The following is a 230,686-nucleotide window of genomic DNA, read 5'->3' as shown; positions in this document are numbered from 1 at the left end:
GTGGCCCCCGGGGGCCCTACCCGGCCCGGAACCGCTCCCAGCGGATCATCATGTACTTGTCGCCCAGCTCGGTGACGACCAAGCCGGCGCTTTTCAGGTTTTCGGGCTTCTGGAAGAATTCGGCCAGCTCCTTCTGGTTGAGGATTTTGTAGGTCGGGTGGTAGTCGAGCTGGCGCGGGGCCTTCACGCCGTACTTCTTCACCCAGTTCATCACGCTCACGTGGCTCACGCCGAGCAGGCGCTCGATTTCGCGGTAGCTCACGCCCTCAATGTAGAGCTGCAGGGCCTTCACCACGTAGTAGGGGTTCACCTCGCGGCCTACCTTGGCCACGGTGTAGTGGTAGCCGCAGGCCCGGCACTTGAAGCGCTGCCGCTCGTTCACGACGCCGCTCTTGGTGGCGTCCGTCGAGTCACATTTCGGGCAAACGGGCGAGGTCATGGGCAAAGAAAACTTGGGGGTCCAGGCCCAAATCTATAGCTTTTTAGCAAATAACAATCGTTTGTTCTGCCAATCCGGTCTCCGTGAGGGCCAAAGCCGCCGCAGGGGCCCCACGGCGGCGCGGGCGGTAGCTTTGGGGCCCCCAATCCCGCGCTTCCGTTTATGCCCGCCCCCGCCCCTACCCCCACCGCCTTTCACTCCGTTTCGCCCGCCGACCTCACCACTGCCGAGTGGATGCCGCTGCTCGGCGGGGCGGTGGCCCCGCGTCCCATCGCCTTCGTGAGCACCGTGGACGCCGAAGGGCGCGTCAACCTGAGCCCGTACAGCTTCTTCAACGTGTTCAGCTACACGCCGCCCATGCTCGTGTTTTCGCCCGTGAACCGCGGCCGCGACGGCTCTGAGAAGCACACGCTGCTGAACGTGCGCGCCGTGCCCGAGGCCGTGGTCAACATCTGCGACTACGCCATGGTGCAGCAGCTCTCGCTGGCCAGCGCCGAGTACCCGGCCGGCGTGAACGAGTTCGCCAAGGCCGGCTTTACGGAGCTAACCAGCGAGCAGGTGCGCCCGCCCCGCGTGGCCGAGGCCCCCGCCGCTTTCGAGTGCGTGGTAGAGCAGGTTGTGCCGCTCAGCCAGGGCCCCGGGGCGGGCCACCTGGTGGTGTGCCGCGTGGTACGGGCCCACTTCCGCCAAGATATTTTGCTGCCCAACGCCGCCGGCATCGACCCGTTTCGGCTCGACGCGGTGGCCCGCCTGGGCGGCGACTGGTACGCCCGCGCCAGCGGGGCCAGCCTCTTCGAAGTGGCGCGGCCCAACCGCCGCCTGGGCATGGGCTTCGAGGCGCTGCCGGCGCACATCCGCACCAGCACCGTCCTCACCGGCAACGACCTGGGCCAGCTCGCCAACGTGGAGACGGAGGCCCTGCCCACCCCCGCCCAGGTCGAGGAAATCAAAACCGACCCCATGGTGGCCTACCTGCTGAACAAGTACCCCGCCGGGGGCCCCGAGCTGCTGCCGCAGCTGGAGCGCCTGGCCCAGCAGTTCCTAGCCGAGGGCCGCGTGGCGGAGGCGTGGCTAGTGCTGCTGCTAGCGGCGTAGGGCCCCAAACTGAGCAAGCACCCAACTAGCGCTAATTGGGCTGGTGCGTTAGCCTGATTAGCGCTAATTACGGCACCTTCGCCATAGCCCCGGAGGGGTGTCCCATCGGTAGCTTCTTGTTCATCAGGCAGATAAAAGCCCCAGCGGGACGACCCTTACTCTAGGAGTGGGTCGCCCCACTGGGGCTTTGGCCTTTGGGCGGAGGCTTGACTACCGACGGGCCGCCGCGCGGCGGCTGTTCCGCAACCTGGGCTGGTTACGCTCGGGGTAGAAATGCTTCAACAAACGGGCGCCAAGCAAGCATATTGTTCTCGCCAACAAGCTGATTAGCAGCAAGTATCTGCAAATTATAAATCAAACTAATTCCGCACTGCAATCAGCAGCCCCAGCTCCTTGTAGCGCATGTTGTACTTCTTGCCGATGGCGGCGTTGGTGAGGGAGCCGCGGTAGATGTAGACGCCGGCGCGGAAGTGCTCGTTGGTGAAGAGCACCTCGTTGATGCCGCCGTGCTGGTGGATTTCCTGGAGGATGGGGGTAAAAATGTTGCTCAGCGCGTTGGTGGCGGTGCGGGGCACGCGCGAGGCAATGTTGGGCACGCAGTAGTGCACCACGTCGTACTTGCGGAAAATGGGCTGCGAGTGGCTGGTCATCTCGCTGGTTTCGAAGCAGCCACCCTGGTCGATGCTCACGTCGATGACGATGGAGCCGGGGGCCATGCTGGCCACCATCTCTTCGGGCACCATGAACGGGATGCGGCCATCCTCGATGCTCAGGGCCCCAATTACTACATCGGCCCGGCGGATTTGCTGGCTCAGGGCAAACGTATCTAAGGTACTGGTGTAGAGCTGGGTGCCCAGGTTGTGCTTGAGGCGGCGCAGCTTGTAAAGGTGGTTGTCGAACACCTTCACCTCCGCGCCCAGGCCGATGGCGGCGCGGGCGGCGTACTCGGCCACCGTACCGGCCCCCAGGATGACCACCTGCGAGGGCGGCACCCCCGTGATGCCCCCCAGGATGATGCCCTTGCCCTCGTCGGCGCGGGCCAAGTACTCGGCCGCCACCAGCATCACCGTCGAGCCGGCAATTTCGCTCATGGCGCGCACCACGGGCATGGCCCCCGAAGGGTCGCGGATGAACTCAAACCCAATGGCGTTCACCTTCTTGCGTTGCAGCGCGGCGATGTACTCGGCCGTGAGCGTGCCCATTTGCAGGGCCGAAATCAGCGTCTGGCCCGGGCGCATGTACTCAATTTCGTCGCGCGTGGGCGGGGCCACTTTCAGCACAATATCGGCCTGGAACACCTCCTGCGGCGAGTACACAATTTGGGCCCCCGCCTCGGAGTAGTTGTGGTCGGAGTACTTACTGGGCTCGCCGGCCCCAGCCTCCAGCACCACCTCGTGGCCGGCCGTGACGAGGTGCTGCACGGCTTCGGGCGTGAGGCCCAGGCGGTTTTCCTGGAGGGTGGTTTCGCGCGGCAGGCCAATGAAGAGCTTGCGCTTGCGCGTTTCCACGGCCAGGGTCGACTCCTGCGTGAAGTAGGCGCGGCTGGCCGCGAGCGACTCGAAACCGGGGGGTAGTTGGTCGGGCATGGGGGGATAATTATGAATCAGGAATCAAAAAGCAGTAGTTAACGGATTGATATCCAGGGGCCCGTTAGCTGTTCATACTTCTTGATTCTTAATTTATAATTTTTAATTCGATTTCGCGGGCTTCGGGGCCCGTGGGGGTGAGGGTGAGTTCGAGGCGGGGCACGGGCAGCAGCGCAGCCACGCGGCCGGGCCACTCTACTAAGCAAAGATACCCCGAATCGAAGTACTCGGCGGCCCCGATGCGGGCGGCTTCGTCCACCGAATCGATGCGGTAAAAGTCGAAGTGGTACACCGGGGCCCCGCGGCCGTCGCGGTACTCGTGCACCAGGCCGAAGGTGGGGCTGCTGACGTCGTCGGCCACGCCCAGGGCCTCGCCCAGGGCCCGCACGAGGGTGGTTTTGCCAGCCCCCATCTCGCCCACTAGCGCCACTACGGAGCAGCCGCTGGCGGCAATGGCGGCGGCTAGCTGCCGGGCGGCGGCGGGCAGGGCGGCGAGGGCGGGCACGGAAAGCTGGAGGAGAAGCATCGGGCAAAAATACCAATGGCCCAGTACCCAGCGCTCCTGCGGGCCGCTGCAGGGGCCCCAGGGCCCCTGGCAGAAAGCCAATTAACCGTTGGGAAATGAGCGCCTTTGCCTATATCTTCCAGTCCTGCTAGTTATTTAATCGCTGCCCTCTTTAGCCTAAATGCCTGACTACAACTGGTTCAGTAGCCACCAACACCAGGCTCGAAAACTGCTCCAGACGCATCAAAAGCAAGGCGTCTTCACAATTACGTCATGCACAGCCCGCAGGCCAGGCCCTGGTTACGTTTTTTTTTAGCTACCGGATTGCCTATGCCCAAATTTTTCTCAACAAGGTTATATTTTATTTTCACTCGTTGCCTCGCGGGGGCTGGGCTGCTGGCGTTGCCGTTGGCCAGCATGGGCCAGGCCGGCCCAGCCGTGCGCGGCACCGTGGCCGACAGTGCGGGGGTCCCCGTGGCGTCGGCCACCGTCACGCTGCACCGCGCCGCCGACTCGGTGGCCGTGAAGGCGGAGTTTACCGGGGCCCAGGGCACCTACCAGCTGGCGGCGGCCCCGGGCGGGCGCTACTTGGTGTCGGCGGTGCAGGTGGGCTACCAGCGGCGCTGGAGCCCGGCCTTTGAGCTGCCGGCCGCGGGCCTGGCCCTGGCCACGCTGCTGCTGGCCCGTAGCACCAGCACGGCCCTGAAGGAGGTATCCGTGACGGCCGCCCGGTCGCTGTACGAGCACCGGCCCGACCGCACCGTGCTGCACGTGGAAGACAGCCCGCTGGCCGCCGGCGCCACCACCCTCGACCTGCTGGGCCGGGCCCCGGGCGTGACCGTGGCCGCGAACGGCAACCTGGGCCTGCGCGGACGCCAGGGCCTGCTGGTGGTGCTCGACGGCAAGCGCCTGGCCCTGACCGGCGACGAGCTGGCCGACTTGCTGCGCGCTCTGCCGGCCGAACAGGTGGGCACCATCGAGGTAATTACCAACCCGCCCGCCAGCTACGACGCGCAGGGCGGGGCCGGCGTCATCGCCATCCACCTCAGAAAAGACCAGCGCCTGGGCACCAACGGCAGCGTGAACGCCGCCTACGGCCGCGGCGAGTTCGGCAAGTTTGTGGGCGGCGGGGCCCTAAACCACCGCGCCCAAAAGCTCAACACCTTCGGCAACTACACCTACGCCGACCGGCACAATTTCACGCGGGTGGACATCGAGCGGCGGTTTGCGCCGGCTGGGGGCCCCGGCAGCAGCAGCGCACAGAACAACGACTTGACCAACCACTTGCAGTCGCACACCTTCAAGGCCGGGATAGATTATAACCTGTCGGCCCGCACGTTGGTGGGCGTGGCGGCCAGCGGCCTAGTCAGCCACCTCGCCAGCACCAACCAGAACCAGACGGCCCTGTACGACGGCGCGGGCGCGCTCACCCGCCGCTACCACGCCACCGTGGGGCAGGACGTGCGCCGCCCCAATACGGCGCTCAACGCCAACCTGCGCCACGCCTTCGCCGACTCGGCTGGGGCCGCCACGCTCTCGGCCGACGCCGACTACGCCCGCTACGACACCCGCCGGCGCACCGACCTGGCCACGGCCTACGACCAGCCCAGCGCCCCCGCCGCCGTGCTCACCGGCGACCAGCGAAACAACCTGTCCCTCGCCTCCTTTAAGGCCGACTACGCCCGGCCCCTGCCCCACCGCATGCGCCTGGAGGCCGGGGCCAAAGCAACGCGCGTGCGCTCGGACAACGACGTGGCGTTTGACCGCACGGAGAACGGGATGAAAGCGCGGGACGCAGCCATTTCCAGCACGTTTCGCTACGACGAAAACGTGAACGCGGCCTACGGGATTCTCAGCCGCGCCGGGGCCCGCACGGCGCTGCAAGCCGGCCTGCGCGCCGAGCAAACCAACACGCTGGGCCACTCGAACGGCGGAACCGACGACTTCGAGCGCCACTACTTCCAGCTCTTCCCGAGCCTGTCGGTGGAGCACACGCTCAGCGACCGGCACGCGCTGGGCCTGTCGCTGAACCGCCGCATCGAGCGCCCCAACTACAGCCAGGTAAACCCGTTGCGCGTGTACATCGACCCCACTTCGTACGGCGCGGGCAACCCCGGACTGCTGCCCGCCACTAGCTACAACGCCGAGCTGACCCACACCTTCCGCCAGAAGTTCATCACCAGCCTCGGCTACAGCCGCACCGACTGGCCCATCCTCCTCCAGGTGCAGCCCGCGCCCGACGGCAACTTGCTGGTGGTGAGCCGCAATGTGAACCTGGCCGTGCAGCACAACTATGCCCTCACACTCACCGCGCCGCTCACGCTTGCTCCGTGGTGGACGTTTTACGGCAACGCCGTGCTCTACTACGCCCGCTTCGTGGGGGGCCCCGCGGGGGGTCCGCCCGTCAACCGCCGGCCGGCCCTCACCTTCACCGGCAGCAATACGTTTGCCCTGCCCGGCGGCTGGTCGGGCGAGCTGAACGCGAACCTTGAAACCGGCGAAACCTTCGGCTACGAGCGGCTGAAGTACCGCGGCCAGGTGGGGGCCGGCCTGCAAAAAACCTTGTGGGCCAAACAGGCCACCCTGCGCCTGAACATCGCCGACGTGTTCTACACCATGCCCATCCGCGCGACGCAGACGTACGCCACCTTCTCGGAAACCTTCTACCAGCGGCTGGACACGCGGGTGGGCACGCTGGCCTTCACCTATCGCTTCGGCAGCGCCAAGGTAGCTGGGGCCCGCAAGCGCGCCGCTGGCGCCGAAGAGGAGCTGCGCCGCGCCGCCGGGCAATAGCCGGCGGGGGCCCCGGGGCGAAAAAATAGGGCCCCGGGGCAACCCCGGCGGGGAGCCGGTTGTTGCGGGGGCAATACCTTCGTCGCGCCAACCGGCTTCTCCCTTTCTTCCTTCCCATGAAAATATCGCACCTGGCCGCGGGCCTCAGTGGCTCCGAAATCATCAAAATCGGCAACGAAGTGAGCGAGATGGTGCGCCAGGGCGCTGCCATCTGCAACCTCACCATCGGCGACTTTGACCCCGCCCTGTTCCCGATTCCCGAGGGCTTGCAGGAGGGCATCATCGCCGCCTACCAGCAGCACCAAACCAACTACCCGCCCGCGCCCGGCATCGCCGAGCTGCGCCAGGCGGCGGCCGACTTTGTGCGTGATCGGCAGGGCCTGACCTACACGCCGGCCGAATTCCTGGTGGCCGGGGGCTCGCGGCCGCTCATCTACGCCGCCTACCGGGCCCTGGTAGACCCCGGCGACCGGGTGGTGTTCCCGGTGCCGTCGTGGAACAATAACCACTACTGCCACCTCACCGGCGCCACGCCCGTGCCGGTGCCCACCCGCCCCGAGGCCGACTTCATGCCCACCGCCGCCGACCTGGCCCCCCACTTGGCCGGGGCCACGCTGCTGGCCCTGTGCTCGCCGCTGAACCCCACCGGCACGGTGTTCACCAAGGCCGCGCTGGAGGAAATTTGCGACCTGGTGCTGCTCGAAAACCAAAGCCGGGGCCCCAACGAAAAGCCGCTCTACATCCTCTACGACCAGATTTACTGGCTCCTCACCTTCGGCGAAACCGAGCACTTCGACCCCGTGAGCCTGCGCCCCGCCTTGCGCGAGTACGTGCTCTACATCGATGGCCTGTCCAAGTGCTTCGCCGCCACCGGCGTGCGCGTGGGCTACGCCTTCGGCCCGGCCCTGGTGATTGACCAGATGAAGGCCATCCTGGGCCACGTGGGGGCCTGGGCCCCCAAGGCCGAGCAAGTGGCCGCCGCCCAGTTCCTGCCCCAAACCGGGGCCGTGGATGCCTTCCTCGACGGCATCAAGGCCGGCTTGCAGCGCAGCTTGCAGGCCCTGTACGACGGCCTGGGGGCCCTGGAGGCCCAGGGCTACCCGGTGGCCGCCATTGCGCCGGCCGGGGCCATTTACCTCACCGCCCGCATCGACGCGGTGGGCCGCACCACGCCCACCGGCCAGGTGCTGGCCACGGGCAAAGACCTGGCCTCGTACCTCATCCAGGCCGCCGGGCTGGCCATGGTGCCGTTCAGTGCCTTCGGGGCCGAAGCCACCGACCCGTGGTTCCGCCTCTCGGTCGGCGCCGAGTCCATGGCTTCCATCGAAGCGGCGCTGCTGCGCCTGCCGGCCGCGCTGGACGCGCTGGGCGTGCGCGAGCCCGTGGCCAGCCGCTAGGCTGTCAGTTAAAAGTTGAGCGTTAAAAGTTAAAACCCTTCTCGGCCAAGCGTCGGGAAGGGTTTTAACTTTTAACGCTCAACTTTTAACTGAACACCTACTGCTCTTCCACGATTTTCACACCCCAGGCGGCCAGGGCCAGCGGCTGGTTTTTGGCCACGTTCTCGCCCGAGAGCAGCTCGCGTCCGCGGCCGTGCGGGTAGGCCACGGTGGCGGGCGCGGCGGCGTAGTTGAAGTAGTAGTGCACAGCGTGGTTGCGCTGGTTGACGCCCGAGCGGGTGATGAGCGGGAACTTCAACGCCTGGTCGGGGCCCCAGAGGCCGGCTTGCTTTACCACATTGGTCACCAGCTTTTCCACCAGCGCGTCGCTGGTGTGGCAGCCCACGTAGGTGGCCAGGCCCTGGCCGTAGCGGTTCTCGGTGATGGCCGCGTACTGGCCCCACACGGGGTGGTCGTAGGTGGCCAGCACCTTGGCCGTGGTGGGCGTGAGCAGCTCCATCCAGGTGGTCACCTGGTTGTCGTCGCGGCCGGCCTGGTAGGCGTCGCCCTTCAGCCCCACGTGGTCGGGGGCCGTAAACTGGCTGTAGGTTACGCCGCAGGCCGCGCTCAGCACGCCCGGCTGCACGGCGGTGCGCACCTGCACGTTCTCGTCCGAAAAGCCGCTGCGGTAGGTGCACAGCAAGTGGCCGCCCTTCTTCACGAATTCGTTGATTCGCTCCAGTAGGCGGGTGGGCGCGGCGTAGAGCATGGGCACAATCAGGACCTGGTACTGGTCCAGGTTGGGGCTGCTGGGGTCCACGAGGTCGCAGCCCACGTTCTGGCGGTACAGCGCGTCGTAGAACGGGCGCAGCACCTGGTTGTAGTCCAGGCCGTTGCCGAACCAGCCTTCGGCCGTCAGGGCTTGATTGCTGAAGAGGATGGCGACCTTATTGGTCTTTTTCAGGTTGAGCAGCTGCGGGCTCAGGCGCTGGAAGTCGCGGCCGATGGTTTTGGCCTCCTCGTAGGTGGGGTTGGGCGCAAAGTCGTGGCTGAGCAGGCCCTTCCAGTACGTTTCGGCCGAGTTGTGGATGGAGCTCCAGTGCCAGTACTCCACCATGTTGGCCCCGGAGGCCAGGTGGCTGAAGGCCTGCTGGCGCAGCTGCCCCGGGTAGGGCACCCACTGCGGGAAGCCCTGGGCCTCGGTTTCGAGCACCAGGTAGTTCTGGCCGCCCCTCATCGAGCGGGTCAGGTCGCCGCCGAAGGCAATTTCGGTGCCCGTGAGCTGGTCCTGGCTGGGGTGGTAGATGTCGATGCCGGCCACGTCGAGCGCCCGGGCCGCCGCGAAGTGGTCTACGTCGGGCTGGATGCCGTAGGAATAGCCACGCCAGCTCAGGTCAAAGTTCTGGGTGATGAACTGCCCGGGCTGCTTGTATTCGCGCACCAGGGCCGCCTGCCAGGCCAGAAAATCGGTGACGAGCTGCCGCTGAAACGCGCTGAACTCGCTGCCCAGGCTGGCGTTGATGGTGCCCACCGTGGACGGGAAATCCGCCCAGCTGTTGATGCGGTTGCTCCAGTAGTCCAGCCCGTAGACCTTGTTGAGGGCGTCCAGCGACGGAAACTTCTTTTGCATGTGCTGCACGAACAGCGCCTGCACCGCCGGCCCGGCCGTGCCGTAGGCCTTGGTTTCGTTGTCCACCTGGTAGCCGATGATGGCCGGGTGGTTTTTCACGTGCCCCAGCAGGGCCCGAATCACCGCCTCGGCGTGGCGGCGGAAGTCGGGGTTGCTGATGTCCATGAGCTGGCGGGCCCCGTACTGGTTGGGGCCCCGGCTGGTGGTGGCCAGCACCGCTGGGTACTTGCGCACTAGCCACGTGGGCACGGCGTAGGTGGGCGTGCCGATGATGACGCGGATGCCCGCCTTGTGCATGGCGTTCAGCACCCGGTCCACGTGCGAGTAGTCAAACACGCCCTCTTGCGGCTCCAAGGTGCTCCACGTCGATTCGGCGATGCGCACCACGTTGATGCCCGCCGCCTTCATCATGGCCACGTCCTTATCCAGCCGGTCGTAGGGCATGTACTCGTCGTAGTACGCCACGCCGTACAGCAGCTTGTCTTGTTTAATGGACTGGGCCAGGGCCCCCGGCAGGGACCCGGCCAGCAGGCCCAGGGTGAGGAGCAAGTGTTTCATAGGCAGTAAATTACGTAGCGGCAAAAATGAATGTAGCGCGGGCTTTGTGATCCGCGGCCCTGCTCAGTCACTACCATGTTATTGGCAGGACGAAGTGAGGGCCGCGGACCACAAAGCCCGCGCTACGGGGTTACAGGCTTACGCTGCCGGTTTGGCGGATGTCGCGCGATGAACTGCCCACCAGCAGGTCAAACTTGCCGGGCGTCAGCACCCACTGCTTCTTGCCTTCGTCGTAGTACTTGAACGATTCGGCGGGCAGGGCCAGGGTCACGGTTTTGGTTTCGCCGGGCTTGAGGAACACCTTTTCGAAGGCCTTCAGCTCCTTCTCGGGGCGCTTCACGGCGGTCTGGTTGTCGTGCACGTAGAGCTGCACCACTTCGGCGCCCGCCACTTTGCCGCTGTTGGTCACGCTCAGCTTCACGGTGGCGCTCTGCGGGCCGGGCGTCACGGCTAGGGCCCCGTACTTGAAGGTGGTGTAGCTCAGGCCGAAGCCGAAGGGGTACTGCGGCGCCACCTTGTAGGTGTCGTAGTAGCGGTAGCCCACGTAGATATCATCTTTGTAGGTCTGCTTCAGCGGGTTGCCGGGCGTGCTAGGGTACTCGCCGAGCTTCATGGCCGGCGAGTCTTCCAGCTTCACGGGGAAGGTAAAGGGCAGTTTGCCCGACGGGTTCACATCGCCAAACAAGATGTGGGCCAGCGCGTTGCCTCCTTCCATGCCGGGGTACCAGGCTTCCACAATGCCTTTGGCCTGGCCAGCCCAGGCCGATACGTCGATGGGGCCGCCGTTCAGCAGCACCACGGCGGTGCGCGGGTTGGCAGCCAGCACGGCCTGCACCAACTCATCCTGGCCGAAGGGCATGTTCATGTCGGGCTTGTCAACGCCCTCCGCGTCGTAGGCGTTGTCGCTCCACTTGGCGTAGTCGTAGCCGTGGACGGAGCCACCCACGTAAATAACCACGTCGGCGGCCTTGGCAGCGGCCACTGCCTGCTGAATGAGCTGCGGGTCGGCCTTTTGGTCGCGGGCGATGGTGTAGCCGGGCGTGAAGGTGACGTTTACGCCGCTCCCCAGCTCGTTTTTAATGCCTTGCAAGGCTGAAATCTCATACTTCGCTTTCACCTGACCGCTGCCGCCGCCCATCGCATTTTCGCGAGTAGCATTGGCCCCAATAACGGCCACCGTTTTCACTGACTTCTTAAAGGGCAGTAAGTTGTCCGCGTTTTTGAGCAGCACAATGCCTTCCTCAGCTACTTTGAGGGCAGTAGCCTGGTGCTCCTTGGTGTTGTAGGCGCCGGGCTGGCGCTTGTTGGGGCCCAGCTGGCGGGTAGCATACATCACACGCAAAATGCGGCGCACCTTGTCGTCGAGCAGCGGCAGCAGCGTGGGGTCTTTTTTGACGGCCTCCAGGGCCGGGTCAGCCAGGAAAAAGCGGTCGTAGAGGCTGCGCACGGGCGCGGCAGAACCGCCAGCAGTAGCTGTGGCTTTGCTCTGGTCGATGCCGCTGTACATCAGAAACAGGTCCGTACCCATTTCAAGGTCGGTACCGTTGCGCAGCGCCTCCTGGGTGTCGTGCACCGACGCCCAGTCGCTCATTACCAAACCCTTGAAACCCCACTCCCCTTTCAGAATGGTGTTCATCAGGTAAGCGTTTTCGGTGGCGTAGGTGCCCCGAAACTTATTGTAGGAGCCCATGAGCGAGTACACGCCGCCCTGCTGCACAGCCGCTTTAAAGCCCGGCAAGTAGATTTCGCGGAGCGCCCGCTCGCTCATGTCCACGTCGATGTCGTTGCGGTGGGTTTCCTGGTTGTTGGCCGCGTAGTGCTTCACGCAGGCCGACACGCCCTGGCTCTGCACGCCCTGGATGTAGCCCACCACCATCTTCGACACCAGAAACGGGTCTTCGCTGAAGTACTCAAAGTTGCGGCCATTGAGCGGGGCGCGCACAATGTTGATGCCGGGGCCTAGAATAATGTCCTTGCCGCGGGCGTTGGCTTCGCTGCCCAGCACCGTGCCGTAGGCGCGGGTCAGGGCGGGGCTCCAGGTCGAGGCCAGGGCATTGTTAGTGGGCATGTAGGTACCGGCGTCGTCGGCGCCCACGGGCGGCTTCCAGTTGCGGCCCTGCTCGGGGCGCACGCCGTGGGGCCCGTCCGAGGTCATAATTTCCGGGATGCCCAGGCGCGGCACGCCGCCGGCGGCGAAGGCCGAGTTGGCGTGCAGCATGTGCACCTTCTCCTCGGTGGTCAGCTTTCGGAGCAGGGCGTCAATTTCGGCTTCGTGGCCCAGCAGGGCCTGCTGAGCGTTGGCGCCCTTGCCGGCGGGCGAAACAAGGGCCGTGCGGGCGGGCGACTTGCCCGGGAGCAGCACCTTTTGTTGCGCCGCGGCGGGGCCGGCAGCGCAGAAGAGGGCCGCCGCCAGCAGGGCTTGGGCGCGAATGGAAACGTGGGGCATAAAACGGGGGATGGGAAAATGGGCGGGGAAAATCAATTCATTTTGACGGTGACGGCGCTGCCGGCGTAGGTCACGGTTTGGGCCGCGGCTGCGTCGGGGCCCCAAGCGGTGGGCCGGTCTTTGCGCACCCACACCACCCGGAAGCTGCGCTGGGCCGCCATGCCGGGGAAGGTACCTTGCCGGGCCCCAATGGTCAGGGTTTTGGCATTTTCGTCGTAGCTCAGCGGGATGTTGGCGAAGGCGCCCTTCTCGTAGTTGTAGTTCGTGCCTTCGTCCTCGTAAAGCGTGAAGGCCGCGTTTTTGCCCGTGTACACGTACAGCGTGATGGGGTCGGCGGGCTTCTCGGCGGTGTACTGCACAGCCGGGCCGAAGGGCAGAATGGAGCCCTCGCGCACGTAAAGCGGCATGCGTTCCAAGGGTGCATCGGCCGTGAGGGCCTGGCCGCCGGGCAGGTACTTGCCCGAGTAGAAATCGAACCAGCCGGTGGTGGCCGGCAGGTACAGCTTGCGGTTGCGGGCCTTGTAGTCGGTCACGGGGTTCACGAGCAGGCTGGGGCCGAACATGAACTGGTCGGCGATGTTGCGCACCGCGGGGTCGGCGTTGAAGTCGAGCACCAGCCCGCGCATCAGGGTCGCGTTTTGGTGGTGGGCTTGCCCGGCCAGCGAGTAGATGTAGGGCATCAGGCGGTAGCGCAGCTGGTCGTAGTAGAGCATGCTCTCGTAGGCCGGGTGGCCGGCCGGGGCCACGTTGTAGATTTCACGGAACGGAAACTGCCCGTGCACCCGGAACAGCGGGCAAAACGCGCCGTACTGGTACCAGCGGGCCTGCAGCTCGCGCCACTCCTCCTGGTCGGTGGCGTTGGGGTGCTCGTAACGGCGCTCCACGGCAAAGCCGCCAATGTCGGACGTCCAGTACGGCAGGCCCGAGAGCGAGAAGTTCAGGCCGGCCGGAATCTGGTTCTTAAAATCTTCCCACCGGGCCCCGATGTCGCCGCTCCAAATGGCTGCCGCGTAGCGCTGCGAGCCCGCGTAGCCCGAGCGCGTGAGCAGAAACACGCGCTGGTTGGGCGCCGTGCCGCGCTGCCCTTCATAAATGCCCTTGGCATTTTGCAGCGGAAAGGCATTGAAGTACTGCGTGGAGGGCCCCAGGAACGTGGGCGTCATCAGGGCCTTGCGCGTGGCCACAGTGGTGTTGGAGTAGATGTCGGGTTCGGAGGCGTCCATCCACCAGGCGTCGATGCCCTTGTTGAACAGCTTGGTGCTGAGCAAGTCCCAGAACGCCGTGCGCGCCGCCGGGTTGAAGGCGTCGTAGAACGTGGAGGTGTAGCCCGGCGCAATCCAGTCCTTAGTGCGATCGGCAATGTTGCGCTTGAACAAGTAGCCTTTGTCGTTGAACGCCTTGTAGGTGGAGGCCCCTTCGTAGAACTTCGGCCACACCGAAATCATGAAGTGCAAGTGGTCGCGCTCGTGCAGGGTTTTGATAAGACCGTCGGGGTCGGGGAAGCGGCTGGGGTCGAACTCCTGGCTGCCCCAGGCGTCGGGCTTCCAGTACGACCAGTCGAGCACGATGTTATCGATCGGAATCTGGCGCTTGCGGAACTCGGCGGCCACGTCCAGCATCTCCTGCTGGGTTTTGTAGCGCTCCCGGCTCTGCCAAAAGCCCAGGGCCCACCGGGGCATGATGGGCGCGGGCCCCGTAAGGGTGCGGTAGCCGCTAATCACCTCGTCGGGCGTGCCTTGCACGAAGTAGTAGTTGATGTCGCGCCCCGCTTCCGAGCGGAACGAGTACTCGTTTTGGGCCGCGCCCACCAGCGGGCTCAGCCACTGCAGGCCCAGGTACGACTCGCCGCCGTCGGGGTTCCACTCCAGCTTGAGGGTGTACTTGCGGCCCTTCACCATGTCGAGCGGCACCAGCGCCGTGCCCGGGTTCCAGGCCTGGCGCCACTTGTCCACCACCAGCTTGCCGTCGATGTAGAGCTTGGCGTAGCCCGCGTTGCGCAGCAAAAAGTGGTGCAAGCCCGTGGTTTCCGACGCAATGCTGCCCTCCCAGGTGGCCAGCGCGTCGCCCAGCTTCAGGCCCGCCGGGAAGTTCTTCTGATCCTCCAGAAAGTCGTATTGAATGACCGACTCGGGCCGCCGAAACAGCACCTCGCTGGGTTTATTCTTGCTGACGTAGGTGGCCGTAAGCCAGCCCTCGTTGCCCTCTTTCGAGTACAGCTTCAGCGTGTTCAGCGGCTCGTAGTCGCGGCTGTCACCGGCCTTTGTGATGGAGTAGTTGTCCCACAGAATACCGTAGTTCCGGCTCGAGAGCAGGAAGGGCACGGCCACGTCGGTGTTGTTCTGGGTGAGGTCCACTTGCTGGCCCTTGTAGTTCATCACCCCGTTCTGGTGCTGGCCCAGGCCGTACAGCCCCTCGTCGGCAGGCGAGGCAAACGCCTGGCGCACCGCGTAGAACGCCTGCCCGTCGGCCTGCATCGGCACGAACGACGCGCCCCCACCGGCCGGTTCGGCCAGCAGCACGTTCCCCTTCTTATCGGTGAACGTAACCGCCCCCGTGGCCAGCGACACCGTGGCGTTGAGCGTGGCGGTGCTCAGGGTGGCCTCCCCTTTCTTCTGCTTGAACTGCCAGGCCGCGGCGGGGCCCTGGGGCCCCACGGCCATCAGGCTGGGCACGGTCGACACCGAATCAAGCGGGCTGCTGCGCACGTGCACGATGTTATTAGCCACCACTTGCAGCCGCACGGTGCGCACGGCCAGCGCACGGGCCGGCGCTAAGTGCACGAGTACGCCGTCGGGCAGGCGCTGCACGGCGGGCGACTGGGCGGCGGCGGGCAGCGCCAGGGCCGCTAGAAATCCTAGCCGAAAACTGGCCAACGGAATAGACATATTTTGGCAAACGTTTGTGTACCGCAAATAACGAACAGTTAGGCCTACGCACCGCATTTGCTCATTTATTGTGCGCCCTGAGGGCCCCGACACGGCGTCCTTAGCTAGGTAACCGGGCCCGTGGGAACCCACCGCAACGATGGGGTCCCGCGGCCGGAACTCTTATTATTCAGCAGTACCCCACCGGCCGGGCGAGGATCTGGGAGTAGGCGCAAGACGTGGCCCTGGCACAGCGGGCGGTTCTCGGCTTATTTCACTCCATAAAAAAATTAAATAAAACTGCTATACATTCGCAATCGATTGTAAGCACAAATCTGCCGAGCCTTAAAATCTTCAAGCATTGATGGTTTCGCAAGTATTTGAAGCGAGATTGACGCTTACCTACACAACCGTTTGCGATAGCTGCATAAAACAGATATAGTAATCCCGCCACATGTGTGGTACAGGGCAATCTATAATCCTACGCCAACCCGCTTTTCACCCCTTTCCCATTTTACCCCCACTTTTCTTAACCTATGCAAAATTCCTACTTGCACTTATTCTCGCAGCGCGCCATGCTTTTGGCAACCCTCGGGTTGCCGCTGGCCGTGGCGCCTGCCGCCCGCGCGGCCGTGCTGCTGCCCTCGGTACACCGCTACGCGGTGGCTACGGTGCCCGTATCGGGCCGCGTGACGCAGCCCAACGGCGAGGGACTGCCCGGCGTGACGGTGCTCGTGAAGGGCACAACGCTCGGCACCAACACCGACGCCGACGGCCGCTTTACTATCAACGTGCCCGAAGGCGGCACGCTGGTGTTCAGCAACGTGGGCTATGCCCGCCAGGAGGTGGCTATTACGGGCGCCAATCCTAACCTGTCGGTGGCCCTGAAAGAGGACGCCCAGGCCCTGAACGAGATTGTGGTGGTGGGCTACGGCACCCAGGAGCGCCAGAGCGTGACGGGCGCCGTGGCATCGGTGTCGGGCCGGGCCATTGCTTCGCAGCCAGTGGCCGACGCGGCGCAGGCCATCCAGGGCCGCGCGGCGGGCGTTACCGTCGTATCCAACTCGGGGGCCCCGGGCGGGGCCGGCGGCACGTCGGTGAGCGTGCGCGGCATCACGTCGGCCGGCAACAACAGCCCGCTTTACGTAGTCGACGGCTTCCCGCTGCCCGCCACGTCGGACGGCACGGAAATCAGCACCATTAGCCCGAACGACATCGAGAGCATCGACATCCTGAAGGATGCCTCGGCCACGGCCATCTACGGCCTACGCGCCGCCAACGGCGTGGTCATCATCACCACCAAGCGCGGCAAAGCCGGCGTGAGCACGGTGAACCTCGACGCCTACGCCGGCCAGCAGCGCGTGTGGCGCCAGATTCCGCTGCTCAACGCCGAGCAGTTTGCCACCCTCAACAACGAGGCACGCGTCAACGGGGGCCTGACGCCCATCGCCAAGTACGCCAACCCCGCCTCGCTCGGCGCGGGCACCAACTGGCTCGACGCCATCTTCCGGCCCGCCACCATCCAGAACTACAACCTCTCGGCCACGGGCGGCAGCGAAAAGGCCCGCTACGCCGTGAGCGCCGGCTTTTTCCAGCAGGACGGCACCATCATCAACTCCACGTTCAAGCGCTTCACGCTGCGCGCCAACGGCGACGTGGCGCTGAGCAAGAACTTCCGCATCGGCAACACCCTCGCCATCACGCACCAGGAGGACCGCCAGCTCAACAACCAGAACAACGAGTTCAGCGGCATCATTTCGCTGGCGCTCCAGGCCCCGCCCACGGCCCCAGTGTACAACGCCGACGGCAGCTTCTACGAGTTCACTTCGGCCGACAACTACGGCGAGGAAAACCCCGTGACGGGGGCCCTGCGGCCCAACATCCACCACAACCGCAACCGCGTCACCACCACGTTCTTCGCCGAGCTGGAGCCCCTCAAGGGCCTGCGCTTCCGCACCAACGTGGGCGCCGACTTGCTCTTCGACCAGAACGACGGCTTCTTCCCTTCCATCCCTGGCTCGTCGAAGTACCCGGTGGTGCAGTCGCAGCTCAACAGTGGCTCGAACTACAACCCGAGCTACCTCATCGAGAACACGGCCACCTACAGCCACCTCTTCGCCGAGAAGCACAACCTGACGGTGCTGCTCGGCCAGTCGGCCCAGCAGTTCAACTATAGCTACCTGGGCGCCACCCGCATCGGTTACTCCCGCAACGACTTGCAGGTGATTGACCAGGGCCCCATCAACTCCCAGATCAACAACTCCGGCGGCAACGGCTATTCCACCCTGCTCAGCTACTTCGGCCGCCTGAACTACGAGTTTGCCGGCAAGTACCTGTTCTCGGCCATCGGGCGCTTCGACGGTTCGTCGGCCTTCTCGCGCGAGAACTCCATCGGCTTCTTCCCTGGCGTGTCGGCTGGCTGGCGCATTTCGGAAGAGGACTTCTTGAAGGACAACTCTTCCATCAGCAACCTGAAGCTGCGCGCTGGCTACGGCAAGGTGGGCAACCCCAACAACGCCGGCACCTTCCAGTACTTGGCCACCATCAACTCCAACAACTTCAACACCAACAACGTACCCGGCACGTCGTACGTGTTCGGCTCGGGCACCCAAAACATCAACACCGGCGCCGCTCCCACCCGCTTGCAAAGCACCACGCTGAAGTGGGAAAACAACGAGCAGCTGAACGTGGGCGTGGACCTGGGCTTGTTCAACGACCGGGTATCGGCCTCGCTGGACCTCTACACCCGCAAGTCGCCGAACCTGATTGCCTCGGTGCCCGTGTCCACGGTGTCGGGCACGATTGAAAACATCAACATCAACGCCGCCTCCTCCGTCAACCGGGGCCTGGACCTGGCCGTTACGACCAACAACTTCGTGAGCAGCGGCGACGGCTTCGTGTGGAGCACCACGCTGAACTTCTCCACCTACCGTAACCGCCTGGCGTCGCTGGGCGCCGGCAGCCCCTACTTCGGGCAGAACACGCGCGGCGGCGGCAACCTGGTGCGCTACGCCGAGGGCGTGCCCTTCGGTTCGTTCTACGGCTACGTAGCCGACGGCATCTTCCAGACGGCCGACGAAGTACGCGCTTCGGCCACCCAGGTGACGGGCACCAACACCACCAACGGCACGGCCCCTGGCGACATCAAGTTCAAGGATCTAAACGGCGACGGCGTGATCAACGCCCAGGACCAAGCCTACATTGGCAACCCCAACCCCTCGTTCACCTACGGTCTCACCAACACGTTTAGCTTCAAAGGCTTCGACCTGAACATCTTCATCCAGGGCTCGCAGGGCAACGACGTGTACAACCTGAACCGCTACTACACCGAGGGCGGCCTCTACGGCGCCTCCAACGCCAGCACCCTCACCCTGGAGCGCTGGACCGGCGCTGGCACCAGCAACTTCGTGCCCCGCGCCGTGGCCGGCGACCCGAACCAGAACCTGCGCATTTCGAGCCACTACGTAGAGAACGGCTCCTACCTGCGCATGAAGCTGCTCACGCTGGGCTACACCGTGCCCAAAACGCTGTACAGCAAGCTGTCGGCCGTGCAGCGGCTGCGCGTGTACGTGACCGCCCAGAACTTGTTCACCATCACCGGCTACAAGGGCTTCGACCCCGAGCTGGGCAACCAAGGCGGCAGCTTCGGCGTCGACCGCGGCGTGTACCCGCAGGCGCGCGTGCTGATGGCCGGCCTCAACCTGGGCTTCTAATCCTTTTCTCTGCTTATCTGATTTTATATCGCCATGATGCTAAAAACTAAACACATCGGCACGGCCGTGCTGGCGCTAGGCTTGCTGGGGGGTTGCACCAAAGACTTCCTCGACATCCAGCCCACCAGCACCGTCACGACCGAGAATTTCTACAAAACTTCGACCGACGCACTCCAGGCCACTACGGCCGCCTACTCACAGCTCCAGCAGAACGGCATGTTCAACTACTCGCTGTGGGCCATCGGCGACGTAATGTCGGACAACTCGTTCCTGGGCGGGGGCGGCGCGGCCGACGGCATCGAGTTCCAGCAGCTCGACAACTTCAGCATCCCGACCACGAACCCGCTGACCACCAATCATTGGCAGCGCGGCTACCTCGGCATTGGCCAAGCCAACCAGGTGCTGGCCCGCGTGCCGGCCATTGAGATGGACGCCGCCCTCAAGAACCGCTGCCTCGGGGAGGCCGAGTTCCTGCGGGCCCTGTACTACTTCTACCTCGTGCGGGCTTTCGGCGACATTCCGCTGGTGCTGACGCCCGCCGCCAGCGCGGCCGAAGCCGCCAGTGCCACGCGCACCCCCGTGGCGCAGGTGTACGCCCAGATCATCAAGGACCTGACCGACGCCATTACGAAGCTGCCGGCTTCGTACTCGGGCGACGACATCGGCCGAGCCACCAAGTGGGCCGCCCAGGGCCTGCTGGCCAAGGTGTACCTCACGCAAGGCGACATGGGCAACGCCGCCACCCAGGCCCGCGCCGTAATTGCGGGCTCGGGCAAGAGCCTGTGGCCCAACTTCGCCAGCAACTTCCAGGTGGAGAACGAGAACGGCCAGGAGTCGCTGTTTGAGGTGCAGTTCAAGAGCGGCCTGACCAGCTACACCACCGACGGCCCGGGCAGCTGCATGAATGAGTTCTGGGGCGCCCGCTTCTTCGGCAGCCCCTACGTGGTGGCTTCGGGCGGCTACGGCTTCAACGTGCCGGAGAAAGACCTGGTCTCGCGCTACGCCGCCGGCGACACCCGCCGCGCCGCCACCCTATTTGCCCCCGGCGACGCCTACCCCGACGGCCAAATCCAGCCGGCCACGCTGGTGGGCAACCCCAACGGCTACAGCATCCGCAAGCAGTACGTGGGCCGCACCAACGTGAACAACTGGGACTCGCCGCTTAACTTCCCGGTGCTGCGCTTCTCGGAGATGTACCTGATTTTGGCCGAGGCCGCGCCCCAGTCGGCCGACGGCATCGAGGCCATCAATAAGGTGCGCCGCCGCGCCTTTGGCCTGCCCATCAACACGCCCGCTGCGGCCGTGGACCTGACAAGCGTGAGCCAAACCGCCGTTATTCAGGAGCGCCGCTTGGAGTTTGCCTTTGAAGACGACCGCTGGTATGACCTGAAGCGCACCAAAACGCTGGTGTCGGCCCTCAAGGCCCAGGGCAAGGCCGTGCAGGAGTTCAACTACCTGCTGCCCATCCCGCAGGCCGAAATCAACGTGAACCCCAACCTGACGCAGAACCCGGGCTACTAACCGGCGCTGCACTTACCCGAACGGCCGCTTCTAGCGGCCGTTCGTTTTTTGGGCCCCGGGGCCCCTCACCTCCTCTTCCGCCGCTTATGCTGCCAAAATTACTTGCCTGCGCTGCCCTCGCCCTGGGGCCCCTCGGGGCCCGGGCCCAGCCGGCTACGGCCTCTTGGGTGACCACCACCGCCACGGCCCCCTGGCACGCCCAGCCCGCGCCGCGCGCCACCGCCGCCCGGGGCCCCGCCGACGCCGAAATCGACCTGACGCACCCGGCGCAAACCATTACCGGCTTCGGCGCCTGCTTCAACGAGCTGGGCTGGACGTCGCTGGCCTTGCTGCCGGCGACCGACCGCGAGGGCGTGTTCCGGGAGCTGTTTGCACCGGGCGTGGGGGCCAACTTCACCATTTGCCGGATGCCGGTGGGGGCCAACGATTTCTCGCGCGACTGGTACTCGTACGACGAGACACCGGATGACTTTTCGATGGCCAATTTCAGCATTGCCAACGACCGCGAGACACTGATTCCGTTCATCAAACAGGCGCAGCGGCAGTACCCGGCCCTGCGCCTGTGGGCCTCGCCCTGGAGCCCACCCACTTGGATGAAGGCCAACCACCACTACGCCGCCGCGGCCGTGCGGCCCGAGTACAAAAAGATGTTTCCGGACTTGGCCGACAACGGCCTGCCCGTGGACCGCCAGGGCAAGGAAGGCCACAACCTGTTCATTCAGGACGATAAGTACTTAACGGCCTACGCCTTGTATTTCCGTAAGTTCATCGAAGCCTACAAAGCCGAGGGCATCACCATCGGCATGGTGATGCCGCAGAACGAGTTCAACTCGGCGCAGGTGTTCCCCAGCTGCCCCTGGACGGCCACCGGCCTGGCCCGCTTCATCGGCTACCTGGGGCCCCAGATGGCGCCCAGCAAAACCGACATTTTCTTCGGCACCATGGAGCGGCCCACCGAGGCGCTGGTGGACACCGTGCTGCGCGACCCGCGCAGCGCGCCCTACGTACACGGCGTGGGCTTCCAGTGGGCGGGCAAGGCGGCCATTCCGGGCATTCACCGCCGCTACCCCGACTTGGCCCTCTACCAATCGGAGCAGGAGTGCGGCGACGGCCAGAACGACTGGAAGTACTGCCGCTACACCTGGGACCTGATGAAGCAGTACCTTGGCAACGGCGCCAACGCCTACCTCTACTGGAACATCTCACTTAAGCAAGGGGGCCTCAGCCGCTGGGGCTGGCGCCAAAACTCGCTGGTGGCCGTGGACGAAGCCGCCCACACCTATAAGTGGACGCACGAATACTACCTGATGAAGCACCTGAGCCACTACGTGCGGCCGGGGGCCCGGCGCCTGCCCGCCCGGGGGCCCTACGCCAACCTGTTGGCGTTTCAAAACCTCGACCGTAGTATTGTGGTAGTGCTCCAAAACCCCGACGCCGTGGCCCGCACCGTAGCCATCCGGGTGGGCACGCGCACCTTCGCGCCCCAGCTGCCCGCCGACTCGTTCGGTACCCTCGTACTGCGCTAACCCTGGCCCGCCGGGGCCCCACTCTCTCACTTTCCCCACCCTCCCCATGCCCAAGCTTTACCCCGCCCACCCGCGCCGACCCGCGCCGGCCACCCCGTTTCGCCTGCTGGCCCTGGCCGCGCTGCTGGCCAGCGCCGCCCCGGCCGGGGCCCAAACCAAGGCCCCTGCCAAAACCCCGGCGAAAGCGCCCGCCAAAGCCCCGGCCACCGGCGCTCCCCAGCTGGGCAAGGCTACCCTAAAGGAAGTGCTGGGGGCCCTGACCACCGCAGAAAAAGTGCAGCTCGTGGTGGGCATGGGCTTCTACCCGTCGGGCTTCCCGGCCGGGATGCTGCCCCCTGGCAACCCCGGCGACGACAAGATTCCCGAGAAAGTGCCCGGTGCGGCCGGCCGCTCGCACGCCGTGGCGCGGCTCGGTATTCCTTCCCTCACGCTCTCCGACGGGCCCGCGGGCGTGCGCATCGACGCCATCCGGGGCAAGGACAGCACCAAAACCTTCTATGCCACGGCCTTTCCCGTGGCCACGCTGCTGGCCAGCAGCTGGGACACGGCCCTGGTGCACAAGGTGGGCGTGGCCTTTGGCAGCGAGGTGCGCGACTTTGGCATCGACGTGCTGCTGGCGCCGGGCATGAACATCCACCGCAACCCGCTGGGCGGGCGCAACTTCGAGTACTACTCGGAAGACCCCGTGGTGGCCGGCCACATGGCCGCGGCCTTCGTCAACGGCATCGAGTCGAACGGCGTGGGCACCAGCATCAAGCACTTTGCCGTGAATAACCAGGAGTTTAACCGCATGCAGCTGAACTCGAAGGTGAGCGAGCGGGCCCTGCGGGAAATCTACCTGCGCGGCTTCCAGATTGCCGTTAAAACGTCGCAGCCCTGGACGGTGATGTCGTCGTACAACAAACTGAATGGCACTTACACTTCCGAAAGCCACGACCTGCTCACGGCCCTCCTGCGCAACGAATGGGGCTTTAAGGGCCTGGTAATGACCGACTGGTACGGCGGCCACGACGCCGTGGCCCAGCTCAAGGCCGGCAACGACCTGCTGATGCCCGGCCTGTATGCCCAGACCCAGGCCATCCTGGGGGCCCTGAAGAGCGGGGCCCTCACCCCCGCCCAGCTCGACGTGAACGTGACCCGCGTGCTGGAGCTGGTCCTCAAGTCGCCCAGCTTCCGCAAGGTTGCCTTCACCAGCCAGCCGGCCCTGAAGGCCGACGCCGCCGTGGCCCGCCAGGCCGCCGCCGAAAGCATGGTGCTGCTGCGCAACGAAGCCGGGGCCCTGCCCCTGGCCGCCGGCCGCAAAGTGGCCCTGTTCGGCAACGCTTCCTATAACCTGATTGCCGGCGGCACCGGCAGCGGCGACGTGAACCGCGCCTACACCATTTCGCTGGCCCAGGGCCTGGCCGGCGCCGGCTACGCCGCCAACGCGCCGCTTAGCCAAGCCTACGCCCAGCACCTGCGCGCCGAGAAGGCCAAACTGCCCAAAACCCGCGGCCTGCTCGACGCCGCCCCGGTCATCCCCGAAATGGCGGCCGACGCCGGGGCCCTCCAGCAAGCCGCCCAAGGCGCCGATGTGGCCGTGCTCACGCTGGGCCGCAGCGCCGGCGAGGGCGGCGACCGCCAGGAAACCGACGACTTCACCCTCACCGCCGCCGAGCAGGCCCTGCTCAAGCAGGTGGCCGCCGCGTTCCACGCCCAGAACAAGAAGGTGGTCGTCGTCCTCAACACTGGCGGCGTGGTGGAAACCGCCAGCTGGCGCGACCAGGCCGACGCCATTCTGCTGGCCTGGCAGCCCGGCCAGGAGGGCGGCCACGCCATGGCCGACGTGCTCAGCGGCAAAACCAACCCTTCGGGCAAGCTGGCCACCACCTTCCCCGTGGCCTACAAGGACGTGCCCTACGCTGCCGACTACCCCGGCAAATTGCTGCCCGGGGCCACCGGCGGGGCCAATTCCTTCATGGGTAAGCCTTCGGAAAACACCTACGAGGAAGGCATTTACGTGGGCTACCGCTACTACAGCACCTTCAAGGTGAAGCCGGCGTATGAGTTTGGCTACGGCCTGAGCTACACCACCTTCACCTACGGCAAGCTCCAGCTGAGCGCCCCCACCCTGGCGGGTAAAATCACGGCCAGCATCCAGGTCACCAACAGCGGCAAGGTGGCCGGCAAGGAGGTAACCCAACTCTACGTGCACGCCCCCACCGAGACCCTGGCCAAGCCCGAAATCGAGCTAAAGGCCTTTGCCAAAACCGGCCTGCTGGCCCCCGGCCAGTCGCAAACCCTCACCTTCACCCTCACCGCCACCGACCTGGCCTCCTACAACACCACCGCCGAGGCGTGGATAGCCGACGCGGGCACCTACACGGTGCGCGTGGGGGCCTCGTCGCTGGCCATCAAGGAGGCTGCCACCTTCCAGGTACCCCAGGCCATTACGGTGGAAAAGAGCCGCAAGCTGCTGGCGCCCCAGGCCCCCATTACGGAGATGAGGGCGGCGGCCAAATAGCTGCCTTCGCTTCGTTCCCTGCGCCCCCGTTGGACCTGGTCCGGCGGGGGCGCAGTAATTTTCGGGGGCCCACCGGGGCCCTGTTTCTTTGGTGTTTTTCTAATTCCCGCCCATGCGGTTCTGCGTTTTACTTCCTTTTCTGGTGTTGCTGGCCACCCGCAGCCCGGCCCAGTCGCCCAAGGTGCTGGGCTACTTGCAGCGCATGGCGGGCACGCGCACCCTGGCCGGGCAGCACAACCGCGAGCCCAGCGCCGAGCCCACCAAGTGGACCGACTACGTGTTTCGGACCACCGGCAAGTACCCGGCGCTGTGGAGCGGTGACTTCCTGTTTCAGCAGGAAAACATCGACCAGCGCTGGACGATGATCAAGGAAGCCGAGCGGCAGTGGCGGCGCGGCGCGGTCGTCAACATCATGTGGCACGCCTGCCCGCCGGGCCCCGGCGAGCCCTGCGGCTGGGACCCCGGCCTGATGAACGCGCCCCTTACCGATGCGCAGTGGACGGAGCTCATCACCGACGGCACGCCGCTGAACAAGGCCTGGAAAGCCCGGATGGACGGCATCGCCGTGTACTTACAGTACTTGAAAGACCGGCGCGTGGAGGTGCTGTTTCGGCCGCTGCACGAAATGAACCAGGGCAAGTTTTGGTGGGGCGGCCGCCCGGGGCCCCAGGGCACGGCGCGCCTCTACCAAATCACGCACGACTACCTGCGCACCACCAAGGGCCTCACCAACCTGGTGTGGGTGTGGGACATGCAGGACCTGAGCCGCGACTTCGCCCAGTACAACCCCGGCGACCAGTACTGGGACGTGTTCGCTTTCGACGTGTACGGCAAGGGCTACGACCAATCGTGGTACGACTACATCCGCCCCATTGTGGGGCCCAAGCCCATGGCCATCGGCGAGTGTGCCGCGCTGCCCACGCCCGCCGTGTTGGCCGCGCAGCCGCGCTGGGTGTTTTTCATGGCCTGGGCAGAACTGTTGCAGGAGAAAAACTCCGTTGAAGCCATCCAAACCCTCTACAACGACCCGCGCGTGCTCACCCTCGACGAGCTACCCAAACGCTAGGGCCCCGGGGGGCCCTAGCGCCGATACAAGCGCTGCTAAGTAACCAGCGCCACCCCCATTAGCTACCCAAAAAAAGCCCCGCCGCACAGTGTGCAGCGGGGCTTTTTGCAACCGTTGGGGCCCTAATTGCTGGGCTTCGGAAGTTTTTTCTCGTCGGCGCGGTCGCTTTTGCGCTTCGGGAGCTGGTCGCTTTTCTGCTTAGCGCGGCCCAGGCGCACCCGATCGTCCGACGACATACCGGGCGACGACGCGTCGCGGCTCAAGGGGGCCCCGGAGGCGGCGGGCGTGGTGGTGGGCGCGGGCGGCGTGGCGGCGGGCGGCGCGGTTTGGGCCCGGGCGGCGGCCGCCAGGCCCAGCGTTAGGGCCCCGGCGAGCAGGAGGTTTTTCATAACGAAGGCTTAGCCCTTGGCTGTAAGCGTGATGTAGGGAATAATGCATTCCTCCAGCGAGATGCCGCCGTGCTGGAACGTGTCCTTGTAGTAGTTCACGTAGTAGTTGTAGTTGTTGGGGTAGGCGAAGAAATAGTCGCCGACGGTGAACACGTAGGCGGTGCTCACGTTCTCGCGGGGCAGGAAAATACGCTCCGGCTTGCGCACCACGTACACGTCGCGCGACTCCTCAAAGCCCAGGTTGCGGCCGTGCTTGTAGCGCAGGTTGGTGTTGGTGTTGCGGTCGCCCACAATCTTATAGGGGCGCTTGCAGCGGATGGTGCCGTGGTCGGTGGTGATGATGAGCTTGCCCTTCTTCTCGGCAATGACTTGCAGCATCTCGTACAGCGGCGAGTGCAGGAACCACGAGCGGGTGAGGCTGCGGTAGGCCGACTCGTCGGCCGCCAGCTCCCGGATCATGGCCATGTCGGTGCGGGCGTGCGAGAGCATGTCCACGAAATTGTACACGATGACGTTGCACTTGTAATTGTTGTGCAGGTTGCTCATCTTGCCTAGTAAGTCCTTACCTGCCTGCAAGTTGGTTACCTTGTGGTAGCTGTGGCGGTACTTCTGGTTGTTCTTCTGGAAGTTGATTTCCATGAACTCCGCCTCGTGCAGGTTCTTGCCCTCGTCGTCCTGGTCGTCCACCCACAGGTTGGGGTATTTTTTCTGGATTTCGCTCGGCATCATGCCCGAGAAGATGGCATTGCGCGCATAGGCCGTGGTGGTGGGCAGGATGGCGTAGTACATCTCCTCGCTGTCCACCGTAAACAGCTCGTTGATAATGGGTTCGAGCACCTTCCACTGGTCGTAGCGCAGGTTGTCGATCAGCACGAAGTACACGGGCGTGTCGCCGGTGGCCTTCAGCGTCGGAAACACGCGCTCCTTGAAGAGCTGGTGCGACATGAGGGGCGCGTCCTTGTCGTCGCCGTTCACCCAGTCCTCGTAGCTCTCGGTGATGAAGCGGCCGAAGTACGTGTTGGCCTCGTCCTTCTGCATGTTGAACACCTCGGCCATGCTCTTGCCCTCGGTTTCGTTAATTTCCAACTCCCAGTACACCAGCTTCTTGTACACATCGGCCCACTCGGCGGGCGAGAGGCGGTCGGAGAGTTGCATGCCCAGCTGACGGAAGTCGCGCTGGTAGCCCGAGTTGGTTCGCTCGGTCACAAGGCGCTTGTTATCAAGCACCTTTTTCACCGACAGCAGAATCTGGCTGGGGTTGACGGGCTTGATGAGGTAATCGGCGATTTTCGAGCCAATGGCCTCTTCCATAATGTGTTCCTCCTCGCTCTTGGTAATCATCACCACCGGTACGGTGGGGCGGATGGCCTTGATTTCGGTGAGGGTTTGCAGGCCGGTGAGGCCGGGCATGTTCTCGTCGAGGAACACCAGGTCGTAGGTTTTTTCCTGAATCTCCTCAATGGCGTCGGCCCCGCTGTTCACGGGGGTCACGTCGTAGCCCTTTTCTTTCAGGAATAAAATATGGGGCTTGAGCAGGTCAATTTCGTCGTCGGCCCAGAGAATGGTGGTTTGCATAGGTAAGTAGGAACTTGGGCGGGGGCCCTGGGGCCCGCCGCGGGTGTTGCCGCGCGCCGCAACAGCGGCCCGCAGGGAGGTAAACGGCAAACGCGCCGGAATAAGTACCCGGCGCGGCGCGCAATCGCTCAACAGTACCGAAAAACCGGCGGTTGGGTTGTTTCGTCCGGGCAGCCCCGCCCCTGATGCCCCCCAGGGGCGGGGCGGCGGGGGCCCCCAGGGGCGGCGGTTGGGCCCCGCGTCGTTCTTTTGTGGGGCCCAACGCGCCCGTTTTGCCTGTGAACAAGAAAAAGATTTTCAACGACCCGGTGTACGGGTTCGTCACCGTCCCCACCGAGCTGCTCTTCGACCTCATCGAACACCCCTACTTCCAGCGGCTGCGGCGCATTCAGCAGCTGGGGCTCACGGGGTTTGTGTACCCGGGGGCCCTGCACACGCGCTTCCACCACGCGCTGGGCGCCATGCACCTGATGCAGCTGGCCCTGCGCACGCTCAAAGACAAGGGCGTGGTGGTGTCGGCCGCCGAGGGCGAGGCCGCCCTGGCCGCCATCCTGCTCCACGACATCGGCCACGGGCCCCTATCGCACGCCCTGGAGACGGCCATTTTCCAGGATGTGCCCCACGAGCAGCTCTCCCTGTTTCTGATGCAGCGCCTTAACAAGGAGTTTGGCGGCAAGCTCGATTTGGCCATCGACATCTTTAAAGGCACCTACGACCGGCCGTTTTTCCACCAGCTCGTGAGCAGCCAGCTCGACATGGACCGGCTCGACTACCTCAACCGCGACTCCTTTTATACCGGCGTGGAGGAAGGCCGCCCGGGCGCCGACCGCCTCATCAAAATGCTGCGCGTGGTGGACGAACGTCTCGTGCTGGAGGAAAAAGCGGTGTACTCGGTGGAGAACTTTTTGGTGAGCCGGCGGCTGATGTACTGGCAGGTGTACTTGCACAAAACCGTGACCAGCGCCGAGCAAATGGTGATCCGCACGGTGCAGCGCGCCCGCGACCTCACCCGCCAGGGCGTGCCCGTGCCGGCCAACAGCTGCCTGGCCTACTTCCTGGGGCGGGCCGTGACGCTGGCCGATTTCGCCGCCGACCCCAAAATCCTGAGTCGCTTCGTGGACCTCGACGACTACGACATTTGGTCGGCGGTGAAGGGCTGGGCCAGCCACCCCGACGTGGTGCTCAGCTACCTGGCCAAGAGCCTGCTCAACCGCAACCTGCTGAAAATCGTGATTGCGCCCGTCCCGTTCGACGACGACTTCAAGCTCGGCATCCAGGAGCTCATCGCCGAGCACTTCCGCCTGCCGCCCGCCGAGGCCGCCTTGCTCATGCTAGCCGGCCGCCTGAGCAACAGCGCCTACGACGCCCGCAGCCAGGAGCCCATCAACATCCTCACCAAAAAAGGCGAGGTGGTGAACGTAATGGACGCCTCCGACTTGCCCAACATCCGGGCCCTGAGCCAGCGGGTGGACAAGTTCTACATCTGCTACCCGAAGGAAATAATTTAAGGCGTTTGCGGTTAGTTATCAGCGGGGCAGCGGCCGCGGGGGCCCTGCGCTTGGCCGCCGCGGGGCCCCGGGCACGGCCGAGCTTAGGGCCCCACGGTGCCCACCTGCTGCGTTCTGCCCTGTTTAAAAGTCAAAAAAACCTACTTTTGCCCGCCTATGGAATTCACTGTTCAGCAAATTGCCGACGTAGTGGGGGGCCTGGTGGAAGGTGACGCCACCCGGCGCGTGGCCAGCCTGGCCAAAATCGACGAAGCCCAGGCCGGGGCCCTGGCTTTCCTTTCCAACCCCAAGTACGAGCCCTTTCTCTACAACAGCCAGGCCACGGCCGTGATGGTGAGCCCCGACCTGGTGCTGCGCCAGCCGGTGGCCGCCACCCTGGTGCGGGTGGCCGATCCCTACTCGGCCTTCACCAAGCTGCTCGAGTTTTATGCCCAGGCCACGCGCATGGGCAAGCGCGGCGTGGAGGAGCCCGCCTACCTGGCCGCCACGGCCACCGTGGGCCCCGGGCACTACCGCGGGGCCTTTTCCTACATCGGCGAAAACTGCCGGCTGGGGCCCAACGTGCTCGTGTTTCCGCACGCCTATATCGGCGACCGGGTCACGATTGGCGAGGGCAGCGTGATCCACGCCGGGGCCAAAATCTACGCCGATACGGTCATTGGCCGGTTCTGCGTCATCAAGGCGGGGGCCGTGGTGGGCACCGACGGTTTCGGCTTCGCCCCGCAGGCCGACGGCAGCTACCAGCCCATCCCCCAAATCGGCCACGTGGTGCTGGAAGACTACGTGAGCATCGGGGCCAACGCCGCCGTGGACTGCGCCACCATGGGCACCACGCGGGTGGGCGAGGGCACCAAAATCGACAACCTGGTGCAAATTGGCCACAACGTGGAAATTGGCCGCCACACCGTCATTGCGGGCCAAACGGGCATTTCGGGCTCCGCGAAAATCGGTAGTTTTTGCATTATCGGGGGGCAAGTGGGCATGGTGGGCCACATCACCGTGGCCGACCGCACCACCGTGGCCGCCCAGAGCGGCGTGCAGAAAGCGGTGCGCACCGAGGGCCAGGTGCTGCAAGGCCACCCGGCCTTCAACCTGCGCGACAGCCAGCGCGCCCGGGCCGTGTACCGCAACCTACCCGAAATCCTGCACCGCGTCGAGCGCCTCGAAAAGGCAGCAAACGCGCCGGAAAAGCCCTAGCTTTGCAGCCCCTCCGTTGGCGGCGGGCCGTGGCCGGGCGGTGAAGCTTTTATTGGCTTCCCCCTCCCGGCCACCGGCCACCGGCAACTGGCAACTACTAAGAATGAACGACAAGCAACACACCATCAAAGCGCCCGTGACGGTGCGCGGCATTGGGCTGCACACCGGCGTGGAGGCCACGATGACCTTCTGCCCCGCCCCCATCGGCCACGGCTACAAGTTTCAGCGCGTGGATTTGCCCGGCCAGCCCATCGTCGATGCCGACGTGGACAACGTGGTGGACCTCTCGCGGGGCACCACCATTGAGCAGAACGGGGCCCGCGTGAACACCGTGGAGCACACGCTGGCCGCCCTGGTGGGCCTGCAGCTCGACAACGTGCTCATCCAGCTCTCGGGCCCCGAGCCGCCCATCATGGATGGCTCGTCGGCCGAGTTCATCCACGCCCTGCAAGGCGTGGGCCTGGAGGAGCAGAACGCGCTGCGCAACTACTACGAAATCCCCGACACCATCCGGTACATGGACAACGCGCGGGGCGTGGAAATTGCCGCCCTGCCGCTCTCCGACTACCGCCTCACGGTAATGGTGGACTACAACTCGCCGGTGCTGGGCTCGCAGCACGCCACGCTGGCCGACATCGGGCAGTTTGCCAACGAGATTGCCAGCTCGCGTACGTTTTGCTTTCTGCACGAGCTGGAACATTTGTACAAATCCAACCTCATCAAGGGCGGTGACCTCAGCAACGCCATCGTGGTGGTGGACCGCGTGGTGGCCGACGAGGAGCTGAACGACTTGGCCAAAATGCTGGGCAAGCCCCGCGTGAGCGTTAAGAAGGAAGGCATCCTCAACAACGTGGACCTGCGCTACAAGAACGAGCCCGCCCGCCACAAGCTGCTCGACCTCGTGGGCGACCTTGCCCTGGTGGGCCGCCCGCTCAAGGGCCAGATTCTGGCCGCCCGGCCCGGCCACGCGGCCAACGTGGCCTTCGCCAAGAAGATCAAGAAGAAGATGTTGGAGGTAAAGTCCAACCCCGTGCCGGTGTACGACCCGGCCCGCGAGCCGGTGATGGACATCAACCGCATCATGCAGGTACTGCCCCACCGCTACCCGTTTCTGCTGCTGGATAAAGTGATTTACCTGGACTCGCAGATGGTGACGGCGGTGAAGAACATTACCATGAACGAGCAGTTCTTCCAAGGCCACTTCCCCGGCAACCCGGTGATGCCCGGCGTGTTGCAGGTGGAGGCCATGGCCCAAACCGGCGGCATCTTGGTGATGAACACCGTGCCCGACCCCGAAAACTACTGGCAGTACTTCCTGGGCATCGAAAACTGCCGCTTCCGCAAAAAGGTCATCCCCGGCGATACCATTATCTTCCACTGCTGGCTGCTGGCCCCGGTCAAGCGCGGCATTGCCAAAATGAAAGGCCAGGCCTTCGTAAACGGCAAGGTGGTGATGGACGCCGAGATGAGCGCCGCCATCGTGCGCAAGGAAAATACCTGAAGTCAGCCGTTAGCTGCTAGCGGAGGCCTTGAATTGACCTTTCGCTGTTAGCTCATTGCTGTTGATTACTCCAAAAAAGCTAACGGCTAACAGCTAGTAGCTAATAGCTCAAAAAATGATTTCACCCCTCGCCCACATCCACCCCGACGCCCGCCTGGCCCCAGGCGTTACCGTTGAGCCGTTTACGACCATTGCCGCAGACGTGGAGATTGGCGAAGGCACGTGGGTGGGCCCCAACGTCAGCATCATGGCCGGGGCCCGCATTGGGGCGCACTGCCAGATTTTTCCCGGCGCCGTGGTGTCGGCCATTCCGCAGGACCTGAAATTTGCCGGTGAGCACACCACCGCCCACGTGGGCGACTACACCGTGCTGCGCGAGTGCGTGACCGTGAACCGCGGCACCGTGGACCGCGGCCGCACCGTGGTGGGGGCCCACTGCCTGCTGCAAGCCTACGTGCACGTGGCCCACGACTGCGTGGTGGGCGACCACTGCGTAATTTCGAACGCCGTGCAGCTGGCCGGGCACGTGCAGGTGGGCGACTGGGCCATTTTGGGGGGCATGACGGCCATCCACCAGTTTGTGAGCGTGGGGGCCCACGCCTTCATCGGCGGCGGCTCGCTGGTGCGCAAAGACGTGCCGCCCTTCGTGAAGGCCGCCCGCGAGCCCCTCACCTACGCCGGCGTGAACTCGGTGGGCCTGCGCCGCCGCAACTTCTCGGAGCAGCAAATCCTGGAAATTCAGGACTTGTACCGCATTCTTTTTTTGGGCGGCCTGAACACCCAGGAAGCCCTCGACCGCATCGCGGCCGAAATACCCGCCTCGGCCGAGCGCGAGGTGGCCGTGGCGTTTGTGCGCGCCGCCAGCCGCGGCATCATCAAGGGCCCCGGCAAAAAAGGCCTCGACGAGGGTGCCGATTGAGCTAGCGGCCACCGGCCTGGGCAAGCGCTTCCAGCGCGACTGGGTGTACCGGGGCCTCACGCGCACCTTTGGGCCCGGCAGCGCCACGGCCGTGCTGGGGCCCAACGGCGCCGGCAAAAGCACGCTGCTCAACACTTTATCGGGCCAGCTGCTGCCCACCGAAGGTACCCTGGCCTACACGTTGGCCGGCCAGCCCCTGGCCGTGGAGGCCGTGCCCCGGCACTTGGCCTACGCCGCCCCCTACCTCGACCTGCTGGAGGAGCTGACCCTCACGGAGATGCTGCGCTTCCACACCCAGTTCAAGCCCCTGCGGCCGGGCGTTTCAATTGATGGCCTCATCGGCATTATGTACCTGGAGGGGGCCCGGCAGCGGCTGGTGCGCGAATTCTCGTCGGGCATGAAGCAGCGCCTCAAGCTGGGCCTGGCCCTGTACGCCGACGCACCGCTGCTGCTGCTGGACGAGCCCACCACCAACCTCGACGCCACCGGCGCGGCCTGGTTCCAGGAGCACGTGCGCGCCACCCGCGCTGGCCGCACCATCTTGCTCAGCTCCAACGTACCGGCCGAATACGCCTTCTGCGACGCGGAGCTGCGGGTGACGGATTTCCAGGGCCCCCAGCCGCGCTAGGCGGGCGGTATTTGCCAAAAGCTTGGTATTTTAGTTGGCCGCCGCGAGCGGTGATGGTGCTGCTTATGGCACCATTCTTAAAAAAACATTGCCCCGGGGGCCCCAAACCCGCTTTCCGGGAGAACTACGTTTTGCCGCGGCGCGTATCTTCGCCGCCGTTTCTGCCTTTATCATCCACCCTTATTTTATTCCGCCCCGGCCATGATTGACCACGACGACGACCTGGACGACGACTTGCTCGACGACGACGACACCCTCGATTCCTACGCCGCCAAGGGCGGCGCTAAGGCGTTGGGCAACCCCGAAGACCAACTTTCGGCCAAGTACGCCGACTACCTGATGTGGCTCGACACGGGTTCGAGCCACGACGAGGCCCTGGACTTGGCCGGCATGACCGAGGCCGAGCACGTAGCCGCCGAAAACGCCGACAATGCCGACAGCGCCGAGCGCAGCGGCTTTGGCTCGCTCGACGACGAGGACGACGATTTCGGCGACGACGAGGACGAGGACGAAGGCTTCAGCCCCCGCGGCCGCGGCGGCCGCAGCAGCTTCGACAGCGACGATTACTAGCCGGGCCCCCGGCCCACGAAAAAGCCCCGGCTGCACAGCGCAGCCGGGGCTTTTTCGTGGGCCGGGGGCCCTAAACCATCAATTACTTGGTGCCGAACACACGCTTGAGCAAGTCGGTGGTGCGGGCGGCGGGGTTGCGGCGAATTTTGGCTTCTTCCTGGGCCATGAGGATGAAAATACCGTCCACGGCCTTCTGGGTGGTGTAGGCCGAGAGGTCGGTTTGCACCGGCGTCATCAGCGGGATGCGGTTGTACTGGGTGGTCATTTTGGTGTAGGCCGCCTCGGCCCCCACCTGGCTGATGGCGGTGGTGATGTCGGGCTTGAACGCCGCCACGAGCTGCGCCTCCGTGGACTTGCGCAGGAACTGGGTGGCCGCGTCCGTCGAGCTGCTCGTGACCAGGCTCAGCGCATCGGTCAGGCTGATGTTGGCCAGGGCGGCCAGGAAGATGTCCTTGGCCTTGGGCGCGGCGGCCTCGGCGGCGCGGTTGAGCTGGGTTTCGAACGTCGACATTACCGTGCTCATGCCCGGCAAGCGGCCCAGCGTGCTCTTCATCAGCACCATATCTTCCGGAAACGGGATGTGGATGTCGTCGTTCGTGTTGAAGCCGTCCTTCTCCGAGGCGAAGGCCACGGCTTTGGTTACGCCTTTATTCAGCGCATCCTTAATGCCGGCGCTAGCCTCGGCTTCGGTGAGCGGGGCCACGGGGGCCGGGGCGGGCGTGGCGGCGGCCGCTGCTTTGGCCGCGGCAGCTTTGGTGGCAGCGGCCTTGGCAGCGGCGGTTTTCGCAGCGGCGGCCTTGGTGGCGGCTGCCTTGGCCGCGGCCGTTTTTGCAGCTGTGGCTTTGGCAGTAGTAGTTTTCTTGGTGGTCTGGGCCCAGGCGGCGGGGACGGCGGCTAGTATGCCAGCGGTTAGCAGCAGGGTGGCGAGGCGGGTAGACATGGCAATAAAAAAAAGCGCGGCGGGAAAACCCGGCAGCCGGTGTGGCTGTCGTAGAGGCGGCGCGGGCGCAAAGTGACGCAATTTTCCCGCCAAATTCATTTTTATCTTCCCCCACAGGGCCCCGCGCCCGCTCCTTCATGCTTCCTCCTGCTTCCCGCCCCGCCCCGCCCGACGTTGAAATCATGACCATTGGCGACGAGCTGCTCTACGGCCAAGTAATCGACACAAATTCGGCCTTCATGGGCCAGGAGCTGGCCAAAATCGGGCTGCGCGTGCGCCAAATTTCGTCGGTGTCCGACCGCGCCGACGAGATTGTGGGGGCCCTCGACCAGGCCCGGCAGCGGGCCCGGGTGGTGCTCATCACCGGCGGCCTGGGCCCCACCAAAGACGACCTGACCAAGCACGTGCTGGCCCGCTACTTCGGCAGCGAGCTGGTGATGGACGCGCCCACGCTGGCCCACGTCACCGAATTCTTTAAGCGCTACAACCGGCCCATGCTGGAGGTGAACCGCCAGCAGGCCCTGGTGCCGGCGGGCTGCCAGGTGCTGTTCAATGCCGTGGGCACGGCCCCGGGCATGTGGTTTGAGGACCAGGGCACGGTGTTCGTGAGCATGCCCGGTGTGCCCTTCGAGATGAAGAAGCTCATGACCGACCAAGTGCTGCCGCGCCTGCGCGAGCGGTTTGAAATTGCCCCCATCGAGCACGTGGTGGTGATGACCGTGGGCCTGGGCGAGTCGTATTTGGCCGAAAAAATTGCCGACTGGGAAGACGCCCTTCCGCCCAATATCAAGCTGGCCTACCTGCCCAGCCTGGGGGCCGTGCGCCTGCGCCTGACGGGCTCGGACGACGGCCAGCCCGACCTGCGCGGCCGAATGCTGGCCCTGCTGCCGGCCCTGCGCGAGCGGGTGGGGCCCTACATTTTTGCCGAAGAAGAAACCACGCTGGAGGCCGCCATCGGCCAATTGCTGCTGGCTCGGGGCCTCACGCTGGCCACGGCCGAGAGCTGCACTGGGGGCTTGGTGGCGCACCGCATCACGGGCGTACCGGGCAGCTCAGGCTACTTCCGCGGCAGCGTGGTGGCCTATCACAACGACCTTAAAATGAGCGAGCTGAACGTGCCTGCCGAAACCTTGGCTACAAGTGGTGCCGTGAGCGAAGCCACCGTGCAAGCCATGGCCGAGGGCGCCCGCCAGCGCCTGGGTGCCGACGTAGCTGTGGCTACCAGCGGCATTGCGGGCCCCGGCGGCGGCAGTGCCGGCAAGCCGGTGGGCACTATCTGCTTCGCCGTGGCCGACGCCCAGGGCACGGTGAGCCGACAGATCAGCTTCGACCGCGGCCGGGCCCTGAACATCACCTACACGGCGCAGTCGGTACTGGCGCTGTTGTGGCAACGGCTCACGGGCCAGGTGTAGGCACGCGGGCAGGTGCTATTTTTGACCATGCAAAACCCGTTCAACCATTGGCGCGCCGCCGGGGCCCGCCTGCTGTGCGCCGGGGCCCTGGCCCTGCCCGCGTGCACGCCGCCGTGCACCGGCAACATCGAGGCCACGGTACTCTACGCCAAGCCCCGGCCCGGCGGGGGCCGGCTCATCTACGCCGACGTGCTGAACCAGCCGGCGCTGGGCCACAAGCAAACCCTGCTCTGGCAGGGCAAGGAGTTCGGCACGTTCGGCCACGTGGTCATCATCAACGACCCGGCTAATAAGTACGCTTCGAACCGCAGCATCTGCTTCACCACCTACCGCCCGGCCCCAGCGGCGGCCGCGGCCGGCGATGAGCTGGGCGAGGAGCGCATTCCGCGGCTGGCCATCGACTAACGGCCGGCCCCCCCGCGCCGGGGGCGCGGGCTTTCTGGCTACCTTTGCGGCCTCCCTATCCCACCCATCCCTTACCCCAAAATACCCCCGCATCCTATGGCACGAGTGGAAATGACGATGCCCAAGATGGGCGAATCCATCATGGAAGGCACCGTCTTAAAATGGCTCAAGCAAGTCGGCGATGCCATCGAGCAAGACGAATCGGTGCTGGAAGTGGCTACCGATAAAGTAGATACCGAAGTACCCGCGACCCACGCCGGCACCCTGGCCGAAATCTTGGTGCAGGAAGGCCAAGTGGTGGCCGTGGGGGCCCCCATCGCCGTTATCGAAACCGAGGTGGGCGCAGCTGCCCCCAGCGCCCCGGCTCCGGCCGCCCAGCCCACGCCCGCTCAGCCGGCCCCGGCCAGCGCCAATGGCAGCGCCCCAGCCCCCGAAGTGCCCTACTTGCCCGAGCCCGACGACCCGCAGGCCGCCCAGGCCGCCGGCGGGGCCCCGCACCAGCCCGGCCGGTTCCTCTCGCCGCTTGTGCTCAGCATTGCCCGCGAAGAAGGCGTGAGCCTGAGCGCGTTGGACTACCTGCCCGGCACCGGCAAGGAGAACCGCATCACCAAAAAAGATATCCTCGACTACGTGGCGGCTGGCAAGCCCTCGCTGGTGCCGCAGGCCCCTACGGCCGCGCCACCGGCCCCGCTCGAACCTGAGCCCGTGCAGCGCCCTGCGGCCGCCGTTGCTCCCGCTCCTGCGCCGGCTCCCAGCGCCAGCGGCCCGGCCCCGGCGGCCAAGCCCGCGCCCAGCGTGAGCGGCGGCCAGGAGCTGATTGAGATGGACCGGATGCGCAAGATGATTGCCCAGCGCATGGTCGATTCGGTACGCATCGCCCCGCACGTTACTAGCTTCGTGGAGGCCGACGTGACGGAGCTGGTGAACTGGCGCAATAAGCACAAGGACGCTTACAAGAAGCGCGAGGGCGAAAACCTCACTTTCACGCCCCTCTTCATCCAGGCCGTGGCCCGCGCCATTCAGGACTTCCCGAACATCAACGTATCGGTGGACGGCGACTACATCATCAAGAAAAAGGATATCAACATCGGCATTGCCGTGGCCCTGCCCAGCGGCAATCTCATCGTACCGGTCATCCACAAAGCCGATCAGCTCAACCTCAATGGCCTGAGCAAGAAGGTAAACGACCTGGCCAACCGCGCCCGCACCAACAAGCTCACGCCCGCCGACCTTGAAGGCGGCACCTACACGCTCAGCAACGTGGGCTCTTTTGGTAACCTCATGGGCACGCCCATCATCATGCAGCCGCAGGTGGCCATTATGGCCGTGGGGGCCATCAAAAAGAAGCCGGCCGTGATTGAGACGCCCCAGGGCGACCTCATCGGCGTGCGCCAGTTTATGTTCTTGAGCCACAGCTACGACCACCGCGTGGTCGACGGCTCGCTCGGCGGCATGTTTGTGCGCAAAGTGGCCGACTATCTTGAGCAGTTCGACCCCAACACGACCATCTAACCAACGGCCCCGGGCCGCTGCGCCCGGGCCCCCTTGCCATGCAAAAAATCCTTGCCATTGGGTCCCTGGTGCTGGCGCTGGGCATCATCGCCTTCCTCTACCAACAGCTGAGCGCCGCCGAAACGGCCCTGAAAGTGGCCGACCAGCGCTTCGCCGACTGCCAGCAGGTCACCTTCCAGCTTCAGAACCAGCTGGCCCAGCAACAGAAGCAGGCCGGCACCCGCCTGTTGCCCCAGACCAAGCCCCCGCAGCAATAAGCGCTGCTTCGAAACCAATAGAAAAGGCCGCCGTCTCTCCAGACGGCGGCCTTTTCTATTGGCGCGCCGGGGCCCCATCTGGGTTGCTACCACTACGCTGGGTCCCCCTAGCTACTGTAGGTCGAGAGCGGAGTGGTACGAGTCCAGCATTTTTTTGCATTTTACCGGACTAGCTTTATTTACAGCTTTTGCACTGAGCAAAGGTGATACGCAGCAGGAACTGGCCAGGGTTTTTGGACTGGCGCGCCCGCCTCGCTGCTTACGCCCGGCGGGTGGCCCGCGGCGCAGCGAGGCCTCACCAGCACGGCAGCTCGGCTAATAGTTGCTTTATTAATTGAAAATGAACGCGTTTACTAACATTTTTTTAGATAATTATGCATTTGGTAGCGGAGAAATTTTTCAAATATTATTTTTTATTATTTCAATAATCATGAGTGAAGGACAATAATTTTAATTGATATATTTGCACACCCCGGCAAAGCTGAATTGTCACGCAATCGTTGGCTACTTTTTGCGTCGGGGCTCGTTTTTTTTCATTTTTCCCTCTTTCCCGCCACCCATGAAAAAAACTTACTTTTCTGCCGCCGTGGCCCTATTGGCCACCGCCAGCCTATGGGGCGCACCCGCCGGGGCCCAAAATTTGCCCACACCCAAGGGCAAAGTATCGGCTAGCCTGCTTGAACTGGCCAAACCCGCCGCTGCCGCCCGCGGCCTGGCCAAAACCTCGGCCAGCACTGGCTCGCCCCTCCAGGCCACCAACGCCGTGCAGGTGTACAACGGCTACGTGGTAGTGCAGGCCCTAGCCAACTCGCCCGATGCCAAGCAGTTGCTGGCCGACTTGCAAGCCAAGGGCCTGCGCCAGGGCACGGCCTACGGCGCGTTGGTCTCGGGCCTGTTTCCAGTGGATAAGCTGGCGACGCTGGAGAGCATCCCCTCTTTGCAACTCGTTCGGCCCGTGTATAAGCCGTCGCTGAACGTGGGCCGCACCACCAGCCAGGGCGACCGGGCCCTGCGGGCCGACGCGGCCCGCTCCAAGTACGGCCTGACTGGCAAGGGCGTGAAGGTGGGCATCCTCTCCGATAGCTACGACAACCTGGGCGGGGCCGCCGCCGGCGTGGCCAGCAACGACCTGCCCCGCGGCGGCGTGCAAGTGCTCGAAGACCTCCCCAGCGACGGCATTGACGAAGGCCGCGGCATGGCCGAAATCGTGCACGACGTGGCCCCCGGGGCCGCTATTGCCTTCCACACCGCCTTCCTGGGCCAGGCCGACTTTGCCCAGGGCATCGAAGACCTGCAAGCAGCTGGCTGCCAGACTATTGTGGACGACGTGGTTTACTTTGATGAGCCTTTTTTCCAGAACGGCATCATCGCGCAAGCGGCGCAAAAGGTGGTAGCGAAGGGCGCGTCCTACTTCTCCTCGGCCGGCAACCAGGCCCAGCAGTCGTACGAAGCGACGTTCCGTAACTCGAAAACCTCGGTGCCGGGCATCACGGGCGAGGCGCACAGCTTCGCGCCCGGCGACGTGCGGCAGAGCATCACCATCGCCCCAGGCGGCAGCTTGTCGCTGGCCTTGCAGTGGGACGACCCGGCATTTTCGGCCAGCGGCGTGCGCGGGGCCAAAAGCGACATGGACCTGTACCTGCTCTACAACGGCGTGCCCCTGTTCTCATCCATCGATAACAACATCGGCGGCGACCCATTCGAGTTCATCAGCGTCACCAACAACGGCACGGCCGCGGTGACCGTGGAAGCGGTAATCGTGAAATTTGACGGCCCTGACCCGACCCGCCTCAAGTACATCAACTTTGGCGACCGGCCCACGGCCCTGGAGTACGACACCCAAAGCTCGACCCTGGCGGGCCACGCCAACGCCCCGCAGGTGGTGGCCGTGGGAGCCGCCCCGTACTTCAACACGCCATTGTTCAACGCCAACACGCCGGTCCCGGTAGTAGAATCGTTCTCGTCGTTGGGCGGCACCCCGCTCTTGTTCAACGACTTGGGTCGGCGCCTGGGCCAGCCCATCACATCCAGCAAGCCCGAAGTGACGGGCCCCGACGGCGGCAACACCACCTTCTTCCCACCTTTTCCAGGCCAGGACTTTGAGAACGACGGCTTCCCCAACTTCTTCGGCACCAGCGCGGCGGCCCCCCACGTGGCGGCCGTGGCGGCGCTGATGCTGGAGGTTGACGACAACCTTGCACCCAAGGCCATCACGAAGTTTTTGCAGCAGTCAGCCATCGACATGGACAACCCGCTCACCGCGGGCTTCGATCGCGGCTTCGACTTCAAGACCGGCGTGGGATTTGTGCAGGCCGACGCCGCCATCCGCGACCTCATCAAGCAGAAGGTGATCAAGAAGATCAAGCAGTTACTGGTGGCCCTTTACCCCAACCCGTCCACGGGCCGTGTGAGCTTCCAAGTGGTGGCCGACGACCAGCAGGCCATCGTGCTGACGGTGCTTAACCAGATGGGCAAGGAGGTATTCCGCAGCGAGGGCACCTCGCAGCTCGAAGCCACCAAGGACTTCAGCAACCTGCCCAAGGGCTTGTACATCACCAAAGTACAGACCGGCACCGACGTTAAAACCCAGTCGCTGCTGATCCAATAGCCGCGGCGCTGGGGGCCCCGGGGCCCCGCCGCAAGGCCACAAAAAAAGCCGTTCTCCCAGCTGGGAGAACGGCTTTTTTTGTGGTGGGCAAGTGTGGCTACAGGGCCCCCAGGCTTTGCTCCAGGGCCCCTATTTTGGCTTCGGCGTCGGCCAGCTTTTGGCGTTCGCGCTCCAGTACGTCGGGCTTGGCGTTGGCCGCGAATTTCTCGTTGCCCAACTTTTTCTGCACCGATTCGCGGAAACCCTGGGCGTAGGCCAGCTCCTTTTCGAGGCGGGCGCGCTCGGCGGCCACGTCGATCTGGCCTTCGAGCGGAATGAAAAACTCGCTGCTGCCCTGCACGAAGCTCACCGCCGCGGCCGGGCCGGCGTCGGCAAACGTTAGCGCTTCTAGGTTGCCGAGCTTGCGTAGCACGCCCTCGTAGGCAGTGAACAGGGCAGGCTCGTCGGTTTTGATGACCAGGGCCAGGGGCTTGTTGGGGCCCAGGCTTTTCTGGTTGCGCACGGCGCGAATGCCGGCCACCACGGCCAGGGCCTTGTCCATGTCACTCAGCAGCAAGGCGCTGTCGGCGGGCGGGGTGGGCTTGGGCCAGTGCGCCACCGTCACGTACTCGCGGGGGCCCCGGTCGGCCAGCTCGTGCCACAGTTCCTCCGTGATAAAGGGCATGAACGGGTGCAGCAGCTTAAGCAGCGTTTCGAAGTAGGCGGTGGTGTGGCGCAGGGTTTCGGCGTCGATGGGCTGCTGGTAGGCAGGCTTGACCATTTCCAGGTACTGGGCGCAGAAGTCGTCCCAGACCAGCTTGTACACGGCCAGCAGCGCGTCCGAAATGCGGAACTTCTCGAAGTGGTCGTCGATTTCGGCCGTGGCCGCCGCCAGCCGGGCCCCAAACCAGGCCACGGGCTTGTCGTGGGCGAAGGGCAAGGCCGCGTCGGGGGCCCAGCCCTTCACCAGCCGGAAGGCGTTCCAGAGCTTGTTGGCAAAGTTGCGGCCCTGCTCCACCAGCTTCTCGTCGTAGAGCAGGTCGTTGCCGGCGGGGGCCGAAAACAGCATCCCCGTCCGCACGCCGTCGGCCCCAAACTGCGCGATGAGGTCGAGCGGGTCGGGCGAGTTGCCGAGCTGCTTGCTCATCTTGCGGCCCTGGGTGTCGCGCACGATGCCGGTCAGGTACACGTTGCGGAACGGCACTTCCTGGCGGAATTCCAGGCCAGCCATGATCATCCGCGCCACCCAGAAAAATAGGATGTCGGGGCCCGTCACCAGGTCGTTGGTGGGGTAGAAATAGTTGACGTCGGCGTTGTCCGGATCTTCAAACCCGTCGAACACCGAGATGGGCCACAGCCACGACGAGAACCACGTATCGAGCACATCTTCGTCTTGGCGCAAGTCGCTTATTTCCAGCGCAACGTTACCGCTTTGCTCACGCGCCAGTTCAAGTGCCTCAGCGGCCGAGAGGGCCACCACAAACGAGCCGTCGGGCAGGTAGTACGCGGGAATTTGCTGGCCCCACCAGAGCTGGCGCGAGATGCACCAGTCGCGCACGTTTTCCATCCATACCCGGTAGGTGTTTTTGAACTTGGCGGGGTGCAGGCGCACCGTGTCGTTCTCCACCACCTCCAGCGCGGGCTTGGCCATGTGCTCCATTTTCAGGAACCACTGCATGCTGAGCTTGGGCTCGATCACGGCCTTGGTGCGCTCCGAGGTTTGCACGATGCTGGCGTACTCCTCGGTTTTCACGAGCAGGCCGGCTTCGCCCAAGTCCTTCACAATGTTGCGGCGGGCCGCAAACCGGTCCTGGCCCACGTACAGCTCGGCCTTCTCGTTGAGCGTGCCGTTGTCGTTGAGGATGTCGATGGTGGGCAGGTTGTGCTTCTGGCCCAGGTTGTAATCGTTCAGGTCGTGGGCCGGCGTCACCTTCAGGGCCCCGGTGCCGAAGTCCGTCAGCACGTACTCGTCCTGGATGATGGGCACGTCGCGGCCCAGCAGCGGGATGCGCACGCGCTGCCCGGCCAGGTCGGCGTAGCGCTCGTCGGTCGGGTTCACGGCCACGGCCACGTCGGCCATAATGGTTTCGGGGCGCGAGGTGGCCACTGTCAAGAAGCGGCCGGGCTGGCCCACCACCTCGTAGTTGAGGTAGTACATCTTGGCCATCACGTCCTTCGGAATCACTTCCTCGTCCGAAATGGCGGTGCCGCCCAGCGGGTCCCAGTTCACCATGCGCACGCCGCGGTAAATCAAGCCCTTGCGGTACAAGTCCACGAACACGCGCAGCACGGCTTCGGTCAGCTTGGGCTCCATCGTGAAACGCGTGCGGTCCCAATCGCACGAGGCGCCCAGCTGCTTGAGCTGCTCCAAGATGATGCCGCCGTACTTCTCCTTCCAGGCAAACGCGTGCTCCAAAAAGGCTTCGCGGGTCAGGTCCTTCTTCTCAATGCCTTGCTCCTTCAGCAGGGCCACCACCTTGGCCTCGGTGGCAATGCTGGCGTGGTCGGTGCCGGGCACCCAGCAGGCTTCCTTGCCCTGCATGCGGGCGCGGCGCACCAGCACGTCCTGGATGGTGTTGTTCAGCATGTGCCCCATGTGCAGCACGCCCGTCACGTTCGGCGGCGGGATGACCACCGTGTAGGGCGTCTTTTTGGGGTTGGCACTGGCCTTGAAAAAGCCCTGCTCCTGCCACCGCTGGTACCATTTGGCTTCAACGTCGGCGGGCGAGTACGTGGTTTTGATGGGGTTCATCGGTAAGGGGTATTTCGGCAAAGGTACGTTTTAGGGACCCAGGGCGAGCGTGGGTCGGGGCGCAGCCAGTTTCCAATTGGGCCCGCGCGGGGCACAAAAAAGCCGCTCCCGGCGAGGCAGCGGCTGATTCGGTTTGGGCCGGGGGCCCCGGCGCGCTACGCGGCCAGGTGCAGCCAGGCTTTCTTTTCGAGCAGCCGCTCGCGGGTTTCGCGCAGGTCGGGGTCGTCCACGCAGCAGTCGACGGGGCACACAGCGGCGCACTGCGGCTCCTCGTGGAAGCCGACGCACTCGGTGCACTTGTCCGACACGATGTAGTAGTACTCGTCCGACACCGGCGTTTGGGGCGCCACGCCCGATACGGTGGCGCCGTCGGCGGTTTCAACTTGCTTCAGGGTGGTGCCGTCGGCCCAGCGCCACTGCGCGCCGCCTTCGTAGATGGCGTTGTTGGGGCATTCCGGTTCGCAGGCACCGCAGTTGATGCACTCGTCGGTTATCATGATGGCCATGGGGCGTCGCGGGTCAATTAGAAGGAAAGGAAACCAAAAGGGAACGGGGCGCTTTACGTAAAAGCGGGGCCCCCGGCCGTGCGGCCGGGCCCACAAATTTACGCACCACGCGCCGCTTTCCCGCGCCGCGCCCCAATTTTACGGCTTCTTCGCCGCTCTCTTTTCGCATGAACCACTCCGAACGCCTGGCCGCTTTTGTGGCCCTGGGCCACCGCCTCGCTGCCCTCTCCCCCGACGAGCTCACCGACCTGGCCGCCCGCGCCCGCAACCAAAACCCCTGGTTCGACCGGCCCAACGTGGCCGCCGCCATCGCCGGCATCACCCACATGCTGGAGCCTGGGGCCCTGGCCCAGTGGGCCGCCCGCTACCCGCCCGAGCCCACCGCTGTGCGCCAGGTGGGCGTGGTGATGGCCGGCAACATCCCGCTGGTGGGCTTCCACGACGCGCTGTGCGTGCTGCTGAGCGGCCACGTGCTCCTGGCCAAGCTCAGCGCGTCCGACACGTTTTTGATGACGTGGATCTTGCATGAACTTTCCCAAATTGAGACAAGATTTACCAAATTAGTCCAAATTGTTCCCCGCTTGAACGCGGCCGATGCCTTTATTGCCACGGGTTCGGATAATACTTCCCGGTATTTCGAATTCTATTTTGGCAAAAAACCCAACCTAATCCGGCGCAACCGCACGAGCGTAGCCGTGCTTACGGGCCGCGAAACTGACGCCGAGTTGGCCTATTTGGGCCCCGACATCTTCCAATACTACGGCCTGGGCTGCCGCAACGTGAGCAAGCTCTACGTGCCTGAAAACTACGATTTTACGCCTCTGCTCGATGCCCTGCAGATTTGCAGCGGCGTGCTGAACCACCACAAGTACCAGAACAACTACGATTATAACAAGAGCATTTTGCTCGTCAATGCCGTACCGCACTTCGACGCTGGTTTCCTGCTGGTTACCCCCAACACCACGTTGGTGTCGCCCATCTCGGTTTTGCACTATAACGAGTATTCTCAGGAAATCGACTTGGTGGACCAGCTCACCGACGTAGCCCCGCGCATTCAGTGCGTAGTATCGGCCGGCGGGCGTTGGGCTGGCAGCGTGCCGTTTGGCCGGGCCCAGCAGCCGGGCGTGGCCGACTATGCTGACGGCGTGGACACAATGGCCTTCCTGGCGACGGAATTGCAGTGAGTGGGGCATTGAGCTGGCCAATTGGCTAGCTGTTTCCACTTTAAGACCCGCCGCCATGTCACTCGCACCCATTCAGGCCCCCGAGTTATTCGCGCGAATGCGTTTTGCCGACGCCGACGTTTTGACCACCGCAGCCGAGCGCTGCCGCCGCGCCACTGAAGCCGCCCGCGCTGCCGTTCTCGGCAGCACCTACCGTGGCAAGCTTGCCGTGTGCTTCCGTACCGCCGACGGGGCCCTGCACCGCCTCAAAACCTGCGTGTGGGCCGTCGACGACGACTACCTGGTGTTGCAAACCGGCCCCGCCCTGCCCCTGCGGGCCGTGCTGCGCGTAGAGTTCTGCCAGGATTAGCGCGCCGCTGGGCCGGCCGGATGCCCAACGCTGAACGGCGCACCGACGACTGCCCGCCACAAAAAGAGGGCCCCCGCGAACAGTATTGTTCGCGGGGGCCCTCTTTTTGTGGCGATTGTGCCAGGGGGCTACACCAGCCGTTGCAGGGTGCGCTCGATCATGGCGTCGACCACAGCCCCGGCATCGGCGGCAAACTCACCGGTGGCGCGGTTGGCCACGATGGCGTTCAGGCTGAGCACCTGGTGGCCCAGTAGGCGGCCCAGGGCGTAGTAGCCGGCCGTTTCCATCTCGAAATTGGTGAGGCGGAACTCGCCTTCGCCGCTCTCGTGGTGGAAGGTACGCAGGCGCTCGAGGTAGTCGGGGGGCGTCACGTCGAGGCGCAGGCGGCGGCCCTGGGGCCCATAAAAGCCGGGGCAAGTAACGGTGTTGCCCACGATGGCCCCGGCCCCGAGCTGCTCGCGCAGCAGGTCGTCGCCGCGCACCACGTAGGGCTTAAAGGGCAGGCCCAGCGTGGTTTGCAGGGCGGTGCCCACTTGGGTTTCGAGGCCGGTTTCCACCAGGGGGTAAAATTGCATGAGCGAATCGAGGCCCACGGCGTGCTCGGTGGCCAGCACCGCGCCGATGGGCACGTCGGGCTGCAAGCTGCCGCTGGTGCCCAGGCGCACAATGCGCAGGCGCAGCTGCTCCTCCACGGGCCGCACCGTGCGCGACATGAAGTCGATGTTTACCAGCGCATCCAGCTCGTTCATCACGATGTCGATGTTGTCGGTGCCCATGCCCGTGCTTAGCACCGTGAAGCGCTTGCCCTTGTAGTAGCCCACGTGGGTCACAAATTCGCGGTGCGTGCCCTCAAACTCGATGGAATCGAAGTGCCGGCTCACCTGCGCCACCCGGGCGGGGTCGCCCACGGTAAGGATGGTGTCGGAAATATGGTCGGGCAGCAGGTTCAGGTGGTAGATGCTGCCGTCGGGGTTGAGGATGAGTTCGGCGTTGGAAATCATGGTTTCGGGGAAGGAAGTGTTTCGGGAAGCGTAGAATAAGCAACGGATCGGCTGTACCGCCAAGCGGTGCTTGGCCTTGCACGTGCTGCCTTTGGGGCCCTGGCGCAAGGCCAAGCGCCGTTTGGCGGTACGGCCAACCCGCTTATCAAGAATTGCGCTAGCCCTTATACGAGGCCAGGCCCTGGGCCGGCTGGTAATTGTTGCTGGCCTTGGGGTAGGCCCCGGTACCGTCGTAGGGGCGCTTGGCGGGGTGCGCAGCGCAGGCCTCAGAACAGGCTCCTTGCAGGGCGTCGCCGCAACTTTCGCACTGGGCCACGTGGGCGTTGCAGAGCGGGTTGGCGCAGTTGATGAGCCGGGCCGAGGGCTCGCGGCAGGCGCAGCAGCGCGAAATCACCCGCGGGTTCACGCGGTTTACATCCACGGCCACGCGGTTGTCGAACACGTAGCACTGGCCATCGAAATCCTCGCCTCCGGCCTCGAGGCCGTACTTGATGATGCCGCCGTGCAGCTGGTACACGTTCTCGAAGCCCTGCTCCAGCAGGTAAGCGCTGGCTTTCTCGCACTTCACGCCGCCGGTGCAGTAGGTCAGGATTTTCTTGTCTTTAAACTGCTGGAGCTGCTCGACGCGGGCCGGGAAGTCGCGGAAGTTCTCCATATCCAGCGTCACGGCGTTGCGGAAGCGGCCCAGGTTGTACTCGTAGTCCGAGCGCACGTCCACCACCACCACGTCGTCGTCGTCCTTCAGGGCTCTGAATTCTTCGGGCGAGAGGTACTGGCCGGTTTTTTCCTGGGGCTTAAGGTGGGCCAGGCTGCTGTGCACAATTTCGGGCTTCACGCGCACGTGCAGCTTTTGAAACGCGTGCTGGTCGGCCATGTCCACCTTGAACTCCAGGGCCCCAAACCGCGGGTCGGCCTTCACCGCCGCCATGTAGGCCGCGCAGCTAGCCGCCGGGCCCGATACGGTGCCGTTCAGCCCCTCGGCGGCCACAATGATGCGCCCGCGCAAATCCAGCGCCACGCACAGCCGGTGGTGCTCGTCGCGGAACTGCGCCGGGTCTTCGATGGGCGCGTAGCAGTAGTAAAGCAGAACTTGGTAATCCATAGCGAAGCAGTTAGGTAACGCCCGGGGCCCCTAGCCCGGGACGGCCAAGCCGGGGCCCCGGGCCTGAATTAGACTTTTACCGCCGGGTTGCCGAACACGGTTTGGCCCTTGGGCACGTCGGCCACCACCACCGAGCCGGCCCCCACGCGGGCCTTCTCGCCGATGGTGACGCCGGCCACCACCACGGCCCCGGCCCCCACAAAGGCCAGCTCACCCACCGTGGCGCCGGCCCCGAGCAGGGCCCCGCTGCCGAGCTGGGCGTAGTCGCCCACCGTGGCGCGGGCCTCCACCACGGCGTTGCCGTTGATCAGGCAGCCATTGCCGAGCGTGGCCAGGGCGGCTACTACCGCGTTGGGGCCCACGTAGTTGCCGTGGCCCAGGGTAGCGTGGGCCGATACGCTGGCCCGCTGGTGGATGGCGTTCACGGGTACGGCTTCGTACTCTTGGCGCAGCATTTGGGTGAGGCTGCGGCGGCTGGCCGCGTCGTCGGTGGCCACGAACACTTCGCACTTTTTGCCGAGCAGCTTCAGCAGGTCGGGGTCGTCGGTGCCGCCCATTACGGGCACTTCCAGCAGCTCGCCCTTTTGCAGCTTGGGGTCGTCGTCGAGCAAGCAGTACACCACCAGGTCGTTGGAAAGAAAGGCGTCGAGGGCAGCCGTGCCCACGGCTTGCGCGCCGAGGATGATAACGGGGTTTTCCATGAATAGCGTTGAGCGAGATAAGCGGCCAGAACAACCCAAACCCGGGCTTGGTTTCGCCGCCGCAAAGCGCAAAGTTACGCCACCGGGCCCGGGGGCCGGGCCGGGGCCACCCCATCTGGGGCCCCCAGGCCCAGGCGGCGCAAGGCGGCAGCGGCGTAATCGTTTTGCAGCAGCAGCAGCACCCAGAAGGGCAGCAGCACGCTGCGGTAGCGGCTGAGGGTGCCCAGGTTGGGCGTGCTCAGGCCCATGAGAATGGCCAGCACCAGGCAGTAGCCCAGCAGCACCAGGCCCAGCGCGAAGGGCAGCCGCCCGCCCCGCCCCCGCGCCAGGGCCCCCAGCGCCAGGGCCCCCAGCACCAGCAGCAGGCCGTTTTCGAGGCCCGCCGCCACGTACTGCGGCTCGGCCGACTCGCCCAGCCAGGGCCGGGTGAAGGTGTTCCAGGCCGCCTGCGGGGCGTGGGCCAGGAAGCTCGCGGCCGTGGGCCGCAGGTCGGCGTACTCGAAGTGCGGCCGGCCCGCCGATACCATCAGGTCGTGGTCGTAGATGCGCAGCACCTGGCTCGTGAATTTATTGAGCCGAAACAGCCCCCCGAGGGCGGGGGCCCCGGCGGCCCCCACCGCCACCACGGCCCCCAGCACCAGCACCTGCGCCAGCCGCCCGCCGGCCCACCCGCGCCGCGGCAGGGCCCGCACCAGCGCCAGGGCCAGCAGGCTGCCCAGCAGCGGCACCGCAAAAAAGTAGCGCATCTTGAAGCAGAGCAGCGCCAGCCCCAGCCCCAGGGCCCCCCGGGCCCACCCGCGCGGCCACGGCGCCCCGGCCCCGGGCGGGGCGTACAGCGCCGCCAGCACCAGCGCCACCAGCCAGGCCCCGCTGGCCAGCAAGGCGGCTTCCTTGTTGAGGCCGGCCGCCCAATACCCCACCGAGGGCCACAGCACCAGCCCCACCAGCCCCGCCCCGGCCGGCGTGCCAGGCAGCCGGGCCGCCAGCGCCCGGGCCAGCAGCCAGCACCCCACGAAGCTGAACAAGCTCAGGTACACGGCGTTCAGGCCCGCTACCCCCAGCGAGGCCAGGTTCAGCACGGCCAGCAGCTTGGCCAGAAACAGCGTGTTCGACATGCCGTAGTACACCGCGCTTTCGCCGGCAAACTGCACAGTGTCGCCGGCCAGTGAGTGCAGGCCCGCGGCCGGCGCGGCCCACAGCTGGGCCGTAAGCAGCTGGCCCAAGTGCTGCACGTAGGCCCCGTCGCTCACGGGGTGGCCGTCGCGCAGGGCCCCCACCAGCAGGCGGCCGGCCAGCCCCACCACCAGGGCCCCGCGCCAGGCCGGGCCCAGGCGCTGCCACTCGCGGCGCAGCCACGGCAGCAGCACGGCCAGCAGGGCCCCGTTCAGGGCAAGTGCCAGGGCCAGCTTCATCGAGCGATGCGCAGCTGCGGCCCTTGCACCAGGCGGCTGCCAATGGCGCAGTGCAAGCAGCGGCGCGGGTCGCAGTAGCTTTTGTGCAGCGCCAGCAGGCCCTGCGAGTCGGCGGCGGTGCGGTGGCCGAAGCCCAGGGCCGCGTACAGGTCGGTGTATTGGTTGTGCTCGGCGGGCAGCTCCGTAAGCAGGGCCACGCTGCTCTCCACCAAGGCCGGCTGGCCCACCGAGCGGGCATATGCCACGCGCAGGGGCACCACCACGTTAGTAATCAGCAGGTCGATGCTGCCCTTGCCCAGGTCGGGCACCTTGCCCGGCCGGCCGGGGCGAAAGTGCGCCCGCCAGTAGGCTGGCGCGGGGGCCCTAAAAAACTCGGCCAGCGCCGACACGCTCTGGGCCGTGAGCAGGGCGTCGAACAGGGCAGGGCGGGCGTGCAGCAAGCCGGCCAACTGGCCCAGGCGCACGGGCGGGAAGTTAGCGGGCCGCAGGCGCAGGTAGTTCCACTCGTGCACGGCCAAGGCGGGGGCCCCCAGGTCGTACTTGTGGCGCAGAAATTCGTACTCCCGCCGCAAGTTTTGGATGTAGGCATCGGCCGCCGTCTCGTCGTTTTCCGCCAAAAACCCGGCCTGCCCAAACAGCAGGGCTTCTAGCTGGCGCTGGTCGTGGCGGTGGCGGCGCAGCACGGCCAGCGGCACGGCCTTGGCGAGGCGGGCCAGCGGCTCGCTGTTTTTCTGGAAGCCAAAAGCCGCCATCAGGGCGTGGTAGGCGGTGGCTTCCCAGTCGTGGCCCAGGCGCTCGTGCAGCCCGGCCACGGCGTCGGCCTTGGCCTCCACGCGCTCCAGCAAGGCCCGTTCGGCCATCATGATTTTAGTGATTTCGGGCACCTGGCCCAGCAGCGGGGCGCAGGGCAGCGAGGCGGCCGCCGGGGCGTCGGCCAGGGCTTGGTAGCGGGCCAGCAGCTCGGGGCCCAGCCGGGGCCCCAGGGCCAGTACCGGAATGCGGCTGCCGTTGGTGCGGGCCACTTCGGCGTCGTGGGTGTGCACCACGTGCAGCACCACTTGGTCGTACTTGGCGTCCACTTGGTGGTTGTGGCGCTGCCAATCCGAGGCCCGCAGATGGATTTCTACCGCGCCGTTCCACTCCACGTCGCCCAGGCGCAGGCGGGCGTTCAGGAAGTCGGGGCCCGCGTCGGCGTTGCGGTGGCCGGGCTTCAGCACCTGGATTTCCTCGCCCCCGGCCGTGCGCAAATCGGCCTTGTCGAAGTACTGGTGCTGCCAAACGTAGTGGATAAAATCTTCGCGCATGAAGCAAAATTAGTTGTCAGTTGCTCGTTATGAGTTGTTAGGAAAAGCACAGCTTCTCTCGTCCATAAATAAAAGCGGCCCGCCTCTTTCGAAACGGGCCGCTACGGGTCGTTGGTCTGGCAACTAACAACGAATAACTGATAATTAACCTACCGCAGGTCTACCACTTTCACGCCTTTGTGCTCGGCCTTATCGAAGGCGAAGGTGCTGGGCGTGAGGGGCGGGTTGGGGCGGAAGTTCTTGATGTTGAACGTGTATTGGTTGCCGTTCTTCTTGAACATCTGCCAGCTTTTCACGGTCTGGTCCTTCTTGCGCACCTTCAGGCGCACTTTAATTACCTCATTGGTGCGGTTTTCGGGGGTCAGCTCAATCACGTCCACGGCCTCGCCGCCGTCCTGGGCTTGCTGCACGTAGGCGTACTTGTAGCCCTTTTTGTACATGGTATAAATCTGCGAAGGCGACATGTCCTGGCTGTCGGCGTCGGCGTCAGCAATGTTTACCTCGTTCTCGTTCTTGAGGTAGGTCCAAGTGGTTTTGCCATCGTTGATGACTTCCTGGCCGTTCATTTTGAGGTGGAACTTCTTGCCGCTCACCACGATGTCGCCGCTCATGTTCTGCTTCACCTTGGCCGACGGGTTTTCCAGGGTTTGGGTGAAGTTGGCTCCGAAGGCATTCAGGGCCTGGTACTTAGCGCTCATGGCATCCAGGATTTTACCAGCTTTGGGGTCTTGCTGGGCCGCGGCGGGCAGGGCCAGCGTGGCGGCCAGGGCCAGCAGCGAAAACGATTTGGTCATCATATCAATAAATAGAAAAGCGGGCGTTGGGGCCCCATAAGGCCTGATACGCAACCCCTAATCAAAAGGCCGGCCAGAATAGCTTTTCTGAAGAAAAACTGTACTAGCCGGCCATTAAAAGCGTCCTGGGGGCCCTACTTGGGCATTGAATTCAGCAGTTGCTCCAATTGGTACTCATCGGGAATGAGCACGTCGCGGGCCTTGCTGCCCTCGAAGGGCCCCACGATGCCGGCGTGCTGGAGCTGGTCGATGAGGCGGCCGGCGCGGTTGTAGCCCAGCTTGAGCTTGCGCTGGAGCAGGCTGGTGCTGCCCTGCTGGTGCAGCACGATGCAGCGGGCGGCTTCCTCGAACATGGTGTCGCGCTCGGCGGGGTCGCCGGCGTCCTGGCCGCTGCCATCGTCGCCCTCAGCCCCGGCCACTTCGGGCAGCAGGTAGGCATCGGAGTAGCCCTGCTGCTCGCTGATGAAGTCGCACACGCGGTCCACTTCGGGCGTGTCGATAAAGGCGCACTGCACCCGGATCAGGTCCGAGCCGGCCGAGAACAGCATGTCACCCTGCCCGATGAGCTGGTCGGCGCCCCCAGTGTCGAGGATGGTGCGCGAGTCGATTTTGCTGGTCACCTTGAAGGAAATCCGGCAGGGGAAGTTGGCCTTGATGATGCCCGTAATCACGTTCACCGAGGGGCGCTGGGTAGCTACGATGAGGTGGATGCCGATGGCGCGGGCCAGCTGGGCCAGGCGCGCAATGGGCGTTTCCACCTCCTTACCGGCCGTCATCATCAGGTCAGCCAGCTCATCAATAACGAGCACAATGAAGGGCAGGTAGCGGTGGCCCTTCTTGGGGTTGAGCTTGCGCAGCACGAACTTGGCGTTGTACTCCTTCAGGTTGCGGCAGCCGGCTTCCTTGAGCAGGTCGTAGCGGCGGTCCATCTCCATGCACAGCGAATTGAGCGTGTGCACCACCTTCTTGGTGTCGGTGATGATGGGCTCGTCCGTGTCGGGCAGCTTGGCTAGGTAGTGGCGCTCGATCTTGTTGAAGATGCTCAGCTCCACCTTCTTGGGGTCCACGAGCACAAACTTGAGCTGGGCCGGGTGGCGCTTGTAGAGCAGCGAGGCCAGAATCACGTTCAGGCCCACCGACTTGCCCTGGCCCGTCGCGCCCGCCATCAGCAGGTGCGGCATCTTGGCCAAATCGGCCACGAAAACCTCATTAGTGATGGTGCGGCCGAAGGCAATCGGCAGGTCCATTTCCGTGCGGGCAAACTTCTCGCTGCCCAGCACCGAGCGGATGCTCACCATCTCCTTCTTGGCGTTGGGCACCTCGATGCCGATGGTGCCCTTACCTGGAATGGGCGCGATGATGCGGATGCCCAGCGCAGCCAGGCTCAAGGCGATGTCGTCCTCCAGGCTCTTGATTTTGCTGATGCGCACCCCCGCCTCGGGAACAATCTCATACAACGTAACCGTAGGCCCGATGGTGGCCTTGATGCTGGCGATGGTGATGCCGTAGTGCCCCAGCGTCTCCACGATGCGGTCTTTGTTGGCCTCCAGCTCCTGCTGGGTCACCTGGGCCTTGGCTACGCCGTAGTCGGTGAGCAGCTCCAGCGTCGGATATTGGTAGCGCGAGAGGTCCAGCGTCGGGTCGTAGTTCACGTCCGGCATCGCGTCCGCATCCTCCACCTCGTCGGCCACAGCCGCAATGGCGGCCCCGGCGTTGGGGTCCAGGTCATCGCGGCTGGGCACCGTAATTTCCAGGTTGGTGCTGGGAGCCTGGGGCTTGGGGCTGGGGGCTGGGGGCCCATCGGCCAGGTCGGCCAGCGAAAGCGGCGTAGGCACCGTGGCCACCACGGGGGCCCCGGGCGCCACAAACGCCACCTCGGGCTCGGGCTCCGGCATTTCTACCGAAAACGACGGGCCGCTTGCCACGGCCAGCGGCACTGCGGCGGCCGCGGCCGCGCCAGTAGCGACCGCCGGAGCCACGGCTAGCGCCACGGCTGGGGCCCCAATCCCAGCCACGGCCAGCGGGCCAGCCACGCTCAGGGCGGGGCCGGGGCTGGGCTGCGGCGCGGGCTCATACTCGACCGGGGCAGAGGCCCCAGCGGCAGCGTATTCGTCCTCAGTTTCCTCCGCGGCGAAGGCCGGGGCCAGTGGCGCGGGGGCCCTGGGGGTGGGCTTGGGGGCGAGCGGACGGGCCTGGGCAGCGGCGGCAGCGGCTTCCTCGGCTTCGATTTCGGCGGTCAGCTCAGCGTCTTCGTCGGCCTCGGCCCGGGCGGCCGAGCGGCCGAAATTGAAGGGCAACGTGGTGATGTTAAAGAAGAACACCACGAACGAAATCAGCACAAAAGCCAGCAGCAGCACCGTGCCCCAACCGATGAGGCTGCTTAGCCACGAGGCCGTTTCGAAGCCCACGCCGCCGCACAAAAAGTCAAGGCGGTGGGCCAGGGCCGGGTCAGCGCCCGGCGCGGGGGCCCCCAGGGCCACCACTACGTAGCCGAGCAGCGTGCTCAGCCAGGCCATCGTGAACAGGCCCAGGGCCAGCACGTAGCTCACCGAGCCGGTGGCGGTACGGAACACGATTTTGTAGCCCAGGAAAAACACGATGGGAATGAGGGCAAACGCCGCCACCCCAAACAGCTTGTAGATAAACAGTTGCGCCGCCCAGGCCCCCAGCAGGCCCAGCCAGTTGTTCGATTCCTGCCCCGCCTCTTTGGTGGGGATGGTGCCCATGGCGGCCACCACGCTCTGGTCGGCGTGGCCCGTGAACAGGAACGACGTGAAGGCGATGGTAAGGTACAGGCTGCCCAGCAGCAGGCCAAACCCGATGAACAAGTGGAAGCGCCGGTCGCGCACCAGCGCCTTGAGGCCGGCCACGCCGGGTATGGGGCCCCGGGGCCCCCGCGGGGCGCGGGCGGCCTGGGCCTGGGCGGCCGCCTTAGCGGCCTTGGGCTGGTTGGTGGCGGCGGGCCGCGGCGGGCGCGGGGCCGCCGCGGGGGCCGGCTCGGCGGCGGGCCGGGGGGCGTTGGCGCGCGGGGCGGCGGCCGGCCGGCCCTCGGCGGGGCGGTTGGCGGAGGGGCCCGGCGGGGGGTTCTTATAGCGGTTGTCGGCCATGCGGAAAAGCAGCGGAAAAGCCAAATTTACGCACGGCCGGCCAGTGGGCCGCTACGGGATTGTGGGGCCCCTAGCTGCGCGGGTGGAACTCGGTGATGACCTGCCGCAGGTAGTCGCGGTCGAGGTGGGTGTAGATTTCAGTGGTCGTGATGCTGGCGTGGCCCAGCATTTCCTGCACGGCCCGCAGGTCGGCCCCGCCCTCGATGAGGTGGGTGGCGAAGGAGTGGCGCAGCGTGTGCGGGCTAATGGTTTTGCGCAGCCCCGCCTGCTCGGCCAGCTTTTTAAGGGTGGTGAAGACGGTGATGCGCGAGAGCGGCCGCCCGCGCTGGCTCAAAAAGGCATGGTCTTCGGCCCCGGGCTTAATGTCGAGGTGGCCGCGCACGCCGCGCAGGTAGAAGTTGAGGTGCTTGAGGGCCTCGCGGCCCACCGGCACCAGCCGCTCCTTATTGCCCTTGCCCAGCACCTTCATGAAGCCTTGCTCAGCGGCAATATTCGACAGCTTCAGTTCGCACAACTCGCTCACGCGCAGGCCCGAAGAATAGAGCACCTCCAGTACGGCGCGGGTGCGCAGGCCCTCGTCGGTGCTCAGGTCGATGGCCGCGAGCAGGGTCTCAATTTCGGGGTAGCTGAGGGCATCGGGCAGGTGGCGGCCGGTTTTGGGGGCCTCCAGCGTGTCGGTGGGGTCGAGCTTGATGAGGTCCTCCATGATCATGAAGCTGAAGAAGGCCTTCAGCCCCGAGAGCGTGCGCGCCTGCGAGGTGGCCCCCAGCCCGAGGTCGGTGAGGGTGTTGAGGAAGTCGCGCAGCAGCCGGGTCGTCACCTGCTCGGGGCGGGCGGGCACCCCCTCCCCTACCAGAAACTGGTGCAGCTTGGTGGCGTCGCGCACGTAGGCCTCCACCGAGTTGGGCGAGAGGGATTTTTCGAGCTGCAAGTAGCCCTGGAATTGCCGGAGGGCCTGGGGCCAGGTCATATCATTTAACAGGTATTATTTAACATTTAACACGCGAACGGGCCCGGGGCCTTTGCACTTTGCCCGCGTACTTTGAAGCCGCAAGCTACGCCGAGGCCGCACGGCAGCCGGCCCGGCAGTTGCATGGCCAAGGGCCCCGGGGGCCGGCGGCGTATTAAATGCTACTTATTAAATGTAACCGCATGGACCTTCTCATCATCAACGGCCCCAACCTCAACCTGCTGGGCCGCCGCGAGCCCGGCATCTACGGCAGCCGCTCGTTCGACGAATTTTTCCCGGAGCTGGTGGAGGCCTTTCCCGACCACACGCTGACGTACTTCCAGAGCAACCACGAGGGGGCCCTGCTCGACAAGCTGCACGAGGTGGGCTTCACGCACCACGGCATCATCTTGAACGCCGGCGGCTTCACCCACACCAGCGTGGCCCTCGGCGACGCTGTGGCCGGCATTGCCACGCCCGTGGTGGAGGTGCACCTGAGTAACATCGCCGCCCGCGAAGAATTCCGCCACAAAAGCCTCATTGCCAAGCACTGCGCGGGCAGCATCGCCGGCTTCGGCCTCGAAAGCTACCGGCTGGCCGTGCAGTGGTTTGCCAGCCAGCGGCCCAAGCGCGTGGGCTTCGGGCGGTAGGGCCCCAGGCAATATCCCGAAAAAAATCGGGTTAAGTCAGGGCCCCGCGCCCGACCTTTGCGGGGCGAACGGCGCCGGGCGGCGCGCCGCTTGCCGTTCCTTCCCCTGACTTTACCTGACTTTCCCGTGCTTCAGCAATTCACGTTCAACGTTGGCCCTTCGGCCGTGTACCCCGCCGTTCGGCAATACCTGCAAGACGCCTACGACGAAGGCTGGCTCTCGGCTCCGCACCGCGGCGAGCGGTTCACGAGCCTGGTGCGCCAGGCCGTGGCCGACCTCAAGGGCAAGCTCAACATCCCGCAGGACTACACGGTGCTCTTCACCGGCTCGGCCACCGAGTGCTGGGAAATCCTGGCCCAGGGCCTCACGCCGCGCCGCAGCTTCCACCTTTATAATGGCGAGTTCGGCAAGAAGTGGTTCGACTACGCCCGCGCCCTGCGGCCGGAGAGCACCGGCGTGCAATTCGACATCAACGAGGTGCCCGACATGGGGGCCCTGCCTTTCGTGGGCGAGGACACCGACCTGGTGTGCGTGACGCAAAACGAGACCAGCACGGCCACCCAAATCCGCGAAACCCACATCCTCCAGCTCTTCAACCGCCTCGGCGGGGCCCTGCTGGCCGTGGACGCCACCAGCTCGCTGGCCGGCCTGAACCTCAAATTCATCAAGGCCGACGTGTGGTACGGCTCGGTGCAGAAGTGCTTCGGGCTGCCCGCCGGCCTGGGCGTGCTCATCCTCTCGCCCCGCGCCGTGGCCAAGGCCAAGGAGGTGAACGACCGCGCCCACTACAATGGCCTGCCCTCGGCCCTGAGCAACATGCTCAACCACCAGACCAACTATACGCCCAACGTGCTGGGCATCTACTTGTTGAGCCGCGTAATGGCCGACCGTGAACCCATCAAGGCCGTGGCCCAGCACCTGGCCGACCGCGCCCAGAAGCTCTACGACTTCTTCGAGCAGGCTACGCCGTTGCAGCCGCTCATCACCAACGCCGACGCCCGCTCCACCACCGTCATCGGCCTGCAGGGCGAGCCCGCGCTCATCGAGGAAATCAAGCGCAAGGCCAGTGAGGCCGGCCTTACGCTAGGCAGCGGCTACGGGCCCCTGAAAAGCACCACCATCCGCATCGCCAACTTCCCGGCCGTGTCCGACGCTGCAATGGAAGCCCTGGTGCAGTTTTTCGTGAAGGAATACGTGACAGTTTAGGGCCCCGGCAGTTTGTCGTTCCGAGCGCAGCAAGGAATCTGAGGACGTATTCACTGGGGCCCCAGATTTCTCGCTATGCTCGGAATGACAATTAGTTAGCACATCCATGTTCAACCTCCAGCAAATCTTTTCCGTCACGCTCACGCTGTTCGCCATCATCGACATCGTAGGCTCGGTGCCCATTATTATTCAGATTCGGCAGCGCGAGGGCGAAATCAAGGCCGAGCTGGCCACCGTGGTGGCGGGCGGGCTGATGGTAGCATTCCTGTTCCTGGGCCAGAGCATCTTGCGGCTGTTCGGGGTTGACAACGAGAGCTTTGCCCTGGCCGGGGCCGTCATTATCTTCCTCATCGGCATGGAGATGATTCTCGGCATCGAGCTGTTTAAGTCGGACATGACGGCCCACACGGGCTCCATCGTGCCGCTGGCCTTCCCCATGATCGTGGGGGCCGGCACCATGACCACGCTGCTCTCGCTGCGCGCCGCCTACGCCCTACCCAACATTCTGGCTGGCATCGGCCTGAACCTGGTGTTTGTGTACGCCGTGCTCAAAACCAGCCCCTGGATCGAGCGCCAACTCGGCAAGGCCGGCGAAGACGTGCTGCGCCGCGTGTTCGGCGTCATCCTGCTGGCCATCGCCATCAAGCTCTTCAAGGCCAATTTTTAAATTTTAGTTGTCTATTGCCAGTCGTCCGTTGCTAGATCATTTGCTTCGCTTCATCTGACGACAAACAACTGACAACTAGCAACGCACAACCAACGTGATTACCCTTTTCACCGACGGCTCGGCCCGCGGCAACCCGGGGCCCGGCGGCTACGGCGCCATCCTGCGCTACGGCCCCCACGAAAAAGAGCTGGCCCAGGGCTACCGCCGCACCACCAACAACCGCATGGAGCTATTGGCCGTGATTGTGGGCCTGGAAGCCGTCACACGCCCCGACATCCCGGTGCTCGTCGTCTCCGACTCGAAGTACGTGGTGGACGCCGTGGAGAAGCGCTGGGTGTTTGGCTGGGAGAAAAAGCCCGACTTCGGCAAAAAAGCCAACCCCGACCTGTGGCGCCGCTTCCTGGCCGTGTACCGCCAGCGCAAGGTGTCGTTCCGCTGGATAAAAGGCCACGCCGGCCACGCCGAAAACGAGCGCTGCGACGTGCTGGCCGTGCAAAGCGCCCTGGGCAAAGGCCTGCTGGTGGACGAGGGATACGAGGGGCCGGGGTAAAATCAACGCTTCGCCCCTTCCTCAGCAAACTTAATTGCCCGTCCAATGCCCTTCAGTGAAGCCTACTTGCGCAGCATTGTCTTGGGTGACGTAGTAGGTAATTTTCCGCCTTTCACCACCGGCAGCGTCACCAAAACGGATAACTACATCCGCAAAATTGTGGCGCGCCTGGCCAGCAGCGCCACCCTCCTGGTTGAGGCCGATTTTAGCAGCTACGGCAGCGGCTTTGCCTCGTATGTGGAGGTGCGAATTTCCCAGAAAAGTCAGTCGGCTGCCGTGACGCAGCGCCCCAGCCAGCGTACGGTCAGCCAAACAAATTGCCTGCTGCTCTATATTTCCCGGCTCACGCCCTACTGGTTTTATGGGGGTGACAACTGGTTTGAAACGGCTGGCCAGGGCGAGCGAGCAGGGAGTGGATTATTTTTGACGCCCGGGAGTCAAATCATTATCAATCAGCAGATTTGGCAACACGAGCGGCAGCGGGTAGAAGCCGTGCTGCAAGAGTTTCGCTACGGCCTGCTAACGCCCGAAGAGTTGGAGCAGCCAGCACCGGCGGGCATCTACATTCCTACTGAGCTGGCCGAAAAACCCTACACCGTTTTCGACTGCTTTTTTTACTGGCAAGACTAACCCAACCGCTTGCCCGTGCCCAACGACTACTTCCAGTTCCAGCAGTTTCGCATCACCCAAGGCGACTGCGCCATGAAGGTGAGCACCGACGCCTGCGTGCTCGGCGCGGCCCTGGACTTGGCCGGGGCCACCCGCCTGCTCGACATTGGCACCGGCACCGGCCTGCTGGCCCTTATGGCCGCCCAGCGCCACCCCACGGTGGCCATCGAAGCCGTGGAAATTGACCCCGCCGCCGCCGCCCAGGCTGCCGCCAACGCGGCGGCCAGCCCCTGGGGGCCCCGCATCCGGGTGCACCCGCTGGGCCTGGCGGCCTACGCCGCCACGGGGCCCGCGCCCTTCAGCCACATCGTGTGCAACCCGCCGTTTTTCCTGGGGGCCCTGCGCTCGCCCAACGCGGCCCGCACCACCGCCCGCCACGCCGCGCCCGACACGCTCACCTTCGCCGAACTCAGCCGCTTCGCCGCCGATTTCCTGGCCCCCGGCGGCCGCCTCACGGTGCTGCTGCCCGTGCCCGAAATGGAACGGTTTAGCGCCGCGGCCGCCGCCGCGGGCCTGCACCCGGCCACGCGGCTGGCGCTGCGCCACCGGCCCGGCGGCCGGGTATTGCGCCACATCGTGGCGTTCGGGCGGGCCCCGGGGGCCCCGGCGGAGCAGGCATTAGCCATCCGCACGGCTGAAGATGATACCGTTTATTCGGCGGATTTCCGGGCGCTGCTGGCAGGTTTCTACCTGGCGCCGTGACGCCGGCCGGGGCCCGGCGCGGGCGCCGCTAGCAGGGGCCCTCTTCCTCTTGAAACGCAATGCCGTAGTCGGCCGCCAGCTCGTCCAGGATGGGCGCGTATAGCTCGGGCACGACGGGGATGACCACGCCGCGCTGCGGTACTTCGCCCCGGGCCAGCCGCCGCACGGCCATGCCCAGGGGCAGGCCCACGGTTTGGGCCATGGCGGTGCGAGTGGCGTCGGCACCCGTCACCACCAGCGACGACGTGCGGCGGTGCGCCTGGCCAGCTCGCTCGTACTCGAACACGTGCTGCATCACCACCAGGTCGCAGTCGTGGGGCCCCAGCTGCCATTTGTCGGCCAGGCGGCGCTCCAGCAATTGGGCGGGCGTGGCGTCGGCGTGGCCCACCGGGTGCTGGTCGGAAAACAGGCCCAGCCAGTTCAGGCGGCCCATTTCCTCGCCCTCGGGGGCCAGGCCCAAGTAGGCGGCCACGCGCAGGGGCAGCGGCAAACCCGGCACTTTGGCCACCGGCAAAAAGGCGTCCACCAGCGCTGCCCAGCTCATGGTTTCGGGGTTGCCGAGGCGGGTGCTGTCGTCCGTCAGCCCCAGGCTAACCAGCGCCTGCCAGGCGGCGCAGTAGCCCGGGCGGCGCAGGGTGCCGCGCAGCACGGTGGGCACGTCGGCCAGGCCGTAGGGGCCCCGGTAGCCGAGCGAGTCGCGGTTGGCATAGCCCTCAAAGTCGCCGTGGCCGGGCACGGCCACAGGCTCGGCCCGCGCAAACAGGTGTTGGTACGGGATGAAGCGCAGGTGGCCGCGGTCGAGGTAGCGGGCGGGGCCGCCCTGGCCGGCCAGCACCACGTTGCGCGGGTTCCAGGTAAACTTATATTTCCAGGGGTTGTCGGCCTCGGCGGCCGGGGCCAGCAAGCCCCCGCAGTACGACTTAAACGACGTGACCCGCCCGCCCCGCGCCCGAATGTCGGCTAGGGCCCGCACTGCCGACATGTGGTCGAGTCCCGGGTCGAGGCCGCACTCCATCAAAAACACCAGCCCGGCAGCGGCGGCCTCGGCGTGCAGGGCCTGGATTTCGGGCCCCACGTAGCTGGCCGTGGCCAGGTGGCGGCCGTGGCGCAGGCAGGCGCGGGCCACGGCCGGGTGCAGCGCGGCGGGCAACATGGAAATCACCACGTCGGCTTCGGCCACGCGGGCCTCCAGGGCCCCAGCGTCGGCCGCGTCGAAGGGCACGGCGCGGGCGTACTGCGAGTGGGCGGCCAGCACGGGGGCCAGGTGGGCGGGATTGGCGTCGGCCACGGTCAGGAACCAGCCTTCGGTGGGCGCGTGGCGCAGCAGGTACTCGATGAGGGAGGCGGCCGAACGGCCGGCCCCGAGCAGCAGCAAGCGGGTTATCGTCATGCGGGCAAATGTACACGGGCCCGGCGGCCAACCGCGGCGCAGCGCCTACCTTCGTCGCCCCGTTTTAATTTCTACATGGCCCGTACCCCCCGCCAGCTTGCCCTGGCCTACGACGAACTCGACGCCCCCGCCGACCTCTCCCCCACCGAGCTGCTGGTGTGGGAGGCCGCCCGCGCCGCCACCGCCCATGCCTACGCGCCGTACTCGCGCTTTTGCGTGGGGGCCGCCCTGCTGCTGGCCGACGGCACCACTTTCCAAGGCACCAACCAGGAAAACGCCGCCTATCCCTCGGGACTCTGCGCCGAGCGCACCGCGCTCTTCGGCTTGGCCGCCGCCCAACCGGGCCACCCGCCCATCGTGGGCATGGCCGTGGCCGCCCGGCCAGCCACCGGTGATTTTGGCCCCGCCATGCCCTGCGGGGCCTGCCGCCAGGTGATGATTGAGTACGAGTCGCGGCAGGGCCAGCCCATTGCGCTGCTGCTGCCCAGCCGCCACGGCAGCATTCTGCGCTTCGCCGCCCTGGCCGACCTGATGCCGTTCAACTTTCTGGCCGACGACCTGCCCAGCGCCTAGGGGCCCCAATAGGCTGTTTGTTGCCAATTGCCAGTCATTGCATAGCTCACCGACTGGCAACTGGCAATGAAAAACTGACAACTTAACCTTCCCTTTATGTCCACTGAGCACCACTTGGTTGTGCCGCGCACGGCTCGCTACCAGCAGCTGGGCACGCCCTCGGCCGCCACGCGGCGGGTATGGTTCGTGTGCCACGGCTACGGGCAGCTGGCAGCGTATTTTATACGGCACTTCGCCGCCCTAGCCGCCGCCGACCCGGGCCTGGTGGTGGTAGCACCCGAGGGCCTGTCGCGTTTCTACCTGCACGGCCACGCCGGCCGCGTAGGGGCCAGCTGGATGACCCGCGACGACCGCCAGCACGAAATTGACGACCAACTCACCTTTCTGAACCAGCTGGCAAGCCACGTGCTGGGCCGCTGCCCGGCCGGGGTACCGGTCACGGTGTTGGGCTTCTCGCAGGGCACGGCCACCGCGGGCCGCTGGCTGGTAGGGGCCCCATTTCGACCCGCGCACCTAGTATTATGGGCCGGTGCGTTCCCGCCCGATACCAACCCTGCAGCAACGGACCAACTAATTCAAAACCTGCCCATTACCCTCGTAATAGGCGAACACGACGAGTACTTAACGCCAGCCGCGGTAGCGGAGCAGCAAGCGCACTTGCAGCAACTGGGGGCCCTAGTGGCGGTGTACACCTTCGCCGGCGGGCACACCTTGAATCAAGAAGTTATCGCCCAACTGGGCCACACCGAGACCAGTTAGCTTGGCTGCCGAAATATGGTGGCCGCCGCACCCTGGGCCGCGGGCAGCAGCAGCACATCGGCCACATTGACGTGGGCTGGGCGCGTCACCATGAACGCCACGACATCGGCCACGTCCTCGGCCCGCAGCGGCTCGAAGCCGTCGTACACCTTAGCCGCGCGCTCGGTGTCGCCCTTGAAGCGCACCTCAGAAAACTCCGTTTCTACCGCGCCGGGGGCCACCTCCGCCACCCGGATGCCGAAAGGCAGCAAATCAAGCCGCATGGTTTTGGTGAGCATGCTCGCCGCCGCTTTGCTAGCGCAGTACACGTTGCCGTTGGCGTAGGCCTCGCGTCCGGCAATGGAGGTGATGTTGACAATAAAACCAGTCTTGCGGGCCGTGAGGCCGGGCAGCACGGCGTGGGTCACGTTCAGCAAGCCGCGCACGTTGGCGTCTAGCATCACGTCCCAGTCGTGTGGGTCACCTTCCTGGATGGGGTTGAGGCCGTGGGCCCCCCCGGCGTTGTTCACCAGCACGTCGATGGCGGCAAATTCGAGCGGTAGCCCGATCACGGCGGCCGTGGTGGCGTCGCGGTCGCGCACGTCAAACGTGAGGATGTGGACCGGCGTGGGGGCCAATTCCGCCGCTAGCTCGTCAAGGCGTTCGCGCCGCCGCCCGGCTACCACCAATTGAAAACCAGCCCGGGCCAGGGCCACCGCCGTAGCGCACCCAATGCCGGACGAGGCCCCTGTTACAAATGCCGTTTTTATCACGTAGCTACTGGTAATAAGCTGCCCGATAGCCGCTTAGTTTTGGATATTCAAGTACAAGGTCACCGTGCTAGTGCGCAGGCTTTGCAAGCTCTGGCTGTACACGTCGGGCTGGTTAACCAGCAGGTTGCGCAGTCCGTATGAAAAGCGCAGCTCCGGCGCAAACTTGAACAGCGGGTAGAACAGATCCAGGCCGACGCCGTACTCCAGGGTCAGGTCGTTATCGTTTACTTGCAGCTTGTTGCGCAGCAGGTCGCTGCGACGAGTCGTCACGCTCACGCTCGGCTTCACGCCGGCAATCATGTACATCCGCGTATTGCCCCGGCGCTTCGACTGGTACTTCAAAAGCAAAGGGAAGTCCACCACTGTCGAACTCACTTCTTGGGTGAAGATAGAGTCGGGCGATGTCAGGTTGTGGGGCTTAAACTCGACCCGGCGGGTGCGGAAGTTTACGCCCGGCGCAAACCGCAGAATAAATGGCGAGCCCGAGTGCCCCAGCCGCGCATCGGCAATAATGCCCACCCCGAAATCGGGGCTGATGATGGAGTTGGCCGTCATCATCTGGCGCTGAATGTACGTGGCCGACTGCTCGATGGCAAACCGCGAGAAGCCGGGCGCGAAGTACAGCCCCGGGTGAAACCAGCGCTCGTCGTAGTTCGACAGGTTGGCCACCGTGACGCCTTTCAGGTTGCCTCCCCGGCCGCGGTTGGCCTTGGCAGGCTGGCGCCGCTGCTGCGCCTGCCCCACCAGCGGCAGGGCCAGCAGCAAGGCCAGGGCCAGCAATCGGCTCAGTTGTGGGCGGTGTAGATGGAGCTGATGCCGAAGGTAAGGGGTTGCCATGCGGGGTTTTTAAAGCCGACCCGAGCCAGGATGGCCAGAAAGTCGGAGCCGTCGGGGAAGGCCTGCACCGATTCGGGCAGGTACGTGTAGGCAGCCCGGTCTTTGGAAATCATTTTCCCAAACACGGGCAGCACCCGGCGAAAGTAAAAATTATAAGCTTGCTTAAGCGGAAATGCCGTTGGTTTGCTAAACTCCAGGATAACGAGCTTGCCGCCGGGGCGCAACACCCGGCGCATTTCGGCCAAGCCCACCTCCAGGTGCGCAAAGTTGCGCACCCCAAATGAGGCCGTCACGGCATCAAACGAACCGTCGGCGAAGGGCAGGTTTTCCGAATCGCCCAGCTCCAGTTGAATGCGGTGGCCCAGCTGTTTCGCGGCCAGCTTGCGGCGGCCCACGTCCAGCATCCCTTCCGATATGTCAATGCCCGTTACTTGCGCATCGGGCGCGGCGGCGCGCAGGGTTTCGATGGCAAAATCGGCCGTGCCGGTGGCAATGTCCAGGATGCGAGCCGGGCGCAGGGCCTTCAACTCATCCACCGCCTTGCGGCGCCAGTAGATGTCGGTGCCCACGCTCAAGAAGTGGTTGAGGAAGTCGTACTTGCCCGCGATGCTATCAAACATCGTGGCTACCTGCGACTTCTTGTCGGCAGAATCTTCTTTATAGGGGACAACGGCCATGGGTGGTGCAAAGAACGGCGAAAAAGCGAGAAATTGTGTTGTTCCAACGGCCAGGCCGTGGTTTTGTTTAGGGCCCCACCTAGCCACTAGCCGCAAAAAAAGCGGGCCGGGCAAATTGCCCGGCCCGCTTAAGGCAATCCAACCGGGTACTACTCCGGTTTGATCTTCACTTTGTCTTTGGCGCCATTGGCGTCCTTGGCTTTCGAGTCCACCTCGCCGTTCTTGGATACGGTCTTGGATTTCTCGCCTGCGGGGCCCTTGGTCTTCACTTTCACTTTATCCGAATCCTCGTCCACTTTGGTTTTTACCTTGGTGCCGTCGGCCATCTTGGCCTTGCTCTTACCAGGCAGCGGCGGCTGCGGAGCGGCGGGCGCTACTATGAAACCACCCACGGGCGCACCGGCGGCCGGGGCAGCTGCTGGAGGCGTCATCGGCATAGATTCACCTTCCTTCAGCACCACGCGGAACTCGTCGCGGCGGTTGAGCTGCATGTTCTCCGGCGAATCGTTCGGGGCGGCCGGGCGACGCTCACCGTAGCTCACCGTGGTCAGACGGGTGTCGGCCACGCCTTTGGTGACCAGGTATTTCTTGGCAGCGTTAGCGCGGTTCTGGCCAAGCACCATGTTGTACTCATCCGTATTGCGCGAGTCGCAATGGCCTTCCACCTGAATGTTCAGGCCGGGGGCAGCCACCAGCTTCTGGGCAATGTCGTTCAGCACCACAATCGACTCCGGCCGCAACTTATACTTGTCGGTGTCGAAGTAGATTTTGCTGAACGGGTACATGCTGGACATCGACGTATCGATGTAGGCGATGTAGAAGTTCTTGGTGATGGTAGTAGAGTCATTCGTCGACACCGGAATGGCAAACTCCTGGGTTTCAACATTCTTACCGTCCTTGCTTACGGCCACCTGGTAAGTGCGACCCGAGAGCATGGCCACTTGGTACGAGCCATCGGGCTTGCTCACGTCGCGGAAGCTCAAGGGCGTATTATCGGCCTGCTTGCCGCTAAATACCAACTCCACACCCGGGATTACCGTGGTGCTGTCTTTGGCGAACACCTTGCCTTTGACGGTGGCGTTTTTAATGTAGTTGATGGTGTAGATGTCCTTCTCACCGTAGCCGCCGATGCGGTAGCTGCTGAGGTAGGCATACGAGCCATCGGGGCTCAGGCGGTAGTAGCTGTCGTCGTCGGGGGTATTAATGGGGTAGCCCATATTCTCGGGGGCCCCCCACTTGTGTCCGATGCTGTCGTAGGCGCTCTTGAAAATATCGTAGCCGCCCATCGTGTTGTGGCCACGCGAAGAGAAATACAGCGTTTTGCCGTCTTTGCTCACGTACGGGCTGTCGTCGTCGTACTTGGTGTTGATTGTGCCGCCCAGTGACTTGGCAGGGCCCCAGTCGCCGTCTGCCGTGCGGGTCGAGTAGTAAAGGTCGAGCGTACCGTCTTCCGAGTACTTGCCGGTTGAGAAGTATAGGGTTTTACCATCGGGCGTGATGTACGCATCCGACTCGTAGGCTTTCGAGTTGATGTTGCTGTTCAGCTTCTTCGGAGCGGTCCACTCGCCGTTCACCTTGTCCGAGCTGAAAATGTCGCCGTTCTCATCATCGCGGTACATCAGCAGCTTCGAGTCGTTGTCGTAAAGCTGCGTCGAGGCGTCATGACCTTTGGTTACGAGTGCTTGGCCCAGCGAGCGGGGTTTTTCCCAGTTCTCGTCGTCGATGCGGCGCGATTCGTAAATCTCTTCGAAATATTCGCCGTCAGCCGCCAGCTTCTTCTTGTTGGTGGCAGCACCGGTGTACTGGCCCCGCGAAGTAAAAAGCAGCGATTTATCGTCCGACGAGATAACCGGGCTGTGCTCTGCGTACTGCGTATTGATGCTGGGGCCCAGGTTCTTTACGAAAATGTCCTTGGGCGAATTGAAAATCACCTTGGCATTTTTCGAATGCTGGATCAGTTGGGCTACTTCCTGGCGGCGTACCTCGTTGCTCTTCTTGGCTTTGAGCGTGGCGTTGTAGGCCTGGTAGTGGGCAATGGCCTCGTCAAAGTTGTAGTTCAGGTGGTCGACGCGGCCGAGCCAGTACTCTACGTCCTTCGAAACCTTGGGCTTAAGGCGCTGAGCTTTATAGATATAGTCGCTTGCCTTTTCCTTATCAAAGCTCAGGTAGGCAATACCGGCATTGAACAAAGCCTTGGCGTTGTTGGGGTCTTTGGCTAGTACCTGCTCATAGTAAGGAATCGAAGCGCGGTAATTTTCCTGCTCAAAAAACTTGTTACCGGTTTTAAGCAGTTTACCCGTGCTTTGGGCCATGCCGGGCTGAATAGCGGCGGCGCTTAGGGCCACGGCGCAGGAAGCCTGCAATAACCGTTTGGATAAGTTATCCATTGTAAAAGAAGGAGTTAGAAAAGAGTTTCGAAGGTGAGCGAAGTAGCAGCGTGACAAAAATCAGCGGGAAACAGGATAGTATAGCAACTGTTTCCGCGTTATACTCAAATCAAAGCACAGGGTTTGGTACAAAATCGCGGAAAATTTAAATTTTAGGGCCCTGTATTTGGGCTGTTACAAGAAGCAAATATAGCGCCAGGGGCCCGGAGCATCGAATAAGAAGCAAGTCAACACCGAACCACAAACTTTCGCTGCGGGCCAAAATGCGCCAAGTAACCCCACAAATATAGACGAATGCAAGAGATTATGCGCTTGGCTAATCCTTTACTTTGTGGCAATTGGCAAGTTGGCGGGTGTAATTTTGCGGTGCGCCCCCGTTTGGGCCAGCGCGCCTTTCCGCTTGCCTATGATTATTCGTGACGCCCGGTTTTTGACCAGCAACACCCGCGTGGAGCTATGCCCGCCCCCCGACCGGCCGGAATACGCCTTTATCGGGCGCTCCAACGTGGGCAAGTCCTCGCTCATTAATGCCCTGACCAGCCGGGCGGGCCTGGCCAAAACGTCGGCCTCGCCCGGCAAAACTCAGCTCATTAATCACTTTCTCATCAACGAGCAGTGGTACTTGGTTGACTTGCCGGGCTACGGCTACGCCAAGGTGAGCAAAACCGCCCGGGCCGAGTGGCACAAGATGATCAATGCCTACTTGCAGCGCCGCGAAAACCTGGCTTGTGTGTGCGTGCTCATCGATTCGCGCCTGCCGCCGCAGGCCAGCGACCTTGAATTCATGGAGAAGCTAGGCGAGATGGGGGTGCCGTTTGTGATGGTATTCACCAAGATTGATAAGCAGTCGGCGTCCCAGACGCGCACGCTTATTACCGCTTACCTAGCCAAGATGAACGAAATATGGGACGAATTGCCGCGGCATTTCCTTACCTCGGCCAGCACCAAAGTGGGGCGCGACGAGCTACTGGGCTTCATCGACGAGGTGAACCAGAACCTGGCCGCCGCGCCCGGTGCGTAGCTTTGGCCCCGCTTTTGCGCAGGGCCCCGGCCGGCGGCTAGCAAAGCCGCCGCGCCCCACTACTTTATCTTATTCCGCTTTATTATGTTGAAACCCTTGCTCTCGCTATTGGCCCTTGGTCTGTTGCTCACGGTGCCAGCGTTGGCCCAAACCACTTCTCCTGCCACCCCGTCCCCCGCCCGCCCGGCCCCCGAAGCTGGCGTTGGCACGGGCCGCGTGGGGACCATCATTCCGGTGGCCGAATACTACGAAGGGGGCCAGGAAGCCATGTACGCCTTCATTGCCCAAGAGCTGAAGTACCCGCTGCTGGCCAAGCGCAACCGCATCCAAGGCCGCTGCATCGTCAGCTTCACGCTGAACCCCGACGGTACCATGTCGGGCGTGAAGCTGGTGAAGCAGGTGGGCGGCGGCACCGGCGACGAAGCCCTGCGCGTGGTGCGCCTGCTCAAATTCAAGAAACCCGCTTACCCCGTTCTCACCAGCTTGCCCGTCGACTTTAAGCTCGGCGTGACGGGCTCGAATGCCGCCGAATAAACGCAGCTAGCCGCGCGTGGTGCGCACTCGGCAATCATTAATTGCCCCTGGGGCCCCTTTAGTTAGTCATTGCCGCTTGCGCACCGTTCACTGCTAGTTGTTCATTGTTAACTGTTCATTGAAAAAAGAATGCCTTACGAACTGAAAGAAATCGCCGCCATCAGCGGCATGCCGGGCCTGTACCGCTTGCTGAAAGCCGCCCGCCACGGCGTGCTGGTGGAAAGCCTCGACGCCCGCGCCACCCGCAGCATGGCCCCGGCCCGCAACAAGGTGTCGCTGCTCGCAGAGATTTCGATTTACACGACCGATTACGACGTGAACGTGCCCCTGACCGACGTATTCGAGCAAATCCACGCCCGCTACGGCACCGAGTTGCCCGTCACCAACAAGTCGAGCGAAGCTGAGCTGGCCGAGTTTATGGGCCAGGCTGTGCCCGACTACGACCGCGACCGGGTGTATTTCTCCGACATTAAGAAGCTGGCTAGCTGGTACGGCGTGGTGAGCCAAAACCTCCCCTACCAGTCCGCTGCCGAAGCCGCTGCTGCGCCCGCCGAGGGCGAACCCCTAAGCACGGGCGGCGCGATTGACGCCCCCGAGCCCGCCGCTACGGCCGGAGCCCCCGCCAACCCGGAGGCCACCACCGCCGACGCGGCCAAGTAGCCCGCTACGGGCCCCACCGGTTGGTGCTGGCCGTTGTTTCAAGTCAAAAAGAAAGCCCTGCCAGACATCTGGCAGGGCTTTCTTTTTGAGAAGTGGTAGGGGCTACGCCGGGGCCCCGGCCGCCTCGGTGATAAAGCGCTCCACTTCCTCCACCAACTTCTTGCTGCCGATGAAGACGGGGCAGCGCTCGTGTAACGTTTTGGGCTCGATTTCCATGGTGCGGCGGGTGCCGCTGGAGCTTTTGCCACCGGCCTGCTCCACGATGAAAGCCAGCGGGTTGCACTCGTACATGAGGCGCAGCTTGCCGCCGGGGCTCTTGGTGGTGGCGGGGTAAAAATAAATACCACCTTTGAGCAGGTTGCGGTGAAAATCAGCCACCAGCGAGCCGATGTAGCGGGCTGAAAAGCCCTGCTCCTTGCACTGCTGCAAGTAAGCCGCCACGGCGGGCTCGAACGTGGCGGAGCTGCCCTCATTGACGGAATAGACGGTGCCGGTGGCGGGCGTCTGGATATCGGGGTGCGAGAGGAAGAATTCGCCCAGCGAGGGCTCGTAGGTGAAGCCGTTCACGCCGTTGCCAGTGGTGTACACCAGCATCGTGCTGGAACCGTAGATGACGTAGCCGGCAGCTACTTGGTGGGTGCCGGGCTGGAGGCAGTCGGCCACGGTGCCGTCGCGGCCGGTGGGCGACATGCGCCGGTAGATGCTGAAAATGGTGCCGATGCTCACGTTCACGTCGATGTTGGAGGAGCCGTCGAGCGGGTCGATGGCCACCACGTACTTGCCCTGCACGTTGCCGGTTTGGATCATCTCGTCGTCCTCCTCCGAAATGATGGTACACACCTCGCCGCCGTTGCGCAGGGCCCGGATGAAGCGGATGTTGGCCACCACGTCGAGCTTCTGCTGCTCCTCGCCCTGCACGTTTTGGTTGCCGTAGGCCCCGGCGATGTCGATGAGGCCGGAGCGGTTGATTTCGCGGTTCACAATTTTGGCGGCCAGCGCAATGTCGCGCAGCAGCTGCGAGAGCTCCCCGGTGGCGTAGGGGAAGTCTTCCTGCTTGCGCATGATGAAGCGGTCGAGGGTGGCCCCGACGGGCAAGGCGAGTTTGTTGTGGTCCATAAAAAGCGAAAGGGACTGAGAAGCAAGCGGTAGGCGCAAAGCTAGGCGCATTTTAGCCGCCTGCGCCCCCCCGGCCCTACTTTTGGGGCCCTATGGCAGCACATTCCCCCTTGGTCTACAAATTCGGCGGCGCTTCGGTGAAGGACGCAGCGGCTATTCTTAACCTCAAGCACATTGTGGAAACCACGGCAGCGGGCCGCCCGCTACTCGTGGTGGTGTCGGCGATGGGCAAAACGACCAACGCGCTGGAGGAGATTTTTGACCTCGCCCACCGCGGCCAGCCCTACGAAGCACTACTGGGGGCCCTGCACGACTTCCACGCCGCTGCTGCTGAGGAGCTGGCGGGCCCCAGGGCCGCCCCAGGAACCTGGCTGGCCACGCTGCACGAGCTGCGCGAGCAGCTGGCCGACATCAACCCCGAGCACTACGACCGGCAGTACGACCAAGTGGTGAGTTACGGCGAGTTGCTGGCCTCGCAGCTGGTGGCGCAGGCGCTGGGGGCCCAGTGGCTCGACTGCCGACCGCTGGTGCGTACCGACCGCACCTGGCGCGAGGGCCGCGTGGACTGGCCGGCCACCGAGCGCCTGGTGCAGGCCGCCCTGCCGTCGCTGCTGGCCCAGGGCCCCGTCATTACGCAGGGTTTTGTGGGCGGCACGGCCGGGGGGCTGACGACCACGCTGGGCCGCGAGGGCTCCGATTACTCGGCCGCCATTTTTGCCTATTGCCTCAATGCGGAGTCGGTGACGATTTGGAAGGACGTGGCCGGGCTGCTCAGCGCCGACCCCAAGATATTCCCCGACGCGGTGCGCTACCCGGAAATCAGCTACCAGGAAACCATCGAAATGGCCTACTACGGGGCCAGCGTCATCCACCCCAAAACGCTGAAGCCGCTGGCCGAGCGCGGCATTCCGCTGCGGGTGCGCTCGTTTGTGGACCCCGGGGCCCCCGGCACGCTCATCCACGACTGCCAGCACCCGGCCTTGGCGCCGGCCTTCATCCGCAAAACGGGGCAGTGCCTGCTCTCCTTCGAGAGCAAGGATTTCGCCTTCATCTCGGAGGAAAACCTGGAGGTGATTTTTGGGGCCCTGGCGCAAGCGCGTCTCAAAATCAACCTGATGCAGAACTCGGCCATCAGCTTCTCGGTGTGCACCGATTTTTCGGAGCGCCGGGTGCAGCAGCTGCTGGGCCTGCTGGCCGGGCAGTTCCGGGTGCACTACAACGCCGATTTGACGCTGTTCACCATCAAAAACTACGACGCCGCCAGCGTGGCCCGCCTCACCGAAGGCCGCCAACTGCTGCTGGAGCAGCGCACCCGCAGCACCTTCCAGTTCGTGTGCCGGTAACTGCGTGGTTGAATGATTACCTGGTTGAATGATTGGCTCATTCAATTTAATTTCCTGGGGGCCCTATTTCTTCGTTCGCGCCGCCGCGACGACTAACGGGCCGCCCGCTTAGCCCCGGCCGCTCCGGGGACCCGCCTTTTATTCCTTTCCCATGCCCGAATTTCTCCTCGTCACGCCCCAGGCCCGGCCGGGCGTGGCCCTGCTCCAGCTCAACCGCCCCAAGGAGCTGAACGCTCTGAACCTAGGGCTAATGCACGAAATTCGCGATGCGCTGGGGGCCCTGGACGCCGACGCGGCGGTGCGGGCGGTGGTCATCACGGGCAATGACCGGGCCTTTGCCGCGGGGGCCGACATCCGAGCGATGGCCGGCAAGGGGCCGGTGGACATGCTGCTGGCCGACCACGTCACGTTTTGGGACCAGCTGCGGCTGACGCGCAAGCCGCTGGTGGCCGCCGTGGCGGGCTTTGCCCTGGGCGGCGGCTGCGAGCTGGCCCTGGCCTGCGACCTGGTAGTGGCGGCCGAAACGGCGCAGTTCGGGCAGCCCGAAATCCGGCTCGGCACGCTGCCCGGCGGCGGCGGCACCCAGCGCCTGGCCCGCGCCGTGGGCAAGGCCAAGGCCATGGAAATGGTGCTCACCGGCGACTTCATTGGCGCCCCGGAGGCCCTGCGCCTGGGCCTGGTGAACCGCGTGGTGCCCGCCGGCCAGCACCTGGCGGAAGCCTTCCGGCTGGCGGCGCGCATTGCGGCCCAGCCGCCGGTGGCCGTGCGCCTGGCCAAGGAGGCCGTGAACTTCGCCTTCGAAAGCCACTTGGCCGCGGGCCTGCAATTCGAGCGCCGCAGCTACTACCTCACCTTCGCCTCTGGCGACCAGCGCGAGGGCATGGCGGCTTTTCTGGAGAAGCGGCCGCCGGAGTTTACCGGCCAGTAGGGGCCCCGGGGCGGGCTACTTTAGGGCCCCGGCGGCCACCATTGCGCCGCCCGGGCCGTACACGCCCAAACTTATTCTTTCGAATTAAACTCAACACTACCGCAATGGCAGTTCTCGTGGGCAAGCGTGCCCCTTCTTTCCGGACCACAGCCGTTATCGACGGCGAAATTGAGAACGACTTCTCGCTCGACCGCTACCTGGGCAAGATGCACGTGCTCTTTTACTTCTATCCTTCCGATTTTTCGCTGCTGTGCCCCACCGAAATTCTGGCTTTCCAAAACCTACTGCCCAAGTTTGAGGAGCGCAACGTGGCCGTGGTGGCGTGTAGCACCGACAGCCACCAGAGCCACCGCGCCTGGCTGCGGCAGCCCCGCGAGCAGGGCGGCATCATGGGCGTGACCTACCCGCTGGTGGCCGACGCCACCAAAACCATTTCGGCCAACTACGACATGCTGGCCGGCCACTTCGACTACAACGAGCAGGGCGAGATGAGCTTCGTGGGCACGCCCACCAGCAACCGCGGCCTGTTTCTCATCGACCGCGACGGCATTGTGCGCCACCAGTCGGTGAACGACGGACCCTTGGGCCGTAGTACCCACGAGGCCCTGCGCATGGTGGACGCCCTCCAGCACTACGAGCAGCACGGGGCCCTGTGCCCCGCCGACTGGCGCACCGGCGAGGCCGACCTGAACCCGATTCGGTAAGCGCCCCAGCTATGCTAAGCGCGAAAAAAGCGGACGGGGCCCCGGGGGCCCCGTCCGCTTTTTTTTTCGGCCGTAATTTTGCAACCTCGACGCTGCCCCTTGCTACCCCTTGACGCTACTATACGACTTCGCCCTTTTTTGCTACGCGCTGCTGCTGCGGCTGGCCGCGCCCTTCGTGCCCAAGGCGGCGGCCTGGGTGGCCGGGCGCCGCGGGCTGCTGCCCCGCATCGGGGCGGCGCTGGCGGCCGAGGGGGCCCCGCGGGTGTGGTTCCACTGTGCCTCGCTGGGCGAGTTTGAGCAGGGCCGCCCGCTGATGGAGGCCTACCGCCGGGCCCACCCGGGCACGAAAATCGTGCTCACGTTCTTCTCGCCCTCGGGCTACGCGGTACGGAAAAACTGGCCGGGGGCCGACTACATTTTCTACCTGCCGCTCGATACCCGGGCCCACGCCCGGGCGTTTCTCGACGCGGTGCAGCCACAGCTGGCCGTGTTTGTGAAGTACGAGTTCTGGTACCACTTCTTGGCGGAAACGCGGCGGCGGGGCGTACCGGCAGTCGTGGTATCGGCCATTTTCCGGCCCGAGCAAGTGTTTTTTAAGCCCTGGGGCGGCTTCTTCCGGGGCATTTTGGGCCAGCTCTCGCACATTTTTACCCAAAACCAGGCCTCGGCCGACTTGCTGCGCCAGCACGGCCTGACCCGCGTGAGCGTGGCCGGCGACACTCGCTTCGACACCGTGGCGGCCACCGCCCTGGCCCCGCCGCGCCCGCTGCCGCTCGTGGAGGCCTTCGTGGCCGACGGGGCCCCGGTGCTGGTGGTGGGCAGCGCCTGGCCCGAAGACCTGCCCGCCCTGGGGCCCCTACTGCGCCGCTACGCCGGCCAAATCCGGGTGCTGCTGGCCCCCCATGAAATCACGGAAAGCCACTTGGCCCAGATTGAGGCCGTGCTGCCGGGGCAGGTGCTGCGCTACTCGCGGGCCGAGCCCGGCACCGTGGCGGGGGCCCGGCTGCTGCTGTTCGACAACGTGGGGCTGCTCAGCCAGCTCTACCGGTTCGGGCAGTTTGCCTACATCGGCGGGGCGTTTGGCAAGGGGCTGCACAACACGCTGGAGGCCGCGGCCTTCGGCTTGCCGCTGTTTTTTGGGCCCACCTACGGCAAGTTCCAGGAGGCCGTGGACTTGGTGGCGCTGGGCTGCGCTATGCCCGTGACCACCGCTGCCGAGCTGGAGGCGGCCTTCGCCCGCCTGCTGGCCGACGAGCCGCTGCGCCTCAAAATGCAAGACCAGGCCCTCGACTACGTGCACCAGCAAGCCGGGGCCACGGCGCGCATCATGGCCGCGCTGGGGGCCCTAACGGCGCCCCGCTAGCCCGGCGGCGTTATCACTTATCAACTTATAATTCAGAATGACCGGCACCGTTGTAAAATCTACCGGCTCGTGGTACGTGGTGCGCGACGCGGCCACCGAGCAGCTGTACCGCTGCCGGCTGCGGGGCAAGTTCAAAATCAAGAACCTGAAGGTGAGCAACCCGCTGGCCGTGGGTGACTCGGTGACCTTTGAGCCCGAACAGCAGGCCGAGGGTGCGGCTGTGATTACGCACATCGCGCCGCGCCGCAACTACATCGTGCGGCGCTCGGTGCACACCACTGGGCACGCCCACATCGTGGGGGCCAACCTCGACCAGGCCCTGCTGGTGGTCACGCTCGTGTCGCCCACCACGTCGTTCGGGTTCATCGACCGGTTTTTGGTGACGGCCGAGGCCTACCACATTCCGGTGGTGCTGGTGTTCAACAAGGCCGACTTGCTGGACGCCGACGGGCTGGCGTACCAGGAGGAAATTGCCGGTATGTACCGCTCGCTGGGCTACGGCAGTTGCGCGTGCACGGCCAGCACCGGCGCCGGCGTGGAAGCCGTGGATGCGCTGCTCGACGGGAAAACCTCGCTCCTTTCGGGCCATTCGGGCGTGGGCAAGAGCACGCTCATCAATGCTTTGGTACCGGATTTGGATATTAAAACGGCCGAGATCAGCCAGTTTTCCGACAAGGGCGTGCACACCACCACCTTCGCCGAAATGCTGGAAGTGCGCCCCGGCACGTACATCATCGACACGCCCGGCATCAAAGAACTAGGCATCGTCGACATCAAGCCCGCCGAGCTGGCCGGCTACTTCCCCGAAATGCGCGCCCTGCTCAACCAGTGCCGCTACCACAATTGCCAGCACGTGCACGAACCCGGCTGCGCCGTGCGCGAAGCCGTGGACGCCGGCCGCATCGCCTTGCCCCGCTACGACAGCTACCTCAGCATGCTGGCCGACGACGACAACCGCCACTAACCGTAGCACAGCCGTAGCACGGGCGCTGCGAGTCCGCGCCGCTCGCTTCGTCCCGCCGATTACCGTTCAGCGACGCGGACTTGCAGCGGCCGCGCTACCGAACGCGCTACGGGCCACCGGTTTCCGCCCGCGGAATGCGTAAATTTGCCCGGTGATGGGGACGGGCCGCTGGCGTCCGCCACAACCCCCAAAGCCCCGCCGCCATGCTGTACCACTGCCTACTAGCGCCCTTCGCCGACGCCGCCCAACAAGCCCAGTACGAGGCCGTGCGCGCGGCCCTGGCGGCCGCCGCAGCCGCCGGGGGCCCCACCACGCTGCTGCTGGGCAACCTGGCGGCACTACCCGGCGCGGCCTTCGCCCTCGATGCGCTGGTGCTGCGGCCCCACCAGGCCACGGCGCTGGTGCTGGTGCCGCAGAGCGGTGCGCTGCGGGTGCCCGCCCTGGCGCACGGCCCCTGGCTGCTAGACGGCCAGCCCCTGGCCGGCCGCGGCGGGGCCGACAACCCCTACGCCCACTGCCAGCAGCAGCAAGCCGCCGTAGCTGCCTGGCTGGCGGCAGAGCTGGGCCAGGGCCCCAACGCGCCCGCGCTACCCTTAGGCGGTGCGGCAGTGTTTGCCACGCCCGTCACGTTCGGCAACGAGGCCGAGGAGCACCTGCGCCAAACGGCCGGCGACTTCCAGCTGGTGCGGGGCCCCGCGCAGCTGCCGCGGCGCCTGCAAACCGCCCGCGCCGAAGCCCACGCCCTCGATGCGGGGGCCCTGGGGGCCCTGGCCCGGCGTTGGCAAGCCGCATTTGGCGCGGAGGAAACGCCAGATTCGTCCGCGGAATTTGATGCAGAACCAGGGCCCCCGGCGAGCTTCTGGATGCAGCAGGTGCGGCAGCTGTGGCAGTGGCTGGGCGCGGCCGACGTGCCCGCCGACCCGCCCTACGGCGACGCCCCGGCCGCCGCCCTGGCCCAGCACGAGCAGCTGCGCCGCGAGCTGCTGGCCGAGCTGCACCAGCACCGCCAGGCCGCCGCCCGCCACCAGGCTGCCCACGAGCAGGAATTTGCCCAACTACGCGCCCAATTGGCACAGCCGGTAGCCCCCGCCCCGGCCGCCACGTGGCACGCCGAAGCCGCCGCCCGCAACCAAGCCCTCGACGTGCGCATTCAGCAGTTGGGGCACCTCATCGAGCAGCTACGCGCCCAATCAGCGACGCCCTCCGCTCCTGCGCCCACTGCCCAGGCGGTGGCTGCTGCGCCCCGCGCCCGGGCAGCGGGGGCTCCAGCCCACCGGCCGGCCCGGGGGCCCTGGCAATTGCCGGTGCAGCCCCGGGTGGCCGCTCGGGCCGCGGCGCGGCTAGCGGCCGTGCTGGCCGTAGCAGCGGGCCTGGGCATCGGCGGGTGGAGCCTGCTGCACGCCTGGGGCCCCGTGCGCGTGGGGGCCTCGCAACTAGCGCAAGTTGTGCCGGCTCCGTTCATTGGTTCGATGGACCAGGTGAACGGAGAGGATTTCACTGACTCGACACAGACCCAGGCCTTTTCGGAGCCGGAGTTCATTCCGGCCGCTGATACCGAACTAACTATACCTAACGAGGCCATTGAGGCCGGCGAGGCAGCCAGCGAAACGCTGGCCCTACCCGCCACCGATTCGGTATTTAATACACCAGCGGCGGTGCCATTACCCGATTCGCTGGGGCCCCAATAAAGCAGTCGGTTGGCCGCCGCTGGCTTGGAGGCATTTTTAATCGTTCGCGCTTGCAACGGAAATAGGCAATGAGGGATTCCTCTGTTTACTTTTTCTCTCCTGCTTACTCACCGATTATGAAAGCTCTCCTACTAGCCGTGGCCCTTGGGTGCGCTGCCCAACTGGCCACCGGTTGCAAGCACGACACCGACGCGGAACCCACCAGCACTTCTACCAGCTACGACGTCTTAGCAAAAGGTGCCGGGCACTGGGAGTGGGACAGCTCTGCTTTCGGTTTTGCCGGCACCCGCACCCCGGCCACTGTGGGCTTTACGCGGCAGCTAGTATTTGGCGAAGGCAACGTGCTCAACGTGAAGCGTAACGGCAAGCAATACTACCAAACCAGCTACCAGCTCTCCACGCGCACCAGCGCCACTGCGTCCGAGCCGTTGGTCACTTACGTCAACGAAACGGACTTATACAACAACGACGTCAAGGCGTACACCTTGAGCCAGCAGAACGGCCGGCAAACCCTGGTTCTGATGGGCGAGCAAGTTCCAGTAGACGGCGGGGCCTTCGAAACCTACCACTGGGTAGCCGAGTAAACCGGGGCGAACCACTGGCCTCGGCCACTCCCCCCGTATTAACATGGCAAAACTTGCATTCTTAGGCCTGGGCAACATGGGCCTGGCGATGGCCGCCAACCTGCTCAAGGCCGGCCACACCCTCACCGTTTACAACCGCACCACCGAAAAGGCCGCGCCCCTGCAAGCGCAGGGCGCCACCGTGGCCGCCACCCCCGCCGAAGCCGCCCGTGGCGCCGAAGCCGTGTTCACAATGGTGACCGACGACGAGGCCCTCACCGAGCTGGTGACGGGCCCCGAGGGCCTGCTGCACGGCCTGGCGCCCGGCGCGGTGCACATCTCGTGCAGCACCGTGGCGCCCACCACCACCACCCGCCTGGCCGAAGCCCACGCCGCCCACGGCTCGGTGCTGGTGGCCGCGCCGGTATTCGGCAAGCCCGATGCGGCGGAGGCAGCCAAGCTCTGGCTGGGCGTAGCGGGGCCCCCGGCGGCCCGCGCCAAGGTGCAGCCCTGGCTGGCCCCACTCGGCCAGGGCGTGCGCGAGTTCGGCGACGACCCAGCCGCGGCCAGCGTGGTGAAGCTCTGCGGCAACTTCATGCTTGGCGCGGCCATCGAGGCCATGGCGGAGGCCTTCACGCTGGCCGAAAAGAGCGGCGTGGGCCGCCAGCCCATCTACGATTTCCTGGTCGGCACGCTCTTCAACTGCCCCGTGTACCAGGGCTACGGGCGCATGATTGCCTCCAAAAACTACACGCCCGTGGGGGCCCTGCCGCCCATCATCCGCAAGGATTTCCGCCTCGTACTCGACCACGCCCAGCAGCTGGCCACGCCCATGCCACTGGCCCAGCTCGTGCACAACCGCATGAGCACCACCGTGGCCCGCGGCGAAACCGACGTGGACTGGACCGCCTTCGCCCGCCGCGTATCGGAAGATGCCGGCCTGGAAGCGTAGGGTTTAGCTGTCAGTTATTCGTTGTCAGTTGTTGGCCGCTAAAGTGCCCGCGATTAAATACTCATCGTGACCGGCCCAATAGTTTAATGGTTTCTAAATACAAGAAAGGCCCGTAGCATATTGCTACGGGCCTTTCTTTATAAACTGCAAGCCATCAGCCGGTAGCTGAAAGCCAATAGCTAGGCTATTTCTCCAGCGGGAGCAGTACGCCGTCGATGACGTGAGTAACGCCGTTTTTCGAGATTACGTCGGCTATTTGGACGGTAGCGGGGGCATCTTTGCCGTTGCTCACCATCACTTTGCCGTCTTTCACGGTCACTTTCAGCTTCTCACCGTTCACGGTGGTCAGCTCTTGGCCGTCTTTCAAATCAGCAGCCAGCAGGCGGCCGGCGATGACGTGGTAGGTGAGCACACCTTTGAGCTTGGCGGCGTTGGAGGGAGCGGTGAGGGCAGCCACGGCAGCCTTAGGCAGCTTGGCGAAGGCATCATTGGTGGGGGCGAACACGGTGAAGGGGCCCGTGCCTTTCAGGGTTTCCACCAGGCCGGCCTGCTTCACGAGCGACACCAGGGTGCTCACGCTCTTGGCGCCCGCGGCGTTGTCCACAATGTCCTTGTCGGCCGTCATGGCCACGCCGTCCACCATTACGCCGCCGGGCTTGGCCATGCGGGCCGAGTCGCCGCCCATGGCAGCCATGGAGTCAGCGGGGTTGGTCGTCGTAGCGTCGGCCGTGGTGGTAGTTTCGGCGGGCTTGTCGTTGCCACAGCTGGCTAGGGCCAAAGTCATGGCGAAAGCGCCGGCGAGGGAGAAAAGTTGCTTTTTCATGAAAAAACAGAACGGGAAAAGAATAGAGGGTTTGGGTACCATACGAATCAATCTGGGGCCCTGGATTGTTTAAGTGCCATTGCCCGGGGCAGGCGCTTATTTTTGCAGCGCCCACTTCGGGCGTTTTCCCACCCATTCCCCGTTTTTTGATGAAAACTGCCGAAATCCACACCCCCAAGGGGGTTATGAAAGTCGAGTTCTACGAGCAAGACGCCCCCAACACGGTCAAAAACTTCACCGACTTGGCCCAGAAAGGCTTCTACGACGGCACCACCTTCCACCGCGTTATCCCGAACTTCGTGATTCAGGGCGGCGACCCCAACACCAAGCCCGGCGCCAAGGGCGCGCCCGGCACCGGGGGCCCCGGCTACAAAATCGACTGCGAAACCAGCGGCGACCACCAATACCACGAGCGCGGTGTGCTGAGCATGGCCCACGCCGGCAAAAACACCGGCGGCTCGCAGTTCTTCGTGGTGCACTCGCGCGACAACACCGCCCACCTCGACCGCGTGCACACCGTATTCGGCAAAGTAGTGGAAGGCCTGGACGTTATCGATCAAATCAAGCCCAACGACACGATTGAAAAAATCGTGGTAAAAGACGACGCCGCCGCGTAAGCAGCGAGTCGAGCTTCCACAAAAAAGCCCCGCGCACCTTTCGGTACGCGGGGCTTTTTTGTTTGCCTAAAAACTCCTAGGGGCCCTAGCGGCGGCGGCGCGGCTTTTCTTCTTCCTCGTCTTCGTCGTCGCCCTCGTCAAACTTGGGCATGGTGAACATCGACGAGAGCAGGTCCTTGAACTGGGCCCCGGCGGTGAGGCGGTTGCGCGAAATGAGGCTGTGCTCGCTCAGGCCGTGCAGCAGGAATTCCATCAGGAAGTAGGTCGTGTTGGCGTCCTCGTTGGGGTGCAGCTCCTTCACGATGTCGCGCAGGCCGGGCACCTGGTCCAGGGCAGCGTGGTAGTCGGCGTCGGAGGCGTCGTGCAGCAGGTCCAAGGTGTTGCCGCTGCCGAACCACTCCTGCACCGTTTTGTAGGGCGAAGTGCGGTTTTTCAGCTTCTTCGACTTGTCGGGGTCGGGGAAGTAGTTCAGGAACAGCGTGCGGATGGCCTTGCCCATGAGCTTCTCGGCCACGATGCCCGCGCCCTCCTGCTCGCCTTCGTACACCAGCTCCACCTTGCCCGTGATGGCAGGCACGGCCGAGATGAAGTCGCCCACGCGCACGTAGGTCGTCGCCTCGCCGTTGATGAGGGCCCGGCGCTCGGCACCGGCTACTACCTGCTCGTAGGCCGAGATGGTGAGGCGGGCCGACACGCCCGACTTGGCGTCCACAAACTCGGAGCCGCGGGCCTCGATGGCCACCTGCTCCACCAAGTCGTGGGTGATTTCGTTGGTCGTCACCATGCCTTTCTGGTCCTCCTTGATGCGGGCTTCCTGCTTGGTGATGCGCTTGCCGATTTCGATGGATTTCGGGTAGTGCGTGATGATCTGGGCGTCGATCCGGTCCTTGAGCGGCGTCACGATGCTGCCGCGGTTGGTGTAGTCCTCGGGGTTGGCCGTGAACACGAACTGGATGTCGAGCGGCAGGCGCACCTTGAAGCCGCGGATCTGGATGTCGCCTTCCTGCAAAATGTTGAACAGCGACACCTGGATGCGGGCCTGCAAGTCGGGCAGCTCGTTGATGACGAAAATACCGCGGTGGGCCCGGGGAATCAGGCCGAAGTGAATCACTCGCTCGTCGGAGTACGGCAGTTTCAGCGTGGCGGCCTTGATGGGGTCGGCGTCGCCGATGAGGTCGGCTACCGTCACGTCGGGCGTGGCCAGCTTCTCGGTGTAGCGCTCGTCGCGGTGCACCCAGGCCACGGGCGTGTTGTCGCCGTGCTCGTCAATCAGTTTTTTGGCAAACACCGACAGCGGCTGCAGCGGGTCGTCGTTCAGCTCCGAGCCTGCCACCACGGGCATGTACTCGTCGAGCAGGTTGATGAGCAGGCGCGCGATGCGGGTTTTGGCCTGGCCGCGCAGGCCGAGCAGGTTGATGTGGTGCCCGGCCAGGATGGCGCGCTGCAACTCGGGAATAACCGTTTCGTCGTAGCCGAAAATGCCGGGAAAAACGTCCTCCTTGAGGCGGAGCTTCCGAATGAGGTTCTCCCGCAATTCGGCTTTTACCGAGCGGGATTTGTAGCCAGACTTCTTCAGCTGGCCCAGGGTGGTAATGTGTTGCGAGTGGTTGGTTGGAAGCTGGTCGTTGGCCATGAGGGAAATGTGGGAGCAGAACGGGGCCCTGCTCGTCGGTGGAAGCGGTAGAGTGGAATTGGTAAACGGGCAACGCGGCGCAACCGCAAAGGTTCAGCGCGGCGGGCGGGGCCCCGGGGGCCCTACAGCGTTTTGCGGCGGTTCTTTTTGTAGTCTTCGAACACCAAGTGGCCCAGGCCCTTCAGGCCCGAATAGTAGGCCTTGCCCTGGTTCACCTCCGTAAACTCCTCCACGAACTGCTGGAGGTAGGGGTCGGAGGTGATCATGAACGTGGTGATGGGGATTTTCACGCGGCGGGCAGCGGCGGCAATGTTCAGCGTCTTATTCACCACCTTCCGGTCGAGGCCAAAGCTGTTTTTGTAGTAACCGTTGCCTTCCTTCAGGCAGGTGGGCTTGCCGTCGGTAATCATGAAAATCTGCTTGTTCGGCGTTTTGCGCTTGCGCAGCAGGTCCATGGCCAGCTCCAGGCCGGCCACGGTGTTGGTGTGGTAGGGCCCCACTTGCAGGTAGGGCAGGTCCTTCACCTCAATCTGCCAGGCGTCGTTGCCGAACACAATTACGTCGAGCGTGTCCTTCGGGTACTTCTGCTTCACGAGCTCGGCCAGGGCCATGGCCACCTTTTTGGCGGGCGTGATGCGGTCTTCGCCGTAGAGGATCATCGAGTGCGAGATATCAATCATCAACACCGTGCTGGTCTGGCTCTTGTGCTCGTTCTCGCGCACCTCCAGGTCGCCCTCCGTCAGCATGAAGCCGTCGTCCACGCCGTGGTTGAGCTGGGCGTTGCGAATGGATTCAGTCATCTGGATCTGCTCAAGCGAATCGCCGAAGCGGAACTCGCGCAGGTCGGTGCTCTGCTCGTCGCCCTGGCCGGTTTGGGGCGTGCGGTGGTTGCCGGTGCTGCTCTTCTTGAGCTTGCCGAAGATTTCCTCCAGCGCCGACTTGCGCAGCTGCTGCTCGGACTTGGCGGTGATGTGAAACTCGCCTTTTTTCTGTTCGTCTTCGTCGATGTAGCCCTTTTTCTTCAGGTCGTCGATGAAGTTGCCCATGCCGTAGCCGTCGTCGGTGAGGCCGTATTGCTTGTCGAGTTCGTTGAGCCAGGACAGGGCCTCGCCTACGTCGCCGGAAGTGATGGTAACCAGCTGCATGAACAGCTTAAAGAGCGACTCGAAGCCTTTTTCGGGCTGCTCGTCGGGCACAAAATCGCGGAAGCGGAAGCCAGTGGCCATAATTGCGGGAGGAAAGGGAATAGGCCGCGAAAACAACGCCCGCGGCGGCAATGTTCATTTGCCGTACCCGCTTGCCCCCACCCTACCCCTTCCGCCCCATGAAAGCCATCTGGAACGACACCGTCGTGGCCGAAAGCGACGCCACCGTTGTGGTTGAAAACAACCACTACTTCCCCGCCGACAGCCTCAAAAAAGAATATTTTGAGGACAGCATCGCCCACACTTCCTGCCCCTGGAAGGGCCGCGCCAGCTACTACTCGCTGCGCGTGAACGGCGAGTTGAACAAGGACGCCGCCTGGTTCTACCCCGAAACCAGCGAGGCCGCCCAAAACATCAAAGGCTACGTAGCCTTCTGGAAAGGCGTTAAAATCAGCGCTTAACCAGCAAATAGCCACAAAAAAGCCCGCCGCGCTGACATGCGCGGCGGGCTTTTTTGTGTGGCGGGGGCCCTAGGGCACGATGACCACTTTGCCAGTAGTGTGCTTGGTTTCGATTTGCTCAAAGGCTTTCTTAACGTCGGCCAGCGCGAAGGTTTGGGCCACGGGCACTTGCAGTTTGCCGGCATCGGCTAGGTCGCGCAGGTGGTCGAGGTCGGGCACGCTGGGCTGGGCCATCACGTGCTGGAAGCGCACGCCGGGGCCCAAATTCAGCGCCTTGCCGTCGTTGAGCACCGAAATAAGGCGGCCGTTGGGTTTGAGGGCCCCCAGGCTTTGGGTAAGCGTGTCGCCGCTCACAGCGTCAAACAACAGGTCTACGCCGTCGGGAGCCACTTTTTTTACGGCTTCTCCCACCGGGCCGGCTTTGTAGTCGATGGTGAAATCGGCGCCTAGCTCCTTCATGTGGGCCGCGCTGCCGGCGCTGGCTACGGCGATGACGGTGGCCCCCACGTTTTTGGCCAACTGAATGGCCGTACCGCCCACCCCGCCCGAGGCGCCGAGAATGAGCACGGTTTCACTAGCCTTGAGCTGGCCCGCGGTGATGACTGATTGGTAAGCCGTAAGGCCCGCCAGGGGCAGGCCACCGGCCTCTTCCCAGGTCAGCTTTTCGGGGCGCGCGGCCAGGTAGCACTCGGGCACCACCAAGCGCTCGGCAAAGGTGCCGTGCTGCACCACGGGGCGGCGCACGTAGCCGTACACCTCGGCCCCTTCGGCGAAGCGCGAGGCGCCGTGGCCGCACTTTTCGACCACGCCGGCCACGTCCCAGCCCGGCACAGCCGGAAAGGCGTTGGGCACCACGGCTTGGAAATGGCCTTCGCGTACGATGTAGTCGACGGGGTTGATGCCGGCCGCTTTCACGCGCAGCAGCACCTCGCCTTCGCCCACTTCGGGCAGGTCCAGGGGCCCTACGTTGATTTTATCGATGCCGCCAAATTCGGTGTAGTAGGCGGCTTGCGTTTGCTGAGGCATGGGAATTTTAGGTTTGGTGAGGAAATGGGGGCCCTGGCCACCGACAGGGGTTAGCGGCGGCCCGGCCCAAGCAGGCCTATTACGCAAAAAGCCGCCTCCCGACCAGGGAAGCGGCTTTATTAATACCAAGTGCGGGGCGGGGCTACGAAATCCACTTGAACTTGTACTCCAGCTTGGGCACCGGCATGCGGTCGCTCACGCGGCGCAGGCGGCTGGGCAGGGCCATCACGTAGTCGCGGGCCTTCTCGGCGGGGCCGGTAAGGCCGGTGAGACCAGAGATTTTCCAGTCCGCAATCAGCGTATCGAGGATGTCGGTGTAGTCGGCGCTCGTGTACACGCCCAGGCGCTGGGCGGCATCGGTGAAGTGGCCGTAGGTTTTGCCCATGTCGATGCCCAGCTCACGCATGTAGTGGGCAGGCATCACGATTTTCTTGCGCATCATGTCCTCAAAGGCCAGCATCATTTCCGAGGGGTCCACCTCGAAAATCTTCTCCACGAAGGTTTTGTAGGCGCGGGCATGGCGGTTTTCGTCGCCGGCAATCATGCCGCAGATTTTGGACAGGCCATCGTCGCCGGCGGTGCGGGCGAGCTGGCCCACGCGGCGGTGCGAGATGTTGGTGGCCATTTCCTGGTAGCTCGTGTACACGAAGGCGCGGTACGGGTCGTGGGCCGTGCCCAGGTCGAAGCCGTCGTTGATGAGGTACTGGGTACTCATCTCAAATTCGCGCATGTTCACGCGGCCCGAGAGGTAGAGGTAGCGGTTGAGCAGGTCGCCGTGGCGGTTTTCCTCGGCTGTCCAACCCCGGATCCACTGGGCCCAGCCGTTGTTGTTGTCGCGGTTCAGGTCGTCGAGCTCATGGAACCACGCCTCGTAGTTGGGCAGCGCCTCTTCGGTGATGGTGTCGCCGATGAGCACGGCCAGCAGGTCGTAGCTCAGGCTACCCGCTTTTTCGCGCAGGTCCTTCACCTCGTCAAAAAACGTTTCGCGGCGCGAATCCGGCAGGTAATCAGCCGGTTGCCAGCTATCCTCCACCTTCTTGAGGAAGTTGTAAATATTCTCTTTGAGGAAACCCTCGAGGTGTTGCAGGACCTCGCTGCGCGAAATCATCGTGGAACTGAGCATGGCGCGGAAAGTCGAAAACGTGTGATTGTAATGAAGCAACGATTTTCGGACCGCAAAGGTCCACTACCGTGCTATTGGGTGGGGTACAAGATTATGTTCTACGGCGCAGCCTATTGCTTGGATGCCGGGCGGCCCCGCGGGGCCCCCGGGGCCCCCGGGGCCCCCGGGGCCCCCGGGGCCCCCGGGGCCCCCGCGTAATAGAAGCGCAGGCTGGAATCGGCGGCCAGGGCGGGGCCCGGGCGCAGGACCCAGCGCTGGGCGGGCGGGCCCCGCCGGGCCGCCGCGTTCAGCCACGCTGCTTCGGGGGCGGCCAGCACCCAGGCCACGCGGCCGGTGGGGGCCCTGGCCAGGCGGCGCAGGGCTTCGGCCTGCCCGGGGGCCCCGGTGAGGGCCCGGCACAGGGCCCGCTGCGCGGCACCGGGCGCGGCCCAGCCGCTGAGGCTGAGCACCGGCCCGGGGCCCAAATTGTAGGCTTGGAACGGCGAGAGGCTTTTGAGCAAATCGGTGGTGCCGGCCAGCACGCACACCCGGCCGGCGGTGCGGGCGGCCAGCTCGGCCAGGGCGCGCTCGTGGCGGGCGCGCTCCTGCCCCAGCACCAAGCGGCGGTGCCCGGTTTTGGCCGCGTACAGGGCCCCCACGGCCAGCGCCAGGGCCGCCGCCCAGCGCCGCCCCGTCGGCACAAATGCCCGGGGTCCCGCTCCTATTGCCCCCGCACCCGGCGCTTCGAGCCAGAACAACAGGTTGGCCAGCAGCCAGTAATCGAGCAGCGGCAGGGCCAGCCGCGGCGGCAGCTTGAAGCCGCCCGCCAGCACCGCCAGGGCCCCGACGAAGCCCAGCTGCACCAGCCAAAAGCCCCAGGCCGGGCCCTGGCCGGGGCCCCGGCGGCGGGCCACGCCCCCGGCCAGGGCCCCCAGCGCCAGCAGCACCGGGAAGTAGTCGCGCGCCAGCAGGCCGGCCCGCAGCGCCAGCTTGGCGGGCACCGTGCGTCCAAAGAACTCCCCGGCATCGAAGCGGTAGGCGCGGGTGGCCAGGGCGTCGTTCACGGCCGTGGCGTCACCCAGCAGCCACAGACCCACGGCGGCGGTGCCCAGGCTGTCAGCCGCAGTGCGGGGCGCGGGGCGCAGCTGCTCAAAGTCGAGCACGCGGGCAAAAAAGGCATCATGGGCCTGGGCCTGGGCCGCGGCGGGCGTTTGGCGCAGGGCGGCCGCGCCGGTAGCCGCGGCCAGTAGCAGCGCCGCGCCCGCCAGCGCCGGGGCGGCGCGGCGCCAGCCGTGGGCCAGCAGCACGGCGGCCGGCACGGCGGCGGCAGCTCCCACCACGGCTAGGCTGGGGCGCACCAGCCAGGCGGCCCCCAGGGCCCCCAGCGCCAGCAGCAGGGGCCCCCAGCGCCCCGGCCGCTGGGCCGTGAACAGCACGGCCCCGCCGGCCAGCAGCAGCGGCACCCGCGCGTGGCTGAACCACAGCCAATGCTCCAGCCACGCCACCCCAAAAAACGCCACCAGCGCCAGCACCAGGGGCCCTGGCCGCAGGTGCGGCCGCAGCAACTGCTCCAGCACCGCAAACCACAGCCCGGTGGCCGCGCCCAGCAGCGCGCCCAGCAGCAGCCCCAACCACGGCACCCCGGGCAGGGCCCCGTAGGCGGCGGCCAGCAGGTGCCCGTAGCCGTGCAGGTACAGCGGCAGCGCGGGCACCGGCCCCGCGGCCAGCACGCCCCCAAACAGCCAGGCCAGCACGGCTTCGTCGTTGGCCTCGCAATAGCTGCCCAGGCCCGCCACCGTGGCCAGCACCAGGGCCCCGGGCAGCAGCCCGGCGCGGGCAAAAACAGCAAAACGGGAGGAACTCAGCACAGTGAAATGGGTAGCCCTCAAAACTACGGCCGCCACCCCACTAGCCCCGCCAGCGCCCGGCTCCAAATGGCCAGGGCCCAGTCGAGGGGCGTGGGGCGGGCCACCTGGCGCAGCAGCGCAAACAGGGCCCCCGCCTCGGCGGCGCGGTGGCGGCGGGCGGCGTGGCGCAGCTCCCAGCGCAGGCGCACGGCCAGGGCGGCGCGCTCGGCCGGGGTGCGCACCAGGGCCAGGGCTTTTTCGCAGACGCGGATGGTGGAGGTCAGGTACGGGTCGTGGGCGCGGTAGGCGCGGGCCGACATGGCGCGGGGGTGCTTGCGCTTGCGGGTCGTCACGGCGTCGAGGTAGCCGAACTGCCAGTCGCGGGCGGCACGCACCCAGAAGTCGAAGTCCTCGTAGGCCAGCGCCTCGTCGTAGCCGCCCAGCGCGGCCAGGCAGACGCGGCGCATCAGCATGGTGGGCGTGCTGATGAAGAAGCGGGCCAGCACGTCGGCCAATACCCAGCCGCTGGCCGGGCGCAGGTGCGCCGGGGCCCCGGGGTAGTAGTGCCGGCCCAGCAAATTTCCCTGCTCATCAATGTGTTCGGCGTTGGAATACACCACACCATAGCTCGCATCCAGGGCCCCAAACTGCGCTACTTGCCGGGCCAGGCGGTCGGGCAGCAGCACGTCGTCGGTGGCAAAATCTACCACAAATTCGCCCGTGCTCTGCCCAAACGCCCGGTTGAAGGCGCGGCAATTGCCCACATTTTCGGGCAGCAGCAGCAGGTGCCAGGCCGGGTGCGCGGCGGCGTATTCACGCAGGATGGCCGGGCTACCGTCGGTGCTGGCGTCGTCCACGAGCCACACTTCCAGGTGCGGGTAGGTTTGGGCCAGCACCGAGTCCAAGGCCTCGCGCAAGAAAGGCTCGTGGTTGTGGCACAGGGCCACCACCGTCACCATGGGGCCCGGCGGGGGCACCGCGGGGAGCGGGGGCGGGGCAGCATATGGGGGATAAGATGCGGACAATGGGCCTAAATCAGCGGAAAAGCTGGCCCAAAAATACGCGGTGCCCTACCCTTGGCCCAGCTCCTGGCGCCCGCTGCGCAGCCAGAAGAAAACGCACCCCAGCAGCAGGGCCCCGTAGCGCAGGGCGTGGGCCCACACCGCGCCCGCCAGGCCCAGGGCCGGCACCAGCCCCGCCAGCAGTCCCGCGTAGAGCACTGCCGAGGCCGCCTGCACGGCCACGTAGCGCCCGGTGCGGGCCCGGGCCGTGAGCTGAAAAATGAACACCCAGCTCAAAAATTTGGCCCAGTCGCCCAGTACTTGCGGGGCCAGCAACTCCCGCGCCGCCAGCAGCCGCGGCGAAAAAAACAGCGGCAGCAACCAGTCGCGGGCCACAAATACGATTCCCAGGGCCACGGCCAGCGCCGGGGCCAGCACCCCCAGCACCCCGCGCAGGTAGGCGCGGGCCGCCGCGGGCTGCCCCGCCAGCGCCGCCAGCTGCGGGTAAAACACGCTGCTGAGCACAGCGGCCACCACCATGGTGTAGTTGTCGGAGAGCTTGGCGGCGGCCTGCCACACGTCGGTGCGGGCCGGGCCGAAGTGGTTCAGCAGCGCGGCCCGCACGGCCACGTCCACAGCCCGCCCAAACACGATGTTGCCCACGGCCATCAGCCCAAACTGCGCCAGGCCCCGCAGCGCCGCCCGGCTGGGGGCCACCCAGTGGCCCAGGCCCCGCAGCACGCCAGCCCGGCCGGCCATTACCAGCGCGGGCACCACGGCCAAGCCTTGGCCCACGGCGTAGGCCAGCAGCACGGTGGGCAGCGGCCAGTGGGGCCCGGGGCCCAGGCCGGCGGCCACGCCCGCGGTGCCCAGCGCGGCCGTGGCCACGGCCAGCCCCACGTAGGCCCGCAGCCGGCCGGCGGCCAGCAGCGCCGTGCCCAGCAGGGCCTGCGCCGTGTTCAGGGCCACGCCGGCCACCAGCACGGCGCGCTGCGTGGGGGTGGCCGCCAGCCCCGGCCACCCGAACAATACCGCTGCGCCCAGCACCAGCGCGGCCACGTTTAGGGCCCCCGCCGCGCCCAGCCACGCCCGGTAGCGGCGGCTGCCGGGCGGCAGCGGGGCCAGGTACTTCACCAGGCCTACGTGGGTGCCGTCGATGGGCAGCGTGGTGAGCAGGGCCATCACGCCCTGCACCTGCGCCAGCAGCGTGAGGCCCCCCGCCGGGGCGTGGGTAGCCACTAATTTACCCACGGCAATGGCCCCCGCCGCCCGCGCCGCCAGCCCCACGCCGGTGCCCAGCGCGCCCCGCACAAAGCTTCGCCACACGGGCACGGCGCGGGCAGACGAAATAGGCGGGGCCATTAAATCGGGAAGGTGCTGATGGGCTGGTTCATTGCGGGGCGACTGCGCAGTCGCGGCTAGACAACCAGGGCTTTGTTTATGTTCGGGACGGCCGGCAAAAGCAAATATCGAAAACGGGCAGGCCATTGGTTTTCAACCGCCGCGCAATTCTTTGCTACTGGGCTCAGAGGGCCTTTTCCCAGCTCAGGCGCAGGCCGGCGGTGGCCCCCAGGTGGCGCTTGAAGCGCAGCAGCGATACGTTGGGCCCCTCGGGCAGCGTGGAGGTGCCCAAGTCGAGCACGGCCATGCCGCTGGCCCGCGCAAAGGCGTGCAGGCCCTCGTTGAGGAGCACCACCGGGCTCAGGGCGTTTTGGCTGAGCGGGCTGGCGGGGTAAAAGTTGTAGAGCACCGTTTCGCTCACGCGCACGGCCACCGTGAGGGCCGCCCACTCGCCGCTAGGGGCCCGCACCGAAAACAGGAAATAGTCGTCGGGGAACGCCTCGAACAACGCCTCCAGCCGGGCCAAGGGCAGCGGCTGGGCCTGCCCCCGCTCCTGCCGGCACGCGCTGATAAAGGCGTGGGCCCGCGGCAGAAACCAGCGGTGCTCCTGCTCCACCACCAGGCCGTGGCGGGCGCACTTGTGCAGGCGCCGCCGCTCGGAGGGGTGCAGGCCAGCGGCGTAATCCTGGGCCAGGTCGAGGTGGTAGTTCTGCTCGGCCAGGGCCACGCGGTAGCCGCGCTGGCGCAGGGCCTCGGCCAGGGCGGCGGCCCCGGCGGGGTCGTAGCAAAAGGGGTAGCCGCGCACCGCCAGCCGCCGCTGCCTGAGGCCACGCAACGCCGCCTCGGCCGCCTCGAACAGGGCGTGCACCGCCCCCACGCCCAGGCCCGGGGCCAGCTGCGCCCCCCCAAACGGGGCCTGCCCCGGGCTGCGGGCCAGGCCGGTGGCGGGGTCGGCCAGGGCGTGCAGCTGGGCCACGGTGCGGGCCCCGTCTTCCAGGTAAAAGCTGAGCACGGGGCCCGCCGGGGGCTGCAAGGCCTGGTGCGCGGGCGCCAGAAACAGCAGCGGCGCGAAGGCCAGCGGGTGGCGCGGGGCGGCGGCGCGGGGCCCGGGGCCCGGGGCCCACACCCGCGGGGCGGCCCCGGCTTCAACAACAGAAAACGGCTCGGAAACGGACACGGTGCGCGGAAATAGCCCGGCAAAGTACGGCCCGGCCGGGGCCCCGCCCCAACCCCGGGGCCCCAGCGGCGTATTTTGCGCCAACTTTCTTCCCCGCTCCTTCCGCATGGCTCCCCCTGAATTGTCGCTTCCCGCCACCGACGCCGACCGCGCCGCCCTGCGCGAAAGCCGCGCCCAGCACGTGGGCCAGAAACCGGGCACCCTCACCGTGCGCCCCGGGGCCCCCACGCCGCGCCTGTTTCTGATGGCCTACGACGAGGAAGGCTGCGACGAGGCCGAGTATACGGGCCGCTACGACGAGCTGCTCGAAGCCATCCGCACGGCCCCCGAGCGCAAGTACTGGCTCGACGTGCGCGGCTACGGCGACCTGCCGCTGCTCGAGCGCATCATGGAAAACTTTAACCTGCACCCGCTCCAGATGGAGGACGTGCTCGGCGATTACCAACGGGCCAAGGTGGAGGTGTTCGACGACAACCGCCTGTTCATGGTGTCGCGCATGACGGAGTTCACCGAGAGCCTCGAAATCGACGACGACCAGCTCTCCATCTTCACGGGGCCCAACTACGTGCTCACGTTTCAGGACGACTACCAGGATTGCCTGGAGGTGCTGCGCAACCGCCTGCGGGGCCCCAGCAGCCAGCTCCGCCGCCGCCCCATCGCCTACCTCGCCTACGCCCTCACCGACGTGGTACTCGACCATTACTACCCCACGATGGCGGCCATCGGCGACTACATTGAGGAGCTGGAGGACAGCATTTTTGTGGCCCGGCGCGAGCGGCGGCTGCTCAGCCGCATCCTGCAAGTGAAGAAAAGCGTGGTGCGCTTCCGCCGCCTGGTGTACCCCGAGCGCGACAAGATTGCGGAGATCCTGCGCCTGCCCGACGAGGTGATGCCCGAGGAAATCAAAACCTACTACCGCGACTGCTACGACCACGCCATCCAGGCCCTGGACCTGGCCGAGAGCTACCGCGACAACATCAGCAGCCTGGCCGACCTGTTCCTCTCCGACCAGAGCAACCGCATGAACGAGGTGATGAAGGTGCTGACCATCATCAGCTCCATCTTCATCCCGCTGAGCTTCGTGGTGGGCCTCTACGGCATGAACTTCCAGCGCGAAGACGGCCACGGCCACGTAATGCCCCTCAATATGCCCGAGCTGTACCAGCCCTGGGGCTACCCCGCCCTGCTGGCCTTGCTGGCCCTCATCGTGGCCGGCCAGCTGTATTATTTCTGGCGCAAAGGCTGGCTGTCGAGCAACGATTAGGGCAGGTGCTTTAAAAAAATAGGGCCCCCAGGGCGGCGACACATTCCTCGTATCGCCGCCCTGGGGGCCCTACTTATTGGGTATCAAGCAACTATTTTCCAGCTACTTACCCCTTGAACGCCAGCTGGCTTTCGGCTTCGGGCTGGGCGATGCCGCGAAGCACATCGGCCAGGATGGCGTACGACTGAACGCGGGCTTCGTGGCTGAAGATGTTGGACACGGCCATGATTTCGTTGACCTGCGTTTCGTCGATGAATTCCTGGAAATCGGCTTGCAGCGTGGCCGGGCCGCCCACAAAGGAGTAGGCCAGCATCTGCTGCACGGCGTGCTGCTGGGCGGGGCCCCAGAGGCCGGCCATCGACTCGACGGGCGGGGCCAGCGGCGCGGGGCGGCCCGAGATGACGCCCAGCATGAACTGCTGGAGCGACGTGGAGAGCCACTGCGCCTCGGCGTCGGTGGCGGCGGCCACCACGTTTACGCAGGCAATGGCGTAGGGCTGGGCCAAGGCGGCCGAGGGCCGGAAGTTTTGGCGGTAGATGTCCAGCGCCGCCATGAGCTGGGCCGGCGCGAAGTGGCTGGCGAAGGCGTAGGGCAGGCCCAGGGCCGCCGCCAGGTAGGCGCTGTCGGTGCTGGAGCCCAGGATGTAAATCGGTACCTCCAGCCCCTCGCCAGGGATGGCGCGCACGGCAGCGGTGCTGTTGGCGGCCGAAAAGTAGGTTTGCAGCTGCTGCACATCGCGCGGGAAATCCTGGGCCCCGCCGAAGCGGCTGCCCCGGATGGCCTGCGCCGTGGCCTGGTCGGAGCCCGGGGCCCGGCCCAGGCCCAGGTCGATGCGGCCGGGGTAGAGCGTGGCCAACGTGCCGATTTGCTCGGCCACCACCAGCGGGGCGTGGTTGGGCAGCATGATGCCGCCCGAGCCCAGGCGCAGCGTGGTGGTGCCGCCGGCCAGGTAGCCCATCAGCACCACCGGGGCGGCGCTGGCCACGCTGGCCATGTTGTGGTGCTCGGAGAGCCAGTAGCGGGTGTAGCCCTGCTTTTCGACCTGCTGGGCCAGGTCCAGGCTGTGGCGGAAGGTATCGGCGGGGGTGGTGCCGGCCGCAATGGGGGCCAAATCGAGCACCGAAAAAGCAATGGGAGAAGCGGGGGTAGTAGCCATAGGAAACAGGGAGAAAGGATAGCGGCCGCGCCATAGTAACAGCGGTTGTTACACACAACCCGTTTCGGCGCAAAATGATTGCCCGCCTCCTCCCCTGGGGCCCCGGGCTGGCTACCCCAGCACGGCGCGCACCTGCCGCACACGCTCGGCCACCGAGCCCTCGACGCAGGTGTAGGGAATGCCCAGCAAATCGAGCTGCATCAGCGTGGTGCCCTGCTGCACGTTGCGCAGCGCCTCGGGGCCCCGCCAGCCGTCGGCCTCGAAGGGGATGGACGGCTGGCACACAATAGTGTGCGCGTAGCGCAGGCGGCAGGCGCGGGCCAGCTGGAGCAGGGCCGGGTCGCAACGCTGGTAGTAATAATACGAGTAGAGGGCGGTGGTGATGGCGTTGGTATCGACGAACAAAAACCGCCGCGCCTGGGCCACTTGCTCTTCTTCCAGCTCGAGGTGGCGCTGGGCGATGAGCAGGTGGTCGGCGAAGGTGAGGGCCCCCATCTTTTCTTCGGTGAGCTGGCGGCCGTACTCGGGCACCCACGCGGTGCTGTAGGCGGCGGCCAGGGCGCGGCACAGGGTGGTTTTGCCGGTGCTTTCGGCGCCCAACAGCACAATGCGGGCCGGGGCGGCCGGGGAGGAAGTGGCTGGTACCATCGCGTTATTTTTATTTAAAATATTGACAATCAACCAAATGAATAGGCACAATAGCTAACATGCGCAAAGATATACTGCCGGCGGCGGCCAACATTAAGGCCGCAATTCGGTGCGGCGCAGCTCGCGGCCCACCAGGCGCACCAACTGGTAGGTGCCCGTGGCGGCGTGGTAGGCCAGGCCCACGCCGGCCCCGGTGCTGGCCAGCGGCTGGCCGCCCAGCAGCCGGCCTTGGGCATCGAACACGTAGGCCAGGCCGGGGCCCGGCTCGCCCACGGCCACCGCCCGCCCGCTGCCGCCGAAGTCGAAAAACTGGGTGGGCTTGGGCCCCGAGGTAACGAAGCGGCGCGACACCACGGGCGCGGCCTGCGGCGGCAGGTAAAAGTCGTAGCGGCCGTTTTCCTCGTCGCGGGCCACGCCGTAGCTGGCCCCGCCGCCGGTGGCCGGCACCAGCCGGAAGGTAGCTGTGCGGCTCCAGGTGGCCACCCGGCGGCGGGCCAGCACGTCGCCCACCAGCGTGAAGGTGACCAGCTCGCCGTGCTGATTGACGACGGTGAGGCGGGTGCGGCCCAGCGTGGTGGCGGCTTGCACGGCCACGCCGCCCGCCAGCCGGGCCCCCACGCTGAGCGGGAAGCCCGGCAGCCGGCCCCCGCGCTGGTCGTAGGCGTACACGTAGCCGTTTTGCAGGGGGCACACCACCACGTCGCGCCCGCCCACGCTCAGCAGCGCGGGGGCCCCGGCCAGCGGGAAATCGAGCACCTTGGGGCCCCAGCCCGGGTATTGCCGCCCGGCGGCATCAAGCAGGAACAGGGCCTGGGCCCCGGCCGCCACCAGCAGGCGCGGCGCGGCCCCGGCCGGGGTGCTGGTGTGCAGGGCGGTGGCGCGCACGGTATCGGGCAGGTTGAGGGGGAAGGGCGGGGCCTCGCGGCCATCGGCCAGGGCCAGGCGGTGCACGCGGTGGCCGGCGGCCAGCGCCAGGCCCCCGGCCGCGCCCGGCCCGGCCGCCAGGGGCCCCGCCCCCACCAGCGGGGCCCCCAACGAATCGGCCCACACCACGCCGTTGTCGGGGCTCACGAAGTAGGCCACGCCGGCCGAATCCTGCACCAGGGCGGCGGGCACCCGCGTGCCGGCCGCGGCCACCAGCAGCGGCGTGCCCACCAGCGGCGACGGGAACGCCAGCCCGCGCGCCTCGCCCGCCCCGGCCAGCACGGCCCCCACGCCCGCGCTGGGCCGGTGCAGCAGCAGCCGCCCAAAGTACTGCGCGCCCGGCGCGGCCGCGTCGGGCGGGGGCACCAGCTGCCAGGCCATTTGGGGGAAGCGCCGGAACAGGGCTTCGTTGCGCAGCAGCCCGGCGCGGCGGTCTTCGGTGAGGGCCCCGAGCAGGCCGTTCCAGGCGTTGTGCGTGTCGAGGTAGATGCCCAGCCGGGCGCGGGGCAGCGTGTGGGCCAAAAACGCGGCGTAGGCCGGCGTGCGGGCCCAGGTGAGGCCGGCGCCCACGTCGGCCAGGGCCCCGGAGAGGGTAGCGGCGTCGGCCATTACCAAGTAGCCGCCCACGAGGGCCCCGGCGGGCGCGGGCACGGCCTCGCCCGGGGCGGCGGGGGCCAGCAGCGGCCGCAGCAGCCCGCCGATGGCCACGCCCAGGGGGTGGATTTCGTACCCCCCCACCCGCGTGAAGGCCGCCGGCTGGCCCGTGCGGCGGCGCACCTCGCCCAGCCAGCGGGCGGTGCGCGCCGGGGCCGGGCAGCGCAGGTAGGCCAGCCGCCCGGGGGCCACGCCCGGGGCCGCCGCGGCCAGGTAGGCCACCGCCATTTCGGGCCCGAAGCTGGCCGCCAGGCTATCCAGGGCCACGCGCAGGCCCACCGAATCGGGCCCGGCCGGGCCGGCGGGGGCCAGCGGGCGCACGGCCAGCTGCACCACCAGGGCCGTGCGGGTGGGCAGCACGGCGGCCAGCCCAAAAGGCTGGGCCGGCTGCCCCTGTACCTGCGCTTGCAGGGCCCCGCGGGCGGTTTCGGGGTTGGCGAAGCCGGCCAGCTCGGCCACGGGGCCCGTGAGGCGCAGGCCCAGCAGGCCGTCGGCGGCCAGGGTGGCGAGGTGGTCGAAGCGGGCGTGGGCGGCAGGCCGGAACAGCACGTCGAGCAGCTGCGGCAGGCGCCGGAAGTTCAGCCACAGCGCGGCGTCGATTTCGGGCAGGCGCAGCACGTCGGTATCGGCAAAGTGGGCCAGCACGGTGGGGGCCCCGGGGTGGCGCAGGCGCTGCACCACGGCCTCCACCAGGCCCGCGTTGGTGCTCATGATGAGGTGGTTGCGGTAGTTGAGCACCGTCAGGCTGGTTTCGGTGCGCACCTCCGTGAGTACGCTCAGCTCCTGCCCGTCGAGCAGGCGCTGGCTGAGGCGGTAGCGGCGGTCGCGGCCCAGGGTTTCGAGCAGGCCGCGCACCTGCCGGTACTCGCGCACCGAGGCCAGCGGCACCTGGTACAGCACGTCGAACGCGCCGGGGCCCGTCACGTGCACGGAGGTCACGACCTGCTTGCGGCCGAGCAGGGCCAGCAGGCTGGTGTTGCGGCCGTTGCCGCCGGCCAGGCTATCGGCCACGGCCAGGTGGTCGGCGGCCTGCTGCACGTAGCGCACGGCCGTGAGGTTGTCCCAGAGCTGGGTTTCCTGCAAGTGGCGCACCAGGGCGGGATGGTCGCGGGTGGTGAGCACAAGCACCGCGTCATCGGGCACCAGGGCGTAGGCGTCCACTGGCTCGGCGGCCACGGTGCGGCGGTAGTACACGTAGGTGGCCAGCGCCAGCAGCAGCGCCAAGGCCACGAGCAGCGCCCAAAGCTTGCGGGACATGCGGGGAATGGAAAGGGGGAAGCGGGAAGTGGGGGCAAAAGTACGGCCAGGGCCCTAGCCCGGGGCCCCGGTGCCCTGGCCGCTTAGCCCCGCTGGGGGCTCCAGCGGGCGCGGCGCCAGGCGGCTTGCTGGGCGGGCGTAAGGAACGTCCAGGCCACGAGGCGGCTTTTTTTCTGGCCCTGGGCCATGTCGATGGTTTGCGTTTCCAGGGCCCCGGCCTGGTGCAGGGCGCGGTGCAGGCCGGGCAATGTTTCCTTTTTGGAAACGAGCGTGGTGTACCAGAAGCAGGCGGTGGGGCGCTGCTGGCTTTCCAGCACCAGGCGGCGCACGAAGGCCGCCTCGCCGCCCGGGGCCCACAGCTCGGCCGCCTGGCCCCCGAAGTTGAGCACCGGCCGGGGGCCCCGGGCGGTGCCCAGGTTGGCCGTTTTGCGCTGGGTGCCGGCCGCCGCCTCGGCCGCCGAGGCGTGGAAGGGCGGGTTGCAGAGCGTGGCGTCGAACACCTCGCCGGGCCCAATGATGCCGTCGAACACGCGGCGGGCGTCGGGTTGCAGGCGGCCCTCGATGGCCTTCGCCAGCCCGTTGGCGGCCACCAGCTGCTGAGCGGCGCGCAGGGCCACAGCGTCAATGTCGGAGCCCACAAACTGCCAGCCGTACTCGTGGTGGCCGATGAGCGGGTAGATGCAGTTGGCCCCCACGCCCACGTCGAGCACCCGCACGCCGGGGCCCCGGGGCACCACGCCGCCGTTGCTCGCGGCCAGCAAATCAGCTACGTGGTGCACGTAATCGGCCCGGCCGGGGATGGGCGGGCACAGGTAGCCGGCCGGAATATCCCAGTGCGCCACGCCGTAGAAGTGCCGCAGCAGCGCCTGGTTCAGGGCCTTCACCGCGACCGGGTTGGCAAAATCCACCGACAGGTCGCCAAACGGATTCGTCCGCACGAAGGCGGCCAGCGCCGGGCTGCTGCTGATCAGCTGCGGGAAATCGTAGCGGCCCCGGTGCCGGTTGCGCGGGTGCAGCAGGCCCTGGGGGGCGGGGCGGTTGGGCGGCGGCGAAGGCATGGGCTGGGGCGGCTGAGTGGGGGCTGCCCGCGCGGGCAAACCGCAAAAGTAACCCCGCGCCCGCGGCTGCGCCGGCGCGGCCGCCGCCAAAAAAAAACGGGCCGCCGCCCGCGCAAAATCGCAGCGCAGGGCCCCCACGGGCACTTGCTGATTTGGCTGGTACAATTATTGACAATTTTTGTGAACACAAAGTATACTCTTAACGGTTAAGCACTTCTATCCCCGCCCCAACGGGGGTTGCGCCCGTTCCATTGGGCTCAAAAGATGGCTGATTAGAGGATACCTGAGTGAATTCAATTAAATTAGTAGGCTGTAGCTTGTTGACGCTAACCGGGCTGAGCGCCCCCTTTTTGCGGCCCACGACAACGGCCCGCCGGGCCACGGCTACCACCACTGTTTTGGCCCCGCGCGCAGCCACCCGGCGGGCGCGGCGCATCCCGTTTCAGAAGTTGGCGGCCCGCGGGCCTTTTTACACGGTGACGGCCACGGCCTATTCGGCCGTGCCGGGCCAAACCGACGACGAGCCGTTTGTGACGGCCGACAACTCGACCATTCCGGCGGGCTACAGCAGCCGCATTCGCTGGCTGGCCCTCTCCCACGATTTGCTGGCGCGCTGGGGCGGCCCCTTTGCCTACGGCGACACGGTGCGGGTGGCGGGCATCTCGCCCACCCTCGACGGCGTGTACACGGTGCACGACACCATGAACCGCCGCTACCGCCACTGCCTCGACGTGCTATTCTGCCCCCGCGAGCACTTCGACGTGTTCCAGCCGGGCGTAAAGATCCGGTCGATTTCGCGCCGCCGCAACGGCAGCTAGCCTAAGCCATTCGCCGCTTCCTGCCAGCCCGGAACCTATTTTAGGTAGCCCTACCCAACTAGCATTCACATAATATACATCCTTGTTTAACAGCCAATTAAACATAAATTCGTTTGGTGCAGAAGCGCACCTTTGCGCCGGTAGAAGTGAATGACTTACCTGGGCCCTGTTCCACGGTCCCGTTCAAATCAGAGACGCAAGGATGCCTCTTTACACCGTTCTGAAGGCTGGTAAACTTGGCTAAATGGCCGCACCAGCCAGCTGCCGCAGCACCTGCGCCGCGGCCCACTGGCCCGATTCTACGGCCCCGTCGAGGCGGCCCCACTCGCTGAGGGAGGTTTCGGCGCCGGCCCAGTGCAGGGCTCCATCCCAGTGCGGCTGGCGCAGCAGCGCGGGGCCCCGGAGCGGCACCTCGCGCGGGGCTTGCGCGTCGGCGGGCGCGCTGGTCAGGGGCTCCTGGGTCCAGTCCAATTCATGGTAGGCGAGCGGGGTTAGGGCCCCGGGGCCGAACAGGCGCGCCAGCTGGGCCAGCACCGCGGCTTGCCGCTCGGCCACCGGCGCCGCCCGCAGCGGGTCTTCGGCGGCAAAAAACCCGAACAGGGCCCCCAGCGGGCCCGTGGCCGGCGAGGCGTCGTGGATTTCGACCAGGGGCCCCACCTGGCTCACCGCAAAGCCCGACCAGCCCTGCGCCCGCCAAAACGGAGCGGCGTACACCGCTACGCTTTTCATGGCGTGGCCCATCCAGGTGGGCACGGCCTGCATGTCCTGGTGCAGCGGCGCGGGCAGCGCGGGCACAAACCGGAGGCTGTGGGCCACCAGGCGCGGCGGCAGCGCCAGCACCACGGCCGGGGCCCGGTACTGCCGCGTGTGGCCGGCCTGCGCCACCGTCACCTCCACCCCTGCTTCCGGGCCGGGCAGCTGGCGCAGCTCCACCACGCGGGCCCCCAGGTGCAGGCACCCGTCGGGCAGCTGCCGAGCCAGGGTGCGGCAGAGCGCGGCTGCCCCGCCCGCCACGCGCAGGTAGCCCGCCGAGCCCGACGGATTGGGCACCCGGTGCACGCCCTGGGCGGTTTCGTAGGCCGTGGCCCCGGCGCTGGGCTGCACAAAGGGCCGGGTGCCCAGCTCGGCCAGCAGCCGCATCAGGTACGGGTGGTGCGCCCAGCCCCAGGTGGCGCCCAGGTCCAGGTGCTCGGCGTCGGGGCCCCCGGGCAGCGCCGGCACGGCCAGCGTGCGGCCGCCCACCCGGTCACGGGCTTCGAGCACTAGCACGGGCTGCCCCGCCGCCGTGAGGGCCCGGGCCGCCGTGAGGCCCGCCAGGCCCGCGCCAATGATAATGATTGGCAGCGTGGCGCTAGAAGAAGATTCCAAGGGGAAAGTCGTGAGGGGTATTTAATTGCCCGGCGGTAACCAATACCGGCTGCTTTTGATTGATTGATTGCGGGGGATTATGGGGCCCCTGAGAACGGTTACGCGGGATTAGCGCAGGCTTGCTAGCGGGGCGTTTGGTGAACGGCAGAGCAAAGAATGTTTTGGCTGTTTCTACCTGGTTTTCAACTCTTCCCTCTACATTGTTGGCATGATAAAGCCCATACCGCCATTTCGATGGGAAACTCCTGAAGCCCGGGAATGGGTCGCTCACCAATTAGGGCTTCCTTATCACGACGGGATGCAGGATTGGCCTTGGGAAGTTGCCACACCGGAGGGATTGAATAGTTATTTTCACTTGTACCACCGCGCAGCTAGTGCGGAGCGCATCGTACTAATGGAAATGCTATTACAAGCTGCTTCTGAGCAGTCAACTCCTGAGAATTTAGATTCCGCTTGGTTGAAAATCGAAGAACTTTTAGATCAAAACACTGATTTACACGCCTCAACCGCAGAATATTGGTGTATGTGGAGTTGCAATGAACAATACGTGCAAGAGTACGGCTTTTCTATAACACCATTTGTAAGAAAATGGTGGATTGCGAATTACCCCATGCCAATGGACTTAAATCCTCCCCTCACTCCCCCGTAATCTCCGCTACGTATGCGGTGCCGCCCAGGCGGCGCATGTTGCGCAGCACCCGCAGTTGCTTGGCGCGGGCCACGGGGCCGGGGTCGGAGGCGCGGAAGCGGAGCGGGTTGGGCAGCACGCCGGCCAGCAGGGCGGCTTCGGGGGCCGTGAGGCGGTCGGCCGATTTGTGGAAGTACCGCTCGCTGGCGGCTTCCACGCCAAAGGTGCAGTCGCCCATTTCGGCCACGCTCAGGTACATTTCCATGATGCGGCGCTTGCTCCACAGCGTTTCGATGAGCACCGTGAAGTAGGCCTCGGCGGCCTTGCGCACGTAGCTGCGGCCCTGCCAGAGGAACACGTTTTTGGCCACCTGCTGCGAGATGGTGCTGCCGCCCACGATGTGCTTGCCGTCGCCGTTCCAGTTGCGCTTGGCGGCGTGCACCAGGGCGTCCAGGTCGAAGCCGTGGTGAATCAGGAAGCGCTGGTCTTCGGCCGCCACCAGGGCCAGGGGCACCGTGGGGGCCACTTCATCCAAGGTGCGGAAGCGGTAGCGAATGTGGCGCGCCCCCTCCCCGTGAATGCCATAGTAGCCCAGGCCCACCGGCGCGTGGGCCCGGCGGTCGAGCATGAGCCAGGTAGCAGGAGGGGCCACCCAGCGGTAAATCAGCACCCACGCCACCGACGCCAGAAACAGCGCCGCCCCCACTTGCAAAGCCAGCCGGGTGGCTTGGCGGAGGTAATAAATTGACTTTTGGCGAGCGGAAGAAAGGGGTGGCATGGGGGCAAAAGTACGCCCAGGGTGCGGCCGGCCGGCCTTTTCGTGGGTTTTTCGCCAATCGTGGCACTAGACCACGCGACGATTTAGGGCCCCGAGCCGCCGCCGAAACGTCAGCAACTCACCCTCTCCCGCACCGGCGGTAGCGGACTCTTGGCCGGATGCGCCTTTTGCCGCGAGCTTTGCCCCATGACGTTTCTCCGCTACTGCGTTTTCCTTTTGTTGCCCCTGGGGGCCCTGGCCCAGGGCCCCGGCGCGCCGGCCGCACCCCTGCAAACCGGCGTGTCGGCGGCGCTGGCGGCGCAGCGGGCCCAAGCGCTACGCCGCGTGGCCTACACTCTGCACTTCACGCTGCCCGGGGCCCCCACACAGCCCGTGGCAGCCACCGAAACCGTACGCTTCGAGCTGCGCACGGCGCCCACCGATTCGCTGGCGCTCGACTTTAAAGCGCCCGCCGGGGCAGTGCAGCGTCTGGCGGTGAACGGCCAGGCGGTGGCGCCAGTGCAGCGGCGCGAGCACGTGCTCATCGCGCCGCGCTACCTACGCCCAGGGCCCAACGCGCTGGAAATCAGCTTCACGGCCGGCAGCCGGTCGTTGAACCGCAACCCCGAGTTTGCCTACACGCTGCTCGTGCCCGACCGCGCCCGCACCGTGTTTCCGTGCTTCGACCAGCCCGACGTGAAGGCCACGTTTGCCCTTACCCTCACGGTGCCCGCCGCCTGGCAAGCCGTGGCCAACGGGCCCCTGGTCGACTCGACGCGCGACGCCGCCGACGGCACCAAAACGTACCGCTTCGCGCCGTCCGACACCCTGAGCACCTACCTGTTTGCCTTCGCCACGGGCAAGTTTCGGCACCTGGAGCAGCGGCTCGACGGGCGACCGATGCACTTCTACTACCGCGAAACCGACACCGCCAAGCTCGGCCGCAGCCTGGGGCCCATTTTCGCCATTCAGGCGGGGGCCCTAAAGTTTTTGCAGGACTACACCCAGCGGCCGTACCCGTTCCAGAAGTTCGACTTTGTGGGCATTCCCGACTTCCAGTACGGCGGCATGGAGCACCCGGGCACGATTGACTACAAGGCCGCTTCGCTGTTTCTGGACGGCGGGGCCACCCGCGAGCAGCTCAACGGGCGCGCCAACCTGCTGGCCCACGAAACGGCCCACATGTGGTTCGGCGACCTCGTGACCATGCGCTGGTTTGACGACGTGTGGACCAAGGAGGTGTTCGCCAACTTCATGGCCGACAAAATCAGCACCGTCACGCAGCCCGACGGCAACTACGACCTCAAGTTCGTCACCGACCACTACCCCGCCGCCTACGCCGTGGACCGCACCGCCGGCGCCAATCCCATCCGCCAACCGCTTGATAATCTGCAGGCCGCGGGCTCGCTCTACGGCAACATCATCTACCACAAAGCGCCCATCATGATGCGCCAGCTTGAGCTGTTGATGGGCCCCGACGCCTTCCGCGACGGCCTGCGCGAATACCTGAAGCGCTACGCCTACGGCAACGCCACCTGGCCCGACCTCATCCAAATCCTCGACGCCCGCACCCCTGCCGACCTCCAGGCCTGGAACAAGGTGTGGGTGAACGAGCCCGGCCGGCCGGTGTTCGATTATCAGCTGCGCACGGCGGGCGGTGAAATTAAATCCTTCACCCTCAGCCAAAAGGGTGAGGACGGCAGCCGCCGCACCTGGCCCCAGGCCTTCGCCGTGGCCCTCGTGTACGCCGACCACGTGGAGGAGCTGCCCGCCGACATGCGCGGGGCCACCCTGCGCCTGCGCGCCGCCGAGGGCCGCCCCGCCCCGCAGTACGTGCTGCTTAACTCGTCGGGCCTGGGCTACGGGCGCTTCCCGGTAGACGCCCGCGGCCTGCCGCACCTGGGGGCCCTGGCCAGCCCGCTGATGCGTGCCGCGGCCTACATCAACCTGAACGAGAACCTACTAGCGGGCCAGGCCGGGGCCCCGGCGCAGGTGCTGGCCCTGCTGCGCCCGCTGCTGGCCCACGAGCCCGAAGAGCTGAACCTGGGCCTGCTACTCGACCAGGTATCGAGCCTGTTCTGGCGCTTCACCCCGCCCGCCGAGCGCCCGGCCCTGGCCGCGTCGCTGGAGCCCGAGCTGTGGGCCGCCGTGCAGCAAGTAGGGCCCCCGAACCTCAAGAAGTTGCTCTTCAAGGCCTACGCCGGCCTGGCCCTGAGCCGCGCCGCCCAAGACCGCCTCCACGACGTCTGGCAAGCCAAGCGTCCGCCCGCCGGCGTCGTCCTCACCGAAGACGACTACACCGACCTGGCCGCCGCCCTGGCCGTGCGCGCCTACCCGGGCTACGCGCAGATTTTGCAAACCCAGTTGGCCCGCATCCAAAACCCCGACCGCCGCCAGCGCCTGCAGTACCTGCTGCCCTCGCTCTCGGACGATGCGGCGGTGCGCGACGCCTTTTTCGCCGGCCTAGCCGACGCCAAAAACCGCGAGAAGGAAGCCTGGGTAGCCTCTGCCCTCGCCTACCTGCACCACCCGCTACGCGTCGCGTACTCCGAGAAGTACCTCCCGCAAAGCCTGGCGTTAGTAGAAGAACTGCAGCGCACAGGCGACATTTTCTTCCCCCAAACCTGGCTGGGGGCCACCCTGCGCTGGTACCGCACGCCCACGGCCGCCGCCACCGTGCGCCAGTTCCTGCAAGAGCGGCCGGACTACCCCGCGCCCCTGCGGGCCAAAATCGAGCAATCGGCCGACAACCTGTACCGCGCCGCTAGACTGTAGCCCAGCCGCTGCGAGTCTGAGCGGTTGAACGGGCTCGGCGCGTGTAGCGCGGACTTTGCAGTCCGCGGCTTTGCCCGGTCGCTGCCCGATTATTGGCAGGACGAAGCGAGCGCCGCGGACTACAAAGTCCGCGCTACAACCGTTCACACCAGGGCCACCAGCGCTTGCAGCAGGGGCCCCGGGCGCGCGGCTAGGTAGGCCACGCACTGCGTGAGCACCACTTCCGCCGCGCCGGCGGGCACGCGCAGCGGCCGGGCCACCACGCCGGGCACCCGCTCCAAATCGAAGAACGAGGGCACGAAGGCGATGCCGATGCCCAGGCTGACGAAGTTGCTGAGCATCTCCAGCGACGACACTTCCTGCACGATGGCACCGCGCCGGCTGAAGCCCGCCTGCTGGCAGAGGTGCTCAATCTCGTCATACACTGGGTGCAGCGGGCGGCTGATTTCTACCCATTTCTCGTGCGCCAGGGCCCCCAGCGGCACTTCGGCCAGCACCGCCAGCGGGTGGGCGGCGGGCAGGGCCACGGCCAGCCCGCCCTGGCCGAAGGGCCGCGCCGCCAGCTCGGCGTGCAGCAGCGGCAACATGGTAAGGCCCAAGTCGATGGTTTCGGCCAGCAGCGCCTCCTGCACGGCCCGGAAGGTGGGCAGCTCGTGGAGGTGAAACTGCACGTCGGGGAAGTGCTGGGCGAAGCGCTGCACGATGCCCACCAGTCGGTCGGGGCGCAGGAGTTGGTAGTAGCCCAGTTCCACAGTTTTGTGGGGGGCCCCCACACGGCGCACCGTTTCAATGGCCTCGCGGCTGAGGCGCAGCAGGCGCTGGGCCTCGGCCAGAAACACGGTGCCGGCCTCGGTGAGCACCACCCGGCGCTGGCGGGTGCGCTGCTGGTGGTCGAACAGCTCGACGCCCAGCTCGCGTTCCAGCAGCTGAATCTGCTGGCTCAGGGCCGGCTGCGACACGCACAGCCGCTCGGCCGCCCGGCCGTAGTGCAGCGCGGTGGCCACCTCGGCAAAATAGCGCAGCTGGCGGAGTTCCATGCCCGCAAAGCTCGATAAGAATTTCTTATTGGCGTCATAAGGAACCGATATTGGACTTGGGGCCCTAACGGGCGTTAGTATTGCGTACCAGCCGCCTGCCTTCATCTGCCCACTATCCTGCTAACGAAGAATTAACAGGCAGCCGCTTACAACCCGCCACCTCATCCCACCCCGCCCCATGGAACCCCAAGTAGCCCAAGCCCTCCAGCAACGCGCCACCGCCGACTTCCTACCCCTGCTCGGCACCGACCACCTCGAATTTTACGTGGGCAACGCCAAGCAGGCGGCCTACTACTACAAGGCCGCCTTTGGCTTCCAGACGGTGGCCTACGCGGGGCCCGAAACTGGGGTGCGCGACCGCGCCAGCTACGTGGTGCAGCAGGGAAAAATCCGGCTGGTGCTGACGACGGCCATGCACTCGGGCCACGAAATTGCGGAGCACGTGCGCCAGCACGGCGACGGCGTTAAAATCCTGGCCCTGTGGGTAGATGATGCCTACGCCAGCTACGAAAAAACCATGAGCCGCGGGGCCCGCAGCTACCAAGAGCCTCGCACCCTCACCGACGAGCACGGCGAGGTGCGCACGGCCGGCATCTACACCTACGGCGAAACGGTGCACCTATTTGTGGAGCGCCGCAACTACCGCGGCGCCTTCATGCCGGGCTACGTGGCCCAGGAATCGAGCTTCAACCCCGCCCCGGCCGGCCTGCTCTACGTGGACCACTGCGTGGGCAACGTGGGCTGGAACCGCATGAACGAAACCGTGAAGTGGTACGAGGACGTGATGGGTTTTGCCAATATCCTCAGCTTTGACGACAAGCAGATTACCACCGAGTACTCGGCCCTGATGAGCAAGGTGATGAGCACCGGCAACGGCTACGTGAAATTCCCCATCAACGAGCCGGCCGAGGGCAAGAAGAAATCGCAAATCGAGGAGTACCTCACCTTTTACGAGGGCGAGGGCGTGCAGCACATTGCCGTGGCCACCGACGACATCATCGCCACGGTGCGCGAGCTGAAAAGCCGCGGCGTGGAATTTCTCAACACCCCCGACAGCTACTACGACAACTTGCGGGCCCACGTGGGCCAAATCGACGAGGACGTGGAGGCCCTGCGCAGCCTGCGCATCATGGCCGACCGCGACGAGGAAGGCTACCTGCTCCAAATCTTCACCAAGCCGGTGGAGGACCGCCCCACGGTATTCTTCGAAATCATCCAGCGCAAAGGGGCCAAAAGCTTCGGCGCCGGCAACTTCAAGGCCCTGTTCGAGAGCCTGGAGCGCGAGCAAGACCGCCGCGGAAATTTGTAGCAAGTAGGGCCCCAGCCATTTCCCGGCCGTCAGGCCACAGGATTCTGATTCGCCTGGGGCCCCTATTGCGCTCACTGTCAATTGCCAACTACTCACTGACCTTCCCATGCCCGTCTACCACAAGCTTGGCCAGCTGCCGCACACGCGCCACACGGTGTTTGAGAAGCCCGGGGGCGGGCTCTATTACGAGCAGCTATTTGGCACCATTGGCTTCGAGGGCACGTCGTCGCTGATGTACCACCTGCGCCGGCCCACCACAGTGAAGGAAGTGCTGGGCGAGACGGACTTAACCCCGAAAGTTGCTGTTGAGAAAAACATCAAGGCGCGGCTGCTCCGGGGCTTCGAGGTGCTGCCGCAGGACGATTACCTGGCGGCCCGCACGCCGGTGCTGGTGAACGGCGACGTGCACGTTTCGCTGGCCGCGCCGCGCCAATCGCTCACCACCTACTTCTACAAAAACGCCGACGCCGACGAACTGCTGTTCATCCACCGGGGCCCCGGCACGCTGCGCACGCAGCTGGGCAACATCCGCTTCGAGCCGGGTGATTACCTGCTGATTCCGCGCGGCATCATCTACCAAATTGCATTCGACACGGCCGACAATCGGCTACTCATCACCGAGTCGTTCCACCCCATCTACACGCCCAAGCGCTACCGCAACCACTTCGGCCAGCTGCTGGAGCACGCGCCCTACTCGGAGCGCGATTACAAGCTGCCCACCGAATTGGAAACGCACGACGAGCTGGGCGACTTTGTAATAAAGATCAAAAAGCAGGGCGTGCTGCACGAGCTGCTGTACCCCTCGCACCCGTTCGACGTGGTGGGCTGGGACGGCTACAACTACCCCTACGGGATGAACATCCGGGACTTCCAGCCCATTACCGGCAAGGTGCACCAGCCGCCGCCCGTGCACCAGCAGTTTGAGACGAAGGCCTTTGTGGTGTGCTCGTTTGTGCCCCGGCTGTTCGATTACCACCCGCAGGCCATTCCCGCACCTTACCACCACTCCAACATCGACTCCGACGAGTTGATTTACTACGTGGATGGCAACTTCATGTCGCGCAACAACATCGCGGCGGGCCACCTCACGCTGCACCCCGGCGGCATTCCGCACGGGCCCGCGCCGGGGGCCTACGAGCGCAGCATCGGCAAAACCGGCACCGACGAATGGGCCGTGATGATTGACACCTTTAGGCCTCTGATGCTGACCGAAGCGGCCATGGCCCTGGACGACGGCGCTTACTACAAATCCTGGCTCGAACCCGGCCTGTAGCGTGGACTCTGCGAGTCCGCGCTTCAAACGATTACCGCCCAATGGGACCCCACGCGCGGACTCGCAGAGTCCACGCTACACCCCGGGCTGGCCCGGTTGAATTACCCTTTTTACATGAAAGAATTACTGGCTCAATTCGAGCAGAAGCGCCCCGAAATCGTTTTTGAATGGCAAGACCCCGAAACCGAAGCCGAGGGCTGGGTGGTGATTAATTCGCTCCGGGGCGGGGCGGCCGGCGGCGGCACCCGCATGCGCAAAGGCCTGGACCAGCGCGAGGTAGAGAGCTTGGCCAAGACGATGGAAATCAAGTTCACCGTGTCGGGGCCCGCCATCGGCGGGGCCAAGTCGGGTATCAACTTCGACCCGCAGGACCCCCGCAAGCGCGGCGTGCTGGAGCGCTGGTACAAGGCCGTAATTCCCTTGCTGAAAGCCTACTACGGCACCGGCGGCGACCTGAACGTGGACGAGATCCACGAGGTCATTCCCCTCACCGAAGACTACGGCCTCTGGCACCCGCAGGAGGGCGTGGTGAACGGCCACTACCGCGCCACCGAGCCCCAGAAAATTCAGAAGCTCGGCCAGCTCCGCCAGGGCGTCGTCAAGGTGCTCGAAGATGCGGCCTACTCGCCCAGCCTAGCCCGCAAGTACACCGTGGCCGACCTCATCACCGGCTACGGCGTGGCCGAGGCCGTGCGCCACTACTACGCCCTGTGGCCCGGCACGGCGGTGGCCGGCAAGCGCGTCATCATCCAGGGGTGGGGCAACGTGGGCGCCGCGGCGGCCTACTACCTGGCCAGCCAGGGGGCCCTAATTGTGGGCATCATCGACCGGGCCGGGGGCCTGCTGCGGCCCGCGGGCTTGCCGCTGGAAGAAGTGAGGGCCCTGTTTCTGGGCCGCGACGGCAACGCGCTGCACGCGCCCGATTTGCTCTCGTTTGAAGAGGTGAACCGGCAAATATGGACGGCTGGGGCCGAAATCTTTGTGCCCGCCGCCGCCTCGCGGCTCGTTACCCAGCCACAGGTAGAAGCACTGGTGGCCAGTGGCCTAGAGGTAATTTCGTGCGGGGCCAATGTGCCGTTTGCCGACCCGGCCATTTTCTTCGGGCCCACCGGCGAGTGGGCCGACGCGCACTGCGCCGTCATCCCCGATTTCATCGCCAACTGCGGCATGGCCCGCGTGTTTGCCTACCTGATGGAAACCGGCGCCGAAATCACCGACCAAGCCATTTTTCAGGACGTGTCGCGCATTATTGAAGCGGCGCTGGCCCGTACCCACCGGCAGAACGACGCGCCCACTGGGTTGGCCCAACGCTCGTTCGAGATGGCGTTGCGGCAACTCGTGTAGGGCCCCGGGGCCCCTGCAGGGGCCGAACAAAGCAGGGCAGTACGGCGTTGTCGCCGGGCTGGCGTATCATTGGGAACCGCCCCGGCAGCCCTGGCTTACTTTCGTTTTATGCGCACCATTCCGCTCTTCCCACTCAACCTGGTCGTCTTCCCGGGCGAAAAACTGAACCTGCACATCTTCGAGCCCCGCTACCGCCAGCTGGTGCGCGACTGCTTGGAAGAAGACATTTCGTTCGGCATCCCGCCATTCCTCGACAACCAACTCAGCGAACTGGGCACGGAAATGCGCCTGGTGAGCGTAGAGAAATCGTACGCCAACGGCGAACTTGACATCCGCACCCGGGCGGTGGGCGTGTTTCGGTTGCGCAAATTTGAGCGGCAGGCCCCGGGCAAGCTCTACGCCGGCGGCCAAATCGAGGAAGTTGTGCAGGACGAGGAATCCGACCCGCTGCTGCGCCAAATCATCACCGCCCAGGTCCGCCAACTCTACGAAGCTTTGGGCCTCAAAAAGTTGCTTTTGGAGCTGGCCCCCGACTACCGCATCTTCGACATTGCCCACCACGTAGGCTTCAGCACCGAGCAGGAATACCAGCTTCTGGCCACCACCAGCGAGCTGGAACGCCAGCACCTGGTGCGCGAGCACCTCGACCACACGCTGCCTGTGGTGCTGGAAACCGAGCGCCTTAAGGAGCGCGTGCGCCTGAATGGGCACTTCAAGGAATTGATTCCGCCTAATTTCTAGGCCGCAGATTAAGTGGATTCGACGAATAAGAATTGACTCCTCGGGGCCCTATTCTTAATTCATAGAACTAAAAAAGGCGACCTGTAGGGGTCGCCTTTTTTAGTTCTATGGCTTCTTGTAGTCACTCATTTACAGCAAATAATCCAGCAGAGATGGGGCCCCCAAGGAGTCCTTTCTTATCCGTTAAATCCACTTAACATATAGCCTAGGTTATTGCTTCAATCCCGCCGGTACGCCCTGCGGAAATTCTTGGCTGATTTCCTGCTGCAAGCGGCCAATGCGGTTGCTGGGGTTGGGGTGGGTGCTGAGGAACTCGGGCTGGCCGCCGCTGCCGCCCTTGCTGTCGAGCATCTGCATCACCTTGATCATGGCGCGCGGGTCGTAACCGGCTTTGGGGGTGAGCTGCACGGCCAGGTCGTCGGCTTGCAGCTCGTCTTCGCGGCTGAAGTTCAGGCCCACTACCTTCACGATGGCGGCGGCTACGGCGGCGCTGGCCACTGAGCGGCCGGGGTTTTGGGGGTCGTAACTGGCGATGGTGGCGGCTCCGGCCAGGCCCTGGGTGAGGTTGGATTTGGCTACTTGCTGGGCCGAGTGGCGGGCAATGACGTGCCCCACTTCGTGCGCTAGCACGCCGGCCAGTTGGCCTTCCGAGGTCAGGTTTTTCAACAGGCCCTGGGTGATGAACACCTGGCCGCCCGGCAGCGCAAAGGCGTTGATGGTCTGGTCGTCGGCCAGCAGGTGGAACTGGAACTTGTAGGGCGACTGGCCAGCCTTGGTTTGGCTGATGAGGCGCTGGCCGACTTGCTGCACGGCCTGCACGGCCTGGGCGTTGGTGCTTTCGCCGCCGTACTGCTGCTCCATGCTGGGGGCGGCCTGCAGGCCCAGGGCAATTTCCTGGTCGGGCGTCATGCCGCCCACGTGCTGGGTTTCGCCGGTTACCTCGTTTTTCGAAGTGTTGAAATAATAGCCCAGCAGCGTGACGGCCGCCACGATAAGGCCAATGATGAAGCGTAAGTTGAGGCGCATGGCCGAGCAAAAAAAGGGTGAGCAAACCGGCGGCAAATCCTGCCGACGGGGCTTTTAACGCGCATCCGGCCCCGGGGTTATATAGGGCCCCGGCGATGCTGCCGCGGGTTCGCGGCGGCGGGGCCACCTTTGCAGCAGTTTTTTTTGCATTTCCCCGCCATGCGCCCTTCGCCGCCGGTTTCCGTTTTTTGCCGCCTTGCCCGCCGGGTGGGGCCCCTGGCCGCCGGGCTGGCCCTGGCCGGCTGCGGCCACGCCCTGCCCCCGCTGCCGGGCTTCGCCCCCGCCGCCTGGCGCGCCGACAGCTACGGCTGCCAGGGCAACCGGCTGGCCCAGCTGCCCACCCTGCTCAAGGCGCGTGAGAAGCTGTACCTCACCCGAGCCGACGACATCAACGCCCTGCTCGGCCAGCCCGACGAGGAAGAGCTGCGCGAGGGCACCGAGAAGGTGTACATCTACTACCTCGTGCCGGGGCCCCAGTGCGAGCCCGGCCACCACCGCTCGGCGGCCCCGTGCCTGCGCCTGCACTTCGGCCCGCTGGGCACCGTCACCGAAATCCTGGTCGACCCCACCGCCAAGGTGGGCCAGTAGCCAGCGGCCCCAGGCCCCAGGCCCCACCCGGGGGCCCCGGCGTACGAAAAAGGGGCCCGCTGATTGCTCAGCGGGCCCCTTTTTCGTTTGTTGCCAGCGGCTTAGCCGCGGCCGTTACCCGTGTCGGTAGGCACGGTGGGGGTCCCTTTCTCTTGGTGCAGCTGGGCAAGCTGCGAGGGCGAAAGGATGCGGCTGCATTCCTGGTCGTATTGGGCTTCGAGCTCCGACAACCGCGTGGCGCGGCCGGGCTCGTTGGGCTTAAAGTAGGTGTTGATTTCGCCGAGCTGGGCCACGCGGGTGCGGTTTACGGCAAACAGCTTCGTGTATTGGCCTTCGTTGAGGTGCAGGGTATTGGCCATCTGCCGGGTGAGGGTGGCAGCTTCGGTGTTGAACACGGAAATATTCGGTACGGCGCGCTCGATGGAAGTGCGGTCAACGAACTGGGCGTGCGCCGGCATGTAGGCCAGGGCGAATAACACAAACAGCACGGAGATTTTGGCTTTCATAAGGTAATTTTTAGAGAAAAGTGCGAAAGAGTAGCGGAGCCTCGTAGGAAAAGAAAAATAAATATTCGGATTATTAAAAGTACAACGCCTGCTTGGGGCCCCCGGGGGCAAGCCAACTGGCTGCAATACGGTCAGCGCCCCCTTTTGCGTTCCATTTATTTCGTGTTTCTTACAAATTTATTCAATAATACAAAAAAAAACCAGTTCCGTACAGAACTGGCTCTAAATCACTGAAAAGTGCAACGCGAACGTGCCGTTAATCCTCGCTTTTCATCGGGTCGGGCGCGTCTTTCTTGAAGTACTGCATGGCGATGAGGGAGGTGATCATGCCCGTCATGCCGCCCATCAGGATAATGGCCAGAAACGCCAGCACTACCGACAAATCGAAGCCGAAAATGTCGCGCACGCGGGTCAGGTCCATGGCGTGGGGCACCACCACGGTGAGGACAATGAAACCCAGGCCCAGCACCACAGACGCCACCAGCGACGTGACGATGCCCGTGCCGAACCCGTCGAAGTAGCTTAACTGGCCGTTGGTGTCTTTGGAGCGGCGGGCAATGGCCAGCGTGGTGCCGCCCACCAGCATCAGCAGGTCGAGGCCGCCCGCTTCTATGCGGTCAAAAAACCCGAGCAGGGCCGCTATGGTGGTATACGCAACGAGCACGACCCCGGTGAATATGCCCATGCTGAAAGTACTTTTTGGGGTGGTTGAAGGGGCCGTGGCCATAGAGAAGGACAGGTAAGGTGAGGGAAAGTACCTAGCTATACTGTCTTTTGGGGCCGGAAGTTGGCCCCCCGGCCTAGTGGGCACCATTTAGGCAGCGGAGCGGTTGATGGACGGGGCCACGCGCCGCGGTTTCGGGCCGGGCCGCCGTGCGTAAATTTGGGCCCCGGGGCCCTAGTTGCCCCGTCCGTCTGTCATTCTATATTTCCTGCTTTCATGATTTCAACCTCCAACGTGAGCCTGCGCTACGGCAAGCGCGTGCTGTTCGAAGACGTTACCGTTAAATTCCTGCCCGGCAACTGCTACGGCCTCATCGGGGCCAACGGCGCGGGCAAGTCCACGTTCCTCAAAATCCTTTCGGGCGAGCTGGAACCCAACACTGGGGCGGTGGAAATGCCCGCCGGCCAGCGTCTGGCGGTGCTCAAGCAGAACCAGTTTGCCTACGACGACCAGCAGGTGCTGCACACCGTAATCCAGGGCCACCAGCGCCTGTACGCGGTGATGAGCGAGAAGGACGCGCTGTACGCCAAGGCCGACTTTTCGGACGCCGACGGTGAGCGGGCCGCCGAGCTCGAAGGCGAATTTGCCGACCTGGAGGGCTGGAACGCCGACTACGAGGCCGCCGAGCTGCTCAGCGGCCTGGGCATTACCGAAGACAAGCACTACTCGCTGATGTCGGACCTCGGCGCGAGCGAAAAGGTGCGCGTGCTGCTCGCCCAGGCCCTGTTTGGTAACCCCGACGTGCTATTGCTCGACGAGCCGACCAACAACCTGGACACCGAGAGTGTGCTGTGGCTGGAAAATTTCCTCGACAGCTTCCAGAACACGGTGATTGTGGTGAGCCACGACCGCCACTTCCTCGACGCCGTGTGCAACTACATGGCCGACCTAGACTTCTCGAAGATTACCATGTACCCCGGCAACTACTCGTTTTGGTACGAGAGCAGCCAGCTGGCCCTGCGCCAGCGCCAGGACGTGAACAAGAAAACCGAGGACAAGCGCAAAGAGCTCGAGGAGTTTGTGCGCCGCTTCTCGGCCAACGCCTCGAAGAGCAAGCAGGCCACCAGCCGCCAGAAACTGCTGCAAAAGCTTACCTTAGAAGAGATTAAGCCCTCGTCGCGCCGCTACCCGTACATCGCCTTCAAATCGGAGCGCGAGCCCGGCAACCAGCTGCTGACGGCCGACAACCTGAGCGCCAAGGTGGACGGCAAGAATGTGTTCAAGAACGTGAGCTTCTCGCTCGACAAGGGCGATAAGGTGGCCATTGTGGGCCGCGACGACCGCGCTGCCTCCCTCCTCTTCGATATTCTATTTGGCGAAGCCACGCCGGCTACTGGCGACTACAAGTGGGGCACCACCATCACGCCCAGCTACTTCCCCAAAGAGAACAATAGCTTCTTCCAGTCGGGCGAAATGAACCTGGTGGACTGGCTGCGGCAGTACTCCATTGAGAAGGACGAGAGCTTTGTGCGCGGCTGGCTGGGCCGGATGCTGTTTTCGGGCGAGGAATCGCAGAAGAAGAGCAACGTGCTGAGCGGCGGCGAAAAAGTGCGCTGCATGTTGAGCAAGATGATGCTAGAAAGTGGCAACGTGCTGGTGCTCGACGACCCGACGAACCACTTGGACCTGGAGAGCATCCAGGCCCTGAACAATGCCCTGCGCGACTACCCCGGCGCCATGCTCTTCGCCTCGCACGACTTGCAGTTCATCGACACCGTGGCCAACCGCATCATCGAGCTCACGCCCGACGGCATCATCGACCGACGCATGAACTACGAGGAGTACCTGGCCGACGAAACGCTGAAAACCCAGCGCCAGAAGATGTACCACCTGGCTTAATCTTTGCCGCGGCGGGTGGGCACGAAACGCGCCCACCCGCCGTTTAGGGCCCTGGCAGCCAACGATTTTCTGCGCTTTACTTCTCACGTTCCCCTCATGAAATACTCGCTGCTTGCGCTGCTCGCGCTCGGGCTCACCATTGGGCGCGCCCACGCCCAGGAACGCCCCGTGCTGGGGGCCCCGCCGGTGGTACTGCCCGCCCCCACGGCGCCCGCCCCGGCCCGCCCGGCCGAGACGACGCCCACTACGGCCCCCGAGATTCCGATTTATACCGCCCCCGGTACGCAGCCCGCCGCGCAGCCCCAGTACCAGCCCCCGGCGCAGCCGCCCGTCACCATCGAGCCCAGCTCCAGCAGCCCCTCGGGCCTGGAGCTGCCTGGGCGTGAGCAAGCCCGCAAAGCCGCCCAGCAGCACGCCGAGCAGTACACCCGCTTCTTCATCTACAGCGGCTTTGGGCTGGGCTACAGCTCGTACGGTGGCATCAGCCAGTTCAGCGGCAGCCTCTCGCCGGCGCTGGGCATCCGCCTCACCGACCGCATTTCGGTGGGCCCCGGCCTGAGCTACGCCTACAACAACTACGGCTTCGGCAACTACTACGGCGGGGGCCCCACCACCCACATCAGCACCAACAACATCGGGGTGAAGGTATTCGGGCAGGTGCGCGTCATCGACCAGTTTTTTGTGCACGCCGAGTACGAAACCACCCGCGCCCAGCTGCTGGAGCAGGACCAGAACGGCAACCTCACCGGCCGCACGGTGTCGCGCACGGTGCAAACGCCGCTGGCCGGCGTGGGCTACCGCTCGCAGATCAGCAACCGCGCGGCGGCCGACATTGTGATTCTCTACAACTTCCAGGATAACTACAGCAGCATTTATTCCAACCCGGTCATCCGGTTCAACTTCCTGTTCAACATCGGGAAATAGGGCCCCGGGCGCGCACAAAAAAGCCCTTCGGCCGTGGCCGAAGGGCTTTTTTGTGATTTCCAGTTAAGTCTTTTGCCCCCGTTATACCGGGTTGCGGCCGCTGATGATGCGGAACAGGATGGCGACCACGGCCAGCACGAGCAGGATGTGGATGAGGCCGTTGCTCTGAATGCCGGTGCCCATTACGCCGAAAAAGCCGAGGGCCCAGATGATGATGCAGATGACGGCGATGATGTACAGTAGGTTACCCATGATGGTGTGAAGGTGGGAAAGGTGAAAAGAAGTATTGTGGGCCTTGTACGGCGGATGTTTTTAAAAGGATATGAAGTTTTCAAAACATTTTAGAGGGTCAGATTGTGGGGCCGCCATCGGGCTGGGCCAAGGAGGCGAAACGTAGCTTTGTGGCTTCCCTCCCATTTTCTTCCCTTTCTTATGAACATCGCCGTCATCGGCTCCGGCACCATGGGCAACGGCATTGCCCACGTATTCGCGCAGCACGGCTTTGCCGTGGCGCTCGTCGACGTCAGCCAGCCGGCCCTGGACCGGGCCCTGGGCACCATCGCCAAAAACCTCGACCGCCAGGTAGCCAAAGGGGCCCTGGCCGAGGCCGACAAAACCGCCACCCTGGGCCGCATTCGCTCCTTCACGACCATTGCCGAAGGCGTGGCCGACGCCGAACTGGTGGTGGAAGCCGCTACGGAAAACGTGGACCTCAAGCTCCAGATTTTCCGCGAGCTCGACCAGCACGCGCCCGCCGGGGCCCTGCTGGCCAGCAACACGTCGTCCATCTCCATCACCAAAATCGCGGCCGCCACCCGGCGCCCGGCCCAGGTGATTGGCATGCACTTCATGAACCCCGTGCCGGTGATGAAGCTCGTGGAAGTGATCCGCGGCTACGCCACCTCCGACGAGACCACGGCGCGTATTATGGACCTGTCGCGCCAGCTCGGCAAAACGCCCACCGCGGTGAACGACTACCCCGGCTTCGTGGCCAACCGCATCCTCATGCCGATGATCAACGAGGCCATCATCAGCCTGTTCGAGGGCGTGGCCGGCGTCGAGGAAATCGACACGGTGATGAAGCTGGGCATGGCCCACCCCATGGGGCCCCTGCAGCTGGCCGATTTTATCGGGCTCGACGTGTGCCTGGCCATTCTGCGGGTGCTGCACGAGGGCCTGGGCAACCCCAAGTACGCGCCCTGCCCGCTGCTGGTGAACATGGTGCAGGCCGGCCGCCTCGGCGCCAAGTCGGGCGAAGGCTTTTACCAGTACACCGCCGGCTCGAAGGAGCTGGTGGTGGCCCCCACGTTTGCCGGCAAGTAGCCGCGGGGGCCCCGGCCGCGGGTGGTGGTTGACTGAACCACGGACGGGTTTTGCGCGTTAAGAGAGCGGTTCCTGGCTGCGGCTGGGGCCGTTCTCTTAACTTGCTAAAACACCCATCCCGTGACTGAACATGCATTATTTGGCGCCGGCTGCTTCTGGTGCGTCGAGGCCGTTTTCCAAAACCTGAAGGGCGTGGAAAAAGTGGTGTCTGGCTACGCCGGGGGCCGCATTGCCAACCCCACCTACAAAGAAGTGTGCAGCGGCCTGACCGGCCACAACGAGGTGATTGACATCGCCTTCGACCCGGCCGTCATCAGCTACAAGGAGCTGCTCGAAATCTTCTGGAAAACCCACGACCCGACGACCCTTAACCGCCAGGGCAACGATACCGGCACCCAGTACCGCTCGGGTGTGTACTACCACAACGACGCGCAAAAGCAACTCGCCGAGGAGTACAAAAAGAAGCTCAACGACGGCCACGCCTTCCCGAACCCCATCGTGACGGAGATCCTGCCCGCTCCCGCCTTCTACCCCGCCGAAAACTACCACCAGAACTACTTCAACCTGCACGGCCACGAGCCCTACTGCCAGTTCGTAGCCAAGCCCAAAGTAGACAAGGTGAAAGCCCTGTTCGGCGAGAAGCTGAAAGAAGGCGTGGCGTAATGGCCGCCTCAAGTTTTGAATAAAAAAAGCCTGCTGAACAGCGGGCTTTTTTTATGGCAGGGGACGACGTGACAGCATCCGTTGTGTGCTGTCGAGGTGGCTGACGAGGCTGTCCACGTATTGCTGCGTGTTCTTGGCGCCGTAGGGGGCGTAGCGCCACTGGCCCCACGCGGGCTGGTAGGCCGCTGCTTGGAAGCGGGCCAACACAACGGGCCGGGCGTATTGCTTGGGGGAGGCCTCCAGCACCGCCACGCTGAGCTTGCCGCCGTGGCTGAGTTGCACGGACAACACCAAGCCGGGCTCGGTTTCGGCGGGCAGGGCGTCGTAGTCGCGGGGCTGGCGGTAAAAGTGCCAGCCAGTGGTATCCGTCCGGTCCTTGTACTTTGCAAACAGGCTGTCGATGCGGGCCCGGGGCAACGTAAACGCGCCCCGGTAGAACCGGCGCTCGCGCGCCGAAAACCACGCCACGGCCAGCCGGCGCGGCACGGGGCGCAGCGCATCCTCGTGCTCGGTGAGTTGGTAAGGGAAAGCGGGCCCCGCGCTGTCAATGGAATCAGCTTCGGCCCGGACCAGGCCGGTAGCCAACGGGGTGTAGTCGCCGCCGGAGGAAGTGAAATTTCCATCCAGCAGATCAAACACCCCGTCGGTGGCACCAGCCGCGTCGGTGCTCCAGTACTGGCGCGCCCAGCGCTGGTACCGGAGCACCGGTGCTACCATGAGCGCCACTTGTATTGCCGCCAAGGCCAGCAGCAACTTATTGACCCACGTAAAATCGCGCAGGAAACGCGGCGGCTTTATCATTTCCCCCGCATAAAATGGCTGGCGTAGAAGGATACGAAGGTTACCACCAGCGTCAGAACCAGGCCCATTCCTGCGGCTATGTACAGGGAAATTCGCCCGGGCTCGGCTCCGGGCAGCGAGCGGGCCGCTGCCCAGGCCAGTAGCGCCAGCACGCCGGGCACTAGCGGAACTAGCCACCAGTCGTCCACTGAAAACTGGAAATAATCGTCGCTGAAGCCGTTCCAGGTGAACACCACCGCCAACCCCCCGTTGAGCAGCAAAAGCAGCCAGCTCCACTTCAGATTGTATCGGGCCTGATCGTTGGGGAGCATAGCTGAGGCGTTGCTGAACGAATTAAACGCTCACGCCGAAATCGCGCAGCGCGTCGTTCAAGCTCGTTTTTAAGTCCGTGCTGGGCTTGCGCTGGCCGATGATGAGGGCGCAGGGCACTTGGTACTCGCCGGCGGGAAATTGCTTGGGGATGGAGCCGGGGATGACGACCGAGCGGGGCGGCACGTAGCCGCGGTACTCCTTGGGCTCGGGGCCCGTCACGTCGATGATTTTGGTGCTGCCGGTGATGGTGACGCCGGCGCCAATCACGGCTTCTTTGCCGATGCGGCAGCCTTCGACCAGGATGCTGCGCGAGCCGATGAAGGCGCCATCCTCGATGATGACGGGGGCTGCCTGCACGGGCTCGAGCACGCCGCCCAGGCCCACGCCACCGCTCAGGTGCACGCCCTTGCCCACTTGGGCGCAGCTGCCCACGGTGGCCCAGGTGTCCACCATGGTGCCCTCGCCCACGTAGGCGCCGATGTTGGTGTAGCTGGGCATGAGGATAACGCCGGGGGCCAGGAAAGCGCCATAGCGGGCCACGGCGGGCGGCACCACACGCACCTGCTGGCCGGCGTAGTCGGTTTTGAGCTGCATTTTGTCGTGGTACTCGAAGGGGCCCACTTCTTGGGTGCTCATCTGGCGCAGGGGGAAGTAGAGGATGACGGCCTTCTTCACCCACTCGTTGATGGTCCACTCGCCGCCGTCTTCGGCGGGCGGGGTGGCCACGCGCAGGCGGCCTTTGTCGAGCTCTTCGATGATGGCCTCAACGGCGGCTTTGGTGTCGGCGGTTTGGAGCAGGGCGCGGTCGGCCCAGGCGGCTTCGATGGTGGCGTGCGCGGCGGCGGAATCGAATGACATAAAAACGGAAAAAGTGAATCTGGGGCAAAACTAGCATCTTTGGCCGCCGCGGCCGCGGGCCGGCGCTTCCTTCCTGCCTTGCTTGCCATGCCGCCGCTCACCGTTCTGCTCGCCTCCGTCCTCAAGCCCATCGATGAGCCGCGGATGACCGGCAAGTTTGCTGCCACCTTGCTGGAGCGGCCCGGCGTGCAGGTGCACGTGGCGGGCCAGGGCACTCAAGGCGGCTGGGGCCCCGGGACCGGTGCCGCCGGTGGGCGGCTGCACACCCACGCCATTTTCCAGGGCTCGCGGCTGGGGCTGGGCCGCTTGGGGGCCCAGTGGCGCTACTGGCGCTTGCTGCGGCGCGTGCGGCCCGACGTGGTAATCGTGCACGCCCCGGAGCTGCTGCCGCTCACGCTGCTGTGGCAGGCCCTGGGGCCCCGGCGGCGCTTTATTTACGACATCCAGGAAAACTTCGCGCTCAACATCCGCACCCAGCGCGTGTACGGGCCCTGGGTGGGCCGCGTGCTGGCCGGGGCCCTGCGCCGCGTGGAAACGCTGGCCGCCGGCCGCGCCGCCGGCCTCGTGCTGGCCGAAGCCAGCTACGCCGACGAGCTGCCCTTTTTGAATAGGGCCCCGGGCCGCGTGGCGGTGCTCGAAAACAAGTACCAACCCGCCCCCGGCGAGGCGCTGCCCCGCGCCGCCCGGCCGCTGCCGGGGCCCCAGGCACAGCTGCGGCTGCTGTTCTCGGGCACCCTCTCGGAGCTGAGCGGCGTGCGCGAGGCCGTGGCCCTGGCGGGGGCCCTGCACGCGGCCCGGCCCGGTGGGGCCCACCTCACCGTTATCGGCTTTTGCCAGCAACCGGCTTTATTGCAGTGGCTTACCGAAACCGCCGCCGCGCACCGCGAGTGGCTAGCCCTGGAGGGCGGGGCCTGGCCAGTGCCCCACGTGGCCGTGGTGGCGGCCATCAAGCGGGCGCACCTGGGCCTGCTGGCCTACCGCCCCCACCCCAGCTCGGAACGCTGCCAGCCCACCAAGCTGTTTGAGTACCTGGCCCACGGCCTGCCGCTGCTGGTGCCGCCCAACCCCCTGTGGGTAGCGGCCGTGCGGGCCCACGGCGCGGGCCTGGTCGTCGATTTCACCGATCCGGCCGGGGCGGCGGCCACCGTGCTGGGGGCCCTGGCGGCGGGCCCGGCCTTCTACCCGCAGGGGCCCCCGGCCAGCGCGCTGTGGGCCAGCGAGGCCAAAAAATTATGGTCCCTGCTGAATTTATCCTGAAGAAACTGCCAACTTTGCGGCCCTTTTGGCGGGCCGGCCCCGTACGTTTCCTTCCTCAATCCCACCCTTTTCCCTTTCCTTGCGATGGCTACTTTGCGTCAATCCGAAATTGCCGGCGTCGGCCACTACGTGCCCAGCCGGGTGGTGAAAAATGCCGAACTGGAGCCCCTGCTCAACACCTCGGACATCTGGATTCAGGAGCGCACCGGCATCCAGGAGCGGCGCTGGTTTGAAGAGGGCACCGACACCACGGCCAACATGGGGGCCCGCGCCGCCCGCCGCGCCCTGGACGCGGCCGGCCTCCAGCCGGACGACGTGCAGCTCATCGTATTCGCCACGCTCTCGCCCGATTACTTCTTCCCCGGCTCGGGCGTGCTGCTCCAGCGCGAGCTGGGCATGACCAACAACTGCCCGGCCCTCGACGTGCGCAACCAGTGCTCGGGCTTCATCTACGGCCTCTCGGTAGCCGACCAGTTTGTGCGCACCGGTATGTACGACACGGTGCTGGTGGTGGGCTCGGAAATTCATTCTTCGGGCCTTGACAAGACGCCGAACGGCCGCGGCGTGGCCGTCATTTTCGGCGACGGCGCCGGGGCCGTGGTGCTGCGGCCCAGCACCCGCGAGGGCCACGGCATCCTCAGCACCCACCTGTATTCGCAGGGCGAGTTTGCCGAGGAGCTGATTGTGAAGGAGCCCACCTCGAACAAGGAGGACCGGGTGGGCCACGTGGTGGCCAACGCCGCCGACCTCTACCCTTATATGAACGGCCAGAACGTGTTCAAGCACGCCGTGGTACGCTTCCCCCAAGTCATCAAGGAGGCGCTGGACACCAACGGCTACCAGCCCACTGACATCGACATGCTCATCCCCCACCAGGCCAATTTGCGCATCACGCAGTATGTGCAGCAGAAAATGGGCCTGCCCGACGAGAAGGTGTTCAGCAACATCCAACGCTACGGCAACACCACCGCCGCCAGCATCCCGCTGGCCCTAAGCGAGGCCGTGGAGCAAGGCAAAATTAAGCGCGGTGACCTTGTGTGCCTGGCCGCCTTCGGCTCGGGCTTCACCTGGGCCTCGGCGCTGATTAAGTGGTAATTTTTTTGGCTGTTAGCTAATGGCTATTAGCTGTTAGCATTTCTCATTTTCCCAAAAGCTAACAGCTATCCGCTAAAGGCTAACAGCTAAAAAGAATGACCATCACCGAAGAAAACTACCTCAAGGCCATCTGCAAGCTCTCGGAGGAGGAGCCGGCGGTGGGCGTGAGCACCAACCGCATTGCGGGGGCCCTGGCCACGCGCCCGGCCTCGGTAACGGACATGCTGCGCCGCCTGGCCGACAAGGGCTTGCTGGACTACGAGAAGTACCGCGGCGTGCAGCTCACCGAGGAGGGGCGGCGGCTGGCGCTGCTCACCATCCGGCGGCACCGGCTGTGGGAGGTGTTTTTGGTGCAGCAGTTGGGCTTTAATTGGGACGAGGTGCACGAGGTGGCCGAGGAGCTGGAGCACGTGCAGTCGCCGCTGCTCATGCGGCGGCTCGATGCCTTCCTGGGCCACCCCGCCCTCGACCCCCACGGCGACCCCATTCCGGCCGAGGACGGAGCCATGCGCCGCCCCGCCCACCGCCTGCTGGCCGACCTGGAGGCCGGCGAGCGCGGCACCCTCACGGCGGTCAAAAACACGTCGGGGCCCTTTTTGCAGTACCTCGACAAGGTGGGCCTCCAGCTGGGGGCCCTGGTGGAAGTGCTCGACAAGGTGGCCTTCGACCACTCGCTGGAGCTGCGCGTGAACCGGGAGCGGACCACCCTCGTCTCGGCCGAAGTGAGCCGCAACCTGTTCGTAACCGCCTAGATCGCAGATTATGCAGATTTTAAGGATTTCGCAGATTGTTGGGGTTGGCTAGCGCGGGCGGTTAGGGGCCCTGGGGTGGGCGGTCGGGCGCCTTTTTGCCGTCCGCCTACTAATCATTGAATTGCTGTTGTTTCCAGTCAAGTCTCTCCGCCATCAAACGAGTAGCAGACAATCCCGCGATTAGCGGAGAGCCAGCGAAAAGCCGGCCGCCTGCCCCGCCCAAGGCCCCAGGCCAACCCCTGCAATCTGCGAAATCACCTTAAAATCTGCATAATCTGTGATATTTTCCGACACCATCGTGGCTTTGGCCACGCCGCCCGGCGTGGGGGCCCTGGCCATCGTGCGCGTGGCGGGGCCCGATGCAATCGGCCTCGTGGCGGGCGTGTTTTCCAAGCGCAACCTAGCCGACCAGCCCGGCCACACCCTGCACTACGGCACCATCCGCGACCCCGACGGCGGGGCCCTGATCGACGAAGTGGTGGTGGCGCTGTACCGGGCCCCGCGCTCGTTTACGCGCGAAGACGCGGTGGAAATCAGCACCCACGGCTCCGACTACGTGGTGCGCCAGTTGCTAGCGCTGCTGCTGCGCCGCGGGGCCCGCCTGGCCGAAGCCGGCGAGTTCACCAAGCGCGCCTTCCTGCACGGGGCCCTCGACCTGGCCCAGGCCGAGGCCGTGGCCGACCTCATCGCCGCCGACTCGGCGCTGAGCCACCAGGTGGCGCTCAACCAGTTGCGCGGTGGCTTCTCGCAGGAGCTGCGCACGCTGCGGGGGCGGCTCGTCACGTTTGCCTCGCTGCTGGAGCTGGAGCTGGACTTTGGCGAGGAGGACGTGGAATTTGCCGACCGCACCGGCCTGCGGGCCCTGCTTGGCGAGGTGGCCGACCGGGTAGCGGCGCTGCTGCGCTCGTTCGAGCTGGGCAACGTCATCAAAAACGGCATCACCGTGGTCATTGCCGGGCGGCCCAATGCAGGCAAGTCCACGCTGCTCAACGCGTTGCTGCGCGAGGAGCGGGCCATTGTGTCGGCCATTCCGGGCACCACCCGCGACTTCATCGAGGACGAAGTGAGCCTCGACGGCCTGCGGTTCCGGTTCGTGGACACGGCCGGCCTGCGCGACGACCCCGCCGACGAGGTGGAGGCCATCGGCGTGCAGCGCACCCGCCAGCGCATCGGCCAAGCCGCCCTGCTCCTCTACCTTTTCGACCTCACGGAGCTGACGCCCGCCCAGGTGCAAGCCGAAGTGGGGGCCCTCACGGCCGCTCACCCCGCCCTGCCCGTGCTGGCTGTGGGCAACAAGCTGGACTTGAGCACCGCCGGGCAGCTCGCTGGTTTTGACGATTTTGTGGTGGACGGCACCGCCGCCGTGCGGCTGGCCGCCGCCCGCGGCCAGGGCCTGGAGGCCCTGCAAACCGCGTTGCTGGCCCGCGTGCGCGGGGCCGGCCTGGCGGGCCACGCCGGGGCCACCATCGTCACAAACGTGCGCCACGCCCGGGCCCTGGCCGTGGCCGCCGGGCACCTGGCCGCCGTGCGCGCCGGCCTCGACGCCGGCCAGGGCACCGAGCTGCTGGCCGCCGACCTGCGCCACGCCCTGGGGGCCCTGGGCGAAATAACGGGCGAAATCTCGTCCGACGATTTGCTGACCAGCATTTTCACCCAGTTCTGCATCGGCAAATAGGGGCCCCGGGGGCCGGTCCGCTGCTCCCCGCCCCCGCCCGGCCGAAACCATGCCGCGGCAATTTTTGTATTACTACAATGGCGCAAAAAGCGGTCGGCTTGCTGCGCAGGCCGTAGCTTCGCGCCTGTTACCCACCCCTTACTCCTTCCTCACCGCACATGGCAGAATCTGCTGAACTCACCCTCGACGGTAAATCCATCTCCCTCCCCATCATCGAGGGCACCGAGCACGAAAAGGCTTTTGACATTGGCAAGCTGCGCGACCAGACCGGCTACGTCACCTACGACCCTGGCTACAAGAACACCGGGGCCACCAAAAGCGCCATCACGTTTCTCGACGGCGAGGAAGGCATTCTGCGCTACCGGGGCTACCCCATCGAGCAGTTGGCCGAAAAAGCCAGCTTCCTGGAAGTTGCTTACTTGCTGATTTATGGCTCGTTGCCGACGCAGGCCGAGTTCGATGCCTTTCGCCACGAGATTACCCAGCACTCGCTAGTACACGAAGACATTCGCAAGATCCTCGACGGCTTCCCGTCGTCGGCCCACCCCATGGGCATTCTGGCGTCCATCGTGTGCTCGCTCACCGCGTTTTACCCCAAGAGCATCTCGCCCGAGCTGAGCAAAGAGGAGCTTAACCTCAACATCGTGCGCCTCATCGCCAAGCTGCCGACCATTGCCGCCTGGAGCTACAAGAATTCGGTGGGCCACCCCTACGTGTACCCCCGCAACGACCTCGACTACACCGCCAACTTCCTGTACATGATGTTCAGCTTCCCCACGGAGAAGTACGAAGTCAACCCGGTGGTGGTGAGCGCGTTGAACAAGCTGCTCATCCTGCACGCCGACCACGAGCAGAACTGCTCAACCAGCACCGTGCGCCTCGTGGGCTCGGCCAACGCCAGCCTCTACGGCTCGGTGTCGGCGGGCATCAACGCCCTGTGGGGCCCCCTGCACGGCGGCGCCAACCAGGAAGTGATTGAGATGCTGGAGGCCATTGAGAAAGACGGCGGCGACACCAGCAAGTTCATTAACAAGGCCAAGGACAAAGAGGATTCGTTCCGCCTGATGGGCTTCGGCCACCGGGTGTACAAAAACTTCGACCCGCGCGCCAAAATTATCAAAAAGGCCGCCGACGAGGTGCTGCAAGCCCTGGGCATGCAGAACAGCCCGCTGTTAAAAATCGCGCAGGAGCTGGAGCAAGCCGCCCTCACCGACCAGTACTTCGTGGACCGCAAGCTGTACCCGAACGTAGACTTTTACTCGGGCATCATCTACAAAGCTCTCGGCATCCCCACCGAAATGTTCACGGTGATGTTCGCCGTGGGCCGCCTCCCCGGCTGGATTGCCCAGTGGAAAGAGCTGCGCGAGAACAAAGAGCCCATCGGCCGCCCCCGCCAGATTTACGTGGGCGAGCTGGAGCGCGACTACACCGCCATCGGCGAGCGCGCCTAGCCTGCGCATTGCGCTTGCAAAAAGCCGTAGCCGGCTTGCCCCAGGGCAAGCCGGCTACGGCTTTTTTGGGGCCCCAGGGACCCACTCAGGCAATTTCGCGCTTGAGGGTGATGAGCAAGCTAGCAGTGCTGCCACCCGAAGTCAGGGCAACGGTCGATACCACCTCCCAGCCCTGCGACCCGAGCACGTTCAGGTGTTCTGTCAACTCCGGGGAATCAATGCCACTGAAGAAACTTCTGTTGACTTCCAGTAGGCGGTATTCAAATTTTTTCATGGGTTAAAACAGCGTTGTGCTGCGGCTGAGTGGCTGGTTGCAACAACTGCATCGCCGCCGGGGCCCCCGCATTACAGTTGGTGCGCCGTGAAGCTGCTACGCAGGTTATGGTAGGCCAGGGCCTGGGCGGGGCGCAAGATGCCGGCCAGGGCATTTTCGTAACGCTGCTGGGCGGCGGCCAGGGCCTGGTCGCGGGCGGCGGGGTCGGCCCCGCTCAGGCTGATGGTCAGGGCCTGGCGTTCGGCCAGCATGCGCAGGTGCAGGGCCCGGATGCGGATGTACTGAGCTTCGTCGAGGGGCACGCGGCCGGCCAGGGCCCGGGTCAGGCCGTTGGCCCGCGCCACGGTGGCGGCCGAGTACGCAGCCGGATCATCGGAGCCAGCCGGGGCCGCGGCGACGGGTTGGGCCCCTAGGCCGGCCACCAGGCAGAACGTAGCAAAAAAGTTGTACATGATAGGGAAAGAAAAAGGTGATGAAGAATTTTCGGTTGATGCCCCTTGCCAACCAGCAAAACCAGCGGCTTGGGTTCTCCAAACGTAATCCTATTTTTCATCCGGCCAAGGCAACGAATTTCTGCCCCACTTCTCACCTAGCTGTTACATAAATTAATTATAAATATCTGATTATTAATTAATTATTTCAAAATAAAAAATACGGCGTTTACGGCAGCATTTTTAAACAGCTTTTTATACCGACAAACCTTTCTTTGCGAAGTGCCAAAGTATTTTTACCTTCTTAAAGCCTTGCTTTAAGTAAAAACCAGCAATGGTTAAGGCGGAACGCCAGCAAGCCCAAGGCGCGAGGGCACCGCTGGGGCCCCTGCGGGTGCTGCCCTAGGGGCCCCAGCGGTGCCCACGCAGCTCAGCGGCCCGGACACGCGCTGCCCAAAAGGACGAAATTCTACCCATGCCGGGGCCATTCAGCTAGAGGATGCGCAGTTCGATGCGGCGGTTGAGGCGGCGACTGGCGTCGGTGTCGTTGGGGCCCAGCGCACGGGCGGCACCGTAGCCCTTGGCCCGCAGGCGGGCAGCTTGCACGCCGTGGGCCGTGAGGTAGGCCACCACGGCCTGCGCCCGGCGCTCGGAGAGCTGGAGGTTGGCCGCGTCGGTGCCCACGTTGTCGGTGTGGCCCGACACTTCAATTTGCACGTCCTGGTACTGGCGCATGAACTCGATGAGGCGGTTGAGCTCGGTGCGCGAGCGGGGCTCCAGCTGGTACTTATTGGTATCGAAGAACAAGTTATTCAGCACCACGCTGCGGCCGGCGCGCACGGGGTCGAGGTAAATGTCGAGCGTGAACGGGTCGAACTGCTGCTTGCCGGCGTAGTCGAAGCTCAAGCTTTTGAGCAGGTACTTGTCGGCGGCGGCGTACATAGCGTAGCGGTGGCCCTCGTTGAGCACGGCGGTGTATTCGCCGGTTTCGGGGTCGGAGGTTACGAACTGCGTCAGGGCGTCGGTATCTACGTCGTAGATTTTCACGTCGGCCCGCATCGGCCTCTTGGTGGTGGCGTCGAACACCCGGCCCTGGGCGTAGGTGCTGGTTTCCCGCGCTTTGGCCTCGGCCGGCACGTCGAACCCGAACAGCTGCACGCCCCGCTCGGGCGGCAGGCCCTTGGTTGGGCCAGGCTGCTCGTCGCCCATCTGCGTGCGCGAATAGAAGCCGCGCTGGTTGTCAGACGACACGAACAGCGAGGCCTCGTCCTCGAACGTGTTGAGCGGGTAGCCCAGGTTGGCTGGGGGCCCCCAGGTGCCAGCGGCGGCGGCCTCGCTGCGGAACACGTCGAGCCCGCCCATGCCCACCAGCCCGTCGGTGACGTAGTAGAGCGTCGTGCCGCTGGCGTGGATAAAGGGGGCCATGTCCTTGCCGGGGGTATTCACAGGGGCCCCCAGGTTTTTGGCGGGGGCCCAGGTACCGTCGGGCTGCAAGGTGGTCACGTAGAGGTCTTCCTGCCCCAGGCCGCCGCGGCGGGTGGAGGTAAAGTAGAGCATGCGCCCGTCGGCCGAGAGCGAAGGCTGCGAGTCCCACTCCGGCGAGTTCACGGCGGTGCCCAGGTTCAGGGGCGGGCTCCAGGTGTTGCCGGTGCGGCGCGAAATGTACAAGTCGCAGTTGCCCACGCTCTTGGGCCGGTCGCAGGAGGCAAACACCAGCGTTTTGCCGTCGCCCGAAATCGTGCCCGCGCCCTCGTTGTAGCTGGAGTTGATGGCCGGCGCAATGCTCACCGGCGCACTAAACGTGCCGTCGGCCGCCCGGCGGCTCACAAACAGGTCCTCGCCGCTGCTCACCATTGGCCGACCCGTGAAGAGTAAAAAGCGGTTGTCGGCCGTCAGCGTCGGGAAGTATTGGAACTTGAAACCGTTCAGCGGGGGCCCCAGGGGCGCGGGGGCGGGCCCCACGGGGTGCTTGATGGCGGCTTCGGCAAACTCGCAGGTGCGCAGGCCGCGCTCGGCTACGGCGCGGTGGCGGGCCACCTTGGGGCCCACCTTCAGCAGTTGGCGGTAGGCCACGCCGGCGGTAGCGTAGTCGCCGTATTGCAGGGCCAAGTCGCCCAGCAACAGGTACTGCGAAGCGCGGGCGGCATCGGGCGGCACCTTGGCCAGGCCCTCGCGGTAGGCCGCCAGGGCCCCGCGGGGGTCGCCCTGGGCCTTGAGCAGCGAGCCCTTCAGCAGCCAGCCTTCGCCCAACGACGGAAACTTCTGGGTGAGGGTGCCCAGCGTTTCCAGGGCCTTGCCAAACTCGCGGTCTTTGGCCTGGGCCTGGGCCTTTTCGTAGAGGCCGCGGGCCTTGGTATTGGTAATGACCGGAGGCGCAATGCCTTGAGCCTGTGCGGCTAGGGCCCCGCCCAGGGCCATTGCCAAAACCAACCCGCCGCGCAACGCGCAGCGGCGGGTTTTACGCCGTAAAGTACCCAATCCTCGCATAGCCCGAAAGCTACGGAATGTCGAGGTATTTATGCGTTTGCAACGATACTTGCCAGCGCGGGTGGGCCTTAACATAATCGATGAGGGCGGGCGTCATGCGGGCGGCGCGGCTCCATTCGGGCTGGAGGTAGAGGCGCGTGGTAGCGGGCACCAGGGCGGCGTGCTCCTCGGCCCAGGCAAAGTCGCTGTCATTGAAAACGATGATTTTCAGCTCGTCGGCGTGGGCCAGCACATCGGGCCGCGGGGCCTTGAACTTCTTGGGCGACACGCAGATCCAGTCCCAGCTGCCGCTGAGCGGGTGGGCCCCGGAGGTTTCAATCCAGGTCTGGAAGCCGGCTGCTTGCAGGGCCCCGGTAAGGGGCGCGCAGTCGTGCATCAGCGGCTCGCCGCCGGTGATGACCACGTTGCGGCCCGGAAACGCGGCGGCGGCGGCCACCAGGGCCCCCACGGCCTGGCGCGGGTGCGCGTCGGCGTCCCACGACTCCTTCACGTCGCACCACACGCAGCCCACATCGCACCCGCCGAGGCGAATGAAATAGGCCGCCCGCCCGGTGTTAAAGCCTTCACCTTGAATAGTATAAAACTGCTCCATCACCGGTAGCAGGGCCCCGGTGGTGGGTTGGTGAAGGATAGGCAAAGCGGCAAGCAAATCGGTAACAGCAGACATAAGCAAATAAAAAACGGGCGCGACTTGCGTCAACGCCCGAGGCGCAACCGGGGGTTCCGGCCACTCAAATTTACGAACCGTAGCTTGGACTTCGTAGTCCGAGCTACTACGCCTTTGGGTACACGGCGCCGGTAGCGGCGCGCAGCGTGTTCAGCAGCAGCATGGCGATGGTCATGGGGCCCACGCCGCCGGGCACGGGCGTGATGCGCGAGGCCAGCGGGGCTACTTCGGCAAAGTTCACGTCGCCTTTTAGGGTGAAGCCGCTCTTCTTGTTGGCGTCCGTCACGCGGGTGGTGCCCACGTCAATCACCACCGCGCCGGGCTTCACCATGTCGGCCGTCACGAACTCGGGCCGGCCGATGGCGGCCACGATAATGTCGGCCTGGCGCACAATCTCGCGCAGGTTCTTGGTGCGCGAGTGACATAAAGTAACAGTACAGTTAGCGGTATCCAAGTTTTTAGCTAGCAGTATGCTAACTGGTGTTCCCACGATGTTGCTGCGGCCGATAACCACGCAGTGCTGGCCGCTGGTTTTGATGCCCTGGCGGGCCATTAGCTCCACAATGCCGGAGGGCGTGGCAGGCAGCAGCGCGGGCAGGCCGGCCACCATGCGGCCCAGGTTCATGGGGTGGAAGCCATCCACATCCTTTTCGGGGCGGATGGCTTCGATGACCTTTTCGGCGTCGATGTGCTTGGGCAACGGCAGCTGCACGATGAAGCCGTCGATGGCCGGGTCGTCGTTCAGGGCCCCCACCTGGGCCAGCAGGTCGGCCTCGGTGATGTCGTCCTCGAAACGCAGCAGGGTGCTGTCGTAGCCCACCCGCTCGCAGGCCAGCACCTTGTTGCGCACGTAGGTTTCGGAGCCGCCGTCGTGGCCCACGAGGATGGCGGCCAGGTGCGGCGGGCGCTGGCCGGTGGCCGTCAGCTTTACCACCGCGGCGGCAATTTCAACTTTTATGTCCTCGGCGGTTTGCTTGCCGTCGATGAGGTGGGGGGGAACGTTTTCGAGGTTTGGCATGAACCAAAATTTGGTGAAAAGAACTCGTGGGCAGCGGCTTAGCGCATGGCAATGCCCGCTTGGGTAAGCCGCTGGTAAATGCCGGCCAGCAGCTCGCTTTTCAGGGCCTGCTCCTGGCGGATGTTGTTGATCCAGAACAGGGCCTTGAGGTCGTAGCCGGTGACGGTGACGTTGTTGAGCAGGATCTCGGGGGCGACCTTGTGCAGTGTGTTGGGGTTTTTGAGGATTTCCTCGCTGATGATCTGGCGCGCCTCATCGAGGTCGATGTCGGGGCCCAAGTTGAGCGCCAGCTCGGTGCGGATGTGGTTGTTGCTCAGCGTCCAGTTGATGACGTGGTTGGAGAGCAGGTCGCCGTTGGGCAGGATAATTTCGGAGCCGGCCTGCGAAATGAGCTTACTGGCCCGGATGCCGATGTCCTTTACACGGCCCGTCTGGCCCTTCACCTCGATGTAGTCGCCCACCTGGAACGGACGTTCGAAGATGAGGATGACGCCCGACACCAAGTTGTTGATGATGTTTTGCAGGCCCAGGCCGATGCCCACGCCCAGGGCCCCCAGCACGATGGCAATCTTATCGACGGGCAGGCCCGAAGCCAGCGTGGCGATGAACAGCCCCACCGCCAGGATGCCCAGCCGGATGGCCACCATCCAGGAGCCCTTGCGGTCGGTTTCGACGCTGAACTCGTCGTCGGTTTCGCCAAAAAAGTAGCCCACGTACTTCTGCAGCTGCACCGTGAGCAGCACCACGCCAAAGAACAACAGCACGTTGCCCAGCGTGAAGGTGGTGCTGCCGAGCTGGTGCGGGGCCGTGAGCGTGCGCTCGATGAGGCGGTAGAAGAGGTTGTAAAGGTTCAGGTTGGCGGTGAACAGCATTAGCCAGAGCACGCCTACCACCGCCGTCAGGGCCTTGCGCAGGGCGCTTTCCATTTTGCCGAAGCTAAAGCGCGTGCCCAGCCCGCCCGCCTGCCGGCTGCGCTGCACCTGCAGGAAAAATGCCTCCGTGACTACTCGCACGAAGGCCGACAGCGCCACGCCCTGCGTGAGGCCCACCAAGGCCGCCGCAGTGAACATCTTAGCCAAGCTGACCCGGCCGAAGGCGTTGGCCAGCACCGCCAGCACGTTCAGGCCCACGAACAGCAGCGCTACCGGCCGCACAAAGCCCGCCAGCAGCTTGCGGCTTTGCAGGTAGCGCCAGAAGAAATAGCCCAGGGTCCCGGCGCCCGCGTTCAGCAGCAGCGTGGCCCAGCGCATCCCCAGCCCGGGGGCCCGCACGGCGTAGGCCACGTTCAGGGCCACGAAGGCCACCACGATGCCGGCCCAGTACCAGAACAGCGGCCGCGGCCAGCTGCGCCAGCCCAGCACTGTGAGCGTGACGACCAGCAGCAGCTGCAGCAGGTCGGTGTAAGCCGCGGGCGGCTGCAAGTCAAAGAATGGGGCCAGGCTGAACACCACCAGCAGCGCCGCAGCGCCTGGAATTGGCCGCAGGTAGTGCAGCCGGTGCTCGGGCGGCGCCGGTATCACCGTGGCATTAGCGGCGGCGCCCCCCCCCGCCGGGCGCACGGCCACCGCGCCGGGCGTAGCCGTGGCCGCGTCGGCCACGGGCAGGAAATCGGCGGTAGCAGCGGCCGTAGCGGTGGCGGGCGCGACCGGGGCGGTGGGCGCTACTGGTGCAGTGGGTGCGACCGATGCAGCCGGCGCGTTGGCCGCTGGGGCCCCGGCGGCGTTGCGGCGCAGGGCCCTAAAATTGCGGAATACCCACCCAAAAAAGCTCACCGCCAGCACCACCATCCACACCCAATAGTCCCAGTGCTCGGTGAAGTAGTAGCCCAGCAGGCCGCGCTGGGCCTGGTACGACTTGCGCGCCAGGGCAGCCGCCTGGTCGTCGGCGGCCACGATGCGGCCCGGGCGCCACAGCGGCGGCAGCTCGGCCTGGCTGTTGCGGCGGTTGAAGCGGCCCATTTGCTCGCGCACCACGTCTTGCAGCTCCAGCACCTGGATGTAGCCCTCCGACACCCGCGTTTGCAGGCCCGTAACGGACTGGCGGCGGCGGGCCAGCAGCTGGCGGGCGCGGTCTTCTTTGCTTGCCAAGCGTGCCAGGGCCCGGCCGATGGCCGTAGCCACGGGCGGCCGGTCGGCAGGCGGCGGCAGCTGGTCCCCCAGCGTGTCGAGCCGGGCTTGCTGGGCGGCCAGCTCTTTGCCGCCCGTGTTCAGGGCCGTGCGCCAGTCGCCCAGCCGCGTCTGCATGTCGGCCAGCAGCACGCGGTACATCTGCAACTGCTTCACGTCCACCACGTCGCCGTACTGGTCAAGGTTTTCCCGGATCGTTTCGAGGTTATCCTCCACCGTGGGCAAGTCCTCGCTCAGGTCCTGAGTGTCGGAGTTGCGGCGCGCCGTGCCGTTGATGCGGCTGAGCACGAAGTAGGCCCGCTCGATGCGCCGGGCCAGCGAATCGGGCAAAATGGGCGCAACTGGTCGGGCTTTCTGAACGGCAGCTTTGGGCTTGGCGGGGGCGGCTTGCAGGGCCCCCACGGGGCTCAGCAGCAATAGGCAAAAAAGCAGGTTAAAAAGTAAATAGCGCATTAAATAGTAAGGCGTATGAATAGAAATAAATAGCTGGCCGTTGAGGCGTCCGATAAGTTAACAGTCTTTTCTACAGAATATTTCAACAAAAAACGCGGCCCCTTCCGGAGCCGCGTTTCACTAAATCAGTCAATTTTAAGCACCGCCAGAAATGCTTCTTGCGGGATTTCCACAGAACCCACGGTGCGCATCCGTTTCTTGCCCTCCTTTTGCTTTTCGAGCAGCTTGCGCTTGCGGCTGATGTCGCCGCCGTAGCACTTGGCAATCACGTTTTTGCGCAGCGCCTTGATGGTTTCACGGGCGATGATTTTCTGCCCGATGCTGGCCTGGATGGCGATGTCGAACATCTGGCGGGGTAGTAGCTCGCGCAACTTCTCGCAGAGGCGGCGGCCCCACTCGTAGCTTTTCGAGCGGTGCACGATGGCCGAAAGGGCGTCCACCTTCTCGCCGTTCAGCATCACGTCCAGCTTCACCATGTCCGATTCGCGGAAGCCAATCAGCTCGTAGTCCAGCGAAGCGTAGCCGCGGCTGATGGACTTGAGCTTGTCGAAAAAGTCGAACACGATTTCTGACAGCGGCAGCTCGAAGCTCATCTCCACCCGCTCGCTCGTCAGGTACGACTGGCCCTTGATGATGCCACGCTTCTCCATGCACAGCGTGATGATGCCCCCCACGTACTCCGAAGCGGTGATAATCTGCGCCTTGATGTAGGGCTCCTCGATGTGTTTGATGAGGTTCGGCTCCGGCATTTCGGAGGGCGCGTTGATGGTCAGCAGCTGGTCCTTAGTGCCGGTGGCGTGGAACTGCACACTCGGCACCGTGGTGATGACCGTCATGTTGAACTCGCGCTCCAGGCGCTCCTGCACGATTTCCATGTGCAGCATGCCCAAAAAGCCGCAGCGGAAGCCGAAGCCTAGCGCCACCGACGTTTCGGGCTCCCACACCAGCGAGGCGTCGTTGAGCTGGAGCTTCTCCATGCTGCTGCGCAGCTCCTCATACTCGGTAGTATCCACCGGGTAAATGCCGGCGAATACCATCGGCTTCACGTCGGCGAAGCCCTGGATGGCGTCGGGCGTGGGGTTGTGCACGTGCGTGATGGTGTCGCCCACCTTCACCTCGCGCGCCTCCTTGATGCCCGAGATGAGGTAACCCACGTTGCCGGCGCTCATCTCCTGGCGCGGCTCCTGGTTGAGGCCAAGGATGCCGATTTCGTCGGCGCCGTACTCCTTGCCCGTGGCCATAAAGCGCAGCTTGTCGCCCTTCTTCATCACCCCGTTCTTGATGCGGAACAGCACCTCGATGCCGCGGTACGAGTTGAATACCGAGTCGAAAATCAGCGCTTGCAGCGGGGCCCCCGGGTCGCCCTTGGGGGCCGGCACGCGCTCCACAATGGCGTTCAGGATGGCCTCGATGCCAATGCCGGCCTTGCCCGAAGCGTGGATAATGTCCTCCGGCTGGCAGCCAATCAGGTCCACAATCTCGTCGGTCACCTCCTCCGGCATGGCGTGCGGCAGGTCAATTTTGTTGAGTACCGGAATGATTTCCAGGTCGGCCCCGATGGCGAGGTAGAGGTTGGAAATCGTTTGGGCCTCAATGCCCTGCGAGGCATCCACGATCAGCAGGGCCCCTTCGCAGGCGGCAATGCTGCGGCTCACTTCGTAGCTAAAATCGACGTGGCCGGGTGTGTCGATCAGGTTCAGCGTGTAAATCTCCCCTTTGTAGGGAAACTGCATCTGGATGGCGTGGCTCTTGATGGTGATGCCCCGTTCGCGCTCCAGGTCCATGTTGTCGAGCAGCTGGGCCTGCATGTCGCGCTTGGCCACGGTGCTCGTGAACTCCAGGAGCCGGTCGGCCAGCGTGCTTTTGCCGTGGTCGATGTGGGCGATGATGCAGAAATTACGGATATTCTTCAACGGAGGGCGGTTTTTTCAGAAGAACGAAGGTACGGCGAAAGCAGTGCCAATTGGCCAGCGGCGCGGACTTTGGCAACGCCAAACTTCGGGGGCCACCGGCGCAACGACCAGCGCCTTGGGGCCCCAGGGGTTCCGGGCGGCGGCCCGTGCGGTGGCCGGGCCGCCGGCGAAACGCCGGTGGCCCGGCCTTTTCCGGGGCCCTGTTTGCCCCTTAGGCCACCAACTGGTTGCAGCCGCGCACATCCGAATTGTCCATGCGGCCCAGCACCTCAAACGAGCCGTCGGGGTGCTGCACGGCTAAATCTTTGGTTTCGATGAAGGCACACGAGTCGATGTTGGCCAGGTCGATAACGTTGATAGCTCCATCGGGTCGGCGCTCGGCCACGTCGAACGGGTCGGCGGGGTCACGCAGCAGCACGCGCAGCGGCGGCGGCGCGTGGAAGCGCCCGTCGCCCAGCGAGTAGGCCTGGCTGAGCAGCTCCGTCATGCCGTACTCGGAGTGGATGCCGGCGGGCCCAAAGGCCGTTTGCAGTTCTTGGTGCAGCTCCTCGCGGATGAGCTCGCGGCGGCGGCCCTTCATGCCCCCAGTTTCGAGCACCGTGAGGCCTTGCAGTTCGGGCGCGGGACCGGCCTCGGCGGCCAGATCCAGCAGAGCGTAGCTCACGCCGATGAGCAGCACGCGGCGGCCGGGTGCCCGCTGGGCCTCGGCCAGGGCCCGGCGCAGGGCCCCGTGGTCGTGCAGAAAAAACGCGGGCTGCGCCTGACCCGAGCGCCGGGCAAAGTCGTCCACCATCGCCACCAGCGACGACTGCCCCTGCTCCAGGTACGAGGGCAGCAGGGCCAGGAACGTCCAGCCCGGGAGGGGCCCGTAGAACTGCTCGAAGATGCGGGCGGCGTTGTCGCGGTACAGCTGCGGGTCGCGCAGCAGGTGGCGGCTGCGCTGCTGGCGGGTGGTGCCGCTGCTCAGGAATTCCTCCTGGGGGCCCCACTCGTCGGGCTCGGTGCGCACGTCGTGGGTTTTGAAGAACTCGATGGGCAGGAATGGGATGTCGGCCAGGGCCCCCACGGCGGCGGGGGCGCGGCCCAACTGGCGCAGGTAGGCGGCGTAGGGCGGGCAGTGGGCAGCTTGGTGGCGGAACAGGGCCAGGGCCGCCGCCTCGAAGGTGGCGGCTGATACGGCGGGCAGCTGGCGCAGGAACTCGGCGCGGAAACTCATTGGCAGGCGAAGGGGTTAGCAGGGCACAACAAAACCGCGGCGGCTTCGTTGCGAAAAACGTACATTCGGGTCACTTTTGGGGCCCCCGGGGTGGGTTCACTTTCGTCATTTCACGCTTCTATGCGCACTTTATTCTACTCCTTGCGCCTGGCTGGGCTACTGGCCGTTGCGGCCGGGGCGGTCAGCAGCTGCCTCAACCCGCCCGAATACTCCCTCACACCGTCCATCGACAACGCGGAGCTGACCTCCACGCGCCTGGGTACGGGCTCGGCCCGGCGCGACTCAATGGTCATCGCCGTCACGTACCAGGACGGTAACGGCGACCTGGGCTTGTCCGACGCCGATATTGCCGGCCCGTTCGCCAGCAACCCCAAGAACTACTTCCTCCAGCCACAGCTGTACAATACGACTAGCAAGCAGTTTGTCGATTTTACGACCAGCACCATTGCGCTGGGCCAGTACAATGGCCGCTACCCGCACATCACCCCCGAGGGCACCAAGGAGGCCCCGGTGAAGGGCACGCTCCTCTACAGCCAGAACTTCCTGCTCGGCTCGCCCTTCCGGCCCGGCCAGGAGGTGCGCTTCGTCGTCAGCATCCAGGACCGGGCCCTGAACCGCAGCAACGTGGTGACCACCAACAGCATCATCATTCCGTAGGGCCCCTGCCTGCGCAAAGCACGGCCGCTTCCCACTGGGGAGGCGGCCATTTTTTTGGCCCCGGGGCCGGTATTCGTTGTCAGTTGGTCGTTGTCAGTTATCAGGATTTACTAACAACTGACAACGACCAACTGACAACTAGTAGATGTCCGGAAAGCGCTCCGGGTCGGCTTCGCTGAGCAGGGCGTAGGCGGCGTCGAACACGTCTTCTACGTTGGGCTTGCTAAAGTAGTCGCCGTCGGAGCTGTAGGCCGGGCGGTGGGCCTGGGCCGAGAGGCAGCGCGGGGCCGCGTCGAGCAGCTGGTAGCCGTTTTGCTCGTCGATGACGTGCTGGAGCATGAAGGCCGAAGCGCCGCCGGGCACGTCTTCGTCGGCAAACAGCACGCGGCCGGTTTTGCGCAGGCTGTCGGCAATGAGGTGCTCGGTGTCGAAGGGCAGCAGGGTTTGCACGTCGATAACTTCGGCCGAAATGCCTTCGGCGGCCAGCTGGGCGGCGGCCTCCATCACCACCCGGCACATCGAGCCGTAGGTGACGATGGTGATGTCGGTGCCGGCGCGCAACACCTCGGGCCGGCCCAAGGGCAGCGTAAACTCGCCCACGTTGGCGGGCATGGCCTCCTTGAGGCGGTAGCCGTTCAGGCATTCCACCACCACGGCGGGCTCGTCGCTCCGCAGCAGCGTGTTGTAGAAGCCGGCGGCGCGGGTCATGTCGCGGGGCACACACACGTGAATGCCGCGCAGCGTGGTGAGCAGCAGGCCCATGGGCGAGCCCGAATGCCAGATGCCCTCCAGGCGGTGGCCGCGGGTACGGATGATCAGGGGGGCCTTCTGGCCGCCCTTGGTGCGGTACTGGAGGCAAGCGAGGTCGTCGCTGAGAATCTGCACCGCGTAGAGCAGGTAGTCGAGGTACTGAATCTCGGTGATGGGCCGCAGCCCGCGCAGGGCCGTGCCGATGCCCTGCCCGATGATGGTGCACTCGCGGATGCCGGTGTCGGTCACGCGCAGCTCGCCAAACTTCTCCTGCAAGCCGGCAAAGGCTTGGTTCACGTCGCCGATCTGGCCCACGTCCTCGCCGATGGCGAAGATGCGCGGGTCGCGCTCGAAGTTGGCCGTGAAGCAGGCCTGCAGCACCTCGCGGCCGTCCACCTGCGGGGCCCCGTCGGCGTAGGCCACGGGCACCTCGTCGATGTTGCCCACGGCTTCGGTACTCTGGCTGAAGAGGTTGGAATTGTAGCGGTCGGCGTTTTCGCCTTGCAGCTGCTCCAGGTACTGCTGCACGGCGCGGCGGCCGGGGTGGCGCAGGCCGCGCACCTGGCGCAGGGCCCGGCGCAGGGTGCGCACGCTGTCGGCGCGGATGGGCGCGGGGTTGGTGCGCAGCTGATTCACGGTTTCGGCCAGGGCGTGTTCGGTGCCGGTGGCCTTCACCAGGCGGTCGAGCAGGGCCACAGTGGCGTCGCGCTCCTCTTTAATGGGGTCCACGAAGGCCGCCCAGGCGGCGGTGCGGGCGCGCTTGACGGTGGCGGCGGCGTCCTTTTCGATGGCATCGAGGGCTTCGGCGGTGGCGTGGCCTTCAGCCAGCAGCCACTGCCGCATTTTCAGCAGGCAGTCGTTTTTTTCTTCCCACAGCAGGCGGCTCTTGGGCTTGTAGCGCTCGTGTGAGCCGCTGGTACTGTGGCCCTGAGGCTGCGTGAGCTCGGTGACGTGGAAGAGCACGGGCACGTGCTGGGTGCGGCACATATCGGCGGCGCGCTGGTACGTGTCCACCAGGGCGGGGTAGTCCCAGCCCTTCACCGCGAAAATCTCGAAGCCCGGCTCCCCTTCTCCTTCGCGTTGGAGGCCGGCCATGATGGCCGAAATGCTCTGCTTGGTGGTCTGGTACTCGGCGGGCACCGAGATGCCGTAGTGGTCGTCCCACACGCTCACCAGCAGCGGAATCTGGAGCACACCGGCCGCGTTGAGGGCCTCAAAAAACATGCCCTCCGACGTGCTGGCGTTGCCAATGGTGCCGAAGGCCACCTCGTTGCCGTTCACCGAAAAATCGCTGAACGGGTGCAGCTCGGGGTTGAGGCGGTAGAGCTTGCTGGCGTAGGCCAAGCCCACGAGGCGCGGCATTTGAGCGGCGGTGGGCGAGATGTCGGCCGACGAGTTCTTGGTCGCGGTCTGGGGCTTAAATAGGCCGTCATCGTCGAGCAGACGGGTGCCGAAGTGCCCGTTCATGGCGCGGCCGGCGGTGCTGGGCTCGGCCTCCACGTCGGGGTTGGCGTAGAGCTGGGCGAAGTATTCCTGCCAGTTTAGGGCCCCGATGGCCACCATAAAGGTCTGGTCGCGGTAGTAGCCGGCGCGGAAGTCGCCGTTCTTGAAGGCGCGGGCCATGGCCAGCTGGGGCAGTTCCTTGCCGTCGCCGAAAATACCAAACTTGGCCTTGCCCATAAACACTTCCTTGCGGCCGGCCAGCGAGGCGTGCCGGCTCTCCCACCCGAGGCGGTAGTCGTGCAAAAAATCGGCCGGGGCCAGGGCGGCCGCGGAGGCCGGAGCGGTGAGTTCGGCGGTGGGCATGGGCAGGGAAACTTAAGTGGAGCGGGTGGGACGGGGGGAAGGACAATACGGCCGGAGCCGCGGCAAAAATAGGGCACCGGGCGCGGGCGAGCCGGTGGGCAGGGCCCCGGTGTATATTTGCCCGGCCCGCCGGCCGCCGCGTTTTGCCGCCGCGGGCCGCCGGGGCCCCACCCCACGCCCTTGCTTATGAAATACCTTTTCGCCCTCGCTTTGTTGGCCAGCGCCCTGGGGGCCCGGGCCCAGGGCGTGCTCACGTTCGAGCGCGACCTGCACGATTTTGGCGCCGTGCCGGAAGGCACGATGGCCGCCCACGAGTTCCGGTTTAAGAACACCGGCAACCAGCCGGTGGTCATCGCCAACGTGCAGGCCAGCTGCGGCTGCACCACCCCCGAATGGACCAAAACGCCGGTGCTGCCCGGCAAGGCCGGCGTGGTGCGCGCTGTGTACAGCAGCGCCGGCCGGCCCGGCGTGTTCAGCAAAACCGTGACCGTGACCAGCAACGCCGCCACGCCCAGCCACGTGCTCACCATCAAGGGCACGGTGCTGACCAAGGACGAGCAGAAGAAGGCCCTGACGCCCGCCGAAGTTGCCCGCTCGCCGCGCCTCGTCATCGAGGGGGCCCCGGGCCACGATTTTGGCCGGCTCGAAAGCGGGCAGCAGCTCAGCGCCCGCTTCGTGGTGCGCAACGCCGGCAAGAGCCCCCTCGTGCTGGGGGCCCTGGGCAGCGCCTGCTACTGCGTAGGCTACAAAGTGCCGCCCGCCCCCATCGCCCCCGGCCAAAGCACCGCGGTGGAGCTGGTGTACGCCCCGCGCCAGCTGGGGGCCCTGGCCGATGTGGTGACGCTGCAATCGAACGACGTGGCCACGGCCGGCGAGGCCAAGCTCACGCTGCGCGCCACCGTGGTGCGCACCCTGGCCCCCGAAAGCCTCGTAAAGGAAAGCGGCACCGCCGTTCCCTTCAAATAACTCTTCCCTTTCCTTTTTCATGACGAACTACCTCCCCGCCGCGGACCGCTACCAGGCCCTGCCCTACCGCCGCTGCGGCAAAAGCGGCTTAAAATTGCCCGCCATTTCGCTGGGCCTCTGGCACAATTTCGGCGACGTGGACGCGCTGGCCACCGGACGCGAAACCCTGCACCTGGCCTTCGATAACGGCATCACCCACTTCGACCTGGCCAACAACTACGGCCCGCCCCCCGGCTCGGCCGAGCTGAACTTCGGCAAGGTGCTGGCCCAGGATTTTGCCGCGTACCGCGACGAACTCATCATTTCGACCAAGGCTGGGTACAACATGTGGGAGGGGCCCTACGGCGAGTGGGGCTCGCGCAAGTACCTGCTGGCCAGCCTCGACCAGAGCCTCAAGCGCATGGGCCTGGAGTACGTGGACATCTTCTACCACCACCGGCCCGACCCCGACACGCCGCTGGAGGAAAGCATGGGGGCCCTGGCCCACGCCGTGCGCCAGGGCAAGGCCCTGTACGTGGGCCTGTCGAACTACGGGCCCGAGGAGGCCCAAAAGGCCATCGGCCTGCTGCGCGAAATGGGCACGCCCTGCCTCATTCACCAGCCCAAGTACTCGATGCTGGTGCGCGACCCGGAAGAGGGCCTGCTCGACGTGTTGGGCGCGGAGGGCGTGGGCTGCATTCCGTTCTCGCCCCTGGCCCAGGGCCTGCTCTCGAACAAGTACCTGCACGGCATTCCCGACGACTCGCGGGCGGCGAGCAGCACGGGCTTTTTGCAGCGCGAAGCCGTGACGCCCGCCGTGGTGGCCCAGCTCCGGAGCCTCAACGACGTGGCCCAGGCCCGCGGCCAGAGCCTGGCCCAAATGGCCTTGGCTTGGCTGCTGAAGGACGAGCGCGTGACCTCCGTGCTGGTGGGCGCCAGCCGCCCCGCGCAGCTCGCCGACTCGCTGCATTGCCTCCAAAACCTGAAGTTCAGCGCCGACGAGCTGGCCCGCATCGAGCAAATTTTGCAGCCGGCGGCCGAGGCCACGGCTTAATCCCCTGCTTAGTTAGGGCCCCCGAGCAGTGCTTGGGGGCCCTATTTTTTTCGCACATAACCCGCACAAACATCATGGCTGACGCCGCCCCTGCCTACACCGCGCCCGCCGGGGCCCAGGTGGGCCACGTGCACTTGCAAGTCACCGACCTCGACCGGTCCCTGGCATTTTACCAAGGCCTGCTGGGCTTTGAGCTGCAGCAGCGCTACGGCGAGCAGGCCGCTTTTTTGGGGGCCGGCGGCTATCACCACCACATTGGGCTGAACACCTGGAACAGCCTGGGCGGGGCCCCGGCGCGCACCCAAGGCGCGGCCGGCCTCTACCACGCCGCCCTGCTCTACCCCACCCGCGCCGACTTGGGCCGCGTGGTGGGCCGGCTGGTGGCCGCCGGCTACCCGCTGCGCGGCTCCGCCGACCACGGCGTGTCGGAAGCCGTGTACCTGAACGACCCCGACGGCAACGGCCTGGAGCTGTACTGGGACCGGCCCCGCGCCGAGTGGCCCCGCGATGCGGCCGGCGCCATCGCCATGTACACCCACCCCCTCGACGTGGGGGCCCTAATAGCGGCGGGAAACTGAGGCAAAAGCGGAGCGCCGAGTGCCCACGGGCTTGGGCGCTCCGCTCTCAATTTTTAACCCAGCGCTGCCCTGCGAAGTACCGGCCAGCAAGGGCACTTTTGGCCGCTTCGGGCCGTTGGGGCCGTATCTTTGCTGCGCGCTTTGGCGCTTGCTAACTCCCCCTCACTCCCACCCCCCCTTTCTATGATTATCGGCGTTCCTAAGGAGATTAAAAACAACGAAAACCGCGTGGGCCTCACGCCCGCCGGCGTGGCCGAGCTGCGCAAGCACGGCCACACGCTGCTGGTGCAGGCCGGGGCCGGCAGCGGCAGCGGTTTCGACGACGCCGAGTACGAGCAGGCCGGTGCGCAAATGCTGCCCACCATCGCCGAGGTGTACGGGCAAGCCGAAATGATTGTGAAAGTAAAGGAGCCGATTGCCGAGGAGTACCCGCTCATCAAGGAGAACCAGCTGCTGTTCACGTACTTCCACTTTGCCAGCGGCGAGGCGCTCACGCACGCCATGATCGAGCGCAAGGCCGTGTGCCTGGCTTACGAAACCGTGGAGCTGCCCAGCCGCGCCCTGCCCCTGCTCATCCCGATGAGCGAGGTGGCCGGCCGCATGGCCCCCCAGGAAGGCGCCAAGTACCTGGAGAAACCCCTGAAAGGCCGCGGCATCCTGCTCGGCGGCGTACCCGGCGTGAAGCCGGCGCACGTGCTGGTGCTCGGCGCGGGCATCGTGGGCACGCAGGCCGCCAAAATAGCCGCCGGCCTGGGGGCCCAAGTCACCATCATGGACATCAACCTGAACCGCCTGCGCGAGCTCGACGACTTCATGCCCAAGAACGTGGTGACCGTGTACTCCAACGAGTACAACATCCGCGAGGCCATCAAAACCACCGACCTCGTGGTGGGCGCTGTGCTCATTCCCGGTGCCAAGGCTCCGCACCTCATCACCCGCGACATGCTCAAGACCATGCGCCCCGGCACCGTGCTCGTGGACGTGGCCGTGGACCAGGGCGGCTGCATCGAAACTTGCCACCCCACCACCCACGAAGACCCGACCTTCATCATCGACGACGTGGTGCACTACTGCGTGGCCAACATGCCGGGCGCGGTGCCCTACACTTCCACCCTGGCCCTCACCAACGCCACGCTGCCCTACGCCGTGAAGCTGGCCAACCTGGGCTGGCAGGCCGCCTGCCGCCAGGACGCGGCCCTGCGCCTCGGTCTGAACGTGGTGCACGGCGAAGTAGTCTACAAAGGCGTGGCCGACGCCTGGGGCTTGCCCCTGGTGGACGTGGCCCACGTGCTGGAGCCGGTAACGGCGTAACTGCCCCCCACCCGGCGGTGTGCCGGCAAGAATAAGACAGGGGCCCCGCCCGGATTTTCCGGCGGGGCCTTTGCTTGCCCGGCAGGCGCTGGTACCTAGCCACAGAAAGAGGGCCCCCGGCTACGTAGCCGGGGGCCCTCTTTCTGTTAAGTGCTGAGCCACTAGCTATCAGCTGCCAGCTCGTGCCTCATTAGCTAGTTCCAGCCGCCGCCCAGGGCCCGGTACACGTTCACCGTGGCATTGAGCTGCTTCATCTTGGTTTCGGTCAGGTCGAAGCGGGCGTTCAGGGCGTCGCGCTGGGTGAAGAGCACTTCGGTGTAGTCGGCCCGCACCGATTTGAAGAGGCTGTTGGAGATGCGGATGGACAGGCTCAGGGCCTGCACTTCCTTCAGCTTGGCCTCGTAGCCCTGCTCCAGGTTGTTGATGTTGGAGAGCTGGTTGGCCACCTCGATGTAGGCGTTCAGCACGGTGCGCTCGTAGTTGTACACGGCTTGCAGCTGCAACGCATTGGCGGTGGAATACAGCGCCTTGATGCCGTTGCGGTTGATGAGCGGGGCCGACAAATCGCCGGCTATCGAGTACAGCAGGGCCCCCGGCGTGGTGAACAGCAAGCCGGGCTTGAACGCCCCAAAGCCCACCCCGCCCGAAATGCCCAGCGACGGGTAGAAATTGGCGCGCGCCACCTGCACGTCGAGCTTGGCGGCCACCAGTTGCTGCTCGGCCTGCCGGATGTCGGGCCGGTTGCTGAGCAGCTGCGCCGGAATACCGGCCTGCATGGCCTTCGGTACCAAGCCGTTGAACTCCGCATCGTTGCGCACAATCGGCTGCGGAAAGCGGCCCAGCAGGAAGTTGATGCGGTTCTCGGTTTCGGTGATGCGCTGCTTCGTGGTGTACTGCTGGGCCGTGGTGTTCTGGATCTGGGCCTCGAAGCGCTTCACGGCGAGTTCGGTCACGCGGGCAGCTTCCTTCTCCTGCCGCACCACGCGCAGGGCATTGTCCTGGATTTCAATGCTCTGCTGCAAAATCAGCAGCTGGTTGTCCAGCGCCAGCAGCTCGTAGTACGAGGTGGCAATTTCGGCAATCAGGTTGGTCACCATGAAGTTCCGGCCCTCCACCGAGGCCAGGTAGCGCGTGGCGGCCGATTTGCGGGCGTTGCGCAGCTTGTGCCAGATATCAACCTCCCAGCTGGCGTAGGCCCCCAGTTGGAAATTGCCCAGCGGGTCGGGCGTGCGGCGGTCGGGCTGGATGTTGATCTGGTCCTCCGTGGCGCCTTGGATGGTGTAGCGGCTCACGCGGTCGAGGGCCGCCTGGCCCCCCAGCGTCACAGAGGGCAGGTACTCGCCCTTGCGGGCCTGAATCTCGTTGCGGGCAATCTGCAGCTCCTGCTGCGTGATGTTCAGCTCCTGGTTGCGTTGCAGGGCGCTGTCGATGAGGGCGGCCAGGTTGGGGTCGGTGAAGAACTCCTGCCACCGCACCTTAGCGGTACTGAGGGTGTCCTGGGCGCTGTTGTTGTAGGTAGTAGGCACGCTGCGGCGCACGTTGCGCACGGCCAGCTGGGGCATTTTACAGCCCGCTATGGCCAGGGCCAGGCAGGCGGCGCTCAGGCCTTGGTAGATGCGTCGCTTAAGCATAGGGCTCCATTTCTTCTATTTCCACGCGGGGCTCCACGCCTTCACTTATCGGGTATTCGTTCTCGTCCTGAATCAGCTTGTGGCCCTCGGCCAGGGTGCCGAACACGTAGTACAGGCCCGGGATAATGATTACCCCGAACACGGTGCCGAACAGCATGCCGCCCAGCGCCGCCGTACCGATGGTGCGGTTACCGATGGCCCCCGCGCCGGTGGCCAGCACCAGCGGAATCAAGCCTGCAATAAAGGCGAACGAGGTCATCAGAATGGGCCGGAAACGGGCCTTGGCCCCGGCAATGGCCGCCTCGCGCACCGTCATGCCTTTCTCGTGCTCCTGCACGGCAAACTCCACAATCAGTACCGCGTTTTTACCCAGCAGGCCCACCAGCATCACCAGCCCCACCTGGGCGTAAATGTCGTTGGCCAAGCCCAATAGCTTGAGCAGCAGGAAGGAACCGAAAATACCCGCTGGCAGCGATAGCACCACCGCAAACGGCAGCAGGAAGCTCTCGTACTGGGCCGCGAGCACGAAGTACACAAAGGCTAGCACCACCAGGAAAATTACCACGGCCTCGTTGCCGCGGCCCACTTCGTCTTTCGACAAGCCGCCCCAGTCGATGTCGTAGCCGCGGGGCAAGGTTTTGGCTGCCACTTCCTGCACCGCTTTCAGGGCCTCGCCGCTGCTGAAGCCGGCCGCCGGCCCGCCCCGGATGGAGGCGGTGGTGTACATGTTGTAGCGGTTAATCTCGTTGGGGCCCTGCGACTTCACGATTTTCATGAAGGCTGAGAACGGCACCATCTCGCCCTTGTCGTTCTTGGCCCACATGTTCAGGATGTCCTGCGGCAAGTGGCGGTACTCAGGCGATGCCTGCACGTACACCTTGAAAAAACGCTGGTACTTAATGAAGCCCAGCTCGTAGGTACTGCCCACCATGATGGAGAGCGTGTTCATGGCGTTGCCGATGGTGATGCCCTTCTGCATGGCCAAGTCGTTGTCAATCTTGAGCTCGTACTGCGGGTAGTCGGCCGAGAAGAAGGTGAACAAACCGGCCAGCTCCGGGCGCTTGCGCAGGGCCCCCATGAATTCCTCGTTCACTTTTTCCAGGGCCTTGTAGTCGCCGGTGCCGGTTTTGTCCAGCAATTGCAACTGGAAGCCGCCCGCCGCGCCGTAGCCCGGCACTGCCGGCGGCTCAAAAAATTCGACGGTCGCCCCCGGAATCTCCCGGGCCTTCACTTCCAGCGCGGCGATGATTTTGGCCACGGGCAGGTTTTTGCGCTCGTCCCAGGGCTTGAGGTCAATCAGGCAAGTGCCGGCGTTCGAGCCGCGGCCTTCGGTGAGCACTTCGTAGCCGGCCAGGGTCGAGATGTTTTCGATGCCGGGCACGTCCTTGGCCAGGGCCGACAGGCGCTGGGCAATGGCGTTGGTGCGCTCCAGCGTCGAGCCGGGCGGCGTCTGAATAATGGCGTAAATAAGGCCCTGATCTTCGCTCGGAATGAAGCCCGAGGGCAGCTTCTCGGAGATGCCGAAAATGCCCAGCCCGAAGGCCAGCAGCATGGCAAACGTCACCAGCCGGCGGTCGATGATGCGCTCCAGAATATTAGTGTAGTGCCCGGTCAGCTTCTCAAACCCGCGGTTAAAGGCGTCGAAAAAGCGCTGAATTGGCGTTTTCTTCTTCGGCTGGCCGTGGTGGTTTTTCAGGATCATGGCGCACAGCACCGGCGTCAGCGTGAGGGCCACGAGGCCCGAAATCACGATGGCCGTGGCCATGGTAATAGAGAACTGGCGGTAGAAAATGCCCACCGGGCCGCTCATGAATGCCACCGGGATGAACACCGCCGTCATCAGGATGGTGATGGCAATGATGGCCCCGCTGATTTCGCCCAGCACCTTGCGCACCGCGTTGTAGGGCGAGAGGTGCTCCTCGTCCATCTTGGCGTGCACGGCCTCCACCACCACAATGGCGTCATCCACCACAATGCCGATGGAGAGGACCAGCGCAAACAGGGTAATCATGTTGATGGTCAGGCCAAATACTTGCATCGCCATGAATGAGCCCACCAGCGACACCGGCACGGCCAGCGCCGGAATGAGCGTCGAGCGCCAGTCGCCCAAGAAGATGAACACCACCAGCGCCACCAGGATGAAGGCGTCGCGCAGCGTGTCGATTACGTTCTCGATGGAGGCGTCGAGGAAGTTTGACACGTCGTAGCTGATTTTGTAGTCCATACCGGGCGGGAAGGACGTTTTCTTCATCAGCTCCAGCTTGGCTTTCACTTCCTTAATCACATCCTTGGCGTTGCTGCCGTAGGTCTGCTTCAGCACGATGGCCGCCGAGGGGTCACCGTTCAGGTTGGAGTAGATGTCGTAGAATTCGCTGCCCAGCTCCACGTTGGCCACATCCTTGAGGCGCAGGATCTCGCCGTTGGGATTGGCCTTGAGAATCACGTTCTTGTACTGCTCCACGTCGTTGAAGCGGCCCTGGTACGTGAGCACGTACTCCAGGGCTTCGGCCCGCTGCCCGTCGGAGCGGCCGATGCGGCCCGGCGAGCCAATCACGCTCTGCTCGTCCAGCGACTTCATCACGTCGTCGACCGAGATGCTGTAGGCCCGCATGCGGTCGGGCTTCAGCCAAATGCGCATGGCGTACTGCCGGCTACCGAGGATGGTGGCCCGCCCAATGCCCCCGATGCGCTGCAGCTCGGGCAGCAGGTTCACGCCGGCAAAGTTGAAGAGGTACTTCATGTCAGTGTGCTTGTCCTTGCTGTACAAGTTCACGTACATCAGCATGTTGGGCACCACGCGGTTCACAATAATGCCCTCGCGCTGCACCAGCACCGGCAGGCGGTTCACCACCTGTGCAATGCGGGTGTTCACGTTCACCACCGCCTGGTCGGGGTCGGTGCCCAGGTTGAACACAATCTGAATGTTGGCCTCGCCGGCGCTCACGGCGTCGGAGGTCATGTACTTCATGCCCGGCACGCCGTTCACGGCCTGCTCCAGCGGGATGAGCACCGACTCGGTGAGCACCTTGGCGCTGGCACCAGGGTAGGCGCAACTCACCATCACCATCGGCGGTGAAATCTCGGGGAACTGCGAGGTAGGTAAGGTCTTGATAGCCAGCATCCCCATGAAGAGGATTACCACCGAAATAACGATGGCAAATACTGGCCGACGAATGAATTTACTAAACATCTATCGGCTGAATAAATGGAAGATATACTAGTTGCTTGGGCAATTCGGGGGCCCCAGGGGCCCTACTCGCTGTACACTTTCAGGCCGGGGAAAACCTTCTTCGGCGCTTCGTAGGTGTAGCTGATTTTGTCGCCGTCCTTCACCTTGCGCAGCCCTTCGAGCAGTATTTTATCGTTGCTGGTCAAGCCGTCTTTGATGACGTATAGATCGGGCATCTCGGAGGCCACGTTAATTTCCCGCTGGTGCACAATGTTCTTAGCGTCAACCACGTACACGTAGCGCTTCTCCAGAATCTCGAAGGTGGCTTTCTGCGGGATGAGCAGCACGTGCTTGAGCGGCACGGTCATGAGCACGCTGCCGGTTTCGCCGTTGCGCAGCAGCCCGTTGGGGTTGGGGAAGGTGGCCCGGAAGGCGATGTTGCCGGTTTCGTTGTTGAAGTCGGCTTCGATGGTTTTAACCACGCCGGGGTACTTAAACACCTCATTGTTGGCCATCAGCAGCTTCACGTTCACCACGTTATCGGCCTTGGCCTGCTCCTTATAGGCCAGGTACTCGGCCTCGGGCACGTTGAAGTACACCCACATCTTGCTGTTGTCGGAAAGCGTGGTGAGCAGGTCGCCCTCATTCACCACGCTGCCCAGCCGGCCCTGGAAGTGGTCCATGATGCCGTTAAACGGCGCCTTGATGGACGTGAACTGCAGGTGGGTTTGGGCCAGCGAAACGTCGGCCCGGGCCTTGTTGAGCTTGGCTTTGGACAGGGCCAACTCGTTCTTGGACACGATGTTGCTGTCGGCCAGGCTCTTGGTGTTCTTATACTCGATGTCCACGTAGTTGGCCTCGGCCTGCGACTTCTGCAAGTCGGCCTGGTACACCAGCGGAGTAATCTGGAACATGGGCTGGCCCTTGGTTACGGTCTGCCCTTCGTCGACAAAGATTTTTTGCAGATAGCCCTTTTCCAGGGCCCTCAGCTCGATGTGCTGGTAGGCGTGGATCTGGGCCACGTACTCTTTGGTAATGGTCGTGTCCGTAGCTAAAGGACTCGTAGTAAGAAGCTTAATTTGCTCTTCTTTTTCTTCCGGTTTGCTGGAGCAGCTTGTCGTGCTATACAAAGCGCCCAAGCTCATAATCATCAATAGTCGTTTCATAAAATCATTAAATACCATACTAGGCGGCTGATAATCCCGAAAGGTGGGGGAGGTGGAGAAGTATGAGGCGGGGTGGAAACCGACCATTGCGCAACGAGCCCTTGCAGAGGCGGGGCCCTAATTGATGCGCGCCGGCTTTTCGGCAGCGGCCGTTGCCGTTACTGAAAAGCCGCATTCCATCTACTCGATGAAATTCCCAAATAAATGTTTCTACATGCTTCGCAGTCAGGTTTTTCCCAGCAGCCACGGGCCGCTGGATGCCAGCCAAAATACTGGTCTCAATCAATTTTTTTGAGTGCTAACCTGTGGGAATATGCCGGCGCCAGAGAGCTACCGCCGACATGGAAGGTGATACAAAACAAGCCTTACTACATTAAAAACGTATGAAGGAAGATGAAGAAACGGGGCAAATCTTCACTCAACCCATGAGCTTATTGCCCGGCTTGTGCATTGCCAGTAGTGGGGTTGCTCAGCATTCTGACGCACACAGGGCCATTTAGTAGGCGCACGGGTGCAGGGTACGGGCACGTTCGGCCGGTACCCTGCACCCGTGTGCCTACTAAATATCAGATGCTCACGGTCGACCGCCCTACTCGGCCCGCAGGGCCACGGCCTGCCCGGCCAGCCCCGGCGCGGCCAGGGCCACGCCGACGGCCCCCGCGCCGGTGGCCTGCACGTAGAGCAGCAGCCGGCCCCGGTGGGCGCGGTGCCGGGGCGCAGCGTAGGGCTCGTGGCTGGCCAGGTCGCCGCTCTCGATGCCCAGCAGGCGGGCGGGGCCGGTGAGCGCCACCGTGATTTCGGGGGCCGCGTCGGGCACCGGGTTGCCGGCCTGGTCTACCACCTGCACCTCAATTTGGGCCAGGCCCAGGGCGCTGGCCGAGAGGCTGGTGCGGTCGGCTTTGAGCTGCAGCGCGGTGGGTGCGCCGGCAGTTTTCAGCACTACTTCGCTTACTACCTGGTTGTTGCGGTAGCCGCGGGCGCGTAGCTCGCCGGCGGCGAAGGGCACCGTCCAGGTGGGCAGGGGGCCAGTTTGGCGGCCCAAGGACTGGCCGTTGAGCAGCAGCTCGGTGGCCTCGTTGGTGGTGTAGGCAGTCACGCGCACCTGGCTGGCGGCGGGCCAGTTCCAAGTGGCGGTGCCGCGGGGGCGGCGGCCGGCGGGGGCCCCGGCGGCGGGCGCTTCGGCGGCGGCTAGGTAGAGCATGGGCGCGCTCGTCCACAGGCTTTGGCGGAAGTAGTACTCGGGCTTGGGGAAGCCGGCCAGGTCGAGCAGGCCTGCGCCGTTGGCGCGCTGGGGCCACTTGCCAGCCTCGCCCAGGTAGTCGATACCCGTCCAGAGGTACTGGGCCGATACGTAGGCGTTGCTGTCCACGGCGGCCCAGGCGGCGGGGGCCATGCCGTTTTCGCTGCCGTAAATGATGCGCTGCGGGTACTCCTTATGGTCGGCGGGGTAGCGAAATTCCTGGTAGTTGTAGCCCACCAAATCGAGCGCGGCGGGGTAGTCGGTGAGGTTGGACATGACTACGCCGGCCAGCGCCGCCGTGACGGGGCGCGAGCCGTCGGCCTGCTTTACCACGGCCACCAGGCGCTTGGCCAGGGGCCCCATTTCGGCGGCCGGCGGGTGGCCAGGCAGGTAGCCTTTGCCATAAATCTGGGGGTTGCGGCCGGTGTTGAGCACCTCGTGGGTATAGGGGTCGTTGGGGTAATCTATCTCATTGCCAATGCTCCACATGATAATGCTGGGGCGGTTGCGGTTGCGCAGCACCATGTCGCGCAGGTCGCGGTCGCCCCACTCCTTAAAGTACTCGTGCGCGCCAGCCTGGCTGGGCGTGCCCACGTTCCAGCCGGCCACCCACTTGTTTTTGCCCCGCTCCCACTCGTCAAACGCCTCGTCCATCACCAAAAAGCCCAGCTCGTCGCAGAGGCGGTAGAGGTAGTCGGCGTGGGGGTTATGGCTCATGCGCAACGCGTTGCAGCCCACGGCTTTCAGGGCGCGCAGGCGGCGCTCCCACACTTCGGGCGGCACGGCCACGCCCAGGGCCCCGGCATCGTCGTGGATGCACACGCCCCGCAGCTTGGTGGGCTGCTCGTTCAGGAAAAAGCCCTGGTTGGCGTCGAAGCGGATGCTGCGCACGCCCACTTCCTCGGTCACCTCGTCCACCGGTTGGCCCGCCACGGCCAGGCGCACGCGCAGCCGGTACAGGTTGGGCTGCGCGGCCGACCACAGGGCGGGGTTTTTGAGGAGCAGCGTGAGGCGGGCCGCGCCGTTGGCCTTGGCCTTGAGCTGCACCACCTGCTGCGCCGTGGCCACTACCTGCCCTTTGGCATCGAGCAGGGCCCCCGCCACGGTGACGGCCGCCGCCGTGGCCGCGCCGTTGGTGAGGGCCACCGCCACCTGGCCCGTGGCGGCGCGGGCGCTCACCTGCGGCGTGGTGAAGCCTACCCCCCACTGCTGCACGTGCACTGGCGCGGTGGCCAGCAAGTACACGTTGCGGTAGATGCCCGAACCTGTGTACCAGCGCGAGTCGGCTACCTCGCGGTGGTCGGCTTTCACGGCCAGCACGTTGGGGCCCTTGGCTGATAAATAAGGCGTTAGCTCGTACTGAAACGAGGCGAAGCCGCTGGGCCGCTTGCCCAGGAAGTGCCCGTTGAGCCACACCTCGCTGTTTTTATACACCCCGTCGAAATAGATGAAAACCTGCTTGCCCCGGTAGCCGGCGGGCACCACAAACGCCTTGCGGTACCAGCCCACGCCGCCCGGCAGGTAGCCCGTGGCGCTGGCCCACTGCTCGCTGAAGGGCTCCTCGATGCTCCAGTCGTGGGGCAGTGTGAGGGCCCGCCAGGCGCGGTCGTCGGCCGTGGGCTTCTCGGCACCGGGCGCGTCGCCACGGTGAAATTTCCAGCCGCTGTTGAACAGCTGCTGCTGCCGCTGGGCCTGGGCATGCGGGCCGGCCAGCAGGCACGCCAGGGCCAGCAGAAGAAGAAGATTTGTTTTCATAGAAATCGGAGGATGAGATAATTAGAAATGAAGAAGTAAAAACTTGGGGTTTTTACTTCTTCATTTCTAATTCAATACGGCTTGCCAACCACCAGCTTGTCGCCCGATACATCGACCTCGAACAGGCGTGGCACGCGGTGGTAATTGCCCTGCACGTCTTGGTGGCTGTGCAGCACAAGCAGGTCTTTGCCCTCGAAGGTGCGGAACAGCATGCCGTGGCCGTAGTTGGGCGGCGTGATGGGGCGGGGCTCCTGGCGCCAGGGGCCGGCGAGGGTGCCGCTGGCCGAGTAGGCCACGCCCTGGGTGTACACGTCGTAAATCCAGCTGGTCCAGAGCATGCCGAGCCGGCCGGTGCCGGTGCGGAATACCCAGGGGCCGTCGGTGACTTTGTTGGGGCGGGCGGGGCCGGTGCGGGGGTTTTCGCGGCTCCAGGGCGAGTCGCTGGCGCGGAACAGCACCTGCGCGGGGCCCTGGGTGCCGCGCAGGTCGGGCCGCAGGGCAATGCTTTCCACGGTGCCGTTTTGGTTTTGAAGCCACTCGTGGCAGTACACGAGGTAGGGCTTGCCGTTCTTATCCACCCAAAACGTGCCGTCGAGCGTCAGCTTATCGGCCGGCAGGTAGGTGGCATCGCCGAAGGGGCGGTAGGGCCCGGCGGGCTGGTCGCTCACCAGCACGTGGCTGGCGCGGCGCTCCAGGGGCTGGCCCGGCGGGTTGGCCACCTGCAGGGCGCTGTTGGTGAAGGTGGCGAAGTAGTAGTACTTGCCCTTGTAGAGGTGGATTTCGGCGGCCCAAATCTGGGGCCGGGGCCCCATCCAGGAGGTAGGGTCGGGCTGGGCCACGGAGGTGGGGCCGTCCCACTTTTTCAGGTCCTTGCTTTGCCACAGCAGCCCGCCCGTGCCGGTCATGTAGTAAGTGTGCGTGCGCGCATCGGCCAGAATAAAAGGGTCGCTGAGCCGGATGGAATCGAGCGGAATGCCTTGCCGGCTGGCCGGGGGCCCCGGCCGCTGGGCCAGCGCCGGCAGGTGCCCCGCGCCCGCCAGGGCCCCGGCCAGCAGGGTAGTAAGGAGGGTACGCCGGGGAAAAGTCATGCGAAGGAAAAGGAAAAGCAGGAGAAAAAGCAGGAGCTAGGAAAAGCCCCGCCGCCGCTAGCGCAGCTCGCTCACCAGGGTGGTGATGGTGCGCGGGGCCACGCGCAGCACGCCGCCCGCCGCCAGGGCCGGGCCGGGCGCCAGGTCGCCGGTGGCCGACGTCACATAGGGCTGGCCCGCGCCCAGGCGGCCGCCGCCCACGGCCAAGCGCAGGTCGGCGGGAGCAGCGGCGTCGTTCACGATTACCGTGATGAGCTGCTTGCCATCGGGGCTGCGGTAGGCCGATACCAGGGGGGCGCCGGGGCCGTCGAGCTGGGCGGCGAGGCGCACCGCGCCGGGGCGCACAAAGCGGCTGTAGTTGCCCAGGGCCCACAGCATTTTGCTGGGGTAGAAGTTGCCGTCGGCCTTGTTTTTATCGATGTACACCAGGCCGTCCTTGTAGTCGTAGGGCGAAATGGCCAGCCACCACTGCCAGGCGGCGGCGTTGGCCACGGCCAGGTCGGCGTGGATGGTGCGGGCCAGGTACAGGGCCGGGGCCATGCCCAGGTCGCGCGGTCCGCCGTTAATTTCGCCCGCGTTGTCGCCCAAAATGCAGTATTCCGACTGCCAGAAAGTGAGGCCCGGCACGGCCGCTACCCGGCCTGCCAATTGCTGGCGCGTGGCCACGGCCTGCGGGTAGGGCGAGGTGGTGAAGTAACTGTGCCCGGCTATGATGGGCGCCACCCGCGCCGTGCCGCCCAGGTAGGTGGGCGCAGCCTTATCGCCAAAAAAAGCGCCTATTTGGTCGCCCCGTCCCGGCTTGTCGGCGGTGGCCATAAGGTAGTCGAGCTTGCCGGCCTCGGCCACCAGAATCTGAGTAGGCAGCTGGGCAGTTACCAAACTGCTGCTCAAGGCCTTGCTGATGCCCGCAATGTCGTCGTTCAGGAAGGGCGTGCCCTCCTGGCCGCCGTCGCTCCAGTCCCACTGCGGCTCGTTTACGGGGCTGAAGTAGTCGAAGGTGATGCCCGTTTTTTGGCGCACGCCCGCCACAATGCGGGCGCAGTAGTCGGCCAGGGCCCCAAACTTATCGGGGGCCAGGTTGGGCTGCTTGGCGGTGGCGTAGGCCTTGCCGTTGCGGGTGAGGGCCACGGGCGGGCTGTTGAGAAACGCCAAAAATTGCGTCACGCCGCGCTGCCGGGCCGCCTCCATAAACCAGCGCTGGCCGGCCAGGCGGTCCCAGTCGTAGGTGCCGGCGGGGGTCAGAAACGACTCAGCCCGGCGCCACTCGTCCTTGATGCCGCTGGCCTCGCCCTGCTCGGCGCTGCCCGCGCCCAGGTTCACGCGCCACTGCGACAAGCCGATGCCCAGCGGCTGGCCGCCGGGGCCGGCGGCCGTGCTGAACAGTAAATCGGCAATGGCTTCCTTTTTGGCCGCCGGCCAGCGGCCCACAAACTGCCCGGCCCAGGCATCGGAAGCGGCGAAGTTGCTGATAGTCTGGTAGGTTTGGGCAGCATCGATGCGCACCGTGACCACGGCTGGCGCGGGGGCTTGCTGGCTGCAGGCGGGGCCAACCGCCAGTAGCGCGGCGGCCAGCAGCGCGGGGCGCGCCCTTTCTAAGAGCAAAGACAAAAAGTGCATAAGTTTCAGCTTGGTAATTGGATAAGGCCAACCGGTGACTGGCGACTGGTGGCCAGTCGCCAGTCACCGGCGGTCGGCGTTAGAGCTTCACGGCCACCTGCTGGCCGGTGTATGCCACCTCGCGGGCGGGGGCGGTTTCGTCGCCTAGCCCGGTGCCGTGCTGCGCATCGACCAGCACCACCCGGAAGGTGCGGCGGGCCGGCATGCCGGGGTAGGTGCCGGTGCGCTTGTCTAAGGTGAGGGTGCGGGCCCGGTCATTCCAGCGCAGCCGGATGGTGGCGTAGGCGCCGTGCTCATAGTTATAGTTATCGTTTTCATCCTCGTAGAGCGTGAATTCGCCATCGGCGCCGGGGTACACGCGCAGCTCCAGCGGGGCGTCGGCCTTTTCGCCGGTGTACTGCTGCCGGGGCCCCAGCGGCAGCACCGAGCCGGCGCGCACGTAGAGCGGCAGCACGTCGATGGGCGTGGCGCGCTGCACAGTTTGGCCACCCGCTTGGCGTTCGCCGGTCCAGAAATCAACCCATTGGGCCCCGGCCGGTAGGTACACCGGCTGGTTTTTGACCTGGGCGAAATCGGTGGTGCCGGGCACGTTTTTATTGGGCCGCGTCACGTACTGCGACTCCGTGACGGGGCGCACCAGCAGGGCTGGCCCAAACATGTACTCCGAGCTCATGTCGGTTACCTTGGGGTCGCGCGGAAAATCCATGGGCAGGGCGCGCATCAGCGTACCGGCCCGGCTGGTCACGTTCCAGTTGTTGGAATAGAGGTAGGGCTGCAGGCGGTAGCGCAAGTGAATGAATTTTTCGAGCGCGTCGTAGGCCCAGGTGCCGGGTTGGCCAAACTGATAAATCTCGCGGGGCGTGAATTCGCCGTGGGCGCGCATCATGGCTGTGAAAGCCGCAAACTGCTGCCAGCGCACGAATAGCTCCTGAAAAGCGGGGTCCTGCACGCCCTTGGGGTACTGGCCCGACGGGAAGAAGCCGCCGATGTCGCTGTTCCAGTACGGCAGGCCGGCCATGCCCAGGCTAAGCGCGGCCGGAATTTGCTTGGCCAGCACGTCCCAGCGCGAGTCCACGTCGCCCGACCACAGCATGGTGCCGTTGCGCTGCTGGCCGGCAAAGGCCGAGCGGGTGAGGATGAACACGCGCTTGTCGGTAGTAGTAGCGCGCTGGTGCTGGTACACGCCCTGCGTGGTCACGAGCGGAAACGCATTGCGCACCCGCCGCAGGCTGCCCAGCGGCGTGCGGTTGTCGTCGTCGGTGTCGAAGGGCTGAATCTGGTCGGGCTCGGTGGCGTCCATCCACCAGCCGTCCATCCCCAGGCTGAAAATATTCTTGTTCAGGTAGCTCCAGTAGATGTCGCGGGCCTTGGGGTTGAAGGCATCGTACACCCGCACGTGCGGCGTGCGGGGCCAGGTAATGAAGTCGAAGAGCAGGCTGTCGCGCTGCAAGTCGCGGAAAATCTTGGTTTTCTGGCCAAACGAGGGCCACACCGAAATAATTTGGTGGGCGTGCAGCGCGTGCACCCGGCGCACCATGCCCGCGGGATCAGGAAAACGCGGGTTGCCAAACTCGGTCGAGTTCCAGAGGTCGTTGTTTTCGCCCCAGTACTGCCAGTCCTGCACAATGCCGTCGAGGGGCACCTTCAGGCTGCGGTATTTTTCCACTACCCCCACCGTTTCGTCCTGGCTGCGGTAGCGCTCCTTGCTTTGCCAAAAGCCCAGCGTCCAGCGCGGAAACATAGGGGCCTGGCCCGTGAGCTGGCGGTAGCGCGCCACCACGCCATCGGCCGTGCCCTGGCCGTTGAGCAAGTAGTAATCCACGCAGTCGCCCACTTCCGAGTCGAAGGCCGCGCCCTTGTCCGAGTCTGCAAACTGGGTGGTCGAGTAGTTGTCCCAGAACACCCCGTAGCCCCGGCCCGAGTGCAGCACCGGCACCGCAATATCCGTGTTGCGCTGCTTGAGCATCACCTGCTGGCCGCGGTAGTTGAGGTGGCCGTCCTGGTGCTGCCCCAGGCCATAAATGGCCTCGCCCGGTGCCAGCTGGAAAGCCTGCCGCACGCGGTAGGTAGGCGCGCCCAGATCCGTTTTGGGCCGGAAGCGCAGGCTACCGGGCTGCTCAGCGGCCAGTGGCTGGCCCTGGGCGGTGAAGAAGCTCACGTAGCCCGTCTGCTGGTTTACCCGCACCTGGGTGGTGGGACTGGCCACCTGCACCACGCCGCCCCGCGCCTGGTAGCGCAGCTTGCCGGGGGTAGGGCCCTGCTCCACCACTAGGCTCTGGTGCTGGCCGGGGGCCCCTTTGGGGTATTTCAGCACCCGCACAATGTCGGGGGCGTAAAACTGCACGCTCACCGTGAGCGAGTCGGTGGTTACCGTGACGCCGGTGGCTGACTGCTGGTACTGCTGCGCCCGCGCCGGCAGCGCCGCGCCGAGGCCCAGGGCCACGGCCAAGCCGTTTACCGAAAGCAGGGTGATTTTGGGGGAGTAAGGCATACGTAAGTGGGATAGATACTCAGTAAGAAGCAGGCCGGAAAGTTCTAAAAAAAGGCAGAGCCAGCACGGCGAACCGTACCAGCTCCGCCTTTAAGCCTGTGGCAAATCAGTCGGAAAAAAAACCGGCCTTAGTAGCCCGGGTTCTGCGTCACGGTGCCGCCCGAGAGCTGAATCTGGGTGGTCGGAATCGGGAACAGGTTGTTGGTTTCCGACACCAGGGGTTTGGTTTTGCCCTTGTCGTAGGGGTCGGTGCTAGTGGCCTGCGAGGTATTGAAGGCCTGCATCACAGACACCAGGCGCTTCTGGCGCACCAGGTCGTAGTAGCGGTGGCCTTCCATGGCCAGCTCGAGGCGGCGCTCCAGCCAGATGTCGCTCAGCAGCTGGGTGCCGCTGCTGCTGCGGGCCAATACCGTGCCGGGGCTCAGGCGGTTGGCACGGGCGCGCACCAGGTTCAGCGAAGTCAGGGCTTTACTGTCCTGGCCGAGCTTGTTCGAGGCTTCGGCGTGCATCAGCAGCAGGTCGGCGTAGCGCAGCTCCAGGCGGTTGAGGGGTGCGTGGTTGCCCTCGTTGGCCGGGCGGTCGGCCAGGGGAATGAACATCTTGCGGCTAATGCGGCCCGACTCGTTCTCCGAGAGCTTGGTGTCGTAGTTCGAGTAGTCGAAGTTGGCCGTTTTGGGCCCCACATTGTCGCCTTGCTTGATGATGGTCCACTGCCGGCGCGGGTCGTTGCCGAAGGCCTGCTCCAAGTTGCTGCTGGGCGTGTTGAAGCCCCAACCGCCGTCGGCGCGGCTGCGCATCACCACCGTGAGGTAAGTGCCGAGGTTGAAGGTCTGGTTGGCGTTGTAGTTGAGCTCAAAAATCGACTCTACGCCGTTGGGGTTGCTCACGCTCCACACCTTATCGAAGTCGCCGAGGCTGTACTGAGCCGAGTTAATAACGGTTTCGGCCGTTTGCTGGGCCAGGGCCCACTTTTCGGTGTAGAGGTAGGCCTTGGCCAGGTAGGCGTTGGCGGCGCCTTTGGTGGCGCGGCCCTTGTCGGTGCTGAGGCGGGCACCCTTCTCGGGCAGGGCGGCGGCGGCGTCCTGCAGGTCTTTGATAATCTGGGCGTAGCAATCGGCGGCCGAGGCGCGCGGAATGGCCATCGACTCACTCGGCGACACGGGCGTGAGCACCAGCGGCACGCCGCCGTAGCCCTTCACCAGCTCAAAGTAGTTGTAGGCCCGGATAAACTTGAGCTCGGCCAGCAGCTGCTGTTTCAGCGCGTCGTCGATGGGCGCCTTATCGATGCCCACCAGGCCGGCGTTGCAGTTGCCAATGGCCTGGTAGATAAAGGTGTAGCGGTTGTCAAACCACTCGTTGTTCGGCAACCAGAAGAAGCGGGCAAAATCGCCGAACTCGCGCTGGTCACCAGCAATGGCGTTGCCCTTCCAAGCATCGTCCGAGCCGGCATCGCCAAACATCCGGCTGCGGTCGATTTTCCACCAGTCGTCCTGGTCCGAGAGGGCGTAGCAGCCCATCACGGCCGCCTTGCACTCGTCGGCGTTGGTGTAGTAGTTGTCGGTGGTTTGCTGGCCCTGGGGCGACACGTCCAGGAACGTCTTGCACGACTGCACACCGAGGCTCAGGCCCAAGCCCAGCGCCAGAATAAAAATGCGGTTAGAGGTCTTCATGATACTAGCGGGTGGGATAGGGTTAGAACGCGATGTTGGCGCCCACCAGGTAGGTGCGGCTGGTGGGGTAGTTGCCCAGGTCTACCCCCCGGTTCAGGGCCGACGAAGCATCCGTGTACGAGCGGCCGTAACCAATTTCGGGGTCGAGGCCGCTGTACTTAGTGAAGGTAAACATGTTCTGGCCGCTCACATAGAGGCGCAGGCTGGCCATGCGCATGGCGTTGGAAACGCTCTTGCTGAAGGTGTAGCCGAGCTGCAGGTTGCGCAGGCGGGCGTACGAGCCATCTTCCACGTAGAAGTTGGAGAAGCGGGTCAGGTTTTGGTTGTTGTCGTTGGCCGCGATGCGGGGCACCGTGTTTGAGGTGCCTTCGCCGTGCCAGGCCAAGTTTTCGAGGCCCGCAATTTTGTTGTAGTTGTAGCTACCCGAGTACCACCAGCCTTTGTTGGCGTTCACCACGTCGTTGCCGAGGGTGCCCACCAGCGAGGCCTGCAGGTCGAAGCCGCGGTAGCCGGCGTTCAGGTTCACGCCGAAGGTCATGGCGGGGGTTGGGTTACCGATGTACTTCTGGTCGTCGGCATTGATGACGCCGTCGCCGTTGAGGTCGGCAAACTTGAAGTCGCCGGGCACCGCGTTGGGCTGAATCACCTTGCCGTCGGCCGTTTTGTAGTTGGCCACGTCGGCCGCGGTCTGGAAGATGCCGTTCTCCTGGTAGCCGTAGAAGGCGCCCACGTAGCCGCCCTCTTCCGTCTTGGACGGCCGCCCGAAGATGGGCGTGTTGCCCGAATACAGGGCCTGGCCGTTGGCCAGCTTGTCGATTTTGCTGATGGCGCGGGTTGCGTTCACGCTCAGGCCGTAGGTGAAGGGGCCCTTCGACTCGGCGTAGCCCACGGTGAAGTCGAGGCCGTTGGTTTTCATGCTGCCGATGTTGGTCACCGGGCTGTTGTAGCCGTAGCCAGCGTGGCCCGGAATGGCCTGGAACATGAGCATGTCGGTGGTGTTGCGCCGAAATACGTCGAAGGTGGCCGTCAGCTTATTGTTGAAAAAGCCCATGTCCAGGCCCAGGTCGTAGTCTTCCACCGTTTCCCACTTCACGTTGGGGTTCGGCACGTTGCTCTGGATCACCGCTACTTGCGCCGTGCGGTCGTCGCCGGTCACGTAGTAGGTTTTGGCGAAGGTGCCGGTGTAGGCGGCGTTGGTGAGGCTGCTGATGTTCTGGTTGCCCACGCGGCCCCAGCTGGCGCGCAGCTTCAGGAAGTTCATGGTTTCGAACGACTTCATGAATTCCTCGTCGGTGATGAGCCAGCCCGCCGACAGCGACGGGAACGTGCCGAAGCGGTTATCGGTCGGAAACACGGAGGCCCCGTCGCGGCGCACGCTGGCCGAGAGCAGGTAGCGGCCCTTGTAGTCGTAGGTGACGCGCCCGATGAGCGAGGCGATGGTGTTGACGTTGTTGTTGCCGCGGGCGTTGTAGTTGGCCGTGGCCGCGTCGAGCTGGCGCAGGCTGGGGTCGTTGCTCGGAATGGCCTGGCCCGAGGCGTACTCGTTGCGGTAGCTGAACTTCTCGAACGTAGCCGCCGCCAGGGCGGTAAAGTTGTGGTCACCAATCGACTTGTTGTAAGTCAGCGTGTTGGTGTTGTTCCAGTAGATGTTCAGGTTGTGCTCGCGCTCCACCGTGTTCACCTGGTTGCGCTCGTTGGCGTCGATGGTGTAGAAGGGCGAAAACGCGTTGCGCTCGTAGAAGTTGGTGTTCGTGCCGAAGCGCGTTTCCGCCACCAAGCCCGGCAGGAACTCGTAGTTGGCGTAGACATTCCCCACCAGAAAGTACTGGTTGCGCTTGTCGTCGTTGCGCTCCACCACGGCCAGCGGGTTGCCGATGTCGGTCGGCGAAGCCCCGTAGTAGTCGTAGGGGTTGCCCGAGGTGCCCGCTACGCGGGGCGAGGTGATGGGGTCGTCGTTGTACGCATCGCGAAATAGGCTACCGCTGTTGAGGTAGTTCTGGTTGGTCATCGAGATGTTCAGGTCCTGCCCCACCTTGAGGTGCTTGGCAGCCTGGTACTGCGTTTTTACGCGCAGCGTGAGGCGGTCGAAGTCGGTACCGCGCACCAAGCCGCGCTCCTTGTAGTAGCCCAAGCCGGTCGAATAAATCACCTTGTCGCTGCCCCCCGACAGGCCGAGCGAGTAGTTCTGGGTGATGCCGCGCTGCTTGATCTGGTCCACCCAGTTGGTGGTTTGGGTGTACTGGTCGGGGTTGGCGTACACCGCGGCGTTGCCCGAGTTGGTGGCCGCCAGGTTCATGATGCGGGCGTACTCGCTGGCCGAGGCCATATTGGGCACCCGCGTGGGGTTCGACACGCCGGTGGTGGCGTCCACCGTGATGGTGGGGGCGCTCACCGTGCCCGCCTTGGTCGTAATCAGCACCACGCCGTTGGCCGCCCGCGAGCCGTAGATGGCAGCCGAGGCCGCATCTTTCAGCACCGTGAGGGTGGCAATATCCTTGGGGTTGAGGTAGTTGATGTCGTTCACCGGCAGGCCGTCCACCACGTAGAGCGGGCTGTTGCCGTTGATGGTCGAGATGCCGCGGATGAGGATCTGGGGGGTAGCGCCCGGCTCCGAGCCCGCGCCCACCACCGTCACACCGGCCGCCTTGCCCTGCAGCGCCGAGCCCACGTCGCTCACCGTGAGCTTGGCCAGGTCCGAACCCTTCACGGTGGTCACGGCGTTGGTCACGGTGCGCTTTTCCTGCGAGCCGTAGCCGATCACCACGGCCTCGTCGAGGGCCTGGGCCGCCACGGCCAGGCGCACACTAAAGGTGGTTTGCTGGCCCACCAGGATTTCCTGGCGGTTGTAGCCCACCGACGAAATGACCAGCGTAGCGCCCGCCGTACCGTCGGGGATGCGGAGCGTAAAGCGGCCGTTCTCATCGGTCGAAGCGCCCAGCGTCGTGCCCTTGAGCACGACGGTAACGCCGGGCAAGCCAACGCCCTTCTCATCGAGCACGGTGCCGGAAATGGGCGTGTCGGCCGCGGCGGGCCGGCCGGCGGCAGCGGGCTGGGCCCGGTGGCGGGCACCCGCCGCGCCAGGAGCGGCGGCCACTGCCAGCGGCAGCAAGGCTCCGCAAAGGAGTATAGATTTTGCCTGCATCAGCAAAGGGGATAGGCGGCAGGCTGGAGCCTGCCAGGGTGGGAAAAGATGAAAAGCCGCGGGGAGAGCCGGCCGCTGCACAGCGGCCGGCAAGTGGTGTAAAAGTACTGGCCGCCCCAATCCGCCGGGGGCCCTATTTCCGGCGAAATAGGGGTCAAAACCCGTCAACAGGGCCTCGTTTTGGGAAGGATTGTTCTGGCATTTTTCAAGCAATCAATTGACCGGCAATCGTTTGCTCGTTGAAAAAGCAAGCCCCGCCCTAGAGGGCCCCCAGGGCGCGTAACTCGCTCAGGATGGGGTGGTCGAGGGTCGTCAGCTTTGTTTGCTGGGGCTTGAGCAGCTCCAGCACGGTGATGGTGTTGGTGCCCTTGCGCAGCCACTCGGCCGGCACGTACAGCGTTTGCTGGGGCCCAATGGCCCAGTAGCGGCCCAGGTTGTGGCCGTTTACCCACACCACGCCCTTGCCCCAGGGGCGCATGTCGAGGTAAGTATCGGTGGGGGTGGCCACGGCGAAGATGGCAGTGCGCAGGGCCGGGCCGCTGGTGGCGGCCAGCGCCCCTGCCCCACCCCCCGCCACGGCCGGGGCCCGGTCGAAGGGCAGGCCGTACTGCTGCCAGCCCGTGAGCTCCTGGCCGCCCAGGGACACGGTCTTGGTGATGCCCTTGGTGTTCTGGAGCAGGTACTCGCCGAAGTTGACGCGGCCCAGGTTCTCCACCAGGATGTCGAGCTGCACCTGCCCGGCGGGCAGCGCCACCAACAGGCTGTCCTGGCGCTCACGGCGGTCGAGGGTGCCCACGCGCTGGCCGTTGACCATGACCACGGCGTAGTCGCGCAGGTCTTTTATTTTCAACATTTTACTACCGCCACCGGCCACCTTGGTGCGGTACAGCACGAAGCCGTAGGCCTGCTTCAGGTTTTCGAAGGTGAGGGGCTTCTGGCTGGCCACGGGGGCGGGCAGGCGGCCGAGCAGGGCGGCGCTTTGGGTGAGCTGCATGGGCGGCAGGACCGCGCTGGGCTTGGCGGCAGGCACGGGCGGCAGCGGCTGGCCCTTGGGCCGGTACTTGGCAATCACGTCGCGGAAGGCGCGGAACTTGGCCGTGGCGTTGCCGGCCTCATCGAGGGGGGCGTCGTAGTCGTAGCTGCTCACCTGGGGCTCGTAGTGGCTGGTGTCGCCCTTGAAGTTGGCCCCGTTCATAAAGCCCCGGGTGGTGCCGCCGTGGAACATGTACATGTTGATGCTCATGCCGGCCCGCAGCACCGAGTCGAGCCCCGGCGTGTACCGGGCGGCGGGCACCGTGTGGTGCGGCGCGCCCCACCAGTCGAACCACGCCGGGTACCACTCGGCCACGTAGTAGGGCCCCTGGCCGCCGTGGTTGGCGTTCACCAACTGCCGGATTTGGCTGGGCTTGTCGGTGCCGTTCACGGCGGGCAGCAAGCCGGGCAGGTGGCCGGCGGCCACGTCTTTCACCGGGTCGCAGGTGTAGAGCAGGCCATCGAAACCGGCTTGCTCGAACAGCTTTTTGTTTAAAGCAAGATATTCTTTGTCAGCGCCGTACGAGCCGTACTCGTTCTCGACTTGCACCATGAGCACGGGCCCGCCCTTGCCTACTTGCAGCGGGGCCAGCTGCTTGCCCACGGCCTGCAGGTAGCGGGTGTAGGCGGCCACGTACTGCGGCTCCTGGCTGCGCACCTTCAGGCCGGGCACGGTTTGGAGCCAGTAGGGGTAGCCGCCGAACTCCCACTCGGCGCACACGTAGGGGCTGGGGCGCAAAATCACCCACAGACCCTCTTCCTGGGCCATCTTCACGAAGGCCGCCACGTCGTTGTTGCCCGTGAAGTCGTACTGGCCCGGCTGGGGCTCGTGCACGTTCCAGAACACGTAGGTACCGATGGTGTTGAGGCCCATGGCCTTGGCCATTTTCAGGCGGGCGCGCCAGGCTTCGCGCGGAATGCGGGGGTAGTGCAGCTCGCCCGAAATCATCTGGAGCGGCTTGCCGTCGAGCAAAAACTGGTCTTTGCCCAGGGCGAAGGTGTGGCGGACCGCCGGGGGCCCTGGCTTCGTGGCGGCGCGGCGCGGGGCGGGCCCGGGGGCCCCCGCGGCCGAGGCGCTGCCCAGCAGGCCGGCTGCGAGCAAGAGGTGGGGAAGGTGCTTGGAAAGCCGAAGGGTACGCATGAGCGGAGGCGGGTGGGAAAGGCCGTCAGGAAAGAAGCGGAAACTATTGCAAGGGCTTAAATGAATGGGCCGCGCAGCAGATTACCGTAGCAAAAGTAGCGGGCCGGATTGCCCGCCAGGGGGCCCAAATCGGTCAAAAAGCGGCTCAAAAATTACTAAAGTGCTACCAAAAGCTGTTTTCAGCGCATTTCTTGGCTAAAGCAACCGGTTGCTGGGGCCCCGGCGGATAGGCGCTTGGCAATCGGTTGCTTTGCGGGCCGGCGCGGGCGGCGGCGGGGCCCTATTCGGAAACAGCCTTAACTTTAGGGTAATGGAACGGGGGGCTCGGCGCTGAAACGGCACCCATTCCCGCCCCCTTCACTGGCCACTATTCGTGCAAATTCCCGCAGGCTTTCGTTGGTTATTGGTGGTACTGGCCGGGCTGCTGGGGCCAGTGGCCCGGGCGCAGAACGCCCCGCCGGGCGCGTTCCGCTTCGAGCACATCACCGTGGACCAGGGCCTCTCGCACAGCGACGCCATGGCCGTGATTAAAGACCGCGCCGGCTTCCTCTGGATTGGCACCAACCGGGGCCTGAACCGCTACGACGGCTACGGCCTGAAGCAGTACATGCTGCCCATCAACCCACGCAACGGCCAGTCCAGCAACCGGATAACGGCTCTGCTCGTGGGGCCCGACGAGCGCCTGTGGGTGGGGGCCGAGCACTCGGGCCTCAGCTACTACGACGCGGGCCACGACGTTTTTCAGCGCCTGGCCGACCGCGCCGTGCCGGCCGCCGACCGCGCCGCCGCGCAGCGCCTGGCCGGCAGCGACGTGACGGCCCTGGTGGCCGACCGCCAGCACCGCCTGTGGGTGGGCACGGCCCAAAACGGACTGTTTATGCTGCGCTTGGGCCCCCAGGGGCAGGTGGAGGCCCTGCGCCAGCTGCCAACCGCCCCCCCCGGGCAGCCGGCACTGACGCGCATCTCGGGCCTGGCCGCCGATGCCGAGGGCAACCTCTGGGTGGGCTCGTTCGACGCGGGGCTGCTGGTGCTGCCGGCCGCCAGCGGGCCCGCGGGGCCCCTGCTGCCCACCGCCCTGGCGGGTACCCCCGTAAGTGCCCTGCACCTCGACCGCCGGGGCGACCTGTGGGTGGGGGCCGAGCGCACCATCTACTGGGTATCGGCCGCCAGCCGGCGCACCCGGCAGGCGCTGGTGCCCCACGCCCTGCCCTACCACTACCCCCGCGTGCAAGCCCTGCGCCTCGATTCGTTTGGCCGGCTGTGGGCGGGCACCCTGCACGGCCTCTACGTGTGGGAGGCCGGGGCCCCCACGGCCGCCGCGCCGCCGCTGCAAGCCGGCCACCCGGCCCGATTTCAGCCCCGCGACGACGAGCCCTACAGCATCAACTCGGAGCGCGTGCACCAGCTGTTTGAGGACAACCACCAACTGATGTGGCTATGCGCCTCGGCCGGGGGCCTTAATAAGGTAGACCTGCGGCAACGGGCTTTCGGGCGGCTGCGGCACCAGCTCACGGGGCAGCCGGCACTTTCCAACGCCAACAACTACATCAACGCCATTTACAAGGAAGAGGCCACCAACACGCTCTGGTTTGGCACCCGCAATGGCCTGACGGCCTACGACTTGGCCCGCCGCACGTCGCAAACCTACCTCAGCCAGCCCGCCGACACGGGGCGCGGCGTGGATGCGGCCACCATCTTCCGGGCCGCCGATGGCACGCTCTGGGTGGGCACCCGCGACCACGGCCTGACGGCCGTGCGCCGCACCGGCGGCCGCACGCAGCTCACCACCTACCGCCGGACGGGCACCTTCGACCTCACCAGCACCCGCCTCGAGCACCTGGCCCAGGACGGCCAGGGCACGCTCTGGGTGGCCACGTTCTCGAAAGGGCTGCTGCGCCTGGGCCCCGACGGGCGCCTGCTGGGCCACTACGACATGGCCACGGCCCACCTGCCCACCAACCAGTTCACCTTTTTGCTCTACGATGCCCCGCGCAACGTGCTGTGGGCCAGCACCCGCGACGCGGGCCTGCTCAAGCTGCGCCCCACCGCCGACTCGCTGCGGCTGCTGCGGCAGTTCAGCTACGCCGGGGGCCGGGCCGGGGGCTTGCCCGTCAACTACGTCTGGCCGCTGCTGCTGGGCGAGGGCGGGGCCCTCTGGATTGGCACGCTCGGCGGGGGGCTCCAGCAGCTCACCACTACGGCGCAGGGCCGCGACACCTTGCGCAGCTTCAGCCGGTACCTGCCCGAGAGCGACGTGGAAAGCCTGCTGGCCGACGACGCAGGCAACCTGTGGGTGGGCGGCACCGGTCTCTACCGCTTCACGCCGGCCACCCGCCAGTACCTGCGCTACGACGTGGCCGACGGCCTCCAGAGCAACGCGTTTAAGATCGGGGCGGCGGCCCGCGCCCAGGACGGCACACTGTATTTCGGGGGAATTAACGGCATCACCTATTTCCAGCCTTCTGATATTCAGGCCAATCCGTACCCGCCGGTGGTGCAGCTCACAGACCTGCGCATTGCTAATCAGCCGGTGGCCGTGGGGCGCCCCTTTAACGGCCGCCTGGTGCTGGCAGGGCCCCTATCGGAGCCCCAAACGGTGACGATCAAGCCGTCGGAAAACGACTTTTCGGTGGATTTTGTGGCCCTCAACTACACCAACCCGCACAAAGACCACTACGCCTACCGCCTGCTGGGCTACAACCCCGCCTGGGTGTACCCGGGCCCCGGCCAGCGCACGGCCAGCTTCACCAACCTGCCGCCCGGCCGCTACACCCTGCAAGTGCAGGCCGACAACGGCGAGGGCGTATGGGCCAAAGCACCGGCCACTTTGCAATTTGAGGTGCTGGCCCCTTGGTACAAAACCGGCTGGGCTTACCTGCTCTACGGCTTGGTTTTGCTGGGCCTCATGGTGCTGTATCGGCGCTTCGAGATAACCCAGCAAGGATTGCGCAACAAGCTGGCCCTCGAGCATTTCCAGGCCGAAAAGGAGAAGGAGCTGACCAACCTCAAGCTGGGCTTTTTCACCAACGTGAGCCACGAGCTGCGCACGCCGCTCACCCTCATTTTGGGCCCCATGGAAGAAATAATCGGCGCGCCGGGTCCCGTGAGCGGCCTCCGCGACAAGGTGCAGCTCATGCACCGCCAAACCCGCAAGCTGCTCGACCTGGTAAACCAGCTCCTCGACTTCCGCAAGGTGGAAAGTGGCCATGTGCCGCTACGCGCCAGCTACGGCAACGTGGTGCAGTTCCTAACCGATAGCTACCTGGTTTTCAAGCAGCAAGCAACCGAGCGAGGCCTCGCCTACACCCTCGACGTGCCCGCCGAGGCGGTGCTGCTGCACTTCGACCGCAGCAAGCTCGAAATCGTGCTAACCAACCTGCTGGCCAACGCCTTTAAGTACACGCCGGCGGGGGGGCAGCTCACGCTCGCGGCCACGGTGGTGGGCAGCCCCGGCGGCGAGGCCGTGTTTCAACAGGGCGAGCTGGCGGGCAACTACCTCGAAATAAGCGTGGTGGACACGGGCGTCGGCATCCGGGCCGAGGAACTGGCGCGCATTTTTGACCCCTATTACCAGGCCTCGCACACCGATACGCTGCGCATGACGGGCACCGGCATCGGGCTCTCGCTAGCCAAGCAGTTCACCGAGCGCCACGGCGGCAACCTCCACGTAACGAGCGAGGTAGGCGCGGGCACCACCTTCCGGCTGCGGCTGCCCTTCGGCCGGGCGCACTTGCAGCCCGGCGACGTGCTGGCCGAAGCCGAGCAGGCCGAGCTAGCGGCCGAATTGGCCGAAACCGCCCCCGCCTTCGACCCAATCGCGTCCGACTTACCCACCGAGTCCCTGCCCGCCCGCCCGCGCTTGCTGGTGGTGGAAGACAACGACGAGGTGCGCCAGTACTTGCAGCAACTCTTTGGCAGTGAGTACGAAGTGCTGGCCGCGGCCGATGGCCTCGACGGCTGGGAAAAGGCCCTGGCCCAGCTCCCCGACCTCATCATCTCGGACGTGATGATGCCCCGCTCCGACGGCCTGGAGCTGTGCCGCAAGCTGAAGCAACACCCCAAAACGGCCCACGTGCCGGTGCTGCTGCTCACGGCCCGCACCGCCGCCCTGCACGAGGTAGAGGGCCTGGGCCTGGGGGCCGACGACTACGTGAGCAAGCCCTTCAACCCGCTGGTGCTGCAAGCCAAGGCCACCGCGCTACTGCGCAACCGCCTGAAAATGCGCGAGTTCTACCAGCGCCAGATTTTGCTGGAACCTACCGAAATCGTCGTCGCCGACGCCGACCGCACCTTCCTGGAGCAGGCCATGCGCGCCGTAGAGCAACACCTCGATGACCCCGCCTTCGGGGTGCAGGTGCTGGCCAGCGACCTGTGCCTGAGCCAGTCGGTGCTCTACCGTCGCGTCAAAGGCATCACGGGCCAAACCACGGTCGAGTTCATCCGCGACGTGCGCATGAAGCGGGCGGCCCAGCTCCTCACCCACAGCCAGTTGCGCATCACCGAAATAGCCTTCCAGGTGGGCGTCGAAAACGTAAAATACTTCCGCAAAACGTTCCAGAAAATCTACGGCGTGGCCCCCTCCGAATACGCTAAGCAGCACCGCCCCGACCGCGGCGCGGCCCTGCTCGTGGAAAGTGAAGAGGATGAAGCCAACGGCTAGCCACTGGGGCCCCGGCGGCTAATCCGGGCTTGGCCCCTGGTGGACGTGGCCCACGTGCTGAGTCCTGTAACGGCTTAGTTTTTAAGTTAAAAGTTGAGAGTTAAAAGTTAAAACCCTTCTCGGCCAAGCGTCGGGAAGGGTTTTAACTTTTAACTCTCAACTTTTAACTTAAAAACTACTCCACCTTGCGGTCGCCGCTGGTGAAGTCCACCATCCAGCCGGGGTACTCGGGGGCAAGCTGGCTTACTTCGGCGAGCTGCGCCAGCTCCTCAGGCGTAAATTTTACATCTACTGCCGTGAGGTTGTCTTCGAGCTGTTCCATCTTTTTGGCGCCGATGATGACGGTGCTCACCACCGGCTGGTGCAGCAGCCAGGCCAGGGCCAGCGCGGCCACAGTGCTGCCCTTGGCCTCGGCCATGGGTTGCAGTTTGTCGATGATGTCGAAGGCCAAGTCTTTGTTGACGGGCGGGAAGTCGAAGCCGCCGCTGCGGCGGCCGCCTTCGGCCTTTTGGTTTTCGCGGGTGTACTTGCCGCTAAGGAAGCCACCGGCCAACGGGCTCCACACCATGAGGCCCACCTTCTGGTCGAGCAGCAGGGGCCCCAACTCGCGCTCCAGGTCGCGGCCGGCGAGGGTATAGTAGGCTTGCAGCGAGGCAAACCGCTCCAGGTGCTCGTAGTGCGAAATACCCAAGGCCTTCATCAACTGCCAGGCTGTCAGGTTGCTGGCTCCGATGTAGCGCACCTTGCCGCTGCGCACGAGGTCGTCGAGGGCCCGCAGCGTTTCGTCGAGGGGCGTGAGCGGGTCGTAGCTGTGGATTTGGTAGAGGTCGATGTAGTCGGTGTGCAGGCGCTTAAGGCTGGCCTCGGCCTGCGCCACAATGTGCTTGCGGGTAAGGCCCACCTGGTTGGGGCCCTCGCCCATTTTGCCGCGCACTTTGGTGGCCAACACCAGGTCGTCGCGGTGCACGCCCAGGTTGCGGATGGCCTGGCCGGTGATTTCCTCCGACTGGCCTTCGGTGTACACGTTGGCCGTATCGATGAAGTTGACGCCCGCGTCGAGCGAGCGTTTGAGGATGGCGTCGGCCCCGGCCTGGTCTACGCCGTTGATGGCGGCAAACCGGCCCCCGACGCTGCCGAACGTCATGGTGCCCAGGCAAATTTCAGAAATTTTCAGGCCCGTATTGCCCAAGAGGTTGTATTTCATGGTTGTTGGCGTTGGTGAGAAAGTGCGCGGCCGGTAGAAAACCAGCCGCCAATTGCGCAGACGAATAACTTCGCCAGATACCCTAGCAAGTACCCTGAAGCACCGCAAACAACCGCCCAGGGCCCCTGGTGTTCGCCCGGGCCCCTACCCCGGCCGCGCCGCCACGCGCTGCCGCTGCTCGCCCAAGCCCGCGATGCCCAGCGCCACCGCATCGCCGGCGCGCAGGTACTGCGGCGGGTGCAGGCCCACGCCGGTGCCGGCCGGGCTGCCGGTCGAAACCACGTCGCCGGGCAGCAAAGTCATGAACTGGCTAACGTAGCTGATGAGCTTGGCGACGCTAAATACCATGTCGGCGGTGGTACCGTCCTGCTTGGGTTCGCCGTTGACGGTGAGCCAGATGCGCAGGCTTTGGGGGTCGGGCACGGCGGCGGGCAGCGTGAGGTAGGGCCCCAGCGGGGCGAACGTATCGGCGCTTTTGCCCTTGGCCCACTGCCCGCCGCGCTCCAGCTGGAAGGCCCGCTCGCTGTAGTCGTTGAGGACGGTGTAGCCGGCCACGTGGCCCAAGGCGTCGGCCTCGGCCACGTAGGACGCTTTGCGGCCGATAACGAAGGCCAGCTCGGCTTCCCAATCGAGCTTGGTGGCCCCGCGGGGCAGCACCACGTCGTCGTGGGGGCCGCACAGGGCGGAGGTAGCTTTCAGGAAAAACACCGGCTCGGTGGGCGCGCCCAGGCCGGTTTCGGCGCCGTGGCCGCGGTAGTTCAGGCCGATGCACACGATTTTGGACGGCCGCGCCACGCAGCTCCCCAGGCGGGCATCGGTGGGCACGGCGGGGCACTGGCCGGCGTGGGGCCCCAGCCAGGCAGCCAGGCGCGCCGGCCCGTCGGTGGCGAAAAAGGCTTCATTGTAGTCTTCGCCAAACGCCGCTACGTCAAGATGTTGGCTAGCAGCGGTGCGCACGCCGGGCTGCTCGTGCCCCAGCGGGCCGAAGCGAAATAATTGCATGGAACAGGATTGAGGAAGTTGGCGGCACAGTGCTTACGGCCCGGCCAGCGCCACGGCCGCCGCGAAGGCGGGGATTTCACCGAGCCGCTCATTGGTACGGGCCACCAGATCGACGCGCCAGCAGTAGTGCACCAGGCCGTTGGTGAGCAGCAGCAGCGGGGCCCCCACGGTTTGGTTGTAGGTGGCGGCCTGGCGGGCCACAGCCCCGTCGATGGCCACGTGCGGGGCCTTGCACTCCACCAGCAGCAGGGGCTGGCCGGTGGGGCCCAGGGCCAGCAGGTCGGTGCGCTTCTGGCGCTGGTTGTAGCGCAGGCCGCGCTCCAGGGCCAGCAGGCCGCGCGGGTAGGCCAGGTGCCCCACCAGGTAGTGCACCACGTGCTGGCGCACCCACTCCTCGGGCGTGAGCACCACGTGCTTGCGGCGCAGCACGTCCCAAATAAGCGGCTGGTTCGTGGCCGATTGCGTAAGTTTGGCTTCGAAAGGCGGCAGGTCCAACGCTTGCATCACCTCCAAAGGTACGGGGGCCCGCCGCGTTTCAGGAGCTGCCCGCCGTGCCGTCGCACCCAACTTGGGGCGGCGGCTTTTCTTTTTTTAACGGCCACTCATCCTGCCCTTGCAGTCAAACAACACCCACATGAAGACCAAAGAAGACATCGTAAAAAACTGGCTGCCACGCTATACCGGCGTACCGCTCGGCGACTTTGGGCAGTACATTCTGCTCACCAACTTCAGCAACTACGTACACATGTTTGCCGAGCAGTTTGGGGTGAAGGTGCAAGGCCTCGACAAGCCGATGCAGTCGGCCACGGCGGGCGGCATCACCATCATCAACTTCGGCATGGGCTCGCCGATGGCGGCCACGGTGATGGATTTGCTCTCGGCCATCAAGCCCAAGGCGGCGCTGTTTCTGGGCAAGTGCGGGGGCCTCAAAAAGACCAAGCTTGGCGATTTGGTGCTGCCCATTGCCGCCATCCGCGGCGACGGCACTTCGGACGACTACCTGCCCAAGGAGATTCCGGCGCTCCCCTCCTTCCGGCTGCAACGCGCTGTCTCGTCGATGATTAAGAAGCACGAGCTGGACTACTACACCGGCACCGTATACACCACCAACCGCCGGGTTTGGGAGCACGACCAGGAATTTAAGGACTACCTCAAGCGCGTGCGGGCCCTGGCCGTGGACATGGAAACGGCCACCATTTTCGTGTGCGGCTTCATGAACGACATCCCCCACGGGGCCCTACTGCTGGTGAGCGACAACCCGATGACGCCCGAGGGCGTGAAAACGTCGGAATCGGACTCGAAGGTGACCACCAACTTCGTGCAGCAGCACCTGCAAATCGGCATCGAGTCGCTGCTGGAGCTGAAGAACTCGGGCGAGTCGGTGAAGCACATGCGTTTCGACTAAATCGCTGATTTTAACTTATTAATCGTGATTCGGCTGATTATTTTAAGTCGCTGCAAATGACGCACTTTACTACGTTTTGGGGCCCTGGGCTGGGCGCGGCGCTGCTGGCCCTGGGGGCCCTAAACGGTTGTCAGCCGCGCCGCGAGGCCGTCGATTTGCTGGTGACCAACGCCACGGTGTACACCGTCGATTCGGCGTTTAGCAAGGCGCAGGCGTTTGCGGTGAAGGACGGCAAGTTTGTGGCCGTGGGCACGGCGGCCGATTTGGCGGGGCGCTACTCGGCAGCGAAGGAAGTGGATGCCCAAGGGCAGTTCATTTATCCCGGGTTTTACGACGCGCACTGCCACTTCTACCGCTACGCGCTGGGCCTGCAAGCAGCTGACTTGGTGGGCGCTACGTCGTGGGGCGAAACGGTGGCCCGCCTCGTGCGGCACCGCCAGCAGCAGCCAGACGCGGCCTGGCTCACGGGCCGCGGCTGGGACCAGAACGACTGGCCCGGCCAGCGCTTCCCCACCAAAGACACGCTGGACCAGCTGTTTCCGAACGTGCCGGTGCTCATTGCCCGGGTGGACGGGCACGCGGCGGTGGCCAACCAAAAGGCGCTGGATTTGGCCGGCGTCACGGCCGCCACGCCCATCAGTGGGGGCGTGATTGGGCGCGACGCCCGCGGCCGCCTCACCGGCCTGCTCGTGGACAATGCCGTGAAACTGGTGGCGGCTAAAATCCCCGAGCCGAGCCCGGCCGAGGCGGCGCGCCTGCTGCTGCAAGGCCAGCAAAACTGCCTCGCCGTGGGCCTCACCAGCCTTGCCGACGCGGGCCTCGACAAGGAGGACATCGACCAGATGGCGGCGTTGCAGACGGCCGGCAAATTGCACTTGCGCCTCTACGCCATGCTGAACCCCACGCCCGTCAACAAGGCGTACTACCTGCCCCGGGGGCCCTATTTCAGCGATAACCTGACCATCAGCTCCTTCAAGGTGTACGCCGACGGGGCCCTGGGCTCGCGCGGGGCGGCGCTCCTGGCCCCCTACACCGACCGGCCCAAGGAAACCGGCTTCCTGCTGCAAAACCCGGACTACTACCGTAACCTGGCCAAGGAGCTGGCGGCCACCAAGTTCCAGATGAACACCCACGCCATCGGCGACTCCAGCAACCGGCTGCTGCTGAACATTTACGGGGCGGTACTGAATGGCCAGCCCGACCGGCGCTGGCGCATCGAGCACGCGCAGGTGGTGAGCCCGCAGGACGTGGCCAAGTTCGGGCAGTACCGCATCGTGCCTTCGGTGCAGCCCACCCACGCCACCTCCGACATGTACTGGGCCGGCGAGCGGCTGGGGGCCCCGCGCCTGAAAACCGCTTACGCCTACGAGGCGCTGCGCAAGCAGTACGGCCAGGTGGCGCTGGGCTCCGACTTCCCGGTGGAGGACATCAACCCGCTCTACGGCTTCCACGCCGCCGTGGCGCGGCAGGACGCCAAGAACTTCCCCACCGGCGGCTTCCAGATGGAAAACGCCCTGAGCCGCCCCGATGCCCTGCGCGGCATGACCACCTGGGCCGCCCACGCCGGCTTCGAGGAGCGGCGCAAGGGGCAGATAAAGCCCGGCATGCTGGCCGATTTCGTGGTATTGAAAACCGACCTGATTAGGGCCCCCAACGAGCAGCTGCACGACGCCAAAGTGCAGCAAACCTGGATTGGCGGCAAGCAAGTATTCGCAGCGAAGCCTTAGCGAGCGGCGCCGTTCCGTTGCCAAAAAGAAGGGGCCCCGCACAGTGCGGGGCCCCTTCTTTTGCGGGTAAGCTTGGGTTAAAATCCGCCCATGGCGTCGGCGCTGGGGCCGTACACGCCGGGCACCGGAATGTCGAGCAGGCGCAGGTACACCGTGAGCTGGCCGCGGTGGTGGATGCTGTGGTTCAGGCCCATGATGCGCAGGGCGGCCCCCTTGGGGCGGTCCATCAGCACTTGTTCGCCGCGGCGCAGCTGGAAAGTTTCACCCAGCTTTTCGTCGCTCGAATCGTGCAGGGCCTGGCGCAGGTCGGCGCTGAACTGGTCGAAGCGGGCCAGCAGCTCTTCGGACGACGTGGGGCTGGGCGGGGGCTTGGGGGCGCTGGTATCGAGGAAGTCCCGCTCGCTGCCTTCGATAAACAGCTGCTTGAATTTCAGCAGATTGACGATGTGCGAGGATAACTGTCCCAGCTTCATCGACTTGGGATGCGGCTGGTAGTCGAAGTGGTCGGTGGGCACGCATTCCAGGACCTGGCGCGTCACGGCTAGCTCGCGGTCTAGCTCTTCGAGGATGTTTTGTTGGACGGAGGCGGTGTGCATGGAAAATTTGGGGTGAGAAAAAGATTAGAACAAAGCACCGATACGGGGCCCGCCGGGCCAAGACGGGGCCGGCCGCCGGTTATTTCAGCGTGCTGGGGGTGCTGGCGGCGGATGAGGCGGCCGGGGGCCCCGGGAACGTGGCGGGGTTGGTGGCCGGTACATCGCGCAGCTTCTTGCCGCGCAGCGTCAGCAAAAAGCCTAAGCCGAAGATAAAGAACACGATGAGCGACAAAATGCTGTTGCGCATCGAGCCCGTGATTTGCCCGATCAGGCCAAACGAGAGCGTGCCGATGACGATGCCCAGCTTCTCCACTACGTCGAAAAAGCTGAAATAAGCGGCCGCATTGACCGTGTTTTCGGGGATGATTTTGGAATACGTGCTGCGCGAGAGGCTCTGCACCGCGCCCATGGTGAGGCCGATGACACCGGCCAAGGCGTAGAAGCTCCAGCCAGCCTGCACGTAGTAGCCGGCAATGCAGATGAGCATCCAGATGAACACGGCCCAGCTCAGGGCCCGTGTGTTGCCGATGCGCTCCGAGATTTTGGCAAACAGCCAGGCCCCTAAAATACCCACCACCTGGAGCAGCAGAATGGTGGTAATGAGCGACGTACTATCAAGGTGCAATACCTTGTCGCCGAAAATAGTGGCTACGTACATCACCGTTTGCACGCCCATGTTGTAGGTGAAGTAGGCCAGCAGGAAGCGCTTGAGGTTGGGCTGCTGCTTGAGCTGCTCCCACACCTTGCCCAGCTCGCGGAAGCCGTTGAGGAGCCAGCCGTCTTCGCTCACGGGGGCGTCGGCCGGGCGGCCGGTGTCGGGCGGCAGGGTGAAGAACGGAATCTGGGCAAAGCCGATCCACCACACGCCCGTCAGCAAAAAGCTCAGCCGCGTGGCCTGCCCCGTGCTCATGCCGAACAGGGCCACGCCCTCGGGCCCGCCCGCCAGGTGGGGCCCCATGATGATGCCCAGGCAGATAACCAGCAGCAGCACCGAGCCGATGTAGCCCATCGAAAAGCCCCGCGCCGAGAGCGAATCGAACTTCTCCTCGGAGCTAATTTCGGGCAGGTACGAGTTGTAGAACACGATGCTGCCGCTGAAGCCCACGGTGGCGGCAATGAAAATAAAGGTGCTCAGCGTGAGGTTGTCCTTGGTGAAAAAGTACAGCCCGGCGCAGCTCAGGGCCCCCAGGTAGCAGAAAATTTGCAGGAACAGCTTCTTGCGGCCCGAGTAGTCGGCCAGCGACGTGAGGAACGGGCTGACCAGGGCGATGAGCAGAAAGGAAAACGAAATAGCGTAGGTCAGCAGCGACGAGCCGGGCACCTGAAACCCCAGGAAATCAACCTCATCGGTGGGGTTGATGGCCTTGGTGATGCTGCCCCAATAAATGGGAAAAATGGAGCTGGTGATAACGAGCGGGTACACCGAGTTGGCCCAGTCGTAGAACGTCCAGCCGGTGGTGATGCGCTTGTTATCTTTTTCAACGGGCCCGGCGACGGGCCCCGGGAGCGTAGCAGATGCAGCCATAAAGGGGCGGCGCGGGGATGAAAGCGCGCACAGCAGCCAAGGTAGCGGGTTTTCGACGCTTTCGGGGCCCCAGGGCCTGGCAGTTGCGGGCGGGGAGTTTGCCTAGGCCACGTTTCGGCATGGCGCGCCGCGCAATAGGCCCAAAAAAGCCGCCCCCTCCGGTACGGAAAGGGCGGCTTTGCAGAGTGGCCGCAAATGGGCTTCGCAGCCTAGCGCGGCGGCGTGGTAGGAGTCGTTGTCGTGCCAGGGGCAGTGGTGGTGCCGGGCGTAGTGGTGGTGCCGGGCGTAGTGGTGGTGCCCGGCGTGGTGGTACCCGGCGTGGTGGTGGTACCCGGCGTGGTGGTGGTACCCGGCGTGGTGGTGGTGCGCGTGGTATCACTAGTTACCGAAGTGTTGCTGTTCGAGTCGGTACCGGTACGCGACACGTCGGACGAGCCCGTGCAGGAAGAAAAGATTGCGCTTGCGCAAAATGCAGCCGCAAAAACTGGGATGGCGAACAATGACTTTTTCGTCTCTTTCATAAAATCTTTTCTTAGGTAAATGATTAGTTGGCGAGCACCGCATTGCGGCAATTACCAAACCTTGCGGAGGCTTTTACGTGACAGCCAATACAATAGCTGCAAAAAGCCAAAATTGTATGGCTATTGTGCTATTACTATTTGCGAGACTTTCAGGTTTTGAGCGATTTAGAAAAATATACACTCGCGCATAAAATTTGCTTTCCAGCGACCACTGCTTGCCCATCCAATCGATGATAAGAATAGCGGGACGGGCCAGCGGCCAAGCGAACCGGGTTTAAAACTCGCCGGGATTTGGAGCGGCCGGAGCGGCCCCCAAGGTCATGGCGGTTTGCAGGGTGGCGAGCAGGCGGCGCACGTCGCGGGTGGCGGTAGTTTTCAGTTCGTCCCACGAGGCGCGGCTGCCGAGGCCCGCGTAGCCAAAGAGGCTGGCTTTTTCCTGCTCCAGGGGCCCGCCCGAGCGCAGGTTGGGCGTGCCGGCGGCGTCGTGCACCAAGTCGGTGAGCACGTACTTGTAGGCCCCGTCCTTGGTGTAGAGCGTGAGCGTGTGCTGCACCACGCCGGCGTAGCTGCCGCGCGCCACCCCGGCGTAGGCGGTGCGGAAGGTGGCGATTTGCGTGCCTTTGATAACCAACTGGCCGGCGGCGGGGCCCGGGTCCACTACGGCGTTGGCCAGCGGGTAGGCCTGCGCCACCCAGGCGGTGGCCCGGGCCAGCAACTCGGCCTGGGTGGCGCCCGGCACGCGCACCACGCCCTCGTAGGCAATGCGGTGCGTGCGCGGGTCCACAGGCAGCGCGTCGGCGTCGGCGGGGTCGTAGTCGGTCAGCTTATCGGCCGGGGTGAGGTAGCGGAAGCCGCCCAGCTCGACCACCACCCACCGGGGCGAGAGGCGGCCCACCACCACGGCCGCCGTTTGGCTAGGCAAGTACTTGGCGGGCCGGCCGGCCGTGTCGGCCGCGCTGCGGTAGAGGGGGGCCTGGGCCACCCCAATGTAGTAGGTCACGGGCGGGTCGTGGGCCGGCAGCTTTTGGGCAGCGGCGGCCAGCGGCAGCCCCAGCAAACAGAACAGAGAGGCAGCTTTCATCAACAGGAGCAACGCGCGGGGAAAAAGGAGGCCCCGGGGCCCCAAAAGTAGCAGCGCCGCCAGGGTTTGCGCCCGATGCGCCCTAGCGCTGGCTCCCCGAGCCTCGGGCACACGGTGCCGCCAGGGCCCCTACGCGCCCTGGTGCCCTTGCAGCCACGCGATGGCGGCCCCCTCGTCACCAAAAAAATCGAGCCCGTACACTTGACCGGCATAGGCTTCGGGCGGGGCGTAGTCGGGGGCATCCACGATTAGGTGGTGCATCGATGGGCTGAACAAGTAGGCCACAAGCAGGCGCTTGCCCAGGCGGCGCGCCACCTGCGGGTAGTATTCTTCGAGCAGCCAGCGCTTGGTTTCGGCGTCGGGCGAGGCGCGGCGGCGCAGGTCTTGCAGCCAGAAGCGGCAGTTGGCCGACAGGGCCAGGTCGGCCAGCTGCTCGTAGCAGGGGCGCAGGTCGGCGGGGTCGGCGGGTTGGTAGTGCCAGCGGCCCAGCAGCACGTCCAGGTCGGGGCGCAGGGTTAGCTCGAGCAGCGGCGGAGTGGGTAAATTAATCGACATGCAGGGGCGGGCATCGGGGTAGAACACACGATTCCAAGGTATGGCTTCTGGCCGACTTGTGCGCGCCGGGCCCACCCGCCCCAAACCACCCTAAGGTGAACCATACGCAGGACCACAAACACGCCCACAGCGTATTAGCTAGCCGCTGCACTGACTAATTATTTTTTCCAGGCGGGCCCTGGCGGCCGGCTCGCCCCCTGGCCAAGCCAGGGCCCCGCCCGGGGCCCCAGCAGGCAGGCGCTAGCGGGCGGCCAGCTGCTGCCGGAGCTTGCGCCGGGTGAGCGGGTACAGCTCCCCGTCGAGGCCGATGCTGAAAAACTGCTCGGTAAAGGTGTTTGCGTTACGGCCGTACTGCACCGTGCGCGGGCGGCTGTACAGCACCACGCTGTCTTGGTGCGTGACCAAGTATGCCTGGTGTTTTACCAAGCGGAATACCTGGTGCTCAGCGTTGGCGAAGCCCCAGGCGTGGGCCGTCGGCACGTGGTGCACGGCGTGGGTGCCGTCCGCCACCACTACCAAGTGGCCGCGGGCCGGCTGGTGCCGCTCGACGTGGCCGGGCCGGGCCGGGGCGTTGCGCACTACTTCGGCGCTGCTGAGGTACACGCCCGGCTGAAGCTGGGCATCGGCCGCGGAGGGGCCCGAAAGGGCGACAAAGGCCGCCAGCAAAAAGGAGGAACTGAGCATGGGTGGGATGGGAAAGAAGTGTGTGAGAGCTGTATACGAAAAATTCTTCCCTACTGATGCGGTTTCCACTGCGGGGCAGCTGGGGCCCCCATGGGCCGCAAAATTACTACCAGTGGCCGGCGCTGGCCTGGCGGCGAGTGGCCGGCCCGGGGCAGGTTATTAAGCACGTGCTTTTCGCAAGCTCCAACTTTCTATCTATCAATTATTTGGGCTGATTTTTTCTGCGTCCGGCGCTTGGCCAGGACCGGACACACAGCTGGTTGGGCGCGCGCCCGGGCGCGGGGGCGCCGGGCGGCCGTGCCCCCCTCCTGCCCGGGCCGCGTGGGGCCGGGGCCGCTGCGCCGGGGCCCCCAGGACGGGAGTGCCACCCGCTTCAATTCTAGCAAATCATCAACGAATGCAATTTGCATAATATCATGTTAAGGCAATGGTGCAAATGCGGTCAATAGTTTTATATTTGCTCAATATCAACCTTTATTGGTTAAAATATTTTATTATAAATAGCATTAAAATTAGATCAATAATTCGTTTTGTTATATGCTATACTGCTACGCTACCGCCCCGCAAATTGCCCTGCCCGCTGGCCCCGCCACCGCCTCTGGGATGTCCGCTCACCAGCTGCCGGCGCGGGCCCGGGGCCCTAAGCTGGCCACCCGGCTGAAGCGCTTGCTGGCCATCGGCGGCCTGGTGCTGGCCGCGGCGGGGGGGGCCAGGGCCCAGGCCTACACCTACACGGTGGGCGAGGCGCAGCTGCGGCCCACGCAGGACGTGACGCTGCGGGCCGGCGAGTCGCTCCACATCCCAACGAACACCGTGTACACCGGCCAGGTCACGTTTGAGGGCACCGGGCAGCTCATCGTCAACGACTGGGTGTGGATTGCCGCCACCGTGGCCCTGCCCGCGCAGGCCACCCTCACCAACCGCTACATGCTCTCGCTGGAGCAGCTGACGCTGGCCAGCGGCGCGACGGTGCACAACGCCCACCAGTGCGCCACCACGGCGCTGGTGCTGGCCGCGGGGGCCGTGGTGCAAAACGACGCGGACGGCTGGATGCAGGTGTACAGCGAGGGCTTTGCCAACGCGGGCCTGATCCGCAACTGCGGCACTTTTCTGGCGCAAAGCTGGGCAGCCGGCGGGAAAATAGTGGGCTGCGCGCCGCTGCCCGTGCAGCTGGTCAGCTTCACGGCCGAGCCGGCGGCGGGCGGTGTGGCGCTGCGCTGGCGCACGGCCCAGGAGGTGAACGCCGCCCGCTACGAAGTGGAGCACAGCCCCGACGGGCAGGTTTTCGCGCCGCTCAGCCAACAGCCGGCTAAGGGCGCAAGCACCTACGCGGCCACCGACAAAGCCCGCCCGGGCACCCAGTACTACCGCCTGCGCATCGTGGACGCCGACGCCAGCTTCCGCTACTCGCCGGTGGCCGTGGTCAGCGGCGGGGCTACCTTGGTGAGCCGGGCCTGGTACAACGAGGTGGGCCAGCGGCTGGGGGCCCCGCGCCCCGGCTTCCTGCTGGAAGTGAGCACCTACGCCAACGGCGCGGTGGCCAGCCGCAAGTACTGGCAGCAATAGGCCCGCCGGGGCAGCCACCGGGGCTGGGCCGCCAAGCCCCGGCCCGGCTTTCTGAAAAGCAAAAACCCCGCTTGCGAGCTGCAAGCGGGGTTTTTGGTAGCTGGGGTTGCTGCCGTAAAACAGCAGTGTAGAGGGGATGGGATTCGAACCCACGATGAGCTTTTGGCCCATACACACTTTCCAGGCGTGCTCCTTCGACCACTCGGACACCCCTCTAGGATGGCAGTAATCTAGGGCAAAGGTACGGGGCCCCGGCCGGCCCGGCAAGCCTTTGGGGCCCGGGCGTTGCTTTTGGGCCCCGGGACCTATGCTTTAATGGGGCCGGCTGGGGGCCCCAGCGAGGATCAGGGCGTGATTTCGCCCCGCAGGTTCTCGCCCAGCAGCTGGCGGGTGTGGGCCTCGCCGAGGCCCAGGCCGAGCACAAACATGAGCTTGGTAACGGCCGCCTCGGTGGTGATGTCGTCGCCGCCCACCACGCCCAGGCTGGCCAGGGCGGCGCTGGTTTCGTACTTGCCCTGCACCACGCGGCCCTCCACGCACTGGCTCACGTTGAGCAGCCACACGCCGCGGGCCCGGGCCTGGCGCAGGCTCTCCGTGAACCACGCGGCGGTGGGCGCGTTGCCCGAGCCGTAGGTGGCGAGCACGCAGCCGCGCAGGCCGGGCACGCCCAGCACGGCCTCGACCACGGCCGCCGTGATGCCCGGAAACAGGTGCAGCACGGCCACGCTGGTTTCGAGGCGCTGGTGCACGCGCAGGGGGGCGGTGGGCAGCCGCCGAATGCTTTTATCGCTGAAGTACAGGCCAATGCCGGCCCGGGCCAGCGGCGGGTAGTTCTCGCTCTTGAAGGCCGCAAACTGCTGGCTCTCCACCTTTTTGGCCCGCGTGCCGCGGATGAGCACGTCGTTGAAGAATACGCCCACCTCGGGCACGCGCACGGTGCCGGCGCGGGGGTGGCGGGCGGCGGCAATTTCGAGGGCCGTCACGAGGTTGCGCGGGGCATCGGAGCGCCGGGCCCCCACCGGCACCTGGGCCCCGGTGAACACCACGGGCTTGCCCAGGTGCTCGAGCAGGTAGCTGAGAGCTGCCGCTGAGTAGGCCATCGTGTCGGTGCCGTGCAGCACCACAAACCCGTCAAAACCAGCGTAGTGCGTACCAATGAGCTGGGCCAGAAACAGCCAGTCGGCGGGGTCCACGTTGCTGCTGTCGATGGGCTCGGGCAGGCTCAGCAGCGACACCCGCAGGGGCAGGCGGGCCAGCTCGGGCATCTGGCCGTCGAGGCGGCTCAGCTCCATGGGGGCCAGCTCGCCGGCGGCGTTCACGGCCATGCCCACGGTGCCGCCGGTGTACACGAGCAGTACGTGCGGGGCGGTGGCATCGGTGGGGTCGGCCAGGGTGGGCAGGGGCACCAGGGGCAGGGCGGCGGGGTTGGGGGGCGTGGGCATACGGGGGGCGAAAGTAGGGCCGGGCGCAGGTTAGGCGGGCCGGGGGCCCTAAATTTGCCGCGGCGGCGGCCCCGCCCGCCCGCGGCCCGTATGAGGCCCTTGGCCGGGTCCCGGCCGTTTGCTTTTCCCCATCCCTGGTTTTTGCTGCTATGGCGTCCGAATTCGCTGCCCCCTCCCCTCCTAAAGTTATTACCGACGTTGTGCTCATCGGCGCCGGCATCATGAGCGCCACGCTGGGCACGCTGCTCAAGCAGCTCCAGCCCAACCTGACCGTCGAAATCATCGAGCGCCTCGACGAGGTGGCCGCTGAAAGCTCCGACGCCTGGAACAACGCCGGCACCGGCCACTCGGCCTTCTGCGAGCTGAACTACACGCCCGAGCGCCCCGACGGCTCCATCGACATTTCCAAGGCCGATAAAATCGCCGAGCAGTTCGAGCTGAGCAAGCAGTTTTGGGCCTCATTGGTGGAGCAGGGCACCCTCCCCGACCCCGATTCGTTCATCCACGCCATTCCGCACATGAGCTTCGTGTGGGGCGCGGCCAACGTGGAGTACCTGCGCAAGCGCCACGCCGCGCTGCTGCACTCGCCCCTGTTCGAGGGCATGGAGTTCAGCACCGACCCGGAAAAAATTGCCGAGTGGATTCCGCTGGTGATGGACGGCCGCGACCGGTCGCAGCCCGTGGCCGCCACCCGCATGGCCATCGGCACCGACGTCAACTTTGGGGCCCTCACCCGCACCTTGTTTGAACACTTGCAGGGCCTGCCGGGCGTGAAATTTACCCTGGGCCAGGAGGTGAGCGGCATCAAGCGCCGCGACGACGGCAGCACCTGGCGCCTGAAGGTGAAGGACTTGAAGGCCGGCACCAAGCGCAACGTGCGCGCCCGGTTCGTGTTCATTGGGGCCGGCGGCGGCTCGCTGCACCTGCTCGAAAAATCGGGCATCCCGGAGGCCAACGGCTTCGGCGGCTTCCCCGTCAGCGGCCAGTGGCTGAAGTGCCTGAACCCCGAAGTGGTGGCCCGCCACGACGCCAAGGTGTACGGCAAGCCCGCCGTGGGCTCGCCCCCCATGAGCATGCCCCACCTCGACACCCGCCAGATAAACGGCCGCCAGGAACTGCTGTTTGGGCCCTACGCCGGCTTCAGCACCAAGTTCCTCAAAAAAGGCTCCTACACCGATTTGTTCCGCTCCATTGAGCTGGGCAACATCCGGCCGCTGCTCTTTGCCGGGGCCCGCAACCTGGGCCTCACCAAGTACCTCATCGGCCAGGTGCTGCTCACGCCCACCGAGCGCATCGCCGCCCTGCGCGAGTACTACCCCGAGGCCAACCCCGCCGACTGGGAGCTGGCCGTGGCGGGCCAGCGCGTGCAGGTCATCAAAAAGGACAAGAAGCAGGGCGGTGTGCTGGAGTTCGGCACCGAGGTGGTGACGGCCGCCGACGGATCCATTGCCGCGCTGCTGGGGGCCTCGCCCGGGGCCAGCACCGCCGTGGCCATCATGCTTGACCTCGTGCAGCGCTGCTTCCCCGAGCAGGCCGCCACGCCCGAGTGGCAGGCCAAGTTCCGCGAGCTCGTGCCCTCCTTTGGCCAGAAGCTGGCCGACAACCCCGCCCTGTGCGCCGCCGTGCGCCAGCGCGGCCAGGATGTGCTGCACGTAGTGCCGGCGTAGGCTGGGGGCCCTGAAATGGGCACCCTCTTGTCGTCCCGAACGCAGTGAAGGATCTGAGGACACTTGAACGGCGCGCAGTATTAATTACTGTAAGCGGTTCAAGGGGCCTCAGATCCTTCACTTCGTTCGGGATGACAGTTTTTTGGTTTTAAGCAGCCAAAAAGGGGGTTATTTCGCCCCCAGCTGGCTCTGCACTTCGCGGTCCAGCTCGTTGTACCAGTCCTCGCCGTACTTGCGGATGAGCGGGTCTTTCAGGAACTGGTACACCCGCACGCCCAGGTTGGCGCCGTACGAGCAGGCCGGCGAGCAGATGCTCCAGCGGTCGTAGTTCAAGGCCTCAAACTCTTCGTACTTCGTGATGCGAATGGGGTACAGGTGGCAGCTAATGGGCTTTTTGAACGTGGTGGCCCCCGCCAAATACGCTTCCTCGATGCCGCATTTCAGGATGCCTTTGCCATCATATAGCGCGTAGGCGCACTCTCGGTCGCCAATCGTGGTTGTGCTATAGTCGTCCTCCCAATCCTTGATGTAGAGGCCCTGCTCGGCAATGGCCTGGCGGCCCGCTTCGGTGAGGAAGGGCTTGATGTTTTCGTACTCCGTTTCCAGAATTTTTAGCTCGGCCTCCTCCAAGGGGGCCCCCAGGTCGCCTTCCACGCAGCAGGCGCCCTTGCACGCCTCCAGGTTGCAGACGAAAAAGTTGTCGGCGAGGTCGTCGGAAATAACTGTTTGCTGGATAATAATCATACCGCAAAGATACCGCCCGGCCGGCGCGGGCGGGTTGCGCCCCCGGGCCCCGGGGTTACCTTTGTAACTACCGTCAATTCGGCGGCTTTCTACCGATGGCATTAGATTATCTTTCCCTGCTCAACCCCTCCCAGGCCGGCGCGGTGATGCAAACCGAGGGCCCCTGCATGATTATCGCCGGGGCCGGCTCGGGCAAAACCCGGGTGCTCACCTACCGCATCGCCCACTTGCTGGAGCAAGGCGTGAGCCCGTTTAATATCCTGGCCCTCACCTTCACCAACAAGGCCGCCAAGGAAATGCGCGCCCGCGTGGAAAAGGTGGTGGGCCCCAACGCCCGCAGCTTGTGGATGGGCACCTTCCACTCGGTGTTCGCCAAAATCCTGCGCTCGGAGGCCGACAAAATCGGCTACCCGCGCAGCTTCACCATCTACGACACCCAGGATACCAAGACGCTCATCGGCCAGATTATCCGGGAGTTGGAGCTGGACGACAAGCTTTATAAGCCGGGCCTCGTGCTGGGCCGCATCTCGGCGGCCAAGAACAAGCTGATTTCGGTGAACCAGTACCTGAGCGACGCCTCCATAAAGGCCGACGACGAGGCGGCGCTCCGGCCCAAGATTGGGGTGCTGTACCAGCAGTACCAGCAGCGCTGCTTCAAGGCCGGCGCCATGGATTTCGACGACCTGCTCTTCAACACCAACGTGCTGTTTCGGGAGCACGCCGACGTGCTGAACAAGTACCAGAACATGTTTCGGTTCGTGATGGTGGACGAGTACCAGGACACCAACTACTCGCAGTACCTCATCACCCGCAAGCTGGCGGCTAAAGAGCGGAATATCTGCGTAGTGGGCGACGACGCGCAGAGCATCTACGCCTTCCGCGGCGCCGATATTACCAACATCCTCAACTTCGAGAAAGACTACCCGGAGCTGAAAATCTTCAAGTTGGAGCAGAACTACCGCTCCACTCAGAACATTGTGAAGGCGGCCAACTCGGTCATCAAAAACAACCAGGCGCAGCTGCGCAAGGACGTGTTTTCGGAGAACGAAGAGGGCACGCTCATCGAGGTCATCAAGGCCGCGTCGGACAATGAAGAAGGCAAGTTGGTGGCCACCACCATCTTCGAGGACAAGATGAACGGGCACCTGTCGTACGACAACTTCGCCATTCTCTACCGCACCAACGCCCAGAGCCGGGCCATGGAGGAAGCCCTGCGCAAGCTCAACATCCGCTACAAGATTGTGGGGGGCCTGAGCTTTTACCAGCGCAAGGAAATCAAGGACCTGGTGGCCTACCTGCGCCTGACGGTGAACCAGAACGACGAGCAGGCCCTGCGCCGCGTCATCAACTACCCCAAGCGCGGCATCGGCGACACCACCATCAGCAAGCTCATTGCCACCGCCGAGGCCGCCAACCACAGCCTCTGGGAAGTGGTGGCCAACGCCGATCAGTTCGTGCCGGCCCGCATCTCCAACCCGGTCGTCACCTTCGCCGAGAACATCAAGGCCTACACCGCCCTGGCCGCCCGCGAAGATGCGTTTGAGGCCGCCAAGTTCATCGCCAAGAACTCGGGGATGATTGAGGAACTGTACGCCGACAAGAGCATTGAGGGCCTCTCGCGCTACGAGAACATCCAGGAATTGCTCAACGGCATCAAGGAATACGTGGACGACCCCGAGCGCGAGGACAAGAGCCTGGGGGCCTTTTTGCAGGACATTGCCCTGGTGACGGACTCCGACCTGAAGGACGCTGCGCAGGAGGGCGAGGCCGTAACGCTAATGACCATTCACTCGGCCAAGGGCCTGGAATTCCGCAACGTGTTCATCGTGGGCATGGAGGAAAACCTGTTTCCGAGCCAGATGATGATTACCTCGCGGGCCGACCTGGAGGAGGAGCGCCGCCTGTTTTACGTGGCCATCACGCGGGCCGAGAAGAAGCTGACCTTGAGCTACGCCACCTCGCGCTACCAGTGGGGCAACCTGCGCAGCGCCGAGAAAAGCCGCTTCCTGGACGAAATCGACCCGGCCTTTGTGCACTTCAAGTTCGCATCCGGCGGTGGCCCCGGCGCGGGCGAGCAGCCCTTCCAGCACGTGTTCGAGCGCCGCTCGAACCTGGTGCCGGTGCTGCCGCGCAAAGTGGCCGCCACCAAGTACGTGGCCCCGGCCGACTTCGCCCCTTCCGACACCAAGAACCTGGTGGCCGGCCAGCGCGTGGAGCACCCCAAGTTCGGCTTCGGCGTGGTGCGCTTGCTGGAAAAGGAGCCCGCCGGCGCCAAGGCCACTATCGACTTTGAGGAAGTGGGCGAGAAGGTGCTGCTGCTGAGCTTCGCCAAGCTGCGCATTCATTTGTAAAACGTAGCGGCACTCCGATGCCCTTAGCCCAGGGCGCCGGCCGCCCGGGGCCCCCAACTGCTCCGGGGCCCTATTTCATCGGCGAATCTTACCCGCAACGGAGTGCCACTCCGTTCTACAAAACCGGCCCTTACCTTTAGGCCGGCGGGGGCCCCGGCGGGTTTTGCACCGCTGCCCGCTCCTCGCTTCCCACTCCCAGTTATTATGAACGAGTTTCAATCCCTGCCCTTCCACTTGCAGCTGCTGGTGCGCGAGTACGGGCAAAGCACTTACCAGCTCATCCAGGGCCTGCGCGCGGTGGAAGACGTGGCCGAGCGCACCCGCCGCGCCGCCCAGATCGTGCAGCTTATCCTGCGCCTCAAGCCCGCCCTGCGCGACCAGCCCGACATTCAAACCCGCCTCTGGAGCCACCTGTCGGCCCTGTTGGGCGAGGAAATAGAGTTGGAGGCCCCCGTGGCCCTGCGCCCCGTGAGCCTGCGCGTGACGCGCCCCAAGCCCGTACCCTACCCGCGCCAGCCGCCGCGCCTGCGCGCCTACGGCCGTGCCATCGAGGCCCTCATCGCCAAGGCCCTAACGCTGGAAACTCCGGAAGAGCGTGAGCAGGCCGCCATCCAGATCGGGCGCACGATGAAGTTCCTGTTCCGCCAGCACAACAAGGAAAACGCCAAGGATGCCACCATCATCCGCCACCTCAGCGAGCTGTCGAACGGCCAACTGAAGCTGGACCCCGCCATGGTGGACCAAGAGGATTTGTTTGAGATGGGCCCCGGCGTAGCCCCCAGCACGGGCGGTGGCAACGCCAGCAGCCGCGCACCTTTCGCCTCGCAGGCCAACCAGCCGCGCCGCACTGGGGCCCCCAGCGGCAACGGCTACGGCAACAACAGCTTCGGCAACGGCCAGAAACGCAACAAGAAAAACGGCAAAAAGGGCCGCCAAGAGCCCCAGCAGCCACCGCAGTAACCACTTGCCTTTTCACGCCGCCGGGTTGGCCCACGCCAGCCGGGCGGTTTTTTATTTACTCCCGCTTACCCTTTCCCGAAACTTATGGCTGCATTTGAAGTGCGCGGCGGCCAGCCGCTCCGCGGCGAAATCACGCCCCAAGGTGCCAAAAACGAAGCCCTGCAAATCCTCTGCGCAGTGCTGCTCACCCCCGAGCCGGTCACCATCAGCAACATCCCCGACATCCGCGACGTCAACAAGCTCATCGAGCTGCTGCGCGACATGGGCGTGAAAGTGGGCAAGCTGGCCACCGACACCTACCGCTTCCAGGCCGAAGACGTGCACTTGGACTACATGGATTCGCCCGAATTCGTGAAGCAAGCCGGGGCCCTGCGCGGCTCGGTAATGATTCTGGGGCCCATGCTCGGGCGCTACGGCCGCTGCCAGCTGCCCAAGCCGGGCGGCGACAAAATCGGCCGCCGGCCGATGGACACGCACTTTCTGGGCCTCGAAAAGCTCGGCGGCCAGCTCACCCTGGAGGGCACCGATTTCTACCGCATCAAGGCCGACGGCAAGCTCAAGGGCACCCACATGCTGCTCGATGAGGCCTCGGTGACGGGCACGGCCAACATCGTGATGGCCGCCGTGCTGGCCGAGGGCACCACCACCATCTACAACGCCGCCTGCGAGCCCTATTTGCAGCAGCTGTGCCGCATGCTGGTGCGCATGGGCGCTAACATCCAGGGCATTGGCTCCAACCTGCTTACCATTGAGGGGGTGGAAAGCCTGGGCGGCACCGAGCACCGCATGCTGCCCGACATGATTGAAATCGGCTCCTTCATTGGCCTGGCGGCCATGACGGGCTCCGAAATCACCATCAAGGATTGCCAGATTCCCGAGCTGGGCCTCATCCCGGACACGTTCCGCAAGCTGGGCATCCAGATCGAATTCCGCGGCGACGACATCCACATCCCGGCCCAGCCGCACTACGAAATCAACACCTATCTCGACGGCTCCATCCTAACCGTCAGCGACCACACCTGGCCGGGCTTCACCCCCGACCTGCTCAGCATTGTGCTGGTGGTGGCCTGCCAGGCCAAGGGCACGGTGCTCATCCACCAGAAGATGTTCGAGAGCCGCCTATTTTTTGTCGATAAACTCATCGACATGGGGGCCCAAATTATTCTCTGCGACCCGCACCGCGCCACGGTCATCGGCCTCGATCAGCGCACGCGTCTGCGCGGCATCACCATGACCTCGCCCGATATCCGGGCCGGCGTGGCCCTGCTCATTGCCGCGCTCAGCGCCGAGGGCAGCAGCACCATCCTCAACGTGGAGCAGATTGACCGCGGCTACCAGTTCATCGACCAGCGCCTCAACGCATTGGGTGCCGATATTCGGCGCTTGTAGCCAACCTGGTTTAGAAAAATAGAAGCTTCCGGCCTCCCGCCGGAAGCTTTTTTTGTGGCCGGGTGGGTTACTTCCGGCCATTCGTTGGCATAAAAGCCTGGCTGCGCAGCCTTTTGGTTTTCAGTTTCACTTTACAGTTGAACGAACATGAAAAACACCTTGGGGATTGCCCTTGGGCTGGCCGCGCTGTTGTGCGGGTGCAGCCAGGAACGCAAACAGGCAGAAAACGGCTTAGCTAGGGCCCCGGCGCCTCAGGAAACCACGGATGAAGCCCGGGAGGAAATTTCCGCAAACCCCACCCAGGCCACGACGCTGAAGCCGGCGGGGGCGGCCGCACCGCGCCTGCGCATCTACCACGCCGAGCTACGGGTGAAGGTGGCCAGCCTGCCCCGCTCCAGCACCAGCCTCGACAGCCTGGTGCGCCGCAGCGGGGGCTACACCAGCGCCGCCACCGAAACCCGTGCTGACGGCGAGTGGCGGCAGGAAACCACCGTGCGGGTGCGGGCAGAGCAGTTCGATGCCTTGCTGGGGGCCCTGGCTCGCCTGGGTACCGTGGAAGAAAAGAAGCTGGCCGCTGACGATGTAACGGCTGAACACGCCGACGCAGCCGCCCGCCTCCGTAGCAAGCGCGCCGTGGAGCAACGGTACCTGGCCCTGCTCGGCCAAGCCAAAAAAGTGAGCGATATCCTGGAGATTGAGGAGAAAATGGGCGGGATACGCGAGGAAATTGAAAGCACGGAGAGCCGCCTGAAAACCCTCGACGACGAAGTAGGCTACTCCACCATCACCCTCACCTGCTACCAGCTGCTGCCCATTGCCACGCCCGACGCGCCGATGGTGTCGCTGGGCAGCCGGCTGGTGGGGGCCCTGTACGGCGGCTGGGAGCTGAGCACCGGGCTACTCATCGGTGCGGTGAGCATTTGGCCGTTGTTCGTGCTGGGCCTGGCCGGCTGGTGGGTGGCACGGCGCTGGCGGCGGCGCACGGCCACTTAGGCGTTGCCCAATAGGAAAAAAAAGCCCCACCGCCAGCAATTAGCTAGCGGTGGGGCCCCTGGGCATCAATTAATATTTAGTCTAGTACGGCGTCCACCACGGTGTTCACCACGGCCAGACCCAGGCTGAACAGCAGCGCGTTCAGAAAGCCGTGCACGTCGAAGCTGCTCATCATGTAGTCGGCCAGCTTGATGATGATGACGTTGATAACCAGCGAGAACAGGCCCAGCGTGAGGATGTTGATGGGCAAGCTCAGCAGGCTAAGCACGGGCTTTACCACGGCGTTGAGGATGCCCAGCACGATGACCAGGATGGCGGCTCCACCCACGCCGTCGAGGGCTACCCCGGGCAGCACGCGGCTCAGGCCGTACACGAGCACGGCCGTGAGTAGGAATTTGAGGATGAAACTAAGCATGGCAATAATGCGGTGTTTGGGTGAATGACCCGGCTTTTACGGCAGGGCCCCTATTCGTGTTTCCGAGCGGCGAGGCGGCCCTGCGACACGGCCATCCAGTTGGCCATTTGGTAGAGCAAGCGGGCCCCCACGATGCCGTTCCAGTCGGTATCGCCGGGAGCCACCTCGTTGAGGTCGCACCCGATGATGGTGATGCCGGCCCGCACAATGCTGCGGATGAGGAACGTGGCTTCTTCGTACTCTAGGCCGCCGGGCACGGGCGTGCCGGTGCCGGGGCACAGCTTGGGGTCGAGGCCGTCGATGTCGAAGCTGAGGTACACCTTGGGCGGCAGCTGGGCAATGATTTTACCACACACCTTCTTCCAAGATTTCTTGGCGTAGCGCTCCTCGCTCAAAAATCGCTGGCCGAACAACGCCACCCGCCCGTGCGACTGCTCGATGAACTCGGCCTCCTGCTGGCAATAATCGCGGATGCCCACTTGCACCAGCTTTTTCACCTGCGGCAGCAGCAGCGCATTATGCATAATGCTGGCGTGCGAGTACTTAAAGCCCTCGTAGGAGGGCCGCAGGTCGCAGTGCGCATCGATTTGCAAAATGGCAAACTCCGGGTGGCGGGCCGCCAAGGCATCAAGAAAGCCCAGCGGCGTGCTGTGGTCGCCGCCGAGTACCATCACCGACTGGCCGCCGTCGAGCAGGGCCCCCGTTTTGGCGGCCAGCCACTGGCGCAGCTTGTCGCCCTCGGCGTTCACGAGGGCGGGCACGGCGCGCATGGCCTCGGCGTCGGCGTCGGGCTCACCGGCCTCCAGCCAACCGATGTAGTCGGCGGCCAGCGGGCGCAGGCGGGCGCTGGTGGCGGCCACTTCGGCATCGGCTTCCTCAAGGGCTAGGCCCAACTGCCAGGCGTTGGGCAGGTCGGGGTCGTAGAGGTCCACTTGTAAGGAGGCCTCGTGCACAGCGGCGGGGCCCTGAGCCGTGCCGGCGCGGTAGCTCACGGTCACTTCCCAAGGCACGGGCACCACCACTACCTGGGCTTCTTCGGACGTAAAGGGCAAGCCAAAAAGCCCGCCTTCGGCGTCGCCGGGGGCATTGGGGTCGAACTGGGCAATTTTGCGGGCGCGGGCAGCGGAGCCGGAATCAGGCATCGGAAATACAGTTAACAATTATTAATGAGCAATGAACAGTGAGCATTTGTCATTAAGCACTCTTGTTTTATTGCTCACTGATAGCTGTTCACTGCCCACTGGTTTTAGGCCCCGGCCAATTGCTTGCCCAGGAAATCGTAGCCCCGGATGATGTCGAGAATTTTCTCGAACGTGGCCCGGTCGAAGAACAGCATTAGCGGCAGCTCCACCGAGTTTCCCTGGTCGGAGAACTGGGTGATGATAGAAAAGATGAGCGGTTGCAGCGATTCGCTCGGCACCAAGTGGTTCATTAGGGCCCCGGTGTCGCCGGTGAACGTGCACGGCGGGGCCCCGTAGATGCGGGCCTTCAGGATGTTGGCCAGCTGCGTGACCAGGGCCCCGGTAATGATGTTGCTGATTTCGAGTAGCAGCGACTCCTGCAGCTCGTTGACCTGAATGGAATCGGAGACCTGCATCCGCAGGCAGACACGCGAGAGGCGCTGCACGTGCTGGCCCGAGAAAAACATGAGCGTGGTGCCCGTAAAATCGCCCCGAATGTCGGACTGAATAACGGCATGGTTGGCCCCGTATTCCTTCACACGATGCAAAATATCCTCGCTTTCGAGCAAGTCCAGGCTGGGTACCTCAAGCAGCACCTTCTCCTGCGCGACCACAGCGAACGAGTCGGCGGCGCGCGCCAGCCCAATGTTCAAAATTTCGCGGATGATGTCGCGCTCCAGCTCGGTCATTGATAAATTCATAATGGACTAATCTAGGGCAATTAAGGCGTCTGGCGGGAAAGATGAGGACGAAATCAGCAGTACGGAAAACTAAGCCCGGCGGGCAACAAACAAGCGGGTAAGGGCGGGTACGTCAAGCACCAAGCATACCTGCCCGCTACCGAGCAGCGTCACGCCCCCAAACAAGTCGATGGTATCCAGGGGCTTGCCCAAGGGCTTGACCACGATGCTCTGCTGCCGCAGAAAATGGTCGACGAGCAAGCCCAAGCGGCGGTTGTTATAGTTGACCACCAGCACTTGCTGGGGGCCCTGGAGGCGGCTTTTGTCGGCGGGAGGCAGGGGCTCAGCGCCCTCCACATGCAACAGCTCGCGCAACGGCACCACTGGCACGGCCTGGCCCTGCACGTGGGCCAGCAGCAGGCCCCCGGCCACCGAAAACTCTTCGGGGCGCAGGGCCAGCACCGTGTCGGTGTGCAGCAGCGGCACGGCATAGGGCCGGCCGTCGAGCTCCACCAGCAGGGCCCCCTTCACGGCAATGGAAGTGGGCAGCACCAGTGTAAATGCCGTGCCCTGGCCCCGCACCGACTCGATGCGCAGTTGGCCGCCCAACGAGTCAAGGGCCCGCTTAACCACGTCGAGGCCCACGCCGCGTCCCGAAATGTCGGTTACCTGCGCCGCGGTGGAGAATCCGGGCTCAAACAAAAAGGCCCACACGGCTTGCTCGTCGAGGGTGGCAGCCAGCTCGGCGGTGGTCAGGCCGCGCTCCACGGCCTTGCGGCGCACGACTTCGGTATCGATGCCGGCGCCGTCGTCGGCAATTTGAATCAGCACGTCGTCGCGCTCGGTGAGGGCCGAGAGGCGCAGCTGGCCCACGCGCGGTTTGCCGGCCGCTGCGCGCTGGGCGGGGGCCTCCAAGCCGTGGCTCACGCCATTGCGCACGAGGTGCAGCAGCGCATCGGTAATGATTTGCAGTACGTTGCGGTCAATCTGCACATCCTGGCCGCTTAGGGTCAGCTCCACTTCCTTGCCCTCGGCGGTGGCCACATCGCGCACGACCCGCGGGAATTTGTTCAGCAGCACGCCCACGCCCACCAGCCGCACGTCCATCACGCTGTACTGCAAGTCGTCGGAAATGCGGAACAGGTGGCGGGCGGTGGCTTGCAGTGCTGGGTGGCCAATCTCTTCGGCCAGGGTCAAGATCCTGTCGCGGTCAATCACCAGCTCCCCCACTAGGTTCAACAGCTTGTCGAGCTTGCGCACCTGGATGTATACCAGATCCGACAGCTCCATCTTGCGGCCATCTTCCTCGGCAGGGGCCCCATCGGCCTCGGCGGGAGCGGGCAGCACGGGCTCCTCGCCCCGCGCCAAGCGGTCGAGGTTAGTGAGCAGGTCGGTGGCGTCGGGTAAGGGCTGGTCGGCTCCCACGGCCCGAATCATGGCCCCCAGCGCGTCGAGACCCGTGAAAATCACTGGTACCAGCGAGCCGGCAAATTCGCGCTCCTTGTCGCGGATGAGCCCAAAAATCGTCTCTAGGTGGTGGGCCACCTCGCCGATGGCGGTGTGGCCCATGGCCCGGGCGTTCGACTTGAGGTTGTGCATGAGCCGGAACAGCTCGTTGAGCGCTGGCACGTCGGCCGGGCTGCGCTCCAGCTCGCTCAAATGCCGGCCCATGGCTTCGTAGTATTCGAGCGCCTCGGCCATGAACATCTCGCGGTACTCCTGTTCGCGGGCGGTCATGGCCTGATTATTAAGTACTTATCAACATCCCAAAGGCCCTGGGGAAAGCGTGCACCGGCACCAATCGGCTTGGCAGCGCCAAACCGGGCCGGGCGGGCCGCCCTCAGGGCGTAAGGGCTAGGCTGCATTGCCACCCAGCGCCGACCCTACAATCTCGAGCACCCGCTCTTCTGAGAACGGCTTCACGATGTAGGCCAGGGCCCCATTCTCAATAGCTTCGTTCACGATTACCTCTTGGCCTACGGCGCTGCACATCACCACTTTGGCATCGGGCGCTTCTTTGCGCAGGCCGCGCAGCACGTCGAGGCCGGTGTTGTCGGGCAAAATCACATCCAGCGTGATGAGGTCGGGCTTGGTGGCGGCAGCCATTTCCAGGGCTTGCTGGCCATTGGCGGCCTCGCCCACCACCTCATAGCCGGCATCGGTGAGCATGTTCTTGAGCATCGTGCGCATATAAAAGGAGTCGTCGACGATGAGGATGCGCTTATTCATTATAAAAGAACAGAAAAGTAAACAGAATGAAGAGGAGGTGGGGCCCCGAGGGGCCCTTTGCTATACGGGCCGGCGGCGGCAAAGGTGCCGGTTAATTCGGCAGCCGCAATATCTCGGTGGGAGTCAACAACTTGCGCATGTCGAGCACAATGATTACGCTACCATCGGGCAGCTTGGCAATGCCCTCCAGGTAGCGCTCGCGCTGCCCGCTGTCCTGCAAAAACTCCGGGGCCGCCTCGATGGCCGCCGCTGGCAGCCGCAGCGGCCGGGGCACTTCGCGCACGGCCAGGCCAATGGTGTAGTCAGCGGCTTCTACGGCAATGGTGTAGCTGCGCTCGGGCAGGGGCCGCCCGGCGGGCATCAGCCCAAAGCGCTCCTCCAGGTCGATGATGGCGATGATGTCGCCGCGCAGGTTCACGATGCCCTTGATGAAGGCGGGCGTTTTGGGCATGCGCGCCACCTCGGGCGTGGCCGTTACCTCGCGCACCTGCTCGATGCGAATGCCGTAGTCCTCGCCGGCCAGCTGAAACACGATGAGCTGCACCGTGGCTTCGGGCGCAGCCAGGGCGGCCTTGCCCCCCACGGGGCGCAGAACAGAATCGGCCATAGGTAATTTAATTAGGCAAATAGAACAGTCAACGGCTTACTTACCAGCGGCTTTGGGCTTCGCTTTTTGCGGGCGTGCCTTGGCGGCGGGGGCGGCCGGGGCGGCGGCCGGGGCCCCGGCGGCGGCCGTTTTGCGCACGGCCCGCGCCGCCGGCTTGGCGGCCGGGGCAGGTGCGGGTGCGGGCTTGGGGGCCCCGGCGGCCTGGTGGCCGTTGGCGGCGGTGCCGGGGCCCTGGCCGTTGCTGCTGGTGCGGGCAACGAGGCGGCGGCGCACCGGCGGGGCGGGCTCGGGCTCTGGTTCTGGCTCGGCTTCCACGTAGTCGCCGAGTTGGAAGGCCGAGAGGCCGAGTTGCAAGTCGTCGGCAATGTCGGTGAGGCGCTGGCTGCTGGTGGTCAGCTCTTGCATGGAGGTGCTCAGTTGCTGGGCCGTGCCGGCCACCTGCTGGGTGCCGGTGGCGGTCTGCTCGGCAATGGCCACCACTTCCTCCACGTACTTCACCACGTCGCCAATCGAGGTGCGCTGCACTTCAGTGGCCGTGAGGATGTCGCGCGAGGTGCGCAGGGTTTCGCCGCTGCTGGTGGCAATGTTCTTAAAGGCCGCACTGGCCTCGAAAGTGGCGTTTTTGCCCTTCAGCACCCGCCCTTCCATCGTGCTGATGGCCGTGGCGGCGGTGGTGGTGTCCTTCTTTACATCGTCTACCAGCGTACCGATTTCGCTGGCCGACTTGCGCGAGCTTTCCGCCAGCTTGCGGATTTCCTCGGCCACCACGGCAAAGCCGCGGCCGGCCTCGCCAGCCCGGGCCGCCTCGATGGCGGCGTTCAGGGCCAGCAGATTGGTTTGCGAGGCAATGTCGGTAATCACGCTTAGCGACTTGCTGATCTCCTGCGAGCGGGTGCTGAGCACTTCAATGGTGCGCGAGGTTTGCGAAGCGGCGCTGGAAATCTCTTCCATGTTTTTCACCACTTCGGCCACCGTTTTCAGGCCCAGCTGCGAGGTTTGCTCGCCCATGATGGCCGATTTGTTCACCACATCAGCCTTATCGGCCGTTTCCTTGGTGGCCTGCATAATCTCCTCGATCAGCTTGAAGGCCTGGTCGGTTTTGAGGGCTTGGTTTTGGGCCCCCTCGGCCATCTGCTGCATGGCCAGCGCCACGTTGGCCGTCACGCTGCTCATGGCCTGGCCTTTCTCCACCATTTCTTCGGAAGAAGTGCCCACCACCTGGGCCGAATCGTTGATTTCGCTCAGCAAGTCGTTCACGCTCACCACGGCTAGGTTCAAGGCGCTGCTCATGGTTTCGAGGTCACCGGCCGTCTGTACTTCCACCTGTTGGGTGAAGTCGCCTTCGGAGATGGCGCGCACCACGCGGCTCACTTCCAGCACCGGCAGGGCAATAGCTTCCAGCAGGGCGTTGAGGGTATCCACCAGTTCTTTCCACGAGCCCGATACATCGGTTACCGTGGCGCGCTCGGTAAGCTTACCCTCGGCGCCGGCCACGCGCGCCACGCGGCTCACTTCCGAGGCCAAGCGGTTGAGGTCGTCCACCATGCGGTTGATGGTGGCGGCTAGGTCGGCCACTTCGCCGGCCGCTTCCAGCGTCAGTTTGCGGGTCAGGTCGCCCTGGCTCACGGCCGTCACCACCGCCACAATGCCACGCACCTGGGTGGTAAGGTTGGCCGCCATCGTATTCACGTTGTCCGTCAGGTCTTTCCAGGTACCCGATACGTCGGGCACGTTGGCCTGGCCGCCGAGTTGGCCTTCGGTGCCCACTTCGCGGGCCACGCGGGTCACCTCGCCGGCGAAGATGTTGAGCGAGTCCACCATCTGGCTCAGGATGTTCTTGAGGTCCAGAATTTCGCCCTGCGCGTCCACCGTCATCTTCTGGCTCAGGTCCCCCCGCGCCACGGCCGTGGCCACGTTGGCAATGTCGCGCACCTGAGAAGTCAGGTTGGCTGCCATTGTGTTCACGTTGTCCGTCAAATCCTTCCAGGTGCCGCGCACGCCGGGCACGCTGGCCTGGCCGCCGAGCTTGCCCTCGGTGCCCACCTCGCGCGCCACCCGCGTCACCTCGTCGCCGAACACGTTCAGCGAGTCCACCATCTGGTTGAGGTTCTCCTTGAGCTGCAACAACTCGCCTTTCACGTTCACTGTGATTTTCTGGCTCAGGTCGCCGCGGGCCACGGCCGTAGCCACGTTGGCAATGTCGCGCACCTGAGAAGTCAGGTTCGAGGCCATCGTGTTCACGTTGTCCGTCAGCTCTTTCCATACGCCGCCCACGCGGGGCACGTTGGCCTGGCCACCCAAGATGCCCTCGGTGCCCACCTCGCGGGCCACGCGGGTCACCTCGCCGGCGAAGATGTTGAGCGAGTCCACCATCTGGCTCAGGATGTTCTTGAGGTCCAGAATTTCGCCCTGCGCGTCCACCGTCATCTTCTGGCTCAGGTCCCCCCGCGCCACGGCCGTGGCCACGTTGGCAATGTCGCGCACTTGGCTCGTCAGGTTCACGGCCATCGTGTTCACGTTGTCCGTCAGCTCTTTCCAGGTGCCAGCAGCCCGGGGCACAATGGCCTGGCCGCCGAGCTTGCCCTCGGTGCCCACCTCGCGCGCCACCCGCGTCACCTCGTCGCCGAACACGTTCAGCGAGTCCACCATCTGGTTGAGGATGTTTTTCAGCTCCAGGATTTCGCCCTTCACGTTCACCGTCATCTTCTGGCTTAGGTCGCCGCGGGCCACGGCCGTGGCCACGTTGGCAATGTCGCGCACCTGGCTCGTCAGGTTGGCGGCCATGTTGTTCACGTTGTCGGTCAGGCCTTTCCACACGCCGCTCACGCCGGGCACCAGGGCCTGGCCGCCGAGCTGGCCTTCGGTGCCCACGTCCTGGGCCACGCGGCTCACCTCGCCGGCAAACAGGTTCAGCGAGTCCACCATCTGGTTGAGGTTCTGCTTAAGCTGCGACAGCTCGCCCTTCACGTCCACCGTTATTTTCTGGCTCAGGTCGCCGCGGGCCACGGCCGTGGCCACGTTGGCAATATCGCGCACCTGAGAAGTCAGGTTCGAGGCCATCGTGTTCACGTTGTCCGTCAGCTCCTTCCACACACCGCCAGCGCTGGGCACCACGGCCTGGCCGCCCAGGCGGCCCTCGGTGCCCACGTCCTGGGCCAGGCGGCTCACCTCGGAGGCAAACACGTTCAGGTTATCAATCGTCTTGTTGATGGTTTCGGCCATCACCTTAAAGTCGCCCGACACCGGAATCTGGAAGCTCTCGTCGAGGTTGCCGCGGCTGATGTTTTTCAGCACCTTGCCCACCTCCAGCACTGGCACAGCAATGCTGTCCACCAAGCCGTTGATGTTGTTGATCATGTCGCGCCAGAAGCCTGAGGCCCCGTCAGCCGAGGCGCGGGCCTTGAGGTTGCCCTCCACGCCGGCCACCTTGCTGATGCGCGACACCTCGCCCCCCACCCCGCCGATCATGGCCACCATGGAGTTGTAGGCTTCGGCGATTTCCGAGAAAATATCGTCGTTCTGCTTGGTCAGGCGCACGCTCACGTCGCCCTTCTTAAAGGCATCGAGCGCGTAGAGCACCCGGTTGAGCTGATCGTTGACGTAGCCTGGGTCCTGGGTATCGATGGAGCCGCGCGAGCTACCACGCTTCCGGGTCAGGTCGTTGGTGGTGCGAGTGCTGTCGAGTACGTCGGCAGTAAGGGCCTCCTCCGCGGCGGCGGCGGCGGGGGCCCGCCGGGGCTTGGGTTGCGGAGTTTTGGGGGAAGCCATAGGGGAAGGGTGTAGCGTGGGGAGGAATAGACCAGTGGGCCGGCGAAGGTCGCCGGCGCGGGCCGTGTTTGCAAAGATAGGCCGGGCGGGGCCGGGCCGAAACCGGGATTGCGGCGGGGTTGTTGTGGAGGGATAGGACCCTGGATGGGATTATTGCGGCATCTTTACGCCCTATACTTGTAATCTTCTAACCTTCGGTTGCTGTTTCTGCGTTACATCTAACCCATCCCTATGCTCGCTCTCTACTCCTTTCCGCTTTATGGTTAAGAATTTAGTTATCGTCGAATCGCCGGCCAAGGCCAAAACCATTGAAGGCTACCTGGGCGAAGATTTCGTGGTGCGCTCCAGCTACGGCCACGTCCGCGACTTACCCAAGGACAATAATGCCATCGATATCGCCAATGGCTTCAAGCCCACTTATGTGGTATCGGCCGATAAAAAAGAGCTGATTGCACAACTGAAGAAGCTCTCGAAGGAAGCCGAAACCGTGTGGCTGGCGAGTGACGACGACCGCGAGGGCGAAGCCATTTCCTGGCACCTGGCCGAAACGCTGAACCTGGCCCCGGCCAAAACCCGGCGCATCGTGTTCCGCGAAATCACCAAAAACGCCATCCTGGGGGCCATTGCCAGCCCCCGCGAGGTGGACCAGAACCTGGTGAACGCCCAGCAGGCCCGCCGCGTGCTCGACCGCCTCGTGGGCTTCGAGCTGAGCCCCGTGCTCTGGAAAAAGGTGAAGCCAGGCCTGAGCGCCGGCCGCGTGCAGAGCGTGGCCGTTCGCCTGGTGGTAGAGCGCGAGCGCGAAATCAGCCACTTCCTCAGCGCCAGTGCCTACCGCGTGGTGGCCCGCTTCGACGCCGGCCGCGGGGCCGTGCTAGAGGCCGAGTTGCCCACCCGCTTTAAAACCCGCGCCGAGGCCGAAGCCTTCCTCGGCAACTGCGTGGGGGCCTCGTACCAAATCGAGAGCCTCGACAAGAAGCCCGGCAAGCGCAGCCCGGCCGCACCGTTTACTACGTCCACGCTTCAGCAGGAGGCCTCGCGCAAGCTGGGCTACTCGGTGGCCCAAACGATGAGCGTAGCCCAGAAGCTGTACGAAGCCGGCAAGATCAGCTACATGCGGACGGACTCGGTGAACCTGTCGGGCGAGGCCCAGGCAGGTGCCCAAACCGCCATCACGGCGGCTTACGGCGCCGAGTACCACCACCAGCGCACGTTCAAAACCAAGTCGGCCTCGGCCCAAGAGGCCCACGAAGCCATCCGCCCCACCGATTTTGGGGCTGTGAAGGCCGGCGCCGACGCCTCGGAGCAGCGCCTTTACGACCTCATCCGCAAGCGGGCCCTGGCCTCGCAGATGGCGGAGGCCGTGATTGAGCGCACCACGGCCGTTATCGGTATTAGCATGCAGCCGGGCACCACGCTATCGGCTACAGGCGAAGTGATTACGTTTGAGGGCTTCCTTAAAGTATACGCCGAAAGCAAGGACGACGAAGACGAGGACGACGCGGCCAAGGACGGCGAAAGCAGCTTCTCGCGCGGCCTGCCCCCGCTGAGCGTGGGCCAGGACCTGCCGCTGCTGCGCTTCAGCGCCACGGAGCGGTTTTCGGCCCCGCCGGCCCGCTACACCGAGGCCTCGCTGGTGAAGAAGCTGGAAGAGCTGGGCATCGGCCGGCCTTCCACCTACGCTCCCACCATCAGCACGGTGCAGAAGCGCGGCTACGTGGAGAAGGACACCCGCGAAGGCAAGGAGCGCAAGTTCCACGTGCTAACGCTGGAGGGCCCCGCGGTGCAAACGGAGATCAAGGCGGAGAACTACGGCGCGGAGAAAGCCAAGCTTTTCCCGACGGATACGGCCATGGTGGTCAATGACTTCCTGGTGGCGCACTTCCCCACGGTGGTCGATTTCCAGTTCACGGCCAAGGTGGAGGACGAGTTCGACCAGATTGCCAACGGCCACGAGGATTGGACGAAGATGCTGACCGGCTTCTACGGCAAGTTCCACGCGACCATCGAGGCCGGGCAGGACATTGAGCGCAGCACCCTGGGCAGCACCCGCGAGCTGGGCGTGCACCCCGAAACGGGCGAGAAAATAACCGCCCGCCTGGGCAAATACGGCCCCTACGTGGCCCTGGGCGACCCCGATGGCGAGGTGAAGCCCACCTACGCCAACCTGCGCAAAGGCCAGTTCATCGAAAACCTGACCCTGGAAGACGCCTTGGAACTGTTCAAATTGCCGCGCATCGTGGGGCAGTTCGAGGACAAGGACATGACGGCCAACCTGGGCCGCTTTGGGCCCTACGTGCGCCATGACAGCAAGTTCTTCTCCCTCACCAAGGAGCAAGACCCGCACACCATCAGCGCCGAGGAAGCTGTGGCGCTGATCGAGAATAAGCGCAAAACCGACGCCGAGCGCCTCATCAAGTCCTTCCCCGAGAACCCAGACATTCAGGTGCTCAACGGGCGCTTCGGGCCTTACATCGTGGCGGGCAAGAAAAATGTGAAGATTCCGAAAGGCGAAGAGCCAGCCGACCTGACGCTGGAACGCTGCCTGGAGCTGGCAGAGGCCACGCCCGACAAGCCGGCCAAGGGCGGCCGCTTCGGCAAGAAAGCGGCCCCTGCTAAGGAGGAAAAAGCCGACGAGCCCGCCAAGAAAAAGCCGGCCGCCGCCAAAAAGCCCGCGGCGAAGAAGCCGGTCGCCAAAAAGGCCCCGGCCGCCAAAGCCAAAGCCACCACGGCCGCCAAAAAACCCGCCGCCGCCAAAAAGGCTACCGCCGAGGCGAAATAATCCCCCACGCCCCGCGTTGGGCCTTAACAACCAAAAAAGCCCGTGCAGTACGGGCTTTTTTTGGCTCCCTCCCATGGCGTTATCGTTCCTGTTCACAGCCGCATTAGCCGCCCAGCTACTAGGGCTGCCGGTGGGGGCCCCAGGGGCCCCCGCCCGGCACCCTGCTTACCCGTGGCTGGGGCAACCCGGCCGCCCGGGCCAGGCGCTGGCCGCCCGGTTTGCGGTGCCGGCTGGCTGCCGGCGGGTCGAGGCGGCGGCGGGCACGTGGGGGGCGTGGCTGCGCGGCTTGCCCCTGCGCCCCGCTGGCACGCCCGCCCGCCTCTACAACGGCCGGCTGAAGGACCGCCAGGACGTGGTGGCCGCCGTGGTCGACATCGACGTGGGCCCCACCGACCTTCAGCAGTGCGCCGACGCCGTCATCCGGCTGCGGGCCGAGTACCTGTTTGCCCTCGACCCCAACCGGGTGCATTTCCACCTCACCACGGGCTATGATTTCTGGTTTTCCGATTACGTGGCCGGCCGCACTTTCCGGGTGGTGGAGGAAGAAGTGCAACCGGCGCCCAAGCCCGTCGAAACGCCGACCCACGCGGCCCTGGCCCGCTACCTCGTGCCCACGTTCGGCTACGCGGGCACTTTGTCGCTGCGCCGCGAGCTGGAGCCCGTGCTCCTGGCCGAAGTGTTGCCCGGCGACGTGCTCATCCACGGGGGGGCCCCGGGCCACGCCGTGCTGGTGGTGGACGTGGCCGAAAACCTCGCTACCGGCCAGCGGTTCATGCTACTGGCCCAAAGCTACATGCCCGCCCAGAGCGTTCATGTGCTGCGCAACGTGGCCGAGCCTGCGCTCGGGGCCTGGTTTAGGGTGCAGCCGGCGGCGGCCCGGGTAGCCACACCGGAGTGGGACTTTGCAAGTAGTGAGCTGGGGCGGTTTTGAGGGGCAGCCAACTGGCTGAGCTGGGCGCCGCTAACGGGACGCGGCTGGCCGGGCAGCGGTGTCGGCGGGCAACAGCACGAGTTGGCTTAGGCGGGGGTTGGCCAAAGGGTAGCGCACCCAGCACCGGGCCCCGGGCGTGAGGGGACAGCTGCTGTCGGGGCCGGGGTACACATCGCGGCCTTGGTAGCGCCACTCCCCCACCTCGTAGGTGTAGTAAAGCGTGATGGGGCTGCGGGCACCCGGCAGCAATTCGTGCCAGCCTTCGGCGGCCGAATACACGTAGGCACTGCGGCGCTCCGACATGGCGTAGTGCCCCGTCACCGTGCCCACGGCATAAGCACTGCCGCGCGCATAGAGCCGGTTGGTTTTGAAATTATTGTAGGTTATCGCGGTACCCACGCCGAACAGGACCGCCACTAATAGCGGATTGAAGGTGGACCGCGCCTTGGCGCGTCGCCGCTGCTGCGGGTCGGCCGGGGCTGGTTTGCTCACTTGGCGGTAAGTCCACCACGATGACGCCAGGAACCCCAGCGCGCAGCCCACAATGGGCCACACATCATGCGCCATCCAGTCGATCAGCCAATTCAAGAGCAGTCCCATCATTTACGCAGCAAAACCCAGGCAGTGACAATTAGCCGGCCGCTTCCGCACCCATGGCAAAAGCGCCGCAATGATACGCCCTCGTTGCGTCGGGCCCCGGCCCTGCGCCAACTTCAACTTGCGGGCAGCACTGGTGCTTCAGCAAAATGCGTGGCGGGAGCGGCTTTCGATTGTGAGCAACGGCATCTTGTGGTTGCACCGCGCAGCGTCTGGGCGGCGGCAGATGCCCCAGATGAGGCCAACGAATATTTATTGAAGCAGTACCTTTAGCAGCAGGCAGAACGGCTTTGCTGCCCTCGTTATCCCTCTTCTTATGCCTCGCAAGCACCTCGTTGTTCTTACCGGAGCCGGCGTTTCGGCCGAGTCCGGCATCCGCACTTTCCGCGATACCAACGGGCTGTGGGAAGACCACCGCGTGGAGGACGTGGCCTCGCCCGAAGGCTTTGCCCGCGACCCCGCGCTGGTGCTCGATTTTTACAACCAGCGGCGGCGGCAGGCCCAGCAGGTGCAGCCCAATGCCGCCCATAGGGCCCTGGCCGGCTTCGAGGCGCACCCCGGCTGGCGCGTGAGCATCATTACCCAGAACGTGGACGACCTGCACGAGCGCGCCGGCTCCTCCGACGTGCTGCACCTGCACGGCATGCTGGGCCAGATGCGCACCGTGGCCGACGAAACCACGATTTACGATTGCCCCGGCGACATCCACCTCGGCGATTTGGGCCCCGACGGCACCCAGCTGCGGCCGCACATCGTGTGGTTTGGCGAGCAGGTGCCCGCCATCGAGGAAGCTGCCGAAACCGTGGCCACCGCCGATGCCCTGCTCGTGGTGGGCACCTCGCTGCAAGTGTACCCCGCCGCCGGGCTGCTGCACTACGCCCCGGCCGCGTGCCCAGTGTTCGTCATCGACCCGCACCAGCCGCCCGCGGGCCGGCGCGGCGTGCGCTACGTGGTGGCCCCGGCCAGCACCGGCGTGCCCGAGGTGCTGGCCGAGCTGGGGGCCCCGTAGCGGCTTTTTGGCGGGCATGGCTGGGGTTGCCCGGCCCGCGCTACCTTTGCCCGCTTCTACTCACCCAATTTTTTGCCTGTGGAGTTTCCGCTTTGCAAACTGGCCGTCATCGACATCGGCTCCAACGCCGTCCGGTGCCAGATTTCGGCCGTGTTGAACTACGAGGGCAAGTTCCGGCTCAAGCGCGTCGAGTACGTGCGCTACCCCATGCGGCTCGGCGAGGACGTGTTTGCCACGGGCCAGATTTCGCCCCGCAAGGAGGAGAAATTCGTCAAGTTCCTGCACTCGCTTAAGCTGCTGATGGAGGTGCACGAAGTGGCCCACCACCTCATCTGCGCCACTTCGGCCATGCGCGGTGCCACCAACGGCGCGGCCATCGCCGCCCGCGTGCAGCAGGAGCTGGGCCTGCACATCCAAGTAATTGACGGCCAAGCTGAAGCCTTCTACATCAACCGCGTCATCGAGCACCTGCTGGAAGATAACAAGCACTACCTGCACATCGATGTGGGCGGCGGCAGTACCGAATTCAATGTGTACCACGACCGCCGCAAGGTGGCCGCGCAGTCGTTCGAAATCGGCTCCATCCGCCGCATGCAGCAAGAGGAAAGCGGGGGCCCCAGCACCGACGCCCAGGACGACCTCTGGGCCCGCATGGAGGCCTGGGTGCGCGAAAACGCCCGCCGCTACCACGTCACCCGCGCCATCGGCACGGGCGGCAACATCAACAAGCTCTACACCATGTCGCCGGCCGCGCCCAACAAGGCCGTGGCCCGCCGCAGCCTCGAAACCCTGCTCGCCCGCCTCGCCAGCCTTAGCATGGAGGAGCGCGTGAACGTGGCCATGCTCAACCCCGACCGCGCCGACGTCATCGTGCCCGCCGGCCACATCTACCTCGCGGCCATGCACTGGGCCAATGTGAGCAGCATGATCGTGCCCGACATTGGCCTGAAAGACGGCATGCTCCAGGCCCTGTTTGAAGAGCATTTCGACGAAATCAGCCCCACCAGCGGCCACCCCGCCCACCCGCCCGTGCCCGACGTGCGCAACCAGCCCGCTGGCATGGAGTAGCCGAAAGTAGGGGCCCCAGGATGCTGGGGCCCCTACTTATGGCTACTCCAGCCCGGCTTGCACGGCCTCGGCTGCGGTATCCACGCCGGCCAGGTTTTCCTCGTCGCCCAGGCCTTCGCCAAAGGTCGAGTCGGGGCCCTGGGCTGCGGCTTGGGCGGCAACTTCGGCGGCTTCGGTTTCGGCGGCGACCAGGGCGGCGGCGATTTCCAGGCGTCGGGCCGCTTGCTGGGCCAGCAAGTCCAGCAAGCCCTCGGGCGTGGCCAGGGCTAGCTGGGCCTCGTCGCGCTTGTAAAAGTCTTTGTGCACGTTCACCACGGGCTCGCCGGCGGCCGGGCGCTGCCGGATGTAAGCCCCGTCCTCGCGCATTACGTAGCTGTTTTGGTTGTCCAACAAGTTCAGCATCAAGATGCTGATGGCCTCGCGCCGCAGCTGCGGGTTCACGATCAGGAACAGCGCCTCGATGCGCCGGTCGAAGGAGCGCACCATCGCGTCGGCCGAGCCGGCGTACACGCGGGCGTCGCCGCCGTTGTGGAAGTAGAACAACCGCGCGTGCTCCAAGTACTCGCCCACGATGCTGCGCACCTCGATGTTGTCGCTCAGCCCCGGCCGGCCCGGCCGCAAGCAGCAAATGCCCCGCACGATGAACCGGATAGGTACGCCGGCCTTCGCCGCCTTGTAAAACTCATCAATCAACTCCTTGTCTTCCAGCGAGTTCATTTTCATCACGATGCCGCTGGCATGCCCTTTTTTGGCGTGCTTCACCTCCTCGCGCACCAGGTGGATGAGCTGCTGGCGCATGTCCTTGGGGGCCGTGATGAGGTACTCGTAGTCGTCGGGCTGTGAGTGGCCGGTGATGACGTTGAAGAATTCCGACACGTCGTGGCCGTAGGTGTCGTTCGTCGTCAGTAAGCTCAGGTCGGTGTAGAGTCGCGAGGTTTGCTCGTTGTAGTTGCCCGAGCCGATGTGCACGTAGCGCGTCACCTTCTCCCCTTCCTTGCGGATGATCATCAGCAACTTGGTGTGCGTCTTGTACTTGCTCACCCCGTAAATCACGAAGCAGCCAGCCTTCTCCAGCCGGGCCCCCTCGCGGATGTTCTTCTCCTCGTCGAAGCGCGCCTTTACCTCGAACAGCACCGACACGTGCTTGCCATTTTCGGCCGCTTTCAGCAGTGCCGCGCTCACCCGCGACTCGTCGGCGAGCCGGTAAATCGTCTGCTTGATGCCCAGCACCTGCGGGTCTTCGGCGGCCTGCTCCAGCAGGCGCACCATCGGCTCGATGCTGTTGTATGGGTGGTGCAGCAGCACGTCGTGGTGCTTGAGGTACTCAAAGAGGTTGTCCTCGGCCCCGGCGGGCAGGCTCAGGGGCATTACCGGGGCCGGCGACTTGGCCCCCTTACCCCGGAAATTGGGGTGGCGAATGATTTGCCATAGCCCTTTCATGTCGAGCAAGGCACTGATGACGAATATGTTGCCGTTGTCGATGCTCCACCGCTCGCGCAGCACTTCCATTAGCAGCGGCGAGGCATTGGGCTCCACTTCTACGCGCACCACGCGGCCGCGCTTGCGGGTTTTCAGGCCCACCTGGATTTCCTTGATGAAGTCGTTGTCGATGTCGTCGGACTCTTCCAGCGTGAAATCGCCATTGCGCGTGATGCGCATCAGGTCGGCCGACAGAATTTCGACGTTGCGGAAGAGCCGCGGCAGGTACTCGCGCACAATTTCCTCAATAGGTACGAAAATAACCCGGTCTTTGCGCTGCAGTTCAAAAAAGCGCGTCAGGTTCTGCGGAATCTGCACGAAGGTGATGCGCTCCTGGCCTTTTTCGGCTTCCCCGCCCAGGCCCAGGGCCCCCGGGTTGCTGGCCCGCGTCACCACCCCAAAAATGAGCATCTGGTTCATTATCAGTGGGAAGCCGTGGTAGGCGTCGTACACCATCGGCGTGAGCAGCGGAAACACCGTGTTTTTGAAGAAGCCATCGGCCTTGCGGCCCTCTATCTCCGTCAAGTCGCTCACCTTCAAAATATTGAAGCCGTTTTTTTCAAACACCGGCTTCAGTTCGTTCACGTATGTCAGGCTCTGGTCGTTGACGAAGCGGTGGGCAAAATCGAGCAGCTTGCGCCGAAACGGTAGCTCCCGCAGCCCCGAGTAGTCCACCCGCTCCTTGCCGTAGTCGAGGTAATTGTAGAGCGAACCCACCCGAATCATGAAAAACTCGTCGAGGTTGGAGCTGGTGATGGCCAAGAACTTAAGCCGATCAAACAGGCTCTTGCCCGTGTCCTGGGCCTGGTCGAGCACCCGGTAGTTGAATCGCATCCAGCTCAGGTCGCGGCTGATGTACTTGCTCTTGCGGATAAGGTCGGCGGACTTGAACAGTTTCATAAGATGACAGGATTGGCGCGAATGGGGCCCCGGGGCGGCACTGGGCAGTAAAATAACAACCGCCCGCGCACCCGCCCGGGCCGGGGCCCCAAATAAAAATAGGGCCCCGGCCGAAAATGACGCGCTTTGACGCGGTAGCGCACCACCTTTGGGCCCACTACCCCCCCTCGCCATGCAGCAGCCCACCTCCTCCGCCCCGACCACCCACGCGCTGGCCAACACCCTGCTCACGGAGTGGGAGCAGCAGCCGAGCAGTGCTTTTGCCCCCGCCGACCCGGCCGCACGGCTGCGCACCCTGGCCCAGCTGGTACCGCTGTGCGCGTGCCTATTAGTGGTTGAGGACGTGAACGTGGAAGCCGACGATATCCGTACCACTTTGGCCGGCGCCACCAGCTTCGGTGTTGCCACCGCCACTGCCAACGGCCCGGGCCGGGCAGCCCAGCTGGTGGCAGCCATTCGGTTTCATCACCACGGCCTCGCTCCTACCAGCCCAGCCCGCCGCATTTTGCTCAGCATCACGTCCCGCCTGGATGCCCCACTGGACATGGACGAACTAACCTTCGTCATCGAAACCGTGCGGGATATGGTAGGCGAAGACACCGAAATGATTTTCGGCCACGGCGAATATGACGAACCGGCGGGCCCCGAGTTGCAGCTGTGCGTCTTAGTCGGTTATGGGGCCCCGGCGCTCGCAGCTGCGGCACCACGCCCCAGCATTCCCACCCCACCTCCGGGCCCCGATGGGCGCGACGCGGCCTTTGCCGAAGCCGCACGCCTGCTGGTGCAGCGCCAAAAAGCCAGCAGCGGGCTCCTCCAGCGCGAACTAAAGCTGGGCTACAACCGGGCCCATCGCGTCGTGCACCAGTTGCAGCAAGCCGGTATCATCAGCACTTCGGCAGCGGGCCAATCGGCCACGGTCCTTATTGCTGACGAAGCGCACTTGGCGGAGCACCTGGCGCGGCTACCCAACACTACCCATATAAACCCATACGCCAATTAAAGCTCACGCCCCTAAAAGCCAGGCTCCCCCCAGCCGAGTTCGCCGCCTACGAAGCCAAGCAAGCTGGGGCCCCTACTGTTGCTCCAACAGCTCTCCGCAGCACACCCGCGGGGAATGGACGCGGCGCAGGAAAAAGCCTGGTTTCGCCGCACTATCTCCGTCGCCACCCAGCACCGCAGCCAAGGCACAAATTAGCGGGAATTGCTAACCGCCGGCCACGGGGCCCTGGCCAAATGCACGGTGCGCTACACCAAACAGTCCATTAAATTTGATAATTGGGCAGCTTGGTGGATACGGCAGGGAATCGCAAGGACTCTACCAGGAAACGTGGTTTTGGGTTAATTAACGGCAGTTTTCAGAATGCTCGGCAGACACCAGCGACTACTCGATGCGCTGGAGCTGCAAGAGTTTCTGCGGCTGCCGCGGGTGCTGGGGCCCAAAACACCTACCCAATAGATAGCTGCGAGAAGCTGGTAATGAGCATTATATAACTAAAGCTTGCGCATAAAAAACGCCGCCCGAACCCGGGCGGCGTTTCTCAATTCAGTTATAAAACGGCCTTAAAACTGGCAAATCGCTCCCAAAGTCCGACCAATTCGGGGAATTAGACAAAGCCGTGGTTTAGACGTCAACCTTGGCGTACTTGGCATTTTGCTCTATGAACTCGCGCCGGGGGGCCACTTCGTCGCCCATCAGCATTGAGAACAGGTGGTCGGCTTCCACAGCCGAATCCACGGTTACCTGCTTCAGCGAGCGGGTGTCGGGCTGCATGGTAGTCTGCCAGAGCTGTTCGGCGTTCATCTCGCCGAGGCCCTTGTAGCGCTGCACGTTCACCGTTTCGGGCTTGCCGCGGCCGAGCTCTTCCTGCGCTTTCTGACGCTCTTCTTCGGTCCAGCAGTAGCGCTCTTCCTTGCCGCGCTTCACGAGGTAAAATGGCGGCTGAGCAATGTAGATGTAGCCACTGTCGACCAGGGCCCGCATGTAGCGAAAGAAGAACGTAAGAATCAGGGTGCGGATGTGGGAGCCGTCCACGTCGGCGTCCGTCATGATGATGACCTTGTGGTAGCGCAGCTTGGCCAGGTTCAGGGCCTTGGCGTCGGCCTCAATGCCCTTCTCCGGGTCGGCGGGCGTACCGAAGGTCACGCCCAGGGCCGTAATCATGTTCCGGATTTCCTCGTTTTCCAGGATGCGGTGCTCCTGGGCCTTCTCCACGTTCAAAATTTTGCCGCGCAGCGGCAGGATGGCCTGAAATGCCCGGTTGCGGCCCTGCTTGGCGGTGCCGCCGGCCGAGTCACCTTCCACCAGGTACAGCTCGCAGATTTCCGGGTCCGATTCCGAGCAGTCGGCCAGCTTGCCGGGCAGCGAGTTCGAGCCGAGCACGGTTTTGCGCTGCACCATTTCGCGGGCCTTACGGGCGGCAATACGGGCCTTAGCAGCCAAGATCACCTTCTCCACGATGATGCCCGCCTCGCGGGGATTTTCCTCCAGGTACTGCTGGAGGATTTCGCCCACCACGGTGTTCACCGCGCCGCTCACGTCAGAGTTGCCGAGCTTGGTTTTGGTCTGGCCCTCAAACTGCGGCTCCTGCACCTTCACCGAGATAACGGCCGTAAGTCCCTCGCGGAAGTCTTCGCCCGAAATCTCCACCTTGGCTTTCTCGAGCTTGCCCGACTTGTCGGCGTAGTTCTTGAGCGTGCGTGTGAGCGCGGCACGGAAGCCGGCCACATGCGTGCCGCCCTCGATGGTGTTAATGTTGTTGACGTAGGAGTAGATGTGCTCCTGGTAGTCGGAGTTATACTGCAAGGCCACTTCCACCGGTGTGCCGCCCTTCTCGCTCACCACGTGGATGGGCTGGGGCATGAGTACCGTGCGGGCGCTGTCGAGGTACTGCACGAACTCGCTGAGGCCCCCCACCGAGAAGAACTCCTCGTAGCGGAAGCCGGTATTGTCAGCATTCTGCTCGCGGCGGTCCGTAAGGGTGATGCGGATACCTTTATTGAGGTACGAGAGCTCGCGCAGGCGGGTGGCGATGGTGTCGTACTTGTAAACGGTTTCGGTGAAGATGCTGTCGTCGGGCAGGAAATCTACCTGCGTGCCGTGCTCGTCGGTATCGCCGATTTGCTTTACGGCGTACTGGGGCACGCCAATTTTGTAGTCCTGCTCGTAGATGTGGCCCTTGCGGCGCACGGTCACTTTCAGGTCGGTGCTCAGCGCATTCACGCAGCTCACGCCCACGCCGTGCAGGCCCCCGGATACTTTGTAGGAATCTTTATCAAACTTGCCGCCGGCGTGCAGCACGGTCATCACCACTTCGAGGGCCGAACGGCCTTCTTTGGCGTGAAAATCGACGGGAATGCCGCGCCCGTTGTCGCGCACGGTCACGGAGTTGTTTTCGTTGATGGTAACCTCAATACGGTCGCAGTGGCCGGCCAGGGCCTCGTCGATGGAATTGTCGACTACCTCCCACACCAAGTGGTGCAGGCCTTTGATGCCCGTATCGCCGATGTACATGCTGGGGCGCTTGCGCACGGCCTCCAGTCCTTCCAGCACCTGAATGCTATCGGCCGAATACTCGGCGGGGGCTTTCTTTTCTGCTATTTCGCTCATGCAAAAGGGGATTAAAGTGGCCGTAAAAATCAGCCACTAAGAGAACAACCAAAAGTACCTTTTTTATTCCATTTGGCCTACTTTTTAGCCAGATTTCCTGGACCACAAAAAAGCCCTTCCCAGGGCTGGAAAGGGCTTTTTTTAGGACCTCCGAGCCAGCTAAAAAGCCGGCTTGAAAAGTGGCCCCGTTTGGATTCGAACCAAAGACCGGCTGCTTAGAAGGCAGCTGCTCTATCCAGCTGAGCTACGGGGTCGAAACCGGGGCAACTATGTCGGGGTGGCAGGATTCGAACCTACGACCTTCTGCTCCCAAAGCAGACGCGATACCGGGCTACGCTACACCCCGAAAAACTTCCCATAGAGCCGATGGCTGGGGCCCTATGATGGCACAAAGGTACGCCAGAAACCGGGATGCGCAACCCGGATGGCCCACTTTTCCTACCGGGGCCCTGCCTCGCTATTTATACGGATGTGGGTGTTATAACTACTGGTTTTAAGCCAAACGATTGGATAGCAAGGCGCCAGCGCCGTAGTGATAGCCGAGTTCTTTCTTTCTCTAATCTACCCTTTTTATGTCCTCTTTTCCCCCTTCCCGTCCCGCGGCGCCCGAAACGGATACCCCGGACCTGCTGGCGCCTGTGGCCCGGCGTTCCTTTTTGCGTTATTCCAGCGCCGGTCTGGCGCTGGGCGGCTTGTACTTGGCCGGTTGCTCTAAAGATGACACCACGGGGCCTAGTGGTGGCAACGGCGCCCTCATTGACGTGGGCACGGGCGACATCGGCATTTTGAACTATGCCTACGCGCTGGAGCAACTCGAAGCCGCATTTTACACCCAAGTGGTGGCCGGGGCGTACTACGCCGGCGCCTCGGCTGCAGAGAAAGCCATTTTTTCAGATTTGCGGGACCACGAAGTCATTCACCGCGACTTTTTCAAGGCAGCCATCACTACCGGCCGCATCACCGATGCTTTAGTGCCCGATTTCTCCAATATCGACTTCGCGCAGCGGACCACCACTTCCGGTAAGTTGGGCGTGTTGAACGCAGCCATGGCGTTTGAAGACCTAGGGGTGGCCGCTTACAACGGAGCTGGCCGCTTCATTACCAGCGCGGCCTACCTCACGTTGGCTGGTAAAATTGTGTCGGTGGAAGCCCGCCACGCAGCGGTTATTCGGGAGCTGATGGCCACCAACACCTTCGTGGGCAACGACGTGGTGAATTTGGATTCGAGTTCTACCAACAACGGGGCCCCCGGCGCCTCGGGCGCGGTAACGGGCACAGGTTTGGAGCGCTCGAAGCGCCCGCAGGTAGTGCTGGCCACAGCCAACAACTTCCTGATGGCCGGCTCGAAATTGAGTGCTACCAACTTCGCGAACTAGCATAGGCCATTAGCACTTCCCTTCTCTTCATCTCGTATCGCACCCCTATCATGGATTTATTTCAAATTATTGACGACATCGCCAAGGTTGACCCCGAGGTGTACGACCGGTTCGACGCCCGCCGCGCTGTGTTCCGCAACTTCTTAGGCTTTGGCAAAAAAGTGACGGCAGCGGCCGTTCCATTGGCCGTCAGCACTTTGTTTACCAAAGCGTACGGCCAAACCGCAACCCTTGATGCGACTGTGGTGGCTACCCTCAACCTAGCGTTGCAACTGGAGTACTTGGAGTACTATTACTACGACACGGCTATAAACTCACCGGGTTTGCTTAATGCAGAACAGACTACTGCATTCAACACCATTCGCAACGACGAGCGACTGCACATCAACACGTTGCGTGGTGTACTCGGCACGCAGGCGATAGCCGACCCCACCCGGGCGGGCTATGACTACACGACTTCGCAGAATAAAACCCGCTCGCCGCTAGTACCAGCCTTTGCCGCATTAGGTGGCACTACTTCGCCTACTACTGGCACGTTTACAGACAACACCACCTTCCTACTGGTGGCCCAGAACTTTGTGGACACCGGTGTGCGCGCCTATAAAGGTGGCGCAGCCAACCTCATCAATCAGAAGGACATCCTAGAGGCAGCCCTCAACATCCACTCCGTGGAAGCCCGGCACTCTTCGCGCATCCGCTCGTTCCGGCGCGGCGGCATTCAGAGCGCTACGGCCCCCAAAAGCTGGATTACCCCCGATGAAACGCCCGGTGCCCTGTTGCCCAACAACGGCGTGGCCGGCTCGCCCAGCCAGGTAAGCCCCTACGCGGCTGGCGCCGACGCCACCATGTTCCCGGCTGAGAATAATACCACTCAGGCCACTGCTAACGTCCAATCGTTGGTTCCCAGCGGCGGTTCGGCTACGGCTGGCGCTGAGGCCTTCGACGAACCCCTAGACGCGGCCACAGTGAAGGCCATTGCTAAGAACTTCGCAGCTAACCCCGCAGCGCTGTTCAACTAAGATTTTCGCTGCTCAATAATTAAGAGCCCTGCCGGTTGGCGGGGCTTTTTTTGTCTCCTAGCAGACCCCTGTTAGGCAAAAATTAAGCAAAAAACCCCGCCTGCAAGGTGCAAGCGGGGTTTTCGTGGAGAGAGGGGGATTCGAACCCCCGGTAACCTTTAGAGCTACGGCAGTTTAGCAAACTACTGGTTTCAGCCACTCACCCATCTCTCCAATTGGCTGGCCGCTTCTCGTCCGAAGCGGGTGCAAATATACGGAGCCGGCTGAAAAACCCGCGTTGCGGGACCAAAAAAATTATCTTTGTTTTCTACCTGGCCCCGGCCCGGGGCCCCGCCCACCGCCTATTCCCTTCACTGCAAATTGCTTACCTGGGCCTACCCTGATTTTGGCTTGCCGCTGGCGGCGGCTGTGCTGGCCCTGCTGCTGGCGCTGACCTACGTGCTGCGCACCGGCCGCCTGGCGCGGGCCCTGGGGCAGCGCGCCGGCCGCCTGGCCTGGAAGCTGCCGCTGCGCCTACTGGCCGGGGCCCTGCTGCTGGTGGCTTGGCTGGGTCCCGCGCGCGGCCTGAGCCCGCAGCCGGTGCGCACGGCCGGCAAAGACCTGTGGCTGGTGGTGGACGTGTCGCGCTCGATGGACGCGCCCGACGTGGCCCCCACCCGCCTGCTCCGCGCCCAAGCCGAACTGCAAACCCTGGTGCAGCGCTTCCCGGCCGACCGCTTGGGGCTGGTGGTGTTCAGCGGCGAAGCGGCCGTGCAGTGCCCCCTCACCTACGACCAGGAGGCCGTGCAAACCTTTCTCAATACGCTCAGCACGCGCTTGCTACCGCCGGGGCCCACTACCCTGCGCGCGCCGCTGGAACTGGTGCTGGGCCGGCTGGCCCCGGCCGGCACGGCCGCGGGCCCCACGGGCCGGGCTACGGCCGTGGTGGTGGTGAGCGACGGCGAAGACTTCGGCGAAAACCTGGAGCCCACCCTGCGCGCGCTGGCCCGTAGCGGGGCCCGGGTGTTTGCCGTGGGCGTGGGCACAGCAGCGGGGGCCCGGCTGCCGCTGCCTGGGGGCCGGCTGGTGCGCGACGCGGTGGGCCGCCCCGTGCTCAGCCGCCTGCGCGAGGCCCCACTGCTGCAGCTAGCGGCCCAAACCGGCGGCCAGTACGTGCCTCTGAACGACCGCCAGAACGGCTTCACGGCCCTACTAGCCGACCTGCGCGCCATGCAGGGCACCACCGAGCAGGTGCGCACCGTAGCCGTGGCCGACAACCAGTACCGCCTGCCGCTGGCTCTGGCCCTGGGGCTGCTGGCCCTCGACGTGGCTTTGACCGTGGTGGTCATCCGGCCTTGAGCTGGGGCCCCGCCGGGCCAGAACTTCCGTTATTTGGGGCCCCGGGGCAGACGGGGCCCTTTTCCTTTAGCGTATGTGGAAGCCGTTGCTGTTGCTGCTCTTGTTGTTAGCCCCGCCCACGTGGCGGGGGCTGACGTGGGTACGCGACCGCAATGCCGCCGCCGCTCGCGGCCGGACCGCCTATGCCCGCGGCGATGACGAAACCGCCGCCCTGGCGTTTGCAGCGGCGGCCGCCGCGCGCCCGGGGGCCCCAAACGCGGATGCGGCCGCGCTGCTGCTCAACCTGGGCCATGCCCAGCGCCGAGCGGGCCAGCTGGCCGCCGCCCGCGCCACCTACGGCCAATTGCTCGACCCCGCCGTGCCACCGGCCCTGGGTAGCGTGGCCCGGCAGCAACTGGCGGTACTAGCCACCGACGCCAGCGAAACTGCACCCGCCCTGGGCCTGCTGCGTCAGGCCCTACGCCTTGACCCTACCAACGCCGCCGCCCGCTACGACTATGAGGTGCTAAGCGCCTACCTAGCCCGGCACCGCGCCACGCCGCGCCTAGCAGCCCCCACGCCGCCAGGGCCCTCGCCAGCCAAAGCTACCGGCTCAAAAAAGCCGGCGCCTACCCCGCCGGCTGCCAACCAGCCCACCGCGGGCACTAAGGCCGGCACCGACCGCGCCGGCCAGGTGCCCGACCTCAACCAGCCCGCCCCTGCAGCCCCGAGCAACCCTCAAAAGCGGCCCGACGCCACCGGTCAGCCCGACCGAACTCAGGCCAGTGCGGCCCCCGGCGCGGCGGCCAGCGGTCGGCGCGCGCCCAAGGCGGGTGGGGCCGACGCACCCGTGCCCACCGGCGGGCAGCCCGGCACGGCCCGCGGCTTCGACGAAAGCGCGGGCGGCGCAGGTACTGGCGGCCGCAGCCGCGGTGCGGGGGCCGAAGCCGCCCGCGCCACCGATGCCCAGATCCAAACCCAGCGCGAGCGCCTCCAGGCCATGGACTTGTCGCCGGCCCAGGCCCAACAGCTGCTCGATGCGCTCAAGGCCCAGGAGCAGCAGTACCTGCAGCAGGTGCCGCGCCGCCGCGCCGGGGCCCCCGCCCGCCGCGGCCAGCCCACGTGGTGAGGGCCCCGGGCGTACTTTTGGGGCCGGTTACTATTGCTTCATTCCCACCCACGTTTCGTTAAAGTCATGCAAATCAAGGAAGTTGTTATTGTGTCGGCGGTGCGCACCCCGATTGGCTCGTTTGGCGGGGCCCTGGCCTCGGTGTCGGCCACCGAGCTGGGGGCCATTGCGTTGAAGGGGGCCCTGGAAAAGGCCGGCGTGGACCCGTCGGAGGTGCAGCAGGTGATCATGGGCAACGTCATTTCGGCCAACCTGGGCCAGGCCCCGGCCCGCCAGGCCGCCAAAAAAGCCGGCCTGCCCGACACCGTGGAATGCACCACCGTGAACAAAGTGTGCGCCTCGGGCTCGAAGGCCATCATGTTTGCCGCCCAGGCCATCATGCTGGGGCAGGCCGATTGCATCCTCGCCGGCGGCATGGAAAGCATGAGCAACGTGCCCTACTACCTCGACAAGGCCCGCTTTGGCGCCAAGTACGGCAACGGCCAAATGATTGACGGCCTGATGAAAGACGGCCTCTGGGACCCCTACCACGACTACGCCATGGGCAACGCCGCCGACGCCACGGCCAAGCACTACGGCATCACCCGCGAGCAGCAGGACGAATTTGCCCGCGAGAGCTACACCCGCAGCGCCAACGCCGCCAAGGCCGGCAAGAAGAAGGACGAAATTGTGCCCGTTACCGTCGAAAGCCGCGGCAAAACCACGGTGGTAGAGGACGACGAGGAGTACACCAAGGTGCAGTTCGAGAAGCTGGCCGGCCTCAAGCCCGCCTTCGGCAAAGAAGGCACCGTGACGGCCGCCAACGCCTCCACCCTGAACGACGGCGCGGCCGCCGTGCTGCTGATGAGCCGCGAAAAGGCCGACGCGCTGGGCGTGAAACCCATTGCCATCGTGCGCGGCTTCGCCGACGCTGAGCAGGCCCCGGAGTGGTTCACCACCTCGCCCGCGCTGGCCATTCCGAAGGCTTTGAAGCACGCTGGCCTCGACGCCCAGGACGTGGACTTCTACGAAATAAACGAGGCGTTTTCGGTCGTGTCGCTGGCCAACAACCAGCTGCTCAAGCTCGAAGGCACCAAGGTGAACGTGTACGGCGGCGCCGTGAGCCTGGGCCACCCGCTGGGGGCCTCGGGGGCGCGCATCGTGACGACGCTGCTGAACGTGATGCGCAACGAGGGCGGCAAAATCGGCGTCACGGGCATTTGCAACGGCGGCGGCGGTGCTTCGGCCATCGTGCTGGAGGCCGTGTAGCCCCCGGCCCCGTTTTTGACTACGCCAACGGCCGCGCACTATTGCGCGGCCGTTTTGCGTTCTTGCGGCTTATGAAATACTTGGTTTTCTTGTTTGCCCTGCTTACCCTGCCCGCCCACGCCCAAAAAGCCAAGCGGTTCGTGACCTACTACGACTCCACCAAAACCGCTAAGCGCGAGGTGTACACCGCCTTGGTGGCCGGCGACACGCTGCCCCAGGGCACCTACCGCCGCTACTACCGCAGCGGCCAGCTGGAGCAGCAAACCAGCTTCCGCGAGGGCAAGCGCGACTCGGCCTACGTCGAGTTTCACCCCAGCGGGGCCCGGCGCCTCGAAACCACCTACCGCGCCGGCGTGCGCCAGGGCCCCTTCAAAACCTACTACGCCAACGGCAAGGTGGCCCAGGAAGGCAATTTTGACAACGACGAGCCCAGCGGCGAGCTCACCTACTACCACCCCACCGGCGAGGTGAAGCTGAAAACCATGCTCGCCAAGGGCCAGCCCAACGGCACGCTGCGCCAGCTCTACGCCGACGGCAAGCCCCAGGCCGACCTCACCTACAAGGACGGCCAGCCCGAAGGCGCCGTGAAGTTTTACTACGCCAACGGCCAGGTGCAGAGCGAAGGCACCCTGCACCGCGGCCTGCTGGCGGGGCCCTACAAAACGTACTACCCCACCGGCCAAATTGAAACCGAGGTGCAGGCCGACGCCAGCGGCCGCGGCGGCTACCGCAGCTACTATCCCAGCGGCAAGCTCCAAACCGAGGGCACCTACGCCCCCGCCCCGGTGGTGCAGCGGGCCGTGCGCAACCCCCTGGGCGACGACCTGGCCAAGCGCGTGGCCCCCACCACCAGCGGCACCGCCAACCTCGACGGCCCCGCCACGAGCTACTACGAAAACGGCCAGGTCAAAACCAAGACCACCTACCGCCTCGGCGTCCCCACGGGCCACGCGCAGGAGTTTTCCGAAGCCGGCAAGCTGGAGCTGGAAACCGACTACGCCAACGCTGGGCGCGACCGCAAGGTGACGCGCTACGGCGCCGCGGGGCCCCTGCCCCTGGCCGAGGAAACCTACAAGAACAACCGCCCCGCCGGCACCTGGCGCACGTTTTTCCCCGGCAGCAAGCAGGTGCAGAGCGTGGCCCTGTACAACCCCGCCGGCAAGCTGGCCGGCGAGCAGCTCACCTACTTCGCCGACGGCAAGGTGGCCAGCCGCCTGGTGTACGAGAACGGCTACGCCACCGGGCTGGGCCTGGAGAACTACCCCTCGGGCAAGCTGAAGGCCGAAACCACCTACGCCCACGGCCTGAAGGCGGGCCCCTACCGGCAGCTGCGCGAAGACGGCACACTGGCCGTGCGCGGCGCCTTCCGCAACGGCAAGGAAACTGGCGTGTGGACCTACTTTGGGCCCGACGGCGTGGCCGTGGAAAGCCGCAAAACCTTCCAGAACGGCCTGGAGGTGCCCGCTGGCACCAAGGCTCCGGGCCGGCCCACGCCCCGCAAGAAGTAGCCCTGGGGCACCCAAGGCTGTTTTACCGCTGGACTTTCGGGTCCGGCGGTTTTTTTATGCGCTTTTGGCAAAACCGGTGTAACGAATGCCCGATGTGGCCGGTAACCCCGGTGGGTGCTGCTTGAAACCAGGAAAGTCCGGGGGCCGCAACCTCCAAAAAAGATTCGCTGCCCGGGCAACCGCGGGCCCGGTTGGCGCATCTAGGGCTTCAGGAACAACGCAGCGGCGAATTCCACCAAAATTTTTATTGCTGATTATCAGGGCTTAAGGTTATGATCATCTTAGTTAACGAATATTTAATGCCTTAGTACCTTGCATCACAAAGTACCTAACATACATTTGTTCTGTTGATAGCATAGTAGGTGATGACAACCTAGTACTGTTAGCGTAGGCCAGCCAACCGGCGGGCCCCAAGCCTTCCCGAAAAACCTTTCCTCACCGGTGCCGCTGCTGGCCCCGGCCCTTGCCCCAGCGGAACCGCGGCCGCTGCCCAGCCCCAGGGCCCCGACGCAGCTTAATCGCTCCAACCTCCTCACCATGACCTTCTTGCACACCTTTTGCCAGCCCTTGCGGGGCCTGGCCCTGCTCCTTACGGCCCTGCCCCTGGGCCTCCACGCCCAGCAAGCCGGCCCGGCCCAAGTGAGCGGCAAGCTGGTGGAGGCCGCCAACGGCCAGCCCCTGCCCTTCGCCGACGTGCTGCTGCTGCGCGCCGCCGATTCGACGCTCGTGACGGGGGCCCAAACCGGCCTCGACGGCACCTTTGAGGCCGAGCACTTGGCCCTGGGGCGCTACATTTTGCGGGCCCAGGCCCTGAACTTCAAGCCCGTGCGCCGGGTGTTTGCCCTGTCGGCCGAGGCGCCGGCCCTGGCCCTGGGGGCCCTGAAGCTGGCTGCCAGCACCACCCAGCTGGGCGAGGTGCAGGTGGTGGCCCAAAAGGCGGTGGTGCAGCAGGAGCTGGGCAAAACGGTAATCAACGTGGAGAAAGACCTGAGCAGCGTGGGCGGCACGGCCGTGAACGTGCTCCAGAACGTGCCCTCGGTGGCCGTGGACGCGACCGGCACGGTGAGCATGCGCGGCTCCAGCAACCTCACCATCCTGATCGACGGCAAGCCGGCCGGCACCAGCAACGGGGGCCCCGGCCCACGGCTGGACCAGATTCCGGCCTCGCAGATTGCGCAGGTGGAGGTGATGACTAACCCTTCGGCCAAGTACGACGCCAGCGGCGCGGGCGTCATCAACATCATCACGAAGAAGAACAAGAAAGACGGCTGGAACGGCCAGGCGGCCCTGAACCTAGGCACCCGCGACAAGTACGCCCCCAGCCTGAGCCTGAGCCGCCACCACGGCAATGCCACCTGGAACTTCGGCTACGACGGCAACGACCAGGTGTACCGCACCCGCAACAACAGCTCGCAAACGGCGCTCCTCACCGACGGGGCCACGTCGAGCAGCTTGTTTACAACCCAGGACGGCACCGGCCGCCAGTACCGCCGCAACCACGGCCTGAACCTGGGCCTGACTTACGACCTGCCTAAGGAGCAGACGCTTAGCTTGAGTGTGCAGCCCCATTGGGAGTACCAGCGGGAAACCGACAACCAAGTGCTGACCCAGCAAACGGTGGGCTCGCCCGACGTCATCACCCAGTACGGCGAGCAGCTGGCTACGGTGAAGGTGCAAGTGGTGGAAAGCTCGGCCGACTACCGCCGCACCTGGGAGGCCCACAAGGGCCGCGAATTGACGGCCAACGCCGGCGGGGTAATCATCGGGGCCGATATTCCGGTGAGCCAGGTGCTGACCGGGGGCCCCCGGCCGGCCGGCTTCACACAGGCCCAGCAGGTGAACGCCCAGATTTACTTCGGGCAGGTGGACTTCACCCGGCCTACGGCCGACGGCAAGGGCAAGCTAGAGGCCGGCGTGAAGCTGCAAACCCTGCACAACACGGGCAGCACGGCCATGCGCAAGCCCACCGACGCCGGTGGCGAGTTCCAGCTCGACCCCACCAACTCGTACGACTACGCCTTTACCCAGCTGATGCCCGCCGCCTACGCCACGTTCCAGCGCACGCTGGCCCACGGCTGGAGCGCCCAGGGCGGCCTGCGCACCGAGGCCACGGTGCTGAGCGGCGGCGTGGACAACCGCAATGCTTCGATTGACAAAAGCTACGTCAGCCTCTTTCCCTCGGCCACGGTGGCCAAGGAGCTGGGCAAGGAGCCGGGCCAAAGCCGCCTGCAGTTCAGCTACGCCCGCCGCCTCAACCGGCCCGATTTCATGCAGCAGCTGCCCATCCAGCTCTACCAAGACCCGCGCAACTACCGCCAGGGCAACGCCAACCTGCTCCCCGAGTTCAGCCACAACGTGGAGCTGGGCCACCAGCTGAACCTGCCCGGCGGGGCCAGCATCACCAACACGGTGTTTGCCCGCTTCACCCAGAACGCCATTCGCCGAATCCGCACCATCGACACGGCCGCCACCCGCACCAACAACGTGGGCGTGGTAACCCGCGAAACCTACGACAACGTGGGCACCACCAACAGCTTCGGCCTCGAAACCACTTGGGCCCAGCCCATTACCAAGTGGTGGCGCGTGTCGGCCACCGGCTCGCTCTACTACTCGCAGATTGCCGCCAACGCCCTGAACACCGCCAACCGCGCCGCCCTGGCCGGCACCGCCCGCCTGGCCAACAACTTCACGCCCCGCAAGGGCCTCGACGTGCAGCTCACCGGCGACATCCGCTCCACGGTGCTCACGGCCCAGGGCCGCCAGCTGCCCTCCGGCGGCCTCGACATTGCCCTGCGCCAGCAGCTGTTTCAGGAGCGCGCCGCCCTCACCCTGCGGGTATCCGACGTGCTGAACACCCAGGTGCGCCGCACCGAGCTGGCCACGCCCGAACTGCAAACCAGCCTCTACAACAAGTACGAGACCCGCGTGGCGTGGCTGGGCTTCACCTGGTACATCGGGGCCAGCAAGCCCGGTAAAAAGATTGACAACGGCCCCAGCGGCGGCGGCGGCTTCGGCGGCTAGGGCCCCCGGGCCAACCATTTACCCTTCATTTTCTTCTCCTCTTCACCTCCCCTCCTTTTCACTCCTCCACCTTCTTTCTTCCTGCACCATGAAATTTTCCGCCCTGCTCCTGACCGCCGCGTTGCTCGTTCCCACCGCCGCCACTTTCGCCCAATCGTTTGTAAGCGCCCCGGCGGCGTCGGGGGCCCCGGCCGCCGCTGCGGGCACCGTCGCCTACTTCGGCACGGTGCCGTCGAACAATGCCACCCACGAGCAGTACGCCCGGATGCGCCAGGCCTTTGCCCAGGCCCAGCCCACGGTGGTGTTCTTCGAGAACCCCGACATGGGCACCGACAGCACCGAAGGCGCCACCATCGGCCAGATGGGGCCCGCCGGCTACGCCCGTTTCCTGGCCCAGCAGCAGCACGCGGCCATCCAGCGCCTCGACGATCCCTACGCCGAGTACGCCTACCTCCAAACCAAGCTCGCCCCCGCACCCCTGAAACTGTACTGGCTGCTGCGCCAAACCCAGCGGTTCAGCCAAGCCACCGGGGCCCCCACCGACTTGGTAATGAAGGCCACCAAGGCGTTCATCGCCAGCAGCGCGCACGACCTGGGCGGCTGCCAGCACGTCATCCGCACCGCCGCCGAGCTGCGCACGGCCTACCGCACCTACTGCCCCACGGGCGGCGCGTGGTGGTCGCTGCCCGCCACGGCCTTCGGCGCCGAGCCCACCGGGGGCCCCGCCTTCGTGCTGAGCACCACCCGCGCCTTAAACGAGTACCGCGCCGCGCGCCTGGCCACCCAAGTCGCCGCCGCCGTGCAAGCCGGCCAGCGCGTGCTCGTGGTGATGGACCGCAATTACTTGCCCGCCGCCACCCAGCCCGCCTACGCCGCCCAAACGCAGCTGAGCCGGTAAGCCCCTCGCTTTCCGCTTAGTACAACGCCGCCGTAGGGCCCCGGTACCAAGTGGTGCCGGGGCCCTGCCCGTGTATTGCGGGGCGATTATTACGCTCCCTGCGTTCCACAGCATGGCCGGGGCCCCCAGCGGTCGGGGCCCCCAGCGGCCGGGGCCCCCAGCGGCCGGGGCCCCCAGCGGCCGGGGCCCCCAGCGGTCGGGGCCCCCAGCGGTCGGGGCCCCCAGCGGTCGGGGCCCCGGCCATCCGTTTTTTTCCGCAACGCTGTAATGCCGCGCCCGGCACGGCGATTCGTCGCTTGCATCCTTCCTGTCCTCACCTTCTTTCCTTCACCGGCCATGCTGCCCCGCGCTACTCCCTTCCTCATCGGCCTGCTGGGCCTCTCCGCCCTGGCGGGCCACGCCCAGCAGCTCAACACCGCCAAGCTCGATAGCTTGCTGAATGCCCTGGACGCTAACCATAAGATGATGGGCAGCCTGGCCCTGGCGCACGACGGGCAGGTGGTGTACCGCCGCGCCTTTGGCGAGGCCCGGCTGGCGCCCGGCGCCCCGGCCACGCCCAACACGCGCTACCGCATCGGCTCCATCACGAAGGTGTTCACGGGGGTGATGATTTTCCAGCTCATCGAGGAGAAAAAGCTGACCTTAGAAACGCCGCTGGCCACGTTTTTCCCGCAGGTGCCCGGCGCGGCGGCCATCACCATCGACCAGCTGCTGAGCCACCGCAGCGGCCTGCACAACTTCACCACCGACCCGGCCTTCCCGGCCTTCATGGTCCAGCCCCACACCCAGGCCGAGTTGGTGGCCCTCATCGCCGGGCCCCCGCCCGATTTTGCCCCGGGGGCCAAGTTCGCCTACAGCAACTCCAACTTCGTGCTGCTGGGCTACATCGTCGAGAAGCTCACCAAAATGCCCTACCCGCAGGCCCTGCAAAAGCGCGTGCTGGCCCGGGCCGGCCTAAAAAACACGTTCTACGGCGGCAAAATCAACCCCCAGGCCCAGGAGGCGCTGTCGTACGAATGGGGCCCCGGGGGCTGGAAACTGGCCCCGGAAACCGACATGAGCGTGCCCGCCGGCGCGGGGGCCCTGGTATCGACGCCCACCGACCTCGCCCGCTTTTTTGAGGCGCTCTTTGGCGGCAAGCTGGTGGCCGCCAGCAGCCTGGCCGCCATGCAAACCCTGCGCGACGGCTACGGCCGGGCCCTGTTTGCCACGGCGGTGGGGCCCCAGCAAAGCTTCGGCCACAACGGCCACAACGGCGGCATCGACGGCTTCCGCTCGGCGGCCGGCTACTTCCCCGCCGCGAAGCTGGCCGTGGCCGTGTGCAGCAACGGCGTGGCTGGCTCCTACTCGCCCGACCAGCTGCTGGCCGACGCGGCGCGCAGCTACTTCGGGCAGCCCTTCAAAATTCCCAGCTTCAAAACCTTCACACCCGCCGCCACCGACCTCGACCGCTACCCCGGCACCTACGCCAGCCCCGGGTTCCCGCTGAAAATCACGGTGGTAAAAGCCGGCGCCGGCCTCACGGCCCAGGCCTCCGGCCAGGGGCCCCTGCCGCTCGAAGCCGTGGGGCCCGGCGCGTTCACCTTCGATCCGGCCGGCATCCGCATGGAGTTCGACGCGGCCCAGCCCACCTTCACGCTCACCCAAGGCGGCGCCACCCACGTTTTCGCCAAGGAATAGCCCGGCCGGTGGGGCCCAAAAAAAGGCCAGCGCTTGTGCGCTGGCCTTTTTTTGAATCCAAACGGGGGCGCGTTTAGACGCTTGCCACGTTGCCGTATATCTGCTCTTCGTGCTGGCTGACGTCGAGGCCCAGCGACTCTTCTTCGGCCGACACGCGCAGCGGAATGATGAGGTCGGTGAGCTTGAGCAAGGCCATGGAGCCGACGAAGGCGAAGGCGGATACTAGCACCAGCGCCATGATGTGCACCAGGAACAGGTGCGTGCCCCCGTAGGCCAGGCCATCAACGGCGGCCGCGTTCACGGCTTTGCTGGCGAAAATGCCCGTCATGATCATGCCCACCATGCCGCCGATGCCGTGGCAAGGGAACACGTCCAGCGTGTCGTCGATGCGCGACTTGGAGCGCATGTGGGCAAAGAAGTTGCTGGTCATGCCGGCCACGATGCCGATGAAAATGCTCACCGGCACCGTGACGAAGCCCGACGCGGGCGTGATGGCCACCAGGCCCACCACGGCCCCGATGCAGAAGCCCAGGGCGGAGAGCTTGCGGCCCCGCGCCACGTCGAACAGAATCCAGGCGAGGCCGGCGGCAGCGGCGGCCACGTTGGTGGTGGCAAAGGCACTTACGGCCAGCGGGTTGGCCCCCACGGCCGAGCCGGCGTTGAAGCCAAACCAGCCGAACCACAGCAGGCCCGTGCCCAGCAGCACAAACGGAATGTTGGCCGGGGGCAGCACCGCCTCGGTGCCGTAGCTCTTGCGGGGCTTGAGGTAAATGGCCGAGGCCAGCGCCGCCCAGCCCGCCGACATGTGCACCACGGTGCCGCCGGCAAAATCGAGCACGCCCAGCTTAAACAGGAAGCCGTCGGGGTGCCAGGTCCAGTGGGCCAGCGGCGTGTACACGAGCAGGCTGAAGAGCACGATGAACAGCACGTAGGACTTAAAGTTGATGCGCTCGGCAAACGAGCCCGTGATGAGGGCCGGCGTGATGATGGCAAACTTCATTTGGAAGAACGCGAACAGGGCCAGCGGAATGGTGGCCGCCAGCGACCAGGGCTTGCCGTCGAGCACATCCTTAAACATGAAGAAGGTGCGCGGGTCACCGATGAAGCCGCCGATGGAGTGGCCAAACGCCAGGCTGAAGCCCACCACAACCCACAGCAGGCTGACGATGCCCATGGCCACAAAGCTCTGCAACATGGTCGAAATCACGTTCTTCGAGTTCACCATGCCGCCGTAGAAAAAGGCCAGGCCGGGCGTCATGAACAGCACCAGCGCCGTGGCGCAGAGCATCCAGGCCGTGTCGCCGGTATCGATGCCCTCGGTGACGATTTTGGTAGGAATGGCCGGCAGGAAAGTGGCCAGCAGCCCCAGCGCCAAGAGCAGGACCAGGGGAACGTAGTTGGGTTTTTGCATGGGTTGGTCGGTTGAGTAAGTATTATGACAGTAAGCCTTTTAAATTAGTAGCGGTGGGGCCCTACCAGTCGGCGGCGCGGGCGGCGGGCGGGGCCGGCGGGGGCGCGGGCGCGGCCCGCATGGCCGCCTTCAGCTCGGCCACCAGGCCGTTGATGCCGAGCAGTGCGTCTTGCCGGTGGCTCTGCCACAGCTTCTGCCAGCCGGGGGCCTGGGTGTCTTCCAGGGGCTTGGTTTTGCCGGTGGGCACGAAGTGGTAGGCGTGGTCTTCTTGGTAGTATTCAAACACGAAGCCACTGAACTGCAAGCGGTAGCGGCCTTCCTTCACGTCCACCGCCAGCTGGTAGCGCACCTTGCCGTGCAGCTTTTTGCTGAGGTAGCCCCGGTCGTACACGGCCAGGGCGTTGGTGGCCACCAGCCGGCCGGCGGCCGAGTCGGCGGTGGTGAGGGCATAGCCGCGCTGGCGCAGCCAGCCCTTGGCGTGCCCGTACAGGGCCCCCGCGGCCAGCGAATCGGCCGCCACCACGTAGTAAAAACTGACCTTGCCCTGGGCATCGAGTGGCAGGGCCTGGGCCCCGGCCGGCCGGCTGGCCAGCAGCAGGGCCCCGGCTGCCCACAGGCCCCGGCAGCGTATGGCAACGTCCGAACGCATCGCGCAGCAGCTAGTATTTGTAGATAAAGGCCACGCCCAGCGTCGTTTGCCGGTCGGTGCCCGCCCCGTTTGAGTTTTCGTAGTAGTTGCCGGGCGTCGCGTCGAACCGCAGTTCGGGCTTCACTTGGAGCTTGCCGGCGGCCAGCGTTACGGGGGTCGTGATGGTCAAGGTGTTAGAGGTAGTGTGCAGGTAGCGCACCCCGTTGTTATCGTTGAAGTGCTCGAGGCGCACGCCCACGCCTAGCACGTCGGTGAAGGCGTAGTTGCTGTAGAGCGCCACCCCGCCCCAGTCGGGCGAGGTGCTGCGGAACAGCGCCGACACCGCGGCGGCCTGCTGGTCGCTGCTGGTGCCGAAGTGATACCAGCCGTAGGCCGCGTTCAGGCCCAGGTAAAACTTGGGCGTGACCTGGTAGGTGGTGGTCAGGTCGAAGAGGTTGCGCTGGTAGTCATCAAAGGAAAAGGGCAGCGTGCCCGCCTTCACCAGCCCCGAGAGGTAAGTGTCGTCGCCGTGCCCGCCCACCCAGTTGAGGTACACCGCCCAGGTAGGCAAGGGCTTAAGGGACAGCTGGGCAATGAGCGACTTCTGCTTGTTGTCGTCGGTCAGGTTGTCCCAGTTGTTCACCACGCCCACCATCAGCGAGGTCTTGTCGCTGAAAGCGTAGGCCGCCTTGAGGCCGATGTGGTAAAAGGGGCCGTTGTTGAAGAGGTTGGAGAGCGAGTAATTGTAGTTGAGCGGCGCGTCGATGACCTCGTAGCCGATGTGCGTGCCGAATTGCCCGATCGTCACGCTGAGCTTGGGCAGGATGCGGTAGGTGAAATAGGCCTGCTTGATGGCCGCCGAGGTGCCGTAGAGCGACGAGAGGTAGGGCGACGCCGGGCGGTAGAGGTTGAAGGCCCCGGTGGTGTTGCCGAAGTTGCCCAGCTCGGCGTTGGGCCCGAAGGTGAGGTCCACCACCAGGTCCGATTTCCGGTTGGAGTAGCTCAGCTTGGCTTGCACCAGGCCCAGGGCGAACTGGTCGGTTAGGCGGTCGAAGGCCCGGCCGGCCAGCTGGTCCACGCCCAGCAGGTTGCCCGATTGGGGCCGGTTGAAGGCCGTGAGGTAGTAGGAGTCGATGTAGCCCGAAACCGTGAGTTTGCCGGTATCGGTCGAGTCGGTTTGGGCCCGGGCCCCTACGCTAACCAGTGCCAGCGCCAATGTGTAAAAGGTTTTCAGCATGAGTAATCCTTTAGGGTGGATGAATGGCGAAACGCAAAGTTTTTGGCGAAAAGCACGCCTAAAACGACTAAACAGCTGGGTTGTAATAATAGGGTCTTTTTACTCAATTATTACCTTTTGTCCACCTCATTCCCTTATATCAAAAGGCCATACTCGATATTTACTTAATCTTTTAGAGCTTACCTCCCTTAAATTTTGGGGTATAATTTAAATATGTTCATTTTTTTCAAAAGTAATGCTGGCCATTACATCTCCAAATCTTTACCCCCATTATTTCCAAACTTTTGATTCGCAATGGGCGAGTTTGCTACCTGCACCTGGCAAAACGCGGCACCTTTGCAGAGCTAAGAGCCGGGCCCCGCAGCCAAGCAGAACGCTACAGAAGCAGGATTGGGGGCCCTAGGCTGGCATAAGTACCCTGTGCAGCAGTACTGACCTAAAAAAATACGGGTCTTACTAGAAAAAAGTAAGCTATTTCGGAGAATGGCCCTATAAATTTGAGGCGGTTTCTTGAAGATGATTTTTATCTTCTTCTTTTAGTCCGCCCGAACCCAGTTTCACTCTCTTTCTTTTGTTATGGCAATTCTTCGTTTCAAAGCCCTCGAACTTGTGGACCTCCGCCAACCGGTGGTGATAAAGCCCGAGAAAGCCCGGCGCTCCGAATCGTTTGGGCAAAACGTGTTCAACCTGGAAGCCATGCGGGCCAACATGTCGGGCGAATACTTTAAGAAGCTGCAAGCCGCCACTAAACAGGGCCTGCCCGTGGAGCACTCGGTGGCCGACGGCGTGGCCTCGGCGATGAAAACCTGGGCCATGGCCAAGGGCGCCACCCACTACACCCACTGGTTCCAGCCCCTGACCGGCGCCACCGCCGAAAAACACGACTCCTTCTTCGACCTCAGCGCCGACGGGAAGGCGATTGAAAACTTCAAAGGTTCGGCGCTGGTGCAGCAGGAGCCCGACGCCTCGTCCTTCCCCAACGGGGGCATCCGCAACACGTTCGAGGCCCGCGGCTACACCGCCTGGGACCCCACCTCCCCGGCCTTCATCCTCGAAACCGCCGGCGCCAAAACCCTGTGCATCCCCACCATCTTCGTCGCCTACACCGGCGAGGCCCTCGACTACAAGGCCCCGCTGCTCAAGTCGCTGGCCGTGCTCGAAAAGGCCGCCCTGGGCGTGTGCCAGTACTTCGACAAGGACGTGGCCCGGGTCCACACCACGCTCGGCATCGAGCAGGAGTACTTCCTCG

General features: G+C 64.8%; 179 protein-coding genes, 4 tRNA genes and 1 pseudogene. 89 read left to right on the top strand and 95 right to left on the bottom strand.

What is annotated here, in order from left to right; translation table 11 throughout:
• Positions 1-16 precede the first annotated feature (16 nt).
• Positions 17-439 (bottom strand): IS1 family transposase, encoded by a 423-nt coding sequence (locus EAH73_RS11280; protein WP_140467011.1) that lies wholly within the window; start codon positions 437-439, stop codon positions 17-19.
• A 162-nt stretch (positions 440-601) separates the two neighbouring features.
• Here EAH73_RS11280 and EAH73_RS11275 point away from each other — a divergent pair, with 162 nt between their 5' ends.
• Positions 602-1,534 carry a flavin reductase family protein gene (locus EAH73_RS11275; RefSeq protein ID WP_140466599.1) on the top strand — a complete coding sequence of 311 codons (933 nt, stop codon included), beginning with the start codon at positions 602-604 and terminating at the stop codon, positions 1,532-1,534.
• 359 nt (positions 1,535-1,893) lie between these two features.
• On the opposite strand, the gene EAH73_RS11270 is transcribed toward EAH73_RS11275, so the two are convergent.
• Positions 1,894-3,120: an alanine dehydrogenase gene (locus EAH73_RS11270; protein ID WP_140466598.1), complete on the bottom strand. Its 1,227-nt coding sequence runs from the start codon at positions 3,118-3,120 to the stop codon at positions 1,894-1,896.
• 88 nt (positions 3,121-3,208) lie between these two features.
• Complete coding sequence (gene tsaE / locus EAH73_RS11265) at positions 3,209-3,646, bottom strand: tRNA (adenosine(37)-N6)-threonylcarbamoyltransferase complex ATPase subunit type 1 TsaE (protein ID WP_140466597.1); 438 nt, start codon at positions 3,644-3,646, stop codon at positions 3,209-3,211.
• 396 nt (positions 3,647-4,042) lie between these two features.
• Between tsaE and EAH73_RS11260 the strand changes: the two genes are divergently transcribed.
• Together EAH73_RS11260 and EAH73_RS11255 are read left to right on the top strand one after the other, a co-directional pair.
• A complete protein-coding gene (locus tag EAH73_RS11260; protein ID WP_161599514.1) occupies positions 4,043-6,418 on the top strand; it encodes an outer membrane beta-barrel protein in 2,376 nt (791 codons plus the stop codon).
• Positions 6,419-6,534: 116 nt separating this feature from the next.
• A complete protein-coding gene (locus EAH73_RS11255) occupies positions 6,535-7,815 on the top strand; it encodes a pyridoxal phosphate-dependent aminotransferase (protein WP_140466595.1) in 1,281 nt (426 codons plus the stop codon).
• Between the two features lie 97 nt (positions 7,816-7,912).
• Here EAH73_RS11255 and EAH73_RS11250 read toward each other — a convergent pair whose 3' ends face one another.
• The 3 genes from EAH73_RS11250 to EAH73_RS11240 all read right to left on the bottom strand — a co-directional run bounded on the left by EAH73_RS11250 (position 7,913) and on the right by EAH73_RS11240 (position 15,313).
• Positions 7,913-9,982 (bottom strand): beta-galactosidase, encoded by a 2,070-nt coding sequence (locus EAH73_RS11250; protein WP_140466594.1) that lies wholly within the window; start codon positions 9,980-9,982, stop codon positions 7,913-7,915.
• 130 nt (positions 9,983-10,112) lie between these two features.
• Positions 10,113-12,428 carry a glycoside hydrolase family 3 C-terminal domain-containing protein gene (locus EAH73_RS11245; protein ID WP_140466593.1) on the bottom strand — a complete coding sequence of 772 codons (2,316 nt, stop codon included), beginning with the start codon at positions 12,426-12,428 and terminating at the stop codon, positions 10,113-10,115.
• 32 nt (positions 12,429-12,460) lie between these two features.
• Positions 12,461-15,313, bottom strand: coding sequence for a TIM-barrel domain-containing protein (locus EAH73_RS11240; RefSeq protein WP_140466592.1), 2,853 nt, complete (start codon positions 15,311-15,313; stop codon positions 12,461-12,463).
• 515 nt (positions 15,314-15,828) lie between these two features.
• Between EAH73_RS11240 and EAH73_RS11235 the strand changes: the two genes are divergently transcribed.
• The 5 genes from EAH73_RS11235 (at position 15,829) to EAH73_RS11210 (ending at position 25,621) form a co-directional block, all read left to right on the top strand.
• Positions 15,829-19,005, top strand: coding sequence for a SusC/RagA family TonB-linked outer membrane protein (locus EAH73_RS11235; protein ID WP_140466591.1), 3,177 nt, complete (start codon positions 15,829-15,831; stop codon positions 19,003-19,005).
• Between the two features lie 33 nt (positions 19,006-19,038).
• Complete coding sequence (locus EAH73_RS11230) at positions 19,039-20,526, top strand: RagB/SusD family nutrient uptake outer membrane protein (RefSeq protein ID WP_140466590.1); 1,488 nt, start codon at positions 19,039-19,041, stop codon at positions 20,524-20,526.
• Positions 20,527-20,612: 86 nt separating this feature from the next.
• A complete protein-coding gene (locus EAH73_RS11220) occupies positions 20,613-22,052 on the top strand; it encodes a glycoside hydrolase family 30 protein (protein ID WP_205012992.1) in 1,440 nt (479 codons plus the stop codon).
• 46 nt (positions 22,053-22,098) lie between these two features.
• Positions 22,099-24,555, top strand: coding sequence for a glycoside hydrolase family 3 C-terminal domain-containing protein (locus EAH73_RS11215; protein ID WP_170214082.1), 2,457 nt, complete (start codon positions 22,099-22,101; stop codon positions 24,553-24,555).
• Positions 24,556-24,667: 112 nt separating this feature from the next.
• Positions 24,668-25,621 carry a glycosyl hydrolase gene (locus EAH73_RS11210; protein ID WP_205012991.1) on the top strand — a complete coding sequence of 318 codons (954 nt, stop codon included), beginning with the start codon at positions 24,668-24,670 and terminating at the stop codon, positions 25,619-25,621.
• 122 nt (positions 25,622-25,743) lie between these two features.
• On the opposite strand, the gene EAH73_RS11205 is transcribed toward EAH73_RS11210, so the two are convergent.
• Together EAH73_RS11205 and EAH73_RS11200 are read right to left on the bottom strand one after the other, a co-directional pair.
• Positions 25,744-26,010 (bottom strand): hypothetical protein, encoded by a 267-nt coding sequence (locus EAH73_RS11205; RefSeq protein ID WP_140466589.1) that lies wholly within the window; start codon positions 26,008-26,010, stop codon positions 25,744-25,746.
• Positions 26,011-26,019: 9 nt separating this feature from the next.
• Entirely contained in the window at positions 26,020-27,585 is a 1,566-nt protein-coding gene (locus EAH73_RS11200) for a PglZ domain-containing protein (RefSeq protein ID WP_140466588.1), read from the bottom strand.
• A gap of 278 nt (positions 27,586-27,863) precedes the next feature.
• Between EAH73_RS11200 and EAH73_RS11195 the strand changes: the two genes are divergently transcribed.
• The 6 genes from EAH73_RS11195 to EAH73_RS11170 all read left to right on the top strand — a co-directional run bounded on the left by EAH73_RS11195 (position 27,864) and on the right by EAH73_RS11170 (position 33,908).
• The gene (locus EAH73_RS11195; protein WP_140466587.1) at positions 27,864-29,093 is read left to right on the top strand and encodes an HD domain-containing protein; all 1,230 of its coding nucleotides are present in this window, start codon (positions 27,864-27,866) and stop codon (positions 29,091-29,093) included.
• A gap of 156 nt (positions 29,094-29,249) precedes the next feature.
• Positions 29,250-30,290 carry a UDP-3-O-(3-hydroxymyristoyl)glucosamine N-acyltransferase gene (gene lpxD / locus EAH73_RS11190; protein WP_140466586.1) on the top strand — a complete coding sequence of 347 codons (1,041 nt, stop codon included), beginning with the start codon at positions 29,250-29,252 and terminating at the stop codon, positions 30,288-30,290.
• Between the two features lie 103 nt (positions 30,291-30,393).
• The gene (locus tag EAH73_RS11185) at positions 30,394-31,791 is read left to right on the top strand and encodes a bifunctional UDP-3-O-[3-hydroxymyristoyl] N-acetylglucosamine deacetylase/3-hydroxyacyl-ACP dehydratase (RefSeq protein WP_140466585.1); all 1,398 of its coding nucleotides are present in this window, start codon (positions 30,394-30,396) and stop codon (positions 31,789-31,791) included.
• Between the two features lie 115 nt (positions 31,792-31,906).
• The gene (gene lpxA, locus EAH73_RS11180; RefSeq protein ID WP_140466584.1) at positions 31,907-32,710 is read left to right on the top strand and encodes an acyl-ACP--UDP-N-acetylglucosamine O-acyltransferase; all 804 of its coding nucleotides are present in this window, start codon (positions 31,907-31,909) and stop codon (positions 32,708-32,710) included.
• A complete protein-coding gene (locus EAH73_RS11175; RefSeq protein WP_240047218.1) occupies positions 32,700-33,338 on the top strand; it encodes an ABC transporter ATP-binding protein in 639 nt (212 codons plus the stop codon). Before lpxA ends, EAH73_RS11175 begins: the two co-directional genes overlap by 11 nt.
• A gap of 201 nt (positions 33,339-33,539) precedes the next feature.
• Positions 33,540-33,908, top strand: coding sequence for a hypothetical protein (locus EAH73_RS11170; protein ID WP_140466583.1), 369 nt, complete (start codon positions 33,540-33,542; stop codon positions 33,906-33,908).
• Between the two features lie 82 nt (positions 33,909-33,990).
• On the opposite strand, the gene EAH73_RS11165 is transcribed toward EAH73_RS11170, so the two are convergent.
• Complete coding sequence (locus EAH73_RS11165) at positions 33,991-34,848, bottom strand: DUF4197 domain-containing protein (protein WP_161599513.1); 858 nt, start codon at positions 34,846-34,848, stop codon at positions 33,991-33,993.
• Between the two features lie 137 nt (positions 34,849-34,985).
• On the opposite strand from EAH73_RS11165, the gene EAH73_RS11160 reads away from it, so the two are divergent.
• The 5 genes from EAH73_RS11160 (at position 34,986) to EAH73_RS11140 (ending at position 41,042) form a co-directional block, all read left to right on the top strand.
• A complete protein-coding gene (locus EAH73_RS11160) occupies positions 34,986-36,260 on the top strand; it encodes a competence/damage-inducible protein A (protein ID WP_140466581.1) in 1,275 nt (424 codons plus the stop codon).
• 27 nt (positions 36,261-36,287) lie between these two features.
• Complete coding sequence (locus EAH73_RS11155; RefSeq protein ID WP_140466580.1) at positions 36,288-36,665, top strand: hypothetical protein; 378 nt, start codon at positions 36,288-36,290, stop codon at positions 36,663-36,665.
• 96 nt (positions 36,666-36,761) lie between these two features.
• A complete protein-coding gene (locus EAH73_RS11150) occupies positions 36,762-38,177 on the top strand; it encodes a dihydrolipoamide acetyltransferase family protein (RefSeq protein WP_140466579.1) in 1,416 nt (471 codons plus the stop codon).
• 38 nt (positions 38,178-38,215) lie between these two features.
• Positions 38,216-38,434: a hypothetical protein gene (locus EAH73_RS11145; protein WP_140466578.1), complete on the top strand. Its 219-nt coding sequence runs from the start codon at positions 38,216-38,218 to the stop codon at positions 38,432-38,434.
• Between the two features lie 559 nt (positions 38,435-38,993).
• Positions 38,994-41,042 carry a T9SS type A sorting domain-containing protein gene (locus EAH73_RS11140; RefSeq protein WP_140466577.1) on the top strand — a complete coding sequence of 683 codons (2,049 nt, stop codon included), beginning with the start codon at positions 38,994-38,996 and terminating at the stop codon, positions 41,040-41,042.
• 97 nt (positions 41,043-41,139) lie between these two features.
• Here EAH73_RS11140 and EAH73_RS11135 read toward each other — a convergent pair whose 3' ends face one another.
• Both EAH73_RS11135 and EAH73_RS11130 read right to left on the bottom strand, forming a co-directional pair.
• Positions 41,140-43,773 (bottom strand): valine--tRNA ligase, encoded by a 2,634-nt coding sequence (locus EAH73_RS11135; protein WP_140466576.1) that lies wholly within the window; start codon positions 43,771-43,773, stop codon positions 41,140-41,142.
• A gap of 155 nt (positions 43,774-43,928) precedes the next feature.
• Positions 43,929-44,279, bottom strand: coding sequence for a 4Fe-4S dicluster domain-containing protein (locus tag EAH73_RS11130; RefSeq protein ID WP_070742808.1), 351 nt, complete (start codon positions 44,277-44,279; stop codon positions 43,929-43,931).
• Between the two features lie 167 nt (positions 44,280-44,446).
• Between EAH73_RS11130 and EAH73_RS11125 the strand changes: the two genes are divergently transcribed.
• Together EAH73_RS11125 and EAH73_RS11120 are read left to right on the top strand one after the other, a co-directional pair.
• Entirely contained in the window at positions 44,447-45,463 is a 1,017-nt protein-coding gene (locus tag EAH73_RS11125) for an acyl-CoA reductase (RefSeq protein WP_140466575.1), read from the top strand.
• Between the two features lie 97 nt (positions 45,464-45,560).
• Positions 45,561-45,812: a hypothetical protein gene (locus EAH73_RS11120; RefSeq protein WP_161599512.1), complete on the top strand. Its 252-nt coding sequence runs from the start codon at positions 45,561-45,563 to the stop codon at positions 45,810-45,812.
• A gap of 128 nt (positions 45,813-45,940) precedes the next feature.
• On the opposite strand, the gene EAH73_RS11115 is transcribed toward EAH73_RS11120, so the two are convergent.
• The 8 genes from EAH73_RS11115 to xerD all read right to left on the bottom strand — a co-directional run bounded on the left by EAH73_RS11115 (position 45,941) and on the right by xerD (position 56,203).
• On the bottom strand, positions 45,941-46,813 hold the full coding sequence (locus tag EAH73_RS11115) for a nucleoside phosphorylase (RefSeq protein WP_140466573.1): 873 nt from the start codon (positions 46,811-46,813) through the stop codon (positions 45,941-45,943).
• 157 nt (positions 46,814-46,970) lie between these two features.
• Positions 46,971-47,915 (bottom strand): rhodanese-related sulfurtransferase, encoded by a 945-nt coding sequence (locus tag EAH73_RS11110; RefSeq protein ID WP_140466572.1) that lies wholly within the window; start codon positions 47,913-47,915, stop codon positions 46,971-46,973.
• Between the two features lie 68 nt (positions 47,916-47,983).
• Positions 47,984-48,616 (bottom strand): NeuD/PglB/VioB family sugar acetyltransferase, encoded by a 633-nt coding sequence (locus EAH73_RS11105; RefSeq protein ID WP_140466571.1) that lies wholly within the window; start codon positions 48,614-48,616, stop codon positions 47,984-47,986.
• A 74-nt stretch (positions 48,617-48,690) separates the two neighbouring features.
• The gene (locus EAH73_RS23060; RefSeq protein WP_161599511.1) at positions 48,691-50,028 is read right to left on the bottom strand and encodes a hypothetical protein; all 1,338 of its coding nucleotides are present in this window, start codon (positions 50,026-50,028) and stop codon (positions 48,691-48,693) included.
• Positions 50,025-51,332 carry a DUF2851 family protein gene (locus tag EAH73_RS11090; RefSeq protein ID WP_140466570.1) on the bottom strand — a complete coding sequence of 436 codons (1,308 nt, stop codon included), beginning with the start codon at positions 51,330-51,332 and terminating at the stop codon, positions 50,025-50,027. Before EAH73_RS11090 ends, EAH73_RS23060 begins: the two co-directional genes overlap by 4 nt.
• A 149-nt stretch (positions 51,333-51,481) precedes the next feature.
• Complete coding sequence (locus EAH73_RS11085; protein WP_240047217.1) at positions 51,482-52,129, bottom strand: LolA family protein; 648 nt, start codon at positions 52,127-52,129, stop codon at positions 51,482-51,484.
• A gap of 131 nt (positions 52,130-52,260) precedes the next feature.
• A complete protein-coding gene (locus EAH73_RS11080; RefSeq protein WP_140466569.1) occupies positions 52,261-55,233 on the bottom strand; it encodes an FtsK/SpoIIIE family DNA translocase in 2,973 nt (990 codons plus the stop codon).
• A 70-nt stretch (positions 55,234-55,303) separates the two neighbouring features.
• Positions 55,304-56,203, bottom strand: coding sequence for a site-specific tyrosine recombinase XerD (xerD, locus tag EAH73_RS11075; RefSeq protein WP_140466568.1), 900 nt, complete (start codon positions 56,201-56,203; stop codon positions 55,304-55,306).
• 182 nt (positions 56,204-56,385) lie between these two features.
• On the opposite strand from xerD, the gene aroQ reads away from it, so the two are divergent.
• The 6 genes from aroQ to EAH73_RS11045 all read left to right on the top strand — a co-directional run bounded on the left by aroQ (position 56,386) and on the right by EAH73_RS11045 (position 60,626).
• Complete coding sequence (aroQ, locus tag EAH73_RS11070) at positions 56,386-56,832, top strand: type II 3-dehydroquinate dehydratase (protein WP_140466567.1); 447 nt, start codon at positions 56,386-56,388, stop codon at positions 56,830-56,832.
• Between the two features lie 126 nt (positions 56,833-56,958).
• Positions 56,959-58,038 carry an aminotransferase class V-fold PLP-dependent enzyme gene (locus EAH73_RS11065; protein WP_140466566.1) on the top strand — a complete coding sequence of 360 codons (1,080 nt, stop codon included), beginning with the start codon at positions 56,959-56,961 and terminating at the stop codon, positions 58,036-58,038.
• 106 nt (positions 58,039-58,144) lie between these two features.
• On the top strand, positions 58,145-58,705 hold the full coding sequence (locus tag EAH73_RS11060) for a MarC family protein (protein WP_140466565.1): 561 nt from the start codon (positions 58,145-58,147) through the stop codon (positions 58,703-58,705).
• Between the two features lie 94 nt (positions 58,706-58,799).
• Complete coding sequence (gene rnhA / locus EAH73_RS11055; RefSeq protein ID WP_140466564.1) at positions 58,800-59,255, top strand: ribonuclease HI; 456 nt, start codon at positions 58,800-58,802, stop codon at positions 59,253-59,255.
• A 45-nt stretch (positions 59,256-59,300) separates the two neighbouring features.
• Entirely contained in the window at positions 59,301-59,885 is a 585-nt protein-coding gene (locus tag EAH73_RS11050; RefSeq protein ID WP_140466563.1) for a hypothetical protein, read from the top strand.
• A 15-nt stretch (positions 59,886-59,900) separates the two neighbouring features.
• A complete protein-coding gene (locus tag EAH73_RS11045; RefSeq protein ID WP_240047216.1) occupies positions 59,901-60,626 on the top strand; it encodes a tRNA1(Val) (adenine(37)-N6)-methyltransferase in 726 nt (241 codons plus the stop codon).
• A gap of 28 nt (positions 60,627-60,654) precedes the next feature.
• Here the strand turns inward: EAH73_RS11045 and EAH73_RS11040 are convergent, their stop codons facing one another.
• Complete coding sequence (locus EAH73_RS11040; protein ID WP_240047215.1) at positions 60,655-62,016, bottom strand: saccharopine dehydrogenase family protein; 1,362 nt, start codon at positions 62,014-62,016, stop codon at positions 60,655-60,657.
• A gap of 75 nt (positions 62,017-62,091) precedes the next feature.
• Here EAH73_RS11040 and EAH73_RS11035 point away from each other — a divergent pair, with 75 nt between their 5' ends.
• Together EAH73_RS11035 and EAH73_RS11030 are read left to right on the top strand one after the other, a co-directional pair.
• Complete coding sequence (locus EAH73_RS11035; RefSeq protein WP_140466562.1) at positions 62,092-62,589, top strand: cytidine deaminase; 498 nt, start codon at positions 62,092-62,094, stop codon at positions 62,587-62,589.
• A gap of 96 nt (positions 62,590-62,685) precedes the next feature.
• Entirely contained in the window at positions 62,686-63,348 is a 663-nt protein-coding gene (locus tag EAH73_RS11030) for an alpha/beta hydrolase (protein ID WP_140466561.1), read from the top strand.
• On the opposite strand, the gene EAH73_RS11025 is transcribed toward EAH73_RS11030, so the two are convergent.
• From EAH73_RS11025 to EAH73_RS11010, 4 genes are all read right to left on the bottom strand, one after another.
• On the bottom strand, positions 63,345-64,100 hold the full coding sequence (locus tag EAH73_RS11025; protein WP_170214081.1) for an SDR family NAD(P)-dependent oxidoreductase: 756 nt from the start codon (positions 64,098-64,100) through the stop codon (positions 63,345-63,347). The two genes, EAH73_RS11030 and EAH73_RS11025, sit on opposite strands and share 4 nt — an antisense overlap.
• A gap of 33 nt (positions 64,101-64,133) precedes the next feature.
• Positions 64,134-64,880 carry a porin family protein gene (locus EAH73_RS11020; protein ID WP_161599510.1) on the bottom strand — a complete coding sequence of 249 codons (747 nt, stop codon included), beginning with the start codon at positions 64,878-64,880 and terminating at the stop codon, positions 64,134-64,136.
• A gap of 5 nt (positions 64,881-64,885) precedes the next feature.
• Positions 64,886-65,614, bottom strand: a complete 729-nt coding sequence (ubiE, locus tag EAH73_RS11015; RefSeq protein WP_140466559.1) for a bifunctional demethylmenaquinone methyltransferase/2-methoxy-6-polyprenyl-1,4-benzoquinol methylase UbiE — start codon at positions 65,612-65,614, stop codon at positions 64,886-64,888.
• Between the two features lie 149 nt (positions 65,615-65,763).
• Positions 65,764-68,001 carry an OmpA family protein gene (locus tag EAH73_RS11010; RefSeq protein ID WP_140466558.1) on the bottom strand — a complete coding sequence of 746 codons (2,238 nt, stop codon included), beginning with the start codon at positions 67,999-68,001 and terminating at the stop codon, positions 65,764-65,766.
• A 406-nt stretch (positions 68,002-68,407) separates the two neighbouring features.
• On the opposite strand from EAH73_RS11010, the gene yihA reads away from it, so the two are divergent.
• The 3 genes from yihA (at position 68,408) to EAH73_RS10995 (ending at position 70,216) form a co-directional block, all read left to right on the top strand.
• The gene (gene yihA, locus EAH73_RS11005; protein WP_140466557.1) at positions 68,408-69,022 is read left to right on the top strand and encodes a ribosome biogenesis GTP-binding protein YihA/YsxC; all 615 of its coding nucleotides are present in this window, start codon (positions 68,408-68,410) and stop codon (positions 69,020-69,022) included.
• Between the two features lie 84 nt (positions 69,023-69,106).
• Positions 69,107-69,556: an energy transducer TonB gene (locus EAH73_RS11000; RefSeq protein WP_140466556.1), complete on the top strand. Its 450-nt coding sequence runs from the start codon at positions 69,107-69,109 to the stop codon at positions 69,554-69,556.
• 129 nt (positions 69,557-69,685) lie between these two features.
• Complete coding sequence (locus EAH73_RS10995; RefSeq protein WP_140466555.1) at positions 69,686-70,216, top strand: DUF5606 domain-containing protein; 531 nt, start codon at positions 69,686-69,688, stop codon at positions 70,214-70,216.
• A gap of 102 nt (positions 70,217-70,318) precedes the next feature.
• Here the strand turns inward: EAH73_RS10995 and fbp are convergent, their stop codons facing one another.
• On the bottom strand, positions 70,319-71,332 hold the full coding sequence (gene fbp, locus EAH73_RS10990; RefSeq protein ID WP_140466554.1) for a class 1 fructose-bisphosphatase: 1,014 nt from the start codon (positions 71,330-71,332) through the stop codon (positions 70,319-70,321).
• A gap of 92 nt (positions 71,333-71,424) precedes the next feature.
• On the opposite strand from fbp, the gene EAH73_RS10985 reads away from it, so the two are divergent.
• From EAH73_RS10985 to EAH73_RS10950, 8 genes are all read left to right on the top strand, one after another.
• On the top strand, positions 71,425-72,675 hold the full coding sequence (locus tag EAH73_RS10985; protein WP_140466553.1) for an aspartate kinase: 1,251 nt from the start codon (positions 71,425-71,427) through the stop codon (positions 72,673-72,675).
• 151 nt (positions 72,676-72,826) lie between these two features.
• Positions 72,827-73,603, top strand: a complete 777-nt coding sequence (locus EAH73_RS10980) for an enoyl-CoA hydratase-related protein (protein WP_140466552.1) — start codon at positions 72,827-72,829, stop codon at positions 73,601-73,603.
• A 104-nt stretch (positions 73,604-73,707) separates the two neighbouring features.
• Positions 73,708-74,307: a peroxiredoxin gene (locus EAH73_RS10975; RefSeq protein ID WP_140466551.1), complete on the top strand. Its 600-nt coding sequence runs from the start codon at positions 73,708-73,710 to the stop codon at positions 74,305-74,307.
• Between the two features lie 109 nt (positions 74,308-74,416).
• On the top strand, positions 74,417-75,670 hold the full coding sequence (locus EAH73_RS10970) for a 3-deoxy-D-manno-octulosonic acid transferase (RefSeq protein ID WP_140466550.1): 1,254 nt from the start codon (positions 74,417-74,419) through the stop codon (positions 75,668-75,670).
• A 37-nt stretch (positions 75,671-75,707) separates the two neighbouring features.
• Positions 75,708-76,634: a ribosome small subunit-dependent GTPase A gene (gene rsgA, locus EAH73_RS10965; RefSeq protein WP_140466549.1), complete on the top strand. Its 927-nt coding sequence runs from the start codon at positions 75,708-75,710 to the stop codon at positions 76,632-76,634.
• Between the two features lie 203 nt (positions 76,635-76,837).
• On the top strand, positions 76,838-78,322 hold the full coding sequence (locus EAH73_RS10960) for a hypothetical protein (RefSeq protein WP_140466548.1): 1,485 nt from the start codon (positions 76,838-76,840) through the stop codon (positions 78,320-78,322).
• Positions 78,323-78,438: 116 nt separating this feature from the next.
• Positions 78,439-78,906, top strand: coding sequence for a hypothetical protein (locus tag EAH73_RS10955; RefSeq protein WP_140466547.1), 468 nt, complete (start codon positions 78,439-78,441; stop codon positions 78,904-78,906).
• Positions 78,907-78,949: 43 nt separating this feature from the next.
• Positions 78,950-79,837, top strand: coding sequence for an NAD(P)-dependent oxidoreductase (locus EAH73_RS10950; protein WP_140466546.1), 888 nt, complete (start codon positions 78,950-78,952; stop codon positions 79,835-79,837).
• Positions 79,838-80,021: 184 nt separating this feature from the next.
• Here EAH73_RS10950 and EAH73_RS10945 read toward each other — a convergent pair whose 3' ends face one another.
• Positions 80,022-80,660 (bottom strand): fasciclin domain-containing protein, encoded by a 639-nt coding sequence (locus EAH73_RS10945; RefSeq protein WP_140466545.1) that lies wholly within the window; start codon positions 80,658-80,660, stop codon positions 80,022-80,024.
• A gap of 149 nt (positions 80,661-80,809) precedes the next feature.
• Here EAH73_RS10945 and EAH73_RS10940 point away from each other — a divergent pair, with 149 nt between their 5' ends.
• The gene (locus tag EAH73_RS10940) at positions 80,810-81,277 is read left to right on the top strand and encodes a peptidylprolyl isomerase (RefSeq protein ID WP_140466544.1); all 468 of its coding nucleotides are present in this window, start codon (positions 80,810-80,812) and stop codon (positions 81,275-81,277) included.
• 85 nt (positions 81,278-81,362) lie between these two features.
• Here the strand turns inward: EAH73_RS10940 and EAH73_RS10935 are convergent, their stop codons facing one another.
• Positions 81,363-82,910: a sigma 54-interacting transcriptional regulator gene (locus EAH73_RS10935; protein WP_140466543.1), complete on the bottom strand. Its 1,548-nt coding sequence runs from the start codon at positions 82,908-82,910 to the stop codon at positions 81,363-81,365.
• Positions 82,911-83,032: 122 nt separating this feature from the next.
• On the bottom strand, positions 83,033-84,136 hold the full coding sequence (locus EAH73_RS10930; protein WP_140466542.1) for a vWA domain-containing protein: 1,104 nt from the start codon (positions 84,134-84,136) through the stop codon (positions 83,033-83,035).
• A 98-nt stretch (positions 84,137-84,234) separates the two neighbouring features.
• On the opposite strand from EAH73_RS10930, the gene EAH73_RS10925 reads away from it, so the two are divergent.
• Complete coding sequence (locus EAH73_RS10925) at positions 84,235-84,516, top strand: DUF427 domain-containing protein (protein WP_140466541.1); 282 nt, start codon at positions 84,235-84,237, stop codon at positions 84,514-84,516.
• Between the two features lie 69 nt (positions 84,517-84,585).
• Here the strand turns inward: EAH73_RS10925 and EAH73_RS10920 are convergent, their stop codons facing one another.
• The 6 genes from EAH73_RS10920 to EAH73_RS10895 all read right to left on the bottom strand — a co-directional run bounded on the left by EAH73_RS10920 (position 84,586) and on the right by EAH73_RS10895 (position 92,010).
• Positions 84,586-85,542: an NADP-dependent oxidoreductase gene (locus EAH73_RS10920; protein ID WP_140466540.1), complete on the bottom strand. Its 957-nt coding sequence runs from the start codon at positions 85,540-85,542 to the stop codon at positions 84,586-84,588.
• A gap of 142 nt (positions 85,543-85,684) precedes the next feature.
• A complete protein-coding gene (locus EAH73_RS10915) occupies positions 85,685-86,665 on the bottom strand; it encodes an acyl-ACP desaturase (RefSeq protein ID WP_140466539.1) in 981 nt (326 codons plus the stop codon).
• A gap of 110 nt (positions 86,666-86,775) precedes the next feature.
• Positions 86,776-88,512, bottom strand: coding sequence for a hypothetical protein (locus EAH73_RS23055; RefSeq protein ID WP_161599509.1), 1,737 nt, complete (start codon positions 88,510-88,512; stop codon positions 86,776-86,778).
• 23 nt (positions 88,513-88,535) lie between these two features.
• The gene (locus tag EAH73_RS10905; RefSeq protein WP_140466537.1) at positions 88,536-89,468 is read right to left on the bottom strand and encodes a glycosyltransferase family 2 protein; all 933 of its coding nucleotides are present in this window, start codon (positions 89,466-89,468) and stop codon (positions 88,536-88,538) included.
• A 93-nt stretch (positions 89,469-89,561) separates the two neighbouring features.
• Positions 89,562-90,854 carry a hypothetical protein gene (locus EAH73_RS10900; protein ID WP_140466536.1) on the bottom strand — a complete coding sequence of 431 codons (1,293 nt, stop codon included), beginning with the start codon at positions 90,852-90,854 and terminating at the stop codon, positions 89,562-89,564.
• A 163-nt stretch (positions 90,855-91,017) separates the two neighbouring features.
• Positions 91,018-92,010 carry a GNAT family N-acetyltransferase gene (locus EAH73_RS10895; RefSeq protein WP_140466535.1) on the bottom strand — a complete coding sequence of 331 codons (993 nt, stop codon included), beginning with the start codon at positions 92,008-92,010 and terminating at the stop codon, positions 91,018-91,020.
• Between the two features lie 106 nt (positions 92,011-92,116).
• Here EAH73_RS10895 and corA point away from each other — a divergent pair, with 106 nt between their 5' ends.
• Complete coding sequence (gene corA / locus EAH73_RS10890) at positions 92,117-93,274, top strand: magnesium/cobalt transporter CorA (RefSeq protein WP_140466534.1); 1,158 nt, start codon at positions 92,117-92,119, stop codon at positions 93,272-93,274.
• Between the two features lie 106 nt (positions 93,275-93,380).
• Here the strand turns inward: corA and EAH73_RS10885 are convergent, their stop codons facing one another.
• The 4 genes from EAH73_RS10885 to rlmF form a co-directional block, all read right to left on the bottom strand.
• Positions 93,381-94,430: an LLM class flavin-dependent oxidoreductase gene (locus EAH73_RS10885; RefSeq protein ID WP_140466533.1), complete on the bottom strand. Its 1,050-nt coding sequence runs from the start codon at positions 94,428-94,430 to the stop codon at positions 93,381-93,383.
• 111 nt (positions 94,431-94,541) lie between these two features.
• Positions 94,542-95,078 (bottom strand): AAA family ATPase, encoded by a 537-nt coding sequence (locus EAH73_RS10880; protein ID WP_140466532.1) that lies wholly within the window; start codon positions 95,076-95,078, stop codon positions 94,542-94,544.
• A gap of 93 nt (positions 95,079-95,171) precedes the next feature.
• Complete coding sequence (locus EAH73_RS10875; RefSeq protein ID WP_140466531.1) at positions 95,172-97,913, bottom strand: hypothetical protein; 2,742 nt, start codon at positions 97,911-97,913, stop codon at positions 95,172-95,174.
• A gap of 83 nt (positions 97,914-97,996) precedes the next feature.
• Entirely contained in the window at positions 97,997-98,971 is a 975-nt protein-coding gene (gene rlmF / locus EAH73_RS10870) for a 23S rRNA (adenine(1618)-N(6))-methyltransferase RlmF (protein ID WP_140466530.1), read from the bottom strand.
• Positions 98,972-99,369: 398 nt separating this feature from the next.
• On the opposite strand from rlmF, the gene EAH73_RS10865 reads away from it, so the two are divergent.
• Positions 99,370-99,789, top strand: a complete 420-nt coding sequence (locus tag EAH73_RS10865; RefSeq protein ID WP_140466529.1) for a hypothetical protein — start codon at positions 99,370-99,372, stop codon at positions 99,787-99,789.
• Between the two features lie 240 nt (positions 99,790-100,029).
• On the opposite strand, the gene EAH73_RS23460 is transcribed toward EAH73_RS10865, so the two are convergent.
• Positions 100,030-101,157, bottom strand: coding sequence for a flavin monoamine oxidase family protein (locus tag EAH73_RS23460; RefSeq protein WP_140466528.1), 1,128 nt, complete (start codon positions 101,155-101,157; stop codon positions 100,030-100,032).
• A gap of 208 nt (positions 101,158-101,365) precedes the next feature.
• Here EAH73_RS23460 and EAH73_RS10855 point away from each other — a divergent pair, with 208 nt between their 5' ends.
• Complete coding sequence (locus EAH73_RS10855; protein ID WP_140466527.1) at positions 101,366-101,806, top strand: hypothetical protein; 441 nt, start codon at positions 101,366-101,368, stop codon at positions 101,804-101,806.
• On the opposite strand, the gene mtgA is transcribed toward EAH73_RS10855, so the two are convergent.
• Positions 101,793-102,563 carry a monofunctional biosynthetic peptidoglycan transglycosylase gene (gene mtgA, locus EAH73_RS10850; RefSeq protein WP_140466526.1) on the bottom strand — a complete coding sequence of 257 codons (771 nt, stop codon included), beginning with the start codon at positions 102,561-102,563 and terminating at the stop codon, positions 101,793-101,795. The genes EAH73_RS10855 and mtgA overlap by 14 nt on opposite strands.
• Positions 102,564-102,749: 186 nt before the next feature.
• Between mtgA and EAH73_RS10845 the strand changes: the two genes are divergently transcribed.
• Entirely contained in the window at positions 102,750-105,317 is a 2,568-nt protein-coding gene (locus EAH73_RS10845; protein ID WP_140466525.1) for a M1 family metallopeptidase, read from the top strand.
• Positions 105,318-105,460: 143 nt separating this feature from the next.
• Here the strand turns inward: EAH73_RS10845 and EAH73_RS10840 are convergent, their stop codons facing one another.
• Positions 105,461-106,354 (bottom strand): LysR substrate-binding domain-containing protein, encoded by an 894-nt coding sequence (locus EAH73_RS10840; RefSeq protein ID WP_161599508.1) that lies wholly within the window; start codon positions 106,352-106,354, stop codon positions 105,461-105,463.
• Between the two features lie 178 nt (positions 106,355-106,532).
• Between EAH73_RS10840 and hppD the strand changes: the two genes are divergently transcribed.
• The 4 genes from hppD to EAH73_RS10820 all read left to right on the top strand — a co-directional run bounded on the left by hppD (position 106,533) and on the right by EAH73_RS10820 (position 111,021).
• Positions 106,533-107,663, top strand: coding sequence for a 4-hydroxyphenylpyruvate dioxygenase (hppD, locus tag EAH73_RS10835; RefSeq protein WP_140466523.1), 1,131 nt, complete (start codon positions 106,533-106,535; stop codon positions 107,661-107,663).
• A gap of 106 nt (positions 107,664-107,769) precedes the next feature.
• Entirely contained in the window at positions 107,770-108,936 is a 1,167-nt protein-coding gene (locus EAH73_RS10830) for a homogentisate 1,2-dioxygenase (protein ID WP_140466522.1), read from the top strand.
• 114 nt (positions 108,937-109,050) lie between these two features.
• The gene (locus EAH73_RS10825; protein ID WP_140466521.1) at positions 109,051-110,280 is read left to right on the top strand and encodes a Glu/Leu/Phe/Val dehydrogenase dimerization domain-containing protein; all 1,230 of its coding nucleotides are present in this window, start codon (positions 109,051-109,053) and stop codon (positions 110,278-110,280) included.
• 108 nt (positions 110,281-110,388) lie between these two features.
• Entirely contained in the window at positions 110,389-111,021 is a 633-nt protein-coding gene (locus EAH73_RS10820) for an LON peptidase substrate-binding domain-containing protein (RefSeq protein WP_140466520.1), read from the top strand.
• A 210-nt stretch (positions 111,022-111,231) separates the two neighbouring features.
• On the opposite strand, the gene EAH73_RS10815 is transcribed toward EAH73_RS10820, so the two are convergent.
• Complete coding sequence (locus EAH73_RS10815; protein ID WP_140466519.1) at positions 111,232-112,047, bottom strand: M48 family metalloprotease; 816 nt, start codon at positions 112,045-112,047, stop codon at positions 111,232-111,234.
• Positions 112,048-112,206: 159 nt separating this feature from the next.
• On the opposite strand from EAH73_RS10815, the gene EAH73_RS10810 reads away from it, so the two are divergent.
• Positions 112,207-112,635, top strand: a complete 429-nt coding sequence (locus tag EAH73_RS10810) for a hypothetical protein (protein ID WP_140466518.1) — start codon at positions 112,207-112,209, stop codon at positions 112,633-112,635.
• 101 nt (positions 112,636-112,736) lie between these two features.
• Here EAH73_RS10810 and EAH73_RS10805 read toward each other — a convergent pair whose 3' ends face one another.
• On the bottom strand, positions 112,737-113,141 hold the full coding sequence (locus EAH73_RS10805) for a hypothetical protein (RefSeq protein ID WP_140466517.1): 405 nt from the start codon (positions 113,139-113,141) through the stop codon (positions 112,737-112,739).
• 256 nt (positions 113,142-113,397) lie between these two features.
• Positions 113,398-113,826, bottom strand: coding sequence for a DUF4199 domain-containing protein (locus tag EAH73_RS10800; RefSeq protein ID WP_410503759.1), 429 nt, complete (start codon positions 113,824-113,826; stop codon positions 113,398-113,400).
• Between the two features lie 255 nt (positions 113,827-114,081).
• Between EAH73_RS10800 and EAH73_RS10795 the strand changes: the two genes are divergently transcribed.
• On the top strand, positions 114,082-115,704 hold the full coding sequence (locus tag EAH73_RS10795) for an ABC-F family ATP-binding cassette domain-containing protein (RefSeq protein WP_140466515.1): 1,623 nt from the start codon (positions 114,082-114,084) through the stop codon (positions 115,702-115,704).
• 96 nt (positions 115,705-115,800) lie between these two features.
• On the top strand, positions 115,801-116,628 hold the full coding sequence (locus tag EAH73_RS10790; RefSeq protein WP_140466514.1) for a hypothetical protein: 828 nt from the start codon (positions 115,801-115,803) through the stop codon (positions 116,626-116,628).
• Between the two features lie 81 nt (positions 116,629-116,709).
• Here EAH73_RS10790 and EAH73_RS10785 read toward each other — a convergent pair whose 3' ends face one another.
• On the bottom strand, positions 116,710-116,880 hold the full coding sequence (locus EAH73_RS10785) for a lmo0937 family membrane protein (protein ID WP_140466513.1): 171 nt from the start codon (positions 116,878-116,880) through the stop codon (positions 116,710-116,712).
• A gap of 180 nt (positions 116,881-117,060) precedes the next feature.
• On the opposite strand from EAH73_RS10785, the gene EAH73_RS10780 reads away from it, so the two are divergent.
• Entirely contained in the window at positions 117,061-117,951 is an 891-nt protein-coding gene (locus EAH73_RS10780) for a 3-hydroxyacyl-CoA dehydrogenase family protein (protein WP_140466512.1), read from the top strand.
• Between the two features lie 120 nt (positions 117,952-118,071).
• Positions 118,072-118,614, top strand: a complete 543-nt coding sequence (gene msrA, locus EAH73_RS10775; protein WP_140466511.1) for a peptide-methionine (S)-S-oxide reductase MsrA — start codon at positions 118,072-118,074, stop codon at positions 118,612-118,614.
• 51 nt (positions 118,615-118,665) lie between these two features.
• Here the strand turns inward: msrA and EAH73_RS10770 are convergent, their stop codons facing one another.
• The 3 genes from EAH73_RS10770 to EAH73_RS10760 are packed head-to-tail and all read right to left on the bottom strand — an operon-like array spanning position 118,666 to position 120,585.
• The gene (locus tag EAH73_RS10770; protein ID WP_140466510.1) at positions 118,666-119,415 is read right to left on the bottom strand and encodes a DUF2931 family protein; all 750 of its coding nucleotides are present in this window, start codon (positions 119,413-119,415) and stop codon (positions 118,666-118,668) included.
• The gene (locus tag EAH73_RS10765) at positions 119,412-119,726 is read right to left on the bottom strand and encodes a hypothetical protein (RefSeq protein WP_140466509.1); all 315 of its coding nucleotides are present in this window, start codon (positions 119,724-119,726) and stop codon (positions 119,412-119,414) included. Before EAH73_RS10765 ends, EAH73_RS10770 begins: the two co-directional genes overlap by 4 nt.
• Before the next feature lie 22 nt (positions 119,727-119,748).
• Positions 119,749-120,585, bottom strand: coding sequence for a 2,3,4,5-tetrahydropyridine-2,6-dicarboxylate N-succinyltransferase (locus tag EAH73_RS10760; RefSeq protein WP_140466508.1), 837 nt, complete (start codon positions 120,583-120,585; stop codon positions 119,749-119,751).
• 87 nt (positions 120,586-120,672) lie between these two features.
• Here EAH73_RS10760 and EAH73_RS10755 point away from each other — a divergent pair, with 87 nt between their 5' ends.
• From EAH73_RS10755 to EAH73_RS10735, 5 genes are all read left to right on the top strand, one after another.
• Positions 120,673-121,842 (top strand): glycosyltransferase, encoded by a 1,170-nt coding sequence (locus EAH73_RS10755; protein WP_140466507.1) that lies wholly within the window; start codon positions 120,673-120,675, stop codon positions 121,840-121,842.
• A 93-nt stretch (positions 121,843-121,935) separates the two neighbouring features.
• Positions 121,936-122,937, top strand: a complete 1,002-nt coding sequence (locus EAH73_RS10750) for a 3-oxoacyl-ACP synthase III family protein (RefSeq protein ID WP_240047225.1) — start codon at positions 121,936-121,938, stop codon at positions 122,935-122,937.
• Positions 122,938-123,032: 95 nt separating this feature from the next.
• Positions 123,033-123,689, top strand: a complete 657-nt coding sequence (locus EAH73_RS10745; RefSeq protein WP_140466505.1) for a metal-dependent transcriptional regulator — start codon at positions 123,033-123,035, stop codon at positions 123,687-123,689.
• 277 nt (positions 123,690-123,966) lie between these two features.
• Positions 123,967-125,364, top strand: coding sequence for a tRNA uridine-5-carboxymethylaminomethyl(34) synthesis GTPase MnmE (mnmE, locus tag EAH73_RS10740; protein ID WP_140466504.1), 1,398 nt, complete (start codon positions 123,967-123,969; stop codon positions 125,362-125,364).
• 158 nt (positions 125,365-125,522) lie between these two features.
• Positions 125,523-126,815: a citrate synthase gene (locus EAH73_RS10735; protein ID WP_140466503.1), complete on the top strand. Its 1,293-nt coding sequence runs from the start codon at positions 125,523-125,525 to the stop codon at positions 126,813-126,815.
• 85 nt (positions 126,816-126,900) lie between these two features.
• Here EAH73_RS10735 and EAH73_RS10730 read toward each other — a convergent pair whose 3' ends face one another.
• The 8 genes from EAH73_RS10730 to EAH73_RS10695 all read right to left on the bottom strand — a co-directional run bounded on the left by EAH73_RS10730 (position 126,901) and on the right by EAH73_RS10695 (position 137,400).
• Positions 126,901-127,089 (bottom strand): DUF4177 domain-containing protein, encoded by a 189-nt coding sequence (locus EAH73_RS10730; protein WP_140466502.1) that lies wholly within the window; start codon positions 127,087-127,089, stop codon positions 126,901-126,903.
• Positions 127,090-127,160: 71 nt separating this feature from the next.
• Entirely contained in the window at positions 127,161-127,541 is a 381-nt protein-coding gene (locus EAH73_RS10725) for a hypothetical protein (protein ID WP_140466501.1), read from the bottom strand.
• 471 nt (positions 127,542-128,012) lie between these two features.
• Complete coding sequence (locus EAH73_RS10720; RefSeq protein WP_140466500.1) at positions 128,013-129,938, bottom strand: OmpA family protein; 1,926 nt, start codon at positions 129,936-129,938, stop codon at positions 128,013-128,015.
• Between the two features lie 79 nt (positions 129,939-130,017).
• Positions 130,018-130,674, bottom strand: a complete 657-nt coding sequence (locus EAH73_RS10715; RefSeq protein WP_140466499.1) for a 7-carboxy-7-deazaguanine synthase QueE — start codon at positions 130,672-130,674, stop codon at positions 130,018-130,020.
• 106 nt (positions 130,675-130,780) lie between these two features.
• The gene (locus tag EAH73_RS10710) at positions 130,781-131,692 is read right to left on the bottom strand and encodes a bifunctional 5,10-methylenetetrahydrofolate dehydrogenase/5,10-methenyltetrahydrofolate cyclohydrolase (RefSeq protein ID WP_140466498.1); all 912 of its coding nucleotides are present in this window, start codon (positions 131,690-131,692) and stop codon (positions 130,781-130,783) included.
• A 38-nt stretch (positions 131,693-131,730) separates the two neighbouring features.
• Entirely contained in the window at positions 131,731-134,271 is a 2,541-nt protein-coding gene (locus EAH73_RS10705) for a mechanosensitive ion channel family protein (RefSeq protein ID WP_140466497.1), read from the bottom strand.
• 125 nt (positions 134,272-134,396) lie between these two features.
• On the bottom strand, positions 134,397-136,184 hold the full coding sequence (gene lepA / locus EAH73_RS10700; RefSeq protein WP_140466496.1) for a translation elongation factor 4: 1,788 nt from the start codon (positions 136,182-136,184) through the stop codon (positions 134,397-134,399).
• 211 nt (positions 136,185-136,395) lie between these two features.
• The gene (locus tag EAH73_RS10695) at positions 136,396-137,400 is read right to left on the bottom strand and encodes an acyl transferase (protein ID WP_140466495.1); all 1,005 of its coding nucleotides are present in this window, start codon (positions 137,398-137,400) and stop codon (positions 136,396-136,398) included.
• A 120-nt stretch (positions 137,401-137,520) separates the two neighbouring features.
• Between EAH73_RS10695 and EAH73_RS10690 the strand changes: the two genes are divergently transcribed.
• A complete protein-coding gene (locus tag EAH73_RS10690; protein WP_140466494.1) occupies positions 137,521-138,057 on the top strand; it encodes a hypothetical protein in 537 nt (178 codons plus the stop codon).
• Positions 138,058-138,195: 138 nt separating this feature from the next.
• Here the strand turns inward: EAH73_RS10690 and EAH73_RS10685 are convergent, their stop codons facing one another.
• Entirely contained in the window at positions 138,196-140,613 is a 2,418-nt protein-coding gene (locus tag EAH73_RS10685; RefSeq protein WP_140466493.1) for a thiamine pyrophosphate-dependent enzyme, read from the bottom strand.
• Positions 140,614-140,799: 186 nt separating this feature from the next.
• Between EAH73_RS10685 and EAH73_RS10680 the strand changes: the two genes are divergently transcribed.
• The 4 genes from EAH73_RS10680 (at position 140,800) to ald (ending at position 144,501) form a co-directional block, all read left to right on the top strand.
• Positions 140,800-141,579, top strand: a complete 780-nt coding sequence (locus EAH73_RS10680; protein WP_140466492.1) for a DUF1573 domain-containing protein — start codon at positions 140,800-140,802, stop codon at positions 141,577-141,579.
• A gap of 19 nt (positions 141,580-141,598) precedes the next feature.
• Complete coding sequence (mgrA, locus tag EAH73_RS10675) at positions 141,599-142,612, top strand: L-glyceraldehyde 3-phosphate reductase (RefSeq protein ID WP_140466491.1); 1,014 nt, start codon at positions 141,599-141,601, stop codon at positions 142,610-142,612.
• Positions 142,613-142,686: 74 nt separating this feature from the next.
• Positions 142,687-143,190 carry a VOC family protein gene (locus tag EAH73_RS10670; protein WP_140466490.1) on the top strand — a complete coding sequence of 168 codons (504 nt, stop codon included), beginning with the start codon at positions 142,687-142,689 and terminating at the stop codon, positions 143,188-143,190.
• A gap of 183 nt (positions 143,191-143,373) precedes the next feature.
• Complete coding sequence (gene ald / locus EAH73_RS10665) at positions 143,374-144,501, top strand: alanine dehydrogenase (protein WP_140466489.1); 1,128 nt, start codon at positions 143,374-143,376, stop codon at positions 144,499-144,501.
• A 194-nt stretch (positions 144,502-144,695) separates the two neighbouring features.
• Here the strand turns inward: ald and EAH73_RS10660 are convergent, their stop codons facing one another.
• The 10 genes from EAH73_RS10660 to EAH73_RS10615 all read right to left on the bottom strand — a co-directional run bounded on the left by EAH73_RS10660 (position 144,696) and on the right by EAH73_RS10615 (position 165,643).
• Positions 144,696-146,132, bottom strand: coding sequence for a TolC family protein (locus tag EAH73_RS10660; protein WP_140466488.1), 1,437 nt, complete (start codon positions 146,130-146,132; stop codon positions 144,696-144,698).
• Positions 146,125-149,322, bottom strand: a complete 3,198-nt coding sequence (locus EAH73_RS10655; RefSeq protein WP_140466487.1) for an efflux RND transporter permease subunit — start codon at positions 149,320-149,322, stop codon at positions 146,125-146,127. Before EAH73_RS10655 ends, EAH73_RS10660 begins: the two co-directional genes overlap by 8 nt.
• A 62-nt stretch (positions 149,323-149,384) precedes the next feature.
• A complete protein-coding gene (locus EAH73_RS10650; RefSeq protein WP_140466486.1) occupies positions 149,385-150,467 on the bottom strand; it encodes an efflux RND transporter periplasmic adaptor subunit in 1,083 nt (360 codons plus the stop codon).
• Positions 150,468-151,056: 589 nt separating this feature from the next.
• Complete coding sequence (locus EAH73_RS10645) at positions 151,057-153,462, bottom strand: sugar-binding domain-containing protein (protein ID WP_140466485.1); 2,406 nt, start codon at positions 153,460-153,462, stop codon at positions 151,057-151,059.
• Between the two features lie 71 nt (positions 153,463-153,533).
• Entirely contained in the window at positions 153,534-154,550 is a 1,017-nt protein-coding gene (locus EAH73_RS10640) for a glycoside hydrolase family 43 protein (RefSeq protein WP_140466484.1), read from the bottom strand.
• 57 nt (positions 154,551-154,607) lie between these two features.
• Positions 154,608-156,152, bottom strand: coding sequence for a glycoside hydrolase (locus tag EAH73_RS10635; protein ID WP_240047214.1), 1,545 nt, complete (start codon positions 156,150-156,152; stop codon positions 154,608-154,610).
• Between the two features lie 94 nt (positions 156,153-156,246).
• Positions 156,247-158,658: a TIM-barrel domain-containing protein gene (locus EAH73_RS10630; RefSeq protein WP_140466482.1), complete on the bottom strand. Its 2,412-nt coding sequence runs from the start codon at positions 158,656-158,658 to the stop codon at positions 156,247-156,249.
• A gap of 128 nt (positions 158,659-158,786) precedes the next feature.
• On the bottom strand, positions 158,787-160,328 hold the full coding sequence (locus EAH73_RS10625; RefSeq protein ID WP_140466481.1) for a RagB/SusD family nutrient uptake outer membrane protein: 1,542 nt from the start codon (positions 160,326-160,328) through the stop codon (positions 158,787-158,789).
• A gap of 22 nt (positions 160,329-160,350) precedes the next feature.
• Positions 160,351-163,437: a SusC/RagA family TonB-linked outer membrane protein gene (locus EAH73_RS10620; protein WP_161599506.1), complete on the bottom strand. Its 3,087-nt coding sequence runs from the start codon at positions 163,435-163,437 to the stop codon at positions 160,351-160,353.
• 292 nt (positions 163,438-163,729) lie between these two features.
• On the bottom strand, positions 163,730-165,643 hold the full coding sequence (locus EAH73_RS10615; protein WP_140466479.1) for a glycoside hydrolase family 35 protein: 1,914 nt from the start codon (positions 165,641-165,643) through the stop codon (positions 163,730-163,732).
• 373 nt (positions 165,644-166,016) lie between these two features.
• Between EAH73_RS10615 and EAH73_RS10610 the strand changes: the two genes are divergently transcribed.
• Positions 166,017-170,303 carry a hybrid sensor histidine kinase/response regulator transcription factor gene (locus EAH73_RS10610; RefSeq protein ID WP_140466478.1) on the top strand — a complete coding sequence of 1,429 codons (4,287 nt, stop codon included), beginning with the start codon at positions 166,017-166,019 and terminating at the stop codon, positions 170,301-170,303.
• A 175-nt stretch (positions 170,304-170,478) separates the two neighbouring features.
• Here the strand turns inward: EAH73_RS10610 and EAH73_RS10605 are convergent, their stop codons facing one another.
• From EAH73_RS10605 to EAH73_RS10595, 3 genes are all read right to left on the bottom strand, one after another.
• Positions 170,479-171,507 carry an aldo/keto reductase gene (locus tag EAH73_RS10605; RefSeq protein ID WP_140466477.1) on the bottom strand — a complete coding sequence of 343 codons (1,029 nt, stop codon included), beginning with the start codon at positions 171,505-171,507 and terminating at the stop codon, positions 170,479-170,481.
• Between the two features lie 144 nt (positions 171,508-171,651).
• Positions 171,652-172,509, bottom strand: coding sequence for a fumarylacetoacetate hydrolase family protein (locus EAH73_RS10600; protein ID WP_140466476.1), 858 nt, complete (start codon positions 172,507-172,509; stop codon positions 171,652-171,654).
• 33 nt (positions 172,510-172,542) lie between these two features.
• A complete protein-coding gene (locus EAH73_RS10595) occupies positions 172,543-173,013 on the bottom strand; it encodes a type I restriction enzyme HsdR N-terminal domain-containing protein (RefSeq protein WP_140466996.1) in 471 nt (156 codons plus the stop codon).
• Between the two features lie 130 nt (positions 173,014-173,143).
• Between EAH73_RS10595 and EAH73_RS10590 the strand changes: the two genes are divergently transcribed.
• Complete coding sequence (locus tag EAH73_RS10590) at positions 173,144-173,914, top strand: AMP nucleosidase (protein WP_140466475.1); 771 nt, start codon at positions 173,144-173,146, stop codon at positions 173,912-173,914.
• A gap of 56 nt (positions 173,915-173,970) precedes the next feature.
• Positions 173,971-175,641 carry an amidohydrolase gene (locus EAH73_RS10585; protein ID WP_140466474.1) on the top strand — a complete coding sequence of 557 codons (1,671 nt, stop codon included), beginning with the start codon at positions 173,971-173,973 and terminating at the stop codon, positions 175,639-175,641.
• A gap of 77 nt (positions 175,642-175,718) precedes the next feature.
• On the opposite strand, the gene EAH73_RS10580 is transcribed toward EAH73_RS10585, so the two are convergent.
• The 6 genes from EAH73_RS10580 to EAH73_RS10555 form a co-directional block, all read right to left on the bottom strand.
• Positions 175,719-176,237: a DinB family protein gene (locus tag EAH73_RS10580; RefSeq protein WP_140466473.1), complete on the bottom strand. Its 519-nt coding sequence runs from the start codon at positions 176,235-176,237 to the stop codon at positions 175,719-175,721.
• A gap of 79 nt (positions 176,238-176,316) precedes the next feature.
• Positions 176,317-177,762, bottom strand: a complete 1,446-nt coding sequence (locus EAH73_RS10575) for an MFS transporter (protein ID WP_140466472.1) — start codon at positions 177,760-177,762, stop codon at positions 176,317-176,319.
• A 209-nt stretch (positions 177,763-177,971) separates the two neighbouring features.
• Positions 177,972-178,283 (bottom strand): hypothetical protein, encoded by a 312-nt coding sequence (locus EAH73_RS23390; RefSeq protein WP_193560200.1) that lies wholly within the window; start codon positions 178,281-178,283, stop codon positions 177,972-177,974.
• A 274-nt stretch (positions 178,284-178,557) separates the two neighbouring features.
• Positions 178,558-179,364, bottom strand: a complete 807-nt coding sequence (locus EAH73_RS10565) for a DUF4468 domain-containing protein (RefSeq protein ID WP_140466470.1) — start codon at positions 179,362-179,364, stop codon at positions 178,558-178,560.
• Between the two features lie 129 nt (positions 179,365-179,493).
• Positions 179,494-179,919 (bottom strand): hypothetical protein, encoded by a 426-nt coding sequence (locus EAH73_RS10560; protein WP_140466469.1) that lies wholly within the window; start codon positions 179,917-179,919, stop codon positions 179,494-179,496.
• Between the two features lie 240 nt (positions 179,920-180,159).
• Positions 180,160-180,603, bottom strand: a complete 444-nt coding sequence (locus tag EAH73_RS10555) for a hypothetical protein (protein ID WP_140466468.1) — start codon at positions 180,601-180,603, stop codon at positions 180,160-180,162.
• Positions 180,604-181,140: 537 nt separating this feature from the next.
• Here EAH73_RS10555 and EAH73_RS10550 point away from each other — a divergent pair.
• Positions 181,141-182,169, top strand: coding sequence for a hypothetical protein (locus EAH73_RS10550; protein ID WP_140466467.1), 1,029 nt, complete (start codon positions 181,141-181,143; stop codon positions 182,167-182,169).
• A gap of 128 nt (positions 182,170-182,297) precedes the next feature.
• On the opposite strand, the gene EAH73_RS10545 is transcribed toward EAH73_RS10550, so the two are convergent.
• Both EAH73_RS10545 and EAH73_RS10540 read right to left on the bottom strand, forming a co-directional pair.
• Positions 182,298-182,385, bottom strand: a tRNA-Ser gene (locus tag EAH73_RS10545).
• A 128-nt stretch (positions 182,386-182,513) separates the two neighbouring features.
• The gene (locus EAH73_RS10540; protein WP_140466466.1) at positions 182,514-183,611 is read right to left on the bottom strand and encodes an asparaginase; all 1,098 of its coding nucleotides are present in this window, start codon (positions 183,609-183,611) and stop codon (positions 182,514-182,516) included.
• Between the two features lie 119 nt (positions 183,612-183,730).
• On the opposite strand from EAH73_RS10540, the pseudogene EAH73_RS10535 reads away from it, so the two are divergent.
• Positions 183,731-185,278, top strand: a pseudogene (locus EAH73_RS10535) (malate:quinone oxidoreductase); the annotation flags it as partial.
• A gap of 168 nt (positions 185,279-185,446) precedes the next feature.
• Here EAH73_RS10535 and EAH73_RS10530 read toward each other — a convergent pair.
• Positions 185,447-186,022, bottom strand: coding sequence for a DUF3109 family protein (locus EAH73_RS10530; protein WP_140466464.1), 576 nt, complete (start codon positions 186,020-186,022; stop codon positions 185,447-185,449).
• Between the two features lie 95 nt (positions 186,023-186,117).
• Between EAH73_RS10530 and EAH73_RS10525 the strand changes: the two genes are divergently transcribed.
• The 4 genes from EAH73_RS10525 (at position 186,118) to EAH73_RS10510 (ending at position 191,715) form a co-directional block, all read left to right on the top strand.
• Positions 186,118-188,373: an ATP-dependent helicase gene (locus EAH73_RS10525; RefSeq protein WP_140466463.1), complete on the top strand. Its 2,256-nt coding sequence runs from the start codon at positions 186,118-186,120 to the stop codon at positions 188,371-188,373.
• 204 nt (positions 188,374-188,577) lie between these two features.
• Positions 188,578-189,333, top strand: a complete 756-nt coding sequence (locus tag EAH73_RS10520) for a DUF4290 domain-containing protein (RefSeq protein WP_140466462.1) — start codon at positions 188,578-188,580, stop codon at positions 189,331-189,333.
• Between the two features lie 84 nt (positions 189,334-189,417).
• Positions 189,418-190,722, top strand: a complete 1,305-nt coding sequence (gene murA / locus EAH73_RS10515) for a UDP-N-acetylglucosamine 1-carboxyvinyltransferase (protein WP_140466461.1) — start codon at positions 189,418-189,420, stop codon at positions 190,720-190,722.
• 147 nt (positions 190,723-190,869) lie between these two features.
• Positions 190,870-191,715 (top strand): DUF4349 domain-containing protein, encoded by an 846-nt coding sequence (locus tag EAH73_RS10510; RefSeq protein ID WP_140466460.1) that lies wholly within the window; start codon positions 190,870-190,872, stop codon positions 191,713-191,715.
• Between the two features lie 76 nt (positions 191,716-191,791).
• Here the strand turns inward: EAH73_RS10510 and EAH73_RS10505 are convergent, their stop codons facing one another.
• The 7 genes from EAH73_RS10505 to EAH73_RS10475 form a co-directional block, all read right to left on the bottom strand.
• On the bottom strand, positions 191,792-192,130 hold the full coding sequence (locus EAH73_RS10505; RefSeq protein WP_140466459.1) for a phage holin family protein: 339 nt from the start codon (positions 192,128-192,130) through the stop codon (positions 191,792-191,794).
• A 50-nt stretch (positions 192,131-192,180) separates the two neighbouring features.
• Positions 192,181-193,272, bottom strand: coding sequence for an agmatinase family protein (locus EAH73_RS10500; RefSeq protein WP_140466458.1), 1,092 nt, complete (start codon positions 193,270-193,272; stop codon positions 192,181-192,183).
• A gap of 104 nt (positions 193,273-193,376) precedes the next feature.
• Entirely contained in the window at positions 193,377-194,012 is a 636-nt protein-coding gene (locus EAH73_RS10495; RefSeq protein WP_240047213.1) for a chemotaxis protein CheC, read from the bottom strand.
• A 69-nt stretch (positions 194,013-194,081) separates the two neighbouring features.
• The gene (locus EAH73_RS10490; protein ID WP_140466457.1) at positions 194,082-195,728 is read right to left on the bottom strand and encodes a chemotaxis protein CheA; all 1,647 of its coding nucleotides are present in this window, start codon (positions 195,726-195,728) and stop codon (positions 194,082-194,084) included.
• Positions 195,729-195,845: 117 nt separating this feature from the next.
• A complete protein-coding gene (locus EAH73_RS10485; RefSeq protein WP_140466456.1) occupies positions 195,846-196,220 on the bottom strand; it encodes a response regulator in 375 nt (124 codons plus the stop codon).
• A gap of 91 nt (positions 196,221-196,311) precedes the next feature.
• Positions 196,312-196,827 (bottom strand): chemotaxis protein CheW, encoded by a 516-nt coding sequence (locus EAH73_RS10480; protein ID WP_140466455.1) that lies wholly within the window; start codon positions 196,825-196,827, stop codon positions 196,312-196,314.
• 36 nt (positions 196,828-196,863) lie between these two features.
• Entirely contained in the window at positions 196,864-200,595 is a 3,732-nt protein-coding gene (locus tag EAH73_RS10475) for a HAMP domain-containing protein (RefSeq protein WP_140466454.1), read from the bottom strand.
• Positions 200,596-200,854: 259 nt separating this feature from the next.
• On the opposite strand from EAH73_RS10475, the gene topA reads away from it, so the two are divergent.
• Both topA and EAH73_RS10465 read left to right on the top strand, forming a co-directional pair.
• On the top strand, positions 200,855-203,374 hold the full coding sequence (topA, locus tag EAH73_RS10470) for a type I DNA topoisomerase (protein ID WP_140466453.1): 2,520 nt from the start codon (positions 200,855-200,857) through the stop codon (positions 203,372-203,374).
• Positions 203,375-203,447: 73 nt separating this feature from the next.
• On the top strand, positions 203,448-204,305 hold the full coding sequence (locus EAH73_RS10465) for a DUF4846 domain-containing protein (RefSeq protein ID WP_140466452.1): 858 nt from the start codon (positions 203,448-203,450) through the stop codon (positions 204,303-204,305).
• A 30-nt stretch (positions 204,306-204,335) separates the two neighbouring features.
• On the opposite strand, the gene EAH73_RS10460 is transcribed toward EAH73_RS10465, so the two are convergent.
• Positions 204,336-204,908, bottom strand: coding sequence for a hypothetical protein (locus EAH73_RS10460; RefSeq protein ID WP_140466451.1), 573 nt, complete (start codon positions 204,906-204,908; stop codon positions 204,336-204,338).
• Positions 204,909-205,218: 310 nt separating this feature from the next.
• On the opposite strand from EAH73_RS10460, the gene EAH73_RS10455 reads away from it, so the two are divergent.
• Positions 205,219-205,911, top strand: coding sequence for a Sir2 family NAD-dependent protein deacetylase (locus tag EAH73_RS10455; RefSeq protein WP_140466450.1), 693 nt, complete (start codon positions 205,219-205,221; stop codon positions 205,909-205,911).
• Between the two features lie 78 nt (positions 205,912-205,989).
• Positions 205,990-206,979: a phosphatase gene (locus tag EAH73_RS10450; RefSeq protein ID WP_140466449.1), complete on the top strand. Its 990-nt coding sequence runs from the start codon at positions 205,990-205,992 to the stop codon at positions 206,977-206,979.
• A 42-nt stretch (positions 206,980-207,021) separates the two neighbouring features.
• Here the strand turns inward: EAH73_RS10450 and ppk1 are convergent, their stop codons facing one another.
• A complete protein-coding gene (gene ppk1 / locus EAH73_RS10445; protein ID WP_240047212.1) occupies positions 207,022-209,358 on the bottom strand; it encodes a polyphosphate kinase 1 in 2,337 nt (778 codons plus the stop codon).
• 172 nt (positions 209,359-209,530) lie between these two features.
• On the opposite strand from ppk1, the gene EAH73_RS10440 reads away from it, so the two are divergent.
• Entirely contained in the window at positions 209,531-210,358 is an 828-nt protein-coding gene (locus tag EAH73_RS10440) for a DNA translocase FtsK (RefSeq protein WP_140466448.1), read from the top strand.
• Between the two features lie 621 nt (positions 210,359-210,979).
• On the opposite strand, the gene gyrB is transcribed toward EAH73_RS10440, so the two are convergent.
• The 3 genes from gyrB to EAH73_RS10425 all read right to left on the bottom strand — a co-directional run bounded on the left by gyrB (position 210,980) and on the right by EAH73_RS10425 (position 213,311).
• Positions 210,980-212,965 (bottom strand): DNA topoisomerase (ATP-hydrolyzing) subunit B, encoded by a 1,986-nt coding sequence (gene gyrB / locus EAH73_RS10435; RefSeq protein WP_140466447.1) that lies wholly within the window; start codon positions 212,963-212,965, stop codon positions 210,980-210,982.
• A gap of 180 nt (positions 212,966-213,145) precedes the next feature.
• A tRNA-Arg gene (locus EAH73_RS10430) sits at positions 213,146-213,219 on the bottom strand.
• Positions 213,220-213,237: 18 nt separating this feature from the next.
• Positions 213,238-213,311 (bottom strand) — tRNA-Pro (locus EAH73_RS10425).
• A 226-nt stretch (positions 213,312-213,537) separates the two neighbouring features.
• Between EAH73_RS10425 and EAH73_RS10420 the strand changes: the two genes are divergently transcribed.
• Together EAH73_RS10420 and EAH73_RS10415 are read left to right on the top strand one after the other, a co-directional pair.
• Positions 213,538-214,341, top strand: a complete 804-nt coding sequence (locus tag EAH73_RS10420) for a ferritin-like domain-containing protein (protein WP_140466446.1) — start codon at positions 213,538-213,540, stop codon at positions 214,339-214,341.
• A gap of 50 nt (positions 214,342-214,391) precedes the next feature.
• Complete coding sequence (locus EAH73_RS10415) at positions 214,392-215,360, top strand: ferritin-like domain-containing protein (protein WP_140466445.1); 969 nt, start codon at positions 214,392-214,394, stop codon at positions 215,358-215,360.
• 125 nt (positions 215,361-215,485) lie between these two features.
• Here EAH73_RS10415 and EAH73_RS10410 read toward each other — a convergent pair.
• A tRNA-Ser gene (locus tag EAH73_RS10410) sits at positions 215,486-215,573 on the bottom strand.
• Between the two features lie 147 nt (positions 215,574-215,720).
• Between EAH73_RS10410 and EAH73_RS10405 the strand changes: the two genes are divergently transcribed.
• The 7 genes from EAH73_RS10405 (at position 215,721) to EAH73_RS10370 (ending at position 226,161) form a co-directional block, all read left to right on the top strand.
• A complete protein-coding gene (locus tag EAH73_RS10405) occupies positions 215,721-216,698 on the top strand; it encodes a VWA domain-containing protein (RefSeq protein ID WP_140466444.1) in 978 nt (325 codons plus the stop codon).
• A gap of 73 nt (positions 216,699-216,771) precedes the next feature.
• Entirely contained in the window at positions 216,772-217,806 is a 1,035-nt protein-coding gene (locus EAH73_RS10400; protein ID WP_140466443.1) for a hypothetical protein, read from the top strand.
• A 66-nt stretch (positions 217,807-217,872) separates the two neighbouring features.
• Positions 217,873-219,054: an acetyl-CoA C-acyltransferase gene (locus EAH73_RS10395; RefSeq protein WP_317129384.1), complete on the top strand. Its 1,182-nt coding sequence runs from the start codon at positions 217,873-217,875 to the stop codon at positions 219,052-219,054.
• Positions 219,055-219,125: 71 nt separating this feature from the next.
• Positions 219,126-220,562: a toxin-antitoxin system YwqK family antitoxin gene (locus EAH73_RS10390; RefSeq protein ID WP_140466442.1), complete on the top strand. Its 1,437-nt coding sequence runs from the start codon at positions 219,126-219,128 to the stop codon at positions 220,560-220,562.
• 537 nt (positions 220,563-221,099) lie between these two features.
• The gene (locus EAH73_RS10385) at positions 221,100-223,583 is read left to right on the top strand and encodes an outer membrane beta-barrel family protein (protein WP_140466441.1); all 2,484 of its coding nucleotides are present in this window, start codon (positions 221,100-221,102) and stop codon (positions 223,581-223,583) included.
• Between the two features lie 88 nt (positions 223,584-223,671).
• Positions 223,672-224,481: a hypothetical protein gene (locus EAH73_RS10380; RefSeq protein WP_140466440.1), complete on the top strand. Its 810-nt coding sequence runs from the start codon at positions 223,672-223,674 to the stop codon at positions 224,479-224,481.
• A gap of 336 nt (positions 224,482-224,817) precedes the next feature.
• Positions 224,818-226,161: a serine hydrolase domain-containing protein gene (locus EAH73_RS10370; RefSeq protein WP_161599505.1), complete on the top strand. Its 1,344-nt coding sequence runs from the start codon at positions 224,818-224,820 to the stop codon at positions 226,159-226,161.
• A gap of 73 nt (positions 226,162-226,234) precedes the next feature.
• Here EAH73_RS10370 and EAH73_RS10365 read toward each other — a convergent pair whose 3' ends face one another.
• The 3 genes from EAH73_RS10365 to EAH73_RS10355 form a co-directional block, all read right to left on the bottom strand.
• Entirely contained in the window at positions 226,235-227,572 is a 1,338-nt protein-coding gene (locus EAH73_RS10365; protein ID WP_140466437.1) for an ammonium transporter, read from the bottom strand.
• Positions 227,573-227,633: 61 nt separating this feature from the next.
• Complete coding sequence (locus EAH73_RS10360; RefSeq protein ID WP_140466436.1) at positions 227,634-228,221, bottom strand: DUF4468 domain-containing protein; 588 nt, start codon at positions 228,219-228,221, stop codon at positions 227,634-227,636.
• Between the two features lie 10 nt (positions 228,222-228,231).
• A complete protein-coding gene (locus EAH73_RS10355; protein WP_140466435.1) occupies positions 228,232-229,437 on the bottom strand; it encodes an outer membrane beta-barrel protein in 1,206 nt (401 codons plus the stop codon).
• Between the two features lie 576 nt (positions 229,438-230,013).
• On the opposite strand from EAH73_RS10355, the gene EAH73_RS10350 reads away from it, so the two are divergent.
• Positions 230,014-230,686, top strand: a 673-nt coding sequence (locus EAH73_RS10350; RefSeq protein ID WP_140466434.1) for a glutamine synthetase III, incomplete at its 3' end; no start/stop codon positions are given.

The organism is Hymenobacter nivis (assembly GCF_006439025.1).
GTDB lineage: Bacteria > Bacteroidota > Bacteroidia > Cytophagales > Hymenobacteraceae > Hymenobacter > Hymenobacter nivis_A.
The sequence above is the reverse complement of the archived record's forward strand: the minus strand, read 5'-3'. Positions and strand labels throughout refer to the sequence as shown.

Bases quoted from the DNA above. Each gene is read 5' to 3' on its own strand.
- EAH73_RS11200 (WP_140466588.1), bottom strand. From the start codon at position 27,585: ATGCAAACCACCATTCTCTGGGCCGACGACGAAATTGACCTGCTCAAG.
- EAH73_RS10985 (WP_140466553.1), top strand. From the start codon at position 71,425: ATGGCAGCACATTCCCCCTTGGTCTACAAATTCGGCGGCGCTTCGGTG.
- EAH73_RS10760 (WP_140466508.1), bottom strand. From the start codon at position 120,585: ATGTCATTCGATTCCGCCGCCGCGCACGCCACCATCGAAGCCGCCTGG.
- EAH73_RS10455 (WP_140466450.1), top strand. From the start codon at position 205,219: ATGCCTCGCAAGCACCTCGTTGTTCTTACCGGAGCCGGCGTTTCGGCC.
- EAH73_RS11105 (WP_140466571.1), bottom strand. From the start codon at position 48,616: ATGGAAAACCCCGTTATCATCCTCGGCGCGCAAGCCGTGGGCACGGCT.
- EAH73_RS11270 (WP_140466598.1), bottom strand. From the start codon at position 3,120: ATGCCCGACCAACTACCCCCCGGTTTCGAGTCGCTCGCGGCCAGCCGC.
- EAH73_RS11140 (WP_140466577.1), top strand. From the start codon at position 38,994: ATGAAAAAAACTTACTTTTCTGCCGCCGTGGCCCTATTGGCCACCGCC.
- EAH73_RS10705 (WP_140466497.1), bottom strand. From the start codon at position 134,271: ATGCGCTATTTACTTTTTAACCTGCTTTTTTGCCTATTGCTGCTGAGC.
- EAH73_RS10950 (WP_140466546.1), top strand. From the start codon at position 78,950: ATGGCAAAACTTGCATTCTTAGGCCTGGGCAACATGGGCCTGGCGATG.
- EAH73_RS10505 (WP_140466459.1), bottom strand. From the start codon at position 192,130: ATGCTTAGTTTCATCCTCAAATTCCTACTCACGGCCGTGCTCGTGTAC.
- EAH73_RS11145 (WP_140466578.1), top strand. From the start codon at position 38,216: ATGCAAAAAATCCTTGCCATTGGGTCCCTGGTGCTGGCGCTGGGCATC.
- EAH73_RS11275 (WP_140466599.1), top strand. From the start codon at position 602: ATGCCCGCCCCCGCCCCTACCCCCACCGCCTTTCACTCCGTTTCGCCC.
- EAH73_RS11050 (WP_140466563.1), top strand. From the start codon at position 59,301: ATGCCCTTCAGTGAAGCCTACTTGCGCAGCATTGTCTTGGGTGACGTA.
- EAH73_RS10400 (WP_140466443.1), top strand. From the start codon at position 216,772: ATGTGGAAGCCGTTGCTGTTGCTGCTCTTGTTGTTAGCCCCGCCCACG.
- EAH73_RS10720 (WP_140466500.1), bottom strand. From the start codon at position 129,938: ATGGCCCTGGGCGGGGCCCTAGCCGCACAGGCTCAAGGCATTGCGCCT.
- EAH73_RS10370 (WP_161599505.1), top strand. From the start codon at position 224,818: ATGCTGCCCCGCGCTACTCCCTTCCTCATCGGCCTGCTGGGCCTCTCC.
- EAH73_RS11130 (WP_070742808.1), bottom strand. From the start codon at position 44,279: ATGGCCATCATGATAACCGACGAGTGCATCAACTGCGGTGCCTGCGAA.
- rlmF (WP_140466530.1), bottom strand. From the start codon at position 98,971: ATGCCTTCGCCGCCGCCCAACCGCCCCGCCCCCCAGGGCCTGCTGCAC.
- EAH73_RS11160 (WP_140466581.1), top strand. From the start codon at position 34,986: ATGCTTCCTCCTGCTTCCCGCCCCGCCCCGCCCGACGTTGAAATCATG.
- ppk1 (WP_240047212.1), bottom strand. From the start codon at position 209,358: ATGAAACTGTTCAAGTCCGCCGACCTTATCCGCAAGAGCAAGTACATC.
- EAH73_RS11215 (WP_170214082.1), top strand. From the start codon at position 22,099: ATGCCCAAGCTTTACCCCGCCCACCCGCGCCGACCCGCGCCGGCCACC.
- EAH73_RS11120 (WP_161599512.1), top strand. From the start codon at position 45,561: ATGCGTTTTGCCGACGCCGACGTTTTGACCACCGCAGCCGAGCGCTGC.
- EAH73_RS10945 (WP_140466545.1), bottom strand. From the start codon at position 80,660: ATGAAAAAGCAACTTTTCTCCCTCGCCGGCGCTTTCGCCATGACTTTG.
- EAH73_RS11125 (WP_140466575.1), top strand. From the start codon at position 44,447: ATGAACCACTCCGAACGCCTGGCCGCTTTTGTGGCCCTGGGCCACCGC.
- EAH73_RS11245 (WP_140466593.1), bottom strand. From the start codon at position 12,428: ATGCCCCACGTTTCCATTCGCGCCCAAGCCCTGCTGGCGGCGGCCCTC.
- EAH73_RS11090 (WP_140466570.1), bottom strand. From the start codon at position 51,332: ATGCGCGAAGATTTTATCCACTACGTTTGGCAGCACCAGTACTTCGAC.
- EAH73_RS10765 (WP_140466509.1), bottom strand. From the start codon at position 119,726: ATGCTCCCCAACGATCAGGCCCGATACAATCTGAAGTGGAGCTGGCTG.
- EAH73_RS10590 (WP_140466475.1), top strand. From the start codon at position 173,144: ATGAAGACCAAAGAAGACATCGTAAAAAACTGGCTGCCACGCTATACC.
- EAH73_RS10735 (WP_140466503.1), top strand. From the start codon at position 125,523: ATGGCAGAATCTGCTGAACTCACCCTCGACGGTAAATCCATCTCCCTC.
- EAH73_RS10520 (WP_140466462.1), top strand. From the start codon at position 188,578: ATGAACGAGTTTCAATCCCTGCCCTTCCACTTGCAGCTGCTGGTGCGC.
- EAH73_RS11230 (WP_140466590.1), top strand. From the start codon at position 19,039: ATGATGCTAAAAACTAAACACATCGGCACGGCCGTGCTGGCGCTAGGC.
- EAH73_RS10975 (WP_140466551.1), top strand. From the start codon at position 73,708: ATGGCAGTTCTCGTGGGCAAGCGTGCCCCTTCTTTCCGGACCACAGCC.
- EAH73_RS10780 (WP_140466512.1), top strand. From the start codon at position 117,061: ATGAACATCGCCGTCATCGGCTCCGGCACCATGGGCAACGGCATTGCC.
- EAH73_RS10995 (WP_140466555.1), top strand. From the start codon at position 69,686: ATGCCTTACGAACTGAAAGAAATCGCCGCCATCAGCGGCATGCCGGGC.
- EAH73_RS10355 (WP_140466435.1), bottom strand. From the start codon at position 229,437: ATGCTGAAAACCTTTTACACATTGGCGCTGGCACTGGTTAGCGTAGGG.
- EAH73_RS10385 (WP_140466441.1), top strand. From the start codon at position 221,100: ATGACCTTCTTGCACACCTTTTGCCAGCCCTTGCGGGGCCTGGCCCTG.
- EAH73_RS11260 (WP_161599514.1), top strand. From the start codon at position 4,043: ATGGGCCAGGCCGGCCCAGCCGTGCGCGGCACCGTGGCCGACAGTGCG.
- EAH73_RS10930 (WP_140466542.1), bottom strand. From the start codon at position 84,136: ATGGCCACTGGCTTCCGCTTCCGCGATTTTGTGCCCGACGAGCAGCCC.
- EAH73_RS10420 (WP_140466446.1), top strand. From the start codon at position 213,538: ATGTCCTCTTTTCCCCCTTCCCGTCCCGCGGCGCCCGAAACGGATACC.
- EAH73_RS10730 (WP_140466502.1), bottom strand. From the start codon at position 127,089: ATGAAAAAATTTGAATACCGCCTACTGGAAGTCAACAGAAGTTTCTTC.
- EAH73_RS10475 (WP_140466454.1), bottom strand. From the start codon at position 200,595: ATGGCTTCCCCCAAAACTCCGCAACCCAAGCCCCGGCGGGCCCCCGCC.
- EAH73_RS10710 (WP_140466498.1), bottom strand. From the start codon at position 131,692: ATGCCAAACCTCGAAAACGTTCCCCCCCACCTCATCGACGGCAAGCAA.
- lpxD (WP_140466586.1), top strand. From the start codon at position 29,250: ATGGAATTCACTGTTCAGCAAATTGCCGACGTAGTGGGGGGCCTGGTG.
- EAH73_RS11255 (WP_140466595.1), top strand. From the start codon at position 6,535: ATGAAAATATCGCACCTGGCCGCGGGCCTCAGTGGCTCCGAAATCATC.
- fbp (WP_140466554.1), bottom strand. From the start codon at position 71,332: ATGGACCACAACAAACTCGCCTTGCCCGTCGGGGCCACCCTCGACCGC.
- EAH73_RS11185 (WP_140466585.1), top strand. From the start codon at position 30,394: ATGAACGACAAGCAACACACCATCAAAGCGCCCGTGACGGTGCGCGGC.
- EAH73_RS10465 (WP_140466452.1), top strand. From the start codon at position 203,448: ATGGCGTTATCGTTCCTGTTCACAGCCGCATTAGCCGCCCAGCTACTA.
- EAH73_RS10915 (WP_140466539.1), bottom strand. From the start codon at position 86,665: ATGCTCAGTTCCACGATGATTTCGCGCAGCGAGGTCCTGCAACACCTC.
- EAH73_RS10755 (WP_140466507.1), top strand. From the start codon at position 120,673: ATGCCGCCGCTCACCGTTCTGCTCGCCTCCGTCCTCAAGCCCATCGAT.
- EAH73_RS11010 (WP_140466558.1), bottom strand. From the start codon at position 68,001: ATGGATAACTTATCCAAACGGTTATTGCAGGCTTCCTGCGCCGTGGCC.
- EAH73_RS10365 (WP_140466437.1), bottom strand. From the start codon at position 227,572: ATGCAAAAACCCAACTACGTTCCCCTGGTCCTGCTCTTGGCGCTGGGG.
- EAH73_RS10530 (WP_140466464.1), bottom strand. From the start codon at position 186,022: ATGATTATTATCCAGCAAACAGTTATTTCCGACGACCTCGCCGACAAC.
- mgrA (WP_140466491.1), top strand. From the start codon at position 141,599: ATGACGAACTACCTCCCCGCCGCGGACCGCTACCAGGCCCTGCCCTAC.
- EAH73_RS10645 (WP_140466485.1), bottom strand. From the start codon at position 153,462: ATGAAAACAAATCTTCTTCTTCTGCTGGCCCTGGCGTGCCTGCTGGCC.
- EAH73_RS10490 (WP_140466457.1), bottom strand. From the start codon at position 195,728: ATGACCGCCCGCGAACAGGAGTACCGCGAGATGTTCATGGCCGAGGCG.
- EAH73_RS11030 (WP_140466561.1), top strand. From the start codon at position 62,686: ATGTCCACTGAGCACCACTTGGTTGTGCCGCGCACGGCTCGCTACCAG.
- ubiE (WP_140466559.1), bottom strand. From the start codon at position 65,614: ATGGCCGTTGTCCCCTATAAAGAAGATTCTGCCGACAAGAAGTCGCAG.
- EAH73_RS11085 (WP_240047217.1), bottom strand. From the start codon at position 52,129: ATGATGACCAAATCGTTTTCGCTGCTGGCCCTGGCCGCCACGCTGGCC.
- EAH73_RS10725 (WP_140466501.1), bottom strand. From the start codon at position 127,541: ATGTACAACTTTTTTGCTACGTTCTGCCTGGTGGCCGGCCTAGGGGCC.
- EAH73_RS10615 (WP_140466479.1), bottom strand. From the start codon at position 165,643: ATGCGTACCCTTCGGCTTTCCAAGCACCTTCCCCACCTCTTGCTCGCA.
- EAH73_RS10980 (WP_140466552.1), top strand. From the start codon at position 72,827: ATGCCCGAATTTCTCCTCGTCACGCCCCAGGCCCGGCCGGGCGTGGCC.
- EAH73_RS10605 (WP_140466477.1), bottom strand. From the start codon at position 171,507: ATGAAATACAACCTCTTGGGCAATACGGGCCTGAAAATTTCTGAAATT.
- tsaE (WP_140466597.1), bottom strand. From the start codon at position 3,646: ATGCTTCTCCTCCAGCTTTCCGTGCCCGCCCTCGCCGCCCTGCCCGCC.
- EAH73_RS10695 (WP_140466495.1), bottom strand. From the start codon at position 137,400: ATGAGTTTCCGCGCCGAGTTCCTGCGCCAGCTGCCCGCCGTATCAGCC.
- EAH73_RS10960 (WP_140466548.1), top strand. From the start codon at position 76,838: ATGCTGTACCACTGCCTACTAGCGCCCTTCGCCGACGCCGCCCAACAA.
- EAH73_RS10525 (WP_140466463.1), top strand. From the start codon at position 186,118: ATGGCATTAGATTATCTTTCCCTGCTCAACCCCTCCCAGGCCGGCGCG.
- topA (WP_140466453.1), top strand. From the start codon at position 200,855: ATGGTTAAGAATTTAGTTATCGTCGAATCGCCGGCCAAGGCCAAAACC.
- EAH73_RS10940 (WP_140466544.1), top strand. From the start codon at position 80,810: ATGAAAACTGCCGAAATCCACACCCCCAAGGGGGTTATGAAAGTCGAG.
- ald (WP_140466489.1), top strand. From the start codon at position 143,374: ATGATTATCGGCGTTCCTAAGGAGATTAAAAACAACGAAAACCGCGTG.
- EAH73_RS10560 (WP_140466469.1), bottom strand. From the start codon at position 179,919: ATGTCGATTAATTTACCCACTCCGCCGCTGCTCGAGCTAACCCTGCGC.
- EAH73_RS10395 (WP_317129384.1), top strand. From the start codon at position 217,873: ATGCAAATCAAGGAAGTTGTTATTGTGTCGGCGGTGCGCACCCCGATT.
- EAH73_RS10795 (WP_140466515.1), top strand. From the start codon at position 114,082: ATGATTTCAACCTCCAACGTGAGCCTGCGCTACGGCAAGCGCGTGCTG.
- EAH73_RS10415 (WP_140466445.1), top strand. From the start codon at position 214,392: ATGGATTTATTTCAAATTATTGACGACATCGCCAAGGTTGACCCCGAG.
- EAH73_RS11135 (WP_140466576.1), bottom strand. From the start codon at position 43,773: ATGAACCCCATCAAAACCACGTACTCGCCCGCCGACGTTGAAGCCAAA.
- EAH73_RS10660 (WP_140466488.1), bottom strand. From the start codon at position 146,132: ATGCTTAAGCGACGCATCTACCAAGGCCTGAGCGCCGCCTGCCTGGCC.
- EAH73_RS10805 (WP_140466517.1), bottom strand. From the start codon at position 113,141: ATGAAAGCCAAAATCTCCGTGCTGTTTGTGTTATTCGCCCTGGCCTAC.
- EAH73_RS10630 (WP_140466482.1), bottom strand. From the start codon at position 158,658: ATGCCTTACTCCCCCAAAATCACCCTGCTTTCGGTAAACGGCTTGGCC.
- EAH73_RS10810 (WP_140466518.1), top strand. From the start codon at position 112,207: ATGCGCCCTTCGCCGCCGGTTTCCGTTTTTTGCCGCCTTGCCCGCCGG.
- EAH73_RS10690 (WP_140466494.1), top strand. From the start codon at position 137,521: ATGCGCACTTTATTCTACTCCTTGCGCCTGGCTGGGCTACTGGCCGTT.
- EAH73_RS10495 (WP_240047213.1), bottom strand. From the start codon at position 194,012: ATGAATTTATCAATGACCGAGCTGGAGCGCGACATCATCCGCGAAATT.
- EAH73_RS23060 (WP_161599511.1), bottom strand. From the start codon at position 50,028: ATGAAGCTGGCCCTGGCACTTGCCCTGAACGGGGCCCTGCTGGCCGTG.
- EAH73_RS10485 (WP_140466456.1), bottom strand. From the start codon at position 196,220: ATGAATAAGCGCATCCTCATCGTCGACGACTCCTTTTATATGCGCACG.
- EAH73_RS10955 (WP_140466547.1), top strand. From the start codon at position 78,439: ATGAAAGCTCTCCTACTAGCCGTGGCCCTTGGGTGCGCTGCCCAACTG.
- EAH73_RS11155 (WP_140466580.1), top strand. From the start codon at position 36,288: ATGCAAAACCCGTTCAACCATTGGCGCGCCGCCGGGGCCCGCCTGCTG.
- EAH73_RS10790 (WP_140466514.1), top strand. From the start codon at position 115,801: ATGAAATACTCGCTGCTTGCGCTGCTCGCGCTCGGGCTCACCATTGGG.
- aroQ (WP_140466567.1), top strand. From the start codon at position 56,386: ATGGACCTTCTCATCATCAACGGCCCCAACCTCAACCTGCTGGGCCGC.
- EAH73_RS11035 (WP_140466562.1), top strand. From the start codon at position 62,092: ATGGCCCGTACCCCCCGCCAGCTTGCCCTGGCCTACGACGAACTCGAC.
- EAH73_RS10900 (WP_140466536.1), bottom strand. From the start codon at position 90,854: ATGGCCCCGCCTATTTCGTCTGCCCGCGCCGTGCCCGTGTGGCGAAGC.
- xerD (WP_140466568.1), bottom strand. From the start codon at position 56,203: ATGACCTGGCCCCAGGCCCTCCGGCAATTCCAGGGCTACTTGCAGCTC.
- EAH73_RS11040 (WP_240047215.1), bottom strand. From the start codon at position 62,016: ATGACGATAACCCGCTTGCTGCTGCTCGGGGCCGGCCGTTCGGCCGCC.
- EAH73_RS11220 (WP_205012992.1), top strand. From the start codon at position 20,613: ATGCTGCCAAAATTACTTGCCTGCGCTGCCCTCGCCCTGGGGCCCCTC.
- EAH73_RS11240 (WP_140466592.1), bottom strand. From the start codon at position 15,313: ATGTCTATTCCGTTGGCCAGTTTTCGGCTAGGATTTCTAGCGGCCCTG.
- EAH73_RS11115 (WP_140466573.1), bottom strand. From the start codon at position 46,813: ATGATTTCCAACGCCGAACTCATCCTCAACCCCGACGGCAGCATCTAC.
- EAH73_RS10920 (WP_140466540.1), bottom strand. From the start codon at position 85,542: ATGCCTCAGCAAACGCAAGCCGCCTACTACACCGAATTTGGCGGCATC.
- EAH73_RS10840 (WP_161599508.1), bottom strand. From the start codon at position 106,354: ATGGAACTCCGCCAGCTGCGCTATTTTGCCGAGGTGGCCACCGCGCTG.
- yihA (WP_140466557.1), top strand. From the start codon at position 68,408: ATGATTATTCGTGACGCCCGGTTTTTGACCAGCAACACCCGCGTGGAG.
- EAH73_RS11110 (WP_140466572.1), bottom strand. From the start codon at position 47,915: ATGGATTACCAAGTTCTGCTTTACTACTGCTACGCGCCCATCGAAGAC.
- mtgA (WP_140466526.1), bottom strand. From the start codon at position 102,563: ATGCCACCCCTTTCTTCCGCTCGCCAAAAGTCAATTTATTACCTCCGC.
- EAH73_RS10510 (WP_140466460.1), top strand. From the start codon at position 190,870: ATGAAAAACACCTTGGGGATTGCCCTTGGGCTGGCCGCGCTGTTGTGC.
- EAH73_RS10595 (WP_140466996.1), bottom strand. From the start codon at position 173,013: ATGCAAGCGTTGGACCTGCCGCCTTTCGAAGCCAAACTTACGCAATCG.
- EAH73_RS10935 (WP_140466543.1), bottom strand. From the start codon at position 82,910: ATGGCCAACGACCAGCTTCCAACCAACCACTCGCAACACATTACCACC.
- EAH73_RS10820 (WP_140466520.1), top strand. From the start codon at position 110,389: ATGCGCACCATTCCGCTCTTCCCACTCAACCTGGTCGTCTTCCCGGGC.
- murA (WP_140466461.1), top strand. From the start codon at position 189,418: ATGGCTGCATTTGAAGTGCGCGGCGGCCAGCCGCTCCGCGGCGAAATC.
- EAH73_RS10390 (WP_140466442.1), top strand. From the start codon at position 219,126: ATGAAATACTTGGTTTTCTTGTTTGCCCTGCTTACCCTGCCCGCCCAC.
- EAH73_RS10745 (WP_140466505.1), top strand. From the start codon at position 123,033: ATGACCATCACCGAAGAAAACTACCTCAAGGCCATCTGCAAGCTCTCG.
- EAH73_RS10885 (WP_140466533.1), bottom strand. From the start codon at position 94,430: ATGGCTACTACCCCCGCTTCTCCCATTGCTTTTTCGGTGCTCGATTTG.
- EAH73_RS11170 (WP_140466583.1), top strand. From the start codon at position 33,540: ATGATTGACCACGACGACGACCTGGACGACGACTTGCTCGACGACGAC.
- EAH73_RS10650 (WP_140466486.1), bottom strand. From the start codon at position 150,467: ATGAAACGACTATTGATGATTATGAGCTTGGGCGCTTTGTATAGCACG.
- EAH73_RS11080 (WP_140466569.1), bottom strand. From the start codon at position 55,233: ATGGCCGACAACCGCTATAAGAACCCCCCGCCGGGCCCCTCCGCCAAC.
- EAH73_RS10500 (WP_140466458.1), bottom strand. From the start codon at position 193,272: ATGCCTGATTCCGGCTCCGCTGCCCGCGCCCGCAAAATTGCCCAGTTC.
- EAH73_RS11250 (WP_140466594.1), bottom strand. From the start codon at position 9,982: ATGAAACACTTGCTCCTCACCCTGGGCCTGCTGGCCGGGTCCCTGCCG.
- EAH73_RS10550 (WP_140466467.1), top strand. From the start codon at position 181,141: ATGCTATACTGCTACGCTACCGCCCCGCAAATTGCCCTGCCCGCTGGC.
- rsgA (WP_140466549.1), top strand. From the start codon at position 75,708: ATGACCGGCACCGTTGTAAAATCTACCGGCTCGTGGTACGTGGTGCGC.
- EAH73_RS10575 (WP_140466472.1), bottom strand. From the start codon at position 177,762: ATGGCTGCATCTGCTACGCTCCCGGGGCCCGTCGCCGGGCCCGTTGAA.
- EAH73_RS11280 (WP_140467011.1), bottom strand. From the start codon at position 439: ATGACCTCGCCCGTTTGCCCGAAATGTGACTCGACGGACGCCACCAAG.
- EAH73_RS10480 (WP_140466455.1), bottom strand. From the start codon at position 196,827: ATGGCCGATTCTGTTCTGCGCCCCGTGGGGGGCAAGGCCGCCCTGGCT.
- EAH73_RS10800 (WP_410503759.1), bottom strand. From the start codon at position 113,826: ATGGGCATATTCACCGGGGTCGTGCTCGTTGCGTATACCACCATAGCG.
- EAH73_RS10855 (WP_140466527.1), top strand. From the start codon at position 101,366: ATGATAAAGCCCATACCGCCATTTCGATGGGAAACTCCTGAAGCCCGG.
- EAH73_RS10815 (WP_140466519.1), bottom strand. From the start codon at position 112,047: ATGCGCCTCAACTTACGCTTCATCATTGGCCTTATCGTGGCGGCCGTC.
- lpxA (WP_140466584.1), top strand. From the start codon at position 31,907: ATGATTTCACCCCTCGCCCACATCCACCCCGACGCCCGCCTGGCCCCA.
- EAH73_RS10785 (WP_140466513.1), bottom strand. From the start codon at position 116,880: ATGGGTAACCTACTGTACATCATCGCCGTCATCTGCATCATCATCTGG.
- EAH73_RS11000 (WP_140466556.1), top strand. From the start codon at position 69,107: ATGTTGAAACCCTTGCTCTCGCTATTGGCCCTTGGTCTGTTGCTCACG.
- EAH73_RS10770 (WP_140466510.1), bottom strand. From the start codon at position 119,415: ATGATAAAGCCGCCGCGTTTCCTGCGCGATTTTACGTGGGTCAATAAG.
- EAH73_RS10380 (WP_140466440.1), top strand. From the start codon at position 223,672: ATGAAATTTTCCGCCCTGCTCCTGACCGCCGCGTTGCTCGTTCCCACC.
- EAH73_RS11210 (WP_205012991.1), top strand. From the start codon at position 24,668: ATGCGGTTCTGCGTTTTACTTCCTTTTCTGGTGTTGCTGGCCACCCGC.
- EAH73_RS10825 (WP_140466521.1), top strand. From the start codon at position 109,051: ATGAAAGAATTACTGGCTCAATTCGAGCAGAAGCGCCCCGAAATCGTT.
- EAH73_RS10845 (WP_140466525.1), top strand. From the start codon at position 102,750: ATGACGTTTCTCCGCTACTGCGTTTTCCTTTTGTTGCCCCTGGGGGCC.
- EAH73_RS10360 (WP_140466436.1), bottom strand. From the start codon at position 228,221: ATGCGTTCGGACGTTGCCATACGCTGCCGGGGCCTGTGGGCAGCCGGG.
- EAH73_RS10880 (WP_140466532.1), bottom strand. From the start codon at position 95,078: ATGGTACCAGCCACTTCCTCCCCGGCCGCCCCGGCCCGCATTGTGCTG.
- EAH73_RS10585 (WP_140466474.1), top strand. From the start codon at position 173,971: ATGACGCACTTTACTACGTTTTGGGGCCCTGGGCTGGGCGCGGCGCTG.
- EAH73_RS11150 (WP_140466579.1), top strand. From the start codon at position 36,762: ATGGCACGAGTGGAAATGACGATGCCCAAGATGGGCGAATCCATCATG.
- EAH73_RS10670 (WP_140466490.1), top strand. From the start codon at position 142,687: ATGGCTGACGCCGCCCCTGCCTACACCGCGCCCGCCGGGGCCCAGGTG.
- EAH73_RS10680 (WP_140466492.1), top strand. From the start codon at position 140,800: ATGAAATACCTTTTCGCCCTCGCTTTGTTGGCCAGCGCCCTGGGGGCC.
- EAH73_RS11235 (WP_140466591.1), top strand. From the start codon at position 15,829: ATGCAAAATTCCTACTTGCACTTATTCTCGCAGCGCGCCATGCTTTTG.
- EAH73_RS23390 (WP_193560200.1), bottom strand. From the start codon at position 178,283: ATGAAAGAGACGAAAAAGTCATTGTTCGCCATCCCAGTTTTTGCGGCT.
- corA (WP_140466534.1), top strand. From the start codon at position 92,117: ATGGCTCCCCCTGAATTGTCGCTTCCCGCCACCGACGCCGACCGCGCC.
- EAH73_RS10875 (WP_140466531.1), bottom strand. From the start codon at position 97,913: ATGTCCCGCAAGCTTTGGGCGCTGCTCGTGGCCTTGGCGCTGCTGCTG.
- EAH73_RS10925 (WP_140466541.1), top strand. From the start codon at position 84,235: ATGAAAGCCATCTGGAACGACACCGTCGTGGCCGAAAGCGACGCCACC.
- EAH73_RS10655 (WP_140466487.1), bottom strand. From the start codon at position 149,322: ATGTTTAGTAAATTCATTCGTCGGCCAGTATTTGCCATCGTTATTTCG.
- EAH73_RS10625 (WP_140466481.1), bottom strand. From the start codon at position 160,328: ATGAAGACCTCTAACCGCATTTTTATTCTGGCGCTGGGCTTGGGCCTG.
- EAH73_RS10565 (WP_140466470.1), bottom strand. From the start codon at position 179,364: ATGAAAGCTGCCTCTCTGTTCTGTTTGCTGGGGCTGCCGCTGGCCGCC.
- EAH73_RS10540 (WP_140466466.1), bottom strand. From the start codon at position 183,611: ATGCCCACGCCCCCCAACCCCGCCGCCCTGCCCCTGGTGCCCCTGCCC.
- EAH73_RS10555 (WP_140466468.1), bottom strand. From the start codon at position 180,603: ATGCTCAGTTCCTCCTTTTTGCTGGCGGCCTTTGTCGCCCTTTCGGGC.
- EAH73_RS10640 (WP_140466484.1), bottom strand. From the start codon at position 154,550: ATGACTTTTCCCCGGCGTACCCTCCTTACTACCCTGCTGGCCGGGGCC.
- EAH73_RS11205 (WP_140466589.1), bottom strand. From the start codon at position 26,010: ATGAAAAACCTCCTGCTCGCCGGGGCCCTAACGCTGGGCCTGGCGGCC.
- EAH73_RS11165 (WP_161599513.1), bottom strand. From the start codon at position 34,848: ATGTCTACCCGCCTCGCCACCCTGCTGCTAACCGCTGGCATACTAGCC.
- EAH73_RS10460 (WP_140466451.1), bottom strand. From the start codon at position 204,908: ATGATGGGACTGCTCTTGAATTGGCTGATCGACTGGATGGCGCATGAT.
- EAH73_RS11060 (WP_140466565.1), top strand. From the start codon at position 58,145: ATGTTCAACCTCCAGCAAATCTTTTCCGTCACGCTCACGCTGTTCGCC.
- EAH73_RS10440 (WP_140466448.1), top strand. From the start codon at position 209,531: ATGCAGCAGCCCACCTCCTCCGCCCCGACCACCCACGCGCTGGCCAAC.
- EAH73_RS10715 (WP_140466499.1), bottom strand. From the start codon at position 130,674: ATGTCTGCTGTTACCGATTTGCTTGCCGCTTTGCCTATCCTTCACCAA.
- hppD (WP_140466523.1), top strand. From the start codon at position 106,533: ATGGAACCCCAAGTAGCCCAAGCCCTCCAGCAACGCGCCACCGCCGAC.
- EAH73_RS10600 (WP_140466476.1), bottom strand. From the start codon at position 172,509: ATGCAATTATTTCGCTTCGGCCCGCTGGGGCACGAGCAGCCCGGCGTG.
- EAH73_RS10830 (WP_140466522.1), top strand. From the start codon at position 107,770: ATGCCCGTCTACCACAAGCTTGGCCAGCTGCCGCACACGCGCCACACG.
- gyrB (WP_140466447.1), bottom strand. From the start codon at position 212,965: ATGAGCGAAATAGCAGAAAAGAAAGCCCCCGCCGAGTATTCGGCCGAT.
- EAH73_RS10580 (WP_140466473.1), bottom strand. From the start codon at position 176,237: ATGCACACCGCCTCCGTCCAACAAAACATCCTCGAAGAGCTAGACCGC.
- EAH73_RS10685 (WP_140466493.1), bottom strand. From the start codon at position 140,613: ATGCCCACCGCCGAACTCACCGCTCCGGCCTCCGCGGCCGCCCTGGCC.